General features: G+C 56.3%; 234 protein-coding genes, 7 pseudogenes and 1 other annotated feature (1 of these 242 cut by a window edge). Of the genes and pseudogenes, 53 read left to right on the forward strand and 188 right to left on the reverse strand.

Translation table 11 applies throughout. The annotated features are described in order from the left end of the window. Positions 1–171 precede the first annotated feature (171 nt). Entirely contained in the window at positions 172–495 is a 324-nt protein-coding gene (locus tag KJS47_RS08270; protein WP_213524391.1) for a 2Fe-2S iron-sulfur cluster-binding protein, read from the forward strand. 274 nt (positions 496–769) lie between these two features. After that, positions 770–1915 (forward strand): MORN repeat-containing protein, encoded by a 1146-nt coding sequence (locus KJS47_RS08275; RefSeq protein ID WP_213524393.1) that lies wholly within the window; start codon positions 770–772, stop codon positions 1913–1915. 41 nt (positions 1916–1956) lie between these two features. Here KJS47_RS08275 and KJS47_RS08280 read toward each other — a convergent pair whose 3' ends face one another. From KJS47_RS08280 to KJS47_RS08295, 4 genes are all read right to left on the reverse strand, one after another. After that, complete coding sequence (locus KJS47_RS08280; protein ID WP_213524395.1) at positions 1957–2373, reverse strand: YbjN domain-containing protein; 417 nt, start codon at positions 2371–2373, stop codon at positions 1957–1959. A 171-nt stretch (positions 2374–2544) separates the two neighbouring features. Then, positions 2545–5223 (reverse strand): phosphoenolpyruvate synthase, encoded by a 2679-nt coding sequence (locus KJS47_RS08285; RefSeq protein ID WP_213524397.1) that lies wholly within the window; start codon positions 5221–5223, stop codon positions 2545–2547. Between the two features lie 16 nt (positions 5224–5239). Then, positions 5240–5815: a TetR/AcrR family transcriptional regulator gene (locus tag KJS47_RS08290; RefSeq protein WP_213524399.1), complete on the reverse strand. Its 576-nt coding sequence runs from the start codon at positions 5813–5815 to the stop codon at positions 5240–5242. Between the two features lie 271 nt (positions 5816–6086). Continuing rightward, positions 6087–6716 (reverse strand): 3-keto-disaccharide hydrolase, encoded by a 630-nt coding sequence (locus KJS47_RS08295; protein WP_213524401.1) that lies wholly within the window; start codon positions 6714–6716, stop codon positions 6087–6089. A 291-nt stretch (positions 6717–7007) separates the two neighbouring features. Here KJS47_RS08295 and KJS47_RS08300 point away from each other — a divergent pair, with 291 nt between their 5' ends. Then, positions 7008–7355 (forward strand): VOC family protein, encoded by a 348-nt coding sequence (locus KJS47_RS08300; RefSeq protein ID WP_213524403.1) that lies wholly within the window; start codon positions 7008–7010, stop codon positions 7353–7355. A 186-nt stretch (positions 7356–7541) separates the two neighbouring features. After that, positions 7542–8357: an AraC family transcriptional regulator gene (locus KJS47_RS08305; RefSeq protein WP_213524405.1), complete on the forward strand. Its 816-nt coding sequence runs from the start codon at positions 7542–7544 to the stop codon at positions 8355–8357. A gap of 76 nt (positions 8358–8433) precedes the next feature. Here the strand turns inward: KJS47_RS08305 and KJS47_RS08310 are convergent, their stop codons facing one another. From KJS47_RS08310 to KJS47_RS08360, 11 genes are all read right to left on the reverse strand, one after another. Further along, positions 8434–9336 (reverse strand): carbohydrate ABC transporter permease, encoded by a 903-nt coding sequence (locus KJS47_RS08310; protein WP_213524407.1) that lies wholly within the window; start codon positions 9334–9336, stop codon positions 8434–8436. Positions 9337–9349: 13 nt separating this feature from the next. Further along, a complete protein-coding gene (locus tag KJS47_RS08315; protein WP_213524409.1) occupies positions 9350–10297 on the reverse strand; it encodes an ABC transporter permease in 948 nt (315 codons plus the stop codon). Between the two features lie 44 nt (positions 10298–10341). Continuing rightward, positions 10342–11955 carry an extracellular solute-binding protein gene (locus tag KJS47_RS08320; protein ID WP_213524411.1) on the reverse strand — a complete coding sequence of 538 codons (1614 nt, stop codon included), beginning with the start codon at positions 11953–11955 and terminating at the stop codon, positions 10342–10344. A gap of 24 nt (positions 11956–11979) precedes the next feature. Beyond that, the gene (locus tag KJS47_RS08325; RefSeq protein ID WP_213524412.1) at positions 11980–13488 is read right to left on the reverse strand and encodes a glycoside hydrolase family 172 protein; all 1509 of its coding nucleotides are present in this window, start codon (positions 13486–13488) and stop codon (positions 11980–11982) included. Between the two features lie 72 nt (positions 13489–13560). Continuing rightward, a complete protein-coding gene (locus KJS47_RS08330; protein WP_249716171.1) occupies positions 13561–15108 on the reverse strand; it encodes an FAD-dependent oxidoreductase in 1548 nt (515 codons plus the stop codon). Positions 15109–15339: 231 nt separating this feature from the next. Continuing rightward, entirely contained in the window at positions 15340–16188 is an 849-nt protein-coding gene (locus KJS47_RS08335) for a GNAT family N-acetyltransferase (protein ID WP_213524417.1), read from the reverse strand. Positions 16189–16295: 107 nt separating this feature from the next. Continuing rightward, positions 16296–16886: a hypothetical protein gene (locus KJS47_RS08340; protein WP_213524419.1), complete on the reverse strand. Its 591-nt coding sequence runs from the start codon at positions 16884–16886 to the stop codon at positions 16296–16298. Positions 16887–17134: 248 nt separating this feature from the next. Further along, positions 17135–17977 carry a hypothetical protein gene (locus tag KJS47_RS08345; RefSeq protein WP_213524420.1) on the reverse strand — a complete coding sequence of 281 codons (843 nt, stop codon included), beginning with the start codon at positions 17975–17977 and terminating at the stop codon, positions 17135–17137. Positions 17978–18033: 56 nt separating this feature from the next. After that, positions 18034–18294, reverse strand: a complete 261-nt coding sequence (locus KJS47_RS08350) for a hypothetical protein (RefSeq protein ID WP_213524422.1) — start codon at positions 18292–18294, stop codon at positions 18034–18036. 30 nt (positions 18295–18324) lie between these two features. Next, entirely contained in the window at positions 18325–19788 is a 1464-nt protein-coding gene (locus KJS47_RS08355) for an arylsulfatase (protein ID WP_213524424.1), read from the reverse strand. 182 nt (positions 19789–19970) lie between these two features. Continuing rightward, on the reverse strand, positions 19971–20849 hold the full coding sequence (locus KJS47_RS08360) for a phosphotransferase family protein (protein ID WP_213524426.1): 879 nt from the start codon (positions 20847–20849) through the stop codon (positions 19971–19973). Positions 20850–20940: 91 nt separating this feature from the next. On the opposite strand from KJS47_RS08360, the pseudogene KJS47_RS08365 reads away from it, so the two are divergent. Then, a pseudogene (locus KJS47_RS08365) lies at positions 20941–21333 on the forward strand (hypothetical protein); the annotation flags it as partial. Positions 21334–21452: 119 nt separating this feature from the next. Here the strand turns inward: KJS47_RS08365 and KJS47_RS08370 are convergent. Continuing rightward, positions 21453–21803 carry a glyoxalase gene (locus KJS47_RS08370; protein ID WP_249716175.1) on the reverse strand — a complete coding sequence of 117 codons (351 nt, stop codon included), beginning with the start codon at positions 21801–21803 and terminating at the stop codon, positions 21453–21455. 102 nt (positions 21804–21905) lie between these two features. On the opposite strand from KJS47_RS08370, the gene yhbH reads away from it, so the two are divergent. The 3 genes and pseudogenes from yhbH (at position 21906) to KJS47_RS08385 (ending at position 25408) form a co-directional block, all read left to right on the forward strand. Next, on the forward strand, positions 21906–23063 hold the full coding sequence (gene yhbH, locus KJS47_RS08375; protein WP_213524428.1) for a sporulation protein YhbH: 1158 nt from the start codon (positions 21906–21908) through the stop codon (positions 23061–23063). After that, positions 23060–23974: pseudogene (locus KJS47_RS08380) on the forward strand (SpoVR family protein); the annotation flags it as partial. The gene yhbH and the pseudogene KJS47_RS08380, both read left to right, overlap by 4 nt. 333 nt (positions 23975–24307) lie before the next feature. After that, positions 24308–25408, forward strand: coding sequence for a DNA cytosine methyltransferase (locus KJS47_RS08385; protein WP_213524430.1), 1101 nt, complete (start codon positions 24308–24310; stop codon positions 25406–25408). A 41-nt stretch (positions 25409–25449) separates the two neighbouring features. Here the strand turns inward: KJS47_RS08385 and KJS47_RS08390 are convergent, their stop codons facing one another. Together KJS47_RS08390 and KJS47_RS08395 are read right to left on the reverse strand one after the other, a co-directional pair. Then, a complete protein-coding gene (locus KJS47_RS08390; protein ID WP_213524432.1) occupies positions 25450–26316 on the reverse strand; it encodes a hypothetical protein in 867 nt (288 codons plus the stop codon). Between the two features lie 67 nt (positions 26317–26383). Beyond that, positions 26384–26590, reverse strand: a complete 207-nt coding sequence (locus KJS47_RS08395) for a hypothetical protein (RefSeq protein WP_213524434.1) — start codon at positions 26588–26590, stop codon at positions 26384–26386. Positions 26591–26906: 316 nt separating this feature from the next. Between KJS47_RS08395 and KJS47_RS08400 the strand changes: the two genes are divergently transcribed. Genes KJS47_RS08400 through KJS47_RS08410 form a run of 3 tightly spaced genes read left to right on the forward strand, consistent with a single transcriptional unit; the run spans position 26907 to position 28859 of the window. Continuing rightward, positions 26907–27332 (forward strand): very short patch repair endonuclease, encoded by a 426-nt coding sequence (locus KJS47_RS08400; protein ID WP_213524436.1) that lies wholly within the window; start codon positions 26907–26909, stop codon positions 27330–27332. Between the two features lie 50 nt (positions 27333–27382). Further along, positions 27383–28225, forward strand: coding sequence for a zinc ribbon domain-containing protein (locus tag KJS47_RS08405; protein WP_213524438.1), 843 nt, complete (start codon positions 27383–27385; stop codon positions 28223–28225). Next, a complete protein-coding gene (locus tag KJS47_RS08410; RefSeq protein ID WP_213524440.1) occupies positions 28218–28859 on the forward strand; it encodes a protein NO VEIN domain-containing protein in 642 nt (213 codons plus the stop codon). The genes KJS47_RS08405 and KJS47_RS08410 overlap by 8 nt, the downstream gene beginning before the upstream one ends. 249 nt (positions 28860–29108) lie before the next feature. Here KJS47_RS08410 and KJS47_RS08415 read toward each other — a convergent pair whose 3' ends face one another. The 6 genes from KJS47_RS08415 to KJS47_RS08440 all read right to left on the reverse strand — a co-directional run bounded on the left by KJS47_RS08415 (position 29109) and on the right by KJS47_RS08440 (position 36982). Continuing rightward, positions 29109–30119, reverse strand: coding sequence for a Kiwa anti-phage protein KwaB-like domain-containing protein (locus KJS47_RS08415; protein ID WP_213524442.1), 1011 nt, complete (start codon positions 30117–30119; stop codon positions 29109–29111). Between the two features lie 5 nt (positions 30120–30124). Next, positions 30125–30706: a hypothetical protein gene (locus tag KJS47_RS08420; RefSeq protein WP_213524444.1), complete on the reverse strand. Its 582-nt coding sequence runs from the start codon at positions 30704–30706 to the stop codon at positions 30125–30127. A gap of 413 nt (positions 30707–31119) precedes the next feature. Next, positions 31120–32772: a recombinase family protein gene (locus tag KJS47_RS08425; RefSeq protein ID WP_283772060.1), complete on the reverse strand. Its 1653-nt coding sequence runs from the start codon at positions 32770–32772 to the stop codon at positions 31120–31122. Positions 32773–33027: 255 nt separating this feature from the next. Next, positions 33028–33522 (reverse strand): hypothetical protein, encoded by a 495-nt coding sequence (locus tag KJS47_RS08430; RefSeq protein WP_213524448.1) that lies wholly within the window; start codon positions 33520–33522, stop codon positions 33028–33030. A 505-nt stretch (positions 33523–34027) separates the two neighbouring features. Then, complete coding sequence (locus KJS47_RS08435; RefSeq protein WP_213524450.1) at positions 34028–35260, reverse strand: phospholipase D family protein; 1233 nt, start codon at positions 35258–35260, stop codon at positions 34028–34030. Positions 35261–35521: 261 nt separating this feature from the next. Next, a complete protein-coding gene (locus KJS47_RS08440) occupies positions 35522–36982 on the reverse strand; it encodes a recombinase family protein (protein ID WP_213524452.1) in 1461 nt (486 codons plus the stop codon). A 415-nt stretch (positions 36983–37397) separates the two neighbouring features. On the opposite strand from KJS47_RS08440, the pseudogene KJS47_RS08445 reads away from it, so the two are divergent. After that, positions 37398–38033, forward strand: a pseudogene (locus KJS47_RS08445) (SpoVR family protein); the annotation flags it as partial. Between the two features lie 127 nt (positions 38034–38160). Here the strand turns inward: KJS47_RS08445 and KJS47_RS08450 are convergent. The 18 genes from KJS47_RS08450 to KJS47_RS08530 all read right to left on the reverse strand — a co-directional run bounded on the left by KJS47_RS08450 (position 38161) and on the right by KJS47_RS08530 (position 61265). Next, positions 38161–38919, reverse strand: coding sequence for a YfjL-like protein (locus KJS47_RS08450; protein WP_213524454.1), 759 nt, complete (start codon positions 38917–38919; stop codon positions 38161–38163). Then, a complete protein-coding gene (locus tag KJS47_RS08455) occupies positions 38916–39497 on the reverse strand; it encodes an anti-sigma factor (protein WP_213524456.1) in 582 nt (193 codons plus the stop codon). The genes KJS47_RS08450 and KJS47_RS08455 overlap by 4 nt, the downstream gene beginning before the upstream one ends. Further along, positions 39487–39981, reverse strand: a complete 495-nt coding sequence (locus tag KJS47_RS08460) for an RNA polymerase sigma factor (protein WP_213524457.1) — start codon at positions 39979–39981, stop codon at positions 39487–39489. The genes KJS47_RS08455 and KJS47_RS08460 overlap by 11 nt, the downstream gene beginning before the upstream one ends. Positions 39982–40241: 260 nt before the next feature. Continuing rightward, entirely contained in the window at positions 40242–40967 is a 726-nt protein-coding gene (locus tag KJS47_RS08465; RefSeq protein WP_213524459.1) for a YebC/PmpR family DNA-binding transcriptional regulator, read from the reverse strand. 116 nt (positions 40968–41083) lie between these two features. After that, a complete protein-coding gene (locus tag KJS47_RS08470; RefSeq protein ID WP_213524461.1) occupies positions 41084–42379 on the reverse strand; it encodes an ABC transporter permease in 1296 nt (431 codons plus the stop codon). Continuing rightward, positions 42379–43071, reverse strand: a complete 693-nt coding sequence (locus tag KJS47_RS08475; RefSeq protein ID WP_213524462.1) for an ABC transporter ATP-binding protein — start codon at positions 43069–43071, stop codon at positions 42379–42381. Before KJS47_RS08475 ends, KJS47_RS08470 begins: the two co-directional genes overlap by 1 nt. Before the next feature lie 330 nt (positions 43072–43401). After that, the gene (locus tag KJS47_RS08480) at positions 43402–46533 is read right to left on the reverse strand and encodes a heparinase II/III domain-containing protein (RefSeq protein ID WP_213524463.1); all 3132 of its coding nucleotides are present in this window, start codon (positions 46531–46533) and stop codon (positions 43402–43404) included. Between the two features lie 13 nt (positions 46534–46546). After that, entirely contained in the window at positions 46547–47443 is an 897-nt protein-coding gene (locus tag KJS47_RS08485) for a carbohydrate ABC transporter permease (RefSeq protein ID WP_213524464.1), read from the reverse strand. A gap of 12 nt (positions 47444–47455) precedes the next feature. Continuing rightward, the gene (locus KJS47_RS08490; protein WP_249716179.1) at positions 47456–48409 is read right to left on the reverse strand and encodes an ABC transporter permease; all 954 of its coding nucleotides are present in this window, start codon (positions 48407–48409) and stop codon (positions 47456–47458) included. 71 nt (positions 48410–48480) lie between these two features. Continuing rightward, positions 48481–50073, reverse strand: coding sequence for a type 2 periplasmic-binding domain-containing protein (locus KJS47_RS08495; protein WP_213524465.1), 1593 nt, complete (start codon positions 50071–50073; stop codon positions 48481–48483). Between the two features lie 134 nt (positions 50074–50207). Then, the gene (locus KJS47_RS24240; protein WP_283772061.1) at positions 50208–50333 is read right to left on the reverse strand and encodes a hypothetical protein; all 126 of its coding nucleotides are present in this window, start codon (positions 50331–50333) and stop codon (positions 50208–50210) included. Further along, positions 50330–51439: a glycoside hydrolase family 172 protein gene (locus KJS47_RS08500; RefSeq protein WP_213524466.1), complete on the reverse strand. Its 1110-nt coding sequence runs from the start codon at positions 51437–51439 to the stop codon at positions 50330–50332. Before KJS47_RS08500 ends, KJS47_RS24240 begins: the two co-directional genes overlap by 4 nt. A gap of 127 nt (positions 51440–51566) precedes the next feature. After that, on the reverse strand, positions 51567–53321 hold the full coding sequence (locus KJS47_RS08505; protein ID WP_213525030.1) for an L-fucose isomerase: 1755 nt from the start codon (positions 53319–53321) through the stop codon (positions 51567–51569). A 204-nt stretch (positions 53322–53525) separates the two neighbouring features. Next, positions 53526–54521, reverse strand: coding sequence for a LacI family DNA-binding transcriptional regulator (locus KJS47_RS08510; protein ID WP_213524467.1), 996 nt, complete (start codon positions 54519–54521; stop codon positions 53526–53528). A gap of 217 nt (positions 54522–54738) precedes the next feature. After that, on the reverse strand, positions 54739–57315 hold the full coding sequence (locus KJS47_RS08515) for a DUF4855 domain-containing protein (RefSeq protein ID WP_213524468.1): 2577 nt from the start codon (positions 57313–57315) through the stop codon (positions 54739–54741). A gap of 633 nt (positions 57316–57948) precedes the next feature. Beyond that, positions 57949–58824 (reverse strand): cation diffusion facilitator family transporter, encoded by an 876-nt coding sequence (locus KJS47_RS08520; RefSeq protein WP_213524469.1) that lies wholly within the window; start codon positions 58822–58824, stop codon positions 57949–57951. Between the two features lie 188 nt (positions 58825–59012). Beyond that, positions 59013–59732: a DUF2306 domain-containing protein gene (locus tag KJS47_RS08525; RefSeq protein WP_213524470.1), complete on the reverse strand. Its 720-nt coding sequence runs from the start codon at positions 59730–59732 to the stop codon at positions 59013–59015. A 204-nt stretch (positions 59733–59936) separates the two neighbouring features. Then, positions 59937–61265, reverse strand: a complete 1329-nt coding sequence (locus tag KJS47_RS08530; RefSeq protein ID WP_213524471.1) for a hemolysin family protein — start codon at positions 61263–61265, stop codon at positions 59937–59939. Positions 61266–61551: 286 nt separating this feature from the next. On the opposite strand from KJS47_RS08530, the gene KJS47_RS08535 reads away from it, so the two are divergent. Beyond that, complete coding sequence (locus tag KJS47_RS08535) at positions 61552–61749, forward strand: hypothetical protein (RefSeq protein ID WP_213524472.1); 198 nt, start codon at positions 61552–61554, stop codon at positions 61747–61749. 116 nt (positions 61750–61865) lie between these two features. Here KJS47_RS08535 and KJS47_RS08540 read toward each other — a convergent pair whose 3' ends face one another. After that, positions 61866–62045 (reverse strand): H-type small acid-soluble spore protein, encoded by a 180-nt coding sequence (locus KJS47_RS08540; protein WP_213524473.1) that lies wholly within the window; start codon positions 62043–62045, stop codon positions 61866–61868. A gap of 327 nt (positions 62046–62372) precedes the next feature. On the opposite strand from KJS47_RS08540, the gene KJS47_RS08545 reads away from it, so the two are divergent. Together KJS47_RS08545 and KJS47_RS08550 are read left to right on the forward strand one after the other, a co-directional pair. Continuing rightward, a complete protein-coding gene (locus tag KJS47_RS08545; RefSeq protein WP_249716181.1) occupies positions 62373–63713 on the forward strand; it encodes a hemolysin family protein in 1341 nt (446 codons plus the stop codon). A 92-nt stretch (positions 63714–63805) separates the two neighbouring features. Next, positions 63806–64840: a serine hydrolase domain-containing protein gene (locus KJS47_RS08550; protein ID WP_213524474.1), complete on the forward strand. Its 1035-nt coding sequence runs from the start codon at positions 63806–63808 to the stop codon at positions 64838–64840. A gap of 449 nt (positions 64841–65289) precedes the next feature. Here KJS47_RS08550 and KJS47_RS08555 read toward each other — a convergent pair whose 3' ends face one another. After that, complete coding sequence (locus tag KJS47_RS08555; RefSeq protein ID WP_213524475.1) at positions 65290–67032, reverse strand: methyl-accepting chemotaxis protein; 1743 nt, start codon at positions 67030–67032, stop codon at positions 65290–65292. Positions 67033–67197: 165 nt separating this feature from the next. On the opposite strand from KJS47_RS08555, the gene KJS47_RS08560 reads away from it, so the two are divergent. Then, a complete protein-coding gene (locus tag KJS47_RS08560; RefSeq protein ID WP_213524476.1) occupies positions 67198–67536 on the forward strand; it encodes a DUF2568 domain-containing protein in 339 nt (112 codons plus the stop codon). Here the strand turns inward: KJS47_RS08560 and KJS47_RS08565 are convergent. Next, positions 67517–68113, reverse strand: coding sequence for a nucleotidyltransferase family protein (locus KJS47_RS08565; protein ID WP_249716184.1), 597 nt, complete (start codon positions 68111–68113; stop codon positions 67517–67519). The two genes, KJS47_RS08560 and KJS47_RS08565, sit on opposite strands and share 20 nt — an antisense overlap. Before the next feature lie 294 nt (positions 68114–68407). Here KJS47_RS08565 and KJS47_RS08570 point away from each other — a divergent pair, with 294 nt between their 5' ends. Then, positions 68408–72448 (forward strand): FIMAH domain-containing protein, encoded by a 4041-nt coding sequence (locus tag KJS47_RS08570; protein ID WP_213524477.1) that lies wholly within the window; start codon positions 68408–68410, stop codon positions 72446–72448. Positions 72449–72630: 182 nt separating this feature from the next. Here the strand turns inward: KJS47_RS08570 and KJS47_RS08575 are convergent, their stop codons facing one another. Next, positions 72631–73038, reverse strand: a complete 408-nt coding sequence (locus KJS47_RS08575) for a response regulator (RefSeq protein WP_213524478.1) — start codon at positions 73036–73038, stop codon at positions 72631–72633. Between the two features lie 142 nt (positions 73039–73180). Beyond that, a complete protein-coding gene (locus KJS47_RS08580; protein WP_213524479.1) occupies positions 73181–73867 on the reverse strand; it encodes a Na-translocating system protein MpsC family protein in 687 nt (228 codons plus the stop codon). A 219-nt stretch (positions 73868–74086) separates the two neighbouring features. Here KJS47_RS08580 and KJS47_RS08585 point away from each other — a divergent pair, with 219 nt between their 5' ends. Beyond that, on the forward strand, positions 74087–74320 hold the full coding sequence (locus KJS47_RS08585; RefSeq protein ID WP_213524480.1) for a YkuS family protein: 234 nt from the start codon (positions 74087–74089) through the stop codon (positions 74318–74320). A gap of 166 nt (positions 74321–74486) precedes the next feature. Here the strand turns inward: KJS47_RS08585 and KJS47_RS08590 are convergent, their stop codons facing one another. From KJS47_RS08590 to KJS47_RS08630, 9 genes are all read right to left on the reverse strand, one after another. Next, on the reverse strand, positions 74487–75215 hold the full coding sequence (locus KJS47_RS08590; protein ID WP_213524481.1) for a DUF6081 family protein: 729 nt from the start codon (positions 75213–75215) through the stop codon (positions 74487–74489). Between the two features lie 18 nt (positions 75216–75233). Continuing rightward, positions 75234–76160 (reverse strand): prenyltransferase, encoded by a 927-nt coding sequence (locus KJS47_RS08595; protein ID WP_213524482.1) that lies wholly within the window; start codon positions 76158–76160, stop codon positions 75234–75236. 515 nt (positions 76161–76675) lie between these two features. Then, positions 76676–77212, reverse strand: a complete 537-nt coding sequence (locus tag KJS47_RS08600) for a C40 family peptidase (protein WP_213524483.1) — start codon at positions 77210–77212, stop codon at positions 76676–76678. Between the two features lie 255 nt (positions 77213–77467). Continuing rightward, positions 77468–78193: an ATP-binding cassette domain-containing protein gene (locus KJS47_RS08605; protein WP_213524484.1), complete on the reverse strand. Its 726-nt coding sequence runs from the start codon at positions 78191–78193 to the stop codon at positions 77468–77470. Further along, the gene (locus KJS47_RS08610) at positions 78190–79197 is read right to left on the reverse strand and encodes a hypothetical protein (RefSeq protein WP_213524485.1); all 1008 of its coding nucleotides are present in this window, start codon (positions 79195–79197) and stop codon (positions 78190–78192) included. Before KJS47_RS08610 ends, KJS47_RS08605 begins: the two co-directional genes overlap by 4 nt. Continuing rightward, on the reverse strand, positions 79194–79826 hold the full coding sequence (locus tag KJS47_RS08615) for an RNA polymerase sigma factor (RefSeq protein ID WP_213524486.1): 633 nt from the start codon (positions 79824–79826) through the stop codon (positions 79194–79196). The genes KJS47_RS08610 and KJS47_RS08615 overlap by 4 nt, the downstream gene beginning before the upstream one ends. Positions 79827–79873: 47 nt before the next feature. After that, positions 79874–80563 carry a hypothetical protein gene (locus tag KJS47_RS08620; protein WP_213524487.1) on the reverse strand — a complete coding sequence of 230 codons (690 nt, stop codon included), beginning with the start codon at positions 80561–80563 and terminating at the stop codon, positions 79874–79876. Further along, complete coding sequence (locus KJS47_RS08625; protein ID WP_213524488.1) at positions 80560–82644, reverse strand: M1 aminopeptidase family protein; 2085 nt, start codon at positions 82642–82644, stop codon at positions 80560–80562. The genes KJS47_RS08620 and KJS47_RS08625 overlap by 4 nt, the downstream gene beginning before the upstream one ends. Further along, positions 82641–83522: an ABC transporter ATP-binding protein gene (locus KJS47_RS08630; protein ID WP_213524489.1), complete on the reverse strand. Its 882-nt coding sequence runs from the start codon at positions 83520–83522 to the stop codon at positions 82641–82643. Before KJS47_RS08630 ends, KJS47_RS08625 begins: the two co-directional genes overlap by 4 nt. A gap of 296 nt (positions 83523–83818) precedes the next feature. Between KJS47_RS08630 and KJS47_RS08635 the strand changes: the two genes are divergently transcribed. After that, a complete protein-coding gene (locus KJS47_RS08635; protein ID WP_213524490.1) occupies positions 83819–84613 on the forward strand; it encodes a glycosyltransferase family 2 protein in 795 nt (264 codons plus the stop codon). A gap of 113 nt (positions 84614–84726) precedes the next feature. Here KJS47_RS08635 and KJS47_RS08640 read toward each other — a convergent pair whose 3' ends face one another. The 3 genes from KJS47_RS08640 to KJS47_RS08650 all read right to left on the reverse strand — a co-directional run bounded on the left by KJS47_RS08640 (position 84727) and on the right by KJS47_RS08650 (position 87845). Next, entirely contained in the window at positions 84727–85845 is a 1119-nt protein-coding gene (locus tag KJS47_RS08640) for an MraY family glycosyltransferase (protein WP_213524491.1), read from the reverse strand. A 123-nt stretch (positions 85846–85968) separates the two neighbouring features. After that, entirely contained in the window at positions 85969–87471 is a 1503-nt protein-coding gene (locus KJS47_RS08645) for a DUF4153 domain-containing protein (RefSeq protein ID WP_213524492.1), read from the reverse strand. Next, positions 87468–87845, reverse strand: a complete 378-nt coding sequence (locus KJS47_RS08650; protein ID WP_213524493.1) for an aminoglycoside adenylyltransferase domain-containing protein — start codon at positions 87843–87845, stop codon at positions 87468–87470. Before KJS47_RS08650 ends, KJS47_RS08645 begins: the two co-directional genes overlap by 4 nt. 156 nt (positions 87846–88001) lie before the next feature. On the opposite strand from KJS47_RS08650, the gene KJS47_RS08655 reads away from it, so the two are divergent. Beyond that, entirely contained in the window at positions 88002–89813 is a 1812-nt protein-coding gene (locus KJS47_RS08655) for an ABC transporter substrate-binding protein (protein ID WP_213524494.1), read from the forward strand. Positions 89814–89919: 106 nt separating this feature from the next. Here KJS47_RS08655 and KJS47_RS08660 read toward each other — a convergent pair whose 3' ends face one another. The 4 genes from KJS47_RS08660 to KJS47_RS08675 form a co-directional block, all read right to left on the reverse strand. Beyond that, complete coding sequence (locus KJS47_RS08660) at positions 89920–91299, reverse strand: LCP family protein (RefSeq protein WP_213524495.1); 1380 nt, start codon at positions 91297–91299, stop codon at positions 89920–89922. A 328-nt stretch (positions 91300–91627) separates the two neighbouring features. Next, positions 91628–92167, reverse strand: coding sequence for a GtrA family protein (locus KJS47_RS08665; RefSeq protein WP_213524496.1), 540 nt, complete (start codon positions 92165–92167; stop codon positions 91628–91630). Next, positions 92157–93092: a glycosyltransferase family 2 protein gene (locus KJS47_RS08670; RefSeq protein ID WP_374707021.1), complete on the reverse strand. Its 936-nt coding sequence runs from the start codon at positions 93090–93092 to the stop codon at positions 92157–92159. The genes KJS47_RS08665 and KJS47_RS08670 overlap by 11 nt, the downstream gene beginning before the upstream one ends. 79 nt (positions 93093–93171) lie before the next feature. Further along, positions 93172–97035, reverse strand: coding sequence for a glycosyltransferase family 39 protein (locus KJS47_RS08675; protein ID WP_249716187.1), 3864 nt, complete (start codon positions 97033–97035; stop codon positions 93172–93174). Positions 97036–97317: 282 nt separating this feature from the next. Here KJS47_RS08675 and KJS47_RS08680 point away from each other — a divergent pair, with 282 nt between their 5' ends. From KJS47_RS08680 to KJS47_RS08690, 3 genes are all read left to right on the forward strand, one after another. Then, on the forward strand, positions 97318–98028 hold the full coding sequence (locus tag KJS47_RS08680) for a queuosine precursor transporter (RefSeq protein ID WP_213525034.1): 711 nt from the start codon (positions 97318–97320) through the stop codon (positions 98026–98028). 220 nt (positions 98029–98248) lie between these two features. After that, the gene (locus KJS47_RS08685; RefSeq protein ID WP_213524498.1) at positions 98249–98443 is read left to right on the forward strand and encodes a hypothetical protein; all 195 of its coding nucleotides are present in this window, start codon (positions 98249–98251) and stop codon (positions 98441–98443) included. Positions 98444–98692: 249 nt separating this feature from the next. Continuing rightward, positions 98693–99457, forward strand: a complete 765-nt coding sequence (locus KJS47_RS08690) for an SDR family oxidoreductase (RefSeq protein WP_213524499.1) — start codon at positions 98693–98695, stop codon at positions 99455–99457. 30 nt (positions 99458–99487) lie between these two features. Here KJS47_RS08690 and KJS47_RS08695 read toward each other — a convergent pair whose 3' ends face one another. After that, positions 99488–101407 carry a DUF2334 domain-containing protein gene (locus KJS47_RS08695; protein ID WP_213524500.1) on the reverse strand — a complete coding sequence of 640 codons (1920 nt, stop codon included), beginning with the start codon at positions 101405–101407 and terminating at the stop codon, positions 99488–99490. 243 nt (positions 101408–101650) lie between these two features. Between KJS47_RS08695 and KJS47_RS08700 the strand changes: the two genes are divergently transcribed. Together KJS47_RS08700 and KJS47_RS08705 are read left to right on the forward strand one after the other, a co-directional pair. Then, positions 101651–102571 (forward strand): M15 family metallopeptidase, encoded by a 921-nt coding sequence (locus tag KJS47_RS08700; RefSeq protein WP_213524501.1) that lies wholly within the window; start codon positions 101651–101653, stop codon positions 102569–102571. A gap of 413 nt (positions 102572–102984) precedes the next feature. Further along, a complete protein-coding gene (locus KJS47_RS08705) occupies positions 102985–104367 on the forward strand; it encodes a glycine--tRNA ligase (RefSeq protein WP_213524502.1) in 1383 nt (460 codons plus the stop codon). A gap of 124 nt (positions 104368–104491) precedes the next feature. Here the strand turns inward: KJS47_RS08705 and KJS47_RS08710 are convergent, their stop codons facing one another. The 6 genes from KJS47_RS08710 to KJS47_RS08735 form a co-directional block, all read right to left on the reverse strand. Next, a complete protein-coding gene (locus tag KJS47_RS08710; protein WP_213524503.1) occupies positions 104492–105313 on the reverse strand; it encodes a lipase family protein in 822 nt (273 codons plus the stop codon). 103 nt (positions 105314–105416) lie between these two features. Further along, positions 105417–106124, reverse strand: a complete 708-nt coding sequence (locus tag KJS47_RS08715; RefSeq protein WP_213524504.1) for a PIG-L deacetylase family protein — start codon at positions 106122–106124, stop codon at positions 105417–105419. A gap of 37 nt (positions 106125–106161) precedes the next feature. Further along, the gene (locus KJS47_RS08720; RefSeq protein WP_213524505.1) at positions 106162–107037 is read right to left on the reverse strand and encodes a carbohydrate ABC transporter permease; all 876 of its coding nucleotides are present in this window, start codon (positions 107035–107037) and stop codon (positions 106162–106164) included. Next, positions 107037–107942: a carbohydrate ABC transporter permease gene (locus KJS47_RS08725; protein WP_213524506.1), complete on the reverse strand. Its 906-nt coding sequence runs from the start codon at positions 107940–107942 to the stop codon at positions 107037–107039. Before KJS47_RS08725 ends, KJS47_RS08720 begins: the two co-directional genes overlap by 1 nt. 21 nt (positions 107943–107963) lie before the next feature. Beyond that, a complete protein-coding gene (locus tag KJS47_RS08730) occupies positions 107964–109271 on the reverse strand; it encodes an ABC transporter substrate-binding protein (protein ID WP_213524507.1) in 1308 nt (435 codons plus the stop codon). Between the two features lie 70 nt (positions 109272–109341). Further along, a complete protein-coding gene (locus tag KJS47_RS08735) occupies positions 109342–110355 on the reverse strand; it encodes a GNAT family N-acetyltransferase (RefSeq protein WP_213524508.1) in 1014 nt (337 codons plus the stop codon). Positions 110356–110581: 226 nt separating this feature from the next. On the opposite strand from KJS47_RS08735, the gene KJS47_RS08740 reads away from it, so the two are divergent. Further along, positions 110582–110986, forward strand: coding sequence for a hypothetical protein (locus tag KJS47_RS08740; RefSeq protein ID WP_213524509.1), 405 nt, complete (start codon positions 110582–110584; stop codon positions 110984–110986). A gap of 370 nt (positions 110987–111356) precedes the next feature. Here KJS47_RS08740 and KJS47_RS08745 read toward each other — a convergent pair whose 3' ends face one another. The 12 genes from KJS47_RS08745 to KJS47_RS08800 all read right to left on the reverse strand — a co-directional run bounded on the left by KJS47_RS08745 (position 111357) and on the right by KJS47_RS08800 (position 126504). Then, entirely contained in the window at positions 111357–111455 is a 99-nt protein-coding gene (locus KJS47_RS08745) for a YjcZ family sporulation protein (protein WP_213524510.1), read from the reverse strand. Between the two features lie 93 nt (positions 111456–111548). Further along, positions 111549–111962 carry a DUF1259 domain-containing protein gene (locus KJS47_RS08750; RefSeq protein ID WP_213524511.1) on the reverse strand — a complete coding sequence of 138 codons (414 nt, stop codon included), beginning with the start codon at positions 111960–111962 and terminating at the stop codon, positions 111549–111551. A gap of 263 nt (positions 111963–112225) precedes the next feature. After that, complete coding sequence (locus tag KJS47_RS08755) at positions 112226–113866, reverse strand: GMC family oxidoreductase (protein ID WP_213524512.1); 1641 nt, start codon at positions 113864–113866, stop codon at positions 112226–112228. A 435-nt stretch (positions 113867–114301) separates the two neighbouring features. Next, complete coding sequence (locus KJS47_RS08760) at positions 114302–115984, reverse strand: ribulokinase (protein WP_213524513.1); 1683 nt, start codon at positions 115982–115984, stop codon at positions 114302–114304. A gap of 177 nt (positions 115985–116161) precedes the next feature. Beyond that, a complete protein-coding gene (locus KJS47_RS08765; protein WP_213524514.1) occupies positions 116162–116998 on the reverse strand; it encodes a hypothetical protein in 837 nt (278 codons plus the stop codon). Between the two features lie 328 nt (positions 116999–117326). Further along, the gene (locus KJS47_RS08770; RefSeq protein ID WP_213524515.1) at positions 117327–118631 is read right to left on the reverse strand and encodes an FAD-dependent oxidoreductase; all 1305 of its coding nucleotides are present in this window, start codon (positions 118629–118631) and stop codon (positions 117327–117329) included. 396 nt (positions 118632–119027) lie between these two features. Beyond that, positions 119028–120590 (reverse strand): extracellular solute-binding protein, encoded by a 1563-nt coding sequence (locus KJS47_RS08775; protein ID WP_213524516.1) that lies wholly within the window; start codon positions 120588–120590, stop codon positions 119028–119030. A 153-nt stretch (positions 120591–120743) separates the two neighbouring features. Continuing rightward, positions 120744–121604, reverse strand: coding sequence for a carbohydrate ABC transporter permease (locus tag KJS47_RS08780; RefSeq protein WP_213524517.1), 861 nt, complete (start codon positions 121602–121604; stop codon positions 120744–120746). After that, on the reverse strand, positions 121598–122461 hold the full coding sequence (locus KJS47_RS08785; RefSeq protein ID WP_249716277.1) for an ABC transporter permease: 864 nt from the start codon (positions 122459–122461) through the stop codon (positions 121598–121600). Before KJS47_RS08785 ends, KJS47_RS08780 begins: the two co-directional genes overlap by 7 nt. 295 nt (positions 122462–122756) lie before the next feature. Next, complete coding sequence (locus KJS47_RS08790; RefSeq protein WP_213524519.1) at positions 122757–124364, reverse strand: response regulator transcription factor; 1608 nt, start codon at positions 124362–124364, stop codon at positions 122757–122759. Continuing rightward, positions 124342–126129, reverse strand: a complete 1788-nt coding sequence (locus KJS47_RS08795) for a cache domain-containing sensor histidine kinase (RefSeq protein WP_213524520.1) — start codon at positions 126127–126129, stop codon at positions 124342–124344. Before KJS47_RS08795 ends, KJS47_RS08790 begins: the two co-directional genes overlap by 23 nt. A gap of 81 nt (positions 126130–126210) precedes the next feature. Then, positions 126211–126504, reverse strand: coding sequence for a DUF1294 domain-containing protein (locus KJS47_RS08800; protein WP_213524521.1), 294 nt, complete (start codon positions 126502–126504; stop codon positions 126211–126213). Positions 126505–126675: 171 nt separating this feature from the next. On the opposite strand from KJS47_RS08800, the gene KJS47_RS08805 reads away from it, so the two are divergent. Continuing rightward, positions 126676–126948, forward strand: a complete 273-nt coding sequence (locus KJS47_RS08805; protein ID WP_213524522.1) for a hypothetical protein — start codon at positions 126676–126678, stop codon at positions 126946–126948. Positions 126949–127131: 183 nt separating this feature from the next. Here KJS47_RS08805 and metG read toward each other — a convergent pair whose 3' ends face one another. From metG to KJS47_RS08840, 8 genes are all read right to left on the reverse strand, one after another. Then, positions 127132–128781, reverse strand: coding sequence for a methionine--tRNA ligase (gene metG / locus KJS47_RS08810; RefSeq protein ID WP_213524523.1), 1650 nt, complete (start codon positions 128779–128781; stop codon positions 127132–127134). A 43-nt stretch (positions 128782–128824) separates the two neighbouring features. Continuing rightward, positions 128825–129086: a binding site (T-box leader), on the reverse strand. A gap of 58 nt (positions 129087–129144) precedes the next feature. Continuing rightward, positions 129145–129399, reverse strand: coding sequence for a hypothetical protein (locus KJS47_RS08815; protein WP_213524524.1), 255 nt, complete (start codon positions 129397–129399; stop codon positions 129145–129147). A 104-nt stretch (positions 129400–129503) separates the two neighbouring features. After that, positions 129504–130979, reverse strand: coding sequence for a radical SAM protein (locus KJS47_RS08820; RefSeq protein WP_213524525.1), 1476 nt, complete (start codon positions 130977–130979; stop codon positions 129504–129506). Then, the gene (locus KJS47_RS24030) at positions 130972–131364 is read right to left on the reverse strand and encodes a prolipoprotein diacylglyceryl transferase family protein (protein WP_249716279.1); all 393 of its coding nucleotides are present in this window, start codon (positions 131362–131364) and stop codon (positions 130972–130974) included. The genes KJS47_RS08820 and KJS47_RS24030 overlap by 8 nt, the downstream gene beginning before the upstream one ends. Then, positions 131252–131752: a hypothetical protein gene (locus KJS47_RS24035; RefSeq protein ID WP_249716189.1), complete on the reverse strand. Its 501-nt coding sequence runs from the start codon at positions 131750–131752 to the stop codon at positions 131252–131254. Before KJS47_RS24035 ends, KJS47_RS24030 begins: the two co-directional genes overlap by 113 nt. A 162-nt stretch (positions 131753–131914) precedes the next feature. Continuing rightward, on the reverse strand, positions 131915–132628 hold the full coding sequence (locus KJS47_RS08830; RefSeq protein ID WP_213524526.1) for a 2OG-Fe(II) oxygenase: 714 nt from the start codon (positions 132626–132628) through the stop codon (positions 131915–131917). Then, positions 132621–133175: a methylated-DNA--[protein]-cysteine S-methyltransferase gene (locus tag KJS47_RS08835; RefSeq protein WP_213524527.1), complete on the reverse strand. Its 555-nt coding sequence runs from the start codon at positions 133173–133175 to the stop codon at positions 132621–132623. The genes KJS47_RS08830 and KJS47_RS08835 overlap by 8 nt, the downstream gene beginning before the upstream one ends. Then, positions 133153–133812, reverse strand: coding sequence for a bifunctional transcriptional activator/DNA repair enzyme AdaA (locus KJS47_RS08840; protein WP_213524528.1), 660 nt, complete (start codon positions 133810–133812; stop codon positions 133153–133155). Before KJS47_RS08840 ends, KJS47_RS08835 begins: the two co-directional genes overlap by 23 nt. 166 nt (positions 133813–133978) lie before the next feature. On the opposite strand from KJS47_RS08840, the gene KJS47_RS08845 reads away from it, so the two are divergent. Then, on the forward strand, positions 133979–134941 hold the full coding sequence (locus KJS47_RS08845; protein WP_213524529.1) for a DNA-3-methyladenine glycosylase family protein: 963 nt from the start codon (positions 133979–133981) through the stop codon (positions 134939–134941). Between the two features lie 133 nt (positions 134942–135074). Here KJS47_RS08845 and KJS47_RS08850 read toward each other — a convergent pair whose 3' ends face one another. From KJS47_RS08850 to KJS47_RS08945, 20 genes are all read right to left on the reverse strand, one after another. Then, on the reverse strand, positions 135075–135920 hold the full coding sequence (locus tag KJS47_RS08850; protein ID WP_213524530.1) for a M56 family metallopeptidase: 846 nt from the start codon (positions 135918–135920) through the stop codon (positions 135075–135077). A gap of 11 nt (positions 135921–135931) precedes the next feature. Further along, a complete protein-coding gene (locus KJS47_RS08855) occupies positions 135932–136366 on the reverse strand; it encodes a BlaI/MecI/CopY family transcriptional regulator (protein ID WP_213524531.1) in 435 nt (144 codons plus the stop codon). 56 nt (positions 136367–136422) lie between these two features. Next, on the reverse strand, positions 136423–136728 hold the full coding sequence (gene qoxD / locus KJS47_RS08860; protein WP_306433016.1) for a cytochrome aa3 quinol oxidase subunit IV: 306 nt from the start codon (positions 136726–136728) through the stop codon (positions 136423–136425). Then, positions 136725–137336 carry a cytochrome aa3 quinol oxidase subunit III gene (qoxC, locus tag KJS47_RS08865; RefSeq protein ID WP_213524532.1) on the reverse strand — a complete coding sequence of 204 codons (612 nt, stop codon included), beginning with the start codon at positions 137334–137336 and terminating at the stop codon, positions 136725–136727. The genes qoxD and qoxC overlap by 4 nt, the downstream gene beginning before the upstream one ends. A 3-nt stretch (positions 137337–137339) precedes the next feature. Further along, positions 137340–139298, reverse strand: coding sequence for a cytochrome aa3 quinol oxidase subunit I (qoxB, locus tag KJS47_RS08870; protein ID WP_213524533.1), 1959 nt, complete (start codon positions 139296–139298; stop codon positions 137340–137342). Between the two features lie 3 nt (positions 139299–139301). Further along, on the reverse strand, positions 139302–140219 hold the full coding sequence (gene qoxA / locus KJS47_RS08875; protein ID WP_213525036.1) for a cytochrome aa3 quinol oxidase subunit II: 918 nt from the start codon (positions 140217–140219) through the stop codon (positions 139302–139304). A 285-nt stretch (positions 140220–140504) separates the two neighbouring features. Further along, the gene (locus tag KJS47_RS08880) at positions 140505–140819 is read right to left on the reverse strand and encodes a hypothetical protein (RefSeq protein ID WP_213524534.1); all 315 of its coding nucleotides are present in this window, start codon (positions 140817–140819) and stop codon (positions 140505–140507) included. Between the two features lie 172 nt (positions 140820–140991). After that, the gene (locus KJS47_RS08885) at positions 140992–141414 is read right to left on the reverse strand and encodes a pentapeptide repeat-containing protein (RefSeq protein WP_213524535.1); all 423 of its coding nucleotides are present in this window, start codon (positions 141412–141414) and stop codon (positions 140992–140994) included. 179 nt (positions 141415–141593) lie between these two features. Continuing rightward, positions 141594–141893 carry a spore coat protein gene (locus tag KJS47_RS08890; protein WP_213524536.1) on the reverse strand — a complete coding sequence of 100 codons (300 nt, stop codon included), beginning with the start codon at positions 141891–141893 and terminating at the stop codon, positions 141594–141596. A 14-nt stretch (positions 141894–141907) separates the two neighbouring features. Further along, a complete protein-coding gene (locus tag KJS47_RS08895; RefSeq protein WP_213524537.1) occupies positions 141908–142105 on the reverse strand; it encodes a hypothetical protein in 198 nt (65 codons plus the stop codon). A gap of 27 nt (positions 142106–142132) precedes the next feature. Beyond that, the gene (locus KJS47_RS08900) at positions 142133–143269 is read right to left on the reverse strand and encodes a zinc-dependent alcohol dehydrogenase (protein WP_213524538.1); all 1137 of its coding nucleotides are present in this window, start codon (positions 143267–143269) and stop codon (positions 142133–142135) included. Next, positions 143266–143652, reverse strand: coding sequence for a spore coat protein (locus KJS47_RS08905; RefSeq protein ID WP_213524539.1), 387 nt, complete (start codon positions 143650–143652; stop codon positions 143266–143268). The genes KJS47_RS08900 and KJS47_RS08905 overlap by 4 nt, the downstream gene beginning before the upstream one ends. Further along, positions 143649–143912 (reverse strand): spore gernimation protein GerQ, encoded by a 264-nt coding sequence (locus KJS47_RS08910; RefSeq protein ID WP_213524540.1) that lies wholly within the window; start codon positions 143910–143912, stop codon positions 143649–143651. Before KJS47_RS08910 ends, KJS47_RS08905 begins: the two co-directional genes overlap by 4 nt. Positions 143913–144078: 166 nt before the next feature. Next, a complete protein-coding gene (locus tag KJS47_RS08915; protein ID WP_213524541.1) occupies positions 144079–145083 on the reverse strand; it encodes a phosphotransferase in 1005 nt (334 codons plus the stop codon). A 91-nt stretch (positions 145084–145174) separates the two neighbouring features. Continuing rightward, positions 145175–146338, reverse strand: coding sequence for a winged helix DNA-binding domain-containing protein (locus KJS47_RS08920; protein WP_213524542.1), 1164 nt, complete (start codon positions 146336–146338; stop codon positions 145175–145177). Continuing rightward, the gene (locus KJS47_RS08925; protein WP_213524543.1) at positions 146274–146687 is read right to left on the reverse strand and encodes a VOC family protein; all 414 of its coding nucleotides are present in this window, start codon (positions 146685–146687) and stop codon (positions 146274–146276) included. The genes KJS47_RS08920 and KJS47_RS08925 overlap by 65 nt, the downstream gene beginning before the upstream one ends. A gap of 59 nt (positions 146688–146746) precedes the next feature. Next, positions 146747–147487, reverse strand: a complete 741-nt coding sequence (locus KJS47_RS08930; protein ID WP_213524544.1) for a sigma-70 family RNA polymerase sigma factor — start codon at positions 147485–147487, stop codon at positions 146747–146749. 84 nt (positions 147488–147571) lie between these two features. Beyond that, positions 147572–148165 (reverse strand): hypothetical protein, encoded by a 594-nt coding sequence (locus KJS47_RS08935; RefSeq protein WP_213524545.1) that lies wholly within the window; start codon positions 148163–148165, stop codon positions 147572–147574. Beyond that, positions 148152–148892: an MBL fold metallo-hydrolase gene (locus KJS47_RS08940; protein WP_213524546.1), complete on the reverse strand. Its 741-nt coding sequence runs from the start codon at positions 148890–148892 to the stop codon at positions 148152–148154. The genes KJS47_RS08935 and KJS47_RS08940 overlap by 14 nt, the downstream gene beginning before the upstream one ends. Positions 148893–149072: 180 nt before the next feature. Further along, a complete protein-coding gene (locus tag KJS47_RS08945) occupies positions 149073–149435 on the reverse strand; it encodes a cupin domain-containing protein (protein WP_213524547.1) in 363 nt (120 codons plus the stop codon). A gap of 306 nt (positions 149436–149741) precedes the next feature. Between KJS47_RS08945 and KJS47_RS08950 the strand changes: the two genes are divergently transcribed. Both KJS47_RS08950 and KJS47_RS08955 read left to right on the forward strand, forming a co-directional pair. After that, the gene (locus KJS47_RS08950; protein WP_213524548.1) at positions 149742–152369 is read left to right on the forward strand and encodes an endonuclease/exonuclease/phosphatase family protein; all 2628 of its coding nucleotides are present in this window, start codon (positions 149742–149744) and stop codon (positions 152367–152369) included. A 562-nt stretch (positions 152370–152931) separates the two neighbouring features. Further along, entirely contained in the window at positions 152932–153261 is a 330-nt protein-coding gene (locus KJS47_RS08955) for a thioredoxin family protein (protein WP_213524549.1), read from the forward strand. 63 nt (positions 153262–153324) lie between these two features. On the opposite strand, the gene KJS47_RS08960 is transcribed toward KJS47_RS08955, so the two are convergent. The 3 genes from KJS47_RS08960 to KJS47_RS08970 are packed head-to-tail and all read right to left on the reverse strand — an operon-like array spanning position 153325 to position 156080. Beyond that, the gene (locus tag KJS47_RS08960; protein WP_213524550.1) at positions 153325–154287 is read right to left on the reverse strand and encodes a 2,3-diaminopropionate biosynthesis protein SbnB; all 963 of its coding nucleotides are present in this window, start codon (positions 154285–154287) and stop codon (positions 153325–153327) included. Further along, entirely contained in the window at positions 154288–155271 is a 984-nt protein-coding gene (gene sbnA, locus KJS47_RS08965) for a 2,3-diaminopropionate biosynthesis protein SbnA (RefSeq protein ID WP_213524551.1), read from the reverse strand. It lies immediately after the preceding gene. A gap of 32 nt (positions 155272–155303) precedes the next feature. Beyond that, complete coding sequence (locus KJS47_RS08970; protein ID WP_249716190.1) at positions 155304–156080, reverse strand: YheC/YheD family protein; 777 nt, start codon at positions 156078–156080, stop codon at positions 155304–155306. Positions 156081–156238: 158 nt separating this feature from the next. Between KJS47_RS08970 and KJS47_RS08975 the strand changes: the two genes are divergently transcribed. Continuing rightward, positions 156239–157438, forward strand: coding sequence for a phenylacetate--CoA ligase family protein (locus tag KJS47_RS08975; protein ID WP_213524553.1), 1200 nt, complete (start codon positions 156239–156241; stop codon positions 157436–157438). Between the two features lie 522 nt (positions 157439–157960). Beyond that, a complete protein-coding gene (locus KJS47_RS24245) occupies positions 157961–158092 on the forward strand; it encodes a hypothetical protein (RefSeq protein ID WP_283772062.1) in 132 nt (43 codons plus the stop codon). A gap of 204 nt (positions 158093–158296) precedes the next feature. Here the strand turns inward: KJS47_RS24245 and KJS47_RS08980 are convergent, their stop codons facing one another. Both KJS47_RS08980 and KJS47_RS08985 read right to left on the reverse strand, forming a co-directional pair. Next, on the reverse strand, positions 158297–158914 hold the full coding sequence (locus KJS47_RS08980) for a DUF2087 domain-containing protein (RefSeq protein WP_213524554.1): 618 nt from the start codon (positions 158912–158914) through the stop codon (positions 158297–158299). Between the two features lie 248 nt (positions 158915–159162). Further along, positions 159163–159333: a hypothetical protein gene (locus KJS47_RS08985; RefSeq protein WP_213524555.1), complete on the reverse strand. Its 171-nt coding sequence runs from the start codon at positions 159331–159333 to the stop codon at positions 159163–159165. Between the two features lie 355 nt (positions 159334–159688). Here KJS47_RS08985 and KJS47_RS08990 point away from each other — a divergent pair, with 355 nt between their 5' ends. The 5 genes and pseudogenes from KJS47_RS08990 (at position 159689) to KJS47_RS09010 (ending at position 162267) form a co-directional block, all read left to right on the forward strand. Next, the gene (locus tag KJS47_RS08990; RefSeq protein ID WP_213524556.1) at positions 159689–160135 is read left to right on the forward strand and encodes a TipAS antibiotic-recognition domain-containing protein; all 447 of its coding nucleotides are present in this window, start codon (positions 159689–159691) and stop codon (positions 160133–160135) included. Positions 160136–160156: 21 nt separating this feature from the next. Beyond that, positions 160157–161095: an ATP-binding protein gene (locus KJS47_RS08995; protein ID WP_213524557.1), complete on the forward strand. Its 939-nt coding sequence runs from the start codon at positions 160157–160159 to the stop codon at positions 161093–161095. A 12-nt stretch (positions 161096–161107) separates the two neighbouring features. After that, positions 161108–161185, forward strand: a pseudogene (locus tag KJS47_RS09000) (MerR family DNA-binding transcriptional regulator); the annotation flags it as partial. Between the two features lie 31 nt (positions 161186–161216). Continuing rightward, positions 161217–161378 (forward strand): TipAS antibiotic-recognition domain-containing protein, encoded by a 162-nt coding sequence (locus tag KJS47_RS09005; protein WP_213525037.1) that lies wholly within the window; start codon positions 161217–161219, stop codon positions 161376–161378. 28 nt (positions 161379–161406) lie between these two features. Beyond that, positions 161407–162267, forward strand: coding sequence for a DUF2268 domain-containing putative Zn-dependent protease (locus KJS47_RS09010; protein WP_213524558.1), 861 nt, complete (start codon positions 161407–161409; stop codon positions 162265–162267). A gap of 389 nt (positions 162268–162656) precedes the next feature. Here KJS47_RS09010 and KJS47_RS09015 read toward each other — a convergent pair whose 3' ends face one another. Next, the gene (locus tag KJS47_RS09015; RefSeq protein WP_213524559.1) at positions 162657–162842 is read right to left on the reverse strand and encodes a hypothetical protein; all 186 of its coding nucleotides are present in this window, start codon (positions 162840–162842) and stop codon (positions 162657–162659) included. Between the two features lie 195 nt (positions 162843–163037). On the opposite strand from KJS47_RS09015, the gene KJS47_RS09020 reads away from it, so the two are divergent. After that, positions 163038–164015 (forward strand): cation diffusion facilitator family transporter, encoded by a 978-nt coding sequence (locus tag KJS47_RS09020; RefSeq protein WP_213524560.1) that lies wholly within the window; start codon positions 163038–163040, stop codon positions 164013–164015. 169 nt (positions 164016–164184) lie between these two features. Further along, the gene (locus KJS47_RS09025) at positions 164185–165837 is read left to right on the forward strand and encodes an alkaline phosphatase (RefSeq protein WP_213524561.1); all 1653 of its coding nucleotides are present in this window, start codon (positions 164185–164187) and stop codon (positions 165835–165837) included. A 181-nt stretch (positions 165838–166018) separates the two neighbouring features. On the opposite strand, the gene KJS47_RS09030 is transcribed toward KJS47_RS09025, so the two are convergent. Continuing rightward, the gene (locus tag KJS47_RS09030; protein WP_213524562.1) at positions 166019–168049 is read right to left on the reverse strand and encodes a Na+/H+ antiporter; all 2031 of its coding nucleotides are present in this window, start codon (positions 168047–168049) and stop codon (positions 166019–166021) included. A 60-nt stretch (positions 168050–168109) separates the two neighbouring features. Continuing rightward, positions 168110–169318 (reverse strand): MFS transporter, encoded by a 1209-nt coding sequence (locus KJS47_RS09035; RefSeq protein WP_213524563.1) that lies wholly within the window; start codon positions 169316–169318, stop codon positions 168110–168112. Positions 169319–169668: 350 nt separating this feature from the next. On the opposite strand from KJS47_RS09035, the gene KJS47_RS09040 reads away from it, so the two are divergent. Beyond that, positions 169669–169812, forward strand: coding sequence for a hypothetical protein (locus KJS47_RS09040; protein WP_213524564.1), 144 nt, complete (start codon positions 169669–169671; stop codon positions 169810–169812). Between the two features lie 165 nt (positions 169813–169977). Here KJS47_RS09040 and KJS47_RS09045 read toward each other — a convergent pair whose 3' ends face one another. From KJS47_RS09045 to KJS47_RS09055, 3 genes and pseudogenes are all read right to left on the reverse strand, one after another. After that, the gene (locus KJS47_RS09045) at positions 169978–170832 is read right to left on the reverse strand and encodes a hypothetical protein (RefSeq protein ID WP_213524565.1); all 855 of its coding nucleotides are present in this window, start codon (positions 170830–170832) and stop codon (positions 169978–169980) included. Further along, positions 170807–171376 carry an RNA polymerase sigma factor gene (locus KJS47_RS09050; RefSeq protein WP_213524566.1) on the reverse strand — a complete coding sequence of 190 codons (570 nt, stop codon included), beginning with the start codon at positions 171374–171376 and terminating at the stop codon, positions 170807–170809. Before KJS47_RS09050 ends, KJS47_RS09045 begins: the two co-directional genes overlap by 26 nt. A 170-nt stretch (positions 171377–171546) precedes the next feature. After that, a pseudogene (locus KJS47_RS09055) lies at positions 171547–172584 on the reverse strand (protein prkA); the annotation flags it as partial. A gap of 43 nt (positions 172585–172627) precedes the next feature. Here KJS47_RS09055 and KJS47_RS09060 point away from each other — a divergent pair. Continuing rightward, positions 172628–172882: a hypothetical protein gene (locus KJS47_RS09060; protein WP_213524567.1), complete on the forward strand. Its 255-nt coding sequence runs from the start codon at positions 172628–172630 to the stop codon at positions 172880–172882. Between the two features lie 15 nt (positions 172883–172897). On the opposite strand, the gene KJS47_RS09065 is transcribed toward KJS47_RS09060, so the two are convergent. The 25 genes from KJS47_RS09065 to KJS47_RS09185 form a co-directional block, all read right to left on the reverse strand. Next, positions 172898–173110 (reverse strand): hypothetical protein, encoded by a 213-nt coding sequence (locus KJS47_RS09065; protein ID WP_213524568.1) that lies wholly within the window; start codon positions 173108–173110, stop codon positions 172898–172900. Between the two features lie 57 nt (positions 173111–173167). Beyond that, positions 173168–173644 carry an ArpU family phage packaging/lysis transcriptional regulator gene (locus KJS47_RS09070; protein ID WP_213524569.1) on the reverse strand — a complete coding sequence of 159 codons (477 nt, stop codon included), beginning with the start codon at positions 173642–173644 and terminating at the stop codon, positions 173168–173170. A gap of 58 nt (positions 173645–173702) precedes the next feature. Further along, entirely contained in the window at positions 173703–173951 is a 249-nt protein-coding gene (locus tag KJS47_RS09075) for a hypothetical protein (protein WP_213524570.1), read from the reverse strand. A gap of 24 nt (positions 173952–173975) precedes the next feature. Next, positions 173976–174146 (reverse strand): hypothetical protein, encoded by a 171-nt coding sequence (locus KJS47_RS09080; protein ID WP_213524571.1) that lies wholly within the window; start codon positions 174144–174146, stop codon positions 173976–173978. Between the two features lie 27 nt (positions 174147–174173). Beyond that, positions 174174–174581, reverse strand: a complete 408-nt coding sequence (locus KJS47_RS09085; protein ID WP_213524572.1) for a hypothetical protein — start codon at positions 174579–174581, stop codon at positions 174174–174176. 185 nt (positions 174582–174766) lie between these two features. Next, complete coding sequence (locus tag KJS47_RS09090; RefSeq protein WP_213524573.1) at positions 174767–175396, reverse strand: hypothetical protein; 630 nt, start codon at positions 175394–175396, stop codon at positions 174767–174769. A 147-nt stretch (positions 175397–175543) separates the two neighbouring features. Next, positions 175544–176113, reverse strand: a complete 570-nt coding sequence (locus KJS47_RS09095; RefSeq protein WP_213524574.1) for a hypothetical protein — start codon at positions 176111–176113, stop codon at positions 175544–175546. A 204-nt stretch (positions 176114–176317) separates the two neighbouring features. Beyond that, positions 176318–176623 carry a hypothetical protein gene (locus tag KJS47_RS09100; protein WP_213524575.1) on the reverse strand — a complete coding sequence of 102 codons (306 nt, stop codon included), beginning with the start codon at positions 176621–176623 and terminating at the stop codon, positions 176318–176320. Between the two features lie 74 nt (positions 176624–176697). Then, a complete protein-coding gene (locus tag KJS47_RS09105; protein ID WP_213524576.1) occupies positions 176698–176919 on the reverse strand; it encodes a hypothetical protein in 222 nt (73 codons plus the stop codon). Then, positions 176912–177274: a hypothetical protein gene (locus tag KJS47_RS09110; RefSeq protein ID WP_213524577.1), complete on the reverse strand. Its 363-nt coding sequence runs from the start codon at positions 177272–177274 to the stop codon at positions 176912–176914. The genes KJS47_RS09105 and KJS47_RS09110 overlap by 8 nt, the downstream gene beginning before the upstream one ends. 8 nt (positions 177275–177282) lie before the next feature. Further along, the gene (locus KJS47_RS09115; RefSeq protein WP_213524578.1) at positions 177283–177684 is read right to left on the reverse strand and encodes a hypothetical protein; all 402 of its coding nucleotides are present in this window, start codon (positions 177682–177684) and stop codon (positions 177283–177285) included. 33 nt (positions 177685–177717) lie between these two features. After that, positions 177718–178086 (reverse strand): hypothetical protein, encoded by a 369-nt coding sequence (locus KJS47_RS09120; protein ID WP_213524579.1) that lies wholly within the window; start codon positions 178084–178086, stop codon positions 177718–177720. Further along, positions 178049–179404 carry a replicative DNA helicase gene (locus tag KJS47_RS09125; protein WP_213524580.1) on the reverse strand — a complete coding sequence of 452 codons (1356 nt, stop codon included), beginning with the start codon at positions 179402–179404 and terminating at the stop codon, positions 178049–178051. Before KJS47_RS09125 ends, KJS47_RS09120 begins: the two co-directional genes overlap by 38 nt. Further along, positions 179401–179733: a replicative helicase loader/inhibitor gene (locus KJS47_RS09130; RefSeq protein WP_213524581.1), complete on the reverse strand. Its 333-nt coding sequence runs from the start codon at positions 179731–179733 to the stop codon at positions 179401–179403. The genes KJS47_RS09125 and KJS47_RS09130 overlap by 4 nt, the downstream gene beginning before the upstream one ends. Beyond that, the gene (locus KJS47_RS09135) at positions 179657–180547 is read right to left on the reverse strand and encodes a replication protein (protein ID WP_213524582.1); all 891 of its coding nucleotides are present in this window, start codon (positions 180545–180547) and stop codon (positions 179657–179659) included. Before KJS47_RS09135 ends, KJS47_RS09130 begins: the two co-directional genes overlap by 77 nt. 15 nt (positions 180548–180562) lie before the next feature. Continuing rightward, positions 180563–180958 carry a helix-turn-helix domain-containing protein gene (locus KJS47_RS09140; protein WP_249716192.1) on the reverse strand — a complete coding sequence of 132 codons (396 nt, stop codon included), beginning with the start codon at positions 180956–180958 and terminating at the stop codon, positions 180563–180565. A 3-nt stretch (positions 180959–180961) separates the two neighbouring features. After that, complete coding sequence (locus tag KJS47_RS09145; RefSeq protein ID WP_213524583.1) at positions 180962–181717, reverse strand: MBL fold metallo-hydrolase; 756 nt, start codon at positions 181715–181717, stop codon at positions 180962–180964. Next, positions 181714–182010, reverse strand: coding sequence for a hypothetical protein (locus tag KJS47_RS09150; protein WP_213524584.1), 297 nt, complete (start codon positions 182008–182010; stop codon positions 181714–181716). The genes KJS47_RS09145 and KJS47_RS09150 overlap by 4 nt, the downstream gene beginning before the upstream one ends. A gap of 9 nt (positions 182011–182019) precedes the next feature. Further along, a complete protein-coding gene (locus KJS47_RS09155; protein ID WP_213524585.1) occupies positions 182020–182916 on the reverse strand; it encodes a RecT family recombinase in 897 nt (298 codons plus the stop codon). A 4-nt stretch (positions 182917–182920) separates the two neighbouring features. After that, positions 182921–183469 carry a hypothetical protein gene (locus KJS47_RS09160; RefSeq protein ID WP_213524586.1) on the reverse strand — a complete coding sequence of 183 codons (549 nt, stop codon included), beginning with the start codon at positions 183467–183469 and terminating at the stop codon, positions 182921–182923. Between the two features lie 7 nt (positions 183470–183476). Next, the gene (locus KJS47_RS09165; RefSeq protein WP_213524587.1) at positions 183477–185000 is read right to left on the reverse strand and encodes an AAA family ATPase; all 1524 of its coding nucleotides are present in this window, start codon (positions 184998–185000) and stop codon (positions 183477–183479) included. After that, the gene (locus KJS47_RS09170) at positions 184997–185233 is read right to left on the reverse strand and encodes a hypothetical protein (RefSeq protein ID WP_213524588.1); all 237 of its coding nucleotides are present in this window, start codon (positions 185231–185233) and stop codon (positions 184997–184999) included. Before KJS47_RS09170 ends, KJS47_RS09165 begins: the two co-directional genes overlap by 4 nt. Before the next feature lie 17 nt (positions 185234–185250). After that, the gene (locus KJS47_RS09175; RefSeq protein WP_213524589.1) at positions 185251–185400 is read right to left on the reverse strand and encodes a hypothetical protein; all 150 of its coding nucleotides are present in this window, start codon (positions 185398–185400) and stop codon (positions 185251–185253) included. Further along, the gene (locus KJS47_RS09180) at positions 185400–185648 is read right to left on the reverse strand and encodes a hypothetical protein (RefSeq protein WP_213524590.1); all 249 of its coding nucleotides are present in this window, start codon (positions 185646–185648) and stop codon (positions 185400–185402) included. Before KJS47_RS09180 ends, KJS47_RS09175 begins: the two co-directional genes overlap by 1 nt. 4 nt (positions 185649–185652) lie before the next feature. Continuing rightward, positions 185653–185895, reverse strand: a complete 243-nt coding sequence (locus KJS47_RS09185) for a helix-turn-helix domain-containing protein (RefSeq protein WP_213524591.1) — start codon at positions 185893–185895, stop codon at positions 185653–185655. A gap of 193 nt (positions 185896–186088) precedes the next feature. On the opposite strand from KJS47_RS09185, the gene KJS47_RS09190 reads away from it, so the two are divergent. From KJS47_RS09190 to KJS47_RS09200, 3 genes are all read left to right on the forward strand, one after another. Then, positions 186089–186601, forward strand: coding sequence for a helix-turn-helix domain-containing protein (locus KJS47_RS09190; RefSeq protein ID WP_213524592.1), 513 nt, complete (start codon positions 186089–186091; stop codon positions 186599–186601). A 12-nt stretch (positions 186602–186613) separates the two neighbouring features. Beyond that, entirely contained in the window at positions 186614–187030 is a 417-nt protein-coding gene (locus KJS47_RS09195) for an ImmA/IrrE family metallo-endopeptidase (protein ID WP_213524593.1), read from the forward strand. Between the two features lie 358 nt (positions 187031–187388). After that, positions 187389–187595, forward strand: coding sequence for a helix-turn-helix domain-containing protein (locus KJS47_RS09200; RefSeq protein WP_213524594.1), 207 nt, complete (start codon positions 187389–187391; stop codon positions 187593–187595). A 148-nt stretch (positions 187596–187743) separates the two neighbouring features. On the opposite strand, the gene KJS47_RS09205 is transcribed toward KJS47_RS09200, so the two are convergent. The 4 genes from KJS47_RS09205 to KJS47_RS09220 all read right to left on the reverse strand — a co-directional run bounded on the left by KJS47_RS09205 (position 187744) and on the right by KJS47_RS09220 (position 191543). After that, positions 187744–189960 (reverse strand): type IV secretory system conjugative DNA transfer family protein, encoded by a 2217-nt coding sequence (locus KJS47_RS09205; protein WP_213524595.1) that lies wholly within the window; start codon positions 189958–189960, stop codon positions 187744–187746. Continuing rightward, positions 189950–190645 carry a M23 family metallopeptidase gene (locus KJS47_RS24250; protein ID WP_213524596.1) on the reverse strand — a complete coding sequence of 232 codons (696 nt, stop codon included), beginning with the start codon at positions 190643–190645 and terminating at the stop codon, positions 189950–189952. The genes KJS47_RS09205 and KJS47_RS24250 overlap by 11 nt, the downstream gene beginning before the upstream one ends. Before the next feature lie 15 nt (positions 190646–190660). Continuing rightward, positions 190661–191095 carry a hypothetical protein gene (locus KJS47_RS09215; protein WP_213524597.1) on the reverse strand — a complete coding sequence of 145 codons (435 nt, stop codon included), beginning with the start codon at positions 191093–191095 and terminating at the stop codon, positions 190661–190663. 196 nt (positions 191096–191291) lie between these two features. After that, entirely contained in the window at positions 191292–191543 is a 252-nt protein-coding gene (locus KJS47_RS09220) for a hypothetical protein (RefSeq protein ID WP_213524598.1), read from the reverse strand. A gap of 142 nt (positions 191544–191685) precedes the next feature. Between KJS47_RS09220 and KJS47_RS09225 the strand changes: the two genes are divergently transcribed. Then, positions 191686–191910, forward strand: coding sequence for a helix-turn-helix transcriptional regulator (locus KJS47_RS09225; protein ID WP_213524599.1), 225 nt, complete (start codon positions 191686–191688; stop codon positions 191908–191910). Positions 191911–192300: 390 nt separating this feature from the next. Here the strand turns inward: KJS47_RS09225 and KJS47_RS09230 are convergent, their stop codons facing one another. From KJS47_RS09230 to KJS47_RS09380, 30 genes and pseudogenes are all read right to left on the reverse strand, one after another. Further along, on the reverse strand, positions 192301–192642 hold the full coding sequence (locus KJS47_RS09230) for a YolD-like family protein (RefSeq protein WP_213524600.1): 342 nt from the start codon (positions 192640–192642) through the stop codon (positions 192301–192303). 21 nt (positions 192643–192663) lie between these two features. After that, complete coding sequence (locus KJS47_RS09235; RefSeq protein WP_213525040.1) at positions 192664–192915, reverse strand: YolD-like family protein; 252 nt, start codon at positions 192913–192915, stop codon at positions 192664–192666. 488 nt (positions 192916–193403) lie between these two features. Further along, positions 193404–193784, reverse strand: a complete 381-nt coding sequence (locus tag KJS47_RS09240; RefSeq protein ID WP_213524601.1) for a phage holin — start codon at positions 193782–193784, stop codon at positions 193404–193406. 1 nt (position 193785) lies between these two features. Continuing rightward, a complete protein-coding gene (locus KJS47_RS24050; RefSeq protein ID WP_249716196.1) occupies positions 193786–194586 on the reverse strand; it encodes an N-acetylmuramoyl-L-alanine amidase in 801 nt (266 codons plus the stop codon). 5 nt (positions 194587–194591) lie between these two features. After that, positions 194592–194963 carry a hypothetical protein gene (locus KJS47_RS09250; RefSeq protein WP_213524602.1) on the reverse strand — a complete coding sequence of 124 codons (372 nt, stop codon included), beginning with the start codon at positions 194961–194963 and terminating at the stop codon, positions 194592–194594. A gap of 190 nt (positions 194964–195153) precedes the next feature. Further along, a complete protein-coding gene (locus KJS47_RS09255) occupies positions 195154–195435 on the reverse strand; it encodes a hypothetical protein (RefSeq protein WP_213524603.1) in 282 nt (93 codons plus the stop codon). Between the two features lie 55 nt (positions 195436–195490). After that, positions 195491–196027, reverse strand: a complete 537-nt coding sequence (locus KJS47_RS24320; RefSeq protein ID WP_306433017.1) for a tyrosine-type recombinase/integrase — start codon at positions 196025–196027, stop codon at positions 195491–195493. A gap of 712 nt (positions 196028–196739) precedes the next feature. Then, on the reverse strand, positions 196740–196940 hold the full coding sequence (locus KJS47_RS09265; protein ID WP_213524604.1) for a hypothetical protein: 201 nt from the start codon (positions 196938–196940) through the stop codon (positions 196740–196742). A 3-nt stretch (positions 196941–196943) separates the two neighbouring features. After that, positions 196944–197414, reverse strand: coding sequence for a hypothetical protein (locus tag KJS47_RS09270; RefSeq protein WP_213524605.1), 471 nt, complete (start codon positions 197412–197414; stop codon positions 196944–196946). After that, positions 197414–197965: a hypothetical protein gene (locus KJS47_RS09275; RefSeq protein ID WP_213524606.1), complete on the reverse strand. Its 552-nt coding sequence runs from the start codon at positions 197963–197965 to the stop codon at positions 197414–197416. The genes KJS47_RS09270 and KJS47_RS09275 overlap by 1 nt, the downstream gene beginning before the upstream one ends. A 216-nt stretch (positions 197966–198181) precedes the next feature. Continuing rightward, positions 198182–198421 (reverse strand): hypothetical protein, encoded by a 240-nt coding sequence (locus KJS47_RS09285; protein WP_213524607.1) that lies wholly within the window; start codon positions 198419–198421, stop codon positions 198182–198184. Then, complete coding sequence (locus tag KJS47_RS09290) at positions 198414–199637, reverse strand: hypothetical protein (RefSeq protein ID WP_213524608.1); 1224 nt, start codon at positions 199635–199637, stop codon at positions 198414–198416. The genes KJS47_RS09285 and KJS47_RS09290 overlap by 8 nt, the downstream gene beginning before the upstream one ends. A gap of 13 nt (positions 199638–199650) precedes the next feature. Then, entirely contained in the window at positions 199651–201474 is a 1824-nt protein-coding gene (locus KJS47_RS09295; RefSeq protein ID WP_213524609.1) for a hypothetical protein, read from the reverse strand. 21 nt (positions 201475–201495) lie between these two features. Beyond that, positions 201496–201882, reverse strand: a complete 387-nt coding sequence (locus KJS47_RS09300; RefSeq protein ID WP_213524610.1) for a hypothetical protein — start codon at positions 201880–201882, stop codon at positions 201496–201498. A 13-nt stretch (positions 201883–201895) separates the two neighbouring features. Then, on the reverse strand, positions 201896–204841 hold the full coding sequence (locus KJS47_RS09305) for a phage tail tape measure protein (RefSeq protein WP_213524611.1): 2946 nt from the start codon (positions 204839–204841) through the stop codon (positions 201896–201898). A gap of 39 nt (positions 204842–204880) precedes the next feature. Beyond that, positions 204881–205120 (reverse strand): annotated as a pseudogene (locus KJS47_RS24390) (hypothetical protein); the annotation flags it as partial. 32 nt (positions 205121–205152) lie between these two features. Next, complete coding sequence (locus tag KJS47_RS09315; RefSeq protein WP_213524612.1) at positions 205153–205500, reverse strand: hypothetical protein; 348 nt, start codon at positions 205498–205500, stop codon at positions 205153–205155. A gap of 17 nt (positions 205501–205517) precedes the next feature. Next, on the reverse strand, positions 205518–205946 hold the full coding sequence (locus tag KJS47_RS09320; protein ID WP_249716281.1) for a phage tail tube protein: 429 nt from the start codon (positions 205944–205946) through the stop codon (positions 205518–205520). A 22-nt stretch (positions 205947–205968) separates the two neighbouring features. Further along, positions 205969–206370, reverse strand: coding sequence for a DUF3168 domain-containing protein (locus KJS47_RS09325; protein ID WP_213524614.1), 402 nt, complete (start codon positions 206368–206370; stop codon positions 205969–205971). Next, positions 206367–206744 (reverse strand): HK97-gp10 family putative phage morphogenesis protein, encoded by a 378-nt coding sequence (locus tag KJS47_RS09330; RefSeq protein WP_213524615.1) that lies wholly within the window; start codon positions 206742–206744, stop codon positions 206367–206369. Before KJS47_RS09330 ends, KJS47_RS09325 begins: the two co-directional genes overlap by 4 nt. Next, positions 206737–207066 (reverse strand): phage head closure protein, encoded by a 330-nt coding sequence (locus KJS47_RS09335; protein ID WP_213524616.1) that lies wholly within the window; start codon positions 207064–207066, stop codon positions 206737–206739. The genes KJS47_RS09330 and KJS47_RS09335 overlap by 8 nt, the downstream gene beginning before the upstream one ends. Continuing rightward, a complete protein-coding gene (locus tag KJS47_RS09340) occupies positions 207063–207362 on the reverse strand; it encodes a hypothetical protein (protein ID WP_213524617.1) in 300 nt (99 codons plus the stop codon). The genes KJS47_RS09335 and KJS47_RS09340 overlap by 4 nt, the downstream gene beginning before the upstream one ends. Positions 207363–207387: 25 nt before the next feature. Next, positions 207388–207645 carry a head-tail connector protein gene (locus KJS47_RS09345; protein WP_213524618.1) on the reverse strand — a complete coding sequence of 86 codons (258 nt, stop codon included), beginning with the start codon at positions 207643–207645 and terminating at the stop codon, positions 207388–207390. 18 nt (positions 207646–207663) lie between these two features. Beyond that, positions 207664–208863, reverse strand: a complete 1200-nt coding sequence (locus KJS47_RS09350; protein ID WP_213524619.1) for a phage major capsid protein — start codon at positions 208861–208863, stop codon at positions 207664–207666. Between the two features lie 5 nt (positions 208864–208868). After that, positions 208869–209612, reverse strand: a complete 744-nt coding sequence (locus tag KJS47_RS09355; protein WP_213524620.1) for a head maturation protease, ClpP-related — start codon at positions 209610–209612, stop codon at positions 208869–208871. After that, positions 209602–210810 (reverse strand): phage portal protein, encoded by a 1209-nt coding sequence (locus KJS47_RS09360; protein ID WP_249716202.1) that lies wholly within the window; start codon positions 210808–210810, stop codon positions 209602–209604. The genes KJS47_RS09355 and KJS47_RS09360 overlap by 11 nt, the downstream gene beginning before the upstream one ends. Positions 210811–210818: 8 nt before the next feature. Next, positions 210819–212510: a terminase large subunit gene (locus KJS47_RS09365; RefSeq protein ID WP_213524622.1), complete on the reverse strand. Its 1692-nt coding sequence runs from the start codon at positions 212508–212510 to the stop codon at positions 210819–210821. Then, the gene (locus KJS47_RS09370; protein ID WP_213524623.1) at positions 212491–212862 is read right to left on the reverse strand and encodes a P27 family phage terminase small subunit; all 372 of its coding nucleotides are present in this window, start codon (positions 212860–212862) and stop codon (positions 212491–212493) included. The genes KJS47_RS09365 and KJS47_RS09370 overlap by 20 nt, the downstream gene beginning before the upstream one ends. A 160-nt stretch (positions 212863–213022) precedes the next feature. After that, entirely contained in the window at positions 213023–213337 is a 315-nt protein-coding gene (locus KJS47_RS09375) for a hypothetical protein (protein WP_213524624.1), read from the reverse strand. A 7-nt stretch (positions 213338–213344) separates the two neighbouring features. Continuing rightward, positions 213345–213653 carry an HNH endonuclease gene (locus tag KJS47_RS09380; RefSeq protein ID WP_249716204.1) on the reverse strand — a complete coding sequence of 103 codons (309 nt, stop codon included), beginning with the start codon at positions 213651–213653 and terminating at the stop codon, positions 213345–213347. Between the two features lie 438 nt (positions 213654–214091). Between KJS47_RS09380 and KJS47_RS09385 the strand changes: the two genes are divergently transcribed. Both KJS47_RS09385 and KJS47_RS09390 read left to right on the forward strand, forming a co-directional pair. Continuing rightward, positions 214092–214247, forward strand: coding sequence for a hypothetical protein (locus tag KJS47_RS09385; RefSeq protein ID WP_213524625.1), 156 nt, complete (start codon positions 214092–214094; stop codon positions 214245–214247). Between the two features lie 322 nt (positions 214248–214569). Beyond that, the gene (locus KJS47_RS09390; RefSeq protein WP_213524626.1) at positions 214570–216219 is read left to right on the forward strand and encodes a recombinase family protein; all 1650 of its coding nucleotides are present in this window, start codon (positions 214570–214572) and stop codon (positions 216217–216219) included. A gap of 12 nt (positions 216220–216231) precedes the next feature. On the opposite strand, the pseudogene KJS47_RS09395 reads toward KJS47_RS09390, so the two are convergent. Together KJS47_RS09395 and KJS47_RS09400 are read right to left on the reverse strand one after the other, a co-directional pair. Beyond that, a pseudogene (locus KJS47_RS09395) lies at positions 216232–217095 on the reverse strand (protein prkA); the annotation flags it as partial. A gap of 135 nt (positions 217096–217230) precedes the next feature. Then, positions 217231–218172 carry a TIR domain-containing protein gene (locus KJS47_RS09400; RefSeq protein WP_213524627.1) on the reverse strand — a complete coding sequence of 314 codons (942 nt, stop codon included), beginning with the start codon at positions 218170–218172 and terminating at the stop codon, positions 217231–217233. A gap of 240 nt (positions 218173–218412) precedes the next feature. Between KJS47_RS09400 and KJS47_RS09405 the strand changes: the two genes are divergently transcribed. From KJS47_RS09405 to KJS47_RS09420, 4 genes are all read left to right on the forward strand, one after another. Continuing rightward, positions 218413–219144: a DUF2161 domain-containing phosphodiesterase gene (locus KJS47_RS09405; RefSeq protein WP_213524628.1), complete on the forward strand. Its 732-nt coding sequence runs from the start codon at positions 218413–218415 to the stop codon at positions 219142–219144. 100 nt (positions 219145–219244) lie between these two features. After that, positions 219245–220087: a polysaccharide deacetylase family protein gene (locus KJS47_RS09410; protein WP_213524629.1), complete on the forward strand. Its 843-nt coding sequence runs from the start codon at positions 219245–219247 to the stop codon at positions 220085–220087. A 97-nt stretch (positions 220088–220184) separates the two neighbouring features. After that, complete coding sequence (locus KJS47_RS09415; RefSeq protein WP_213524630.1) at positions 220185–221333, forward strand: glycosyltransferase family 4 protein; 1149 nt, start codon at positions 220185–220187, stop codon at positions 221331–221333. A gap of 69 nt (positions 221334–221402) precedes the next feature. Continuing rightward, positions 221403–222368, forward strand: a complete 966-nt coding sequence (locus tag KJS47_RS09420) for a phosphotransferase (protein ID WP_213525045.1) — start codon at positions 221403–221405, stop codon at positions 222366–222368. Between the two features lie 153 nt (positions 222369–222521). Here KJS47_RS09420 and KJS47_RS09425 read toward each other — a convergent pair whose 3' ends face one another. The 3 genes from KJS47_RS09425 to KJS47_RS09435 form a co-directional block, all read right to left on the reverse strand. Next, the gene (locus KJS47_RS09425) at positions 222522–223421 is read right to left on the reverse strand and encodes an NAD(P)/FAD-dependent oxidoreductase (protein ID WP_213524631.1); all 900 of its coding nucleotides are present in this window, start codon (positions 223419–223421) and stop codon (positions 222522–222524) included. Positions 223422–223549: 128 nt separating this feature from the next. Then, positions 223550–224308 (reverse strand): CPBP family intramembrane glutamic endopeptidase, encoded by a 759-nt coding sequence (locus tag KJS47_RS09430; protein WP_213524632.1) that lies wholly within the window; start codon positions 224306–224308, stop codon positions 223550–223552. Positions 224309–224542: 234 nt separating this feature from the next. After that, entirely contained in the window at positions 224543–225076 is a 534-nt protein-coding gene (locus KJS47_RS09435; protein ID WP_213524633.1) for a hypothetical protein, read from the reverse strand. A 259-nt stretch (positions 225077–225335) separates the two neighbouring features. Here KJS47_RS09435 and KJS47_RS09440 point away from each other — a divergent pair, with 259 nt between their 5' ends. Together KJS47_RS09440 and KJS47_RS09445 are read left to right on the forward strand one after the other, a co-directional pair. Further along, positions 225336–226499 (forward strand): DUF4062 domain-containing protein, encoded by a 1164-nt coding sequence (locus tag KJS47_RS09440; RefSeq protein ID WP_213524634.1) that lies wholly within the window; start codon positions 225336–225338, stop codon positions 226497–226499. Further along, positions 226492–226689 (forward strand): hypothetical protein, encoded by a 198-nt coding sequence (locus KJS47_RS09445; RefSeq protein WP_213524635.1) that lies wholly within the window; start codon positions 226492–226494, stop codon positions 226687–226689. Before KJS47_RS09440 ends, KJS47_RS09445 begins: the two co-directional genes overlap by 8 nt. 256 nt (positions 226690–226945) lie before the next feature. On the opposite strand, the gene dnaN is transcribed toward KJS47_RS09445, so the two are convergent. From dnaN to KJS47_RS09460, 3 genes are all read right to left on the reverse strand, one after another. Next, positions 226946–228091, reverse strand: coding sequence for a DNA polymerase III subunit beta (dnaN, locus tag KJS47_RS09450; RefSeq protein ID WP_213524636.1), 1146 nt, complete (start codon positions 228089–228091; stop codon positions 226946–226948). Between the two features lie 5 nt (positions 228092–228096). Continuing rightward, complete coding sequence (locus KJS47_RS09455) at positions 228097–228345, reverse strand: ribbon-helix-helix protein, CopG family (protein ID WP_213524637.1); 249 nt, start codon at positions 228343–228345, stop codon at positions 228097–228099. A gap of 246 nt (positions 228346–228591) precedes the next feature. Continuing rightward, positions 228592–228689, reverse strand: the 3' portion of a protein-coding gene (locus KJS47_RS09460) for a class I SAM-dependent methyltransferase (protein ID WP_213524638.1). 640 nt of this gene lie beyond the right edge of the window; 98 of the gene's 738 nt are visible here — the last part of the coding sequence; its start codon lies off the right edge, out of view; its stop codon occupies positions 228592–228594.

Genomic DNA, 228689 nt, shown 5'->3' on the forward strand with positions numbered 1-228689 from the left:
TCAAAAGCTGAGGGACGTATCCGGCTCTCATAGTGCCTGGAACAAGGGCAGCTTAAGTGCGCTTAGAGACAGAACGCCGGGCTTCTCCGCGAGAGTCGACCGTGCAATGCTTCCAACCTTGGCAAAATCGGGTAAGATAGAGGAGATAGAAGAGAAAGGAGACATGCCAACATGCCAACCATTCACGTAGAAGGAAAAGGGGCCATCTCCGTCCAGGAGGGGCAAAAGCTCGTACTTGCTCTGGAGGACAACGGGGTGGACATTCTCCACCGCTGCGGAGGCAATGCCCGGTGTACGACCTGCCGCGTCGAGGTGCTGGAGGGCGATGCCGGTCCGGTCGGCGAGGCGGAGGCCGCCATTCTCACCACCAAGGGGATCACCGAGCCGAACGTTCGTCTGTCGTGCCAAATCCGCGTACATACCGACCTTACCGTTAAGCCGGTCATGACCGCCTCGAACTCCGGCCTTGAGCCGGGCAAGCGGCCCGTCGATTGATCCATCGGCGCGCCAACCGCCAGTCGCCGCTCCTTTATGGGGGCGGCTTTTTTCGTGCGAGGTTCCGCACCGCCCTCCCTTCTTTTAAACCCCGGCCGTTTCCATCCGTCAGGATCCTGGTGCATTCGACCCGACCCGCTCTGTCCAAAGCCAGGTCCGCCGACCCACGCGCAGAAGAAAAAAATAATGCTTGGCTACCTTGTTAAAATTTGCTAACGTAGGCAACAGAAAATGATTGTCGAATGTCCTACTTCTTTGTCTCCCGAGGTGTTCTATGAAGCTCAAGCACAGCATGCCCATCCTCCTGGCGATTCTGCTCATCGCCGTTAACGGAAGCCTGGGCTACCTTCTGTACCAAAAAGTAACCGGTTCGGCGCTCGCCTCCGGCACGCCCGAAGCCGCCGCGGAGCCCTCTTCGTCTCCTGCAGCCGATGAGGCTACAGCCCCTCCCTCGCAGGCCGAAGCCGCGGCGGAGACGAAAACGGAGGCATCCGCCGCGCCCGTCCAGGCCGCGGCTGCCAAGCCCAAGCCGACCGCAACGCCCACTCCCGCTCCGCAGGAGACGACGGTCAAGCTGTACGACGGCACTTACCGATACATAGGAGCCGTCACGAACGGCGCGGCAAACGGGCAGGGAACCGCCTTTTACAAGAACGGGCAGAAGCGGTTCGAGGGCGAATTCCGGAACGGCCAGCCGTATGCGGGCCGATCGTACTTTGAGAACGGCAGCCTCCGGGCGGAGGCCAAGACGTCAGGCGGTTCGCTTCAAATAACCGGCTACAACGAGGACGGCTCCCTTTACTCCAAGACGACGGTACCCGCGAACAGCAAGGTCGGCACCTCCACCATCTACTATCCGAACGGCTCCGTCCTATACAAGGGGCAGGTGGACGGTGTTACCGAGCTGCCGAACGGACAGGGGACGGAATACCACATGAACGGAACCAAGCGCTATATCGGCTCCTTCAAAGACGGCAAGTACGACGGCAGCGGCACGTTCCTTACGGACGACCAGAGAGACAGCTACGAAGGCCAATTCACGGCAGGCGAAATGAGCGGCAACGGCCGGTTGTACGCGGACGGGGTTCTCTACTACGAAGGCGGCAACAAGAATGGGGTCTATGATGGCAAAGGGACGTTCTACATGAACGGAACGATTGCCTACACCGGCGATTTCGTGAATGGGAACATGGAGGGCCAAGGCAAGATGTACGACAACGGCAAGCTCGCCTATGAGGGCGAATTCCGGAACAACATGCCGACGGGCAACGGCATCAATCACCTCGGCGGCTCCACGATCAGCATCAGCATCACGACCCGGCCGCCCGGCCGGACCGGCGGCACCTTCAACATGCCGGACGGCATCCGCATTCCGTCTTACGGGGAAGTGCAGGAAAGCCTCGCCAAACAAAAAAGATGACGCCTAGGCGTCATCTTTTGTTGTGTTGGGGGAAGGGAATTCTACGCCCACTGCAGTTTCATAAACTTCGGATACGTATCCTCTGCCGAGCGCAGCAGCATGATCAGCTTATTGAATATCTGTTCCGGATCTAATTGATTGGGAACCACATTCATTGAATACTGGGCCGAAATCCGCCCCTCCGACTCCATGAATTTGGTGAACCGGTACTGCACATTCAACTCATTGATTAGACTGTGAACAGCCTCTTTTTTCAACGGGTTTTTGATGTTGGCTATGTTATAGATGTTCAGATCCACGAGGTCCTCTCTATCATTGAACGAGACTACAAGAAGGACCGATCCTCCGTTCTCAAAGCTTTGTGTCGTTCTAAAGTAAACTTCGCCCCCATCCTGCACTTCTTCCATATGTACGTTTATTTGCTGCAGATACGTTCTGAATAGGGATACGTTGGACATCTGAGTTCCTCCATTATGTTGATTAGATAGATGGCTGCAAAAGCAGGGGGAAAGGGGCCTACTGGGAACAACCCAAACCCTGCCCCTCATCCCTTATCTCTTGAAATAATTACTAATATAGTACAATGGAACTACAAATTCAGTCAATAAAAGGCAACCCAAGAGGAATCCTTAGGGCCCGCTCCGTTCCAGCACCAGCACATAGCCGCGTGTCCCGTCCAGCCGGATCCGGTCTCCGTCCCGGATCAACCGCGTCGCTTCGTCCAGACCGACGACGGCGGGCAGCCCGTATTCCCTCGCCACGACGGCACCGTGTGTCATAAGCCCGCCAACCTCCATGACAAGCCCGACGGCGGAAGAAAATAGAGGCGTCCAGCCGGGGTCGGTGAAAGGAGCGATCATGATTTCGCCCGGCTTCAGCTTCGCCTCCTCCGGACGCAGGACGACGCGGGCTATGCCTTCGACCACGCCGCTGGATACCGGTGTTCCGAGCAGGGCTCCTTCGGGCGCATCCCCCGGCTTGCGGCGGCCGGTCACTATCTCGCCCTCGCTTGTCATCAGGCGAGGCGGGGTGAGCGTACGAAACCTCTCCAGCTCCCGCTTCCTCGCCTCTATCAACTCCCGAAGGCCGTCCAAGCGCTCTCCCTGGCTGAGCTTTCGCAGCTCCTCCAGCGTCAAATAGAACACATCGTCCCGGGTCGGCAATATGCCCGTTGCCGCCAACTGCCGCCCCTCCTCAAGCAGACATTGCCGGATCATCCCGAAGTGCTGCATCATCAAGTATTTGGGATGCTCCCGCAATGCCATCAGCCCGCGAAAGACACGCACCAGCCGGTCCATCAGCTTCGCCTTGCACCAGCCGAACGGCTGCTGGCGCAGCCTCGCCGCAAGCTGCCGCCGAGCGGCCTCCGCCTCTTCGGCTCCACGGGCAAATTTCGCCCGGTGCTCCCCCTGCTCCACGGCCCGCAGGTGGCTGACGACGGCAGGAAGCAGCGTCGCCGAATCTTCGCGCCATCTGGGGCGCGTGACGTCGATTTCGCCCGGGCATCTCATGCCGTACTCCTCCAGGAACCGATCCCACGCCTCGCCGAAGGCGTCTCCGCCTTCCACAAGCCGTAGACGCTCCCGGAAACGCATAGGTTCCCCGTCCTGAAGGAGCTCGATGACGTCCGGATAGGGCCGTGCCAAATCCGCCAAATCCCCGATTCGCAGCCCCATCTCGCTCGTCACATTGCCGTGCAGCGATTTGTTGAGCACATGGATGACCTCACCTTCGCCCTCGCCCAGCCATCGTTCGGCCAGCGCCCGAATGAGGCGCGAGGAGAGAATGCCGGCGAGCGGATAAGGCATCAGCCCGGGGAACATCCGGCGGAGCAGCGAGCCGGCCTGCTCCTGAATCGCCGTGATCCGGGCGGCACCGGTTTGCCCGGACAGCCGCTTGTGGGCTTGCTCCAACGATGCGAGCATCCGGCTGGTTACAGCCGGACGGGCGTCTTCCACCCGAGCGAACAGCAGATTGTTCACGGCCCGCAGCAGAATCGGCCCGACGAACCGAAGTGCGTGCCGGGGAAGCCCGGGCCGGCGCGGGATGCCCCTCCGAACCGCCTCCCGCTGAAGGAAATCCTCGACTCCGATCCCCATCTGCTCGTCGATGCCCTTCATGAGCTTGGGCAGCAAGCGCCGCGCCGGCTTCATCCCGAACACGTCGGTTATGTCCACGTACATTCTGCCTCCGGCCGCAGCCGTAACGCGGCTTACCTCGCGAGCCGACGGCTTGTCGAACGGCAGCATCGTCCGCAGCAGCGACAGGCCCATCGGCTTCATGGCGTCCGTCATCATCTGCTGGTGGCCGAACGAGAGGAACAGACGAAGGCCGCCCCCCGCCGCCGCCCCTTCCGGTACCGGGTAGAGCGAAGTAATGGGGCGGCTCTGCACGATGTAGAAGCGTCCCTGCGCATAGCACCACTCGACATCCTGATCCGTTCCGTAATGCCGCTTGATCCTCTCGCCCAGCTCCGCCAGCTGCAGAATCTGCGCATCCTTCAGCGCCTGCCGCTGCTGCTCTTCCTCCGGAAGCCGCTTCGTCACGGTGCCTCCCTCCGGCAGAGCGTGGATGGCGATTTGTTTGCGGGAGACTTGTTTCTTCACGAGACGCCCTTCCTGCACCTGATACAAGTCCGCCGAGACGAGACCGGAGACGAGCGCCTCGCCGAGCCCGAAGCTGGCGTCGATCGAGACCGTGTTCCTGTGCCCCGTAACCGGATCAGCGGTGAACAAAATGCCGGATACATCGGGAATGACCATCGTTTGCACGACGACAGCCAGAAGGACGGACCGGTGGTCGAACCCGTTCTTGGCCCGGTAGGCTATGGCCCGGTCGGTGAAAAGCGATGCCCAGCACTCGCGAATCGCCTGCAGCAGCGCTTCCTCGCCCCTTACGTTCAGGTAAGTGTCCTGCTGCCCCGCGAACGACGCCGTCGGCAAATCCTCGGCCGTCGCACTGGAACGGACGGCGTAAGACTCCTGCTCGCCTGCCCGGCGCCAGCCCTCCAGGATCAGGGACCGGACGGCTTCGGGGATCGGCAGCGTTAAAAGATGGCTGCGGATGCAGCCGCCCAGCTCGGCAATCCGGTCCAGCTGGTGTGCTTTGACCACGGCCAGCTGCTCAAAGTATCCGGCCATCTCGCCGCTCTGTGCCAAGAACGCCAGGTAGGCGTCCGTGGTGACGCAAAACCCGGCAGGGACGGGAAATCCCGCTTTCGTCAGCTCGCCCAGGTTGGCTCCTTTGCCTCCAACCAGGGATAAACTGCCTTGGTCCACCTGCTCAAACGCAAGCACGTATCCGTTCATTCCGCTGCACGCTCCTTCACTTCTCGGGATTGTTGCGAAGCCCCTCCAGAAACAACGAGAACAACGTATCCGCCACATGAGGCATCGTGACCCCGTGCTGGGCGGCAAAATCCGGCCGGATCAGCCTTTGAATAGTATCCAGCAGGATGACGGAAACCAGGCGGATGTCCAGGTCTCGGATCTCTCCCGCCTCCTTCGCCTGCAGGAGAAGCTCTTCCACGAACAGAAGCTGCCGCCCGCGGAAGGCCTCCACCCGCTTCCACAAAGCGGGCGCAGCCTTCTGGATATCTTCCAGAAACACCGGATGCAGCTTCATCATCTCCTGCTTGATGCCCAGGAAGACATCCCGCAATCTGGCAAGCGGGCCGGCATCCCGCTTCCTCTGCTCGGCGATCGTGTCTGCAATGGCGCGCATGGTTAAGCCGAGGACGGCTTCGGCAATGTCTTCCTTGCCCCGGAAGGACAGATACAGCGTCTTCTTGCTGATGCCGAGCCGTGACGCCAGTTCGCTGAGCGTGACGTTCCGGTACCCCTTGGCGTTAAATAGGTCCGCCGCCTCCTGCACGATCCGCTCTTTCAGCTCTTCATTCATGACCAGGCTCCTTTCTCCCGTATTCCTGGACAGCAGCCCTAAGACGAGCCCCTGGAAACCAATGTAGTATTCTTGGTTTCCACTCTACAGAGATTCCCCGTTTCCGTCAATCCTCCGTTGGTAGCGATCAAAGAAAAAAGCCGCCCTTTTAAAAGGACGGCTTTTTGAAGAAACGTTCCCCGCCGGGAGAGCGGCCGGTTTCGTTCCAACGACGGAGTTCCGTTAGCAAGCGTTTGGATTCCTGGTTGGTCAGCCGGCAGGCCTGTCGACACTACAATGGAAGAAGTTTAATATTGCGGAACTCCGCGTAGCCTCCATGATTCTGAAGCCCGATATGGCCCAAACGAGGCATGTCGCGCCACGCATACTTGAACTTGTTGTCGGTCCCGTCCGGATTTTTCCCGGCTACCGACCACTCGTCGAGATCGGCTTGCACGACAATCGTGCCGTTCAACGTGAGTTCGACCCGACTGCCCTCGCAAGTAATCGTGATTTGGTTCCATTCGCCCGCCGGACGAACGGCGTTGGACGAAGGAGCGACCAGATCATACAAGGCGCCGGAGCTGTTCTTCACCATTTGTTCTTGCTCGTATGTATCTAAGATTTGCATCTCCAGTCCCGTATTCACCGGGTCCGCAAGATCAGACCAGCGGAAGAACACCCCGCTGTTCGCCTTCGGCGCCGTCTTGTACTCCAGGTAGAGGACGTAATCCTCAAACTGCTCCTGGGTATACAAATACCCGGTGCTCTCGCCCTTGCAAACCAAAAGATCGTCCTGGACGATCCATTCCTCCGGATGCTCGGTTGCCGCCCAGCCGTTCAAAGTTTTGCCGTCAAACAATAGACGGTAACCTTGCGTTTGTTCTTCCTCTGTCAACGTGTTCATCGTCTTCAAATTCATCGTCTTCCTCCTCGTTTTTCCAACTAGTAGAAGTTTACTACAAACCACTGAGCTTTAGAGAGTCACTAGTCAAAAAAAGAAGCCGACTGAGCGAGCCCGCCTTTCGCTTCTTCCACGGTAGAAGACAAGCCTCTCGCTCACTAGCTGTCATCGCTGTACCGACCGCAAACATCGTCTAAATTTTTTCTCCTGGCTAGCATAAAGTTAGAAATTTGGGGTTATGTACTACTGAACTAGCATTTAAATCCGCAACAAAAAAGAGAGGCTAACCTACATTAGGGAGGTAACAGAATGCTTGAGATAGGCTCCATTGTGTGGGGGGTTCGGAATGTCCCCCGTGCCATCCAGTTCTGGACGGAGGCGCTGTCCTACAAACCATTGCGGGAACCTTCAAAGGATTGGGCGATATTGATTCCCATCGAAGGCCCAGGCGTCCAGATAGCCATTACCCAGGTTTCATCGAATCCGCAAACTCACCAGCGTCATCATTTAGACCTGTACGCAACGGACCAGGAAGCAGAAGTTAGGAGATTGCTTGGTCTTGGCGCACATCGAGTGGATTGGACTTATCCGGAAGGTGCAGATTATATCGTCTTGGCTGATCCCGACGGGAATAAATTCTGCGTCGTGCAGAAGTAACAAAGGACAATCTCTTTATTAAGTCGGCACAGCTATCACCGCTTGGTAGTTGAATCCAAAAGAGGAGGAGCACTAGGAAGCAAACGTAGTGCATCAGGGCTATTCGGCCGAAAGGATAACAAGGCGCATTAACGAATAGGTATGGATAAGGACAGCCAACAAGTACTTCCGGAGGGCGGACCGTATATGGGGACCTATCCAATTTCACTGATTTACCAGGATTATTGGAGGGAAAAGCCAGAGTTTGTCAAACCGACCACAACCGATTTCCGTTGGATGATGTTTGCTATAGAAGACGGGCATTTCGCCTATACGATCGATAATATCCGGGGAGAAGCTACGAAAGGCGACCTCGTCATTTGTCCGCCGGACGCCGAATTTCAGAGGAAGGCGCTGACTCCACTTTCTTTTCATTATTTTTTGTTCCAATTTTCGGAAGCCGCCGAGCCTAATGCCGAAGCAAGAATGATAGACCTGCTTAGGCGGCTTTACTCATTCAAATTTACCGCCCGCGAGCAGGACCGTCTGTTCAATACGTACCGGCAGCTGAACCGGCTCGGCCGTATGCCGGATAAGGTCAACAGACAATGGCAGGAGCACTACGCTAACGATATATGGATGCTGTTCCGCATGGAGATTGAGCATACGGCCAGGCAAAACTTGCTGGACGAAGACCGGCTCATGAAGGAAGCGAAGGCGATCATCGACCATCATGCCTTTCGCGATGTTCGGCTGAAGGATATCGCCGCTCGCCTGCATATCCATCCGGTCCAACTGAGCAGACGATTCCAGCGTGTGTTCGGAATGGCGCCCTCTCACTATTTGGTTTCCATCCGGATGGAAAAGGCCATACGCTTACTGATCGAGACCGAGTACACGATCGACCATGTCGCACAGCTATGCGGGTATGAGAACGGCTTTTATTTCAGCCGCGTCTTTACCCATTACAGCAACATGAATCCTTCGCAATACCGCAAGCTGCACAGCATGGCATCACCATGATCCGATAGAGGACGGAAACCGGCTTTTACGAATAGAAGGACGGCCTCCGCCCCTTACCGTATAATCCAATCGACCTTTATTCCTTAATAGAACCTACCAGCACACCTTTTATAAAGAACCTTTGCAAAAATGGATAAACAAGCAACAACGGCAACGCGGCGACGATCATCACGGAATACTTGATGAGGGAGGCGATCTTGATTTGTTCCGCCAACGATTCGATCTCGCCGGGATGTGTTCCGCCTTGCGGACCGATGTCGCCAATTTGGCTGGTGATTAGAATTTGTCTTAAAACCAGCTGCAGAGGGTACATAGTCTGATCCGACAGATAGATCAGTGCGTTGAAGTATTGGCTCCACAAACTGACGGCATGAAAGAGCCCCATCGTAGCGATGATCGGAGCCGAAAGAGGAAGAACGACCTTCAAAAAAACGGTAAAGTAGGAAGCCCCGTCTATTTTCGATGCCTCGACTAATTCTTCCGGAATCGTTTGTTTAAAAAAAGCATGAGCGACAAGGATCGACCAGGCACCTACGACATTGGGAATCACCATGGCCCAAATCGTATCCAGCATCCCCAATCCTTTTACGACCAAGTATGTCGGGATCAGGCCCCCGCTGAACAGCATGGTAAACAGGATAATCCACAAGACCAGGGGTTTTGCTATCAATTCCTTTCGGGACAAGGCGTAAGCGCAAGGCAGCAAGACGACCAGGTGGAGCACCGTTCCCACAGCAGTATAAAGGGTTGTGTTGAGATAGCCCCTCCATATCGTATTGTCTGCGAATACTCGCTTGTATCCGTCAAAGGTGATCTCCACCGGCCACAGCCACATTCTCCCCATGCTTACCGCTGCCGGATCGCTAATGGATGCACTGGCCACATAAAGAAGCGGATAGGTGATAAGGGCAACCACGATAAGCAACACTGTATGATTGATGGTCTCAAACGATCGATCAGATAAAAGGAACCGATTCATACCGTTTCCTCCCTTACCATAAGCTGTTTTCGCTTGTAGCCCGGGCCACTTGATTCATGACGACAATCAAGATCACATTGACGACCGAATCGAACAGACCGATCGCCGCTGCATAGCTGTATTGCCCGTTCAGCAATCCGCTTTGATAGACAAAGGTTTGGATGACATCGGAGGTTGCCGCGTTAAGCGTATTTTGCATAAGCAGAACCTTCTCGAATCCAACCGACATGAAGTGCCCGAGATCCAGGATTAACAAGATAACGATCGTCGGCAAAATAGCGGGAAGACTAATATGCCGGATGCACTGCAGCCGGGTCGCCCCATCTACCTTGGCTACACCGTAAAGCTCCGGATTCACTCCCGCCAACGCCGCTAAATAAATGATCGATCCCCACCCCAGATGCTGCCATACACCGGACCACACATAAATATGTCGGAACCATCCCGGGCTTTGCATAAATTGGACAGGCTCTCCCCCAAGAGCCCCAATGATGTTGTTGATAAGCCCGGTATTCGGATCGAGAAAAGCCACAAGCATCCCGACGATCACTACCGTAGAAATGAAATGGGGAGCATAGGTAAGGGTTTGGGACCATTTTTTGAAAGCCCCGTTCTTCACTTCATTGATGGAAAGCGCCAGCAATATCGGCAAAGGAAACAAAAGCAGTTGATAGACATTAATAATCAACGTGTTCTTGAGCAAGCGCCAAAAATAATAGGATTTGAAAAACCGTGTGAAATGCTCGAAGCCGACCCAGGGGCTTCCCCAAATTCCTTTTGTGGCGAAAAAATCTTTAAATGCGATTTGCACCCCGTACATCGGAATATAGTGAAAGATGATGAAATAAGTCAGGGCAGGCAGCAAAAACATATACAGCTGCCAGTTCTTTACGAATCTCTTGCCGAGCTTGTTTAGGCGAGATGGCGCCCGGACAACGGATAGGGCTTTGTCCGTTTGCATGAAACGGCCTCCCTCCACTTGGGTTTGACGGGATACTGGCGTTGTTATTTTGCCGCCGCAAATCGGTCGTAGGCTTTCTTTTGAATCTTCATATACTCGTCAAGCCCCATGCCTTTGATTGTGCTGATGTACTTATCCCATTCGGAGAAAGGCGTCTTGCCCGTAATGAAGCTGTCGCGTGCCTCACTGACATATTTCTCGATATCGGCTGCCAATGCGGACATCCTTTTCTCTTCGTCGACCGTGAAGGTAAAGGCCGGCCAAATATCCTTGGCGAGATCGGGCTCCAGCAGCTTCTCGGACAATTTGGGCAATTTGGCATCCGTGCCGAAATAACCCTGTTTCACAAAGCCGGGATACCCGCCTCCCCCCCATGTCAAATAGGGCTTCCTGGCTTCCGCGAGAGACAAGCCGCCAGGGTTGTTCGTAATGATGTCCATCAGCTTCGGACCGTCTGCCGTTTGATGAAATGTAACCCCTTCAACGCCCATGAAGAACAGCTTAGCTCCTTCGTCGCTATAGAAATAATCCATCCAGCGAGCAGCGACAGCCGGATCCTTGGCTTTATCCGTTATGGAGAATCCGCCCATCCCGGCCAAAGGAGAAACCTGATAAACCCATTGATGGTCGCCGTGCGGTCCCACTAAAACCGGGGCAGGGGCGAAATTCTCGCCGGAGGGGCCAAATTCCGCTACCGGATCGGGATCGACCGCGCTGCCTATTGCATCGCCGAGGGATTTAAACTTCCCTCTGTCAACGGAAAATACATCCTGCATAATTAATTTTTCAGCGTAAAGCTTGTTGATATATTGAAGCATCTCTTTGTAGTTGTTATCTATGGGGAAAAAGCGGAGTTCGTTCGACTTCGGATCCACATCGACAAATTGGTGCTGGCCCCCCCTGTTCCCGATGTTATACGAACCTTTGAGCCAATTGACCAAGCCGGACAGTTTGTAGGGGTCGCTGTACGGAATCTCATCCGCTTTTCCGTTCCCGTTCAGATCCGTTGATTGAACCGCCTTCAAATAGTTGTAGAAGTCATCCGTTGTTTTCGGCATATCCATCCCCAGCTTGGCTAGCCAATCCTTTCGGATCCAAGGCCGTTCGTTGCTGAGGACAAGTTGAAAGTCCGGTGAGTAGATCGTTGGTGCCGAGTAAATCTTACCGTCCGGAAACGTTAACCCCTTTTTGATGGAAGGGTATTGGTCAAGCAAAGCCTTCAGGTTGGGCATATGCTTATCGATCAAATCGTTAAGAGGAAGAATGACGCCTTGGCTTCCATACTTGTTCAGATCGGAGTTTGAAAGTCTGGCGGTATAAAAGACTTCCGGGTAGCTTCCGCTTGCCAGTGCCAGATTTCGTTTTTCGGTTAGCCCCTCAAAGGGAACCAAGCCCCAATTAATATGGACGTTGGTCATTTCCTCGTATTTCTTCCAAATCAGAACGTCATTATAATCCGTCGCATTTCCGGAAAATCGGCCGGTCATGAATTGCAGGGTTACCGGCTCTTTCACGATAGGCATCCCGCTCTCGTTTACGTTGCTCGATGGCTTGTTTGTTTCTTTCCCCGGTTCTTGTTTGCTCTCGTCTCTGCTGCAGGCAGAGCTGACAATTAACATGGCCGCCAACGGAATAACTAACCCTGTTTTACGCTTCATGGACTACCCCTCCATTTTTGGGTATCAATCACGCGCTTGAATGATCATGTCTTCACGAAAACGGCCGGCTGTATCGAAGAAGGCGAGATGGGACGCCCACGATCTGAAATTGTTATTATGCATATTCGATAGTTTGAACAAGATCTTATGGGTTCCTGAGGTCAAGCTAATTGGAACTTTCTGAACTTCGAAACCGTTTCCATGAGTTTCATCCAAGACTACTCGATCGTTCACGTACAGCCTCATTCGATCGTCGAACCCGACTCGGATCGTTCCTTCGAAAGCTTCTCGTAAGGTGATGTAGCCGTAAGCGAATCCATAGCATTGCGTCTGGTAATTGATTCTCGGTACATGAGGCCGCATGCACACATGGAAATCCATGAATCCTCTAGGAGCGTTCAGCGTCTTCCAACTGACGGGCATTATCGTGTTATCCGAAACGCGGTAGTCCGTCGTCAGCGACAAGTCCTGACTTTTCTCTATTTCGTGCGTCTTGTCAAACGGATTCGGGTCTTCGTCCTTTACCGGTCCGTATACATTCCACGTATGCATATACTCCGGAAGGACGTCGCCGGAGAGTCTCCGAGCCAAGCTTTCCTGCCATAGGTCCTTCCCTCCAGGAAGCTTGTAAAATTCGCGATGGGGTTCGTCTTGGTACCAATAAGCGACGCTCGAAATACACGCCCCCATAGCTCCCAGCTGCATGGTGATGGAAGACTTGAAACGAATCGGGTCCTGGGCAAAAAACCGGTACAGCACCAAGTTCACAAAGGATTTATGGTCGGTATCGAGCGTCTGGCAGAACGGGTTTCCCATGTAAAGGTGGGAGGAGCGGGCTGTCCCCCAGGAATGGCCAAAGAAATCCTCCGCCCCGATGCCGTGCATCAGATGCGGGTGCCTCTCTCCGTCGATCAGGATCAGATCCCCGCCGCCATGATACCAGGAGTCCTGCTGATGCGATGCCGCTCGGATCCCGAACGTCGCTCCAATCAAGTAGCCTTCTCCTTGCGCATCCATGACCACGTACCGATGCCCGTAGCTATCGGTGGGAGACTCCATTCTGTACTTGGCATGAAATCGGAGCTGAGCCCATCGCTCTGGCAAGCCATCTGTACATTTCTCATAGTCGCATTGAAAATAAATATCTTGGGAAGGCACTTCAGGATCGATGTACAATTGGATAATCGCTTTTTTGGCGAATGGCATCGTAAAATAACAATTCAATCCGTTCTTCGGTAAGATGTGCAAGTAGCAGCTGTCCAGCTGGTACTCGCTCCCGGTCATCCCCATCGGCAAACCGAAAAAATCGCCTATCGGAGCTTCTACGCTCGGAAACGCTTCGTCGTCCCAATAGATGCGAAGGATGCACATGCGGCTCAACTGCTTGGCAGTCGTGGAAATTGTCACCCATAGATGCTTAACAATACCGGGGCCGTCAATCTCCGCCAGTGTATTCCACTGTCCCGAATGCACCGTTTTGTGTACAGTAACTCGCTGAGACTGGTATTCGTAATCCGGCAGCGTAAAGGTCATGGTTTCCATCTCCGTTCCTGAATAATGGGTGTGTTAACGTTTACATAAATTCGTCGCCAAGTCTTCTCAGACTCATACGGAAAGCAGCTGTCCGTCCTGAAGCAGCCTTGTTCGAAGCGTCCCGTAATCGACGTCTTGAACGGCTCTTCCGCTCCCTTCAAGGGCCATAGCAGCGGCGGTCCCCGCCGATTGACCCAGAACCATGAAGACCGGTTCCATGCGAATCGAGCCGTAAGCGATATGCGAGGAAGAAAGACAGACTGGTACGAGCAAGTTCGTGCACTCCGTTCCTTTTGGGACGATCCCCCGGTACGAGATCGGATACGGGCCGTTTAACCCGGTTTCCACATTGCCTTCGTTCACGCAGCGTCCGTCGATGACAAGGCGGCGGCAATTATGCGAGTCCATCCCGTAAGAGGCCATGCCGATCGCATCTTCCTCCACGCGATAGCGCAAGCAATGATTCTGGTTCATCACCACATCCCCGATCATGCGTCTGCCTTCCCGAACATACAAGGAATGCGGCCAGTTGGCGGTGCCGAGGAACTCGTCAGCTGGCAAGCCCCAACGGCTGACCTCCTCGCGAATCGATAGCGGTACGCTGTCGTCGTTGGCAAGGAAGTGCAGGATCCCGAGATTATGGTGCACATGCTCCTGGAAGAGACGTTCCCGTTCCGCGTAATCGCCGTCCGGCCAGCCGTGGTTCATCCCAATAAAGTCGGTGCTGACGGCTCCGAAATTGTTCAAGTCGGTTTTGCCGTTCGGCATCGGCCAATGCAGCCGCATCACATCCCAGACGCCTGCGCGAATATAGCGGGACAGCAGTTCGAACTTGGCGGGGTCGTACCCCGGAGGCTGCGGAAAATCGACCTTGTTGCTCGCCGTGTCGGTAAGACAAATGCGGAAATTGTACGCTTGGACCGAGCTGTCGCCCTGACCTTGAATACCCGGAGATGCATCCGACACCCCGTACAGCAGCCCGCTGTCCGGCTTGCCCTCCACGACAAACGGGTCGACCCACGCCCGGAAGGTGTGATGGGGAGAGCCGAACTGGATGCCGTTCCACGTCTCGTGATACACCGCGTTCGCTTCTCTGCCGACATGATAGGACACGCCTGCACGAGCCAGCAGATCCCCTTCGTACGAGGCGTCGATAAACATTCCCGCGCAGTATGCGTCGCCGTTCTCCATCGTTATCCGCACAATTCTGCCGTCGCGCTTCTCCACCTGCTTCAGGTGCTGCTCGAAGTAGACGGGAACCCCCGCTCGCTCCAGCATCTCGCTGAAGAGTTTCTCCGCCACATGCGGCTCCATGTACCAGGCGGTTCCGTCGGCTTCCTTGCTGTCGTAGTGCCGCCCGACAGCTTCGTAGAACTCGCGGGCGATGCCGCCGATCGATGACTTGTTCCCGAAGTCCGTCCGGCCGAGGCCGCTTGCTGTAATGCCCCCCAGATGGCGGCCGAATTCGGCAATAACGACGTTTAACCCCATTCGACTCGCTTGAACGGCTGCAGCGATTCCCGCAGGCGTACCACCGTACACACACAGATCGGCCTTCCTCGTCACCGGCTGTTCCGACTTGGCCTTCGGCGAATAATAGCGTAAGTCCGTTCTTGACAATGCCATCCCCCCTCACTTCGTCATCCTGCCATAACTGCTTGCAAATTAAGATTATAGAATCCCGCTATCCGTTGAACATGCACATTCTTAGTTCGTTATGTACAATCTTTCATGGCATACATGAAAAAAGACTGCCGAAACGTTCTCGACAGTCGTACAGCCCGGTTCGCGGACAAGTTCCTCGCGGCGCTTGCCCGGCCAATAAATTGGTACTTGTCCCGCTAAGCGAACCTACAGTCTTTTCCTCATATATTGCTTGCTGTACCCCTCCGTAAAGCCAAGGCTGTCGTACAGATGTCTGGCAGGATTACCGACGACGCACCAGAGGCTGACGGTTGTATGGCCGCGCCGATACAGTTCATTGCATAAATACATCACAAACTTTCTTCCGATCCCCTGCCCCTGAACGTCGGGACGAACGGAAACACTGCTGATTTCATTCCCGGAAAGGTGGCTGTAGGCGACGATTTCCCCATTACGCTCGCAGACAAAATGGTCAGCGGCATCCTCTCTCCATGCCCGGCGTTCGGTTTCACTGGGATGCGCAACGACAGAATCGGGGAAGCTCCCGACGCGGACGCGCATTTCGTGAAACGCCTGGGCATACATAGCCTGACTCTCCAGATAGTCTTCGTCCGTATACGGCCTCGCGGGAAGCTCCATCGGAGGGAAGGGATCGCCGGTCCGCTCCATATAAGCTGAAGAAAAATAGTCGTCATACCCGAGCTTGCGCGCAAACGCATGCGCTGCTGGATGCCCGGTAACAAAAGAGCTTCTGACGGTTTGGGTTCCGCCCTCCCGCAAGACGGCTTCCGCATGCTTGACGACAGCCGTACCGATTCCTTGTCTGCGAAACGGGACAACGACGAATACAGTAAGATAGCTTACGACTCCGGGCTTGCTCATCTGGGCTATCGCCACGAGCTTATCGTCGTTGTAGGCGGTCACGAACAAGTCCGGGTATTGTGCAAGCGTCCGCAGGAGATCCTCCCCGGCTTCGGCGTCTCCACTAACTAATTCTCGGACAGCGGCATACTCTTCATTCCGGAAGCGTTCGTACCGAAGATCGGTCTGGGTCATCGCTCTCTTCTTCCTCCCTTATTACGGCGATAAAGAATCCTCTGTCTCACTCCATGAAGAGAAGCCCAAGGCGGGCTCTCGTCCTTCTTCCTCCGAACTCCCCTGCTCTAACGGACTTGGGCACGAACGAATTGCTCGATTCGCTGCCAGTACTCGGCCCACAAATAATCCGCATTCTCGATAACCAGCTTCGGAATGTCCCAATCGTCCACGAGTCCACGCACAAACGCCTGGCTGCCTCTCCACAGCAAGCCGGCCTCCCGAAAATCCTCGTCCGTTTTGAAGGAGACCGGTCCCCATTCCATGCCTCGAACGCTGCAGATGAACCTCCACTGCGCTTCCGGGTCGATTTGATAATAATAAATCAGCGAAGGATGGAGCGGAGAAAGAATGTCCTGCAAGGAATGCGCGAACCCTCGCAGCTTATCTTTGTTCATCCCGCCGTGAAACGATGTGTTGATGGTGTCCTGAAACATCACGCTTTCGATAATGGTCACGTCATGACTTGCCAGCAGCTGCTCTTGCACGAATGTCCTATATTTCGCTTGAAGGAGGCTGATGAATTCGTCCGCTTCCCGCTCGTCCGCCTTGTTAAACGTACGGTCAAGAAGGAACAAGGGGTGATTCGGCTGCTGCTCCAGAATGCAGCGATTGGCGATTCCCCATTCGTTCAGCAGGTCCGAAAACCATGCGTGCACATGTTGTCTTTCCGGATCCCGGCATACCGTCGATTATGATTAGCCGCTTCGTTTTCATTTTCGCCCTCCCCCTATCCCAGTGCACAAGCTTCGGAGCCTGATTATAAGCCATGTCTTCCTAATTGGGAGTTGGAAAAAATCTATAAAACAAAACAGGCCCGCCCTACTTTGGAAGCAGTTCCTATACTTATCCATGACAAAAAGGGGTTAAAGCAGCTTAACCCCATACTCTGCCCTTTGGGCCGACCTTATAGTTTCCTCAGAACCATCCACCACATTTTGTCATACGACTTAAGCTCAACTTCTTCTAATCCTAAACCTGCTTCTTCAATCCATTCTCTCGCCATGTTTATGTAAGAACTATGAAATTCCGAAGAATAACCCATTGCCTCATAACCTGCATATGTACAGTTATCAAAGACCATGTAGCCACCTGGCTTCAGTAATTTCCTACACGTATCGATTAAACTGACAAAAGCATCATATGTAGCAATTTTTAATTTTCCGCTATTGTGATACTCCATAACTTTACTAAGTAATTGTGGTTCAATCTCCCACCAATTGTTATTAATTGTATCTATGTTTTCGATCTTTGCGATGATTGTTTGAATAATGTCATTGATCGCATGGTGGAATGCAATGACTTCCATTGACCCTTTACTAAGGTGATTCAAGATATTAGCACCATCATCTTCGATAATTTGAATACTTAAATTTAACCCTTCTGTCTTTTCACGAAATCTTTGGGAAAGTTCTTTATTTAAATTGGCAGTAACATAGTTTCCACCATTCCCCGAAGAATAGGCGTTCATTGCTTTTGGAATATAAACTGTATCTCCTGCACCTATCTCAAAGATACTTGCATTACGTGGAACGTTTACTATCTCAAAAATATGGAACCATGATGCTGTGTAATATAACTCGAGTATTTCAAAGCCCTTTTCTTCAGAAAGGTTAATCGGGACAGTGATTACCTGATTAAACCGACTTTCTATTTCGTTCGCGTTTTGAAACATCTCAGATAAAGAATCACTAACTAGACGTTCAAACCTACCCAATTCGATTTGTTTTGAGAGCTCACTCAAATTCATACCCTCATCCCCTTAACACAAATAATGGTAAGTATGATATCGCCATTGCCGGTTCTTCATTCCTTCTCCGGCAGCGTGCCGCCTTCTCCGTCTCTCTCCCGCTGCTGTCGGATCTCCTTAACCCGCTCCTCGTACCGCTCGCGGATGCGCAGAATCGCTTCCTGGTGTAGTCGCTTCCTTCTTTCCTCTGCGAGACGGTCAAGCTCCTCTTTCTGCTCCGGGCTGACCTTGTACACGTTCGTCGTTATAACCTCGGCGGTTGTATACACCGCTTCCGCTTGTGCCCGATCCCTCTTGTCCTTGTCTGAGCTCGCCATCTGCTCCCGCCTCCATCCCTCGGTTCCCGATTACGCCAGCCGTTCCCGGTGCCAACGGTCGATGCGCTCCTGGTAGTGCGGTGAGACGATCGGCGGTCGGCCGGCCTGGCAGACGAGCGACTCGCCGTCGGTCAAGCCTACGCCGCGCGGCTCGAGCTCGGCCACGAGACGCTTCCGCCACATGGCCAGCTCCTTCGCATGCTCCGCTGACGAGGCGAGGTCCCGGCATTCGCCCGGATCGGCCTCAAGATCGAACAGCTGCTCTTTGTCGGCCCGCGGCAGCCAGATGTACTTCCAGCGGCCGTCCGTCAAATAGTGCATCTCCTGCAGCTCCGAATAGCAGGTCCTATGCTCGCCGTGCACATAGTCCCGCCAAGGCGCCGCTTCGTTCTCCATGATCGGCAGGAGGCTGCGGCCGTCCACCGTCTCCGGTATCGGCAAACCGGCCGCGTCCAGAATGGTCGGCATGATGTCCTGCAGGCAGACCGGCTCCTCGACCCTGCCGCGTACCTGCCGTTCCATCGTTTTCGGGAGCCGGACGATGAGCGGAATATGGGAGGCTCCTTCATAACCGTGGGTTTTGCGCCACAGATGATGATCGCCGAGCATATCCCCGTGATCCGATAAGAACAGGATCAGCGTATTGTCCAGCAGCTTGTGTTTCTTCAGATGCATAAGCACCCGCCCGATCTGGTGATCAATATGATGGATAAGTCCGTAGTAGCCAGCCCGCGCCCGATGAATCTCCTCGTCGCTCCGTTTGCCCCGCCACGCGTCCGGACTCGCCGCATCCTCCGGCACGTCGTGCACCGAGGCCCAGTCACCGACATAGGGCTTTGGCAGCTCCTTGTCCATATAGAGATCGAAGTAGTAAGGAAGCGCGTCGTAGGGCGAATGCGGACGGGCAAACGACATCTTGAGGAAGAACGGCATCGTCGGGTCCCGCCGGTCGAGGAACTTGATCGCCTCGCTCGCCGTCCAATTGACCGGATGCAGAAACTCCGGCGCATGGAACGGCCGGCACATCCACGAATTCCAGTCCAGGCCGTGGTCGGTCATGTCGTAATCGCCGGTTTTGTGCTCATCGAACCATCGCTTGTAGTCGGAGACGAAGCCCGGGTCCTCCACGCGGCCCGACTCCTCCAATAGCGTATGGTGAAAGCCGTTCAGCGCCCGCTGCGGCTGAAAATTCATTTTGCCGATGCCCTGGGTCTGGTAGCCGCCCTTGGCCAGCTCGCCGGGCATCGTATGGGCGAAGCCGCCTCCCATCCGTCCCGTCCCCAGCACGCCCGTATGCCAGGGGTCCATCCCGGACAGCAGGGTCGTTCTAGCGGGAACGCAGGAAGGCGTTGACGTGTAGGCATGCGTGAACACCGTTCCCTGCGAAGCGATCCAGTCCAGATTCGCCGTCTCGATTACCCGGTTGCCGGTGCAGCCGAGCGTGTCCCAGCGCTGCTGGTCCGTCATAAGCAAGAGCACGTTTGGTTTCTTCATCGTTTGGATGTCTCCCCTCTCCACAAGTGAGAAGCCGGATCTTTCCGGCCGGACGCTTTCTTTGGCGCGGAGTCTTGTTGCAAGCGTTTTCCATTCTCTACCATACACCTCCTTTTGCGGGATGTCTACTCGCCAGTCTGCCCTTAAGAGGATATTCGGAAATAGGAAAAAAGCCGCTTCTGTCACAGAAGCAGCTTTTGCAGGGCCGCTATGTTCGTCTCGAGAAACGCCCGGTTCTTGTCCGCGCCCCGCCGCTGGCACCAGGCGACTCCGCCGACCGATTCGTAAAACGAGTAGAACGGCAGAATGCGCTCCAGATCCGGCAGAGGGCGGACCGACGCGTAGCCGGAGGCGAACGCCTCCCGCGTGCCGGGATGAACGGCCAGAATGTCTTGCTCCACCTTGGTGAAGTCGATCTCCGACGAGCCACCTCGGCTGCTCTCAAAGTCAAGCACGCCGGTTACCCGGTCTCCGTCCACAAGCAGGTTGCCGGGCCGAAAATCGAAATGCACCGCGCATGGCCCGTCCTGCGGCGGCAGCCCGGCGAACAGCGCCTCAAACCGGCCGCGGCACGCCTCCGCCAGCTCCGCGCCGAGCAGCGGCTCCGCTTCGGCCAGCTGGACGGCGAAGTTCGCCCGGATGTAGGCGCGCCAATCCGGCTGCGCCAGCGGGCGGAAGCCGGCCTGGCCGTCCGTGCCGTAGCCGGGCATCTCCACGGCGTGGAGCCGCGCCAGCGTGCGGCCGATGTCGTGCGCCAGCTCCGGCGAGAAGACGCCCGCGGGCTGCCGACCGGGCACCGGGGAGAGGAGAAGCGCTCCCGCTGTCTCCTCGTCACCCTCCCACAGGCCGAGTACCTCGGGCACGGGCAGCCGCCCTTTGAGCCGGCCGAGCATCGCCTGCTCGCGGTATACCTTTTCGCGGTTGAACGGGAGTTTGACATAGACGTCTCCTCCTTGACGAAGCTCGACCCGATAGACCTCCGAGCTGTGGGAGTCCGGGACGGGGTGGACAGCGGCCGCCTCCAGCCCGAACTCGCGTAAAATAGCCGGTAATTTGCTCATCTCTTCTCCTGCCTCCTTCTAGAAAGTATTGTACAATAATGGAAACAAAAGGGCCTTCAAACCTTTTATAAAAGAGAAGGGAGGATGTCTTATGAGCTTAAAACATGAGAAACCTATGAGGTTAGACCTTGCTGACAAACCTTATTTGACTAAAGGATGGGGCTATGCTGCCGCTCTAGCGCTGCTACCGTATGCGATATTAAAATCGCTTTGGGCATGGGGATCAACAATAGGACTTACGACAAAACAAGCTGTGCAAGATGTAGCAGGCTTTGGTGATTCGTTAAAGGAAGGATCCTCTTTTCTATATGCGTTATATACCATGGGAATTGACTTCACGGCTATCTTGGCGATCCTGGCCTCTTTATTTGCTTTGGCTCTCGTAACTTCCTGGGGGGAGAAGCTGCCAAAAAGGTTATTAATCCTATCAGGATGGTCGGTTGGCGTGTTGACCGTTCTAATCATCTTCTTGACAGCCCTTCAAACTCGGCGGCATATGACCTACGACGGCATAGCTCCCCACGAGTCGGGCAAATGAATAGAGTTTGGCCCCGAACCTTGCCGTTCCCGTTCAGACAAATAAACCTTGAAAAAAGACAAGGGTTAGTCACCTGTGGCAGCATCATCGTTCACTGACTTAATTCCAAACGCTATCCATCTTCCGTCGATGTCTTCTATCACAAATTCTTTATTGCTGTAATCGGTATTTGATAAGGGACGGACAATCTTAACATTAGAATTTTGTAATTCGTCCTGAAGCATTTCTTGATCTCTTGTAATAAAGTAAGCATCATACCCATACCCGTATAATTCTCTATTTGGCAGGACTCGTTTTCCGTTTGTCTTCGTTAAAATGATTTCGGTTTGATCACGATATAAACAAATGTGAGGTTCCGCCACGTCTAAATAATGTACTGCTTGAAACCCCTCGGCACCAACAAGCCCCCTATTCACGCCCCATTTCCTGCCCTGTCCTGCCGGACAGTCGGTCACATAAGAAACGGCCGGCTGAATATATTGGTAGAACTACGCAGTCTGCGCCGAGGAGGGACCGAAGTGACCGAACCGCTGTTCATCGTATCCCGCGAGGACTGGTCGCTGCACCGCAAGGGGTACCAGGACCAAAGCCGCCACCAGCAAAAGGTTAGAGACGCTCTGAGGCAAAACCTCCCCGATCTCGTCACCGAGGAGAGCATCATCATGTCGGACGGCAAGCAAATTCTGAAGGTGCCGATCCGCAGCCTCGACGAGTACCGGTTCCGGTATAACTACAACAAAGCCAAGCACGTCGGCCAGGGAGACGGCGACAGCCAGGTCGGGGACGTGCTCGGCCGCGATCCGGCGGACGGCAAGCCCGGCAAGGGAGACGGCGCCGGCGATCAGGCCGGCGAGGATTATTACGAAGCCGAGATCACGATGGAGGAGCTGCAGACGATGCTGTTCGAGGAGCTCGAGCTGCCGAACCTCCAGCAGAAGCAGAAGGACCAGCTGACCACGACGGATATCGTGTTCCACGATGTCCGCAAGAAGGGCCTGATGGCCAACATCGACAAGAAGCGGACGATCATCGAGAACCTGCGCCGCAACGCCAACGCCGGCAAGCCCGGCATCCACGGCATCTCCCCCGACGATCTTAGGTTCAAGACGTGGGAGGAGGTCCGCAAGCCTCATTCCAATGCCGTCATCCTGGCGATGATGGACACGTCGGGGTCGATGGGCAGCTTTGAGAAGTATGTCGCCCGCAGCTTTTTCTTCTGGATGACTCGGTTCCTCCGCTCCAAGTACGAGAAGGTCGACATCGTCTTCATCGCCCACCATACGGAGGCAAAGGAAGTGACCGAGGAGGAGTTTTTCACCAAGGGCGAAAGTGGTGGTACAATCTGCTCCTCGGCCTATCTGAAGTGTTTGGACATCATGGAGAAGCGGTACCCTACTGCCCATTACAATGTCTACCCGTTCCATTTCTCGGACGGCGACAATCTGACCTCGGACAACGCCAAGTGCGTCGAGCTGATCGGCAAGATACTGGAGCGCGCCAACTTCTTCGGCTACGGCGAGGTGAACCAGTACAACCGGAGCAGCACGCTCATGTCCGCCTTCCGGCAGATCCATAACGAGAAGTTTCAGCACTGCATCATCCGCGAGAAAGGCGAGGTGTACAAAGCCCTCAAGACGTTCTTCTCCAAAAAGGAAACGGGGGTGGCGCGCGCATGACGACCGCGGACTACATCAAGCAGCTCGAATATGCGATCGACGAGATTACGGAGATTGCCAAAGGCTTCGGCCTGGACTTCTACCCAATGCGCTACGAAATCTGTCCCGCCGACATCATCTATACGTTCGGCGCATACGGCATGCCGACGCGGTTCAGCCATTGGAGCTTTGGGAAGTCCTTTCACAAGATGAAGATGCAGTACGACTTCGGCCTGAGCAAAATTTACGAGCTCGTCATCAACTCGAATCCGTGCTACGCATTCCTCCTGGAGGGCAACTCGCTCATCCAGAACAAGCTGATCGTGGCGCATGTGCTGGCGCACTGCGATTTCTTCAAGAACAACGCCCGCTTCTCCCGCACGAACCGGTCGATGGTCGAGACGATGTCGGCGGCCGCCGAGCGGATCCGGCAGTATGAGATTGAATACGGAACGGAGGAGGTCGAGGCGTTCCTCGATGCCGTCCTCGCCATCCAGGAGCACGTCGACCCGAGCCTCATCCACCGGTACAAACGGGAGTCTTCCGAGCGGGACGCCCGTGAAGGGACGGACGGCTACGGGGCAGCCGGACGCGGGGAAGCCGGGGGGCGCAAGCAGACAGGCGGCTCCGGAGGCAAAGCAGCCTCCGGATCGGCCGGGCGGCGGAGCGGTCCGTCTGCGGCCGCTGCCCGGAAGCCGGCGACGCCTTACGACGACCTGTGGCAGCTGGATGGAGGTCCGGATGACGACGAGGAGGAGGCGGATCCTCACAAGTTCCCGGCGGTGCCGGACAAAGACCTGCTCTGGTTCATCCAGCAGTATGCGCCCTACTTGAAGGAATGGCAGCGCGACATCCTCTCCATGCTGCGGGAAGAGATGCTGTACTTCTGGCCGCAGATGGAGACCAAGATCATGAACGAAGGCTGGGCGTCCGTCCACAAAGGAGCTTTTATGTGGACCACTCCTTTGAAGCCTTCGCTCCTTTCCGTACATTATGTTAGCATTATTATAGTAATCAATGGGTCGCAATGTAAACGGTCATTCGATATCCAAATAGAAGAAACAGAAGAGGGTAGAAGGAAATCAAGCAGAAATGTATTGGGCAGCATTCACCCATCGCACATACAACAAGAAGCATTACCAAATCGCCTGCTAGGCGACTTGATTCGTCAATACCATACAAGCTGTTAAAAACGCGATTTTTCGACGCGTTTTTTTTATGATATTATTAAAGGTGTAACTACTTGCTTCTTGGAGGAATTAACTTTGACAAAGGACTACATATGCATAGAATCATTCTGCGGAGCCGGTGGTCTCGGAATAGGTTTACATGATGCTGGTTTTAAAATCGGTGCCGCTTTTGATTTAAATGAGCCCGCTGTATTGACGTACCAAAATAATCTTTCTGACAATTGTTTTGTCGCCGATGCTTCCAAGATAACCGGGGACTTTTTACTGAACTACACAAAATTAGGACGTGGAGAATTGGATCTTTTTGCGGGAGGACCGCCTTGCCAAGGGTTTTCCAAGCAAAAGAAAGGTGCTCATCTTGGCGATGATGAACGAAATAAGCTTGTGCTTGAATATGTTCGGCTTGTCAAGGAACTTGAGCCCAAGTTTTTTATGCTGGAGAACGTCGCTATGCTTGGTCAAAAACGAGGAAAATATTTTATCGATGCGTTGAAGGAAGAATTACAGGATTATATCTTGTATCCTCATATTTATAATTCAGCCGATTACGGACTTGCCCAAACAAGAGAACGGTTTATCATAGTCGGCAAAAATAAAAATTTATCAGCTCCGTTTACAATACCCGAGCCCACAGTAACAAAGTGGAAAACTGTTGGAGAAGTCCTCGCAGGCCTTCCGGAACCTCCAGAAAATCCAAAAGAGGAACATCCAGATTTTCCGAATCACTACCGGGCCAACGTAACGAATATCAATATCAAGCGGTTTTCATTCGTCTCACAGGGCGGCGGTTGGCGGGACATTCCGTGGGAGTTCCGCCTGGAGTGTCATAAAAAAGCGGATCCGACAAAAGGTGGTTGGACCGATGTATATGGCCGCCTAAAATGGGACGGACAGGCTCCCACCATTACTGGAGGCTTCGATAGTTTTACACGTGGTCGTTATGGCCATCCACTCCAGAATCGTCCCCTTACGCCAAGGGAAGCTGCACTTTTGCAGGGATTTCCTCCACAATATCGTTTTCATGGAACAAGACACGAAATTCGTCACCAGATCGGTAATGCAGTGCCTCCCCTTCTTGCAAAATCAATCGGCATTGAAATAAGAAAAAGTTTAATGATAGAAGATGGTGTCATTCTGCAAAAAAATCTTCAAGAAGTGGCTGCAGGAAAAGAATAAAACAAAAACCGGATTAGCTAATTTAGTAATCCGGTTTTGTTTTATTGGTATTTTTCAAATAGCCTACTTGCTTCGTAAAAGAACTCACCGAGTGGCTTTACATATATCGGCGGAAAAATGTTGTTCAACGCTATATACTTTACCGGCGTGTCTAAATAATAAATTCTATACATCTGCGAGATAAACATTTGATACAAACGCCATTGGTCAGGAAGGCATATTTCCGTCACATCGAGTAGTCTATTATTCGTCTTTGTCTCAGATAAACAAACGAGCATTCCCAAAAATCTTCCCGTACCGTATACACCGTCTAGAACACGTTGGTGTGCCCACACTTGAATGACACGCTCCCGAGTTGACGTTTTTACAGGCATGTGTATTTTAGGGCGATTAGTTCCCAGGTCAAAAATATAATCGGTTGTAAGACTAGTTTTCATATCGAGATTTAATACGTCGATTGATGTTTGTGGCTGAATTTTTAGCATAATGGCAAACCAGTGACATGAAAAATATTCAAAAAATGTTCCAGGTGTTTTTTGATCCCCATCCTTCGATAAATCGATGACAGCACAAAAGCTAATTGCCAAAGTGTAAAGAACTTTTGTAATGTTGGTGGCATCTGTGTACTCTAGTTGATCTTGAATAATATAATTTATGGTTTTTTCTATAAATTCCTCATCTTCAATATATAACTCAGTATTAATGGCTCTAGAAATCTTTCTTTCATTTCGAAAGACAAAATATTGTTTACCAGGAATTCGAGAAACTAGCGGTGTACGATCTTTCGACTCTAGAGTATAGTGACAGAGTTTATGTAACTCAAGGAACAGTTTAGTTATTCCAATGTATCCCGCATCGGTCTTTGTTAATGCACCAATCTTTTTATATATTTCTATAGCAGCATCCATAGGTATCCTCCGTTTGTGTAAGAGCTGACCTTATTTTTTCGGCAACTAACTCTGGGTTTCCTTTAAATTACTTATTTATTCTTTTTTTACTTTTTAAACGGATAATACAATTTCTACGCAAATAGAAACCATCACGGATACCGACTATCTCATCGGTAACCTTAGTCATCTTGCCTATATAGTCGATCTCACCCTCAATCATTACTTCTACGACCACATCGTTTGATACACATAATCGCAGTTGCTCTGTCGTTGATAAAATATATTTTTTCACTCGTTATTTCCCCTCCCTTTAAAAAAAGCACCACAAATCCAACATTAGGATCATGGTGCTCAGTTAGTTGTTTTGCAGTTAATCGTATTTTTGTCCTGTTATAATTTTCTTACAGGTTGAACATTCAACCGTACATTTTCTATCATAACTCAGTTTCTCTTGAGAGGTTAGAGGTGGATATGGCTCAATTTCTTTTACAATCATTATGCCACCACATGTACACTTAAACATTTTTTCACCCCTATTGTAACAATTTTTCACTTGTATAAGTCACATAACGCATTATGCTTACTATTATAACAGGTGGTGAATTAAAATGGCAGATATTCATTCAAAAGAGCATCGACGGAAAAACATGCAGGCCGTACGGTCTAAAGCAACAAAAATTGAACTTCAAGTTTCAAAGGCATTGTGGCATCATGGTGTACGGCTCCGTAAGAACGTTAAAGATTTATTCGGAAAACCTGATTTTGCATTAAAAAAATATAAAATCGTTATTTTTATTGATTCTTGTTTTTGGCATGGATGTGAAGAACATCGAAGCATCCCTAAGACTAATGAAGAGTTTTGGATGGCAAAAATAAATCGAAACAAAGAGAGAGATAATGAAGTTGATCAATACTATTTCAAAGAAGACTGGAATCTTCTACGCATTTGGGAACACGATCTAAAAAATGACTTTGATTATACAATTCAAAAAATTATTGACTTTATCGACAAAAGTAAAAACAAAGCTAAATAGGTGTGTGCATTATATTCATTTCGTTCAGAGCATAGAAGGAGATAAAACGGATGAATGATTCTCGGATTGCAAAATTGACAGAAAATAACAGGAAATGGCTTAGTTCATATATTTCAACTAAGCGGTCTGGACAAGCGAAAATCAAATCTGATCTGTTGGCTTTGCTTGAAGCTCACTATTTGGACATTACTTCAATATCGCTCACTGAAATGGAGACTTATATAAATTTGTTAAAAGTCGACAACTCTACTAACACAGTAAATCAAAAAACAGATTCATTTATTCGCTTTTTCAAGCATATTCAAGAGATGGATAACGTTTCATTTTCTTTTGATCCTGATTTGCTCAAAATATTTAAATTTGTAAAAGAAGATCTGATTAAATCACGTCAAGCGAAGCCTTTAAAAGTGAGTGAGATTACTAGGATCCGTCATCTGCTTAAAGATGATGACTTAAAACTTTTCTCATTTGAGCTGGCTTATGAATATGGTTCTACGCTTGAAGAATTAGCAGAAATTAGTCCTGAACATTATGACCAGCGACTAAACTTATTACTATTGGGTGGGAGACCTATACAAGTCACAAACTCACTTTCTTCCTTGATTGAGAGAAGCCCGCGAATACTCATAAAGAGAAGCAAAGAGTCTTTCAGCGACTATTTTCGCCAGATTGGTGAACGTGCGAAACAAGAGGGTATTTTTGACCAACGGGGTTTGACTTGGCTAGATATCAAAGCTACACGGGAGCAAAACTTTATACGATGCTCTGAATGTGGCAACAGCTACGAAAACAGTGCGAATTACTGGGTATTAGCCCAATATTCTTATGACGAATCTGAAAATAAATGGTTGATTTGCAAATCATGTGGGAGCAAGGATTCTATATATGGATAAAATTTCAATCTATTCTTTAGAATCCTCCCTGTCAACTGTTGTTATTACAAAGTCCTCATCGGTTCTGGCTGTCCAAACGGAACCATGTGATCCCCTTTATGAAATCTATACAGAAAACATCGGAAAAGCAACCCTTCAACAACCCCAAGAAGATCATGAAACACCTAATTGGGTTACGGAACGGCTGAGAATCGGTGTATTTGGCGAAAAGGTGGCTGAGAGTTACTTAAAACACCACTATTCGGACGTTAAAAACGTTACGAAAGACAGTTGGAAAGGATACGATTTAGAGGCGTCGACTGGAGATAGTCGGATGTACATTGAGGTGAAAACAACATATACGTCGAATTGTTTTTACTTATCGATCAACGAATTAATAAAAGCAAATTTATATGGTGATTCATACTATATTTTTTTCATTAAGATTTGTAATAAGTCAAAGAAAATTCATGGTTATTTAATCAAAAACCCCATCTCTACACTATCTATACCTTTCAATTATATGACCAAGTTGTTCCAAAGTCCTTCCGTTTATGTCCAACCTTGCAATTTCATTTTAGAGTTATCACCAAACCAAATACTCGTGCTTGAAGAGGGGGAGATCTGCTTAAACGATTATGCTGGCTCATTTTAATATATACTTTTATTGGCATATTTTTAAAATCTATGAAACACAATTGTATATGAGGACAGAGCAAAGAAGAATGTGAGCGGTTCAATCCTAATCGACATTACAGCAGGCCACAGAGAAAGTATTCTTCGTGGCCATGTATGTAATATCTAACATTTAAACTAAAAATAAAGTATGTCCATGCCCCTAATTTTCATGGACATATTTTAAATAAGCCTCTGAGTTTTTTGTGCAAAAGGGCGATTTTCCTTTTTATCTTGCAGCTTGTAATTTAGATTTATTTATCGCTTTATATTGTTCATCAGTTATTAAAGAGGACACGAAATTATCCATTAACACATCTAAAACCACTCGCATTTCTTGCGTAGAAGTGCACTCAATTTTGCCTTGATCATTTAGTCGCAAGTTGATTGTCCCACTGCTAATTAACTCTTTGATTCTATCAACTTTTACCTCGTCCATTGGGTATGTGGAGCCCGCACGTGCTAATTTCTTTTGGAACAGCACCCGTGCAGATACAAATTCACGTATATTCTCCATGTCAGCAATAAAATCCATTGAGGATAACTCAGCTAATGTTTGCTCCGCCGCTTCTTTAAACTTTTCGTAATAACGAAACAACTCTAACACCTTCGATTCATTTAATAACACTACATAATCGCCTAATAGGAACGCATCCCAGTTTTCATCCAAAAATATTTTCTTGCTGCCGTTGTCTTCTTCTAGCTTGTAACTACCTCTTCCTGGGATATACTTCATGATCCTTCTTCGTTTCAAGAACACTGTTTCCGAAATACTTTTAATCAAATAAAAATCTTGATTATCGATTTGAATATGGCAAATGAACACCTTTGGCTTAAAGTCATCCTGGTTTATCGTCTCGTGTGCTGACTCGCAATCAACTGTGTTGATACAATTTTTCCATTCCGCTAATTCGCTTAATTCTGTTAATTCCAGGTACCTCTTAGTGTCCTCGCTTGATTCATCGATGTCGCCCATATCTAATAATTCAAATTCTTGTAACTTGGTAACGGTACTTTTAGCTTTTGATACTAACCATTCTTGAACTGAATCATCAATTATTATTTCCAAGGGCTCCATTGCATCATATCTCGTTTTCGTTCCTTCTCTTAACTTCGAGCCAACTATGTACAACCGACAGGGGATATTGATTGAGTCTTGTGTTTGATTAATTGATTGGCACAGTTGTTCCAGGAGTCGTCTCGCTGTATTTTGCTCTTCTACAGTTTCCGTATTTGGCAATTGAATTACCCCTTTTCTGAACCGTCTAATAAAATGCTTTCGCCTTCTAATCGATAACAAATTCTTGAAGGTTGCTTGAAAAGAACTGATCGTTTATTTTTAGAAATATAGAGAACATCTCCTCTTTCAGTCTCAACGGAGTAAATATGATAGCCGAGTGCAAATAACAAAGGATTTATGTATAACATTTCCGAACGGAGGGATAGCCAAAGAATCAAGACCAACAGAAATAAAGTAACCCAAGTATCATTCCAAGTATTAAGGTTTAAAGACACTAGTGGCAAAATATATGTAGCAATATAAGTTAATACATCTTGCTCGCGTGAGATCACTTTTTTTATCTCTACAGCTTTTGCACCAATTCTTCGTGTCTGAGTTGTTATTATATCGATTGCTACTAAGAGGCAACTGACTACTGAAATAATAAGCAATATACTAGAAATAGCAAATAAGAATATTTGTGGTGACATCGAGATCGGTATACGATGTATGTTTTCAAGATTGAACAATTTTAATACGAGAACAAAAAACAAAGGGCAATATGCCGAAAAAACCAATGCAAGCTTATACCAAATTGGACTTTTCATTTGTCTCCCTCACTATGTACGCCGTTCCCCCTAAATACAAAAATTAGAAATCATCCATTATCACTAATTATAATTCAATATAGCTTTAATTTAAACCAAGAATTGCCAAAGGAAAAACAAATAATATAATGTCACTAAAGCCTCAACGGGCCCCACGAAAAAATTTTAAAATAAAAGCAGCAGCCGGAGAGAGAAGGCAAAATTGCACATCTCAGACGACGGCTGCTTTTATATAATAATTGTTTCCAGTAGTCATCTTTTACCTTGTCTATAACGGATAAAATCCTCTACTATCAATTTTATCAACTGCTTTTTACTTTTTTCATCTTTATCATTATTAATTGGCAATTTAAAATTTATCCGCATAAAAAACCTCCTCCTATATCATATTAAAATAGGAGGAGATTTATGATTTAAGCGGAACTTAATTGTTTAAAAACCAGTTTGCAACCTTTCAAGCTGCCTCGAATATCCCATTTCAAGAAAATATCCAGCTGGTCATTTGTAATGATGACCTTTTCAATCAAATTGTCAACAAACAGTTTTTTCTTGGCCGGTGAAAATTGTTCATAGAACGCGAACTGCTTTATCATTTCCAAATAGGCCTCCACATCTTCCAAACGCAGCTGACTTTGCTCCAAAGACCGCTTAAGTTCGGCAATTCGAACCTCATTTTGTTTCTGTTTTGAACCCAAGTCCAGCATACGTTGGTTATACATGTCGACCAAATCTGGATTAGTTGTGCTGCCGACATTCAAGAAAAGAGTTTGAATCTCCTTTTCCAAGCGAGCCTTATATCTCGTCAACTCATTTAACTCGGTGTTCAAACTTCCTTTCTTGGTTTCTGTCTCTTTCTTTGCCGCGTTGAATACGACTTCGCTGTCCAATGCACTGGCCAACTCCATTGTTTTCTGCAAAACCTTATGGTCGATCAGATGTGCGTTATAGTAAGGCTTAAAGCCGTGTTTCTCCGTACCGTTACAGACATAGCGAAAATGGGGATGTTTAACTTTTTCTCCGTTCTTCCTTACATATTGCGTTGTGCCATTACGGGCCCCGAGCTTTTTACCGCAACATCCGCAATACAAAATACCGGATAGCAGGAAAGGGGAGGTAGTAGCTATATTGTTTTTTTGCCCCCTTTTTTTGCCGGCACGGGAGATCATTCGGTCTTGCACCCGCTCCCAGTCCTCCAAGGTAATAATCGGATCAATCCAATCAGCTTTGGTTTCATAGCCTTCAGCTTTTTCAGGAGTATTTCGACGCCGAGAAGTGGTAAAACCCCAGCGATAGTAGCCACAATAGAGCTTATTCCTTAAGATAGAACCAACAGTAGCAGGGTAAAAGAGTTTCCCATACTTTGTTTTCTTCCCCTGCATATTAAGTGCCTTTGCTATAGCGATGGTGGAGTACCCTTCATGTAGATACATGTGGTAGATGGACTCCACGATTTCGATTTCATTTGGCACTTTTTCCATTCGCTTCGTGTGCTTGTTCCATTCGTAACCTGTTAATGAACCACCGACGTAAAGACCTCGATCAGCATATTGCCGCATATGCTGCTTCACTCGGCGACGAAGCTCAGTAACTTCGTTTTCATTTCTCCAGCCATGCAGCATGCTCACCAAAACATCGTACTCATCTACTGACCATGCTCGGTCGCTAGCGTCTGCAAAAATGACTTTTATGCCCGCATCTTGTAGCAGTATCTTTTGCAGAATGACTTGGTCGTAAAGACTCCGGACCAGACGACCTGATTGCCAGCTCATCAAGACCTCTATTCCACCATTTAAGGCTAATTGAATGACTTCCTGTAACACCGGCCTGTCTTCGATCGGCGTGTTGTACGCAGATTCTTCTTCCCGAAAGATGGCTACGACTTCGAAGCCTTCTGCCTCACACTTCGCTTTGCAGATTTCAATTTGGTTCTCCAAGCTTACCTTCTCGAATTTCTCTTCCACCGATCGACGGACCCATATACCGGTACGCGGTTTCTTATTAGTTCGTGTATCCACTTTAGGTTCCTCTCTAGTTGAAATTGAATCGGCCGAAACTACTAATAGCATAATTCGTATTGTGGACTTGAACTAGACGCAAATATTTCTGAATGATGCAATTTAAATATATATATCTCTTCATGAAACATTAAAAAACTATTGTCTGACATATATTAGTATATGTTTTGAACTTACACCTTATGCTATATCTTTTTTATTTCGCTATACATTATTACAAAAACAAAATATAAATAAGATCCTCATTTATGGATTTATCCCCCAAAAATAAGGATCTTATTAAGCTAGGTATATTATGGATTCCTTTTATTTTCTGTACCCGGAAATCATTTCAAAAAATTTCTCCATATGAAGTAAGTTACTATAATATTGGTCTAGTTTCCTTTCGTCACAATCACATATCATTAAGATGCTCACAAAAATATTGAATAACTTTTCGTATATGGCAGCATCAAAATTTTTAGGGTTAAACTTCAATGGAGGAAGATCTCTGGTCAGCGTCATATTTGCAAAGACTTGTTTTAAGGAAGTCTCATCATAAGGAAATAAGATCTGCTTCATCTCTTTGGATATTTTTTGATCAAGAATCGAATCTACAGTTTCTAAATAACACAATAAATCGACTCCGGAACGAGGTATTTTCCTATTAATAAAGTTTTTTAGATTATCTTTAACCTGTTGTGTATCTCTTCTTTGACTCGTGTATGTTTCGTAAATCTGAATATATTTATCTATATATTTATTTTTATCAATGGATTTATCAACTTCATTGTAGTATTGTACTAAAAGTTCAAAAATCATCGATTGCCACCAAACCTTTTTATTACTCTATATTGACTGTTTCACGTTGTCTTATACTTTTCGGTATTACAAATATAACGGTTCAGGGGGATTTCACTAATACCGAAAATTTTTATTGTTTGTCGGTGATACTTTTAGGTTGCCATAGCACGCAACTCAGCATGATGAATAATCCGGCGTACTTGTCGAAAAGCTCAGTAAGAGCGTGTCACCAGTCTTTATCGATCAGTGGGGTCGGCAAAGCTGGATGAATCATATTTCCGAAGAAGCGGCCAACTATAGAAGAGACGTGGGAGTCGATGGCCTCCTCCCATGGGAAACGGAATTATTATCAAAAGATGTAAATGTACCAATCAAAATACAAGACGAAACAACCCTTATTCAGGTTTGTTTCGTCTTGTTTCTCCATTGCATTACGGCATGGGATTTTTATGTTAGAGATCATTTTATTAAATAGAGGAGAAATATTATGTTGGAAAGTTAATGGAATGCAGCCAAATTAGAATTATTTTTGGTTTATTTCTTCAACACCATATCGTTGAAATAACTTTTCAAGATTAAGTATCAGATATTGTTTTGCCTTCTCCGTAATTTGAATATGCGATTTTTGGTGATGTGTCATGAAAATTTGACTTTCAGTTTTTTTATTATTTGGGTATAAATCCTGTTTTAAATCTCTTACTAAATCGATCAGGGAGATCCCATGTTTTATGGCACCCTTCAGATAACGTCCTTTGGTTATTTCAACATAATAAGGGTACCGTCCATGGGTCCGTTTGTAAAAATAGTCTGTTGAGCCTATCTCTTTACTGTCGTCGAAACCAGATGTTATGGCGTATCCAACAATAATAGGCGTCATATTACCATTATGGTCTTGGCTAATCACAGCCATAAATAAAGTTTGGCCATCTTTAATTCCTCGGGGACGTCTTCTAAAGAATGTACGGTATGGATCGTCGTAATGCTTTCTTTTGCGGTCTAAATAAATGTCTTCGTTAGGCACACGATCGCCACTATTGCCTTCAAATTTTATCCATATACCTGTATTCGAATTACTAGAAACAATATTGGTTTCTTGCCGGAGCACATCTTCAAGAAAATCATTGTTCTTCTCAGTTGTGCTGGAATCTAAATTGTTATTTTCCTTCTCATTTTCTATTTTAGCTCCCCATTTTATTTCGTTTATAAAGGTTATAGGATTTTCATTTTTCTTCTGCTTAAGGTTGGGAAGTATCTTGTTAATAATTCTCTTCTCTTCATCAATTCTTGCTTGGTCAAGCTCCCAACTTCCATCTCCAGTATTTTTCATTTGTATCAATAGACCCGTAAAATAATCGTTACATTCCTTTGCGAAAATCGGTTCGTCTTCCATAAACATTCCAAATTCAAAATTTTTATAGAATCCCTTGAATGTAAAATTCGCAGATCCTAGAATTACTGACTTATTATCAAATATGTATAGTTTTGTATGAAGATCCTGCAGAGCGTAGATATTGGTGCCAGCTTGAAACAAACGATCTAGACCTTCAATATTACTGGCCCCGTTAAGAAAATCAGCACGATAAAAACGTGTTATAATATTACAGCGAATATCTTCTGTACTTTCTAACACTTCAGCTAATGCATTCGCAGTGGTATAACCTATATAAGGAGAAATAATATTAATCTCATTTTTTGTTTTTGATAACAAGTTAAAAAAGGTGCTACCAAACTTAGCATCAATCAGATGAATCGACACTAATCATCTCCTCCTAATTGGTCCCATGGTTAAAATAACCATATTATAGTATTCATTCCGTGTAAACCCATAATAACTTAGATTCAAATATCACAACTCATGTGAAAAAAAACTGTTGTCAATTTTAATTAAAAAAACAAAAGCATCCTCTCCTTGAACAAGAGTTGCTTTTGTTTTTCGTTCGTGTCACGGTTTTCGCTTCAAGGTGGATATCCGATCACTCTAGAGTTCAATCTTTCAATAAAAGTAGGTTCATAAGGGTTATAGAGCTAATAACCCTATTTCAATATTTTTCTCTCCTTTAACAACCACTTTCTCAATTAAGGTATGTAACAGTGGTTTAGCTTCTTCTACAGGCAATACGTCTATTGCATGCTCTACATTTTTAATTCGATCTTGAATAATTTTTTCCAGGTCCCCCAAATTATATGCATGGACGGGTTCGTTTACCTGGTTTAGCAAGCCGACCGCTTCGTCGTATCTTGCTTTTTCTTGTTTCAAATCATCAAGCTCTATTAACCCATTAGAATAAGCTTCGACTTTACGGGTATATCTTCCTCTTGCAGTCTGTACTTTTTTCTCAAATTCACTTCGTTTACTCTCCATAAATTTCTGCTTCATGGCAAGTGAAATATCTGAAATGGTATTTTCGAAAAGTCGCTTTAACCCGGCTTTAAACCACGCCTCAATCTCATCCGCTCGATACTGCTTGCTTATGCATGTGCCTTTGTTTTTATTTGCGGAGCAACGATACACTCGGTATCGGTTATTTTTTGAACCTGAGTATGCAACACTCATCCCATATCCGCAATTTCCACATTTTAATAAACCTCCTAGTAGATGCGGACTAACTGTCCCCCTCGGCGGCATTTTGGGATTCAACTCTATCTTTTTCCGCACCCGTTCCCAAATTTCTTTTTCGATGATTACCGGTAAGCAGTCATCCACAATAACCCATTCTTGTTGATCTTTCAGCTCCCTGGTTTTCTTTTTAGCATCAATTTTATTCCATGCGAGCGTTCCTTTGTAAGCTTCATTGGTCAGCATCAGCTTCACTGTCCGATGCGACCAACCACGTTTGAATTTCGCCGGTATTCCATCTTGATTAAGCCCCGTCGCGATTCGTAAATAGCTGTAGCCCTTAATCAAGTATTCGTTGAATACACGAATTACGATTTTTGCTTCTTCTTCGTTGATCACAAGCTCCTTATCTTCATTTAGATCATATCCATAGGGAGGCTGGGTGAGCCACTTCCCGCCCTTAGCTGCATGTAACATATTTTCAAAAACACGCTCACTGTTACGTTCACGCTCAAATTCAGCAACTGCTCCCAGCACTTGAAGCGTGAGTCTGCCTGCAGGAGTATTTGTATCAAACGCCTCACTAATAGAAACAAACGAGACGTTATGGTCTTGAAAAAGTTCGATCAGTGTAAGCAGATCAAGTAGTTTACGACTCATACGGTCCAGTTTTGTTACAATGACCTTTGAGATTCTACCTTCCCGTACGTGCTTTAACAATTCCTTTAGCTTCGGACGATCCACACTTTTTGCCGAATAACCATCTTCGATATAGAGCGATATTTCCGAGGTCCATCCTAAGGCTTTACAATAGGCTTTTAAACGCTCTTCCTGCTCTCCAAGTGACAGACCTTCCCTCGCCTGTTCGTCCGTTGATACGCGAATGTAGAGGGCCAGAAAGGGTACGTGCCCAACACTCATTTTTCCCAACTCCCTTATTGCCATTGTATAGCTCAATCCCATTTTCATTACAACCCTAAAAAAGGGTTGTCCTTTCCACCACGCTGCATAGACATGTAGCGAGGTGATGCTTAAATAAATAATCTACAAGTTACTTTTACTGTTACTACAGACGTCGGCAAAACTGCTTTTAACGAGTTGGAAGAACTGGAAAGACCGGCACAGCAAGAGTTAATTGACTGGTTGGATATACTCATGAACACCGCAGTACAATCCCTCTTATCGCAACAAATAGGCCCTGACGAAGCAGCAAAAGTGACTGCATCCATTTCCACCAATTTTGACAGACAGTACGAGCCTTAACCGGCTCGTACTTTCATTTTTACCTGAGATAACGCCGCATAGACTGAATTAGAACTAAGCTCCTTTATGAACGGACGGCTGGGCTTCGTATTGGCACATCCGCATCCTGCGGGAGATGGACCTGACGTCCGAGGAGACGATCGAGTTCGCCAAGCTGAATGCCGGCGTCGTCCAGCCGTCGCGGCACAGCCTGAACCCGTATTACCTCGGGCTCAAAATTTTCGAGGACATTGAGAAGCGCTGGGACGATCCGACGCCCGAAGAGCGTGAAAGAGACGGCCGACTGCCCGGCCAGGGCCGCAGCAAGCTGTTCGAGGTGCGCGAGCTCGACTCGGACACCTCGTTCATCCGCAGCTATTTGACGAAGCAGTTGGTGGAGGATCTCGATCTGTACGTTTTTGAGAAAAAGGGGCCGGAGTGGAAGATTACGGACAAATCGTGGGAGAACATCCGCGACCAGCTGGTCTATTCGCGCATCAACGGGGGGTTCCCGTGCATTCTGGTGGAGAACGGGAACTATCTGCACAACGGGGAGCTGTACCTAAAGCATGAGTTCGAGGGAATCGAGCTGGATCTCAAATACGTCGAGCGGACGATGCCGTATGTCCATCGGCTGTGGGGCAAGACGATCCATCTGCAGACGGTGATCGAAGACAAACCGGTCCTGTTCAGCTACGATGGCAAGAAGCAGACGCGCCGGTTTTTGTGAGAGAGTCCCTCTAATAAAGAAAGCTCGCTCCCCTGTGGTCCGCGGACGCCGTAAGGGGAGCGAGCTTACTATTTGCGCATTTTACGCTTTGTCTACGCTCTATTTGCGATATTGTGCACTTCCGCGCTTATTGGTTGTAGGTCTCGACGTCCTTGGCGGCGAGCTTGGTATCCGGCTCAAAGGCCACCGCGTATTTGACGTAGCCGTGCTCGTCCTTGGCGTCCTTGCCGTCAAATCCATTCGCGTTCAGCATGACGCGGGAATAGCGGTAGCCTTCCTGGTTCAGCGTCCGCTGGATCTCGCCGGCGGCCTCCAGCATCGTCTGCGGCGTGGCTCCCTCTGCATTCAGGAGAACATACAGCGACATCAGCGGGTCGAGAACAAGCCCCTTCTCCCACTTAGTCTCCGGCGGAAGCTCGCCCTTCACGACTTCGAGCTGCGGATCGACCATCTTGATCTCCAGCGGCAGTGCCGGCTGAAGCAGCCCCTTCAGCTCGACGCCGGCCTCCTTCGCCAGCCGCTCTATCAGCTCCGTGTCGAGATTCGCGTACCGGATGCCGTCGCTGACGACACGGGGCATCGCTCCCCGAACCGTGAAGTCGTACTCCATTGCTTTCCCTTTCTCGCCGCTCGTCCCGATCTCCACGACTTGGTACGCATAGCCGCTATCTTTGAAATTATAAAAGCCGTCTTTGACCCGAAACTCCCGGCCCGGGTAGGTCTCGGCCAAATACCGCCCCACCTCCCGCCCGCCAAGCCATTTGCTGACCGGATTGCCGTTGAACGCGTTATGGACGAAGCCGACGGCGAGGACCAGCACCACTAGCAGCGTCCAGTAGACCAGCTTCTTCTTGCTCCGCTTGCGCTTTCCTTGGATCACACTCACTCCGTCCCTCCTCCCTTCCGAATCTTCACGATCAGCCACCCCATCGCATTGCCGGCGAGTGCAAAGCCGTAATGTAGAGCCGCCGTCAACGCGGCCCCGGCCATCGCCGGCAGGAATCCGGCGGCGATTCCGCCGTATATGGTCTCGCCCTTCCCCATGTCGCTCAGCGTGTCCCCTAGCGACCAGAGGAAGATCGGCACGAACGCCAGCAGGAAGACCAGCTTGCTGTCCTTGTAGAACAGGTAGGTGACGGCGCCGAACAGGCAGTACCAGCCGATGAAGCCGAAGCTCTCGTTCAGCAGGGACGCCCGCATCGCCAAATAGAACGAGATGGCGGTAAACAGCATCTGGTAGAGGGACAACCTGCGCTTGATCCGCTTCATCATGGTCTCGTAGTCCGGCTGCTCGGGGACAGGCTCGCTCGGCAGCGGCTGCCGGGCGGTCTGCAGCAGCTCCGCCAGCTGCTCGTCGTCCCGGGCCTGCTCCTCCACCCACCGGGCCGTCTCCTCGCTCAGCAGGCCTTCCACATACAGCGGGAGCAGATCCTCCACGATATGGCGTTGTGTCTTATTGTCCATCATACCCTCCCAGCTCTCGGTGCAGGCGGAGCTTCGCCCGGTGAAACCTCACCCGGGCCACGTTCTCGCTCTCTCCCACCAGCTCCCCGATTTCCTTGAACGACAACTCTCCGTAAATCCGCAGCTCCACGATCTCCCGGGAGACCGGATCCAGCTCCCGGATGGCGGCCAGCAGCCGCTGCTCGCCTTCCTTCGCGATCACCTGCTCCTCCGGCGTGGCGGATTCGCTCCGGTCCGGGGCCAGCCTCGCGGCCAGATCGGCCTTGTACCGCTTGGAGCGGTAATAATGGCTCAGCTTGTTCTTGGCGATGCCGAACAGCCAGGTCTGCACGGTGGATCGGCCGGAGAACGAGGCGGCTCCCTTCCACGCTTCGTAGAAGACGTCCTGCGTCAGATCCTCTGCCGCCTCCCTGCTCAGCGTCTTCACGTAGAAGAAAGCATAGATTCTCGGTTGAATGGTCGGATACAGCTCTTCCAGCTCCATGCCTTCCCTCCTGCGCGTCCTTCGCTTCACCGCAAACCGGTTTGCTGCGGTCTGTCTATTGGATTAGTACCGCGGCGATTCGTTTCGTTACAGGCGTCTCCAAAAAAAAGCCATTCCCTGCGTTCCCGCCGGAATGACTACCTTCTGCGGTTGTTCCCTAAGATAGAGGCTACCGCAGCCGGGGGAGGAAAGCTACCTGGCCTTAGACGGGAGGACCCAAACAAAAAGCCGCCCCATAGGGCGGCTTCCTCGATTGCGGCTTACTCATCGTCGCCGAAATCGACGTTGTGGTACACCTGCTGCACGTCCTCCAGATCCTCGAGTACGTCGATCAGCTTCTCGAACTGGGGCTGCACATCGGCCGGGAGCGTCAGGTAGGTCTGCGGCAGCATCGTCAGCTCCGCTACCGAGAACTCGGTGATGCCGGCGTTTCGGAACGCCTCCTGCACGGCATGGAATTCGGTCGGCTCCGCGTAGACGATTACTGCGCCGTCCTCCTCCAGCAAGTCGCGGGCGTCAACGTCCGCTTCCATCAGAATCTCCAGCACTTCCTCGGCGGACTTGTCCTCCACACCGATAACCGCGGTCGCGTCGAACATATACGCCACCGAACCGCTGACGCCGAGGCTGCCGCCGTTCTTGGTGAACGCGGCGCGCACCTCGGACGCCGTCCGGTTGACGTTGTTGGTCAGCGCGTCGACGATGACCATGGAGCCGTTCGGCCCGAAGCCCTCGTACCGCAGCTGGTCGTAGTTCTCCTCACCGCCGCCCTTGGCCTTCTCGATCGCGCGGTCGATGATCGCCTTCGGCACATTGTACGTCTTGGCGCGCTCAAGGACGACCTTCAGCGCCCGGTTCGACTCGGGATCCGGCTCTCCCTGCTTGGCCGCCACATAGATCTCGCGGCCGAATCTTGCATATATCCGACTTGTGTTGGCGTCCTTGGACGCTTTCTTCTCTTTAATATTATTCCATTTACGGCCCATATTGTTCCCGCTCTCTTTCAGCTTTGAATCTGCACATGGCGCTTCCATGCGCATCGTCTATTATATCGCTAGGCGGGCGTCCCGCGCAACTGAAAGGAAGAGAAAGGAACCCGGCACTAGATGTCCCGTCTCAGCGCCTTGAGCACGTCGATCTCCGTCGCTTTGCGCGCCGGCTTCATGCCCGACAGGATGGCCACCCCGACGCTGATGGCGACGGAGATGAGCACAAGCGAAGGCGGAATGGAGCTGAAGGTGAAGTCGAGCGGCTCGCCGCTTGAGTTCTCGTTCATGCTAGAGATTACCATCGGGATGAAAAAGTTCACGGCAAGGCTGATCACATACGCGACCGCGGTGCCGATGGCAGCGCCGATCACGCCGATATAGCTGCTCTCGAGCAGGAAAATGCTGCGGATCGCGGACGGCGCAGCGCCGATCGCTTTCATGATCCCAATCTCCTGCGTCCGTTCGGTGACGGCCATCGTCATTGTGTTGAAGATGCCAATCGCCGCTATGAGGACGGCGATGGCCCCGATGAACAAGAGGCCGATCTTGATCATGACGAAGACGGTATTCAGCTGCTGAAGCTCATCCATGACCGAGTGCGCATTGTACTTCTCCTTGATCGTCTTGGAGATCCCGAGCACATCCTGGACGTCCTTGGCGTACACCTTGACCTGCTGGTAAGAGCCGTCAAAATCCTTGTCCCAATAAAATTTGTAGATCTCCGGGTACGCTGTACCGGAGAACTGCACCGTCGTGTCCTCCAGCCACTCACGGGTCGGCTTTGCCGTAATGCCGACGATGGTTACTTCCTTCTTAAGCTCCGTCGGCTTCGCGTCCTTGCCCGGCACTTTGCCCGGAGCCTCCTCTCTCTTTTGGAACGAGACCGTCATTTTCTGGTTCAGCAGCTCGCCCTGGAACTTCCCTTCCTTCCCCTTGGCGAGATGGTCCGCAAAATGGTAGCCCACCACAACCTCGCTGTCGTTCTGAGGGAACCGTCCGGCGGACAGCTTCACGCCCGATTTTTGATCGGACGGGAAGTCGGTGAACAGGGCGTTGGAGGAGTTTTCGTAGTCCCCGACCCGATAGAGAATCGCCTCATGTACGCCGTTCTTGCGCGTCACCGCGTTCACATTGGGCAGCCCTTCAAAATACCGGACATCCGCGTCTTTGAGGGAGAGGTCCTCTTCCACCTTCTCGTCCTTGGGCATTTTGGGATAAACGGAAATCTCCGTCACCACGCCGTTCGACGTAATCTCTCTCTCGATGCTCTCCTGGAAGCCGAAGCCGACCGAGGCGAGCACGATGAGGAAGCAGCAGCCCATCGCCGTCGCGAGGATGGTCATGAACAGACGGGTGCGATTTTTCTTCATGTTCTGCCGGATGAACCGGTACTTGTCTGCGAATTTCATTACCCGAGCACCTCCTGCGCGACAAGCGAGCCGTTGTGAATGGCAACCGAGCGGTGAGCGAAGGCCGCCACCTCCCGGTCATGCGTGATGATAAGGAACGTGGTGTTATGCCTCTGGTTCAGCTCCCGGATGAACTGCAGGACGGTCTCCTCCGTCTCGCTGTCGAGACTGCCGGTCGGCTCGTCCGCCAGAATGAGCCGGGGCTTCAGTACCATGGCACGGGCGATACCCACCCTCTGCTGCTGGCCGCCGGAGAGCTCGCTCGGATAAAAATGTGCGAACTCCTCCATGCCGACCATCGCCATTGCTTCCTGGACGTAGGCCGCCCGTTTCTTGTCGTCGACGCCCTTGAGAATGAGCGGCAGCTCGATGTTGGCGAACGCCGTCATGCTCGGGATGAGCTGGAAGCTCTGAAAGATGAAGCCCATATGGTTCAGCCGGAATTTGGCCCATTGCGTCTCGTTCAGGCCCGTGACGTCCGTCCCCGCGACGACGATACGGCCGCCGGTCGGCCTTATGTAGCCGGCGATCAGGTTCAGCAGCGTCGACTTGCCCGAGCCGCTGCGTCCGAGCACCGAGACGATCTCCCCTTCCCGAACGCTCAGATCGATGTCCCGCAGGACGGGGACGATCTTCTCTTGTCCTTTCTTGCCTATCCGAAACTCGTGGTGGAGGTCTCTTACCTCGATCAATGCGAACACTCCTTGCATGAAAGAATCGTTGCGGCGGGTTCTCACCCGCCTGTTGTCTGGACATAAGAAAGACGGATCGGAGGCCGATTTTGTATCCGGCTGCGGCAAATTTGTTACATGGGATTTCCTTCCACTCCTACTCACGATAGCCCCGATATGGCCCGTTCGGGCGCTCCGCACACAAACCTTTTGCGTTTCCTTGTTCGCTAGTGTCCGCTCAATTTTCGCACAATAAAAGACGGTACCCTCAAGTAGGAACCGTCATTTCTATGGTTGTGTCTAGTATATGGCTGCCTCTAGTATATGGCTGGGTCTAGTATATGGCTGAGTCTAGGCACCTTCGCCGCCGTCCGGGCGTCCGAGCCACTGCACCTCGCACCCCGGCTCGATGTCCAGGATGGCGAACGGCTCTCCGGCTGCAAACGGGCGGCGGACTTCAACCAGCAGCGTCTTCAGGTCCTGCACGCCCCGAAGCGTCGCCTGACCGCCCCCCTCTCCCTGCACGAGCTTGCCCGCAAACGGCGTAAGCGGACCGTCCGCGGATGCGGCGAAACCGAGCGGCAGCGGATACCGGCTGGCCAGGCGGTCCCCTTCCAGCGCGTCCACAATGCCTTTGGACAGCAGGAACGAATCGGTCAGCTCAATCACCGTCCCGGCCCCGTCCGCCTGTAGGCTCGCTGCCGTGTAGAGGGCACTCGCGTGTCCGGGGCCGCGGCGTACTCGGAGCAGGCCGCCCGGCGCACCGGACAGCGTGCCCGCGACCCGCAGCGTTCCGCGCGCCGCATCCGTCTCCGTGACGGGGAGCCAGCCGCCGTCTCGGCCCCGGGCCGCATGCGCGCCGAGGACCGAGGACGCCGACGCCAGGCAGGCCGTCGCGGCGACCGTTCCGTCCGGCGCGAGCCGCAGCCAGGCCGCGCTCCCGTCCACGCGCCAGATGCCGCTGCGCCCGGTGTCGATCGCCGCCCGAAGCGGAGCGGGACTGTAGAACCACAGGTCCCGCTCGCCCCCGGCCAGCTCGACGCAGACGGCAGCAGCTCCGTCCCCCATGCCGCGCCGTTCGTCCTCCGCCGCCGCTCCCTCCACGGTGACCGGCAGCCGGGTCATGCGGACGATCGCCTGCGGGGCGTCCCCGCTCCGTGTGGAGAGGGCGGAGACGAATGTCCGGACCGGCTTGGCGCTTCGCCGGAGGAGGATCGGATGCTGCCGCTCGCCCTCGAGCGACGGGCACAGCCCGGTGAACCAGCGGTCCCCGTCGTCCAGCCCGTGCCAATCGAGCGTCAGCCCGCTCTTCGTCCGCCAGGAGGCACGGACGGCCTCTCCACCGGCGGCATATTCGCGGAGGGCGTAGATGTAGCCGTAGCCGTTGTTCGGCTCCGGCGTCCACAGCCGCTCCTCCTCGCCGTCCAGCAGCGTCGTGAACGTCTCGCCGGTCGTGAGCCGCTCGCCGAAGCTGAGGCCCGGCGCATCGAAGTACGGCTTCTGCAGCGCGTCCACGCCGGCGAGCGTCCAGTGATCCGCTTCGATCTGCCGGGCCGAGCCGCCGAGCGCCAGCTCGCTCTCCTCGTGGAAGGCGTGGAACGCATAATCGGCCTTCCCCGCTCCGTCGACATGGAAGAAGTCTATCACGTACGATCCGGCGCCCGCCGAAGCGATGCCCAGCATGCGCTGGTAGGCCGCGATTCCATATAGGGCGGGCGCTTTGGCCTCCATTGCCGACACGTCTTCTCCGTCGTACAGGAACGCCAGCTCGCCTCCGGCAAACGGCTTGACCAGCTGCTGCCGGGCAAGCTTCTCGTCGCAATCGACGACGACCGTATTATGCGCCACCGTCTTGGACGCCCAGCCGTAATGCGCGTTCGTGCCGTAGATGCCGTAGCCGATATCCGCCGACACTTCCCGCCCCTCGGCGTAATACGTGAAGGCGAGCACATCGTCGTGGCCGTGCGTGTTGTTCGGCCCGTACCGCAGCAGCACCGCTGCCCCGTCACGACCACGCAGGATGGCGATGCCCGCCTGGCCCATGACGGTAGCCCCGGCCGGCAGCACGTTCTCCTCCTTCGCAGACCGGCCATCTTCATGGGCCGGATGCGTGAAGAACAGGTCCGCTCCCTTGCCGCCCAACTCGCCCTCTAGAAGCGGATACAGCGGGCGCATCCCAGACGCCGCCCGCTCCCGCATCCCCTCGTCCGGGGTGAATTGGTAGAAGTAGAGCGCCGCCCGGTACGCCTCGGTGAGCAGCTTGCGATCCGGGTCGGTGCCGACAACCTCGTCCCGTCCCCAATCTCCGTAAGAGGGCGCATGCCCCTGGCACAGCATCGCGAGCGGGTTCTCCACGGCGAGCCGGAAGAAGCGGTCGCAGGCGAACGGATGGAACGCCTCTAGCTGCTCTTCGGTCGACGCCCGCATCGCGAGGAGTGCGATATCCAGAAAGACGGTCGCCGTGAACAGCGAGTAGCCGTACGAGCCTTCGTAATACATGCCGTCCCGGCCGATTGCGTTATAGAAGTACGCCTCGACCACGCGGATGCCCCATTCCCGGTACTCCGGCACATCCAGCGCCAGACCGACGGCGAGCATCGCCCGGACGCCGTCCGCTTCGTGGTTCTGCAGATTGGTCAGGTTGCCCCCGCGCAGGTCGTACACCGGCCCGCCCGGTTCGTCCAGCAGGTAATCCGTCAGCATGCACTCGATACAGGTGCGCATCGTTCCGCTGTCGCCGAGTCGGCGCAGCCCTTCGGAAGGAGCGTCCAGATCGGGATGCCCGGACAGCCAGTCGTAATCCATGGCGAGGCAGACTTTGACCCGATAGACGATGCTGGTCAGCAGATGCAGCCGGCCGATCTCGAAGCCGCTTCCGTAGGGCGTGAAATCCCGTGGTCCAATCGTGCCCGGCCAGATAGCCGAGAACGCGTCGAGCAGAACGAGCGCTCGCCGGGCGTACCGCTCCTCGCCGGTCAGCATGTACAGGTAGGTCAGCTGCGTCACGAGCCCCTCGTGGTTCCGGACGCCGCCAAGCAGCTCCCCCGCCATGTAAAAGTTCCACATGCCGACGGGATAGTACGCCTTACCCTCCGTCACGAAGCCTTGCCCGTCGTCCGCGAACCGCTCTCCCGGCAGTGCTTCCCCGCAGGAGGGGCAGATGACGCGCTTAACGGGCAGCTCCGCGATGCCCGACATGATGGCTCGCTGCTCCGTAGGCAGGAGAGGCAGAGGCTTGCCGCAGCCCGGGCAGCCCGAGATGCCGTAAGCGAACGCCTCGTCCTTCATGCCGAGCACGCAGCTGTACACCTGCTCCTCGGTCAGTGTCAGATGCTCGTCGCACCGCCGCTGCATCGCCGCCCAGGCGTCTGCAGCCCAGGGCAGCGAGGCGATGTTCCGCTTCGCCTGCCCGATCTGCTCCTCCGTGAAGTAGAAGCCCCGCTCTTTGCTCGTAGGGCTCGTCGAGCCCTTTGTCGTTCCCATGGGCTATCGCTCCTTATCCTTTTAACGAACCGACCATGACGCCCTTGACGAAGTACTTCTGGATGAACGGGTAGACGCACAGAATCGGCGTAGTCGCGACCATGATGGTCGCCGCCCGGATAATGTCCGGGGTAATGAGATTTTCCGGCTTGGCCGGGTCGTACGTGTCGTACTGCTGGAACTGCGGCGATGCCTCGATGATGATCTTGCGCAGCACGTTGCCGAGCACCGTCTTGTTCGGATCCTGGATGTAGAGGAGCGAATCAAACCAGGCGTTCCAATGCGCGACCGCGTACCAGAGTGAGATCGTTGCGACGATCGGCATCGATACCGGCAGCACGATCGACCACAGAATCCGGAATTCCTGCGCGCCGTCGATCTTCGCCGATTCCTCGATCTCCTCCGGAAGCGACATGAAGAAATTGCGAACGATAATCATCGTGAACGGGGCGATCAGCCCCGGCAGGATGAGCGCCAGCCGGTTGTCCAGCAGCCCGAGCTCCTTGATCAGCAGATAGTTCGGGATGAGACCGCCCGAGAAAAACATCGTGAAGATAATAACGGACGTGTAGAAGTTGCGGTTCGGCAAATACTTCTTGGACAGCGGATACGCGCACAGCACGGTGAACAGAACGTTTAACGCCGTGCCGACGACCGTCCGGAAAATCGTGTTGGCGTAGCCGGTCCAGATCATTTTGTTCGAGAAGACGATCTTGTAGGCCTCGAGCTGGATTTCGCTCGGCCACAGCTTGAGCCCGTACTGGTTCGCCGCGGCCGGCGTCGAGAACGAGACAATGATGATATTAAGGAACGGATACACCGCCGTGAAGGCGAACAGGGAGAGAAACGTAATGTTGAACGCGTCGAACGCCTTCTCTCCTGCCGATTTTTTGCCTATGGTCATGGACATGGTTCCGCCTCCTTACCAGATCCCGTAATCGCTGAATCGTTTGACGATCGTGTTGGTGGCGACGATCAGAATGAGCGCGATTACGTTGATGAACAGCCCGGAGGCCGTCGACAGCCCGTATTCCATCTGCGTGATGCCGATCCGGTACGTATAAGTGCTGAGCACATCCCCGACCTCGTAGACGGCGTCGTTGTAAAAGTTGAAGACCTGGTCGAAATCGTCGTTGATGATTCCCCCGACCGCAAAAATAAACATAATCGTGATGACGGGAAGCATGGAGGGCAGCGTAATGTAGAGCATCTGCTTGAACCGGCTCGCGCCGTCCACAATCGCCGCCTCGTAGAGGGACGTGTCGATGTTCGACAGCGCCGCCAGGTAGATGATGGAGCCCCAGCCGACCCCCTTCCACACCTCCGTCGAGACGAGCAGCGTGCGGAACCAGCTCTTGTCTCCGAAGAAGAAGATCGGGTCTCCGCCGAGCATCGTAATGAAGTAGTTGACGACGCCGCGCGTCGGGGAGAAGATCTCCATGAACACGCCGGCCAGCACGACCCACGACAGGAAGTGGGGCAGATAGCTGAGCGTCTGGACGAATTTCTTGAACAGCACGAGACGAATCTCGTTCAGCAGAATCGCCAGCACAATCGGCGCCGGGAAGCCGAAGACGAGCTTATAGAACGACAGAAGGAGCGTGTTGCGGAACGCCTTGGGAAAATCCCTCCCCGACAGCAGCTCCCGGAAGTTGTCGAGCCCGTTCCACGGCGAGCCGAAGATGCCGTCCACGATCCGGTATTTCTTGAAGGCGAGCACAATACCGTACATGGGCATGTACTTGAAGACGAGAAAGAAAAGCAGACACGGCAATAGCATCAAAAACAAGTAGCGGTATTTAACGTACGACTTGAGCCAGAGGCGGAATTTGCCCGGCTTGCGGCTGGCGGCAGGGGCCGCGGCAGCGGTGTTCAACGTTCTTCACTCCCTTGGAGAAACAAAAGGACGGCCAATGAACCGCTCTTGACCGTCCGTCTATTCCTGGTTTATTTCAAAGACTGGTACCACTCGTTCGCTTCCTTCGTCAGCTGTTCGCCGCCGTCCTTCATCCACTGCTGGACGAACTTGTCGAATTCGTCGTGCGGCTTGTCGCCGTTGATGATGGAGGCGAACGTCTCGCGCTGGAGCTTCTCGAGGTTTTTGGAATACTTGGCCTGGGACGGAAGCGTGATCTTGACCGCATTCTCGTAGCCGGCGCCGTCGTACTTGAACAGGGCGTTCGTCTTTTCCTTATCCTTGGGGTCCGCCCACTTGGCCGCGAAGTCCGGGTTGGCGAACGGCGAGAAGGTGATGTGCAGGCCGAGCTTTGCCTGCTCCTCGTTCTTGCTGAACTCCTGCTTCATCTTCGGCTGCAGGCCGCTCATCTCGTACGTCTTGTTGAGATCGCCGAACTTCACTTTCATGAACAGGTCGTAGTCGCCGTAGATGGAATCCCAGATCTGCATGATCCGTTTCTTGACCTCGGGGTCCTTGGCGTCCTTGCCGAGCGCCATGTACGTCGTGCCGGAGATGCCCGGCGCCGGATTGCCCCACTTGCCCTCCGGTCCCTTGACCGGCTTGCCATAGGCAATGACGGCCTTCGGGTTGTTCTGGGCCAGCATCTTGACGTTGTCCCCGCCGGGGAAGTCTTTGGCCGGGTCAGCGGGCGACCAATGGTAATAGGAGCCATGACTGGACATGCCGATCTTGCCGTTGACGAAGTCGTGCGAGATCGCCCAGTAGCCGCCGTTGTTCTCGCCCGTCGGCAGCACCCATTCCGGCGAGATGAGGTCGTCCTTTTTCATCTGGCGCAGGAATTCAAGCGCTTTCTTCGCTTCCGGCATGACGCCGCTCCAGATGAGCTTGCCGTCCTTGTCCTTTTGCCAATATTCGTTGTACATGCCGAACGCGCCCCATACCTGCTGCATGCCTGTCGTCGAAATGCCGTACGTATCCTTCTTTCCGTTGCCGTCCGGATCGTTGTTGCGGAACTTGACCATGGCGTCGCGGAATTCGTCCAGCGTCTCCGGCACCTTGCTAATACCGACCTTGTCGAGCCAATCCTTGCGCCAGGCGACGGCCCAGCCGTAGACGCCGTCGGTGTTCAGACTCGGGATGCCCATGTACTGGCCATCCTTCTTGACGTACTTCCAGCCATTCGGGTCGTACTTGTCGACGAGCTTCTTGTAGTTCGGCATCCAGTCGTTCAGCTCTTTCTCCGTGAACGTGACCGCGACGCCCTGGTCGATGAACTTCGCGAGATCCGCGCCGCTGTACACGGTCATGAAATCCGGGAATTCGCCGGCCGCGAGCTTTGCCCCTAGCAGTTCCTCCCGCTTGGTGACGTCGAGGTACCAGATATTGAACTTGACGTTGAACTTCTCCTCGAGCAGCTTCTTGCTCTCCGAGTTCGCGTCAACCGGTCCGTATTGATACGTCAGCCAATCCAGCGTAATCGTCTTGTCCTTGGCTTCGCCCGTACCGGCCGGCTCCTGGGATGCCGACGGCTTCCCGTCGTCCTTGGAGCAAGCGGCCAAACTGGCCGCTACCGTGACGGCCATCGCCGCCGCGGATACTTTTCTCCACTTGCTTGTTGTCATGCAAACCCCTCCCCTTTTTACGGTCCATCGTTTCCTTCTTTCCAAGCTGGGCGTCTCCCCCGTCAAGCTGCATCTGCCAGCTCAGCTGCACCTCAGCAAACCCCAATAGTGTCCAAATTTAAGATATTTTTCCATCAACGGCCGTAAAAAAAGCCCTCACCGACCAGCGGCTCCGCTAGGGAAGCGGAGGCGGAGCCGTTGTCCCAGTCAAAGAACGTGAATTCGCCCACGATGCCGTTCCGTTGCGCGTCTATCGTCACCGCGGACGCCTCGCCAGCACGTCCGGGAATGCCGGAAACACGGCCTGCGGCTTGTCCTGGTACCAGTATGCGACCGACGACAGGTCGTCCGACCGCTCGAACAACTCCCGGCCGTTATGCCCGATCTGCTGCACCGTGACGCGCAGGTCTTCCTCGAAGCAGACCGGGTCGGGTAGATGCCACCGGTACAGGCCGTGCATCGGCATCGCGTCGTCCGCGAACAGCTCGGGCCGGGTGGTGTCGGAGCGGGAGTTGAACGGATAGCCGAGATACGGCGTCGAATAGGTCGCCTCGTGCAGCTTGCCGTCTTTTTTCTCGTAGAAGCACCACGCCCCGCCAAAATAATCCTCCGCCCCCGTCCCGCAGATGGTCGGGTACTCGCTGTCGCCGTCTATGTAGAACTTCACTTCCCCTTCTCCCCACCAGTAACGCTCCAGCGCGGTCCAGGCCAGATACGTCCCTATGTAGCGTCCTCTACCCCGCACGCCGTCCAGAATGACATAGTCCCGGGCGGGCGTCGTGATCTTCTCGCGTCTCCACTGGGCGTGGAAGTACGCGGCCTCCGCCGGCAGCTCATCGACCAGCTGGTAGTTGATCTGGTAAAAGAACAGCGGGATCTCGCCCGGATGCTGGTTCTCCACCGTGATGCGGGCGGACGACCGGAACGGCATCGCCAAATAGCAGTTGAACCCTCCCGTCGGATTCACGACGATCGGCAGGGAGTTAATATTGCAGCGGGCCCCGAAGCCGTTGCAGAAAAAATCGCCGATCGGCACCTCGACCGAGGGCTGCTCCGCCCCGTCCCAGTACATGCGCAGCACGACGTCCCGCAGCACGTACTCTCCGGCGCCGGTCCGGTCCGGAATCGTGATCCACATGCTCTGGATGATGCCGGCTCCCTCGATCTCGGCGATCGTTTTGGTCTCGCCCTCCACCAGAGCGATGTACGGCCGGCCTTTGCGGCCGACGCCGAGGTGGTTCCCTTCCCTTCCGCCCGCGCCGGGAGCGCCAGTCGGATTCTCGGCCGAGATTGACCGGGTCTTCCAGTTGGTCAGCAGGGAGGCGGCGGCGAGGCCGCTCCCGAGACCGTGATGCTGGGTATGCATGACATCCACCTTTCCTCTTGTTCCTATTGCCGGGTCCCGGCCCCTAACCAGAGCCGCGGACCGGATTGTATGCGGCTTCACGGATGCAGAAAGCGGGGCCTGCCTGGGGCACCGCCTCCGTCCAGACCTAGTGGTACAGCGGCCCTAGAGCTGCACAGGCGCGGAAATCGGCTCCTTCGTCCGAGGCGGTCCCGAAGGCGCTCCAGACGCTCGGACGGAAGATCCGCTCCTCCGCTACATTGTGCATGGAGACCGGAATCCTCAGCATCGCGGCCAGCGTAATCAGCTCCGCCCCGATATGGCCAAAGCTCAGTGCGCAGTGGTTCGAGCCCCAGGCGTCCATGACCGAGTAGACGTCCCGGAACACCCCCCTGCCCGTCAGCCTCGGCACGAACCAAGTCGTCGGCCAGGTCGGATTCGTCCGCTCATCCAGCGCGTCGTGCATCGCGTCCGGCAGCTCGACCGACCAGCCTTCCGCCAGCTGGAGAACTGGTCCCAGTCCGTGTACGAGGTTGAGGCGGGCCATCGTAAGCGGCATCCCGCCCTCGGTCCGGTAGCGGGTCGAGAAGCCGCCGCCCCGGAAGAAGTCGACGGCCGGCCGCCACGAGACGGCCTCGAGGCAGGCATCGGCCTCCCGCTCGGTAATCTCCCAGAACGGCTTCATCGCGGGCCGTCCGTCCATGCGCTGCCGGCCGGTCCCGTCGAGGGACGCCGGTCCCGAGTTCGTCAGATGGAGGAACCCGCCGGCCGCAAGCCCTTCCGGATCCTGCCCGGTGACGCGCCGGACGGCGGCGGGGCTCCAGTAGGTGCGCACATCGGCGAAGATCTGCGCGCTGTCCGTCAGCAGATGCCCGAGCAGCATCGTCACCCCGTTCAGCGTATCGTTCTCGGTGGCGAGCACGAACGGCTCGCGGATGCCGTTCCAGTCGAACGAGGAGTTAAGGATCGCCTCCATGAAGTCTCCGTTCGGGAGGTAGTCGGTCCACTGCCGCTGCCCCTGGAAGCCCGCGGCGATCGCATGATGCCCGAGCGCTTCCTCCCCGAAGCCCATCTCGGCCAGCTTGGCGTTGCCGACCATGAGATCGCGGGCGATAAGGGCCATCTTGACGACCGTCTCCCAATCCCGCTCCTTCTGCTCCGGCGTACGCCTCTGATGCTCGGGGTTGAGGTCCTCCCCCTCCCGGCAGCGGGCCTTCGTCCAGGCGAGCGCGCGGTCGAATTCCTCGCGGTCGTAGATGCCCCGCCCCATCCGGCGGATGAATTCCGTCATGTCGACGTATTCGTTGCGCATGCCGAGATAGCTCCGAAAGAACGATTCGTCCGCCACGCAGCCGGCGATGCCCATCGAGACGGAACCCATCGACAGATAGGCCTTGCCCCGCATCGTCGCGACGGCGAGAGCCGCCTTGGCGAACCGGAGCAGCTTCTTCTCCACGTCCGCCGGGATGGCGGTGTCACCGATGTCCTGCACGTCGCGTCCATAGATGCGGAATACCGGCAGCCCGATCTGGCTGTGGGCGGAGACGGCGGCGGCCAGATAGACCGCGCCGGGCCGCTCCGTTCCGTTGAACCCCCAGATCGCTTTGGGTGTCCATGGGTGGGTGTCGATCGTCTCGAGCGGATAGCACCAGGACGGGGTTACCGTAATGGACACCCCGACTCCCTCCCGCTCGAACTTGGCCGCCGTCCGGGCGGCCTCCGCCACGCCGCCGATGCACGTGTCGGCCACGACACATTCGACCGGCAGCCCGCTCGCATGCCGCAGACGTCCGCTCAGCAGTCCGGCGACCGTACGGGCCATCTCCATCGTGACCTCCTCCAGCGATTCGCGGATCCCTCCTCTCCTGCCGTCTATCACCGGCCGGATGCCGATTTTGGGCATCTCGCCGGTCAGTCGGCCGCTCTTGGCTTCTTCGCCGGCCAGGCGGCTGTTGTCGGGCTTGTCACCGGTCAGGCGATGGTTCGCTGCAGGTACCCCCATTCGTCTCGTCCCCCGCTTCCCGCGGCCGGTCCTCCTGCGCGGCGGCAGGCGGGCCTTCGCCGTCTTTGGTATCCGTTATCGTTTACATATCGAGGACAAAGCATCTCACCGCACCGTCAGCTCGAAGCGCGGCGAGAAAATTCTCCTTTCGCGGTCTCTCGCGTCATCTTCCAGCCGTTTCAGCACTAGCTCGGCGACCGCCTCCCCGATCTGCTGCGGGTTCTGGTAGATGACCGACAGCCGGTTCGTGAACAGGGTGGCGGCGTCCAGCTCGCCGAAGGAGACGACCTCTATCGCGTCCAGCGGAATGCCGAGCTCGCGCAGCCCCTGATAGAACCCGTAGGTCATCTCGTTGTTCGCCGAGAAGACCGCTTGGGGCGGTTCGTCTCTAGTCATCCAATACTTGCAGGCGTCCCTCCCCGACTGCCGGGTGTAATCGCCGGCGAAGACCAGATCCTCCCGCGCCTCCATCCCGAGCCGGCGGATGGCCTTCCTCGCTCCCTCCGACCGCTCCCTGGCGGTCGAAATGCTCTCCGGCCCGTTCAGCAGGGCGATCGCCCCGCTCGTGCCGTACTTGCCGAGCAGGTAAGCGACCGCTTCCTCGGCCGCTCCGGCGTTGTCCTCCACGACCGAATCGGTCAAGACGCCGTCCACCGCCCGGTCGACGAGGACGACCGACGTCCCCGAATGGGCGATATGAGAGATCAGCTCGCCGTTCTCTCCTGTCCCCGCGAGCACGAGCGCTTCGATTCTCATGCCGAGCAAGAGCTCGATCGCCTCCAGCTCCTTGGCCGGATTCTCCCCCGAGTCCATATAGATCAGGTGGTAGCCGTTCTCCATCAGGCGCTGCTGCACGATGCGCGCCATGGTCATGAAATACGGGTTCGTCATATCCGGAAGCACGATGCCGACCGTCCTGGTCCTCTCCTGCTTGAGGCTGCGCGCCAGCGCGTTCGGCTGGTAATTCAACTCCTTCATCACCTGCTGGACGTGGCTGCGGATCTGTTCGCTCACGTAGCCGCTCGCATTCAGCACGCGGGAGACGGTGGCAGTCGAAACGCCGGCAGCCTGTGCGACATCTTTTATCGTTAAGGATGGCAAGTTGGATTCCACTTTTCCTAAATATTTGCAAACATGAGATAACGTTTACAGACTCAATCTAACATTCCAGTAAAAATTTGACAAGGAAAAGTTTGTATCCGCTGTCAAAACACAAGGGACTCCCTCGGTCCTTGTCTCCCCGCTCCAGCCCCTTAGAAAGCGAAGAATGGCGGGGCCCCAGCCGGCAGCCCCGCCATCCCTTTCCTGCTTGTCCGTCTTATTTGCCGTGCGACTGGTCCCTCGCCGCTTTGACCCGGTCCATCCAAGCGTCACGGATTGGAGAGTTCGGCAGTTTGGTCACGAGGAACTGCGCCCGCTGAATGTCCTCCTTGCTTAGCGTCGTCTCCGCCTGCTTCACCGCCTGCCCCGACTCCACAAGCTGCGCTTCGGGCGTATCAGCGGTCAGATCGCTGTAGCCCCATCCCCGGTACGTTTTGCCGGCCGCGTCCCTCATCTCGCCGCGGTCGTCCACCGTGAACAAGCGGGAAGTGATGGCGGCATCCGCCGTTCCGTCCTTTTTGGCGAACTGAAGCGTCAGCAGCTCGGGCGCTCCGTCGAGCGGATTGCGCTTCGTTATCAGATCGGAGGACAGAGCGCTCGCCGGATCCGTTATGGAGAAGGTAACGTTTACTGTTCCGGGAGACGTTTCCCTTGCTTCGAACGTTCCTTTGCCCTGCAGAGCGGCCGGCACCGCGAACGACTCGAACGCCGCCTTGGACGCGTCATAGTGGACGTCGAACCGGCCCGATACGAAGCCGTCGGCCAGCGGAAGCTTGAGAGCCACGGACGGCCGCGCTTTGTCCGCCACGTTAGGGACGAGCGTCATCGTGTACCGCTCCTGGTAACGGCCCTTTACATACTCATACGTCCGGTCGTACACCGAGCGGCGGATCGCCGACAAGCTGTCGGGCGTCTTGGCAGGATCGAGCGGAGTGAACGCGTAGGCGCCGTCCACAAGCGGCATAGCGGCCATATAATACGTGTTGGAGGCTTCCGTCATGTAGCCCTCGCGCACTCCATAGTTCAAGTATTGTGCGAGCGTCCGGTAATCGTCGTACTCGATCTCGAGCGACCCGCCGACCGTCCTCGCCAGCTCGGCCACCGCGGGGAAGATCGCTTTCTTGGAATTGCCGAACGCAAAGCCCGGCTGAATCGACGCCGTCGTGAAGCCGAGGTCGCGCCACTGATAGGCCGAGCCCGGTCCGATATACGGAATCCAGGTGAAGAAGTAGTTCTTGTCCTTGAGATACTTGGCGGTCGCCTGCACGAGCTCGGCCTCTCCGGTCGTCTCGTCGATCCGCTCGTGGTACCAGTAGAACGAGTCGAGGCGCAGCTGGTCGTAGCCCATCTCGCGGAAGCGTCTCTCCGCCTCGTCGATGTACCAGCAGACGGCGGCCTTCTTGTTCTCGAACGCCAGCCGGCTCATCTCGAGCCGCCCTTCGTAGCTGGACGGGTTGCTCACCCGCGAGGCAAAATCCTCGGGCCGCAGCGGCAGACGAGAGCCGTCTCCGGTGATGTCGCCGAAGTTGGCGCTAGTCTCAATCATCGGGATCGACAAGTTGATGCGCACCTTTCGGTCGGTACCCAGCTTCCGGTTCAGCTCGCGGGCCGCTTCGTTCACCGCTCCGAGCTGGGTGTCCGGCTTCAGGATGAAGTCCAGGAAGGTAAGCATGTCCTCCTTGGTCACGTACCGCGCGTTGCCGCTTGCGTCAAGGCCGGACGGCGTCACCATCGCGGTGACCGGAATCGCCAGCAGATCGTCGAAGAACCAGTCCTTGTCGGTGCCGTATATATCCCGGTAGCCGAGCACGGCGGCCGCCTTGTCCTTCGTCCAGTTCGTCAGCTCCCGGCTCTGTTCGGCCATCGGGCCGCTGTACCACAAGAACTGGTCGCGGATGTTCGCCGTCTCGGCCGTACCCGGCTCACCGTATTCCCCGGGCTCGAACGAATCCGGCTGGGATTCCGGAAGCACTGCTCCGTTCGCGATGCCCTCCTGGCCGAACACCTCAAACTCGTCGGTCCAGCCGAAGAAATTGACGACGAACACCGCCTTCACGTAGCGAGCCTGCACATGCAGCGGCGTACCGTCGGCCAGCTTGTCCAGCCGATAGGTTTTGCGGTGCATGTCGTTTGCTCCCGGCGTATAGGCAAAATACAGGGGAGCATCCGGAGCGGCCTTGCCGAGGTAGCGGTAATCCGTCCCGTCGTTCGAGACGTAATACCGGACGCCCACCGGCGGCGCGATGCCGACGTCATTGCGTTGACCGAAGCCCATCGCCAGCTCATTTACCGTCTGGATCCGCTCCAGGTCGACCACGACCTCGCGCTTCAGCTTACGGTAGGAGACGAACCAGTCCGCCGAATTCTGCCAGTTCGACGTATCGCCGTACCGGCCGTCGGTCAGCATGCCGGCGTTCGCCAAAGGCGTCTCCTTGCCATACAGCCCGATCCCCTGGATAGTGTCGAACACCGCGTTTGGCTGGGAAACGGTTACACTTTTGTGCAGCGCCAAATTCTGCCGGCCCTCTACCGTAGACCCTGCCGATATGGCCTCCGCCGGCGCTCCATCCGTCTGGCCTGCGCCAGCAGCAGCTCTCCCGCTTGCAACGATTCTTGCGCCAGCCGTTCCTTCCGCCGGCAGAGCCGCGCCGCTCCACGTCGAAGCTCCTCCTGCCGCCGCTTCGCTCTCCTCTTGCGCAGCCCGCGCCGCCTGCCCGGCCAGCGGCGTCCCTGCCGCCAGGAGCGTCACCGCCAGAGCGGCGATACCCGTTCTTGCCGCGATCCTCTTCCTCATTCGCACAGCCTCCTCCTGCTTTACTGGAACTTTCCTCCAACAATTCCATGATTCAGGAAAATTCATGTCCTATCTTAGAGCAGGGGATCGACCGGAAACAACGGCGAAATGGAAAAGGACCGAAAGTTAAGGCTTTTTTCCTAGCTTTAGAACATGCCGGCTAATGAAGCGCGAAACATAAAGAAGCCCGTCGAACAATGTCGACAGGCTAGTGCTTTCCGGTGACACGGCTGAACAAAGGATTTCGTCCTTGTGGCTTCGTTCTCCCATGTCGGATGCATCCCGGCTCGCTTCCTTTCTCCCCTGGTACAGGATGCGATAGACGGCCGGGTTCCCGCGCTGGCTCATCCCAAGCCCCTCGGATCGGCGGTTTCTCCGCTCGCACCGCTGGCTGACTCTCACAGCCGATCGGATGACGAACGGCACCATCGCATCCGGCCTTCCGGGCATCTGTTACACTAAGGGACCGCAGCGCAGCCGATCGGCAGCCCCATCGTTGGTCCTGCGACCAAAGACTCATGGTCTCGTTCATGACGGGCTGGAAGCCCAAGCGTCCGCTCCTGCTCTCTCCAGTCCGTGACCGCCCTCGCAGCAGCTTCATAGCGGCCCCTCAGCGTCCCGGCTCTGAAGCCCCTACTCCTGCGGCCTCTGAGGTTCGATGTGGACGTGGACATGACGGATCTGGTGCTCTTCGAGCATCCGCTGCTCCACTTCGTCGCAGATCTCATGGCTCTCCAGCACGTTAAGCTGTCCCTCCACCTCGATCGTCACGTCGACGAGAATCTGGCTGCCGTGGCTCCGGGCCTTGATGTCTTTCACCGCTTCCACGCCCGGCGTAGCGGCGACCGTCCGCTTCAGCACAAGGAGTTCGTCCTCCTCGAAGCCGTCGGTCAGCGAGTGCGTCGCCTCGCGGAAAATGTCCCACGCCGTCTTGCATATGATGACGCCGACCAGCACCGCCGTGAGCGGATCGAGCCAGAACAGGCCGAACTGCGCGCCGACGATGCCGACGAACGCGCCGAAGCTGACGAGCGCATCGGACTTGTTGTCCTGCGCGGCTGCCTGCAGCGCGTGACTGTGCAGCCTTGCCGCCAGCCGCTTGTTGTAGGCATAGACGCCGAGCATGGCGAGTCCGCAGAACAAAGCGGTCCATGCTGTCACCATGGCAGGCGCCGTCTCTAGGGGCGAGAAGAGGCTTCGCACTGCCTGCGCGACTACCTGCACGCCCACCCCGGCCATGATCAGGGAGGCGACGAGCGACGCTATCGTCTCGGCCCGCGTATGGCCGTAGCGGTGATCGTGGTCCGGCGGCCGCCGCGAAACTCGCAATCCTATGAGAATCGCGATGGAGGCCGCGATATCCGTCGTATTGTTCAAGCCGTCGGCGACAAGTGCCTCCGAGGCGAAGTGCAGCCCGATCGCCAGCTTAATCGCCGACAGGCACAAATAGGCGATGATGCTGACCCATGCTCCCTTGTCCCCGGTCTCCCTCTCCGTAAGTGAAGCCACGCTCCTTACCCCTTTCCAATGCTCTAATATTGTAAGGGACGGGGATCGAGTGGGTCTAGAGAAACAGTGTTGTCAGGGGGACCAAAAGGTAGGCCGGGGGAACTCTCTTGCCTCGTCCCAAAAAAGGTTGCCTGCTTCAAATAAAAAGACCGTCTCCGAAAGAGACGGTCCGCCGTTCCGGGCAACCGTTACGGATTGGCCGGTTTTTCCTTGGGTGCAGCCGGGCGCTTGGGCCCGAATTTCTTGGTGTAATGGATGTTGAAGCCGATCATGACCGGTACAAGGACGAACGTCGGCAGCAGCCAAAGCAGAATGTTCGACGACGAGACGTTCAGCAGCCGCGGCGCCCCAAAGACGGTAAAGGCCGTCACGGTCGATATGCAGCAGGCGATCATCCCGCCGTAGTGCTCGAAATACCAGTGCATCTTCCTCGCCGGCGGGCGCAGCCAATACTTGAGCTGGATGCCTCCGAGAAGCAGGCCGAGCAGCGGGAAGTAAGTGATGAGCGGAGAGCCGATCCGGATGCCGTACAGCCCGATCCCCACGCCCGACAGCAGGAGCAGCAGCGAGACGAACAGATCCACCCCATTCCGGTGCGCCGTCTTCCGATTGCGGAACCGCAGGACGCGGATGCCGTACCAGGCGGAAGCCCCGCTCAGAATGGAGATGAAAATGAGGAACCAGGAGAACGATACGCGGTCGGCATCCACCGAGGCGTCGAAGAAGATCCGGTACACGCCCATGTAGAACGCGGATACCGCCACCACCGCCATCGCAACTACGTAAGCCCAACCTACCGTGTTGTGAACCCGTCCTCCTTTTTTCGTGACGATCGGGATCCAGAAAAGCAGCAGCGCTGCGAATCCCGCCACGATATGCAGCATGCGAAACAAGAGAAAAGCCGTCATCGTTCGTTTTCCTACCCTTTCCGTGTCAACATTTTCCACACGCAATCATACTGCATTTTGGGCGGATTGTATATGGGGAAGCCCGGTTAGGCACACAAAAAAGCGGATCCTCTCCCAAAGGAAGAAGATCCGCCTCCCCGCCTCTCGGCCGCAGGAATAAGCTGCAGCCGAGAGGAGTCCGGTTCCCGCCGGAACAAGCGCAGGTTATTGGGCCTGCTGCATGACGGGCTTGGCATGATTCAGTTTGCGGACGGTCACCCGCGAGATCCGCAGGTTGTCCGTCTCCTCTACCACGAATTCCAGCTCGCTCTCGTAAGAGATGCGCTGGTTTTTCTTGGGCGGAATCTCGATCTGCGAATAGATCCAGCCGCCGATCGTATCGTAATTTTCGTTGTCGATATCGACGCCGAAATAATCGTTCACTTCGTCGATGAGCAGCAGACCGTCTACCGAATAGGTCGCGTCGTCCTTCTTCTCGATGGTCGGACGCGCTTCGTCGAATTCGTCGTGAATCTCGCCGACGATCTCCTCGATGATGTCCTCCATCGTCACGAGACCCGAGGTCCCTCCGTACTCGTCGATCAGGAGCGCCATCTGCGACCGCTTCTTCTGCAGCAGCTTGAGCAGGGTGCTGATCGACATCGACTCCGGGATCGACGTGATCGGCCGGATCATCGTCCGGATGTCGGGCGAGCCTTCGGCCTTGAGCAGATCTTTGATGTGCACGAAGCCGATGATGTTGTCCTTGTCGCCCTCGCAGACCGGGTAACGCGTATGCATCTCGGACAGGGCGATCTCCCGGTTCTCCTCGAACGAATCGTGCACGTTCAGGCAGACCATCTCGGTCCGGGGAATCATGACCTCCCGGGCCGTCGTCTCCGTAAATTCGAATATATTATCAACAAGCGTCAGTTCGGTATTGTCGATCAGACCGCTTTTGTTGCTTTCTTTCATGAGAATGCGGATTTCCTCTTCCGTATGCGCCGCGTTGTGCTGGTCCGTCGGCTCGATGCCGGACAGACGGAGCATCCAGTTCGACAGGCCGTTCAGCACCCAGATGAACGGGTACATGACCTTGAACAGGAACACCATAATGCCGGAGGAGAGCAGCGTCACTTCTTCGGACTTCCGGATCGCGTACGTCTTCGGGAACTGTTCCCCGAGCGTAATGTGCAGCGTGGTGACAACGGCGAACGAGATGATGAAGGAAATCGTATGAATGAAGACGTCGTTAAAGCCCAGTTGGGTGAGCAGCGGCTTCAGCATGCGGGCGACGGTCGGTTCCCCGATCCATCCGAGCACGAGCGAGGCCAGCGTCACGCCAAGCTGACAGGCGGACAAGTAGGCGTCCATGTTCGCGAGAATCTTCTTCGCGTACTTCGCGCTGGTTCTTCCTTCGAGAGCCAGAGCGTCAATGCGGCTGCCCCTTACCTTGACGAGGGCGAATTCCGCCGCAACAAAAAATGCGTTCACCAGCACGAGTGCTAATATTAAAACTAAGTTTAACCATATCGGTATTGAGTCACTACTCACCGACTTCCTATCCACCCCTGTTGGGCGAATAGGTACACCTCCCTTATGAGATAATAGGAATTCATATTGGTATCGTTTTTACTCCGAAGATGAAGACCTTCAACTTCCCAACGGAAACACCCCTTCCCTATTTACTTCATGTATTTAACTATCAGTCTTTTCATTATATGAGGTGTAGGCAGGCCGAGTCAAACGACAAAGGGTACCATTCCGGGATGAATTGGAACATTTTCCTAGTCATTCTCGTCCATGGTCACGAATGCTACCGTTTAGAAAGGAGCGTCCCGTGACCATTACCGACCGATTCGTCTACCTGCTGTCTCTCCTCTGGCTCGCCTGGACGCTGGCTGCTCTGGGTGGCTCCGGCTCCGGCCAGCTCGATTCGCAGGCGGCCTGGGCAGTGTTCCTGCTGCCAGCCGGCTTGCTGCTCTTTCCTCTCTATTTCGGATGGTCCGCTATTGTGCGGGCGTGGCGGCGCCGATGAACATGGAAAAAACCGGGGACTCCCGGTTTTTCCTCCATTTGCATGACGGGGATGCACGCGAATCAGCTCTTCATTGACTGCCGGTCGGCGAAGCGCACAACTTGCTTGGGCTTGTCCTACTCTTCGACCAGCATGTTCAGAGACACCTCAAGTTCGTTCTCCGGCTCGTAAATCGGGTAGATTCTGGCGGTCTCGTTCTCCTCGTCGACATGCTGGATATAGACCGGCACGCCCTGATAGGTGACGCCGGCCATGACCGGCGACTGTGCGATTTCCTTCGCCCGCTGATGGTTCACCGCTCTTCCTCCTTTCCCTATGGTCTTGTTGAACTCTGCGGTCCCGCTTTCTCCGTTAGCTTGTTCATTCGGATTTCTTTTATCCCGGCTGGCGGCCGGCGGCCGTTTTTTTCTCGAAATGTAAGGGAATGGCCGGTTTCCTGTTTGACGGGACAATTGGTAAATCCTTATAATCTGGGGAAAGGCATTCTCTTGGCCGGGAAACGGAGGGAATCCACGATGGGAAGTTGAACGCGTTTCGGATGCGAAAGCCGGTAGTTCCGTAAGATTCATTGACCGATAAGGGAGGTGCGCCTATTCGCCCTTCGCGGGCGGAATAGGGAAGGATTGAGCAGTGACCCATTCCCGATATGGCTGAATCTGGTCTTAATTCTCGTGATGGTTTTGTTAAACGCTTTCTTCGTCGCAGCGGAATTCGCTCTCGTCAAAGTAAGGGGGAGCCGCATCGACGCGCTCGCGCTGGAAGGCCGCCTTAGCGCCAAGTATGCCCGCAAGATTCTCGGCAATCTGGACGCTTACCTGTCCGCCTGCCAGCTCGGAATCACGCTTGCCTCGCTCGTGCTTGGCTGGCTGGGAGAGCCCACGATCGCTCGAATGCTGAAGCCTCTGCTCTCCTCGCTCGGGTTCAGCGAGTTCGCCATTCATACCGTATCGTTCCTGATCGCCTTCACCATTATTACGACGCTCCATATTACGCTTGGCGAACAGTTCCCGAAGACTTACGCCATTCGCAAATCCGAGCGGGTCACCCTGCTGTCCGCAAGCCCCATGGTGCTCCTCTATCGGCTCATGTACCCGTTCATCTGGGTGCTGAATGGCATCTCGAACTGGTTGCTTCGAATGTCTGGCGTCGAGCCGACGGCCGAGCACGAGTCCGCCCACACGGAGGAGGAAATCCGCATCCTGATGCAGGAGAGCAACCGGAGCGGACTCATCGACAATACCGAGCTGGCGCTCGTCGACAACATCTTCGAGTTCGCGGAGACGACCGCCCGCGAGGTGATGATCCCCCGCACCGAGATGGTCTGCCTGTATGCCAGTCTCAGCTTCGAGGAGAACCGCGACATTGCGCTGGCAGATATGCATACCCGCTATCCGGTATGCGAGACGGACAAGGACAGCATCATCGGCTTCGTGCATGTAAAGGACCTGCTTCGCACCGGAGAACCGATCGAGCTCAGGGCGATTCTCCGGCCCATCACGTCGATTCCCGAATCGATGCCGATCCCCCATCTGCTCAAGCTGCTGCAAAAGAAGCGGACCCAGATGGCGCTCCTCATCGACGAATATGGAGGCACGGCGGGCATCGTCACCGTCGAGGACATCCTCGAGGAGATCGTCGGCGAGATTCACGACGAATTCGACGAAGCCCGGCCGCGCATTGAGCGCAAGGACGAGGATACGTTCTCGATCGACGGCCTGCTCCTGATCGAAGAAGTGAACGATTATTTCGGCATCGACATCGGTGACGACAATTATGATACGATCGGCGGCTGGATCTACTCGCAGATCGAGATTCCTCCGAAGAAGAACCAGCGCGTCCGGTTCGAGAACCGGTTCGAATTCATCGTCGAGGAGACGGATCATCTGCGCATCTCCCGGCTGACCGTCCGGCGCCTGGAGGAAGACGAAGACACCCCCGTGCTCTGGGGAACGGGAACAGGATGAGCCCTCATCCTGTTTTCTTTTTTGGGGCAGGCCGGCCGGACCGCAGGTCCCCCTGCTGCCTCGAGATGACCACAAAGGAGAGACTGTCCACTATGACTGAGCGATTGCTCACCCCGGCTTATGCCGAGCTGATGGCGTATACCGAGGACCTGAACCGGCGCAACGGCGGCTCCGCCTGCGCCCTCTATATTCTGCAGAGCGGCGAGACCGTGGCGGAAGCTTATGCCGGCGTCCATACGCACGATGCCGGCGCCCGGCCTGCGTCCCCCGACTCTCAATACAATGTCGCCTCCGTTCGCAAGAGCTACATAGGCCTCGCCGTCGCCTGGGCGCTAGAGCAAGGCCTCCTGCCTTCGCTGGACGCGCCGGTGGACGGGCTGCTCCCTTTCCGGCAGGAGGACGCTCCGGCGGTTGAGGGCGTTACCCTCCGCCACCTGCTCACGCATACGCACGGACTAGCCGAGGAGGACGGCCGCCTGACGCGCCGGTTCGCCCCCGGTAGCAGCTGGCTGTATAACAACGTCGGTATCCGGATGCTGACGACGCTCATCCCCGCCGTCACCGGCGTCCCGGTAGCGGAGCTCTTGGACCGGCTCGTCTTCTCCCCCCTTGGCTGGCGCGAAACCGGCTGGCGTACCGATGCCAGCGAGACGCTCGTGCCCGTCATTATGGACGAGACGGGCCGCGCGAAGCTGACGACGGCACCGGACGGCAGCGGGGCAGCCCAGAACCTGTTCGTCTCGGCGCGGGACCTCGCCCGTTGGGGCCAGCTCCACCTGCAAGGCGGCCGCTGGGAGGGCCGGCAGCTCGTGCCCGAGGCGGCGGTTCGGACCGCCGTCTCCCTGCAGAGCCCGCCGGAGCTCGCGGACGAGCAGCCGGCGAACGGCTGCCTCTGGCTCGTCAAGAGAGGTTTCACCCCGCTCAGCCCGTTCGGCCGGACCGTTCCGGACGGCTCGTACCTGATCGTCGGCTTCACCGGCCCGCTCGTGCTGGTCGTCCCCGAGCTGAAACTCGTCGTCGTCCGGATGACGAACAAGAGCGGCAATTACGGCGACGATACGATGGATTACATCGGCTATCTGCAGCAGTTTACCGACATGGCGGTGGCCGCGACCGCGCGCAACTAGCGCCCAAGCGATATTCGGCTCTACATCGGGCAATCCTGCAGGCCATGACGAGGAATGACGGAGTGTGCCAGCCTGTCAAGGACGCGAGCGGCTTAACCACCTAGAGAACGTGGGCGAGGGCTGTTTCCGGCAGACACCTATCTGCCGGGACAGCTCTGTTTGTGCTGTGGCTGCATCTAACGTGATAACGCTCCTTTGGGAGATCGACGGCTACTTCGTCTTCCTCTCCGTCAAGACGACGTTTCGAAAAGGCGGAGGCAAAAAGAACCGCTAGTCCCGAACGCCAGCAAGCCGGCAAGCGGTCGTGACCGCTTGCCGGCTTGCTAAAAATATGCTGCCGCTCATCCGTTATGGACTCGAAGGAGGAGTGGCCTTGTCATAGCTAAGGAAGGAACCTGTCTCCCCTCCGTCTGGAAGCAGTCCAGCTTCCGGTTAGGCGCCGCGGCGGCCTACAGCCGGAACTTCCCGATCATCCCTCGGAGCTGATCGGACATGCCGGCCAGCGCCGTCGCCGACGAGGAGATCTCCTCCATCGCCGCAAGCTGCTCCTCGGAAGCCGCCGCGACGTTCTGGGCGTGCTCCGAGGAACGGCGCGAGATGCCGGATAGCTCCGCGATGGTCGCCGACACCTCTTCGGCGCTCGCCGACATCTGCTGCGCGGAGGAGGACACCTCAAAGAACTGCGCGTTGATCGAATCGATCGACATCGCGATATGCTCGAACGACTCGACCGTCTCCCGGACGAGAACAGCCATGCCATCGACGCCCTGCGAGCCGGCCTGCATCGCCTCGACGGCTGCCGCCGTCTCGCGCTGGATCGTCTCGATCAGCTCTGCGATCTGCTGGGAGGATGAGAGCGACTGCTCTGCCAGATGCCGGATCTCGGTGGAGACAACCGCGAATCCGCGGCCGTGCTCGCCTGCACGCGATGCCTCGATCGCCGCGTTCAGCGACAGAATGTTCGTCTGGCCGGCAATGTCGGAGATGAGCGAAGTGATCTTGCCGATCTGCTCGGACAGCGTATGCAGACGCTCGACGGCGTCCGACGTCCGGCGGACCGCTCCCTGCACCGCCTCCATCTGCGCTTGGTTGCCGGCGAGGGCGTCTCGCCCGCGGCCGGCCTCCCCCGCCATCTGGGCCGAGGCATCGGACGCGCTGGCCGCCGACTCGGCGATCCGCTGGATGCCGGAGGCCATCTCCTCCATCGCCCGTGTGCTCTCGTAGGTGCCGCTCTGCTGGAGCTCGGCTCCGCTCGCGACCTCCTGGATCGACTGGGCGATCTGCTCGGTCGCCTGGGCTGTCTGCTGCGCGCTCTCCTTGAGCGAGATGGACGCCGCCGTCACCCGCTCCGACGACGTCTGCATCCCTCCGATCAGCTCGCGGATGCGAGCGATCATCGCGTTGAAGGAGAACGCCAGCACGCCGAGCTCGTCACGGCTCTTCGTCTGCACCGAGACGTTCAGATCGCCTTCCGCTACCCGCTTTGACAGCTCGGCGATCGCCTTGATCGGCTTCAGCAGCTGGCGGACCAGGAGCGCGAAGACGGCAAGGAAGATCAGGGAGAGTCCGGTTCCGATGCCGACGCTCTTCCACAACGTCCGGTTCAAATCCATTCGGATCGCTCTGTAATCGAAGTCCAGCCCAAAATAGGCGGTCACGTTGCCCTCCTTGTCGGGAATCGCACTCAGCACGGAGACCCAAGAGCCGCCGACGTCCGTATAGACGTCCGATGTCCCCTGCCCGCCTTTCTTCGCCTCCTCGTACGCTTCCCGCATCTCCGGGCTTAATTCATAAGGGGAGGTCGGCGTGATCCCGTTGCCGTACAATTCCTGGTTGCCGATCAAGATCGGCAAAGCCAGCTTCCCGTCCTTATCGATCTCTTCCGGGAAGAACAAATACGCATTCGATACGAGCTGACCGGTGACCAGATGGTCCATCTGCGCCTGCAGCTTCCGCGCGTCGGGATTAGAGATATAGGCCTGGCTGTCCCGCTTGATCGATTTCTCGGCGCCCTCCACCTGATCGGAGAGCAGCTTCACCTGGGCGGAGGCCATCTGCTCGGTAATCTCCAGCTTGTCAAAATACAGCGCCCTCTGCTGCTGGTAGGACAGCGTGAGGAGGGTTCCGGACAGGACGACCGACAACAGAATTAATAACCCCAATACTTTTGCAACTACACCAATATGCTTCATCTACGATGCTCCTTCAGTCGAATATAGTTCTTTTGTCGGATTTTCGGTGACGATTCGTTAGTCGATTAACTAGAAGAAGCAGCATAGGAAAAGTTAAAAAAAGGAGCCCCCCTCCTCATGCACACCGAAACGAGAGAGGTGGGGTCCCAAAGGGAGATCCCGTTTATGAAAGGTATTCTTGCCCTCAATCTGCTCCTCCGGTTCGGGCTGGAGCTGGCCGCTCTCGGCCTGCTCGCCTACGGAAGCTATAGGCTCGGCCTGGCCGGCCCCGCCAGATGGGCGCTCGCCATAGGCGCCCCGCTCGCGGCTGCGGCGCTCTGGGGCGCCTTCATCGCGCCGCGCGCCTCCTGGCTCGCCCCCGAGCCGCTGCGCTTCCTGCTCGAGCTCGTCGTATTCGGCGGGGCGGCCTACGCCGTTTCGGCCGCCGGTCATCCGCACCTGGGGCTCGCCTTCCTGGCGCTGGCGCTGCTCAATCGGCTGCTCATTACGATCTGGCATCAGTAGTCCCGGCCTCGTCGTTCTCTAGAATCGTCAGACGCGGCCAGCGGGCCTTCCAGTTCTTCTGCGCGATGCGCGAGCGGTAGACGGCCAGCTTGTCCGCACGGTCCCGAATCGGGGGAATGGGACGCACGATCAGCTCCCACAGCTCTTCTACACCCCAGGGAGCCAGCAGCTCCAGCCGCTCGCCCTGCAGCCGCACGGCAACGGAGGTCGGCAGCTCGGGAAACCGCGCGATGCCGTCCTGGGCCGAGTGGTAAGGCTCGTCTCCATTGCGCTCGTGCATGCGCGCCTGGTTCTTCACCGACCACGGCACATCGGGTCTCCTCTCGCTTAACCGCGCCTCCCACTTCTTTTCTTCCGCCGGATCCGTCCGCTCCGGGTCGTAATAGACGACATCCACATCGTCCAGCGGCGTCCGTTCGGCATGGCCGTGACGGACGTCCCATACGCAGGCACGGACGAAGCCCGCGCACACCCATCCGTCGGAGAGCCCAAGCTCCCGGACCTCCCGCAGCACCTCCATTCTCCAGGCATCCGCTCCTATGCAGGCCAGCACCTTTTCCTCCGTCGTCTGCTTCACGCTTATTCCTCCTCTTTCTGTTCTGATTATCTCCGGCTCGCCGTTTTACGCTAACAGGTTCTGCTTTCGATTCGGCATTTCCTCCTTAAGGCGCATCGGAAGGAGGGAAAATTAGGAAGCCAGACCCATATGACAGCGCTTGCATAATCCTCCTAATCTTGGAATAATAGGGTGGAACATGAGTTCGCCATATCCGGTCCGGATAACGGTTCCCCGCAGAAGGGAGGTTGGAGAGGGCCCCATCGGGAGTCCGGCAAGCAAAGCGTATCCTTATTCCATTTCAGGAGGTTGTTTATGAGCAGGAAAAGACCGTCCCGCTGGCTGTCCGCCGTTCTGGCGCTCGGCCTGGCCGCAAGCCCGCTTCTCCCCAATGGTTCCGGGTCCACCGCATACGCGGCCGCATCCGCTGCCAGCGTCCCGCCGATTCTGATCACGGAGCTTATGCCCGACACCGCGAATGTGAACGGAGCCGACGGCTACGAATTCATCGAGATTTATAACAATACGGACAAGCCTCTTCCTTTCGGTGACTATAAGATTCTGTACCGCTATCTGGAAAGCGAGACGCTGTGGCCCTCCGTACCGGCCGATGTCGTCGTGCCGCCGAAGGGCACGCTCGTCTTCTGGATCATCAACGCCTACAACGGCGAGAAAACGACGGCGGACTTCAACGCCCACTTTAAAACCCAGCTCGTCGAGGGCAAGGATCTCGTCAAAATCTACGCGGGCGGCATGGCCAATACGAGAATGCGCGAGCTGGTCGTTACGACCAATACCGGTCAAGAACTGATCTCAGCTTTCTATAACGAGGGCGAACAGATTTCTGCGCCAGACAAAGCGATTCTGTACCGCTATCCCGAGGACGGCAGCCGGAAGATGGCTCTTATCGATTGGGGCAAGCAAGCCGGGACTCCCGGAACCGTCGGAGCCGTCCAAGTGCCGGAGACGCCGAATGCCATAACGGACCGGACGCCGCCCGTGGTAACCGACCGGACGAATACCGCCGGCGCCGTGACGACGCAGGATCTGGCGATCGTCGCGGAAGCGACCGACGATACGTTGGTCACCAGCGTAACGCTGTATTACCGGACAGACGGTCAAGGCGACTTCCGGCAGGCGAACCTGAGGCTGGATCGCCAGGACGGCCTGTACCGGCATTCGCTCAGCCTGCTGGAGCTGCTCGGCAGCCGGTCGCTCGAGTACTACTTCGTCGCCTCCGACGGCTGGCAGCAGACGACGAGCGACACCTTCCGCGTCTCCTTCGCCGACCGCCAGGCCGGCCCGCGGCTGAACGTAAAGGACGGACAGATCGTCAGCGGCCGCACGGTGCTCAGGGGAGCCGCTGAAGGCGTGGCGCCCGAAGCGCTGAAGCTTGCGGTCGACGGAGCCGAAGTGACCGGCGGCCAGCCGGCGCTTGAAGGCACGGCGTATTTGGTCTTCGAGGGGAACGGCATTGGCCTCGGCAACAAGAACGCCGTGACGATCGGGAAGGACACGGTCGCCATGGTCGATTACGCCGTGAACAACTTCGCCACGGTCGTCGTTCCAGTCAACGCGGAGCTGCTAAAGGCAGGTGAGAATACGATCACCCTCCGAGCGGGCTCCCAGTCGGGTACATACTATGAAGACAATCCCGTCACCGGGCTGGACGACTACGATGTCCGCAACGTCCGCCTCCTGCTCTCGGACGGCACCGAGCTGCGCGATCCGGCATACGCCGATCCCGCCAAGCTGATCGACGTCGGCGACGACGGCCGGTTCCTCCCGGTGGTGGACTTCTCCTTCACCATAGGGGCGGACAAGCTGACCGCGCTCGCCTATCCGTGGACGACGACCAGCGCCGCCGACGGCCCGCATACCGTGCAGGTGCGGACTCCGGACGGACAATCGGCATCCGCAAGCGTGATCGTCGACAACAACGGACCGGTCATCACGACTACGGTGACAGAAGGCAAGGAATACAAGGGTCCGTTCGTGCTGAACGCGACCGTTACCGATGCGGGAGCCGGCTTGGCATCCACTCGCGCTACGCTGGACGGCACGGACATCCGGCTGCCGTACGAGACCTCCTCGGCGAAGCTGGCTGCGGGCGCTCACGAGTTCCAAGTGATCGCCGAAGACAAAGCGGGCAACAAAAGCGAGAAGACCGTCCGGTTCACCGTTCCGGTGGAGGCTCCCGACCAGCCTGTGCTGCTCGGTCCTGCTGACGGCGCCTCGGATGTCGGCTTGCAGCCGGAGCTGCGCGTCGCGGTATCCGACCCGACCGGGGACGACCTGACGGTTTCCTTCAACAAAGGCTACAAGTACGGAGCCGACTCCCCGCAAGTGCAGCTGTTCAAGAACGCGACCGAACATGAGCCTCCTGCCGCTTTTGCACCGGAGGGAGAGACTGCCTTGACCGGTGGGGAAGTGGCCGATCTGGCCGCCAAGGACGGGCGCTACGTCACGGTAGACTCGCTGACCGAATTCCCTTACCTGCGGTTTCAGGTGAAGGTGGACGGAACGGTTAACAAGGGGGACCTCGTCGAGATCGATTGGGAGGGCAAGTCGCTCCCCGGACGCAAGGTTACGATGTACGCCTGGAACCACGCGACCGGCAAATGGATTCCGGCGGCCTCCCATGTCGCGGACAGCGAAGAGGATTTCCGTCTCGTCGGCCGTCTGCCCGCCGGCGATTACGTCAGAGACCAGACCGTCAACGTCCTCGTGCAGGACCTGATCCCGGCACGCGGCGACTACGATTACACGATGGTGTGGATGTCGGACACGCAGTTCTATTCGGAGCTGTATCCCCATATTTACCAGTCTCAGGTGAACTGGATCCGCGACAACGCGGAGGAGATGAACATCCGGTATGTCGTCCATACAGGCGATCTGGTGAACGAGCCTACCGCTACCTATCAGTGGGAGCGCGCATCCGAGTACATGAAGGTGCTGGAGGACGCGGACATGCCTTACGGCGTACTGGCGGGCAACCATGACGTCGGCACGACGAACAGCGACTATACGACGTATTCCCGCTACTTCGGCGCCGATCGGTTCGAGCAGCAGCCGTATTACGGAGGCTCCTACAAAAACAACCGCGGCCACTACGATCTCGTCTCTTACGGCGGCAACGACTTCCTCATGCTGTACATGGGCTGGCAGCCGGAGGACGAAGATATTGCCTGGATGAACCAGGTGCTCCGGGACCATCCGGACCGGCAGGCGTTCCTCGCCTTCCACGATTACATGCAGCCGAACGGGACCCGCTCGGCGATGGGCAACAAGATCTACGAGCAGGTGGTCGTTCCGAATCCCAACGTCAAGCTGGTCATGAGCGGCCACTATACCGGCAGTTCGATGCAGACCGACGAGCTCGACGACAACGGGGACGGCAAGCCTGACCGCCGGGTTTATCAGATGCTGAACGATTACCAGGGCTTTGAAGAAGGCGGGCTCGGGTATATGAAGCTGCTGCATTTTGACATCGAAACCGGCAACGTCTATGTCAACACTTATTCGCCGTACAAAAACGACTACAACTATTACGAACCAGAGATGTATCCTGGCAAGGACGAGACAACGCTGAGCTTCGATCTGACGCCTCAGCTTAAGCGGGTGGCGACCGATGTCATCCTGGCCAAGCTGTACACGGCGGAAGCGATCGCGGGGCCCTTCCAAACCGCGAGCGGCCAGACGGCGACCGCAAGCTGGACAGGGCTTGCGCCGAACGTCTCTTACTCCTGGTACGCGCTCGTGACGGACGCCTTTGGCGGCCGCACATACAGCGACGTCTGGAGCTTCCGGACCGCGGACCACAAGCTGGAGGCACCCGCCAATCTGAGAGCGACGGACGTGACGGATACCTCGGTCACGCTCGCCTGGAATCCGGTAAGCTCGGCAGACAGCGTCGTCTATGACGTTTACCAGGACGGAGCCTCCGTCGCCACAGTCAGCGGCGCCGTGTACCAGGTGAACGGACTGTCGCCGGACACGTCCTACCGGTTCCACCTCATCGCCCGCAGCGCTTCGGGTGCGGTCTCCGAACCGAGCGCCGCTCTGACGGTTCTCACCTCCGGCACCACCATCTCGCTTGCAGCTCTCGAGCAGGCAACCGAACGGGCGATCCAAACCGGCGAGCTGCGCGGCCCTCTAGCCAAGCAGCTGACCAACAGCCTGGCGCAAGTTCGCGGCCAGCAGGACAAGGGGCACACCAAGCAGGCAGTCCAGCATCTGGAGAATTACCTGAAGCATCTAGCCAACTCTGCAATGCAGGAGCATGTCGCGCCGGCGGCCAAGGAACGGCTGAACCGGCTGGCGGAGGCGCTTCTGACCCAATTAAGGTCACTCTAAACCAATACCCTGAGATCAAGGAGCAGCACGCTCCACCTCCGGGGCATAACGAATAAGGGAAGGGCCCCCGGGATCGCCGGAGGCCCTTCCTTCGTCTATCACAGCTTAGCGAATAGAGGCTGTCCTCCCATCGGGAATGCTTTCCCCGACAAGCTCGCAGCCTCCTTGCTGCCTCATGCCTGCTAATGCGGCATGTACGAGCCGATGAGCGATGAGAACGCTTTGACATCGATCGGCTTGGTCACATAGGCATCGAAGCCCGCCCGCCGCCCGCGCAGGATGTCTTCCCGCATCGCATACGAGCTGACGGCCACCACCGGGATCTCCGCGGTCTCCTTCCCTTGCTTCAACAGCGAGAGAGCCTCGTAGCCGTCCATGCCCGGCAGCTGAATATCCATCAAGATGAGAGCGGGAAGCGTCTCCCGTGCAAGCACTAGTCCCTTCTCGGCATCGGTCACCGTCAGGAGACGGACGCCGGGCAGCTTGCGGACAATTCGCGCGACCAGTTCCCGGCTAAGCGGATTGTCTTCGATATACAACACATTCTTTTCGGTTTCCGTCTGCAACAGTTCCCGTTCGTCCCGTTCCATATCCGCTTCCTCCTCCCCCACTTGAGTCCGGACAAAACAGAAGAGCCGAAGAAGAGGCTTCGCCTCTTCTTCGGCTCATGTCTGGCTCGCGAGAACGTGCGTCCAGTTCATTACCGCCTGTATGGCTCGACTTGCATCTGTCTTATTGAAACGTCATGACCATGACGCTCTTGTCCAGTTCAAAATCCCAGTCCACAAAAATGTCCACCCGCTGTTTGCCGAAGAGCTCGCCAATGTCCGTCTCTTCTACAATGAGTCTCTTCTCCAGCTTGCGCTTCGTCACCTTTAGAATCTCCTCATAGCCGAGGCCGATCAACTCGAGCTCCAGCGCGATCAACAGTCCCTCGCGAATGACGACGAGCGTGCGGTCATTGAGCCAGACGGAATCCGTCCGGTCGGGATGCCGCTGGGCTTTCTGGGTGATACGTTCAATCTGCCTATGTACAACTTCCTGGCCTGGATATTGAGTAAGGGTCTGTTCTTCATCGGTGAAGGGTTCCCGGCATAACCCGACAATCATGCCATCTGCGAAGTCGTTGCCCCAATCGTAGTAAAGCTCCGTCAGTTCCACGCCAAGCGTAGTCTGGAGGAATCCATTCAGATCGGGCAAGAGGGATTTCATCAAAAGCTCCCGCGTATAGCGGAACGCCCGCTCTTCATCCTGGCTGAGCAGAAACTGCTCCACCGGACCAAGAAATTTCCTTAAGTGCAGGACGACAAACCGATCGCCCAGGGATACATAGACCGACTCGGGTCCTTTTCCGAATCGTTCGCGCAGCAACCGCGCTGTGTAGCTAGCAATTTGGCTTTTCTCGTTCGTAAGCGCCACCGACAGATCGACCGTCCTTATCGAAATAGGAGGCCCGGGCTTTCTTTCCCGTACCCACTTCGATACTACTATAGTTCACCTCAGGTTTCAATAACATCCCTTAGACAGCAGGCGATGGTCCACCTCCCGCCAAGCAGCCTGCCTCCACAAGTGGGCATCATTTCCTCCCGGGCGGCGCATACTAATCAGGCCAGCCAGCGACGGGAGGTGAAGAGACAGATGGCAAGAATCGCGGTAGAAAACAGCTTGGGCTCCGTCAAGCAGGCGCTGGAGCAGAACGGGCACGAGGTCGTCTCCATGGAGAACGCTTCGGGCTGCGACTGCTGTGTCGTATCGGGGATGGACCAGAACATGATGGGCATGGCGGAAGTCACCACACAGGCGTCCGTCATCAATGCCGAAGGCATGACGGCCGAGGATGTGGTCCAGGCCGTTCAGGCGCGTCTGCAATAGCCGCATCGCCTGTCCGAGGCGCGAGGATAATCGGTGGGCTGCTTTCTTGCAGAGGACGCCCCCGCCTGTGATACCCGGAACAAACAGCAAGGGAGAGGACCGGGGTCCTCTCCCTTGCTTTGTTGCAGCCGTACCGCCTGCCGTTCCCGCCCGACGGCAGGAGCCGTTATTCGCTGATCGTAATCGTAACCGGCGAGTATTCGGCGATCACGGTCTGTCCGTGAACCGACGTGCTGCCTTCCGGCCCGATGTCCTTCTCCGTCATGATGCCGAGGGCGACGGTGAACGAGTTGAACTTGACCGGGCAGCCCGTCTCGCGCCGTGCCTCTTCCCCGTTCACATAGAAGACGATTTCGTCGTGCGCGCGGTTATACGTAATCTTGTAGCGGTTGAATTCCCGCGCCTGGAAGTTCGTATCCTCCTTGAAGATGCAAAAATACCGCTGCTTGTCCGTCACCGGCACCTCGACGCCCGGGAACGGGAGCACCGCATAGACGCTCGCGTACTTGTCGTTCCCCGCGAAGAAGTCAAGTGCGGCGCCTGTGGAGAAGTCCAGCAGGTTCAGGGAGACATAACCGTCGTATAGATCGCCGGGAGCCGTGTTCTGCGTGCGCGCCCGCATGTCGAGCTCGAACGAAATTTCCCCTTGCTCCGGCACCTGGACCGGCTCCGCCGAATAGTACATATGCTTGGCGTTGTCGAGAATCTGGATCTGGTGATGCTGGCGGCTCAGCGCCGCGCGGACATACAGGATGCCGTTGCGGACGATGACGACCGCGTCGGGCTCGCGATACGCCCAGAACGAACCGTCCGGCAGCGGGAAACCGCCCGTCTTCCAGACCTCTCCTTCCGACAATATCGTATGAAAGTCCCCGAGCACGATCTGTTTTTCCATCCGAATCTCTCCCTTTCGTCAAATGTAAGCGAGCAGGCCCTGCACAAGCAGAGCGAGCACAAGCAGGAGGCCGAAGCGCATCGTCCCTTGGACCGAGGCTCCCATCAGCGGAGCGTAAGCCCGCGACGGATTGCGGTCGCCGAGGCTCCGGTAGACACGCACGACCGGGAATACGGTCAGAAGCGCCAGCAGAGAATACCAGGGAAGCGCGCCGGCCAGTACGCAGCCGATCAGAGCGGCATAGACAAGCATGAGCAGAGCGAACGAGAAACGGAGCGCCCGCTGCTCTCCCCATACCACAACCAGCGTCCGCTTGCCGGCTTCCTTGTCGGCCTGCCAGTGCAGGAAGTGGTGATTAAACAGAATGAGCGTCGTGAACAGGCCGATCGGCAGCGAAGCGGCGATGGCCTTCCAGTCCAAGAGCGATGTCTGGACATAATAGCTGCCCGCCACCGGTAGGACGCCGAAGGCGATCAGAATGGCGGCCTCGCTGTAGCCCTTGCCGCGGTAGCCGAAGCGGATCGGAGGCGCGACATAGTAATAGGCGATCAATGCGCCGAGCCCGCCGAATACGAGCACCGGCCAGCCGCTGACCACCGCCAGGACGATCCCGCACACCGCGGCTACGGCGAACAGCGTCCACGTCATGGCGGCAAAGGTGCTCTCGCTGAGCGTCCCGTTCGTCAGAAACCCGGAATTCGTCGAGATGGCCTCCTCGGATTCCCGCGCCTTCGTATCCGTCCCATTCCGGTAATCCCACAGATCGTTGATCATATTGGAGAATAGATGGGCGGCGGCCGACCCGAGCAGCGTCAGCACAAAAAGCAGCGGGTGGAACACACCGTTCCAGGCATAGGCTCCGAGCGCACCAATCGCCACCGGCAGCAGAATGACCGGAAGCACGGAAGACCGGGAGGCTTTTTTCCACAGCTCGACTTTGTCCATATGGTTTCCTCCTTTCTATTGGAGAATTCCGGCGTCCGTTTCCGCCCGTCGCCAGGACATGCCAAAAGCCCCGCCTCGGTTCTCCCAAGCGGAAGCGGGCGGCTGAGCGACAGGCCGGCAGGACAGGACCGGCATAGATGGGTTAAGAGAAAACGAACCGGCCAGAGCAAGCTGGCCGACTCGCTTGTGAAGAAATGCACTAGCTTCATTGTATGTCCGGTTCCCCCAGTTGTAAAGAAGGAATTCTCCCCCATTCTCGAAAGGAACGACTCCAATTCCAGCCATTCGGAGGGGAAAACCTATCTGTCCCTCTATAGAAGACATGAGCTCTGCATCGAAAGAAAGCCGCAAACTATCCGGGCATCCCCGTCATCGTCATCGCCATAACGACAAGCGAAAAGCGTCCTTAAACAACAAGAATCGGACAGCCCATAGGACTGTCCGATCGTAAAGTTAGCGAGGAGCACGGCAGCCATAGAGAGCTTGTCCGGCAGCCAGCAGTACGGGAATACTAGTTAACGGATCGGCCGTGCGGCAGCTACGTAATGATTTTTCCAGTAGCCGGTGTTGATGTCGCTGACGACGACTCCGTTTTTCGGATTCAGGTTGTGGATCATCTTGCCGTTGCCGATGTAGATGCCGACATGACCGATTTTGCCCGGCGTGCTGACGCTGGCGAAGATCAGGTCGCCCGGCCGGAGATTGGCCTTGGCTACTTTCGGGAATTGGTTGTACTGGGCGTTGGCGCCCCACTTCATATCGACGCCTGCGGCCTGCTTGAATACATATTTGGTAAACGAGGAGCAATCGAACACCATACGGGATGGGTCGTTCTTGCCCCACACGTAACGGACCTTGCTCTGCAGCGACTGTGCCAGGTTAATGACACGGTCGGCCTTGCTCGCGGCGGAGGTTTGCGCCGCCTTCGTTTGGACAGTCGCTGCTTGCGCGGCTGCCGGATGAGCCAGAATAGAGGAGCTTGCGACGACGGCAGCCAGCACCGCCCCTGCGGCCAGCTTCTTCAAGGAAATCACTCGAGTCATAGATGTCATAGCGTTGCGCCTCCTGTTGTTGAGTGGTTTCTTGCTGTCCCTACTATACCGGATTTGAATCTTCCAGCATTTGCTTGAAGAAGCGTCAAACGGCGCCGATCCTAGCCGGAAGGCGCTTTCTTATAATTCCGTGAAAAGATGATGAGAGCGTTTTTCTTGCGAGCGATTTTCGGTCTGTGCTAAAATACCCGCCCTGTTTCGGACAAGGACAAAGAGACCGGCGGAAACCGCCGGCCTATCCTGAGCTGCCGCTGTCTAGCCATAGCCCTCCCGTTCCAGCGCACGCAGCAGATCGCGGTCGCCCGCATAACCGACCGGATGCAGGGACCCTCCTCGCAGCAGCGCGAGCCGGTCGCCCGCGGCCCCGTCGATCCACTCCAGACGGTGTGTGCTGACGACAACCGTCCGGCTGCGGGCCAGCTTGACGGCCAGATGCCGAAGTGCCATTCCCTCAAGCACATCGAGCCCTTCGAATGGCTCGTCGAGCAGGCAGACCGGGGCGGCCAGCATCGCCTGGAGCAGGCCGACCCGCTGCCGCTGGCCGTCCGACAGGCGTCCGAGGCGGACCCTCTTGACGGCTTCGAGGCCCGAAGCCTCCAGCCACACCGGCAGGAGCCGGCGGGCCTCCCGCGGTCCGAAGCCCTTTTGCAGCGCCTGGTGCAGCAGGTACTCGTCCGTGGTCAGCTCCGGGTAGCCGGCGAACCGCTGCGGCAGATAGCCGATCCTCGAGCGGGCATCCCGGATACTCAGCTTCGTGCGGGCGGAGCGGCCGGTGGCCGATTCGGCATAGTAGCCGATCGTTCCCTCACAGGGAGGGACGACGGTGGTCAGCAGCTTGAGAAGCGTACTCTTGCCCGAGCCGTTGTCACCCAGCACATAGGTCATGCCGGGGCGGAAGGTGTAGGACAGCCCGCGCAGCACCTCCCGGTCCGGTGCATGCCAGCTCACGCCGTCCAGCTCGATCGTGATTCGCTCCTTCATACCGGCTCCCTCCTCCCGGCCGTGCCGGCGTACAAAGCAAGCAGGACTGCCGCCGCGCCCAGCAGCCAGAGTCGGCCGGTTACGAAGCCCGGCTCGTCCGCCAGCAGAAACCACCGCATCCACGCAAGACGCTCGCCAGCCGCCAGAGTGAACGCCCACAGGGCGAGGATCCCTGTGAATGCGAGCCGGATGCCCGCCCATTGAATCAGTACGAAGCCGAGGACGGCCAGGAACAGCATCGGCGCTGTCCAGCCGATCGTGAAGGCAGTCACGGACAGACCGCTCTCCCCCCGGTAGACGAAAGCGGAAACCGGCAGGGCGACCGCTAGCTGGAACCCCGTGACGATTGCCAGACGGGCGAGCGTCTGCTCGAGCACGGAGTACTGGCCCAGCTGCTCCAGCAGCTCCGTCCCCTCGTCTCTCGGACGGAAGGCGTAGCCGATGACGGCGATGACGAGCATCGTGATGCCGTAGAGCCAAATCGTCCACTGCCGCTCGGGCGGCGCCCCGCTGCCGTAAGCGGCGGCTCCCGCCGCCAGCAACGCGAGCCCGGTGAGGAGCCAGCTGCGCGTCCCGTAGCCGTGCCACTGCGAGCGGAGGAGCCGCGCCCAGCGGCGGCCGGGCGTGACGCGCGGCGCAGCGAACGGATCGGCCTCCGTCGCGCGTTCGCTTGCCCCCGGTCGACCGCTTGCCGCCGACCGCCGGTCGCTTCGCAGCGCCGCTATCGTTTCCGGCGGGGGGGCCGCCGATGCCGGCTCGGCGGACGCGGCCGTCTCCTCGCGCAGTCGCTCCCTTACCCGGGCAATGAGCCGGGCGGTGTCTTCGCGAGCCGGCTCGGGTGCGGTGAACCGCTCCAGCCGGCCGCTCCAGCTCCCCTCGAGAAGAGCCAGCTCCGCCTCCTCCGCCTCCGTAAGCGACGAGGTTTCCCCGTCCGCCGGGTCCCGCACGGTTTCGCGTTCGTCCGCTTGTTCCGCTTCCCGCCCTTGTTTCCGGTTGCCTTTCATTCGCCTCGCCTCCTTCCCGCGGATGCCCCCGCCTTCCTGTTCATCGTGTCCGTCCTATCCTTCCTGTTCTTCCCGAAGCTCTCGTCTTCGCTCATACTGTCCTCCAGAATCGTCTGCAGCTGTCGCAGACCCCGCAGCAGCCGGGTTTTGATCGTGTTCAGCGGCAGTCCCGCCGCCTCCGCGATCTCGGCGTACGACAGGTCCTGATAGAACCGAAGCACGACGACCGTACGGTAGCTTTCCGGCAGCTGCTCCAGCGCTTCCGTCATCCATTGCCGCTCCACCTGGCGGTGCGTGAGGTCCATCAAGCCCCCGGCCTCCCGCTCCTCCAAGGCGGCGCTGTCTGCCTGAGCCGTCTCCCTCTGCGTCGCCGCCTTCTTCCAATGATCCCGGCACCGATTCAGGGCGATCTTGTACAGCCAGGGCTTGAAGCGTTCGGGGACGAACCCGGCGGACGCCTGGCGGAACACCGCCAGGAACGCATCCTGCGCCAGATCCTCCGCCAACGGACGGCTGCCGGTCATCCGGTACAGATAGCCGAGCAGCGGCTGGTGATGCCGGTGAATGAGCGCATCCATCGCCGCCTCGCCTCCTGCGGCCCATTCCTTCATCAGTTCTTCGTCGGTCACGAGTCTCCCCCTTTCTTGCTGTCGTCGCCCTTCGGATAGCTGCCTCTTTAGTCCCGGTTCCTCCAGGTAAACCATGCCGCCGATGCTCCCCAGAGCATAAGCCCCCCGGCCAGATAGAGCAAGCGGTTGCGCAATACCCAAAGTTCCCACTCGACATCCGGCCGGACGCCCCAGTAAGCTGCCGCCTGGACGACATTCGGAAACGGCAGAATCGTCGGCGAATAGGGCCCTAGCGCATCGCCGCTCGCCATCGCAAGCGACCAAAACGCGAGAGCCGCCAGCAGCCCGCCGAGCGAATGGCCGGCTACGACCGTCCCCGCCGCCACAGCAGCGCCGACGAAGAAGGAAACCGGGAGACAGAACGCCAAGAACCGCCAGCCGTTCACCCCGAGGTCCGGATACAGCAGCAGTGTCAGACTGCTCATGATCAGCAGCATGAGCACGCTGCCGAGCAGTCCCCTCTCCAGCAGCAGCGACCAGCGGCGGATGGGGTAGGTTCCCAGCAGCGTAACAAACCGCGAGTCGAAGTCGAGCGAGAACACCCAGGACATCGTCAGCGCGGCCAGCAGCATGCCCTCTTGCTCATAGATCGCTCCGGCGAGCTCGGGTCCGCGTTGAAAGCTGCGCCGGAGGAGCTCGGCCGCCCCCCAGCCGACGAGCAGAACGGCCCAGCCGAACGGCGACCGCAGCCAGAGGACGAGTCTGAGCCGGCAGCGGTACCGCCAGCCCGCGCTCATCGGGCCCCTCCCTTGCCGGCAGCTTCCTGCCGCCTAAGCGCCGCCAGCGGATCGAACGCTTCGCCGGTTCCGGCTTCTTCATACGCCCTGTATAGGGAGGCCGCGAGCTGGTACGCCTTGTCTTCGCCTTCGCCCGCCGTCTCGTCGACCGCCCGGGCGAACGCCTCTTCCTCCGCCGTTAGGGGCCGAGGACCGCCGCCTTGGAGCGAGAGCATCTGCGCGTACGCGTCCGTATAAGATTCCCCCTGCCGGGTTCTCGGCGTCGGGAGCCTCTTCTCATACAGCCAGTTCAGCAGCACCCGGAGCCGCAGCTCTTCCACCTCGGGAACGGGTACCCGGTAGAACGGGTAGAGCAGCTCGCTTCCTTCCCGGTACGGATCCAGCGGCGCCCCTTCCAGGATCAGCTCCGAGTAGAGCCGGGACGGCTTGTAGGAGAGGCCGAGCCATTCGTTCAAAAAGGCGATCGCGTCCAGCTGGCTCTCGACGCTCCGGACGTCGGCCGCCAGCCGCTCCGGCTGCGAGACGACCCGGACGCCGCCCGTCTCCCGTTCCGCGAACCGGCCGGCTGCGAGGAACAGGCCGAACGAGCTGTCTCCTTCGTACACGCCCGGTTCCGTCATCGGAATCGGCAGCACCGCTTGCCCGGGCATTCCGTCCAGAAGCCGAACTTTGTAGTGCGACTCGCCGGGCTCGATGTAGGCGGATCCAGGCTGCATCTGCACGCCGTAATAGGCTCCGTTGTGGTCAAACGTCTTGGTGATCATACGTTCGCCGGGCTGCGGATACCAGGCAAGCGGCTTGGGCAGATGAACCGCCTGCCGGTCGGCGAAGCTGTAGGCGGTCAAGCCTTCGTCCCGGTACTCGTCGACCGGTCCCCGGTAGACGAGCCGGAGCCGGAGCCGCTCCCCTTGCCGCACCGGCGTGCGGGTCTTCACCCGGAGAACATCTCCTTCCCGGCTCCACTCAATGGGACGGTCGGCGGTCAGCTCGCTCACTTCGAGCCGGCGGTACAGCGTAAGCACAACGGAGGACGCTTCCTCCCGCTCCGTGAGTTCAAGCAGCAGCGAAGCGTCAGCCGCAAGCTCGTTCGTCCCTGGGAAGCGCAGCGTCAGCTCGGTCTCCCGAACCCGGAACTCGCTCTCCACGGGAATCGCCGCGTAGTCGTCCGGCTGCTGGCTGGTTCCCGTCCGGGTGAAGGAGGCGGTGTCCAGATACCGGATGAGCCGGCCGGACAGCTCGTCCAGGCTGCAGGCACCGGCGATGACAGCCGGCAGGAGCAGAGCCGCTGCCAGCAGCGGCAAGCCCCGTCGTTCCCGCGGCGTCACCCGGTCTTTCCGGTAGAGAAGCAGGGACCAGGCGCCCGCCGTCAGTCCGGCCAGCCAAACGAACAGCTGGTGAAGCGCCGTAACCGGGATTCCCCGAATCCCCCATAGGTTGCTTGCGATTTGGTAATGGAACTGTGTCAGGTCGTATGGCGCCGCCCATCGCCAGAACACGCTCATCTGGCTGGGAGAGCTGTGGAAGCTGGTCTCGACGTAGATCGGCACGAGCCACAGCAGCGGCAGGACGAGATATGCGAGCCGGCTTCGAACCAGCAGCCCGATCAGGAAGCCGAGCGATCCGGAGAACGAGACGGCCCCTCCCATTTGCAGCAGCGTATAGCACAGATAGGCGGGCAGACGGTCCGTGTCGGCCTCGTCGACAAGGAACCAGACGGCCTGGAGGAGAACGGCGGGCAGGACAAAAGCGAGCCCGTACAGCTGCACGGCCAGCCACTTGCTCCCGAGCCAGGGAGTCTTGGCGACGCTCCAGGAGAGCGCCAGCCGGTGCAGGCCGTTGTGTTTGTCGCGCTGAAGGACAAACACTCCGAGCAGCCCGCAGAACAGGGCCGCCGCCGGCATCGCGATCAGGAGGGAATCATAGTAGCTGACCATTCGCGTGAGGCCCTCCGGCGGGCGAAGCTCATAGCGGTCCGCGACGAACAGCCAGTAAGCGGCGTGCAGCAGGACCGGCAGCAGCCAGCCCTTTCCCCGCGCCAGGAGGAGCAGCTCCATGCCGAGCGCCGGCTTCAGCTGCTTCATCGCACGGTCCCCTTCAACACGGCGACGTAACCGTCCTCCAGCGTGGGTGCGGCCGTCCTCGCCCCCGCCGCGGGCCGGTCATCTGCCAGCAGGCGAAGGCGCATTCCCGTGTCCTGCCGCACGCCGGCTATGACGAGCCGCTCCGCGTACAGCGCATCGGCCTGGTCCTCGTCCACTTCCGCCTCCCATACGCGTCCCGCCGCTTCCGCCGCCAGCTCCTCCAGCGAGCCGCGGAAGCGCAGCCGGCCCTCATGCAGGACAACCACCTCGTCGCAGACGGCTTCGATGTCGCTCACGATATGGGTCGACAGCAGGACGATCCGGTCTGCCGTCCGCCGCCGTAGCAGGTTGCGGAAGCGGATGCGCTCGGACGGATCGAGACCGGCCGTAGGCTCGTCGAAGACGGCGAACGGCGGATCGCCTAGCAGAGCCTGCGCAATACCGAGCCGCTGCTTCATGCCGCCCGAATACCCGCGGATGCGATCGCCCGCGCGATCGGCGAGATTGACCTCCGCCAGTACTCGCTCGACCTCGGTTCCCCGTGCTTTTGGCTCGGCGAGTCCTTTCATCGAGGCCGCATAGTGGAGAAACTCTCGCCCTGTCAGCTGGCCGGGCAGCTCGACGCGCTGGGGCATGTAGCCAAGTGCCGAGCGGGCCTCCCGGCCATGGGACACCGTGTCCCAGCCGCAGATGCGGATGGCCCCCCGCGAAGGCCGCTGCACGGTAGCCAGCGTCGAGAGCAGAGTCGTCTTGCCGGCTCCGTTCGGGCCAAGCAGGCCGGTGATCCCCGGCCGCAGCTCCAGATCGAGCGGGTGCAGCGCTTGCTTGCGCCGGTAGGTTTTGGCGACGCCTGCGAGTTCAACTAGAGTGGGTTGCATAGATTCTGGTCCTTCCTTTCCGCATGTCTATCCCTTACACGACCGTCTCTAGCAAAAGGTTCCCGCCCTTCGCCCAAAGCTGTGTATTCCTCCAAGCCGCGTCATTCTCTTCGAATCGGAGTGATGCGGCTCCTGGCGCCGCCCGGATGGAAGCAGGCTGTCTCCTCTATCCGCCCGCTTGCCTGTCGTGCTTCCCGCGACGGGCAGCTCTCTCTATACGAATGCCGTTCCCGCGAGAGAATAGAGACATATGATGATCTTGGAAACGAATAACCTCTTAGAAGGGTGAGAACAACATGAGCCGAAAGAAGCGGCGGCGATATCGTTCCTCCCGTTCGTTGGCTCCGATCCACAGCTACCGTCACCCCAAAGTGTCGGTCATCATCCCAGTGAAGAACGAGGTGCGGACGATCGCAAGGGTGATCCGGGAAGCGGGCAAGGTGCACAAACGAACCGAGGTCATTGTGGTCGCCAACGGCTCCACGGACGGCTCGAAAGAGGTGGCGAAGCGGATGGGCGCCCGCGTCATCAGCTACCGCAAGCCGCTCGGCCACGATGTCGGCCGCTCCGTCGGAGCGCGCAAGGCGCGGGGAAACATTCTTCTGTTCACGGACGGGGACATCGTCATCCCGGCTTATAAGCTGCGGAGGCTCGTCCGGGCGGTAAGGCGGGGAACCGATGTGGCGCTCAACAAATATATGGGACGGATAGCGAACAGAAAGGTGCACAGCGTAGTCCTGGCCAAGTATGCGCTGAATACGCTCTTGTCGCGGCCCAGTCTGAGGGGCGCCTCCTTGACGACGATTCCTCACGCCATGAGCCGCAGGGCTCTCGAGCAGATCGGCACCAGTCGACTTGCGGTTCCGCCCAAAGCTCAGGCGGCGGCCATCGCCGCGGGGCTGAAGATCCGCGCGGTCACGTATATCGACGTCGGCCGGACGAATCCTCGCAAGCGCGGGCCCCGCGGCGGGCCGAACCCGGTCAAGGAGCTGATACTCGGCGACCATCTCGAAGCGATCTACGAGTACATCCGGAGGACCGGCAAACGGGGGCGCCACACCGACTTGAAGCGCCAGCGCAGCTTGCTATAGTACGCGTGCGTGACGAGGTGCTGCGCCGCAAGGCCCCGTATACGCCAAATCCCCGCGCACGCCAAAAAAAGCTCCCGCCCGGTTCTCCGGCGGGAGCTTCTTCGGCATGGTGGCTAGGCTGGCCCTCCTTTGACCGTGCGGCGCTTGTCGCGCAGTCTCCGGTAAGACGCATAGCCCCTTCGGAGGACAGTCAGGAGCGGCTTGCGCGGGAGGCTGAACGCGCCGACAAGCTCCGCCCCGAGGTACAGCAGCAGCACCACGACCACCAGAACGACGACGGCGAGCCAGAGTACGTCTTGCGACAGCCCCAGTGCGCACAACCCGAACAGGGCCGAGCTGCCGTACAGAATTCGTACGGTCGTCTTCGTATCGAAACCGAGGCCGAGGAGGCTGTGGTGAAGATGGCCCTTGTCGGCGGCGAAGATGGGGGTTTTGTTGCGCTTGCGCCGGACCATGGCGAGCAGCGTATCGGCCAGCGGCACTCCTACGATCAGCAGCGGGCTGATCAGCGAGAAGAAGGCGACCTGCTTGAACCCGAACACCGACAGCGCGGCCAGACAATAGCCGAGGAACAGCGAGCCGGTATCCCCCATGAAGATCGAGGCCGGTGCCTTATTGTAGCGCAGGAAGCCGAGAATGCTGCCGAGAAGCGCGGCGCACAGGACGACGACAGGCGGGTTGTTCATGAGAATGGCCATCGCCAGCACAGCGGCGGTAGCGATCGCGGATACTCCTCCGGCGAGACCATCCAGGCCGTCCATCAGGTTGACGGCGTTGCAGACCGCTACGATCCAGAAGACGGTGAGCGGCCCGCTCAGCCACTGCAGCTCCATCACGGCTTCCCCAAACGGCAGATTGACCAACTCAATATGCAGACCGGCGAGGACGGCGGCCGAAGCGGCCGCTGCCTGTCCGAGCAGCTTCCAGCGGGCGGGCAGATTGTACCGGTCGTCCAGCACGCCGACCACCGTCATCAGCGCCGCGCCGGCGAGCAAGCCGGCATAGAGCTTAAGCGATTCGCCCAGCAGCGGCACGGCCGCCCCGAAGCCGGCGGCAAAGGCGGCGAACATCGCCGCACCACCCGCGCTTGGCATCGGCCGCTTATGTACGGAGCGGGCATTGGGCAGCGCGACGGCACCGAAGCGCAGTGCCCAGCCTTTGACGAGCGGCGTCAGAAGCAGGCTGAGCAGAAGGGCAACGCCGAACCCTCCGATCGACAATGCAGCAAGCACGGCAGACTCCTCCCTTGATCTCTATAGGCGGCAACGGTCACCTTACTCTTACTGTATGAGGAAGGCCTGTTTTCATGCTACAACGGAGGGCTCGTCCGGGTTCGGGCTGCCGGAGCCGCCCCGCTATTCCTGGCCGGCTGGACTCTCCGCGCTCTCCGTCAACAGCCGGCGGGCGCGTAGACGGGCGGCATTGAGCGACTGCCAGGCGTCCGGCTCGTCCAGACGGCTCCGGAACCGGGCGAGCGTCTCGGCAAGTCCCGATGGAGGCAGCGACCCGCGGCCCAGCTCGATTAACGGCGGGACGGCATCGGCGGATAGCGACTCCAGATAGCCGAGATCGATCCGGCCGGTGGCGGCGTAGCGCTCGCTGTTGCTGCGCACGATCCAGGCGTCGATGCCCACGTAATTCAGCACAAGGTAAGCCGCCGCCCCCGTGAGCAGGAACAGGCGGCCGAGCGGCAGAGAAGACCGCCAGACGCGGAGGAGGGCCAGCAGCAGCCAGACGGCGAGCAGCAGCATGAATGCATGGCCGAGCAGCCGGCTGGAGGTGAAGCCGTAAGCCTCTTCATAGAGTGCTAACCGCAAGTGAGCGGAGACGAGCAGAATGCCCGTGAAGCCGACCAAGAGAGCGAGCAGCAGGCGAAGCACCCGGTCCGCCGTCCGGCCGGCGGCCGCCTTGCTCCAACGGACTGCTCCGAGAAGCAGCCCAAGGTTGAGCACCGAGACGATGACCAGCTCCGCGAAGCCCTTTCTCGCATATTCCGCGTAGGTGACATCGCCTGGCAGCCGGCCCTCCCCTGCTCCGAACAGATACGAGAACTGAATGATGGAGAAGAGAAGGTAGACCGCATTGACGAGCAGGAGCACCGTGCTCGAAGCAACCGGATCGAGACCGCGGCCTCTAACCGTGCGGGAAGCTCCGGGCTCGTCCGGCCCCCTTTCCGGCTCGTTCGCCCTCGGTTCGGGGTGCACGAGCCCGAGCATGTACCCGAAGCTCGCCAGCGCGACGACTACCATAACGGCCAGCCGAAAGCCTCCCTCGGCGACCGGCAGGCGGCCGATCCAATTCGGCAGCCCGCTGGTCCATTCGCGGAACACGGAATCCGCGGAAGCCAGCAGCAGCAGCACGAGAACGAGAAGCGGCAGAGCGATGGTGGCACCGAGCGCGATCTGTCCAAGCGGTCCGCTTTGCCCGGACTTTCGCTTCGGAAGAAGCGAGCGGACAAGCCGGAACGGAACCGGCAGCTTCAGAATCGGCTGCAGCAGCAGCCGGTCCAGCGCCTCCTGCAGAAGCTCGGAAGCACGCCAGAGCCTGCCCGACCGGTCGGCGGCCGCTACCGTATGGAGCAGCAGGAACAGCGGAAGCCCCAGACCATTCAGCGCGTGCAAGAACGCGTTGTCGAACAGAACGAACGTTAGAGCCAGGAGGAAGCTGTAGGCGAATCCGATCCAAAAGACCGGCGACCGGAGACTCCCGGGTGCAAGCGTCCACCAGCCGTACAACGCATAGCCCGCCAGCACGAAGAGCGGATAGGAGAGCCCCGGCGCGTGGAAGACGAACAGCAGCTGGAACAGAAACCCGAGGCCCAGGCAGCCGAGCAGCAGAACGGGCAGGCGGCGGCTCATAGGGCGGCCTGATCTGCGGCAATCCGCTCCGCTCCGGCGCCCGGCTCGGTTCCCGCGAGCCAGTCAAGCATATACCGGTGGAACGCCTCCCAATCCGCCAGACGCTCGCCGCGCGACGTATAGAGCGAAGGCTCCTCTGCCCCCTGACGGATGCGCAGCGCCTCCCGGACGATCGTCCTCCAGCGCCCCGGCAGCTCCGCCAGCAGCCGCCGAGCGGCCCGCTCCTCCGGCGCGCTGCGGATATAGCGGTGCACGTAGGCAAGCCGGAGCAGCTTCAGGACAGCCGTCTCCAGCGATTCGTCGCTGTCGGCGGGCAGCAGCCGGCCCAGCGCATAAGCCGCCCGCACGCTGTTCGGATTCATGGTCGGTTGCATGTGGATCTTCCTCCTTGCCTCTATTTGCTTCTAGTTTACCTTGTAAAACAGGAATAAAAAGAGTAAGTTTGAATCAGTAAATTTCCTGTTTTATTGGGGCGAGAGCCCAAGCAGGCCGCAGGGCCCCCTGAGGCGGGAGGAAAAGGAGAGAGGCTTATGAAGATGATGCGGCACTACATGCAGCTGAGGCATACCTACCCGCAGCAGCCCGACGGCGCCGAGCTTGCGGTAACGCTGGACGAGCTGGCCGAGGCGCTTGCCTGCACCCATCGAAACGTCGTGCTCGTCCTTAAGCGGATGGAGGAGCGCGGCTGGCTCGAGTGGAAGCCCCGGCGCGGGCGGGGCAATCGGTCCGGCCTCGTGTTCCGGATGCCTCTGGAGACGATGGCGGTCGAGGCGGCCAAGCTGCATGTCCAGCGCAAGGATCTGAAGAGCGCGCTGGAGCAGGTGAGCGCGCCGGGACTCCCTCCGGCCGCCCGCGAGACGTTCCAGGATTGGCTGTACGGGCAGTTCGGTTACAGCCGCGAGGGAACCGAACAGGCCGGACGGGATACGCTGCGGTTCCCCTGGAGCCAGCCGATCCGGACGCTGGATCCGCTGGCGATCCATCTGGCAGCCGAATCTCATCTCGTCAGCCAGCTGTTCGACGGCCTCGTCCGGCGGCATCCGGCCCGCCAGCAGATCGAGCCGCATCTCGCCCACGCCTGGGAGACGGACCAGAGCCGGACGGAATGGCTATTCTACCTGCGCAAGGGCGTGCTGTTCCACCACGGGCGGGAGCTGCGCGCGGAGGACGTCGTCTACTCGCTGGACCGGCTCCGGACATCCACCGACAAGCTGCTGTACAGCTGGGTCTACGCCGACATCCTGGAGACGCGGGCGGTCGACGCGACGACGGTGCTTGTCCGGCTGCGGCAGCCGAACGAGCTGTTCCTGCCGGTGCTCGCGACCAACCGAGCGTCCATCGTGCCGGAGGAGCTGTGCCGCGGCCAGGAGGAGCGGTTCGCGGAGCACCCGGTCGGCACCGGCCCATTCCGTCTCGCCGAGCATGACGAGGCGCAGTGCGTGCTGGAGGCGTTCCCTTCGTACTTCCAGGGCCGCGCCCATCTCGACCGCGTCGAAATCTGGAAGCTCCCCGACCTTCCCAGCAAGGACCTGGAGCGGTTCCAGCTCATCCACAACGTCCGCCTCCCCAAAGCCTCGGAGGCCGCCTGGACCCAGGTGAAGCAGCAGGGCACGACCTGCAAGTTCCTCACCTGGAACGTGCTGCACAACCCGCTCTTGCAGCGGCACGCCGTCCGCCGGGCGCTGGCCGCCGCGATGGACCGGGGCCGTCTGATCGAGAGGCTGGCCGGCGACGTCATCGTTCCGGCCAGCGGCTTCCTCGGCCGGAACGCGGAGGAGGCGCCTCCCCCCGTCCCCGCAGATGCGGCAGAGCAGTTGGAGCGCGCCGGCTACCGGGGCGAGACGCTGGAGCTGTGCACGATTCCGCAGTATGAGGCTGATGCGCGGCACGTCGTGGCGATATGCGCCGAGGCCGGCATCCCCGTCAACGTCACCCTGCTGCCGGTAGAGCGGTTCAAGAGCGACGAGCGGTTCCGCTGCGACCTGCTGCTGTTCACCGTGCTGCTCGACGGCGATGCCGAGCTCCGGCTGATCGATCTGTACACGAGCATCCGGCCCCATGCCCCTTCCTCCCTCGCCGCCTGGATGGACCGTGAACTCGAGGCGATCCGGCGCGAGCCCTCCGCCGAAGCGAGGCAGGAGAGGCTTCTGGCGATCGAGCGGGAGCTGAAGGAACAAGAGGGAATCGTCTTTCTGTACCAGAAGCATCTGAAGACGGTCTACCATCCGTCGGTCAAGGGGGTCTCGATCGACTCGCTCGGCTGGGTCCAATTCAAGGACATCTGGTTTAAGCCGGAGGCGACCCCTTCCTCCTCCACCTCTGACGTCCCTGTGATCCGCTAACAGTTGACGGGATTCCTGCCGCCGTCCGCCAACCCAAAAAAGCCAGTCCGGCCATAAGGCCTGACTGGCTTTTTGATGCGGAATGGCTGCGGCCGAGGGCCGAGCCTTACAGCGGCTTGGGCGGGACTTGCGTCGGGGTCGGCGTCGGCTGCGTGCCGGTTCCCGGCTTGTGCGTTGCGGCCGGATCCGGCGTCGGGCTCGCGGGCGGCCTCGGCGTCGCAGATGGCTCCCGCGTGGGCGCCTTCGACGAGTCGGGCGCCTCGGTCCGATCCGGCTTAGGCGTCGCCGTCGGGTCCGGCTTCGGGGTCACGTCCTGCTTCGGAGTCACGTCCTGCTTCGGGGTCACGTTCGGCTTCGGCGTGGCCGTCGCTTTCGTTCCCGACTCCTGGTTCAGGTCGATGCGCGGCGTCGTCTTGGGCTTCGGCGACGGATCCGCCTTGGTGCCGGACGAGTCCGTCGAGGATCCCGTCCCCGACTTTTTGCCTGGTGTCGGAGTTGGGGTCGCATAAGGTGCCGTCAGGCCAGCCTCCGCCCGCAGCGCTCTGCGCGCCGCGTCGAGCGACTCCTGGTTCGGCAGGATGAACGGGCTCACCCATTCGCCGTCAATCGGCATGTACTTGACGTTGCTCCGGTCGATGTTGTAATACGTCTTCATCATGTCGCGGATCTGGCTGCTCGGAATATCGGTTTTCATTTGGCCGCCGACCGCCTCGATGAGGTCTCCCAGCTTGGTCAAGCCGCCGACCGAGGCCAGCTTGCCGAGCATCTGGTCGAGCACCTGCTGCTGGCGCTTGTTCCGCTGGAGGTCGGACGACTCCTCCGTCCCCCGATTCGACTTGCGGTACCTTACGAAGTCGAGCGTCTCCTTGCCGTTCAGCTGCTGGACGCCTTTCTTCAGATTGATGTTCGTGCCGTCCTCGGTGTCGACATACCGCATATCCATATCGACATCGATCGTCAGACCCCCCAGCTCGTCAATCGCCTTCTGGAAGCCTTTGAAGTCGATGGTCACCATATAGTCGATCGGCAAGCCGAAAAATTCGCTGTACAGCTCCTTCGTTTTGGCGAACGCCGTCTGCTGGTCCTGCAAGTGAAAGTACGGATAGTAATAATTCGCTTTGCGGTGGGGCAATCCTTTGGGCTCCATCTCCAAGTCCCGGGGGACGGAGACGACGGTAGCCGATTTGGACTGCGGATTAAGCGTGATGCCCATGATCACGTCGCTGTTGAGGCTACCGGTCTCGGGACGGGAATCGACCCCCATGAGCAGGAAGGTCAGCGGCTTGACCTTGGCCGAGGAGGTAATCGGCACCGTATCGGGTGTTCCTATCTTATCAATCACTTCGTTCGTCGTCTGATAGATCGAGTTCAAATAGAGCGCCACTGCGCCGATGAGGAGAACGATAACGGCAAGAAGCCCCATCAGTACCTTGAACCATAACGGCTTTTTGGCTCGTCTAGGCACAAGCATGTTCAGTTCCGACATTCCATAACCCCGTTTCCCTAATTTCCTGTATCCAACCATCCGTTCCGGGTGTCGCTTCCGAACCTACTGGCTATTTATAAAAATATAACGCCACCAAGCGGCAAAAAGTTACAAACCGATAACAAATTGGTCTTCTGGACCAATGGTTAGAAAATCCATCTAACAGTTTAACGCAAGTTAGCGCCGAGCGCAAAGCCCTTCCGGACCCGGTCCCCTATCCTGCCGAACGCCGGCGGAAACGGGACGCGGCCTTGACCTCCAAGGTCCCGGCACGGCTCCCGGCAATAAAAATGCCGCAAAAAAAGCGCCCCAAAGGGACGCTTCTTCTTCAGCCGCGGAACACCCACAGCTTGGAGCCTATGAAATTGAGCCCCATCGTTATGACGGTCACCGCCAGCTTGGCTGCAAGCGCAGGAAGGCCGAGCAGCCCGGTGAACAGATAGAGGAGGAGCAGCGACAGCCCGAGCGTCGCGCCGTTCACGACGGCGAACCGGACGAGCTGGCCGGCTGCCGGTGCTCTCCGGTCGCCGAACGTCCAGTACCGGTTCCAGACATAGCTGTTCGCCATGCCGCCGGCGTAGGAGATCACCTGCGCGATGGCATACGGAACGCCGAGGCCTGCGTTCAGGATGGTGAACAGCAGCAGATCGACCGCTGTGTTCAGCACACCGACCAGGTTGAACTTGACGAACCGGCGGACCCCCTGCCAGCGGTCCTCTCCTGCTCGAGGCGCGGCGGGTGTGCCGGCCGCGTCGGCTGCGCGCCCGTGCGAAGCTTCCCGGTCCCCCGCTTTGCGTCCTGGCGCGCCTGCAGGCCGGTCTTCCCTTGGCTCGAGGCGCTTCCCGGGCGCTCCGCCGTTAGCGCTCATGACGCTCTCCCGCTTCCGTACCGCCGCGGAAGCCGCGGGCCTCTTTGACGATGTACAGCGGCCGGTTCTTGGACTCGTCATAGATCCGGCCGATATATTCCCCGATAATGCCGAGAAGGATGAGAACGATACCGTTGAAGAGCAGGTTGCTGGCCAGAAGCGACGTCCAGCCCGGCACGGTCATGTTCGTGAACAGCCGCTGGTACAGGACGACCAGCAGGAAGACGAAGCTGAACAGCGAGAGCGCGAAGCCGAGATACGTCGCCAGCTTCAGCGGCTTGTACGAGAACGACGTAATGGCGTCGAGCGCGAAGCGGATCATCTTTTTGAGCGGGTACTTGGTCTCTCCCGCGAACCGCTCCTCCCGCACATATTCCACGGACGTCTGGTTGAAGCCGACCCAGCTGACCATTCCCCGGATGAACCGGTTCTTCTCGGTCAGCCGCGACATGACGTCGCACACCTTGCGGTCGATCAGGCGAAAATCCCCGGTGTCGACCGGGATGTCGACGCTCGTCATGCTGCGCAGCGTGCGGTAAAACAAGAGTGCCGTCACTTTTTTGAACGCGGTCTCCCCTTTGCGCTTGAGCCGCTTGCCGTACACGACGTCGTACCCTTCCTTCCACTTCTTGATCATCTCCAGGATGACCTCGGGCGGGTCCTGCAGGTCCGCGTCAATGACGACGACGGCCTGTCCCTGTGCGTAGTCCATGCCTGCGCTGATCGCCACCTGATGGCCGAAGTTGCGCGAGAAATTGATCAGGCGGACGTTCGCGTCCCCGTCGCAAATCCGGTTCACAATCTCGACCGTGCGGTCGCGGCTGCCGTCGTTGACGAAGACGAGCTCGTACGGCTCGCCCTGGCGGTCCATGACCTCCTTCAGCCGGCCGTAGGTGACCTCTATCACCTCTTCCTCATTGAACATCGGCACGATGATCGAATACTTCGGATCCACACCTTTGACCTCCCAGCTTGAATGCTTCCTTCGTCCATGGGGACGGACTTTAACTATAAAAATACCACGACGGGAACCATTTTAGGAAATGCTCGGCATAGGACCGGCTGACCGGCAGCCCCGACAGCACCGGATAGAACATCGCGAAGAGGACGAGGCACAGCCCGAGATAGACGTAGACGGGCTTGCGGAGCCTGGTGTCCCGGCCGATCGCCAGCTGGAATACGTACGTCAGGCACAGGATCAGAAACGGCACCATCGCAAAGTAGTGGTAGATAAACGTCAGCCGCGGCACGAGCATCCAGGGCAGGTACTGGGAGAAGAACGCGATTCCCGCTACGAGCACGCCGCGATTCCACCGGCGGTGAAGCAGGAGCAGCGCGACCGGGACTGCCAGCGTCCCGAGCCACCAAATGGCCGGATTGCCCATCGAGATGATGCTGGCGATCTGGCCCTCGGGGAGAAGCGCCTGCCCCGTGTAATACCAGATCGGCCGTACCATGAACGGCCATTCCCACCACTGCGAGCCGAACGAATGGGTCGCCACCAGCTTGCTGTGATAGTCGAACATGTCGGTCTGGTAGCTGATCAGCTTCACAAACGACAGCTCCTCGCCCTTCGCCAGCATGATCGGGACAAAGGAAAGCGAGTAGATCACAAGCGGGATGACGACGAAGAACAGGCCGCACCACGCCACCGTGGCGGCCGTCCGCCTCGGGAAGATGCGGACGATGCGGGCGAGCTCGCCGGCCGCCGCCCCGTCGGGCTCTGCCGCAAGCGCATGGCGAGCGGCGGCGTACTCCCGGTATCTTTCGTACAGCGACAGGAAGAACAGAACGGCCAGACCCGCGCCCCCATAGATGACGATCCACTTGCTCGCCGCACCGATGCCGAACAGCAGGCCGGAAAGGAACAGTGGCACGAGCGTCCGGCGGAGCGGCACGTCGTAAAAGCTCATCCGGGTATACAGGAGCATGTAATAGAACATGATCATGATGAAGAAGACGCCGTACACGTCGATCGTCGAGATCCGCGTCTGGGCGAAATGCATGAAATCCACCGCCAGCAGGAACGTCGCCATGAACGCGAATTCCGTCCGCCCGAACATCCGCTTGGCGAACAAGTACATGAGCGGAAGCATCCCGATGCCGAACAGTGTGCCGACGATGCGCCAGCCGAACGGGGTCATGCCGAACACGTAGACGCCTGCGGCGATCATCTCCTTGCCAAGCGGCGGATGCGTGTTCTCGTACGGCTTGACGCCCTCGAGATGCTCATAAGCGGCCCGGGCGTGGTAGATTTCGTCGAAATAGGTGCCGTGAAGGAAGGTCGGCTCGTACGGAACGGCCTGCTGCTCGTCGAACATCCGGGACGCCGCTTCCTTGTCCGCTCCCGCCTCAGCCTCGAACCCTGCGATGACAAGCGGCGTCTCGCTGTCCTTGGCGAACAGGGCGAGCTCCTTCATCTCAAAGCCCGGCGAATCCGCCTGCAGCCTGACGTAGCGGGCCGTCGTCTGCACCGGCAGACTCGTCCAGGCGAAGACGCGCGTATAGGTGATGTCGATCGTCTGGGCGTTCGTCCAGCCCGATGCGCGGTCCGTCGAGAATTCGACGCGCAGCTTGCCGTCGCCGATGCCGCTGAACGCGTTCAGCCGCTCGATCGCCACCTGCGTGCCCAAGTCGACCACCACGCTCTCCCCGTGGGCGGTCGGCTTCCAGGCTGTCTGCGGCTCCTGGAACGAGCCGAGCTGGAACAGCGCGAGGGCGGTATACACGGCGGTCAGCCCGCCCAGAAGCCAGCCGTCCCGGCGGGTCATCCGGCCGCGGACCTCCTCGAGCTCGCGGGCGGCCCGGCGGGACACCAACCGCTTGGCCACCTGGCCGGCTGGAGCGCCCGGAGCCGGGAACAGCCAGTTCTCCTTCTCCCCCCGTTCCTCGTCGGGAGAAGCCGGCGGCAGAATCGCCGCCCGCCGCCCGTGGATCGTCAGATCGGCGGCGATCCGGTAGAGCCACAGGAGCAGCGCCACGTTGGCGATCGACGTTCCGAGCAGCACCGGATCCCCTTGCTCGACCATGTAGGTGCCGCGCAGCGCGCCCGCCAGCACGTAGCCGATATTGAAGAAGGCGGTCAGGCTGAAGCCGCCGTACAGGTACAAGAGCCGCCGGTCCCCCGAGCGCACATACGCGAGGAGCGCCAGCAGCAGCGCAGGGAACAGATAGCGCTCGTGCATCTTGGCGCCCAGCACGAAGACGGTGGCGATCAGCACGAGGCCGAGCAGCGCGTACGGCACCGGCTCGTCCTTGCGTCGCTTCGCGAACAAGTAGAAGCAGAACGCCGTCGCCCAGACGATGAACAGCCAGCCCCACGTCTCATAGGACAGGAACAGCAGCCGTTCGGACTGGGGCAGCCAGTTGCCGCCCGTCAGCGCGAACAGGTTAAAGGCGTTCAGCGTCGCATACGGATACGACGCCAGCGTCGCCAGGTAGAGCTTCGCCAGCCAGAGCGGCTCGTTATGGAGGGCAAAGGGCAGCGCCCCGCCGAGGAAGACGGCGGCTCCCGCCAGGATGCTTGCGCCGACCGCACGCCAGCTGCGCGAGACTGCCCAGGCGACGAGCAGGACGGGCGCAAAGATGAGCGCCTGCGGCTTGATCAGCAGCGCGAGCGCATAGACGGCGGCTGCCCCGGCCAGTCTGCCCCGGTCAAGCTGAACCACGAACAGGGCCAGGAACAGCGTGAAGATCGAGTCCACCTGTCCCCAGGCAGCCGAGTCGGCGATGACGGCCGGGCTCGTCGCGTACAGGAGCGCGATGCCCGCTGCGGCGGCCGCCGGCAGGCGCGAAGCCGTGAGCCGGTACAGCAGCGCGGCGGTGACGAGATCCGCGAGCATCGCCGGCGTCTTGAGCGCGAGGGCGAACGCGGGCGTCTCGGCGGTCCAGTGCATGGCTTTGGCCAGCAGGCCGAGCATGTACAAAACATAAATATACCCGGGCGGATAGTCCGCGAATCCGGCATTGGCATAATAACCGGAGAAGCCGTGCTCTGTGACGAGCAGCGACCAGGCGGCGAACGTATTCATGTCGCCGGGGTATCCGTGCACCGCTTTGGCGGCCAGCCAGCGTACGACGGCCGCTGCGGCCAGGACGAGCACGAGCGGAATCCAGCCGGCGCGATGGGCCTGCGGTCCAGTCAGGGCACCGCTCCCCGCCAGCCGATGAGCGTGCGGACGGATCCAGGAGCGGTCAATCAGCCCGAAGATCATGACGAAGATCGCGGCGAACAGCAGCGTCGGCAGCGGCGTCGCCGGCTTGGCCGAGACCTGCGGGGAGTCCGCGGTCGGCACGAGCGGCACGACCTTTTTGCCCGCCGGAACCGTCTCGGCCTTCTCGAGCGTCACGTCGTCGAAGTAGGCCTTGCCTTCATTCAGGCTGCCGTAGCCGCCTAGCCGCAGCGCCACCTGAATCTCCTTCTGCGCAGCGCCGGTCTTGCCGTAAAGCTCTATGTATTCCCACTTCCCGTTCGTCTCGAGCAGATCGGGCGACGTATCCAGAACGCCGAGGAAGGACAGGTTGGCGCCCTTGGCCGACCCGCCGACCCCCTCCGTGCGCACCCAGCCCGCCAGCCGGTACGTCGTCGCCGGCTCGACCGTTACGGTCTGCACCCACTTGGCGTCGTTCGGCTCCCGGCTCTCGATGAGAAGGGCACGGCCGGAACGTCCGCCGTCCGCCGCGTCGAGTCGTGTGCTCTCCCCCTCGACCCATACGTCCTTCTCCCACCCGTCGGCGCCCTGCTCGAACGACCCGTTGGTCAGCAGGTTCGCCGAGGCGGCAGCCGGTCCGGGCCTCCCGGCGAGCACAGCGAGGCACAGGAGAAGCAGCATCGTCATCAGCGTTTTTTTGCAAGTAATGGGACTCACCTACTCCTTCTGTTTCTGTGTTCCATTATGCCAAAATCGGAGGGCCGGCGGTAGTCCCCCCTTCCATCGGCTTCCAGTCTCCATTCGGAGCTTGCTTCGGCAGCGCTCCACTGTACGGAGCTCTCAAGCCTCCGTCTCCATGGACGCGGAAGACCGGACGGAGGTTGCACCGACACGTCATTTGCAACGGATGGCCGTTCTGCTATCCTGGGAAGGTCCGGCCCGACGGGGCCGCGGTTCGGAACCATCCCGCGTTATCAAAACTAAGGAGGCACCGCTATGCTGTTCAACCCGCTCTGGGGCCTGCTGTTCATGCTCGCCCACTTCGCTCTGTTCCTGCTCTGCTACCGGCTCTTCGGCCGGACGGGGCTGTACGCCTGGGTCGGCTTCGCCACGGTGCTCGCCAACATCCAGGTGACCAAGACGATCGAGATGTTCGGCATCGTCATGACGCTCGGCAATACGATGTACACCACCCTCTACATGGCAAGCGATCTGCTCAACGAAAAGTACGGCCGCCGGGAGGCGCAGCGCGCCGTCTGGTTCGGCTTTTTCAGCCTTCTTGCCTCAACGGCACTTATGCAGATGACGCTCGTCTTCACTCCGCAGGAGACCGATTTTGCGCAGGAGCCGCTCGAGAAGCTGTTCGGCCTCATGCCGTGGCTCGCAGCCGCGAGCCTTACCGCCTATTTTGTCAGCCAGTTCCTCGATGTACGCCTGTACAGCTGGCTGCGGCGGCGCTTCCCGGCCCATAACCAGTTCTGGGTCCGGATCAACGGCAGCACGGTGCTGAGCCAGCTTGTCGATTCGCTTGTGTTCTGCACGATCGCGTTCGCGCTTCCGCGTGTGTACAGCTTCGACGTCTGGCTCCAGATCTTCCTGACGACTTATCTGTTCAAATTCGTTATCTCCGTCGCTTCCACACCGGTGCTCTATGCGGCACGCCGCTTCCGCACTCAGGACGAGCCGGCCGCCGGGCAGCCGGAGTCCTGAGTACGGCAGGATTTCCTCCCGCGCAAAAGCCGAGTCAGGCGCCAGCCTGTATCTGCACAGCCTTGGCCGGACGGCTCCCGCCTATACCCGTACCCTGAAACCCGCACGCCGCCCTTTTCCCCTCTGCGGAAAGGGGCGGTTCGTGTAAGAGAGACGCCTTGGGTGAAATGTAAACGACCGTTATGGTAAAATATAGAAAATGCCAAAAGGAGGCTCTCTTATGGCCGTCCTCAAAAGCTTCACTTGCCTGACGCTCGCGTTGGCCGCCGAGCTGTGGACCGGATTTAGCCGCACCGGCAGCTTTTACGACCGGCAAACCTCTATCGCATCCTCACGTCTCGGCTACGTTCTCCTGGTTGCCGCCTCAGGCGCGGCAGCAGGAACGATCGTCGTCTGGCTTGCCCGCCACCTTTAACACGCTCGGGCGCTGCCGCTCGTGTTCGGACTCTACGGCCCCATAAGGAAACTCTATAAAGAAAGCCGCGGAAGCGGATCTCCGGGAACTCCCTGCGATTCGCCTCTGCGGCTTTCTTTGGTATGCCCGTTCCTCTCCGGCTGGTCATTCTCCAGAACTTCGGCGGATGTCCCCGAATGAGAAAGCAACATTTTAGAGCGGACATCGTGTTACAACGAAACATGAAAAAACAAAAGGAGATGAGGAAAAATGAACAGACTGACTGGAAAGACGGCACTGGTAACCGGGGCAAGCAGAGGGATCGGCCGTGCGATCGCCCTGCGGCTGGCCAGAGAAGGAGCCATGGTGGCCGTGCATTACGGCACGAACCGGGAGGCGGCGGAATCGGCCGTTCGAGAGATTGAGCAAAGCGGCGGAACCGCTTTTGGCATCGGTGCGAAGTTTGGTTCCAGGGAGAGCGTGACGGCGTTTTATGAAGCACTGGACGAAGCGCTGCTAGCCCGTACCGGCGACACGCGTTTTGACATCCTGGTGAACAACGCGGGGATCGGCCTGGCCGTTCCCATTGAAGAGACGACGGAAGAAATGCTGGACAATCTCATAGCCGTTAACATGAAAACGCCGTTCTTCCTCATTCAGCAGGCGCTGCCTCGCTTGCGGGACGGAGGACGCATCATCAACATGTCGTCCAGCACGACGAGAATCTCCCTCCCCGCCGTTACCGCCTACAATATGACCAAAGGCGCGGTCAATGCGCTGACGCTTTCCCTGGCCAACCAGCTCGGTCCTCGGGGAATTACGATTAATGCGATCCGGCCCGGGTTCGTGGCCACCGATATGAATGGCGCGATGCTGCAGGACCCTGACATGCACCAATATGGAGCGAATTATTCGATCTACGGCAGATGGGGACAGCCGGAAGATATCGCGGACATCGCCGCGTTTTTGGCCTCCTCAGACAGCCGCTGGGTAACCGGTCAATTTATAGATGCCAGCGGCGGCTCGCATCTCTAATGACAAGGAGGCTGCTGGGTCCAGGGTTCGCTACTGCCGGCTTCCCCGTTCCAAATCGGGAAGCTGGAACGACAGCGCCGTATCGAAAATCCGCGCCTCCGGATCGAAGAGAGCGATGTCCGTCTTGCCGTTGCCGTCCCAATCGCCCAGCATGAGCCGGGAGCCCATCCGGCCCCACGGGCCGAAGCGGCTGACCAGCCGGTAGTCGCCTGCCTCCGTGCGGTGATAGACGGTATAGGTCTGATCGGGCTCGTTCCATTGGAGCACATCAGCCCGGCCGTCCCCGTTGAAGTCTCCCGTCTTGATAAGCCCCACGTCGGTCGGCAGCGTCAGCGTCAGGCGAGATACCTTCCACCGGTGGCCCTCGGCGTCATAATCCAGCTGGACGACATTCGCCGAGTCCCGCTTGGTCGACCAGAAGCTCTCCTCGCCCGGCTCGCTGCCGGCCGTCCTCTGCAGGCGGAGAAAGGCGTCGGATTTCCACTTCAGGCGCGGAACGGGCTGGAGCTGATCGTTCTTCATATAGAATGTACTGAGCTGGGTCCCGTCCTTGCTGGCCGCCGCGAGCAGGAAGGCGCCGTGCGGCTGCCGGAGCGCGTAGAGCGCCCTTACCTCGCCTCCGGTATCGGCTTTCCACGACTTGTAGAACCGGAAGCCGGTCCCGGTGGAGCGGTAGCATTCCACCGCACCTGCGGACCGGGCTATCCACAGATCCGCCCGTCCGTCGCTGTTGTCGTCGAAAAGCACCATCGTATCGCCCTTTTTACGGGGAACGGTAGCCCATACCTCCGCCGGCTGAAGAGGCTCGCGCCGAGAGCCCCGGAACTCCCCCTTCTGCACGAGCACGTTCCCGCTTGCCTCCTCCCATTGGACGAGGTCTGCCTGGCGGTCACCGCTCACGTCGGCGAGAGAATAAGGCGCGCTCTGCGTCTCTTTGACCGAAAAAGCGATCGACGGCGTGAACGGAACGGCGTCATACAGGGAGTAGAAGGTATAGCCTTTCTTATGCAGCGCCGTCGTCATCTTTTGGAGCACCGAGCGGTCCTTGTTCGGATACCGGTATTCGGGCAGGCCGTCCCGCATGACCGGCATACCCTCCTCGTCCAGAACGGGCAGCAGATATTTGAATTCCAGAAACGGGTGGTAAAAGAACGATGCCAGCTTCTTGCTCGCCAGCTGATCGAGAATCAGCTTCTCGTCCCGATTATAGGGAATATAGGAGAACGGCGTCGGCACGTAAACGCCGCCTAGCGTCAGGCTGCCGGCCTCGGTATTGCGGCTGTTGACCGTCTCGATGGCCGTCTGGTTCGGATGGCCGACCTTGTTCTCGTACGTGATGCCGAAGAACGAGCGGAACATCGGCGCCTGACCGGGCGACGTATGGTAGTGGGGCGCCTCCCAGAAGGCCGGCCGGATGCCGATGGCCCGAAAGATCTTGAGCCCTTCCTCCAGCCGGTCCTTGGCGAATTCCTGCGTGGACGTGCCCGGCAAGCCGCTGACGTCGAATTCGTTGCCGATGCCCGACTCCTGATGGCCGTCCGGCCTGACCGTGCTGCCGACCTGGTGGGTATAGCCGTGCATGCCGATCGTCCCGCCCGTGTCGTTCACCTGATGCAGCAGCCGGACGAAGGACCCGATGTAGGGATCGTCGATCCGGTCCAGCGCTTGATCGTAGTCCGGCTTGCCTGGCTGTATGTTCAGCCAGTGGGGAATGACGCCCATCTGGTACCGGACCCCGCGGGACTCCAGCAGCTCGACAACCGTCCTCAGCTTGCCCAGCTGCTCGATAGAGCCGTATTCGCCCCCTGGCCCTATGTCCTCGAGCCGCATCATGACGACCTTAGGCTCCAACTGCTCGCCCTGGACCGTCATTATCCTGTGAACCGAGAGCGAGCTGATCACGATCATGCCGCCAATCAAATACCGAAGCCATTTTCCATTCCACCGCATTCCGCCAGGTTCCCCTCTTCTAGTTCGGTATTTTCGTCATTTAACCGTTTTCATAATCGATATACCCTCAGTATAGCACGGAGGCTGCATCCCCGATACGGGGTTCGCAAGAAAAACTAGTCTGTTTGACCTAAGGATTACGTTCGTTCCGCCTCTTTTAGAATGGTATAATGATACTTGCTTTGCATCTAGGCCCAAACGACAGCGAAGAAAGCCATTCTCACCAGGAGGTTTGCCAACGAAATGAACAATCCCGACGCGAACAGACCGGCCGCTTCGCGGCTGCCGTCCCTTTATCGCCGTTCCGCCGCCCTGCTGCTGGGCTCCGCCCTGCTGCTCGGAGGCTGCCAATCCAAAGAAACGGGGGCAACCGTCCCCTCCGGCAGTCCGTCGCCCTCAGCCAGCGCGAGCGCGTCTCCTAACACAAGCGCCTCGCCGGGCGTCTCGGCCAGCCCAGGGGCCTCGGCGCCCGCTTCGACGCAGCCAACTGCGCCGGCCAGCACCAAGCCGTCCGCCCCGCCTGCGGGCAGCCCGTCGTCCACGCCGGCTAACGCCGGCGCCGGCCAGACGGCCGCCACGAATGTGACAGCGGTCACCGTGCTGGTCAACAAGAAGGTGCTGCTCCCGTCGGACTACGTGCCGTCGGACCTGGTTTACCCGGACGTCCCGTTCTCCTTCAATGAGAAGATCGAGAAGCGGATGATGCGCGCGGAAGCCGCCAAGGCGCTTGAGAAGCTGTTCGCGGGCGCGAAGAAGGACGGCATCCAGCTGTACGGCGTCTCGGCCTATCGGTCTTATGCTACCCAAAAAAGCATCTACGCGAATAACGTCAAGACGCAGGGCGAGGCCAAAGCGGCCATGTACAGCGCCCAGCCGGGGACAAGCGAGCACCAGACGGGCCTGTCGATCGACGTCTCCAGCCAAAGCGCCAAGTTCGGTCTCGAGGAAGAATTCGGCGATACGGCCGAGGGCAAGTGGCTCGCGAAGCACGCTTCGGAGTACGGCTTCATCATCCGGTATCCGAAGGGCAAGGAGAGCATCACCGGCTACGCCTATGAGCCGTGGCACATCCGGTATGTGGGCACGGACATCGCCAAGGAGATCGCGCAGAAGGGGCTGACGCTTGAGGAATATCTCGGCAGCTCCAAGGCGGTCTCCCGCTAGCATGGACCGGCGGCTCTTTAGCGTCGAGCATCCCCTTCGAGAGCCCTGCGCAAGCCTCTCCAGCGGCATGTCAGCCCCCTTCCGGTTGCTATTTGAAGGAAGGTATTGTACACTGTTGCCTAATTGAACAGGAACGGTGAGGATCGGGGGAGAGTACCCGGGAATCGGACCGCCCAGCGAGCCGGGGAGAGTGGGAGCCCGGCGGGTCCGGCCCGGCGAAGGGGCCTCAGGAGCCGTCCGGCGAAGGAAGAGGGCGCGGACATGCGCGCCAACTAGGGTGGAACCGCGGGAGGAAGCTCCCGTCCCTGGAGAAGAAGCAGGCTTGCTTTTTTTTCCGGGACGGGAGCTTTTTTGCATGTTCGGAAGGCCTTGCCGTCCCGGCAAGTACAATCGTTCAGGAGGATGGAAACAAGATGGCAGTAAGCATGGACCAAATCGTTGCGCTCGCGAAGCACCGGGGCTTCGTCTTTCCCGGCTCGGACATCTATGGAGGCTTATCCAACACATGGGACTATGGCCCACTCGGCGTCGAGCTGAAGAACAACATCAAACGCGCCTGGTGGAAATCGTTCATTCAGCAGTCCCCATACAACGTCGGTCTCGACGCGGCGATCCTGATGAATCCGCGCGCCTGGGAGGCGTCCGGCCACGTCGGCAACTTCAACGATCCGATGATCGACTGCCGGCAGTGCAAGGCCCGCCACCGCGCCGACAAGCTGATCGAGGAAGCGCTCGAGCAGAAGGGCATCGAGATGGTCGTCGACGGCCTACCGTTCGACGAAATGAGCCGGCTCATCCGGGAGCACGGAGTCGTGTGCCCCGACTGCGGAAGTGCCGATTTCACGGACATCCGCCAGTTCAACATGATGTTCAAGACGTTCCAGGGCGTGACAGAATCGAGCTCGAACCAGATCTATCTGCGACCGGAAACGGCTCAGGGTATCTTCGTCAACTTCAAGCACGTCCAGCGCACGATGCGCAAGCGGCTGCCGTTCGGCATCGGGCAGATCGGCAAAAGCTTCCGCAACGAGATCACGCCGGGCAACTTCACGTTCCGCACGCGGGAATTCGAGCAGATGGAGCTGGAGTTCTTTTGCAAGCCGGGCGAGGACCTCGAGTGGTTCTCCTACTGGCGCGACTTCTGCCGCAGCTGGCTGCTCTCGCTCGGCATGAAGGAAGAGAGCATCCGGATGCGCGACCATTCGCAGGAGGAGCTGTCGCATTACAGCAACGCCACGTCGGACATCGAGTACAAATTCCCGTTCGGCTGGGGCGAGCTGTGGGGCATCGCCGACCGGACCGACTATGACCTGAAGCAGCATATGGCGTTCTCCGGCGAGGATTTCCATTATATCGACCCGGATACAAACGAGCGGTATATTCCGTACTGCATCGAGCCGTCGCTCGGCGCCGACCGGGTAACGCTGGCGTTCCTCGTCGACGCGTACGAGGAGCAGGCGCTTGAAGGAGACGACAGCCGGACCGTGCTGCATCTGCATCCGGCTCTCGCGCCGTACAAGGCGGCAGTGTTCCCGCTGTCCAAGAAGCTGTCGGAGCCGGCCCAGCGGCTGTTCGCCGACCTGACGAAGCGGTTCTCGGTCGACTATGACGAGACCGGCTCGATCGGCAAGCGGTACCGCCGCCACGACGAGATCGGAACGCCGTTCTGCATCACCTACGACTTCGAGTCGGAGCAGGACGGCCAAGTGACGGTGCGCGACCGCGATACGATGGAGCAGGTGCGGATGCCGATCGCGCAGCTCGCATCGTTCCTGGAGGAGAAGCTGGCGTTTTAGGAAGCCTGGCCGCCTAATGCGGACGGCAGGATAGACCAAAGAGGAGCAGCGGCCGGGCCGCTGCTCCTCTTGTTGTCTGCCCGAATGCGCCGCTCCGCGGCCGGCGTCGGCGCGGCTCCTCCGATCAGCTGGGGAGAGCCGCCTTGGCCGGAGCGGAGAGCGGCGCCGGATAGATCGGATGCACGACGGGGCAAAGCCCCGGATTGGCGGCCGCCAGCTGACGGGCATAGAGCGGATCCTTCGCGGCGAGGCAGGCGAAGTAGTTGCGGATCTTATGATTGTCGAGCAGCAGGCCGCGCCGGAAATCGCACTCTCGTTTCCTCGCCACATGCGTGTACGGACGCTGCTTCGTGGAGGCGGGGAACCGGGTGACGGGATCGAACCGGTTGGCTACCCGGGCCGAGCGCGGAACCGCCCGGTCGTAGGCGCCGGCGAACGCGGCATCCCCTACCTTGGGAGAGCCGAACGTATAGACGGCCGGGCTCCAGCCTTTGGCATGAAGCGTTATGTCGAGACCCGCCAACGTAGCCAGCGCTGCACCCAGGCTGAAGCCCGCCAAGATCAGCGGCTTGCGCTTCTTCCTCTGGAGCAGCCTAAGGAGCGGCTCCCGAACCGCCCGGGTGTACAGCTTGGTAAAGCCGCGATGTGTGTCCCCTCCCCGTTCCGCATACGGGAACCGGATGAGACTCTGGTCGAAATCGGTGAGCAGATCGCGCAGGTCCTGAGAACCGCGAAAGACCGCGATCAGCCGCGAGCGGGACTCCAGCACGAAGCCAAGAAACGGATAGTCTGCCCCTCCGAGCGTCTGGACGAGACGGTAGCCCCGCGGGACGACGAACGCGCCGCCCCGCGCATACGCCTGCCCCGCCTGGTAGGCGAGAGCCGACAAAAAGATGGCGTGCTTCCAGCTGCTTGCGGCCAATCGGATCGCTCCCTTTCTCCGCATATCGATGCTCTTGCTGCATTTTATGCCGGGACAGGGAAAAGGTACTGGCAGCAGGAACCCAACCGGCGCGGGCCGTTCCTAAATAGGCCGTGCGCGCCTGCCGCTAAAAGTAGGCGAGCCGCTTGTTCAATCCGCCTCTCGGCACCATGAAGCCCTGCGCCCGCTTGAAATAGACGGGCGCTCCGCGCACCACTGTCAGTGCTTTGTAGTAGTCGATATATGGGAATCCGTAGGTTTCCCCGCGCGCGAACGCGTACACGCTCAAGCTTTTGACCCACGTCTCGTAAGCGTCCTCCGGAATGTCGATGAACACCTCGGGCACGAAATCGTCCATGTCCTCCCAGTTCTCCGAATAATAGAGCTGTCCGGCGTAATGATGAGGCAGCGGACGCTCGATCGTCTTCAAGCCGGCATAGAACCGGGCGTCCTGCACGATGAGATGCGTATTGGCGTGGTCCTTATGGATGCTGTTCTTCCAGTGGGTGATAAGAATGTCCGGCTTAAGCTCGCGGATAATATCTGCTACCTCCAGTTTGATCGCCTCGGTCACCGGCAGCTCGGCGTCCTTGTAGTCCAGGAAGCGGACGTCCGCGCCGAGAATCTCGGCGGACTGGTACGCCTCCTCGATCTTCTGCTTCCGGTACTCGTCCGGGGTCAGCCGCGGATGTCCCTTCTCCCCGGGCGTCAGATGAAGCAGTGTCGCCTTGTGCCCCTCCATCGTATACTTCGCGATTGTCGCGCCGGCCGTCAGCTCCTGATCGCCGGCATGGGCGCCGATCGCGAGGATATGCTTTTTGTCCGAAGAAGCCATAGTCGTTCCTCCCTTGGTCTGGTTAATGGCGGGGCCGCTACTCCTTGAGGCCCGTATTCGTCAATCCCCGGATGTAATATTTCTGCAGGAAGATGAAGACAAGCAGAATCGGAACGGTGCTGATCACCATCGCTGCGTTGACAAGCGGCTGGGTCATGCTCGCGTCAAGGTGCGACTTTAATTGCTGGATGCCGACCGGTAGCGTCGCCAGCTCGGTGTTGACGGTATACATGAGAAGCGACCAGATGAACTCGTTCCAGCTGCCGATGAACTCGAAGATAGCGAGAGTGGCGAGAGCGGGCACCGTCATCGGAAGAATCAGCTGGAAAAAGATTCGCAGCTCGGAGGCCCCGTCGATCCGCGCCGCCTCGATATAAGCGTCGTTGATCGTCAAGATGAACTGCCGCATCAGGAAGATGCCGAAGGCGCTCACGGCGAACGGCAGGATCAGTGCCAGCCGGTACTGGGCCATCCCGCCGTCCCCTCCCTCCCCGAACAGATCGTTGCCGCCGACGAGCGGGAAGTGAACCATGATATAGAAGTTCGGGATGAGGAAGAGGAAGCCCGGAAACATCATCGTCGCCAGAATGAACCGGAATGTCAGCTGCCGCCCGCGGAACCGGAGCTTCGTAAGCGCATACCCGGCGAGCGAGCTGGTCAGCAGCACGAGTACCGTGGTCGCCACCGACTTGATGATGCTGTTGCGGAACAGGAGACCCAGCTTGAGCTTCTCGAAGGCGGTGCCGTAATTGTCCAGCAGGAATTGCTCGGGCAGGAACGCATAATGCATCCGGTTATAGTCCGCCGGCCCTTTGAACGACGACGCCAGCATGTCGAGGAACGGGAACACCATCAGAAAGCCGCCGAGCACAATGACGGTATAGGAGAACCAGGGGAAGCGTCTCGGTTTCATCAGTAGCTCTCCACCCCTCCCCGCCGGAACACCGCCAGTTGGAGCAGCGTCACCGCGAAAATAATCACGAACAGGACGAACGCCATCGCACTGGCTGTCCCCCAGTTGCCGTAGTTGAACGCCTGGTTATACATCTCGAGGCCGCCGACGTTCGTCGAATTGCCCGGCCCGCCGTTCTTCGTCATGACAAGCGATAGGGTGAACGACTGCAGGCCGCCGATGAACGAGGTAATCAAGACGAACAGAATCGACGGCTTGAGCAGCGGAAGCGTAATCTTGGAGTAGAGAGCCCACAGCCCCGCTCCCTCCAGCATGGCCGCCTCGTTGTAGTCCTCGGGAATCGCCTTGAGGCCGGCGCTCAAGATGAGCACCGAGCTGCCGATGCCGAGCCAGCCGCCCACAACGATGATGGAAGCGAGCGCCGTCGACGGATCGTCCAGAAACCGGACTGTCTGCAGCCCCAGCTTGCGCAGCACCTCGTTGATGACGCCGTTCGTCGGATTGTACAGATAGAGCCACACGTTTCCGATCGCCACGATGGTCGTGACGGTCGGAAGGAAGTAGAGCGTCCGCCAGAATCCCTCGTACTTGAGCCTCGTAATCATGTAGGACACCGCAAGAGCGATGAAGAACGACAGCAGCACCGTGCCGAAGGCAAACACGAACGTGTTCTTGATAATGGGATTCAGGAACGGCGATCCTTCCCGGAAGAGCTCGCGGTAATTGTCGAGCCCTACCCACTTGATCAGGCTCAGGTCGAAGCCGCCCCATTCCGTGAAGCTTAAGTAGAGGGAGAACAGGAGCGGGATGAGAAAAAAGAGTGCATAGAAGCCGAACACCGGCATCAAAAACAGATAGCCCGTCAGCGCCTGTCCCCGGTTCAGCTTGCTTCGCTTGTTCGCCATTGCCTCACCTCCGCAAGCCTTCTAGTCGGCAGCCAGCTTGGCCTGGATGTCCTTCTGGGCAAGCGGAAGCGCCTGCTGAGCCGTCGTCTGGCCGGACCATACGCTTTCGATCTGCTTATACAAAATGTCCTGAATCTCGGCGCCCGCCGCCGGGTTCGGCTCCGGCTTCGCATACTGGAGCGCGTCGGTGAACGTCTTGAGCACCGTGTCGCTGGCAAGCTTGTCTTTGAGCTTCTGAGCGTTCAGGTCCGTCTTGCGGCTAGACACCGAGTTGAAGGCGTCCAGCAGGAAGTTCGCTTCTGGCGTCAAGCCGTCCTTAATCGGCTTCGTGTTGAACCAGTTCAGGAATGCCCAGGCCTCTTTCTGGTTCTTGGACTTGCTGTTCACGCCCCACATCCACGTGTAGGCGAGGGACCCCTTCGTCTGGCCGTCGGGAGACGGAATGGGCGCGGTGCCGACGTTGGCGTACAGGTCTTTCATAGTTCCCGCCAGCGTTCCGGCCCACCAACCGGCCTGAATGGTCATCGCCGTCTGCTCGGCGGGGAAGCTCTTGCCGACGCTGATCGACAGATCGGAAATGCCGTCCGTATAGAACTTGGCGGTATACTCCAGCGTCTTCTTGGCCGTATCCGAGTCGAGCTGCGCCTTCTTCATGTCGTCGCTGAGCAGCGTGCCGCCCGCGGTCGCCAGCAGCGACAGGAACGGCTGGTCGACGATCGACGCGTAGCCTCGGTTGAAGCCGAAGCCCTGCACCTCGATCTTGCCGGATGCGTCCTTCTTCGTCATCTTCTTCGCCATGCTGTACATTTCGTCCCAGGTTCGCGGCGGGTTGTCGTAGCCGGCGTCCTTGAGGAGCTTCTTGTTATAAAACAGCGCGTAGGCCTGCACCTCGGTCGGGTACCCGTACACCTTGCCGCCGATCGAGGAGCCCTTGACCGCGGCTTCCGGATAGTTGCTCTTGATGTCCTCCACGACATCGGCCGGCGGATCCGCCAGCACCTTGCTTTTGCCGAGCTGGCCGCCCCACATCGAATAGACGTGCATAATGTCCGCGACCTTCCCCGCCGTCTGCTTCGCGGAGATCGTTTTGAGCAGCTCGCCGAAGTCCACCGGCTCGAGCTTGACCTGGATGTTCGGATTCTCCTTGTTCCACTGATCGATATACGGCTTCAGCTGCTCCTCCTGCGGACCGGCGTAATGCGAGAGCAGCGTAAGCGTAACGACGCCGCTGCTCTTGCCCTTACCCGCATCCGAGCTGCAGGCGGCCATGCCGACCGCAAGCGCGGACACGGTCATCAGGCTGACGGATCGAGCCACCAATCGATTCATGCTGAGTCTCTCCCTCCGGTTTGGGTTATCTGCCCGCTTCGGGCTTCCTTTCGGACGTCCGTTCGGCTTCTCATTCGGCCTTCGTTTCGGAGCTTGATTCGGAGCTCGTATCGGAAGCAGCCGGTTCCTCCACCGGCCGCGCCATCACCTGGAAGGTCCGCGTTACCCGAAACCCGGCGCGCTTGTACAGATACCCCGCCGGCGTTGTTTCCCCCGTCCACAGGAACCACGCGCCGTGCATCCCCTGCGCACGCATCGAAGCGAGCAGATCGTACAGCAGTATCTTGCCAAGCCCTCGTCCCTGCTGCTCGGGATCGACGCCGAACGGTCCGAAGCGCTCCCGGATTCCTTCGTACCCGCCATGCATGCAGAAGCCCACCAACCGGCCGTGATCCCGCGCGAGGTGAAGGCTCGTCAGCGGGAGCCCCTGCCGTACGCCCTCCCGAATGGCCCGCCCCCAATCGGCGTTCTCCATGACGTGGGTCGCAAACTGGATGACCTCGTACAGATCCCCGTCCTCCGCCGGCTCGAACGTGTACCCCTCCTCCATCCGCTGTCGTTTCAGCTGCTCCACATCTTCCGGTATCGCATAGCCGACGAGCGGGATGTTCATCGCGACGGGCGAGTACCGCTTCCGGAAGCCGTGCTTCCGAAGGAAAGCTCCCGCCTCCGGGTAGGCGTCTTCGTCGAGGCCCGGGAGGATGTAATGGGGCGCGTAGGAGGCAAAAAACACCGTCGTTCGCCCATGCTTAGCCAGGAAGGCGAACACATCCTGAAGCAAATTCGCGGCGATCCGCCGGCGCCTCGCCTCCGGCGCTACGAAAAAGAACGGAATCCAGCCGTTCTCAGGCTCCAGATCGGTCCCTAGCATGGGCAGACGCCTCCGAACGCCGTACATACAGCCGACCAGCCGTTCTCCATCGAAGGCGAGACGCAGCCCTTCCGGATCGAAGTTCGCGTCCAGCAGCACCAGGTTGCGAAAGCGGAGGTCCGTTATCGGATCCAGACGCAGACATTCGTTCCACAGCTTGACGATTCGCTTCTCGTCTCCCCGCTCGTAGTAGCGGTACCGAATGGCCGTCATTGCTCGTCCCCCTTTGTTCCTTCCGTGTATTCATTTGACACAGTATTATGGATATTTCCGCTCGCGTGGGGATATGTCTTCCGCTTCGCGCAACTGCTTTCGTTTTTGTTGGTTCCCATTATGGATGCGTCCACGGGCATCCTACTACGAACTCAAGAAGAACCTCGGTCTGGGCTCCTGCATATGGTGAGGGGAAGCAACTATAAAGGTAAGCGGAGGTCTTGCGATGAGTGTTCAACAGCAGCAGGTTCTTTATCAAGCGGATCCCCAGATGGTCGGTACTTTAAGATCCATTCGGGATCGGGTCCACCACATTTGCAGGTCGTACGTCAATCGGATGGTGCGTGTCCAGACGTTGGATGGCCGGACCTTCGAAGGGGTCATCGTCCAGTGCGACAGCGGACACCTCTACTTAAGCGTGTCCCATCCTGCTGGACATCGCGGCTTTTTTGGTCCGGGTTTTGGTCCCGGTTTTGGTCCCGGTTTCGGTCCTGGTTTTGGTCCTGGTTTTGGTCCCGGTTTCGGTCCCGGTTTCGGTCCGGGTTTTGGTCTGAGCTCGTATTTTGCCAGCCAGGCCGCGATCCTGACTCTTGTTCTCTTCGAGCTGCTGGTCATCGTTTTATTAGCATAAAAATGTAGGGAGTGATTGCAAATGGGCTTTTTCCCGCTGCCCGGTTCTCCCGCGCAGCCCCTGCCCGCTCCTCCCCCGTTCATTCCACAGGTTCCTACCGGAACATATATCATTGACTGCTTGAATTCATTCACGTATGTCTGGCTGTGGAATGGGGAGAGTTTCTGGTTTTTTCCGACCCGCGTGGCATATGAGGGAGCATCGGGCTATCGCTGGAACGGATTGTTTTGGTTTTATGACGTAATCGACCCAGCATTGATAAGAGCCGTATCCTGCCCACCGACCCCTACTCTGTATTAAGGACCGTTCTTTTCCCGGGCAATAAAAAAAAAGAGCCTACACTTGTGTAGGCTCCCTTTTGTCGATGTGATTAGATCCAGAACGTGCTGAGAACAATGACCAGCAGAATGTACAGCACCAAGATCGTAGCCGTGGAGGTTCCGAACCCAAACCCTCTGCAAGCGCTCATTGCGTCTCCTCCTTTTTGTGTGTGAATAGCTTACAATTTATCATATGCCCCTCGCCCTTTACGCGAATGGACGTATGACCAATCGGAATAACTTTATCCCAGGAAACGAATCGAATCTTTTGTTCTTCTGGCGAATACGATCGGGTTCATGATCGCCTCCCAGTGGATGTACATCAACCGGGGGCTTTCATTCAGCCAGTGATTATGCAGAGCGGTGACCGTGATCCCCCGCCGTTGAAGATTGCGGATGAGACGGTTCGCTTGATTTTGCGTACATGCCGTTTCCCCCAGGCAAAGGGCACGCCCGGAACTATCGAGGGACTCAAAGGAAAACAGCTGATAGCGGACCAGGGGAGACGTCGTTTTTCTGCCTAAAATGGTCGCATTCAGTTGTCTGGAGCGACTGACAAAGCAAACGGGTCCCGGATCAATTTCATGTTCGCCCCCAAGAATTCTTGAGAATTGGTTACACAGTCTAATAAACTGGGGACTTGGCTTAACTGCCATGAAACACCCTCCTTTATCGTTATGCAGACAATGTATGGCTAAACAAAAAAATGGATTGGGCCTAACGATCAGAATAAACTCCTATTTTTAGAAGATCCCTTCTTCCAGGTTTCAGGGTCCGTATCCGGAATAGGACGTTCGGCTAGACGAACGAGGACGCGCCCATACGTCGTCAATAGGAAAAACAAAGAGGCCGTCCCCGATGATGGGATACAGCCTCTTGTTATAGTGGATATAGATGGGCAGCGAGAGCAGCAGCGGGGCTATTCCTCTACCCGCTCCCCCTTCCGGTGAACGTTCAAGCTGGTCTTTCGTCCTTTCTTCTCCTTAAGCAGCTGCTGGGCTATGGTTGATCCGATCAAATAGGCGGCAGCGGACGTATTGCCGTCTACCGTGAATGGAACGATGGAAGCGTCGGCAACGATCAGGTCTCTCACGCCATGGACGTGGCCGCGGCTGTTCACAACACCGCCTTTGTCAATAGGAGCCATGCGGAGAGCGCCTTGCTGGTGATGATTGTGGTCAAAATTTTCTTTAATAAACGATTCGAGCTTCGCATCGTCATTGATGACGTCAATGGTAGGCGAAATGAGCCGGTAGGCGGGATCAATCCTCGATAAGTTCTTCGCTATCTTCTTGATGTACGTCCGATAAATTCGTTTGACCGCTTCCATATCTGCCGGATTGGCCAGAAACGCCTCGTCCGCCAGTACAATTTGCAAGGGATCTTTGCTCTGAATCCGAATGGAGCCCCGGCTTTTCGGCATAAGGTACAGGATGGCAATGGTCAGCGTACCTTTCCCGCCGATTCCGATCAATTGCACGCCTCGGCGATGGGGACTGGCTCCCGGAGTAGGGGAAGGCAGGAAAGCTCCGCCGGTGTAAAGGGCGTTCGGATCCGAGTGAGGGAGCGGAGAATCCTTGGGGTTCGCTTTGAAGGTGGCGAAGTTGAGAGTGTGGTTGCGCAGATTTTTTCCTACGTTGGGATTGTCATAAACGAGGGGAATTCCCGACTTTTTCAAAAGCTTGGCAGGCCCTATCCCGGAAAGCATCAGCAACTGTGCACTGTTGATTCCTGCCGATACAATGACTTTCTCACGGGCATACACCCTGGTAAATCGCCCTTTGTCGAGAAACGAAACGCCAACGGCACGCTTGCCGGAGAAAAGGACGCGAAGGGCTGTCGCCTTGTAGCTGACCTTTAATCTGCGTCCTCCTACCCCTCGGCCTTGAGCATCGATAACATCAGAAGACAAAAAGGCGGTCGACGAGCTTTCCCGCTGTCCGTCTGGCTGCTGAAATAACTGCCATCTCGTGAACGGTCCGAGTGGTGTACTCGGGTCGTTATAATCTAATATTCTCGGAAATCCAGTCGCCCTTTCGATAGCCGAAACCAGCTTTCGAGCCATCGCTGTCGGCTTCACCGGTGCCTGCCGAATATCGACACGGCCCCGGTAGCCGTGAATAGAGCGGTGAAGGGTTTTTCCGTTGTAGTTCTCCAGCCGCTTGAAACGTTGAATTGCCCGCTCGGGAGACCAGGCGGGGCCTAATAACTTTTGCCACCTTCTTAAGACGGCGGCAGTTGGCCTCACATACTGTTCTCCATTGATGGAGGACCCTCCCCCAGATAACCGCCCGGTCGTCCATTCGAAGGAGCGATCGTCCAGCTGTTCCTGCGGAACGCCCTCCCCCTGCCAAAAATACTGCGGAAAAAATTGCTCTTCAAGTTCCAGAGCAAACGTTGAATCTTTAATCGGCACATCCCGGTCCTTGTTTGGCCCGGCTTCCAAGAGAAGAACGGAGGTTCGTTTGTCGTCGGACAGTTTCTTCGCAATTACCGCGCCGGCGGGTCCCGTACCGATCACTACATAGTCAAACCAAAGCTTTCGCCTGTTTTGGATCATTCTGTAGTCTCCTTGCATGCTATAGTGAATGGTCTAATGCAAGGTATTACGCTCCCTCGTCCTGTGTGCCACGTATGTGGAAACGTACCCCCAACGGTAGAGCAGCCAAAAGCCCATTCCTCTTCCCACTCGCCCAAGGATATACAACCGTGAATGGGATGCATCCTCACGCGCACAGAAACAGCGGCAACACAGGCACTGAAGTTAGCAGCGGCATGTAGGGAAAGGAAGAGGGCGTGGATGGGAACCGTCCCTCCAGCGTAGAAGCCCAAAAGAAGGCTAACGCGGATTGGATTCCAATAAACAAAGAGATCAAGCTATGCTTGATCTCTTTGTTTATTTGCAAATTTCATCTACTTGGCGTGACAGCCGCAGCACACCGAACCGCACATTCTCCTGATGTCCTGTTCGGGGAGGGAGAGGGAGCAAGGCCTTCTAGACCGATGCCGTCTCGCGAGGCCGCTTCAACGACTTCAGCTTCTTCATCAGGCTGCCTTCATCCGCTCCGAACAGGTCGTGAAGCGAAAGATAGACACCATATAGCTCGTCGTAGACCGCCCGGTGCTCGGCGATCGGACGAATCGTCTCCTCGCGAAGGCGGGCCATCCGGGCCGCCGCCTCCGCAACGGTTGCATAGCCGCCGGCTTCGGGACCCGCGGCCGTCGCCCCGAACATGGCGGCGCCGAGGGCGGTCGTCTGCTCCGAGGCCGCAATACGGATTTCCCGGCCGGTCACATCGGCAAAAATCTGCAGCAGCAGCCGGTTCCGCTGAGGCAAACCGCCGCAGGCGAACACTTCGCTTACCTCCAGCCCCGCCGCCTCGAACGTCTCGATAACCTTGCGCGTCCCGAAGGCCGTCGCCTCGATCAGCGCCCGGTACAGGTCCTCCGGCTTGGTCTGCAGCGTAAGGCCGACGATCAGCCCGCTCAGGTCCGTATTGTCCAGCACCGACCGGTTGCCGTTCCACCAGTCCAGCGCCACCAGCCCATGCTCGCCGGGACGCTGACGGGCGGCCTCCCGCTCCAGCCACTGGTGAAGGCCGAGTCCGGCCTGCTCCGCCTCCCGGGTGGCCTGCGCCGAAGCAGCCTGCTTGACGAACCAGCCGAACAGGTCGCCTACGGCGGGCTGCCCCGCCTCGTAGCCAAAGAGCTCCGGCACGATTCCTTCCTCGACGACGCCGCTGATGCCGGCGACCGCCACCTCCCGGTCGCTCAGCAGCATGTGGCACAGCGACGTGCCCATGGCAAGCACGAGCTGGCCGGGTTGCGTCGCGCCGCTGCCCGGAACGCCGGCATGGGCATCGATCGTGCCGACGGCAACGGCCGTGCCTGCCAGCAGGCCGAGCTGCTCGGCCGCTTCGGCGGTCAGGCCGCCGGCTCTCGTGCCCGGCGCGGCCACCGGCCCCCGCAGCTTGGTCGAGGGAAGTGAGGCGAGGCGCGGATCCAGCGCCCGCAGGAAGTCCTCCGAGGGATACCCGTCTGTTTTGTGCCAGAACGCCTTGTATCCGGCGCAGCAGCTGTTCCGGACGAGGCGGCCGGTCAGCTGCAGGACGACCCAATCTGCGGCTTCAAGAACGAGATCCGCCGCCTCGTACACCTGGGGAGCTTCGTTCAGCAGCTGCCAGGTCTTGGCGAGCATCCATTCGGACGACGAGCGGCCTCCGTACCGGGCGAGGAAGGCCTCCCCTCTCTCCTCGGCGAGCCGGTTGATCCGGTCCGCCTCCTCCTGTGCGGCATGATGCTTCCATAGCTTCGCGTAAGCATGCGGCTCCTCCGCTCCGCCTTCTACGAGGCACAGAGGCGTTCCCTCGGCATTCACGGGCAGCATCGTACAGGAGGTGAAATCGATGCCGATCCCGATGACCTGCTCGGGGGTCACGCCTGCCAGCCGGATTACCTCCGGTACGGACTGCCTAAGAACATCAAGATAATCCCGGGGATGCTGCAGCGCCCAGTCGGGCTCCAGCGGCCGGCTGCTTCCCGGCAGTGTACGGTCGATGACTCCGTGCGCATACGGGGTCACGTGCGTCGCCCGCTCCTCCCCGCTGCGAACGTCGACAAGTACTGCTCTCCCGGATTCCGTCCCAAAATCGATTCCTATTGTATATCGCTGTTCCATCCGAATAGCCTCCGTCAGATGTCCCTATTCCGCCGCGAAAGCGGTTTCGCAAAACGCTTTAGAAAGCCGCTGTCTGCGAACGATGCCTGCGCAGGTTTCCAGGGACAGGAATATCTAATAGTATACGGGATTTAACAGGACGTGCAACGCCGCAGGCGAGGAGGAGCCTCTTCCTGCTTATGGTGCGCTTCTAGCTTCCTCAGGGAGCTCTATACGATTGATTTGATTGATTTGCTGCCTATTCCATTGGACTTCCATTTGAGCGTAGTTATACTCGATAGGCGATTCATGCTCCCTATTAAAGATAACGATAATATGGTTACTGACTTGATGAAAGGTCTTCTCGTCAATCTCTACTAGTCCCCATATCTGGAGTTGTCCGAATCCTAAAAACGGATCCACCAGAATACCGGTACCCAGTAAAGCTTCAGCCGCAGCCCCTTCATTTAACCGGCCGACCTTTCCCTTATATTCGAATCTATGAACTGGACTCTCCTTCCCCAAATAATTCCATGATATATCGGAAATGTCGAGCAGCTCGCTGACATCCCAATCTACTATGCGTTGTCCAATTAGATATTTGTAGCTTTCATCGTTCTTTTTCCATGCAGGCGTCTCTGCAGGTTCCCTAGTCACTTTCGAATAGACAAAATCTTTGTCATGGAATACATAGAATTCATTTTTCTCCCCGGAACTAAACTCGCTATTGATATGAAAGCCAATCGATTTATTGTACTCAATCGTATTTTTATCGAATCTTTCATCTATACGCCGCTTAGAATAGTAAAGACTTTTACCCGTTTGTACAGAAGAATAAGAAACGATTTTTTGAGAAGCAAGCGAACTTTGCTCGATTATTCTTTTGACATCTGTTTGGGTCACTTCTTTTTGCCCATCACCCAGCTTTTCAATGATCTTCGCGTTGTCTTGAAGGTTATCGACTTCCGATGATTTAGCACAACTGGCGACAATTAAAGTGATCCCCATAAGAATAGCAACCGAAACTTTCTTCATGATTCCCCTTCATTCTCTTTAAATTTAGGATGAAATAGTGATGGCTTGCTGGATTGAGGCGGGATGGATATTAGCAAAGAATAGCAGTTGGATAAGAAGGGTTGTGTTTCTACGGTTGCAGATGTATTCATGAACATAAATCTTTGAAATATATGGAATTTCTTCCAATTGGAGAACATTATATCGTACGAGCCCATTGTCCGCTCGTTTTTTTCTTGGCATCGTATAGGCATTCGAACTTCCTTTAGGCAATAAAAAGCCGCGGCGGGCAGTGCCCGAACCGCGGCTTTGTCGTTCCTCTTAATCCTCCGGCATCCGGACGAGCCGTCTAGTACGACGACGCCTCAACCTCCGGCCCGGCCGGCTCCAGGCCAAGCACGGCTCCCTGCTCGGTCAGCGCCGTCTGGACGGCCCGCACATCGACCTCGCGCGGCAGGACGCCTTCCTTGGCGCAGATCGCCGCCGCCGTGCCGGCTGCCTGCCCGATCGCCATAGCGATCGGCTGGACGCGAATCGCGGAGTGGGCTTCGTGCGTCGCCGAGATCGGACGGCCTCCAATGAGCAGGTTCTCGATCTTCTTGGGGACGAGCGTCCGGAACGGAATGTCATACCACTCGCCATCCGGCAAATACTGCAGCACCGTGCCGGCGCCGTCCGGGTTATGGATGTCGACCGGGTATGCACCGCGGGCGATGACATCCTCGAATTTGCAAGCGGCGAGCAGCTCCTCGGCCGTCAGCAGGTACTCCCCGATCACCCGGCGGGACTCCCGCACGCCGATCTGCGGAGCGGTCGTCTGCAGGTACGAATCCTCAAAGCCGGCCACCTCGGCCTTAAGGAACTTGACGAGCTGCTGCACTTGGCGGCGCCCTTCGATCTCAGCCTCGGTCAGCTCCCACGGATCCGTAGCGTCCTTGCGGATGATCCGGGTCGTATTGAAATGGATGACACCCGGCTGGTTCGCCCAGAACCAGAGTACGTTCTCCCGCGGACAGTCCAGCTCGCCGCGATGCTTGGCGGCCAGATACAGGTCGGTTATCTCCTGCCGAGTCGGCACGCGGTCGGTGTCGACGTTCGCCATCCGGAAGTTGAGCGTCATCGGCTGGCTCAGGCTGTCCACAGCCCGCCCCTTCTCGACGATGGCTCCTGCCAGGGCAGCGAGGTCGGCGTCTCCCGTCGTATCGACGTACATGGACGCCTGGAAGTCCACCAGCCCCGCTTTGTTCGCGAAGCGGACGGCTTCGATGCGCGAGCCGTCCTCATTCATAAGCGCGTCGCCCAAGAAGCTGTGATAGAGCAGCTCAACGCCGGCTTCGCGGCACAGCTGCTCTGCCGCCACCTTGAGCGCCTCAGGGTCGAAAGCGGTCCGCTGTTTCGGATGGCCGTACATGCCCATGGCGGTCATCCGGTCGATCAGTTCCTGCAGGACGCCGAAGATCAGCTGTACCTGGCCGGTGCCGGCCGAATGGTACGACATCCACGGGTTGACCATCATCGCCGTCCCGGCTCCTCCGAGAAACCCGTAACGCTCCACGAGCAGTGTACGGGCACCCACTCGGGCGGACGCGACAGCTGCCGCGATCCCGCTCGGTCCTCCACCCGCCACAATTACATCATACGTCTGCTTGCTCATCTTCTTCTCCTCCTCGGTTGACCGCACAAAAGGACCGGCAGCCGGAGAGCGCCTTTCGCCGCTCTCCGCCCCTGTGTCCTTCGGTCACGATTCGATGCTCCCGCCCGCCGCCGGCAACCCGGCGGTCCGGACGGGGCGTTCTATGGGGTGAGTCTGAGATGCTGCTGGACAGCTGTCGGTCCGACTGCGATGCCGGCTTCCCTTCAAGGAACGTTCATCGTTCCCTCCGATGCTCGAAAAATCGGGACTACGCTTCAAAGCCACTGTCAGGCATCCGAAGCCCCCCAAAAGTACCAGGCCTAAGCTTCGGAGCATAAGGCTTCTCTTAAGCAATCTTCCGGGGCCCCCAAAAAGTATCCGGACTAAGCTTCAGAGCATAGGCTTCACTTTTTGGGGTTATTTCACGAAGCCCTGATCGCGGATCTGCTTCTCCCCTGCTTCGACGAATGTCTTATACTGGAACGTCGTCTCGAACGTCTTCAGGAAATCCGGGTATTCGGACAGCGGCCGCTTGCCGGTGACGAACTTGATGAGCTCCTCCTCGGCGAACCGGTCGGCGTCGGCTTTGTTATAGCCGGTCGGCGGGAGCACCGAGCTGTCGAAGGCTTTGATCCGCGGCGCCTTGATCGCCACGTCGGTCGCGGCGGCCTGGTTCGGGAACTTGATCTCCAGATATTCCTTGTTCGGACGGCCGGTGATCTGATAGAGGTTGAAGTAGTTGCCTTCCTTGGCCATCAGATCGGTTGGGATGACTTTGCCGTCCTTCAGGTTGTAATGTTTGCCCTCGAGTCCGTACATGACGAGCCGGTTGCCCTCGGCGCTCGAGACGTAGTTGATGAGATCGAACACTTTTTGCAGCTTCGCCTTGTCTTTCTCAAGCGCCTTGGGAATGACCCAGTAGCGGGACGGCCGGTCGTAATCGTAAGCTCCGTCGTAGGCGCCGCCCGGCCCCTTGAGCGGCGGGCTGATCTGTACCCAGTTGGCGTTCGGGTTGATCGCCTTGTACTGGGCGACGAATTCGTCCTTGGCCATGTCCGTCCAGCCCCGGAAGATCATGCCGGCCTTGCCCTGGAACGCCTTCTGCACCTCGATGTTCGCCTTGTTCGTCATGATCTCCGGATCAACGACGCCCGCATCGATCATCGACTTGATGAACTTGAGCGCGTCAGGCATCGCCGGATCGTAATAACCGTTCATCACCTTGCCGTCCTTCTCATAGAAGGTGCCCGGCCCGCCGGCACCGAAGCCTCCGAATACCGAGGCGAACGCACCGATTTTGGCTCCGGTCAACCCGTACGTGTCCTTTTTGCCGTTGCCGTCGGGGTCCTGCTCGGTGAACGCTTTGGCGACCGCCATCATCTCGTCGAGCGTCGTCGGCATCTTCAGGTTCAGCTTATCCAGCCAATCTTGGCGAATCCACATCGTGGAGAACGGCACGTCACCGATCCGGGGGATGGCGTACAGCTTGTTGTTAATCGTCGCTTTCTTGATGATCTCCTTCTGCTCGCTGAGCACGAAGTCCTTGGCCGTCTTAAGGTCCTTGTCGATATAGGGAGTCAGGTCCAGCAGCAGTCCCTTGTCGGAGAATTCCTTCACGTCCGCGAGCTCGACAGAGAACAGATCCGGGAAGTTGCCGCCCGAGATCCGGACGCGGATCTGGTTTTTGTAGTCTTCTCCCGAGGCGATCGCCGTCAGCTGGAGATCGGTGTTCAGCTTCTTGTCGATCGTCTTCTTGATGTCGTCATTCTCCGGAGAAGGCAGCCCGGAGGCGGCCATCGCCATCTGAATCTTGACCGGAGCGGACGGCGCGGCGCTCGGGCTTGCACTTGCGCTTTCGCCCGGCTTGGCCGCGGCGTCTCCTCCCGAAGTTGAGCCGCTTCCCGAGCTGCAGCCGGCAAGCAGGCTTCCCGTCACCAACGCCGCCGTCAAGCTGAGCGGCACCCATTTGCTTCTGTTCATACGCTTCCCCTTCCCTTTCGTTCGGATCTGGTTCTCCCCGCCCGGCGCGCCGTTCTCTTCCCACCTTCATGGGCGGCACCCTCTCGGCACCTTATGGGCTGCGACTGGCCAAGGAGCCTTGCTATTGAAGCCGGACCGCTTGGGTACGGACGTTCAACCTTTGATGGAACCGAGCAGCATGCCTTTGGTGAAATGCTTCTGCAGGAACGGATAGACGACGAGAATCGGCAGGCTGGCGAAGATGACGGCGGCCATCTGCATAGTCACGGTCGGCACCTGCTCCTCGACGTTCTCGACCTGCTGCTGGCTCAGCATCAGAATTTCGCGGACGACGACCTGCAGCGGGTACAGAGACCGGTCGGTCATGTACATGATGGCGCTGAAGAAGGAATTCCAGTGGCCGACCGCATAGAACAGGCCGACGGTGATCATAGCGGGCACCGAGAGCGGAATGACAAGCGTGAACAGGATGCGGAACTCCCGCGCGCCGTCAATCCGGGCGGACTCGAACAGTTCCTCGGGCAGCTGCTCGAAAAAGCTCTTGATGATCAGCACGTTGAAGCTGTTAACCGCGCCCGGCAGGATGAGCGCCCACAGGCTGTCGATCAGGCCGGTCGCCTTGACGATCAGGTAGGTCGGGATGATGCCGCCGCTGAACAGAATGGTCAGCACGACCATCATCAGGAAGATGTTGCGGCCTGGCAGCTTCTTGCGGCTGAGCGGATAAGCGACCAGCGTGGTCAGGAGCAGATTGATCATGGTGCCCACCACCGTAATATAGACGGTGACGCCGAGCGCGCGGGGAATGCCCGACGACTCGAACAGCTTCTTGTAGGCATGGAAGGTGATCTCCTTAGGGATGAGCACGTACCCACCGTGGCGCAGCACCTCCGCGAACGGGGTGAGCGAGACGGAGAAGACGTACAGCAGCGGAACCACCGACACGAGGCCGACGAGAGCAAGGATGAGCATAGTGACGGTCTGGAACAGTCTGTCTTCGCCTTTTCTTACCATATCCCGCTGTCCCCCCATCGCTTAGCCATCGCGTTCGAGAGCAGGACCAGCACCAGGCCGATCAGCGACTTGAAGAGGCCGACCGCTGAGGCGAGGCTGTAGTTCCACTGCTCAAGGCCCGTCCGGAACACCCACGTATCGAGAATGTCCGCGACCGGATAGACATACACGTTGTACAGCACGTAGATCTGCTCGAAGCCCGCGTCCATCATGTGGCCGAGGCGGAGAATGAGAAGAAGGATGATGACGCTGCGGATACCCGGCAGCGTAATGTGCCAGATCATCTGCATCCGGCTCGCGCCGTCCACGCGGGCCGCTTCGTACAGCGTCGGGTCGATGCCGGCGATGGCGGCCAGGTAGATGATAGCGCCCCAGCCGAGGTTCTGCCAGATCTCCGAGCCGACGAGCATGGTTCGGAACCATTCGGTCGAGCTCAGGAACGGGATCGCCTTGCCCCCCGCATCGATGATCCACCGGTTGATGATGCCGGAATCCTGGGAGAAGAACATAAGCAGGATACCGTAGATGATGATCCAGGACAGAAAATGCGGCATATAGCTGAGCGTCTGCACGAGCGACTTGAACCAGCGGACCCGGCATTCGTTGAGCAGAATCGCCAGCAGAATCGGAGGCAGCATGCCGAACGCCAGCTTGTAGACGCTGATGAGAATCGTGTTGGTCAGCAGCTGGGAGAAGTAGGGGGATTCGTAGAACTGCTGAAAGTATTTGAACCAGGGGTCGGCCCACGGACTGCCGAGAATGCCCTCGCTCATGTCGTAGTCCTTGAAGGCGATGACCATGCCGTACATCGGCGCGTACTTGTAGATGATGTAATAAATGACGCCGGGCAGCAGCATGAGATAGAATTCCTTGTGCGACCAGATCGTTTTCCAAAACGTCTGCTTTTTCTTGATGCCCGCGCCCGGCTGCACGGCCGGTTCGGCGGACCATGAATTGGACGACATCACTCCCACATCCTTTCCTCGACTGTCCGGCTTCGGAACTACATTGGAAACGCTTTCTATTTTCCCGGCAGCTGCCGGGCGAAACGGCGTTCCAGCTGTCCGATGCCATAGCTGCTGTCTTCAAAGTACCATGGAAGACGAGAGAGCCGGAAGGAACAGGTTTGGGGAATCGATGGAACAAATTTGGTTAGTTGGTCCGCGCCCGGTATTCGCTAGGCGTTTGTCCTGTCCAGCGCTTGAAAATCTTGATGAAGTAGTTCGCGTTCGGGAAGCCGACGCGCGCCCCGATGTCGGCGACCGGCATGCCGGTCGTGTCCAGGTACCGCTTCGCCTGCTCGACCCGGAGCTTCTGGACGAAGTGGATGAGCGTGTCGCCGGTTTTCTTCTTGAACAGAGCGCTCAAATACGTCTCGTCCATCGCCACCATGGCGGCCACCGCCTTGAGGGTGATGTCCTCCTCGTAGCAGGTTCGAATATGCTCGAGCACCCGGTTGATGTCCGGGTGGTCGGTCTCGGCGACCGGCTGGCGGCGCCACTCCTCGGCGTACCGCTCCGCGCGGAGGAGGAACCGCTCGCGCAGCGCTTCGCAGCTCTCCGCGTGCGCGAGCTCCTCCTCGGGCTCCGCCGGCGCCCCGGCTGTCAGCGCGAGCTGGCGGTCGATGCGGGCGACCGCCGCCTTGACCGCGGCCATCGGATACCCGCCGGCCACCATTCTCGGCCAGTCCGCCGCCACCCGCTCGCAGAACGCGGACAGGCTGCGCCGCTCGAACGCCTCGAGCCAGGTCCGCTCCGTCTTCCACGCGAGCGGCTGCGCCGCACGGCCGGACGGCTCGGGCGCCGCTCCCGGCGCGCCTGCCGGGCTCGAGCCTGCGCCCGGCGGTTCCGCTGCCGGACCGCTTGGCCCGGGCGTTTGCCCGTCCGCGGGCCGCTCGGGCGCCGCTCCCGCAGCCGCTTCGCCGCTGGCCCTGGCCCCCGTGCGGAACGCCGCTTCGCCGCCGTACCAGAGCCGGTCAAGGCCGCGCAGCACCTGCGCCCACGCCTCCTGCCAGCGGACGGCGGGGACGATTGGCGAGACCGCGCCGGGCGGCAGCGTGCCCGCCGCCGGCGGGACGCCGCCCGGCTGGGGATTCCAGACGAAGACCGTCGTCTGGCCGGCATGGGCGAAAGCGTGCACGAGCGATCGGCAGCCGAAGCCGACAAGGCCGCTTCGAAGCAGCGTCTCCGGCGCCAGCGGCTCGCCTCCGTTCAGGAACGCACCGATCCAGACGTTCCGGCAGCGGTCGCCGAACGGCGGGACGGCTTGCGCCCAGGCGCCGCTGTCCGCCCCATGCCCCTCGCCGCACAGCTGCCGCCAGGCGCGGCCGTACAGCCGGCGGAACGGCTCCTCCGCCAGCCGGGATTCGTGCTGGACGAGCCGCCTCAGCTCGCGGTCGGCTTTGGCCAGCGTCTCCTCCAGCGCCTGTACGTTCATCGACAGCTTCAGCAGATAGGCCGATGCTCCGTATTCGAGAGCGAGGCGGGCATACTCGAATTCGCTCATCGCCGTCAGCATGACGAACAGGCAGGACTGCCCCTCCTGCCTCGCCCGGCGCAGCAGCTCGACGCCGTCCATGCCTCCCGGCATGACGATGTCCGCGATGACCAGATCGATCGGCTTCTCCCGGAGGACCGCCAGCGCCTCCTCCCCGCTGCCCGCCTCCGCCGCGATGACGAAGCCGAGCTCCTCCCAGCGAATCATCTCGCGGATTCTTCTGCGTACGAACACCTCATCCTCAACGAGCAGCACGTTCCACATGGTTCTCTCCTCCTTCCTCATATGGCGCCGCCACGAGCAGCGGAAACGTCAGCCTCACGAGCGTCCCTTCCGCAAGCGGCTGAATCTCGAGCTTGCCGTCCCGCTTGAACAGCAGCTCGAGCCGCTCCTGCACATTGGTGAGCCCTATGCCTTTGCGCTTGCGGCCCGCCTGCGGCTGGGTCCGGCCGAAGCCGACCCCGTCGTCCTCCACCTCGAGGACACACTGCTTGCCTTCCGCATAGACACGAATGCGGATCGTGCCGTCCTGCTTGGCCGCCAGTCCGTGGAAGATCGCGTTCTCCACCAGCGGCTGCAGGCTAAGCTTGGGCACGAGCGCGTAGTGCAGCCCCGGCTCCACCTCGATCTGCACCTGGAACTGGCGCTCGTACCGGTACGACTGGATGCTGACATAGGCCTCCACCAGCTCCAGCTCCTCCTTCAGATGGAGGAGGTCGGCGCTTACGTTGAGCCCCGTTTCGAGCAGCCGTCCGAGCGACTGGCAGATGTCGGCGGTTACCTCGTCTCCCCGGCTAAGCGCGTTCCATTTGACCGTGTTGAGCGTATTGAGCAAAAAATGCGGGTTCATCTGCGACAGCAGCACCTGGAACCGGACCGCCTCCTTTTGCCGCTCCTCGGACTTCAGCCGGGAGACGAGCATACGCAGATCAGCTGCCATGTTATTGAACGATTGGGCTAGCGCGAGCACCTCGCCGCTGTATGATTTGGTCGGAATACTCGCGTTGAAGCGCCGGTCGACGATCTCGGCCATTTTGTGCTGGAGCAGGCGGAGCGGCCGGGTAATGCGGGACAGGATGAGGAACGTAATGAGGACGAACAGCACGGTGGACAGGAGCAGCGTGGTGAGCGTGCGATTCTTGAGATGCTCGATGTCCCCGAAGAGGAGATGCAGAGGGAACCGGCTGATCAGTCCCCATTGGGTGGTCGGCATGTCGACGCGGTTGTACAGATAGGCGTCCTCGATCCAATAGGCGTCCTCGTCGTCCTGCAGCGTATAGGCATAAGAACCGGGAGGACGGACGGAGGCGGGGTCGAACGTCTGCTCCGCCGTCGCGGCGAGCGGACGGCCGCGCTCATCCAGAATGTAGAAGTCCTGCAGAAGTGGAAAGGTTCGTGCCATGGAAGACAGCCATGCCTGAAAATCGATGCTGATCCGCAGCAGGGCGCGCGGCGGGCCGCCCTCTTCCGCGAAGGAGGAATAGAGCGTGAGAAGGCGGGGGTTTTTGCTGTCGGACGCGTCCAGATCGTTGGGCGCATTGACCCAGCGGTAGGTGAGCGGGCCGCGGAGCAGCTCCCTCGTCTCGGGATTGATGAGGAAGGCCGCCTCGGAAAGAGGCTTGGCCGGATGATACGACGTGTAGACGTGCCCGTGGAGGTCGGCGAGCGCGTAATAGACGAACGGGGAGGGCAGAATCCGCCCGGTAATTTCGTTGAACTTGTCCTCCAGCAGCTTGGTCCGCACTTCCTCGCCGCCCCCCTCGCCGGACAGGGCGTCGGTGATGCTCGGATCCTTCTCCAGCAGGATGGCGATCCGGAAGACCGTGCTGCGCAGATCTTCGAACCGGATTTTGAGCTGCTCGAGCTGCTGCATGTTCTGCCGGCTGACCTGGCGCTTGAGTGCCAGCTCGATCTGGGAGTAATTGTAGAGCTGAAGTAGGGCATAAGGGAGGAAGATCAGGAGCAGGAACGCGAGAAACAACCGGTTTTTAAGAGACGAGAGAGCAAAAAAGCCGGTTATGCCCTTCATCGGCTCACCTCCATCTGACAGGCTGGTTGAGGCGTATGCGTCCCCACTGCCTACGCTCCGGGGAAGATTGTTGTGGAAAGATTAGAACGGCAGACCGGCGATTCCTTCCGTGTGCCGGTACCACCAATAGCCGAACGCGATCGCCTGCGCGAACAGGATCGCGGGAATGCCGAACCGGAAAGAGGCGTGCTTGGTCTTGTGACGCCATACCTCCATGCCGATCCAGGCTCCCAGCGAGCCTCCGAGCAGAGCGGTGAGGAACAGGCTCTTCTCCGGGGTGCGGCGGCGCCGTCCCTTGGCGGCAGCCTTGTCCCGCCCCATCTGGAGGAAGGCTGCCAGATTGATCAGCGCGAGGTACATGAGCAGCAGCTTCATGGTGTCGGGTGTCCTCCTTTCTGCGCGCCCGTGGTCCTCGGCGGGGAGCAGCCAAGGCTCCGCTTCTCGGTCCGTAGACCGTATGGAGGAAGCCTCCTTGCCCAGGGAACCGATAATGAGGCCTAACGGGCGTTCCTGGGTAATAGGATAACAGTAAAGGAGGGATTCGTCATGCGTGCAAAGGAAACCCCCGCCCTGTCGGCTGTAGCGGCCTGCCTGGCCGCATCGGTCTTGCTATCCGCGGGCTGGGTGCTCTGGGAAGCGCTCCATCTCAGCCTCCAGCCATCCGTCCTAGGCTGGCTGCTCCTCAGTCTCGCCCTGCTGCTGCTCACGCAGGCGGTCCGCGTGGTGCGCACCGGCGTCGCCATGACCGGGTCTGCGGCCGGCGCTATGGCGATCAGCATCGTCGTGCTCGCGATAGGCTTATTTATGCTGAATGCTTAAGGGAGGCGGGGAGCGCTCCCACAAGCGGGCTGTCCAAGAACGATTGCCGCAAGCCTGCTTGCGGCTTTCTCGCTTCCTTATTCTTCCTTCCTACTCTTTCTTCATTGGCATTCGGATTCCTGCCGCCCCCTCATCTGTCATGTGGCGCATCATCAGCAAAAGAGGGAGACCTCCTCCTGCACCTTACTCGGGAGTTACGGCTCGCTTCTCTAATAATCGAGTCTCTTCCTCGATCCGCCTGGTGTCGATGCGCTCGAACAGCAGCGCCACATCGGCAAGCTCCCGGCCCGCCGGTACGGTGATCCAGCGCCAGCCCGGCTGCCCTAGCCCCAGGAACCCCCTTATTTTCTCACAGGAGAAAGGAAGGAACGGGTTCAGCAGGCTGGCGAAGTTCGCAATCAGCTGCACACAGCCGGACAGGGTAGCGCCGCACGCTTCCCGATTTTCCTTGATCTGCACCCAGGGCTTCCGTTCGTCGAAAAATTTGTTGGCGCGGCGAATCCAGCCAAAGATCAGCTCCAGCGCTTCTTTGAGATGCCCTTTTTCCAGGAGGGCGCCCGCCTCCTCGTACAGCTTCTCAATGCTCACGCGCCACTCCTCCTCCACGTCCCCCTCTGGCACGACCCCGCCGAACGAGTTGTTGAGGAAGGCCAGCGTACGATTGACAAAATTGCCGAAGGCGCCCAGCAATTCTCCATTGTGGCTGTGAATAAACTCCCTCCAGGAAAAATCCGTATCGCGTTTTTCCGGACCGTTGGCGATCAGAAAATAGCGGATGGAATCTGGCTGGTACCTCGTTAACAGATCCGGCACCCAAACGGCCCAGTTGCGGCTCGTAGAAAACTTCTTGCCTTCGAGGGTCATATATTCGCAGGAGAGGATGCGGTCCGGCAAATGATAGCCTCCGGCCCCCATCAGGAGAGCCGGCCATACGAGCGTATGGAACGGGATGTTGTCCTTCCCGTGTACGTAATAGGCGGTTAGCTTCTCCGGACCGTCCAGCCAAAACGGCTTCCAATCGCCACCCGTCTCCGCCGCCCACTGCTTGCTGGCCGAGAGGTACCCGCTGACCGCTTCTACCCAAACGTAGATTTTCTTGTCCTCGTACCCTTCCACCGGTACATCCACGCCCCAGGTCAAGTCTCTTGTCGCCGCACGATCCTGCAGCCCTTCCTCCAAGTACCGCTTGGTCAATTGAACGGCATTGTCGCTCCACCCCCTTGCGCTGCTCGCGTATTCTTCCAGCTCGCTTTGCAGCTTGGAGAGCGCAAGGTAAAAATGCTCCGTCGGCCGCTCGACCGGCGGATGGCCGCATAATTTGCACGTCTTCTCCGTTAGGTCCGAGGGATCGAGCAAGGTCGAGCAAGCGTCGCACTGGTCCCCCCGGGCGCGGCTCCCGCAGACGGGACATGTTCCTTCCACATACCGATCCGGCAAAAAGCGCTGATCCGTCTCGCAATACGTCTGCAGCGTCGTCTTTCGGTACAAATACCCGCTGCTGACCAGGGCTGCGAACAAGTCCCGGACAACTTGATGATGGAATGGCTGGTCCGTTCGCGTGTAGAGATCGTAAGTAAATCCTAACTGCGTGAAGCAGTCGACAAACTCCCCGTGGTACCGGTCCGCAATATCCCGCGGCGTCACTCCTTCCTGGATAGCCTGGACCGCAACCGGGGTGCCGTGACAATCGCTGCCGGAAACATAAAGAACCTTCTCTCCTTTGGCCCGGAAGTACCGTGCCAACACGTCTCCAGGCAGCAAGCTCGCCAATCGCCCCAGATGCAAGGACCCGTTTGCATAAGGCCATGCCCCGCCGATCAAAATGTTCGCCATTCAAAAAACCTCCTTTTTATGAACGACAAAAAAACCCTCATCCCAAAGGGACGAGAGCTGTGCTCACGCGGTACCACCCAATTTCATCAATGCCTTGCGGCATTCACCTCTTCGGGTACGACGCAGCGCGTGTATACCCTAGCACAGTAACGGATGCGGGTTCCGGCGCAGCCTACAATCAATTAAGGGTTCGATGCGCAGCTCTGAGACCATGTTCCCAAAGGTCCTCTTTGCTCCTTCTCAGCTCCCGGAGCTCTCTGCTTAAAAGACTTCGCTTTGGTACTCTTTCTCTTCTTGGCTTTTCCTCGTATTCAAGTTACTGGAAATCATACGGAACTCCCGCGTCAAAGTCAAGATCCATTCCTACAGCTGCGCCAAGATCCCCCAACAAAGCGAATTGAGCAGAAAAATAAGCGAGGCTCCGATGATCAGCCCCTGCGCCGCTCCTCTGTGCCTGTTCCAGTAGTAGATGCAGAGAGGGATGATGTAGAGCAGCTGAACGAGTCCTATGAAGAAGATCCCCACGCTCAGATCGATAGCGCTCAGAATAAGCGCAGCAAGCACACCAAGCACAAGCGATCCGATGAAGCCGAGCACCGCCTCCGCTAGCCGGTCCATACCGGTCACCTCCTATCGATCTTGTCGCCACGGTTAGCCACGTTCTGGAAGCCCGCCGGCGTACGCCCAAGCGAAGGCGCGCCTGCCGGCACTGCCCCGCGTCGTCAGGCTCCCGCCTCATCGCCTGCCGCGCAGCCGGATTCCTCCGCGCAGCCGCGCGCTCTTTCCATGCCGGCATAGACCGGCATCTCCGCCTTGAGCGCCTCCAGAATCTTCTCCTTGTCGTCCCGGTAGAACAGATTGTACGTATCGAACGGGATGATCCGGCCGTCCGGATGCGCGATGTGTACGCAGGACTTCTTCACTGACCGCACATCAAAATCATACGCATCCATGAATTGCATGATGATGACGCGGAACACATTGTCGTACCCGATCTCCTCGGGCACGGCGACGGCCGGCAGGCAGCACAGCAGATTCTTCAGCGACAGCGCCGAGGAATCCGGCGAATGGTTCGTCGAGAACAGCTCGAAGATCCGGCCGCGCAGCGTCTCGTCCTGCTCGAAGACGATCGTGTTCCGCCCGCCGTCCAGCAGCACCTGCGGGTCGATGAGCCCGGTCAGCGGCACCGTCTCCCCGCCCAGCTTGAGCGCGTAGCCCATCGCCAGCGCGTCGGGATGGCACGGCACCGGAATGATGTCCTCCTCCCGGAAGACACCCGACTGGTCGATAATCATCCGGCGCACCTCGGACAGCGTGAGCCGGTCGGTTGCCGGGTCGAACCGCTCGAGGCGGCCCGCCGCCTGAATCGGCTGAAGTGTGACGCCCCGCACGGCGCGCTGCCGGAGCCCGTAGCGGATGATGGCGCCGACCTCCCGGTCGTTGAGCCCTTTTTTGAGCGTCACGACGAGGGTCGTCGAGATGTTGAATTCGTTCAGGTGGGCGATCGCCTGCTCCCTCACGGCGCGCAGATCGGCTCCCCGCAGCTCCTCCAGCGCTTCCTGTTCGAAGCTGTCGAACTGAAGGTACAGCTCGAAGCCCGGCAGGTAGCCCGCGAGCCGCTCGGCGAAGGCACGGTCGCGGGCGATGCGGACGCCGTTCGTATTGACCATCAGATGCCGGATCGGCTTCGTACGGGCGAGATCCAGGATCTCAAAAAATTGCGGATGAGTCGTCGGCTCCCCGCCGCTGATCTGGACGATATCCGGCTCTCCTTCGTTCGCGACGATCGCATCGAGCATTCGCTCGATCTCCTCCAGCGACCGGTGCCGGGTCCGCTTCGGGGACGATTCGGCGTAGCAGATCGGGCACTGCAGGTTGCAGTGATCAGTAATCTCCAGCAGAGTCAGGCAGCTGTGCTGCTCATGATCCGGACACAGGCCGCAGTCGTACGGGCAGCCGTACTTGATCGGCGTGTTCCACCGCTTCGGCATCTCCGACGGCTTGATGAACTCGCGGCAGCGCTTGTAGTACGGGATGTCGGTGGAGATCAACACCTTCTCGGGACCGTGCACGAGGCAGCGCTTCATCAGGTAGACATGGTCGTTCTCGAACAAAATCTTGGCCTCCGCCTTGCGGTAGCAGGTCGAGCAGATGCTGTTAGTGAGTTCATGGTACAGATAAGGACGATTGTCAGGCATGGCTTTCCTTCCCTTCCAGCGGTTTGGCGAACGCCCAGCGGCGCACGAGGAAACTGTAGTAGACGAGGCCGAGCAGACAGGCGACCTGTACGTTGTTCAGTCCGAGATAGGGATGCAGCGTCGGCTTGATGAAGTCGATGACGAGGCGGAACAGCAGGTACCCGGCCATGAACGTTTGGAACAAGGCTCCTTCCGGCGCTCCCTTGTACAGAGCGAGCTTCCCCTGCCGGGCTTTGACGACCAGCACTCCGAGCAGCAGTAGGAAAGCGATTTCATACAGCTGGGCAGGGTGCCGCGGAATACCGTCGCCGAAGTCCACCCCGGTCATCCAGCCGGTCGGCGTGCCGTAGGTATGGTCCGGCAGCCCGGTCAGGAAGCAGCCGATCCGGCCGATCGCCATGCCGTAGGAGCGGCAGCGCAAAATCGTCTCCCGTCGACCGGGTCCAGCCGATCAGCTTCTTCGTCAGCTCGACGCCGATCAGGCCGCCGAGGAGGCCGCCGACGATCGTCTTGCCTCCCATGAGCGCGAGAGGGTCGTGAAGCAGGTGCTGCCACGTCAGCGCCGGGTCCTCGAACCAGGCGAGCAGCTTGGAGCCGAGCGCCGCCCCGACGGTCGCGCCCACGAGCACGCTGATCGCATGCTGGACGGGAATGCGGTCCTTTCGGCGGGTGTACAGATAGACGCGGAAGCCGATGAAATAGGCCAGAAACTCGAACACGACGTGCGGATGCAGCGTCCATGGGCCGAGGTGCAGATAGACCGGGAACGTCATGGCTTCCCTCCTTTAGCAGCCAAACGGTGGTATGGTTTCCTCCTATTTTACCTTGATCTTCCATTCGGGGAAAGAAGAACGGCGTCCACGTGCCGAGCTCCTTCACCCGAGGAACGCCAAAAAGACCGCCGCGTCCGGCGGCGGTGCCGAACCTGGCGGTCTTCAAGTCGCATCATGAAACAGAATGCCCAAGCTGTATCGGGTGCCCGCCGTCACGGTACTGACGCCGTGCTTTACCCTAGTCCGGTAGTAGCCTCTCGTGCCTTTTACAGGGCGATGGTTCGTCGGGAAGATCAGTCCCGCTCCCTGCTCCAGTGTCAAAGCGCGGCCTCGGCTCTGCGCCCGCGGTCTTTGCTCGACAAGAAGAAATTCTCCTCCCGTGTAATCTCGCTCCCGTTCGCTAAGCACGAAGACCACCTGGAACGGAAACGCCAGCTCCCCGTACAGATCCTGATGCAGACAGTTGTAGCCTCCTGCCTCATACTTCAGGAGGAGAGGCGTGGGACGGGACTGGCCGCTCGCATGGCACTCGGCCAGAAACTCGCTTAGCACCGGCGGGTAGATGGGCTCCTGGCCGAGCCGCTCGCGCCATAGGTTGGCGGTCCCGGCTAGCTCCGAATAGAAGCTCTCCCGGAGCTCGCGGATCGTCTCCGGAAGCGGCTGCCGGTAGTACCGGTACCGCCCCTCCCCAAACCGATAGCGGGCCATGTCGATCGTCGCTCGGAAAAGCTCATCTACCTCGTATCCGTCCCTAAGCTCCCTGCACTCCTCAGCGCTCAGCAGGGGCGGCAGCGGGGCGAAGCCGTCCTCCTCCAGCGAGCGGTGCAGCGCGTGCCAATCCAGCGCGGCGATCCTGGCGGCGAGGCTCTCAGCCATGCCGCGGCCCCCTCTCCTCGTCCCCTTGCTCCTGCTCCAGCCGAAGCAGCCGCGTCTTCATCTCCATCCCGCCTCGGTACCCAGTCAGCGCGCCGTTCTTGCCGATGACCCGGTGGCAAGGAACCGAGATCAGGACCGGGTTAGCCCCGATCGCCGCCCCGACCGCACGCACCGAGGACGGCCGCTGGATCCGCTCGGCGATGTCCGAATAGGAGACCGTCTCGCCGTAGGGAACCGCCAGCAGCGCCTGCCAGACCGCCTGCTGGAACGCCGTCCCGCGCAGATCGACCGGGATCGTGAACGCGTCGCGCTTGCCTTGGCCATATTCGGCCAGCTCCTGCTCATACGGACGCAGCTTCTCCTCGTCACGAATCAGCTCGCTGCCGGGGAACCGGCTGCCGGCCCAAGCGGCCAGCTCCTCGAACGGCCGGTTCGGGGAGCCGACGTAGCAGAGTCCCTGATCGGTCGCCGCCAGATGCAGCGGCCATCCGTCATAGGTCCAGATGGACCAATAGAGCGGCGGTTTAGCTTTGGTTTGGGTGGTCATAAGAGACGTCCTCCTTCATGACCGGCGGTGCCATGCTCTGCCGGTAGTCTGCCGGGGTGTGCCCGGTCTTTCTCTTGAACAGGGTGATGAAATAGGGGGTGTTGGCCATGCCTACGGCTTCTGCGACCTCCGCGATTGAATGATCGGTGCGGAGCAGCTCCTCCTTAGCCCGGGCGATCCGAGTCCGCTGCAGATACTCGACCGGCGAGATGCCCTTGATCCGCTTGAAGGTGCGCTGCAAATGATACGGGCTGCCGTGGCACGCGTCCGCGAGCGTCTCCAGCGACAGCGTCTCCCGGTAATGCGCGTCGATATAGGCAGCGATCTGGGCGACCCACTCCTGGTTCGGCAGCCGTCGTCCGGTTGGCCGGCATCGTTTGCATGGTCGGAAGCGGGCCGCGAGCGCGTGCTCGGCGTCCGGGAAGATCCGCACGTTCTCCTTTTTTGGAGGTCTGGATTTGCAGGAGGGCCGGCAGAAAATTCCGGTCGTCTGCACCGCGTAGAAGAACCGCCCGTCATAGGCAGCGTCGCTCTGGACGATGGCCCGCCATCTCTCTTCGGACAGCTCCTCTGCGGCAGCTATCCCCCCCTGCCCTTGCTCTCCGGCGCCTTCTTCCCTCTCGTAATTATTTTCCATCTCGATCACCTCTAGCAAAAGTATACCCTGAGCCGGGCCGCCGTGTACGCATTCCGGAGTGGAAGCGCAAGATATTGAAAGGAGCGGCAGCCCCCTATATGGTACAACTAATAGAGGAAGTATTTTTTTGTCTACCGTGAGAGAAAGAAAAGGAGGGAGTTCCTGCATGGTTTATTCTAATAAGCTCCGAGAGGGACAAAATCCCCAGACATGGGTAGGAGATCCCGCCGAGGACGGCGGGCAGGAGCTCCGGCTGCCGGTCCCCGAGCTGTTCTCCTTCACCGAAGCGCTCCGCTACCTGAACCGGGAGCCGAACGAATGCATGCACGCTATCAAGGGAGACCGGATCGTCAAGGCGCTGCGCATCGGAGAAGAAGCCGCCGTGGTGGAGGTCCGGGAAGAGCCGTCGGCTCTCGCGGTCCGGTTCCTCGGCGAGGCACCGGCCGAGCGGTGGGTCCGGGCCGAAGCGGCGCGCTACGTCCGGGATTGGTTCGATCTGGATACAGACCTGCGTCCCTTTTATGAACTGGCCTCTGCTGACCCTCTCCTGTCCCAAGCCATCCGGGCCCACCGTGGTCTGCGCTGCATCGGCATACCCGATCTGTTCGAGGCGGTCAGCTGGGGCATTCTCGGCCAGCAGATTACCTTGTCGTTCGCCTATACGCTCAAACGGCGCCTCGTGGAAGCATACGGCGTGCCGGTAGAGGCGGAAGGCCAGCAGTACTGGCTCTTCCCGACTGTAGAACGAATCGCGTCCCTCTCCGTATCGGAGCTGACCGATCTGCGGATGACAGGGAAGAAAGCCGAATACTTGATCGAGGTAGCCACGCGGATATTGGACGGCCGTCTGTCCAAAGAGGGGCTGCTGGACGCCGGCGGATGCCGGGAGGCGGAAAAGCAGCTAGTCGCCATCCGCGGCATCGGGCCTTGGACGGCCAACTACGTGCTGATGCGCTGCCTGCGTATGGCGACCGCCTTCCCCATCGACGACGTCGGCCTGCACAACGCAATCAAATTCGCGGCGGGGATGGACCGCAAGCCGACGAAGGACGAGCTGAAGCGGCTGGCCGTCCCCTGGGCCGGCTGGGAGGCGTATGCTACCTTCTACTTGTGGCGGCTGCTGTACTGACCGTTCCCCTTATTCATTTGATCTGAAAAATCTGCCCTTCACGACGAACAGGCTGCCGGTATCCGGCAGCCTGTCCTCTTCTTCTCCTATTCTGCTTGTTCTCCCCGCTTCCCGAGCCGGTCCAGATAGGCTATCATTTCCCGATTAACAATAAAAACTTTAGCACTAACACGACTGCCGAAATGATTACTGTTTTTTCGGTCGTGATCACGATACGAAGATCACTGGAAGGATCAATAATTTGTTTGATGCGATAATTAACTGCTTCATTTGCAAAATGAGTCCCCGCTCCAACTGCATGGTTAGTGTTGCCTTTAACTAATGATAACAAAACCTTCCCTATCGGCACCTCTGAGTTCATGCGGTTAATCGCATACCGGTCAGCGAGAAGCTCTGCCCAGATGGAATAATAACGAGATAAGTCCTTTATGACGGGAACAAAGGCCAATCCTTTGCTTAGAAAGGTAAGCATGTTCATTTGGAAAGGGTGCCGTGATTTACAATGATAAACTTCATGATGAAGAATCGCCTCTATCTCAACTTCCGTAAACTTGGAAAGAACATATGTAGAGATAAGGATCTTCGGCTTCAAAATGCCATACGACATGGCTACAAAAGAAGAGTCCTTAATTACAATAATTTTTGTCTGTTCATGACGAAATCGGTCATTCCAAGTTAAGGTTGATTGGGGATCGAAACGTTCTTTAATATAACGTTGTAATTTGATACGAAGAATAAACTGTTCCGTAAAATAATAAATGGCAGCTATACAAAAGTAGGCTATGAATCCATTATAAAGCTGCCCCATAATAACATGAGATAAAGTAAGATCTCGGAGTATCGCGATAACCAATTGGCTTGTATTATCCGTTCCAGGAAGATCATTTAATTGATGGAATATATTATAACCCATTTGAAACAAAATCCAGCTTACAAGACAAAAAATTAGAGCAAGTATTACTTTTGGTTTAAATGGCATGTCCTCTAATCTCACTCAATTTCATCATTATTTTTCATTTCATTGAGCTTTTTTTCCAGCTTTTTAATCAATTCCGGATCTGCATAATCCAGCCGTTCTATGAAATGATTGACAACCAGCGGACCAAAATCTTCAATTAACTCTTCCGTCACGACTCTGGTTTGCTTACTGATGAACTGTTCTTTTGTTTGAGTAGGATAAAAGTAGGTTAGCCGGTTGCGGCCTCCTCCTGTTGATTCTTTGCGCAAAACCCCTTTGTCCGTTAACCGGTTCATGACTGTCATAACGGCATTAAAAGATATGGGATCCTCACGATTGATCATTTCGTGGGCTTGCTTAATCGTGAGCTTTTCTTTTTCCCATAACGTATTCATTACCTTTACTTCAAGTGAGCCGAAAAAGCGATGCAGTCCATGTTCATTCATATTAAATTTATTAATTCTCATATCCGGATCGCCTCTCGAGAAACCTTTTGTAAAGGAATTATAACACTCCTTTTTCTTTAATGCATGGAATTCAATACCCATACACTGCCTGCAACAATGACAAATGCAAGAAAAGCAGCAGACAGCATTTTGCCAACTTGCCAAATTCCATGTTCACCTTCAGATACATGCATGAACATAAACAGTTGAATAGCAGCTTGTATAAATGCAAGGGCAAATACAGCAGCAACAATTACCCTGTACGATAAATTCGCCCATATCCCTATCCAAACTGCTGCAAATGTTAGAATAATTGAGAAAAGGAAAGCAATAACCTGCGTCCATGGAAACCGACTATGTCCAGCTGCTTTATTTTCCATCATCCCACCATCCCTAATAGGTACACACCAGTAAAGACAAAGATCCATACAAAGTCTAAAAAGTGCCAGTACAGACTCGATACAAATACCTTTTTAGCTGTTTCCGGTGTTAACCCTCTTTTACGTACTTGGTCAATTATCAACACGATCCAACCGATCCCAATGGAAACGTGAACCCCGTGCGTGCCCGTCAAAAGATAGAAAGAAGACCAGTGGGCATTTGTTCCAAGAGAAGCCCCTTCGTGCACTAAGAGAACGAACTCGGAAATCTCCATATAAAGAAATGCCAGCCCAAATAATAATGTAATGACTAACCAGAAAATCATCGATTTAACACTATTGCGTCTCATTTCATTAATTGCTAATCCGGAAGTAAAACTACTGGTCAATAAAAGGAGTGTCATTATAATCGTGTTGGTTAAGTCAAACACTTCATTAGGCAGCGGACCTCCAACTGTCCCGCTTTTAAGGGCAAAATAAGCTGCGAATAATGTAGCGAATAAAGAAACTTCGGCCCCCAGGAAAATCCAAAAGCCAAATATGTTTAGTCTGCCGTTCTCAGACCTATACTCCAGGGGCGTGTTAAGACTCTTATTATTAGCATGTAACATAAATCACGCCTCCCCTTGATTTGATTGTTCCAATTCTCTAATTTCATCCACACTAACGTAATATCCCTTATCTCTATAGGAGCTGGTCGATCGAACGACCATGCAAGCAAGTATCCCTATTCCGCCAAGGACAGCCATCCACCACAATGCAAACACTAATCCGAATCCTGCAACAAAAAAGAGAACGGACATAAGAAAAGGAGTAGAAGCATTACTAGGCATATGAATCGGTTCGTACGAGATGCTCTCTTCCTTCATTTCCTTTTTCTGTTGTTTGATGTGCCAGAAAGCATCTATCTCACTAACTTCAGGAATAACGGCAAAATTATAGTGCGGCGGGACAGCTGTTGTAGTTGCCCATTCAAGCGTACGACCGTTCCACGCATCTCCAGTCGTTTCTCTTTTGGCATGGCGCCAGCTATAGTTCACGTTGTAAACCAAGATTAGGAATCCAATGCCCATACCAATAGCTCCGATAGTAGAAACCACATTCAATGCCGTCCAACCATCTTCCGGAACGTAGGTATATACGCGTCTTGGCATGCCTGCAAACCCTAGCAAGAACTGTGGCAAGAAACAGACATTGAACCCTATTGTAAAAAACCAAAGTGCTAATTTTCCGAGTCGCTCATTCATTTTATGCCCAAACATTTTCGGATACCAGTATATGAAGCCTGCAAAGCAAGCAAATACAACGCCAGCAATTAATGTATAGTGAAAGTGTGCAACGAGGAAATAATTATTATGATATTGAAAGTCCGCTGCTGCCATACCAAGCATGACACCCGTTACTCCCCCAATAATAAAGGTGGGAATAAACGCGAGTGCCCACATCATGGCAGTTGTAAATTGGATCCGCCCTTTGTATAGCGTTCCAAGCCAATTAAATATTTTAATGCCTGTCGGTATGGCAATGGCCATTGTAGTAATGGAGAAGACATTGTTTACTGCCGCGCTTCCACCCATTGTAAAGAAATGGTGAACCCAAACGAGAAAGCTAAGGAATGAAATGACAACAAGAGATAGGATCATTGATTTAAAGCCAAACAAGGTTTTTCTGGCGAATGTTGCAATGACCTCTGAGAAAATACCGAACGCAGGCAATATAACGATGTAAACCTCAGGATGTCCCCATAACCAAAAGAAGTTCGACCACAGCATCACATTTCCACCGCCGGTCAGAGTAAAGAAATGGGTTCCAAACAGTCTATCAAATGTCATTAGCGCTAAACTTACCGTTAAAATCGGGAATGCAAACACGATAATGAACGAAGTGATTAATGTTGTCCATGAGAACATCGGCATTCGTAATAATGTCATGCCTGGCGCTCGCATTTTGATAATGGTGACGATAAAGTTTATACCGGTTAATAGCGTACCAATCCCCGAAATTTGCAAACCAAGCAAATAATAATTGATTCCTGGTCCCGGGCTTCCTTCAATGGCCAAAGGGGCATAATTTGTCCAACCGGCATCCGGCGATCCACCGAATACAAACGATATATTAAAAAGAATGGCACCAAAGAAGAACGACCAAAAACTTAAATTATTTAAATACGGGTAAGCCACATCTCTTGCTCCTAATTGCAAAGGAACAACTACGTTCATTAATCCGAGCAAAAAGGGCATAGCCATAAATAAAATCATAATGGTTCCGTGTGTTGTGAAAATTTCATTATAATGCTGGGATGACAAAAATTCATTATTGGGCACCGTTAATTGCGCTCGCATTAACAATGCATCTACACCGCCGCGAAACAGCATCAATAAGGCGGCGATAATATACATAATGCCTATTTTTTTATGATCGACAGTCGTTATCCATTCGGTCCATAACCATTTCCATTTCTTATAATAAGTCAACGCAAATATAAGTCCAATCAAGGTAAGTAAGATAGAAACATTCGCTCCAACAATCAGTGGTTCATCTAAGATCAAGTTTTCTTTGATAAAATCAAACACCTTCTACTCCCCCCTTCTTACTTTAATCCCTTTTATCTCAACTCCATACTTCTCGCGAATCTTCATTGCATACGCGGAATCTGTTCCATGATCTACGAATGCTAAATGAGTGGATGAAAAGGTCTTCTCATCAACGGTTTCAGGCAGCATTAATTTTTCATAAGTTCCTTCATCTAGTTTGGGTGCATGATCTTGTGTTTCTTTCACCCAATTGTTATATTCCACTTCTTCTAAAGCTACAAATCTAAACTGTTGATGAGTCATACCAGCACCCGTAAAGTTTGAGTTCCTGCCATTATATTCTCCTGGCTCATCTGCCTGAAGGTATAGGTCATTTACCATGCCTGGCATTCCATAAATTTGACCGCCAATCTGGGGAACCCAGAAGGAAGCCATCGAATCTGCAGCGGTAACTTTGAAGAGAATGGGATGATTCTCAGGAACATTTACGTAATTGACGGTTTCTATGTTTTCCTCGGGATAACTGAATATCCACTTCCAATCCGCGGCAGTAGCGTGAATAATAATGGGCTCTTTATTCATGGTTGATTGTGGCGGTTCTTTTAAGGCGTAGAGGGCCTTAGCATTCGGAATAGATAAGGCAATAACGATTACTAGTGGAATGATCGTCCAGACAATTTCCAGCTTTGTACTGCCATGCATATCGGGTTGATAATCTTTCGCATTAAAATTATTGCGATCACGGTATTTTGAAACTATGTATGCGAACAAAATATATACAATGATTAATATGGCAAGCATAAAATAGATGGAGTACATAATCAGATCCTTTTGGATGGCACCAATGGGTCCTTTGGGATCTAATATAATTAGGTCGCTGCGAAGGGCTAATGCAGTTATTACGAATAGGGAAATGAAACTTATCGTTACAATTAGCCAAGGTTTCCTATTTTTGAACATAGTAGTTCCGTTCACCTTCCTTCTAAGTTGGTGTTAATTTGCAGCACAAATACAATGCTACAACAATTAAACTATGTATTGTAGTGTAAAACCGATTTGTCATTAGTTCTTCATCCTTTGTTCACCGGTTACTCACAATCTGAACACAGCTTGTTCACAATTAGGATTTAAACTATGCTGAGTAGTTTTTTTACTAAAGAAAAAGCGCAGAGAAGCTGATGACACGCTTCTTCGCGCTTTTCTCAATTTGAAGATTCGCTTATAAGTAGCTAGACAGCATCAGTCTCACCAGTTCCATTGTCCACTTGTGAGCCCTATTTTCTCCGCAACTAGTTTAAATACTGGTTTACGTTCCGGTTTCAGGAGTTCTTCCGTGCAGCTGGATTCCGCCTTATAATTAAGTTCCCGTGCTTTAGCTAGATTCCACTCCCCCAGATTATTGGTAGCTTGCGCTTGTTCAAAACAAGGGGGAGCGATATATGTCTTATAAGTATGTTCCAGGATGATTCTTGTGTGCGCGGGGGGAGCCGAATTTATTGGTATAAGGAATAATCCCCCACCTAGTAAAACAAGGAAACCAATTAACGCTTTTCTCGTCATTTTCTCACCTCTTAGAAGGATCCTTCCGTCCTACCAACCCTACCAATGAACAAGCATCTGTTCAATAGATCCTACGATATGTCATGTATTCGTCACAGCCAACAGCCCGCCGGGCTCCGGCGGGCTGTTGGGTCTTCCTTTTCTGTGTGCTGTTTCCGATCGGGCTATTGCTCTACCCTTTGGCGGCCGCTCCCTCATAAACCCGCAGCAGCTCCTCCACCGGGATGCCGTTGATGGTCAGGCCGACCATCTCGCAATCCGTGATGGCGACGTCCGTCAGATTGCACCCGCTGATCCGGCTGCCGGTCAGCTCGCAGTTTTCGAAGGTGAGCGGCCTCTGCTTGGCTTCCGGATCGTAGAGCGAATGACCAGGACCGGGCATGCCGATGTTGCGGATGGTCGCCCCGCCCAGCTGAGCGCCGTCGATCTCGAGATCGCTCAGATTCGCATCCGTAATTCGGGTGCCGGCCAGACAGACGTCCCGGAACGTCATGCGGCTCGCCCCGACGCATTCGAAGGTCGAGCCGTCTATGCTCGCCTGCTTCGCTTCAATCCGCTTCGTGGCCTGCTTAATCGCGACAACCTCTGTTTGCATGGCAAAGTCCCTCCAGCCTGATTAATTGGATTCCATAATTTAACAATATACAGGGACTTGTCCTCTGTAAAGAGCATTTTTTGCGCTGGCTGCGCACCGCCTCTTGCGGAACGGCAAACAGCCGCCGGTCGTTCCGGCGGCTGGAGAGAGGATGTCTGGGAACGTCTAGCCTCCGTTTGTCAGGAAGGGAGACCGACGGCTGTCTCAATATTCTGGAGATCGAGCCGGATCTGCTCGTTCACGAGGTGCGGGTGGTACCAGCCCCGGTCGATCATGTAGGCGGAGATTCGCTCATGCGTGTCGATCGCTTCCTCCAGTTGCTTCTCCAGCACCGCCTTTACCTCCGGCGTGGCGCATTCCGTAACGGCCATCGCGTAGTTGCGGACGCCGCTCTTGGCGTTCACGAGAAAATCCATCGCGATGACCTGGTCCGTCATCTGGTCCATCCCCGTCAGATGCTCAAGGATCGTATTTAACATCCTGCTTCCCCTCCTTAATGCATGGCTTTGGCCAGCAGGTCTCCGAGCTCCTGCAGCTGCCGCGTGCCGGTCTGAACATCCTGCCGGAGAATCTCTTGGAGCGCGGGGTCGGAAACCAGCGGCTGCATCAGCTTGGACTTGGTCAAGCATACCGTCTTGAAGGTGGCCATCTCGTGAACCTCCAGCGTTTCGTGCAAAGCGTAAGTAGGCATTGCCTGCGTTCCTCCTATCTTCCGGGCTTAAGGCTTCAAGACCACCTTGATGCAGTTGTCCGTCTTCGTGTCGAACATCTCGTACCCTCGCTTGGCTTCGCCCAGCGGGAGCACGTGCGTGATGATATCTCCCGGATCCACCTTGCCGGTCGCGACCAGCTCGTACATGTGCGGCATATAATGAATGACCGGCGCCTGTCCCGACCGGATATTAACGTTGCGCTGCATAATATCGCCAAGTGGAAACCCGTTGTAGCGCCCGGCGTAAACGCCGGTGATCTGGATGGTGCCCCCCTTGCGGACCGCCTGCGACGCGATAACGAACGCACTCATCGTGCCTCCCTGCAGCTTCATGCCGCTGGCAAGGAACTCGAGGTCGCTCATTTTGCCGTCCATCCCGACGGCATCAATGACGACATCGGCGCCTCCCTTGGTAATCTCCTTCAGATAGCTGCCGATGTTCGGCTGCTGCTCGAAGTTGAAGATCTCCACATGGTTCGTCCGTTTGGCGTGCTGAAGCCGGTAGTCCACGTAATCGACGGCGATGACCCGCTTCGCGCCCTTCAGCCAGCTGAATTTTTGCGCGAGCAGGCCGACCGGGCCGCAGCCCAGCACAATGACCGTATCCCCATCCTTAACCCCGGCATTGTCGACGCTCCAGAACGCCGTCGTCATGGCGTCGGAGATGAGGCACAGCTTCTCATCCGGCACCTCGCAGCTGTCGGGAAGTTTGAAGTGAGTGAAGTTCGCGTAGGGCACGCGCAAATATTCGGCTTGCCCGCCAGGATACCCGCCGGTCGTTCCCGAATAGCCGAAGTAGGCTCCCATATCCCCGTTGTCGTTGGAATTGTCACATTGGCTCTCCAAGTGATTCTTGCAATAGAAGCATTCGCCGCAGGCGATGTTGAACGGAATGACGACCCGGTCTCCCTTTTTCAACTTCGTGACACCTGGCCCCACCTCCTCGACGATGCCCATCGGCTCGTGCCCAATGACATAATTCTCCTGGAGGTTGGGAATCATCCCATGGATCAGATGCAGATCAGATCCGCAGATGGCGGTTGTGGTCATGCGGACGATCATATCGTCCGGCTTCTCGATCTTCGGATCCGGCACCTCTTTGACGGCAACGTTCTTGATCCCTTGATAGGTGACGGCCTTCATGCGTTCGTTTCCTCCTTATGCACATCCGGCGTACGGTCGAACATGCCCTTGCGCGAGGTATCGCCAGGAAACAGCTGCATGCGTCCCAGCATGACCGTGTTCTGAGCCGATTGCTGGTCCAGCTTATACTGCTCGCTCAGCTCGTACGGATGGAACCACTTCTTGCGGATCATGAGATCGGAGATTTCCTGATGCAGGGCAATCCCCTGGCGCAGCTGGCTGCGCAGGACGGCGCGCGCTTCGGGAGAGGCCGTCTCTGTCAGGGCGATCGCCATGTTGCGGACGCCCTCCTTAGCTCGAACCAAGAAATCCATCGCGAACGTCATATCGGCCATCTCCGGCATGTTCATCGCGTTAATCGGATCGAGATAGTCACCGTTCATACGCTTCCTCCTTCCCCTACGATGGGCGTCGGCCGATTCGGCGGTACCGGGGCTTGGAACGGGGCTTTTGCATAAACCGTCTGCAGCTCGGCGATAGCCTGGGCGGACTGCTCCACGTCCTTTTGCATCAGAGCCTTCAGCTCCTGATCGAACACCAGTCCCTGCATCAGCTTGGATTTGGCAAGACAAAGCGTTTTGAAATTTAGCGCTTCGTGCAGCTCCAGCGATTCGTGCGGAGCCAGCGATGGAAAAGCGGTCATACCCTTTCACCTCCTTGCTTGCATACGGTTAGCTTTTCCCAACCGTCCCCCTGTATGCAGGGCAGGAAAGTGCCCTGGGCACGCCCGCCAACAGAAAAAAAGCCGTCCTTGTCGGACAGCTCCTCTCCTCCGGTTATGTTCGGTTGTCTAAGCTTCTCCCCTCGCTCTAGAGCCCGCCCAGCAGGTCGGATAGCTCCTCTTGGTGCGCCGCGAGCCAGCGCATCTCCCGTGCGAAGCGAATCGGGGGCGAACTGGAAGGGTCCTCCCCCGGCCGGATCCACCAGACGCTCTCCATGTACCAGAGCACCCGAAACGAGCGGGTGAGGCGACCGGGCTCCAGCTCCCGTTCTTCCCGATAGCCATGGACAAAGGCGGCCGCCAGCGGAACATGCAGCACGCCCGCTTCGTCAAGCGCGTACGAGAGCACGGCCCGGGCTATATCTAGATCCGGGTAGTCGTAGTTCAGCCGGTCAAAATCGAGGATGGCCGCCACCCTCTCCCCGTCGAACAACAGGTTGTCTGCCCATAGGTCGCGGTGCGCCCACCCGGGAAGGAGGCCGGCCATATCCTCGGTGCTCATCGCCTCGGTGGCGCGAAGCTGAAGCTCCAGATCGGCCAGAAGCCGCTCGCCGCCGTCCGAGCGGTTCTGATCCTGCAGCGTGCGCCAGTAAGCGAGCCGTTCCTCGCGTCCCGGCGGAACGAACTGAGGGGCGTCCAGCCGGCCTACCGTTCCATCGTTCAGCCACCGGTGCATCCGGCCGGCCTCCCGGCCGAGCGCGTACATTTGACGTTCGTCGGCCCGGCCTGCGGGAACCAGCTCGCCGGCGCAGTGCTCCATGACAAGAAAACGTTCCCCGCCTTCCGAATGCAGCAGAATGTCCTCCCCCGCCGCCAAAAGCCGGGGACAGGCCAGTCCCAGCCCGTATAGGCGCACCTGCTGGCGGAAGGCCCTAAGCAGCGTTTCCTCCCGGTACATTCGGTACCTGCGCTTGTTGTACTGCTTGAGCAGCAGCGGCCCCGACTCCGTCGTGAGCTTCCATTTGAGATTCAGCCAGCCGCGCCGGATAGGCTCCGCTTGGGCGACCCGGCAGCCGAACGCCCGCTCGACGGACCGGATCAGGTCCGCCAGCATCGTTTCCTCCTCGGCAAGCCTCTCCGCGTGTTCCGCCATCCCATTTGTCCCCTTCCTTATCGCATCTGCCGCGAGCGGACGCAAGCTTCCCCCCTCGTGCCAGCAGCACTAGATTCCGTCCACCACTCGATTATGCCGCCGGCGCTGCGAACACAATCTCATGGACAAGTCCCGGCTCGGCAAACGCGAGGAGCAGTCGGCCTTCGGCTGCCAGCGCTTCCTCTTCCGCGTGCGATAGCGCCATGAACGATTTGACCGTCAACACGGCCCGGCCTCTCTCCTTAGCAATCGACCAAGTTCCCGCGGCAAAGCCGTCAAGGAGGAACACCGCTCGAATGATGCCGTTCTTCGTAAATACGCGCGGTTTGTCGCCTTCGGCTAGCAGCCGGCTGCGGTCCTCGTACGACAGAAGCATGTTGTCGAACTCACCCAGAAAACGCGCCGGCGCCGTCATGTCCCCGCCGGGCCTCGGAGCGTCCGGCAAGTCCAGCAGCTCGCGCCCGTGCTCGTCCCGGAATACCGCGAGCTGCGGCCTCAGCCGCTCGAAGGCATCCCGCAGCCGGGTGAGCCCCGACCAGACCTGCATATCCCGGACGGAGGCCGGCCCGAAGGCCGCCAAATAACGCCGGACAAGCTCCTCCGGATCCGTTCCGGGCAATAGCGGGCGGCCAAGCCAGGCTTCGGCTGTCGTATGCACCGCCATTCCGCTCTCTCCCCAGAGTCCGCGCGGGGGGAGCTGGACGAGCGGGACGTAGGTGCGGACAGCTGCGGCTAACGCTTCAGGGTCCGCGGAGACCGCCTCGCTGAGCCGCCGGCCCAATTCGTGAGCGGGAAGCGGCTCCGCCTCGACCATCGCACGGCCGAGCGCAGTGATGGAGGCGGCGTCCGTCCCGGCGAGCCGCTTGCCGAACGCTCCGTTCAAGCCCCGCTCCAGAACCAGCTGCAAGAGCGGCCGCAGTATCCGGCAGTCCTCGGCGGAGACCAGGTGAATGGTGGAGCGCATCAGGGCAATCCGCACGGCCTGCCGCGTGACCAGAAGTCCGGCCAGCTCTTCCTGGCGGAAGCTCTCGAGCCGGGCCCACAGCGCGTAATAAGGCGCGGCGGGTGACTGCGCCTGCAGCCCCGCCAGCCGCTCGACGGCCTTGAGCGCCGGCAGTTTGGCCCGCTCCAGCAGCAGCTGCCGGGCCAGCAGCGCCCGGTTAAGCTCACGGCGGCTGAGGACATCTCCGTTACGAATAGGCTTTGTCCTCCTCCGCGGACGGCCAGCCGCCCCACAGATTGGACAAATGGCCATCCGGGTCGCGGAGCGTAAAGCTGTAGCCGCCTCCCTGTTTGTAGACCAGTTCGCCGGTCTCGATCCCTTGGTCCCGAAGCTCCCGGTACACGTCCTGGATGCTGTCCACCTGAAGCGAGATAATCGGCTGGAGCTGCCCGGCGCTGTTCGTAAAGTCCAGGGACGGCACCTCCGGACATTGAATCAGGCCGAGCCCGATGCCTGCCACATTGAGCCAAGCCTCCTGATCCCCTGGCTGGTATTCGAATGTGAACGGGATGCCGAGCAGCTCTCCGTACCAGCGGATCGACGCCTCGATATCCTTCACCGGCAATTGAATGACGGCATAATTTTTTACCTTGACGGCCATGCTCTCTACTCCTTCTTCCTCATTAGTATGACTTGCATGATTACTAACGCGCGTAGACATCAAAAAGAAACGGGGGGCCGCCCGATATCTTCAAAAAATCCGATCAGATGCCCGTTTGGATCCCGCAGCGTGAAGGAATAGACGCCTGTCGTCCGCTGGGCCTTCTCGATCCGGACGCCCTTGGCCGCCAGAGCCAGATAGGAGCGGCAGATCATCTGGGGATCTCCCGCCCGGAAACCGGCCAAAAACTGCTCGAACAGCACCTGCGGACTGCCCGCCGAGGACGGGGACGCCGCTTCCGGATGCCGATTCTCCTGCTCCATCTGCTTGTCCTGTGCTGCAAGCGCTCTCAAGCGAAGACGCGCTCTCTTGAGCCCTTCCTTGACGGCTCCCGTCGTCGCCTGCAGCCGCTCGGCCGTCTCCGCCGCACTCAGGCCGAAGACGTCGAGCAGCAGAATGAGGACGAGCTGCCGCGGGTTCAGCCGCCCGGCCAGCTGCTCAAGCGCCTCACGGACCGCGAGAGCGTCCGGACCGGCTGCAGGGAGATGCCGGTCCTCGCAGAACTCCTCCCGGCCCGCCTCCCTTTGGCGCTTGCGGCAGTGATCGAGCCAGGTCGTCCGCGCGATCTGCCGCAGGTAGGCCTTGGCGAGCGGACGATCCGGCTCCCGGAGCAGAGCCTTGTACACCTTGGCCAGTACCTCCTGAAGCAGGTCCTCCGCGTCCCACTCGTGACTGGTGAGCACCCGGCAGTACCGCTTCAGCTCGGGCAGATACGGCTCCACGGCGGCTAACGCTTCCATCCTGTCCCTCCTTTGGTTCGTTTCTGATCGGCAGGTCATTCAGGACCGGACGGCCTAAGCATCTCGTTCCCGAATCCGGGCGCGCTAATTGGCCAGCGCCACAAATTCGGACGGATTCCCGCGGATCGTCTCCCCGATCGTCCGGAGAACGGAGGGAGCCGCCTCCAGGAAGGAAGCATACAGCTGACGAACCGCTTTTCCGAGCCCGGGGTCCGTCTCCAGGTCACTGTAGGTCGTCTCCATCGTCTCCAGAGGCTGCCCCTGGCTTCTCTCCGCCAGCAGGTCTCCCAGCCGGTCGAGGAGATCCAGCATGCCTCCCGCTTCAAAATAGACAAGGCTGCTCCGAAGAGCCTCCCAGCTGTCCCGCCGGGTCCAATAATGAGCGGTCCACCAGTAGAACTCCTCCGGCGATTGCTTCGCATGGTTATAGTGGGCGAAGAAGAGGAACAACGACCGCTGGCCCCGCGTCAGCTGCCGGTACAGCAGGTTCTTGACCTCCTGCGAGCGGCCGCGGATTAGCGGAATGAACGGCTCGAAGCACCGGCTCCCCAGCGCTTCCGTCTCCAGCCCGGCAAACTCGCGACGACTGATCACCGGCTTCAGACCCGGCATCTCCCTCTCCCAGGCAAGCTCCAGAGCGTCTGGCGCGCCGGACGGTCCGATCCTATTCTCCGTCATGCGCGCCTCCCTCCGTTCCGGCAAGCTGCCGCAGCCTGGCCTGCAGATCGGTCCGGCAGGCGCCCCCGTGGTAGCAGATCACCGTCTCCAGCTCCAGCTCCTGGAGTCTGGCTATCGACCGGCGCGCCGTCTCCATGTCGGGCGTGTTGCGGGATACCGGGCCGTGCAGCACGCCGTTCGAAGCCGTCAGCGCATCGGCGGCGATCAGCAGCTTGGCGCGCGGCACATACAGGCTGATATGCCCGGGCGTATGGCCCGGTGTCGCTACGACCCGGATGCCGCCTGCGCAGGGCAGCTCCTCCCCGTCGGCCAGCAGCCCGTCCACACGGGACCGGGGAGGATGAAGGTACAGCTGCCGCATCGGTTCCGGCAGGGCGTCCCACTCCGCCTTGTTCATGCGGGCGGGGTCCGTCTTCAGGAGCGGGAGCTCGCCTTCGATATAGGGCCGTTCGAGCTCATGCGCCAAGACGCGCAGTTGGGGCCCTGCCGCCTCACGAAGCTCGGGAAGACCGCCGATATGGTCGAGATCCTGATGTGTCACGATGACCGTCCGCAAGTGCTCGAGGGGCACGCCGGCCGCTTCCATCGCCTCCCGGAGGGCGGGCAGCCGTCCCGGCATCCCGGTATCGACGAGGACCGCCCCCTCCTCATCCCAGAGCAGCACGGGGTGCAGGCGGAACCCCTGAATGTCCAGGGTCAGCATTTCGATTCCTTCTGCCACTTTCATATCCATCTTCCTCCTTCATAAGTGGATGGCCCGCGTAAAGGGTCCGTAGGTTTATTTACCACTTAGAGGAACGATGGTCAATAAATAAATTACTTATTATAACATAAATATAAATATTTGTCAATAGGTCAAGAGAACGCTATTGCGCATATCCCTCCCCGCCAAATCGGCAAAAAAACGTCAGGAAGCCGAAGGTTCTTTTTCTTCTACGATCACCCTGTCCCCTTGGGCCTTGGGCTGCGAAATGACCAGCAGCTCGACATCGCCGTCGGACCGGTTGTGAATCTGGTGAACGGCTCCCGGGGGAACCTCCATCCCTTCCTGCGGAAAAAGGACGATCTCCTCGCCCTCCACCTCCAGCACCGCCGTGCCGGACAGGATGTAAAAAAACTGCCTGGACTTCTCGTGATAATGGCGGACCTCCGAGGTGCCCGGCGGCATTCTCTCCTGAATGACGCTGAGCTCTCCTTCCTTTACCAAATGCCATCCGTCGCACGCGTCACCCCACTGATAATGCTCGGCCGTCCGTTTGCTTTGCTTCATCGCCTCTGCCTCCTGTTCGAATACCGGATAGCTTGCCGGCTGTAGTCTGCTCCTATCATAAAGGCTCGACTAAGCGCGCCGTCAAGCGATAGTTTGTTCCCGGCGGGCAGCGGCTTCCAGGCCAGGGAACAAATCGCCGGAACCTCGCCAGGCCGGCTGCATATGCCCTTCCGTCAGACGGATAGAAGCCGTTTACGAAAGTATTAGAATTTCATGTTGAAGCGCTTACAAATATTTGGTACCTTAAGGTTGCTACGGAAGGGTTTTCCATTCACGACCATTTCTGAAGGGGGTATTGTTGAACTCATGGTTTCTCTATTCAAGAAACGACGTTTGTCCTTCTTTACCGTATGCATGATGCTTGTCCAGTCTCTGCTGCTGGCCCTCCCTGCGTTCGGAGCCTCAAATCCGCCGCAAACTGACACCATCAAAGTTATGACCTACAACATGAGCGTCTCCACCGCTCTCCCCGAGATCGCCGGGGTCCTCCGGCAGTCCGGAGCCGACGTGATCGGCCTGCAGAGAGTGGACAACCATTACAGCTCGCGCAGCGAATTCAAAGACCAGGCGAAGGAACTGGCGGATTTGCTGGGGATGTATTACGCCTACGGCGCGAACCTCGACTCCCCGTCCGATGTGCCGGGCGAGCCGAACAAGCAGTACGGCAACGCCATCCTGAGCAAATATCCGATCCTCTCCTCGCAAAACCGTCTGCTCACTAAGGGAAGGGAGCAGCGCGGCCTCCTGTCGGCCGAGATCGACTGGAACGGCAAACGATTCTGGTTCCACAATACCCATCTGGCGGGCATCAGCGCCGAAACCGTCATCCAGATTCCCGAGATTCTGCAGACTGTCTCCGGAAAGACCGGCTATTCGGCATTCGTAGGATCGCTCAACCATCTGCCGGGAGCGCCCGAGCTCGCTCCGCTCGACAATTCGTTCTACGACGTGCGGACCGGCCGCCTGGGTGGAGAGACCACCCCTTCCGCGAATCCGACCTCCCGGACCGATTATATTTATGCAGATCGTCAGCTCGAAGTGGTAAGCTCCGAGGTGATTCCGTATGCCAAGACTACATCCCGCCCCTTTGTAGCGGAGCTGAAAGTAGCCGACCCAGGCAACACGGTGCGCAGTCTCTCCTTCCCTAACGCGCCGGAGTTCGTAGAAATCGGCACCTCGTATCATCCGCTCGGACTAGTCGTCCACCATGCGGACCGTTCGACCACGCCGCTGACTGCCGGGCCTGTCTATACGAGCTCCAAGCCCGAGGTAGCGGTAGTCAATGAGGAAGGGGCCGTGCGCGGCATCTCTCCCGGCACCGCAATCATCCAGGCGGTCTACCAAGGCAAGATAGCCGAGGTCCGCGTCACCGTCGTGCAAAGAATTCCGGGCTCCAACTCCGCAGCTGCGCAAATTCTCGTGAACGGCCAGCCGCTTGCGAACTTTGACCCGGCTCAGCGCGACTACGAGGCGAGCCTGCCTGCCGACACAACGGCCGTTCCTCAAGTGACGGCGACCGCGCAGGATCCTTACGCTTCCGTAACGGTAACGCAGGCTGCCGGTCTCCCCGGTCTGGCCACCGTGAAGGTAACGGCCGAGAACGGAAAGACCAGCAGCACGTACACGGTCCGTCTCAAGCGGAATCTGCCCGGCGACGATTCGGTTCTTCCGCTGCGGGTCATGTCCTATAACATCCATCACGCCGTGAACAATGCGAATGTCCTCGATCTGCCGGCGATCGCGCAGGAGATCCGCTCTCAGAATGTGGATGTCGTCGGCCTGCAGGAAGTGGACAAGTATTATTCCAGCCGGAGCGATATGAAGGACCAGGCCAAGCTGCTGGCCGAGGAGCTCGGCATGTATTACGCCTACGGCGCAAACTTGAACCGGGATCCGGCTAATGAAGGAGACCCGCGCAGAGAGTACGGGACCGCTATCCTGAGCAAGTACCCGATCCTCTATGCCGAGAATTATTTCCTTGAAAGCTACGGCGACGAACAAAGAGGGCTGCTGGAAGCCCTTATCGATGTAAACGGCCAGCCTGTCTATTTCTACGACACGCATCTGGGCTTGACTACCGACCAGCGGCAGTCCCAGGCCCGAGAAATTCTGGCCCACTTCAGCAAGAGAACGGGGCCCAAGATCCTGGTAGGAGATTTCAACGCATCGCCAGCCAGCAGCGAGATCCAATTGCTGCTCGGGAACGGCCTGACGGATTCGTTCCGGTATATGCCGAATGTCTACACCTTCCCGTCCAGCGGGCCGACTTCGCGAATCGACTACATCTTCTATTCGCAAGAGATTAAACAATATGACAGCTATGTCGTCCAGACGGAAGCCTCCGACCATATTCCGGTGGTCGGCCAATATGCCCTCGCCAAGCAGCCGGCTCCCCCGGCCGATACGACGCCTCCCGGCGAGATTACTAATCTGGCGGCTTCTGTGAATGGATCCGCCGCATCGGTCAGCTGGACGAATCCGGCGGACAGCGATCATCTGTATTCGGAGATCTACTTGAACGGCCAGCTGCAGGGCAAAACCTACAAGCAGAAATTCCAGCTCGCCGATCTGGCGGCGGATACGGTCTACCAAGTGGTCGTGAAGACGGTTGACAAGGCCGGAAACCGGTCCCAAGGTGTCAGCCTCCTGTTCACCACCTCCACGGCCGAAGCGGTCAGCCACGAAGCGCTGGTCTCTGTGATCGGCCAGCTGGAGGCGCTTGGAGAAGTCAAGCACTCCCTCAAGCAGCAGCTGGTCAACACGCTCGAGACCGCCAAGCATCATAAGGATGGCGACCGGGCCGATCAGGCAGCCAAGCACTACGCGAAATTCCTGAACAACCTGACGACCGCTGCGGACAAAGAAATCAGTGCGGTAGCCAAGCAGCTTCTGCTGGAACTAGCCCAAACGGCGGCTCCCGGCTACACCCCGTAACCCGGTGCAGCAAAGCTGCCGGGCCCCCTGGAGCGCGGGGCAGTAGAATTAGCTCGGCCTCCTCTCTCCGAGGGACGGAGCAAAGCTAGCTTGTCCCCGTCCTCCGTGACAAAAACGAAAGAGCCGGTTATGCGCCGGCTCTTTTTCATCGTTTTCGAGGCAATTCACCAACTAATATTTCTCTTGCTTACTACATATCCCATAAGCAACCGTTCCTGATAAACAGCCTACTCCCGCCCCAATACTAATTGTAAATACGAGAAAGCCAGGTTCCAAGAAGATGCCGATGAGGACACCGGCAGCACACCCCATCATCATTCCCAGAGGGATTAAACTATCTATGAAATCCTTGGCGTTTCTTGACTTTTTCATCTCTCACTTTACCTGCTTTCTAGTTTGATTAGAACTATACGCACGCAAAGCAGCGCACCCTGCTGAATCCTTCTCTTGAAATCCGTTAAGTACTAACGAGTATTATACTATGTTTAAATAAGTCTATGCTAATGCAAAGGGGAGAGCATGTTCTCTCCGCCACGAGCGGTGAGGAAGGAGGTCAGACAACATGAAGCGCGTATTCAGCATGAACGAGGTACGGCAGGCGATCGGGGAAAACCGGCTTGTCCTGCTGCTGCTCAAAACCGGCCAGTGCGGGGTGTGCGAGGCAGTGGAAGCCAAAGCGGACGGGCTGCTGGCGTCCCATCCGGCCGCGACCGGCATCTCGGTCTATCTGGAGGACGCGCCGGATGCCGCCTCCGAATTTATGGCGTTCGCGGCGCCTACCGTCCTATTGATGGCCGACGGCAAGGAAGTGTACCGGATCACCCGCTTCGTCCGGTTCGAGGAGCTGGAGCACAAGCTGGCGCAGTATGAGGAAGCGTTGGCCGGAGAGTAGAGAGCTAACGCCGAAAAGCCCGGGATCGGCCGATCCCGGGCTTCTCGGCGTATAGAGGCGACGCTACAGGCGAGTGCCGATTCCGGCCGCTTGCGCCCGCCTGACGTAGTAGTCCGCCGTTGCGATATCGAAGGCGGCCAGCCCCATCGGGGAGAACAGGACCGGCTCTTCCGCCTGAACCTTCCCGAGGGCGTCCCGGCAGACGACATCCCGAAGCGACAGCGTGTCTTGTGCGCGCAGCCCGTACTGCTTATGCAGCTGCTCGATGTCGGTTCCGTCTCTGCACACTTCGTCCCAGTCATCCACTATGATGGCCCCGATTCCCTGAAGCGCCTCAGGCAGGTAATCCCGGAGCGAGACATGCAGCAGCAGGCGCCCCGGCTTGGGCGCTGCGTCCACATAGCGCTGTTCCGACACGGTACAGGTCAGGAAGAGGTCCGAGCGGTCGTAGACGTCCTGCCAGCCGGACGCGACGGTCACCTTGGCCCGCTCTTCTGGAGCAATCGTCTCGAGATCGATGCCGTTCAGGTCGTACAGATACACCTTCTCGATCCGCTCTCCGTACAGATCCATGCACATCCGGTAATGGTGCCGGCCGATCGGCCCCCAGCCGATAATGCCGACGGTCAGCCCCCCGCCGGGCCGGCTGCGCAGATAGTGCCGCAGGAACAGCGCGCTGACAGAGGCTGTGCGTACGACGCTCAGCAGGGCGGTGTTGACGATCGCCACCGGCTCCCCTGTCCCGGCGTCGTTCAAAACCGCGACGCTGTGGGCCCGCGGGAGGCCGCGGCGCAGATTGCCGGGGAAGCTCGCGATCCACTTGATCCCGGCAATCTCGAAGCGGCCTCCGATGTAGGCGGGCATGGCGATGATGCGGTTCACCGGGTCGCGGTAGCGCAGATACGGTTTGATCGGCTGGGCGTAATCCCCGGCGTCCATCAACCGGACCGTCTCCTCCAGCGTATCCGCCAGCGCTTCCCACTCGATGCCTATCCGGCGCAGATCCCCCTCGTTCAAGTACAGCATTCAGACTCCCTCCCCCCACTGATGCTCCACATCGCCGAAATGGCTTCGCACCCAGTCGTCCGAGTAGACGGTGTCGAGATACCGTTCTCCGCGGTCCGGCAGAATGACGACGCAGCGAGCTCCCGCCGGGAGCTCTCCCAGCATCGAACGGACGGCCGCGATGACGCCACCCGAGGAACCGCCCGCCAGAATCGCCTCCCGGCGCACCAGCTGCCGGCAGCCCGCGATACTGTCCAGGTCGGTCACCTGGACGCTTCGGTCGATAAGCTCATACCGGAACAGAGGCGGAACGACGGCTGCTCCGAGCCCGGGCAGGAGCCGCTTGCGGGGAGCCCCTCCGAACAAGACGCTTCCCGCCGCGTCGACGGCGACGACCGTCGTCTTCATGCCGTGCTCCCGGATATACTCGGCGCAGCCCCTTATCGTGCCGCCCGTACTTACGCCGCAGAACAAATAATCGACCCGGTGGTCCAGCTCGTCCGCGATTTCCTGCATCGTCGTCGAGCTGTGCGCCAGCGGATTATGGACATTCGCGTACTGGTTCGGCCAAAAGCTGTTCGGATGCTCCAGCAGCAGTTCCCGGACGCGCCGGATGCGAACGGGCAGGTACTCGCCCGTCTCCGGGTCCGGCTCCGTCACCCGGACAATCTCGGCGCCGAACGTCTTCACGATGCGGATATTCTGCTCGGTCGTCTTGGGATCGACGACGCAGAGGAAGCGCAGCCCGAGATAGGCACACAGCTTCGCCAGGCTGATCGCCATATTGCCCGAGCTGGATTCCACGATGACGGTCCCCTCCGTGATGCGGCCGGAAGCCAGCCCTTCGCGGATCATCGCGAGAGCCGGACGGTCCTTCGAGCTCCCCCCGGGGTTGAGGAATTCCAGCTTGGCATAGAGCTCGACCGGCTGCTCGCCGAACACCTTCTTCAGCCGGACGAGCGGAGTGCGCCCGATCGTGGTCAGGATGCCATCTTCGATCTGCATTGCCCCTTCCCTCTCTTCCTTCTTCGAAATCATTAGAATTTTCGGCCGTAGGCTCTGCCGTAACGGACGATCTTCCGGTACATGCTCCGATCGCCCAGCTGCCCGAACAGCTTCACGACAGGCGTCGAGTTGACCTCGAGAATCCATGGCCTGCGGTTGCGGTCAAGGGCGATATCCGCACCAATCTCCTTCATGCCCGGATAAGTCTTGGTGAGCTGCCTCGCGATGCGGACACCGAGCCGATCCAGCCTGCCCAGCAGACGATACGCGCTTTTCTTGGACATATGCTGCTTGAACAGCTGGCCCGCCTTCATAATCGAGCCGCCGCCGCTCCGGTTGGTGATGACTTTGGACCGGTGGGCGATGCGGGCAATGATGCCTGTCGTCTCCCAGCGCCCGCGCGGGCTGACCTGCACCATGACGCGCAGATCGGTTACCCGTCCCCGGTGGCGAAGCGTATGGATCCCCCGCTGAACCAGGTAAGGCTTGCGAGAGGTGTACCTTCTGAGCCCGCGGTACAGCTCGCGGAAGGATCCGTATTCCCGGCGATGATGCTCCCAGCGCCATTGATAGACCCGTTTGCCGTTCCGGATACTCCTCTCCACCCTCATAACGCCTTTGCCCGACGATCCGCTATTGGGCTTCAGATAGACCATTCCGTATTTGCGCAGCATGCTGTACAGTCTGCCGGAGGTCAGCTTCTTTGTGCGGGGGACATACCTTCTCATGCTCCTGCTCTTCAGCAGCGCCTTGGTTTTGTCCCACTTTTTTTTCACGCGCTGCGTATAGCTCTTATCTCTTCTGTCCAACGGTTCGCTCCTCCACTCCCACATAATCTGACATGTTATCGTATGTGCTCTCGGCGCGGACGACTGTGCGGGTGCCGAGGGAGAATAGCCGGAACTTGGCGGAAGCAGACCGGAATATACATAAGTATGACTGTTCATCGCATAGTGGGAGGTTGGCCATGCTTGCTCCTGATAGGCTAAGACAAAAAATAGAAGACACCGCCCGAATCTTCCCCTGGTACGCGGAGCTGCTCAGGGACCGCGAGGTGCGTACGCTGACGGATCTCCCGCTCTTGACCCCCGAACTTCTGGAGCGGCACTATTACCACAGCCCGCCCGACGATCCGGCTCTTCACGTCTACCGGACGTCGGGCACGAGCTCGCGCAAACGAAAGCAGATTGTCTATTCCGCCGAGGACGACCAGCGGTATTTGGACATCAAGGCTGAGGTGTACGCCCGCTTCCTGGAGGGCGCTAATGTCCAAAAGGCGTTCGCCGACATGGGGACGGGCCATGCCGCGGGAACGGCCGCTCAGGTGTTCCGGCAGATTGGCCTCGAGGAGGAGGGGATCTCCTTTCAGCAGCCGATCGCCGAGCATGTGGAGAGGCTGACGGCGTTTCGGCCCCAGCTGCTCTATACGATGCCGTCCATCCTCGACAGCATCGTGCAGGCGGCTCCCGATCCGCAGGCGTTCGGCATCCGAAAGATCATCCTTGTCGGCGAGATCGCCTCGCGCGAATGGATCCAAAGGGTAGCCGGCGTCTTCGGCATTCGGCCGGAGGATATCATGGATACGTACGGCTCGATTGAGCTGGGGACGATCGCTTACTTCTGTCACGAGCTCGGGAGGTATGTGTTCGTCCGGGATATGGTTGCGGAAGGGCTCCGGGCTCAGGAGGCGGACGAGAGACTGGAGGAGCTGGGGGACGAGGAGCGGATTCTCGTGCTGACCTCCCTTGCCCGCCGAATGTTCCCGGCGCTTCGTTTCGTCACCAACGACGTCGTCCGGGGATTCCGTACGGATACGGTCGGGGGCCGGCAGGTGCAGAGTTTCCATTCCATCGTCAAGCGAGTCGGGCCCGAGCTGAAGCACGGAGAAAAAATCAGCCTGTACGACATCGAAGAGGTCGTCTACCGGCATGTGGCGGAGGCCGCCATCCGGGTGCAGGTGAAGGACAACCGGCTGACCGTCTATATCCGCAGCCGGACACTGAACGCCGAAGCGGCGGCTAACATTCGGGCGGAGGTGCAGAGTCAGATTCCCGAAATCGGGGAGATGATCCGCTGCGGCATTCTGGAAGAAATCAACGTCGTGGCCGTCGGCGAGAACGAGCAGCTGCTACAGGGACCGGTCAAAAACAAGAAGCTTTATTCGTAGCCCGGCCGCCGGCTGCCTCTATTCCTGGATGGCCGGTACGCCGGCGTCTGGACGCACGCCAAAAAAAACCGCCAGAAGAACGCCGCCCAGTAGGCAGCGTTCTTCTGGCGGCTTCGTGCCGTCTTCCGGCAGCCGAACATTCGTGGGGCAGCTTTCGGGCCTCCTGTGGCCGGCGCTTGCCGAAAAGTCCCTTGCCCATATATGCCGAGTCCGCCTCCGGCAGGGATCAGCCGTCCGCGTTCGCCGCATAAACTCGTTAATCTGGTAACCGTGCTGGCTCTAGGGCATCAAGAGCCCCAGCACAAGCAGCGCGCTCATCCACGACTCAGCTCCCCTTCCTTCTCCACATTACAGTCTCCCTTATCGGATTGAGCAAAGACCGGCTCCCCCGGACAGACCCGGCCAAAAGAGGGCGTTCCCTTCCGCAGCCGGATAGTCCAAAGCGTTTCAAACCCGGCACGGCGGGTAAAAATACAATGTCCCCGGGAACCAAAAGCAAGACAACAAGGAGACTGAGCGAAGATGACCTTTACAAGCATCGATGACATCATCGACTACTATACGAACGAACATGCCAAACAGCCGGAGCCGGCACAGCAAGCGGAAGAGAACAATTCGGAGCCGTCCGGGCAGGAAGCGCCCGTCGTCCACTGATCGCGCTGGTTGGCATAAGAAAGCAGCGGCCCCTCCCTCGGGAGGAGCCGCTGCTTTGTTGTTGGGACGAGCTTGCACAGCCGCCGTCTTCGGATTTCGCCTTCACAAGAGAACCCTGGCCTCCATCGGCCCGCATGGGATTGATCACCGTCCTAGGGCGCCGAACGCCGGGCGCTTGGAGCTTCGCGCACAGGATGACGCCCATTACCGAACGTCTTGCCACCGCGTCCACAGCTCGCGCGGGTTCCTCTCATAGCGGTCGTTCTCCCGGAACATGTAGTGATGCATGATGAATTCGCGGCGGATCGTCGCGAAGTCGTCATAGTACTGCCGGATGAACGCATTGATCTCCTTCTCCGTATAAATCCGGCCTTCCTCGAGCTGCTCGGCCATCGCTTCAAGCGCAACGAGCTTCTTCTTGTACTGGGCCGGAATCAGCTTCAGCCTTCCTTCCTTGGTGAAGAAATTCCTCAGTACAGACGCTCTCAGCTTCTCGCTGCGCGTCTCCTCCGTTTCGGTCGCCATCTCTCTTCCTCCTTCCTTGGCTGCGGTCCTTGCCACCAGATCGACAATCGCCTGGGCGTTCTGGGCGAGGAAAGTCCGGTCAAGCGAGAACCAGACCGTGTTCTTCTCCCTCCGCTCCCCGATTAGCGCCGCCTCCCGCAGCTTAGCTGCATGATGCGTCACCGTGGGCTGCGACAGGTTCAGCTGGCCGGCCAGCTCCTGCCCGTTCTTTTCTCCTACCGCCAGCAAGACAAGCATGCGGATCCGGGTCGGATCCGCCAGCGCCTTGTGAAACGCCACGATCTTTTCAAGCTGCATCCACGACCCTCCTTAGCCGAACATCTAATTTAATGTTTGTCTAATTAGACAATAATACATTCTCCATTATTTGTAAATAGGTGCTTTGCCGGTCTAAAGTTCATATAACACACACCAAACCCCGCCATTCGCTGGCGGGGTTATCAGTCGACAATCGTTCCCGTTATCGTTACGATTTTCATTCTTGTTGGGGTTCAACGCGATATCTTGGAATACCAGTCCGACCTTTAACCTTTTCCCTTAAAGGTTTAACGTTTGAAGCTGTCGATGACCTTTCGAAGCGCCTGCCGGGAGAAGCCGTTCCAGAGCGTCCGGCTGTCGCTGTCCAGCGAATCGCGGCGGATTCCCTTGAACAGCAGCAGGCAGAACGCGAGCACAATCCCAAGCAGACCGACCGACAGCAGCACGACCAACACCATACCCGTTCCTCCCCCGTGACGGAATGGTATACCTTATGCCCCCCAATGCTGGCACATGCCTCCACGCAAAAAAAGTCCGCCGGGCCCTGTTTCGGGTTTTCCTGGTGTTGCCGCCGCGAAGCCGGCGGCCGCAGCTCGTTCGTGTCATTTCCCAGCCTACCCTCCACGGCGTTCCTTTGTCCAGAGCGTTCGCTTCATCATAATCAATCAAATTAACCAATTCAGGATCATAAACCTGTTGAACTCCCTCGATATGATTTGATTTTCTCACGCAAATTTAAAGACAAAAATGTTATTGACTCTCACGTTACGTGATAGTGTTTAATATTCTTGAACCAATAAGGGAGTGAAGGGTATGAAGAAAAATAGAAAAATTAATAAGTTAACTGACGAAAAACAAACGAAGTATGAAACCCAGGCAATGAGTCAATGGGGTGAAGATAGAGTTAGACAATCCACAAATCTTTGGAATAGCTATGGAGAGAAGAAAAAAGAGCAGATAATGGACGAATGTAATTCAATATTTCAGGAATTGGCAGACAATATGCAGTACGGAGCTGAGAGTCAGGTAATTAAGGAACTTTTAATAAAATGGCATCAGTTTTTACAATACTTTTACGAACCATCTTTAGAGGTATTAAGGGGTCTAGGCGAGATTTATAGCAATGATCCTGAGTTCCGAAAGGTTTTTGAAGCTATCGATCCTAATCTCCCTGACTTTCTTCAAAACTCCATAAGTTGTTATGTTGATGAGTTAGAGATGAGATGGTTAGAAAGCCAATATGAAATTCTACAAGAGTAAATTATAAAAAAGGAGATTGAAATGGATAATAATATAAAAATAAATACACCAAGTGAAAATGGGCAAAATTTCAGGTCGCAATCGGAAGAAAGGTTTGTATCACCACTTGGGATACAAAATCAGAGAGCAATAGAGAATGATATGAATAAAAGAATGGATATGTTTACTGTTGAAAAGCCGAAGTATAGATTAGAGGATTTGGTTGTTTCAGAGAAAATAAAAATGCAGCTAGATAGCTTGCTTACAAAGGTTAAATATCATGATGTATTATATGAGGATTTTGGATTAAAGGATGTTGATCCTACGGGAGGACGTACTGCAATAAACTTATATGGTCCTCCAGGAACCGGGAAGAGCTTTACTGCGGAAGCTATAGCAAATGAGATTAATAGGGGCATTATTAGGGTGAATTATGCAGAAATAGAATCCAAGTTTGTTGGAGAAACACCGAAAAATATTAAGGCAGTGTTTCAAAAGGCGAAAGATTCAAATGCTGTGCTATTCTTTGATGAAGCAGATTCTATCCTTGGAAAAAGATTATCAAATATAACTCAAAGTACAGACCATGCGGTGAATGTCAGTAGGTCAGTAATGCTATTAGAGCTTGACAATTTCTCTGGCATAACTATTTTTGCAACTAACTTCGCATCAAACTATGATTCTGCCTTTATTAGACGTATTCTTGGACACATTGAAATGCCATTACCGGATAAAAGCTGCAGAGAAGCACTTTTTGAAAAACTTATCCCTAAAAAACTTCCTATAGAACTTTCGAAAAGTGATTGGGAGTGCATAATTATTGAAACAGAAGGGCTTTCAGGTGGAGATATTCTTAATGTAATTGTTAATGCAAGTTCTATGGCTCTTGAAAGAGAAGGTTATACATGTAAAGTAAAACTAAATGATTTTATAACTGCAGTACACTCAAGTAAAAAGGCCAAAGAAGAAATAGGGATATAAGGTGGAAAGATAATGAGCCACAAAGTAAAGCAAGTATCAAAATTAGTAGGAGTAAGTGTGCGAACGCTTCACCACTATGATGAGATAGGTTCAAGAAGGAGTAGCAAAGCTAAGACAGCATATAACTGATAATTATTATAATTGTACAGTTGAAATATTCAGAGGACTTGGAGACCTATATGTTCAGGATGAGCGATTTACGAAAAGTATTGATAAAGACAAAACAGGCTACGCTGAGTTCCTAAGAGAAGCAATGCATTACTACTGTGATAATTTGAAATAAAACTTGAAATAGAAGGGAGTAATTTTTTATGGAGATTATCATTCACGACACCTACAGTCTATATAAGGAAATGGATAAATTGCCAAATGAAGAGCGAGGCGACTTTTACGAGAATAAGTTAGTAGAACCATTTCAACCGATGATAAAGATCATGAATATGCCTGCGAATCCTGAGGCAATGGGATGTTTACCTCTAATAGGGAGAGAACCTGAGGTGGAGGAAATGTTGATCAAGCTTAAAGCTGCCAATGCTTGGGAAACCGCTCGTAAAGCACTAGAAACTGCAGCAGAAAGATTTCTTGCTGCACGGGTAGCTGTACCAGAGAAGGTTGTACTTGGAATTTACCTTGGCAACCCTGAGTATTTGGCAAATAACGGCGGTATTACCGGCTTTGGTGGAATTCCAGGCTATATACAAGTTATTATAACACCAGACCAAAAGAGTTTAGCATTACTGCCATCTATTGTTGCTCATGAGTTTCATCATAATGTATTGTTTTACAATGCAAAGTGGAACTTTATGGAGGTTACTGTTGCAAAGTACCTAGCAGTAGAAGGTCTTGCAGAGAGCTTCGCGGAAAGTCTATATGGTTATGAATATCTTGGTCCCTGGGTAAAGGAACTAAAAGGAGAAGCGTTGGAAAAAGCTCGTAAAACAATTGGAGAGGCTTTAAATGTTAAAGGCTTTAACCAAGCTCGCAGATATATTTTTGGTGACATGCTGACAAGCTTCGAGGGAGCTGAAGCTTCAGGCATACCCCCATATTCTGGATATGCTGTAGGATATCATGCAGTACAATCTTTCTTGAAAAATACCGGTGTTTCTATTGAGCAGGCTACGGTTTTAGAGGGAGAAGAAATTATGGAGAGATCAAAATACTTTAAATAAAGGTGTTAATCCTCATTGTTGATATTTGATGTTTAAGAACATTGTGTCCGTAGCCCCGTTCAAATTATTGAGCTCCCTCGATATGATTTGATTTTCTGATGGGAAAAGTTATCGGCTTAGTCTACATTGGACTGGGTTTAAGAGTTGCTATTCAATCACAAAAGTAAATCAAATATTTGTTTAGGAATGGGATGGCTACGGCCATCCCTTTTTTATTTAACTAACGGGATACGTTAGTTAAATGGCAACAGCGGCAGTCAAGTCTTGATCCACCGCTGATTGATTGTAGTTCAGTCTAATATGGAGTCATCATCCGACCGGCCCTCTTCCGCGCGGCCGCCTCAGGATCTAGTGGAGGAGACGAGAAGCGGTCATGCCTAGCAGGGCGGTCAATCTCCGAACAAGCTAAAGTACAGCAGGGCGAGCAGATACATGGCGGCCAAGATAGCGGCGACCATGCCGAGAAAGCGGCTGTATGCGGCGGCGTGAGGATGCCGCTCTTCCAATGAATACGCCATAAGAATTAGCAAATTGCCGATGCAGAACAAGCCTATACCCGTAATCGCGGCCGTCATGCGCCACCGCCTCCTCTCTCCCCGGTTTGGTTGGGGTTACCAACCATTACCCGGCGGACGGCTGGGAGAAACCAGGCCGTTCGCTGTCCCCCAAAGCCCGGCGGGGGAGACGGACGGCCCGCGGCTCCGCAGGAGCTTTGCATACTTTTGGGCAGGCGGGGCATACGAAAGGCATCGAGGAGGAGGCGCGCAAGCATGTACGATTATCATCATCTGAATCACCGCAAGGAACAGACGGCCTCCCGCCGGGCATTATGGGTGACGCTCGTGTTGACGCTGTTCTTCACGATCGTTGAGTTAATCGGAGGCATCTTGAGCAACTCGCTTGCCCTGATCTCTGACTCCGCCCACATGGTCTCGGACGTCCTCGCCCTCGGCCTCAGCATGACCGCGATCTACCTGGCCAGGCGGGAACCGGACGCGCGCTATACGTTCGGCTATTTGCGTTTTGAGATTATCGCTTCGTTCCTGAACGGACTCGCGCTAGCGGTGATCGCAGTCGGCATCTTCGCAGAAGGAATCCGGCGCTTTCTGCACCCTGAGGAGATTCATTTCCAGCTGATGCTCATCATCGCGGTCATTGGTCTTGTGGTGAACATCGTGCTGACATTCGTCCTCAGCCGAAGCATGAAGGAAGAAGACAATCTCAACGTGCAGAGCGCGCTGTGGCATTTCATCGGCGACCTGCTCAGCTCCATCGGCGTCATCGTCTCGGCGGTGCTGATCTTCTATACCGGCTGGCTCGTCTTCGATCCGCTCATCAGCATCGTGATCGGGGGCATCCTCCTTGTGGGAGGCAGCCGCATCATCCGTGAATCCTACCTCATTCTGATGGAATCCGTTCCCCGGAAGTTCGACCTGAACGAGGTCCGGGCACGCATGGGCGAAATTGAAGGCGTGCAGGATGTCCACGAGCTGCATTTGTGGGCGATCTCGACGGACCATTACTCTCTGTCCGCCCATGTGTTCATCCGCCGGGACATCCAGCCGTTCTGCGTCATCCTTGCGATGAACGAGATGCTCCGAACCCGCTACGGCATCACCCACTCGACGGTCCAAATCGAGCACGCAAGCATACACCAGCACGGCGAATACGGCAGGCAGTTTCTGCTTCATCAGCAGCAATCGCAGCCGGACGGCGGCGGTTTCGGCGCACGCAGCCCGGAGGATTGAGAACGCCGGGAGCGTCAAAGCCCCGGTCCATCCAATTGATTCATCCTATCAGACGACCGTTTTTAAAAAAATTCTTTATAAAACCTTTACTTAAAAATCTACTCGAATTAACATTTCCCCTCTATTATACATTTGAGTTCAATACTTTCACTTAGAGAGGGAGTATATTATGAATCGGATTTTGAATAAGAAAGCAGTCGCAATAACGATGGCTGCTGCTGTAACTTTTTCTTTAGGTTCTGTAGGGTACAATAGTATCACAGAAGCAAAGAGCAAGAAGAATGAACCTACCAATGTTATTATGATGGTGATGGATGGAACTAGTGCAGGTGCCACATCTTTAGCGAGATGGTACAAAGGTGAGAACCTTGCCATGGATGAAATCGTTATTGGAGGAGTGCGTACGCATTCTGCCGAATCAGCGATTACCGATTCTGCACCAGCGGCAACCGCCTTAGCAACCGGGCATAAAAGTAATGATAAAATTATTGGGCTTCTTCCTAAAATAGTGAATACACCTGGTGTCGACCCCGTTAATCCTGAAGATGCTTATAAACCGGTTGCAAACGTATTAGAGGGCGCGAAGCTATTAGGAAAGTCGACAGGTATCATTTCTACTTCTGAAATTCAACATGCAACTCCAGCAGGCTTCTCTTCTCACGCAGCCCATCGCAGCAATTACCAAGATATTGCCGAGCAACAGGTTTATCAGGAAATCGATGTTGTTCTCGGCGGAGGAAAAGAATCTCTATTACCAGGCACAACAAAGAACTCCCGAGTTGACGGTGAAGATTTAACAAAAGTACTTGATTCTAAAGGATATGAATTTGTAGAAACACGTGATGAGCTTTTAAAAACAAAATCAAATAAAATTTGGGGATCCTTTGCTCCTTCCGCTCTAGCCTATGATTTTGACCGTAAAGTAACGAATAATAATGAACCATCCCTTGCTGAAATGACGAAAAAAGCCATCGATACCCTCTCCAAAAATGAAAAAGGTTTCTTCCTATTTGTAGAAGGGAGTAAAGTAGACTGGGCAGCACACGCAAATGATACAATCGGAATCATTAGTGATGTATTGGCTTTTGATGATGCGGTAAACGAAGCTTTAGAATTTGCGAAAAAAGATGGAAATACAATGGTTATCGCAGTTAGTGATCACGGAAACAGCGGGATTACGATGGGCAATGTAAACACGAACTCCAAGTACCCCGAAACACCGGTTTCTGCTTATGTTGATCCTTTAAAGAAAGCTTCGATGACAATCGAAGGTGCTTTAAAGCAATTAAAGGCCGATCGCTCTAATATGAAAGAAGTAGCGGAATTATATGGTTTGGATAACCTAACAGCAACGGAAATCGAAGCTCTAAGAGCATCGAAATCTTTACAAGCTGATATGACGAAAATGCTCGCAAATCGTGCGAATATTGGTTTTACTACCGGTGGTCATACCGGAGAAGATGTCTTCCTTTACGCTTATGGTCCATCCAGACCATATGGATTGGTAGAAAACACGGACATCGCGAAATCGATGGCTGAATTCTTAGGTTTTGATCTGAATAAAACAACGGACAAACTATTTGTCAATGCGAGAGAGTCCTATGAGAAAAAAGGGTATGAGACTCGTATCGATGTAACGGATGAGAAAAACCCAATATTTATTGCTGAAAAACAAAATATCAAGATTGAACTGCCTGTTAATAAAAACGTTGCCTATGTTACGCAAAACAAAAAGACTTACACTAAGACACTTGAAGGGATAACCGTTTATAACACAAAAGATTTCTATGTATCGGAAGCTGCATTAAACTTATCTAAATAAATTTGATAGGGTGCTTTCCCTAAATAAAATTAGGGAAATCGCGGGCGGCCTTCCATTCCCAAAAGTGGCCGAATCTCTCCTCAGGACACGGGGGCGCATCGCCCGCTCGCAATAAAAAGACCCGGCGGTTGACCGCCCGGTCTTTTTGCATGCCGTTCTCTATGCGTTCGCGGCTCAGCCGCTATTCTCCCTCTTCCACACCGAACATCGCTGTCTCCGTGTAGAGGATATGCTGGCGGAGCTCCCGCACGATCTCGCGGCTGATGTCCCCGTTCTCGAACAACGCCTGCACTTCGTCACGCTCCGTCTGGATCGCCTTGTACTGCAGCTCGCGCTTCTGCTTGCGGAACCGCTCGTCGCGCGGCTGCCGGTCCGGGCCGATCCGCAGCCGGCCGATCATCTCGTTATAGTCGGCGATGACCGTAAGCGATTCGTTGCGGTTGTCGTCCGTGATGTTCTCTCCGATCGCCGCGATGGCCGCCTGGGCGAGCTGAATGCGGATATCCCGAAGACGCACCGCCTCCTCGGCCGGGAGCCGGCGGAGCTTGCCGCTGCGTGAGAACAGCCGGGCCGCCCGGCGCAGCAAAATGATGAGCGGCAGCGTCAGCCGCAGCCGGATCCGGTTGGCGAGCGCCCGCTCCTTGTAATTGAGCGTCTCCCGGATGGCGTAGAACTGCTCGCGGGAAAGCTTGCCTTCCTCAAGCAGCAGATGCGTCTTCTTCCTCTCTGCCATGAGAGCGAGCTTGCGGATCTCCAGCTCGCGGCGGCGGGAGCGGAAACCGAAGGTTCCTTCCCGCTCCTCGTTGCGGACCTCTCGCACGAGCCGGTTGAAGTCCGACAGCACGGCGAGCGCGGCAGCGCGGTTGGCGTCGGTCATCTCGTCGCGGACCGCCTGGGCGCCTGCCGCCAAAATGTTGAGCTTGGCCTCCTGCAGCTTTCGGCCCCGATCCTGATCCGCAGACGACTTCCCTTTGGACAAGAGCGGAAGGACCACGCTCGCGAGAATGAGGGTGAACAGGATAACGCCTGCCGACAGGAAGATGATGAGGTCGCGCTCCGGGAACGGGCTGCCGTCCATCAGCGCGTACGGGATGGAGAAGGCGCCCGCCAACGTAACCGCGCCGCGGACACCCGCCAGCGAGGTTACACTCGCGGTCTGGAGCCGCGGCCGTTCCTGCGTCTCGCCCTTGCCGAGCGCCCAGGAGCCGCTCCAGAAGACATACACCCAGATGAACCGCAGCAGCAGGAGGAGTGCCGAGATCACGACCACATAACCGAGCGCGAGCAGCGTGCTGATCGCCTCATTCTCGACGATCACCTCCGCCACATCCGGCAGCTGCATGCCGAGCAGGACGAAGACGAGACCGTTCAGCAGGAACAGAATAACCGTCCAGGTGCTGTTCGAGACAATTTGCAGCTTGGCCATGGACGATTCCGCGCGGTCGTCCCGGATGGCATGGACAATGCCGCCCGCGACCACCGCCAGAATCCCGGACAGGCCGAGCTCCTCGGTAACGAGGAAGATAAGAAACGGCGTCAGAATCTGGATCAGCATATGGATGGTGACGTCCTCCATGCCGAGGCGACGGATGAAGATCCGCAGCCGGATGAGGAAGTACGATAGAATGACCCCGCAGGCAAGGCCGCCGAGCGAGATCTTGACGAAGCTGATGGCTACGTCGGCCAGCGAGAAAGCCCCGGTGACCATGGCCGCGATGGCGAACCGGAACGCCACCAGGCCGGAAGCATCGTTCATGAGCGCTTCGCCCTCCAGCAGCCGCAAGATCGACTTGGGCAGCCGAACCCGCCCCGCCAGCGCACCTACGGCGACCGGGTCCGTCGGAGACAGAATGCCCGCCAGCGCGAACGCGGCCGGCAGCGGGATGGACGGAATAAGCCAGTGGATGGCGTAGCCTCCCACGAGCACGGTTACGAACACGAGACCGAGCGCAAGCAGCAGGATAGGCGTTCGCAGGTGCCACAGCTCCTGGCGCGGCGTCCGTTTGCCGTCATTGAACAGAAGCGGGGCGATAAACAGGATGAAAAACAGCTCCGGCTCCAGCTCAAGATGAATGCCGAACGGCAGCAGCACGGCGGCTGCGCCGAGCGCGATCTGGAAGATAGGGATCGGCACGAACGGAACGAACCGGTTCAGCAGGTTCGAGATGCCGATCAGCACAATGAGCAGAAGCACGGTGAGGAAGAGCTCCATCCGGCTGCCTCCTTTCTCTTGATGGCTGGCGTAGAATGTTAGGCTGAGCGTCGGCTTGTCCTAGATTTCGCGCGGCGCCGTCTCGGCCCGGCGCGTCAGGACGGTGAGCCGAAGCGAGAGCAGCAGCGCAGCGAACAGGAAGCAGGCGATCATGGCGACGATTCCGTGCCAGCCGAAGGCCGACCAGAGAGAACCGCCTGCCGTGCCTCCGACGCTCGAGCCGGCGTAGTAGAAGAACAGATAGAGGGAAGACGCCTGGGCCTTGTCGTGGTCGGCGAGCCGGCCGACCCAGCCGCTCGCGATCGAATGCCCACCGAAGAAGCCGAAGGTGAAGACGGCGATCCCCGCCAGCTTCAGAAGCAGGTCCGTCTCCAGCGTCAGGCAGGCGCCGGCGAACAACAGCAGCAGCGCGATGGCCAGCACCCGGGGACGGCCGTGCCGGTCCGCCTGTTTGCCCATCCACGCCGAGCTGAAGGTGCCGACGATATAGACGAGGAAGATCCAGCCGACAAGGGTCTGGCTGAGCGAATATGGCGGCGCGAGCAGCTGAAAGCCGATGTAGTTGTACAGCGTCACGAAGCTGCCCATCAGCAGGAAGCCGACGCCGTACAGGCACAAGAGGCGCACATCCCGGCACAGGGAAGCGAGGGAACGCACGAGCGGCAGCAGCTTCAGCGGCCGGGGCTCGAAATGGCGCGAAGGCGGCAGCAGCAGCCAAAAGACGACGCTTGCCGCCACGCCTAGAAGCCCGATGCCGACGATGGCGGTCCGCCACCCCCACAGGTCGGTGAGCGTCCCGGTGACGATACGTCCGGCCATGCCTCCGACCGAATTGCCGCTTATGTAGAGCCCCATCGCAACACCGAGACTCCCTGCCTCAACCTCCTCCCCGAGGTAAGCCATGGCGATAGCCGGCACCCCCGACAGAATAATTCCCTGCAGGATGCGGAACGCCAGCAGGACGGGATAGGTCGGGCTGGCCGCTGTCAGCAGCGTCATGAGGGAGACGGCGAACAGCGCTACCAGCATGACCGGCTTGCGGCCCCATGCCTCCGACAGCGAGCCGGCGAGCAGCATGCTGACCGCAAGGGCGATGGTGACGACCGATAGCGACAGGCTGGCGACAGCTGGAGTCAGGCCGAACTCTTGCGCGAATACCGGGAGGAGGGGCTGGGTGCTGTACAATACGGCGAACGTGGTGAAGCCGCCGGCGAACAAAGCGATGTTCGTCCGGCGGAACAAGGCGGTGCCCTGCTTGATGTAGCTCATGATGCCTGCCTTCTTTCTATAGGGGAACCGAATCGGGGACGGCCTCGCGCCCTCCCCAAGATATACCCATATTCCAGGGTTATGCTCTCTTTATCATACTCCAACCGGTCCAAACCAACCAAATTTCCATAGCCCAGGTCATAAGCGGCATGATAATTTGACGTCATTCCCACCTTTCTCCCGTTTGTCGCCATAGACCGGGCCATCCTCGGGGCCGCCGCCCGTAAGAGCTCGGCTCCCGGGTTATGCCGGATACTCCGGGCATATTGGCATAGACGGCGAGAGCAGAGAAGCTAGGAATGAACCCCGTTCCGAAAGCCGATACTAGCCGGCAAAGAGGAGGTGGCAATGTGGACTACCGACCGGCCGAGCTGACTGGGGAGCAGATCGCCAGGCTTCAGCGGATGGAAGAAGAAATGCGGGCGGATACGCAGCAGGACATCATCCTGATCGCCTACGACCCGGACAATGACCCGTCCGCGAGCGAGAAGTAGAACGGCGGCCGTTAGAAGCGGCCGCCGAAAGGAGCGGGCCGCCATGGCCCGCTCCTTTTGGTGGTTCACCACCGCCTTATGACGCCGAACCCCGTGCACCGGGAGCTTCGCCCGGGACGGCTGCTTGCTGCGATAGAGCCTCCCTCTCCCCAAATAGGTCCTGTATCAATTCCGCTTGCCGATATATGCTTCCGCGAGCGCGATCAGTTCCTCCCGGGAGGCCGTGCCGATCAAGCGGACGTCCAGCATCTGGCCGCTCGCCGTCTTGTATTCGAGCACGAGGCGGTTCTGCTTCGCGTCCTGGATATACATGGCGAGCGCCCGGCCGCTCCAGTCCACCTGCTCCCAGCTGCCGACGAAGGTGCCGCTCCGGCTGCCGCCCTCTGCCGCATGCCTCGTCGCCGCTTCGTCCACGCTCTGGGTGACAACCGCCCAACGGCCATCCGCCAGCTCATAGAAGTCATGCAGCACCGGATTATGCCCAACCACCCGGTCCGGCTGGCCTTTCTCCTGCTGGACGACGTTCATCCAGGCGCCGGCCGTCCGGACCGGCTGATACCGATTCTCTGCCGCGGACGGGCGAAGCAGCGGGAATGGATATGTACGCTCCGCCTCCTCCAGCGTAACGGCCTTCTCCATGTTCCTGCCGGTGCGCAGCACATCTTCGATCTGATCCCGGTAACTCGGCTCCGGGCCGAACAGCTTCTCTTTCCACGCGTCGATGCGGGCGTTGCGGCCGCCGTCGTTCTCGATGGTGAAGACGCCTCCCTCCCAATGGATCGGCAGGACGGACGCACCGACGGTCAACGCGACGAGGAAGAAGAGGGCGGCCGTCATCACTCCGATTCTCCTGCTCCTTGAGAAGCGCCGGGTCTGCCGCCTTTCGGCTGCTGAGCCCGGCCGGCTCTCTCCAGGCTCACGAATCGCCTCCAGCACCGCGCGGCTGACATCGATGCGCGGCAGCCGGACCTCTCTCCATTCCGCCGCTCTCTTCTCAAACTCGGATCGAGTGGGCTTCATACTCCTTCTCCTCCTCCAGGCTTCTTCTCTTCCCCAGCTTCTTCCGCAGCCGTTCATACCGCTTGCGCAGTGCCGCCGGCTTGCGGTCCAGACAGAGGGCAATGTCCTCGAACGGCTGCTCCTGCAGCACATGCAGGATGACGAGCTGCCTGTCTTCCGGCGCGAGCGGGCGGAGCATGTCCATCACCGCACCGGCTCCCCCCTCCGCATACGCCTCCTCCGCGCTCCTCTCCTGTTCTGCCGGTCTTAGCATCGGCAGAAGCGCGCTCCAGCGCTTCCGGCGCCGCAGCAGGTCCAGGCAATAATTGCCGGCGATCCGGTACAGCCACGCCTGGAACGACCGGTCGTGGCTGTACGCGGCCAGACTCCGGTAGGCGCGGATAAAGGCCTCCTGCACAGCGTCCTCCGCGTCCTGGCGGTTGCCGAGCAGGTAATAGCAGTACGCGAACAGCTTCTGCTGCCAGGCGTGAATGAGCGGACCAAAGGCGTCCGGCTCCCCTTGCTGCGCCCGCCGGAGCCACTCCTCTTGTTCGTGCGCTTCCATAAGCCCCTCCTTTGTTGCGTTCTGCCTATATAACGCCCGGTCCTCCTCGTTTGTGACATTCTTGTTCGACAATAAACACAAAAATGCCTGCTTCGGCAGCAGAGGCTGGCCGAAGCAGGCATTTTGTCGGGGGTGTTCGGCTCTGTCGTCCAGGGGACGGGCGCCGGCACTCAGCGGTTAAGCAGGCTTCCTACATACTTGAGCAGCTCGTTCGCGCAGACCGGGCAGTAACCGTTATGGTCGATGAGGCGGCGCGTCACTTCGTTGATCCGTTTGAGCTGCGTGGCATCCGGCGTCTTGGTCGACGTCGTAATCTTGACGATGTCCTTCAGATCGGCGAAGAGCTTCTTCTCGATCGCTTCCCTCAGCCGTTCATGAGTGTGATACTCGAACTTCTTGCCCTTGCGGGAATAGGACGACATCCGGATGAGAATCTCCTCGCGGAACGCCTTCTTGGCGTTCTCCGAGATGCCGATCTGCTCCTCGATCGAGCGCATGAGCCGCTCGTCGGGATCGACCGTCTCGCCGGTGAGAGGGTCTTTGATCTTGGACCAGTTGCAGTACGCCTCGATGTTGTCGAGGTAATTTTCGAACAGCGTCTTGGCGGATTCCTCGAACGAGTAGACGAACGCCTTCTGAATCTCCTTCTTGGCCAGCTCGTCGTATTCCTTCCGAGCGACCGAGATGAAGTTGAGGTAGCGCTCCCTCTCCTCCTTGGTGATCGACGGATGCTGGTCGAGCCCTTCCTTGATTGCCCGGAGAACGTCCAGCGCGTTGATGCAGGACAGATCCTGCCGGATGAGCGCGCTCGAGATCCGGTTGATGACATAGCGCGGGTCGACGCCGGACATCCCTTCCTCGACGAACTCGCTCTGCATCTCCTTCAGATCGTTCTCCTTGTAGCCCTCCACCGCCTCGCCGTCGTACATGCGCATCTTCTTGACGAGATCCATTCCCTGCTTTTTGGACTCCTTCAGACGCGTCAGAATGGAGAAGATCGCTGCGGACCGTAGCGAATGGGGGGCGATATGCACGTGCTTCATGTCGCTTTGCTGAATGAGCTTGCCGTAGATCTTCTCTTCTTCGGTTACTTTGAGGTTATAGGGGATCGGCATGACGATCATCCGCGACTGCAGCGCCTCGTTCTTCTTGTTCGAGATGAATGAACGGTATTCCGATTCGTTCGTATGCGCGATAATCAGCTCGTCGTTCATATACTCACAACACCAAATAATCTAAGGAGGTTTATCCGTGAAAGCAAAGGAAAAGGTGTTTCGGTTCCTTGAAGAAAGATTTGACCTAACATCAACAAAATTCGCAGTGACTGATTGTCCGGCGTTTCCCGGCGGCACTAGGATTGAATCAAACAAAATTACACTCATATTTTATTACGATTTTATTAGGAATGAAATTGTAGAAGTTGTTAATGGCGTAGAGTCAGCGAGAACCCCATATTTTGTTATTGAGCGCAGTGATCCGATGGGTTACTACCCCGCCGGAATATAATGAAAAAGCAGCCGCCTATTCTTCCTGGGCGGCTGCTGCTTTTTGTTGTTTGATCTTTTCCTTTTTCAATATAAACTCTGCCATCGTCCTGTGCAATCTTGCCCAGGCGTCTGGATCTTCTTGAAATATAAGTCCGATCTTCGTCCCGTTCCTGCTCGTATAGTACACACTTACTTGGTCACGAATGTCGACCGCCTTCACTTCTTCCTCAGTCTTCGGACACTCCATGTGGCCTCCCCTCCAGCTCAGTGTTCTATAGTCTATTCCGTTTCGTCCGGCAGCATGTTACTCGGAAGTTCGGGTCTTGACCAGCTCCGTAATGTTCACGATCCGGTAGTAGTCAAAGTTAAATGCGAGGCTGTAGAAAGCCATCCAGCGGATCTTTGCATAGGTGTCCTTGCTGATCGGAGGATTAAAAACGAACGAGTACATTTTCAGATCAGTCATGAGCTCATCCTTCATGTATCTCTCCGTGATCAGCAGGCGCTCTCGCGGGTAGAGCTTGTTTACAGAGCGCTCGACCTTCTCGCAGTACTCTTTTCTCATGGCCGGGATAAAAGTGTTGTATATCGCGATCTCCGCAGTCTGGTCGCTGGTTACATTGGTGGGGCCGTGAAACCGTTCTTGATAACCAGCCGTGATCGTGGCTTCCTTCTCCTCAAACGGCATCGTCTTAAATATCCGGTACTTCTCCAGCGCCGCCTCTACAGCCCGCTGCGTCTTCTTCCGATCCAGCTCCGGGAGCTCGAATGACTGTTGCACTGGTTTCACCCCCTAATAAGAAGGGCGATCGGCTCGCCCCTGTGCTGTTTTTACGGTGTTAAGATTGCACTCGCCGGCCGAGTTTCATAGCAGCATCGACGGACTTCTTCGGGTAATACAGCTTTGTGGTGCCATCTATCCAAACACGGATCGCCTCGATTTTGCCGGTCGTTGCGAACTTGCGCAGCTCATCCGCACTGATCTGAGCATGCGTCTGCCAGTAATTCGCTGAACGGTAACCGCTCGTTTCAAGAACTTTCTTTTCAGATTTCCACTCCACTCTTCCAAAGCTGATTTCCTTTATCAAGTAAATCCATCCTTTCGAGACGATTTAGGCTTTCTTGTCTAGCAGCAAGCTTTCCGGTTTGCAGTAACTATGCCAGCCTGCAAAATATCCTGCCCATCGAACTTTCACGCGTTGCCCAGATTTTGAACATCCCAAAACCTCGCCCGGTCCCCAATGTTTGTTCTTTTTATGCAGTACTTTGTCTCCTGCTTGCATCCTCATTCCTCCCATGATCCTCAATATTCATTCAGATACATTCACTTTAAGAAGGTGCTTGATCAAGTAATATCCGTAGTGTCTTGGAAATTTCACGACGGCCGATTTTCCACTTGATGAAATCCTGCTAATTTTTGTTGGTTCCCACTCAGGATGGAGTGTGTGCTTGACCATATCTCCTACTTCAAACTTTTGCTCCATAGGTACATCCTGACCATCCTCAAAATCAGGAATCTCGCGTTTGGCGTTCTTTACGAAAGTGGGCAATAACGTTGTGATCCGGTAACCCCAGCCGGCCTTCGTCTTGTTCCGGCTGATCACTGACACTCCCAGGTAAGTGTGACGAATCCCCTCCACCTTGCGGATCTGGTTCTTTCCGTAAACGTAGACGGCACCTTCTTTGATTTCACGCTGAATCATGTCACCGTATGTCATTGGCTTTCCTCCTAATCCCAAGTCCCTGACGGGCCCGGGCTATTATTTCAACCGCGCCGGCGGCGCAATCGGCCGCTTCCCTCGCTGCACGTCCAGCACATACCGCTTTCCGGCCACCATCAGAACCGTGGGAAGGCCGTCTCTGGCCTTCTCCACAGTTGCTATAAGCTTGTCGCCCCTCTTCATCAGAACGGCAGGTCGTCGTCGCTGACAGGCATCGGAGGCAGCTCTTCCTCATCTGCCGTAGCCGGTTCTTCCCTCTTCCGGCCCCCGCGGGTTCTTCTCGGCTTACTCTCCGGTGCCGGTGAATCTTCTGACGCCGGCTCTCCCGCCTCTTCCCCGGCTGCAGTCTCCTCTTGCCCGGCGGCCGCTTCTTTCTCAGCCAGCGCCTGCTCGAGATTCACCTGATTCGGATCGGCGTGCACGGAGCCGTCCTTTTCGACCGTGTAGTTGATGCCGTCATGCTCCTCTTCCCGGAACTCTTCAATGGTCATCTGGGAAGGTTTGACGCTGAGTTCCACGTTCCGGCCGGCGAACCTGTAGAGCTGCTGGGCCTTCTCCTCGCTGTCGCCTTTCACGCCGAACTTCATAACGGTCTTCTTACTGTCGCGCTGCATGCTCACGAACTCGGCCGTCAGGTCGCCGCATACGTCGGTGCCGCCGGCCTTCATGCTCAGAATTACAATGCTGCCGGAGAGGACGAACAGGCCGTTTTCCGCTTCCCCGTCCTCAGTACCCTTGATTTCGAACTTGAGAATCTCTTTCTTGTCGTCTTTCTGCATGGACTTGAACAGTACGCTGATGGGTGTATTCATTGGGCATCTTCTCCTTTTTGGTTGGGAATCGCTCGCATTTCAGAGCAGCGCCATGGCCGCGTTCTTCGATAAAAGCGGAGGAGGTAACGAACACCTCTCCCAGCATCCTGCCGCCCTCAGAGATCCGATAGCGGAGCAGGCTGCTTCTCATGACACCTTGGTCTTCTTTGTTTTTTTCACTGTCTTGGTTACGCCTAGGATGTTTGCAACAATCTCTTGTTGATTAGGAAGAATGAGTCCGCGTTTATGCATTGCCCGGGCTATCTGCGCTAACACATAGGCGTCTGTCACGTTGTCGCTGCTGTGTCGATACCCATACAGTGACTCGACAGCGTCCAGGACTTCTTGCTTTTTGGCCTTGCCCTTAAGCCTTGTTTTGTTGCCTTTCTCCCCGGTCCATCCGGTGCACCCTATAAAACTCTTAAGGGTGTTGGGGGCAATTTCGGTATACTTCCAACCTCGCCGGAACATCGCCATCCGAATGCCCCAACCGATCCCGCCGTTTTGAACGGCCTGCTGGGAGGCAAAGCCGAACCCTTCAATGCAGACAACGTCTTCCGGCTGCAGGTGTACCATGATCTCGTCGATCATAGTGACCATTCGCCTCGGGTCCGCGCTGCCTACGCCGGTCAGTTCCTTCTCCCGCAGCACGTTTCCCGCTTCATCCAGCGCCACGAACCCAGTCTTTGTGCTTGGGTCGATTCCTACGAATCTCATATGCCGTCTCCTTTCAGTCTCTGCGTGACCATGGGATCAGCTCAGCAATTTTCAAATAGTTGATGCGGCCCTCTTGCTTTACACCTCCGCTCGACCGATAGTACTTGTCCGTCTCGCGCCGGATGTCGCCTTGGTGTTCATCGCACAATTCAACTAGAGCCCACGACTTAGTAGATGGCTGATAGCAGCCTGGGTATCTGCATTTCATGTTTCGTCTTCCTCAGCTTTCTCTTTCTTCTTTGCATGTAACTGACGCATGCGTTCGGCTGCTTCGCTATAGTCGCGCTCGCTGGGTGGAGAAGCGAAACGGACTTGCTTCGGACCAAGCTTCCACTTTCCGGCCACCATTCTCGGTTCACCGTTGGCACCGGGCTCCTCTTCCTTCCAGAACGGTTCACCCGCCACTTTCAGCAGCTTGGTCATATGAGTCGGAACGCAAGAGTAGATCGTCCAGGCCCCTGCTTCATAGTCAAAAACACAGGTTGTTTCCTTTTCCTCGCTGGAGTACACGCCCCCACCTCGTTTCTGAGAGTAATTATGATAATGATTCATTAGGCATTTCGACGCTAACTCTATCGGCCTGACTAGTTGTGAGTCCTTCCTGCTTCCGCGTTGATTTTCTGTAGGATTTCAAGGAACTTCTCTTGCATGAATGGTACGTACATACTGGTCGGAACACCGAGCACAGACATCTCGCTCATCATCGTTCGGGCTATGCTGTCGGCCTGCCGCAAGTGATGGTGGAAGTTCCAGTCCAAGCTCTCGTAAATCTCGAGCATTCGTTGCCGGCGCCATTCGTCACTCATGAGCGATCATCCAACCGCGTTCAACGGCTCGGTGCTCCATCTTGTCTAGGTGTTTTGCGCTGGCATCCATCATAGTGATTCTGGTCAGCTGTACTGCATCCTCGAAGGAGACCTTTTCCTTGAATCGAGCTAGGAGCAAGCCTGCAATCACCTGGGCAACATCGTAAAATTCTTCGAGCAGATGGTCGATGTCAACCAGTTCGGCGCATGCCTCAGCCGTGAGCTCGTCCAGTTCTTCAAGCAGCTTCTCCGCCTTCTTGCGAGCGTTGTGGAATGTGTCAAGAATCGGAATTTGGATGGGAATCATGAGAGGTTCCGGCACCAGATTCACGTTATCCGATTTAATCAGAGGCATTCTGTTCACTACACCCTTTCCAAATTCCCGTTTTTCTCCTGCCGCAACGACGTTTTGACTGGCTCTTTGTATTCCTGAGCTGCTTTGAACGCCATAACTCCGCCGTATGTGCCATCGTAGAAGTAACGAACAGATCCTTCGCGGTATTCAATGTCGTTTTCTTTCAGGAATTTCTCCACACTGCTATAACCGCGATCAGCGTCGAACCGGAATGGCTTGATTTTGCCTGGATACTCTTTCGTAATTCCTATCCGCCTTGTCTCTTGCTCGAAAAACAAGATCAACTCGATTTCTTCGTTCTCGCAACCAAGCTTGCGGCGGAGTCCTGCGCTTAATTGAATCCGGCCCATCTTATCGACGGTAAGGGCTACCTGGGCTCTCGAATCGTTGCTATATGGGATAAATGCCAATTGAATCGCTCCTTTTATTGCCCGATGAAAAAATTAATCATCATCCAGCCAATCGGCTAGCTTGCTTTGCTTTGTCGGCTGCTGCGGTAACGTAGGTGTTGGTTCCGGTTCTGGCTGCTGCGCGGGAGGCGTAACCGCTGGTTCTCTCACAGCCGGCTCGTTGAAGCTATAGCCGATCTCCGCGTATATCTTGCGAAGCCCCGGGAAATCTCGTACCAACTCGCCTCGGCGGTATCTCGTCACCAGTTCGGAAGTCCGGTCATAGATGAGCCGTTTCTTCTGCCGCTCTTCAGGAGGCATGTCCTTCAGTGGATCAGCCAGTTCGGCAGCCGTTAGGACCAGCCAGTCCAACGCTTTTTTGTACTCATCTTCGCTCTGGATTTGCTTTCCGCTTATGCTCACCACCCTCTTTCTTGGTGTGATCAATGTCCAGGAAACGGCCTGTCCGCTTGTTGAAGACCATTTCCACTATCCCGGTTCCAACGTTTCGTCCCTTCGCAAGAATCAGTTCCACGATTCCAGGCTTGGAGGTGTTGGGGTCGTAGTATTCGTCCCGGTACAGGAAGAGCACAATGTCCGCATCCGATTCGATCGATCCGGACTCCCGTAGGTCCGACATCATCGGCCGCTTGTCCTGGCGCTTCTCGCAGTCCCGGCCAACAGCAGAGATCGCAACGACCGGCACGTTGTGTTTCCGGGCAACCTGCTTGAGGCCCTTGGAAACGTAAGAGACACCTTCGTTCGGTTTGGTGAACTTTCTGCCTGGGTTGACCAGCTGCAGGAAATCCACGTAGATCACGATTCCCGGATAAACTTTGACAAGCCGCTTAACCTCGGAGTCAATCTCCTGCAGCGTGATTCCGGCAGCATCAGAGATGAAGATGGGTAGTCGCTCCAGTTCTTCGGTTGCGTAGGTCCAGCGCTCCCAATCAGAATCTGAGAATTGTCCGGTCCGAAGTTTTCCGCTGTCCACGTTGCCTATTGCACAGGCTGCCCGCTCGGAGATTTGCTTGTCTGGCATTTCGATAGAGAAGAGAGCTGCCGGCCGGCCACCGCGGGCCGTCGCAATCATGTCATTGACCACATAGGCCGTTTTTCCCATACTTGGCCGCGCAGCTATGATTTCCAGATCCCCGCGCTGATGCCCGCTCGTCAATTCATTCAGTTCCTTGCTCGCAGTCTTGGCCCCGGTGACACCTTGCTGATTTCGCCTGCGGATGATCTCCTTTTCATGACCATCCAGCACCTCCGACATCTTCCGAAAGCCCCCGGTGGTCGGCTCAGACATGGCTGCTATTTCGTCAAGGGCTTCCCTGGCTTTGTGAAGTGTCTCCTTGGCATCCACGCCGATCTGACTTCCCGCTATGGCGTGCTCTCTGAGCGTTTCAGCGGTTCTCCTTTGGACGTAGAGCTCGCGGACTATGCTTTGGTAATGAGCCATGTTCGCGGCGCTAGGAACGCTCTCACGGAGTTGCATGAGGTAGGTTAGGCCGCCGACCTTGCTAATGTCCTTGCCGGCCTGTTCAGCCATAACCAGGATGTCGACCGGCTTGCCGATGTCGTTCAGATACCGCATGTACTCCATGATCTTCTGGTGCCGGCCGTCCGAAAATTCCTCTGGCTGGTTGGGGCATTCATCGAGTCTACCGGGCTCCAGCAGGATGGAACCGAGCACTGCCTGCTCTGCTTCAATGCTTGTGAGATGCTGCAGTTCGATCACTTGTTGTCCCCGCCTTTCAACAGGAGACGGTCCGGGCAGTCGATCGCCAGCTGCTTCCACTCTTGTAGTTCTGCCTTCCTTTCCGCCGTCTCCAGACGCATTCGGTTATAGTCCGTGAAGGCTTCCGGATCTTTCTGACCGATGATGTCCGCCGGTGTCGGAACGAAGGCGTTGGTTCGAATATGTTCCCGCAGATTGCTCGAGGCTCGCTCAAACGGCAAGTCCTGCAAGAGGTTCAGCCAGATTTCCGTCTTAACGGCGTCCATTTGGAAGTTCTGGTAACAGTTGTTGATGATAAGAAAAAGCTTCTTCAGCTCCGCTCTGTTCACGGGCCATTTCCTCCTCGATCTCTCGCATGAGCTTTTCATTCTGTGACATCTGGTTGTTCTGCCGGCCGCTGCCCTGTTTTCCTGTTGCCTTCATCTTCAGCGCCAGCTCCGGAAATTTATCTCGCAGCTTCTTAGCGCTCAGTATGTTTGTCTTCCAGAATGAGTCGGTTACTACCCAATCCATCACATCTCGAGCAAGCCGCTTTTCGACCTCATCGTTCTCCACTAGCAAGCGCATCTGGTCTGCCCAGGATTGGAGATTTGCCTTTATGATTAGGTGTCCAAGCCCTTCCGCTTTAGCGACAGCTCGGACCTTGTCGTGAAAGTAAGAGGCCATTTTGTAATAAGTGCTGTCCTCGTCATACTTTTTAGTGGGACGAGTTTCTTTATTTCTTTTTTTAATTCTTTCTTTCTTTGTCCGCGGATTAGCGGTATGTTCTGTCACCTTCCTGGGTGACAGTTCTGTCACCGTTTTAGCGGACAGTCCGCTATTTAGGTGACAGTCGATCCATTCTTCATGGTTTTTGTTAAAGCGAAGCACTCGGGACCCACGTTTTCCTGTCGAGACAACGATGATGACGTGCCTCTCGACCAGATTTGTAAGCTCGCGATCTACCTGGTTTCGATGGGCTCCAATAGCCTCCGCCAAGAATCGGATCGACATCTCATGTTCTTTCCGCTGGAATCCATAGGTGTTCCGCCATATCGCCATCAGCAAACTCAGCTGCGTTCCGTTGAACTTCCGCTTCATCGTCTGATCAAGGATCTCATTCGCTATTCTCGTATAGCCGTGGTCGATCTGTGGACTTGCCATTCCACCACCTGCTCATTAATTGTTCGGAGCTCGCTGAGGAGCCATGCTGTGCACAAGCTGTGCATGATCGAGCGCCATCTTCCCGATCTCTCCCCATGACTTCCCTTCGGCAGTCAGCTTCCTGATCGCCCGGAGCAGCAGCTCGGTGCCGGTTGCTTCTGCTGTTTGTCCAGTAGATGATCCAATAATATGACCCGCCCGAAACATGAGCTCTTCGGGAGAAACTCCTAAGGGCCCGCTTATCTTTTTAAGGATATCTGGAGATGGAAAGCCCTTAAGCTTACCGTTTTCTATCTGTGAAAGGTAAGGGTGGGATACTCCGGATAATTGTGCCAGCCTCGAAAGATTCATTCCCTCTTTCTCACGCAATCCTCTGATATACCATCCGAACTCTGCGATATTAGTAGTCAAGAATCAACACACCTCCAAGTGATAATGGATTCCGACCTGCAGGCCCTTCCTCCGCAACGCTTGCCTAACGGTCATTTCAGCCAGCGCCGGGGAATTCGCTTCTCCCGAAAGGTGGGTCAGATAGATCCTCTCGCCGCGGCCCTTCACAAGCTTGAGGAGTGCTTCCGCAGCCTGCTCATTGCTTAGGTGCCCGATGTCGGAAAGGATTCGCGCCTTTACGCTGTCCGGCCGCTTGCTGAGCTCAAGTAGATCCGGCTCATGATTCGCCTCAATGATGTAGATGTCCGAGTCCGACATGGTTCCTAGCATCTCTGAATCTACCTTTCCGGTATCCAAGCAGATTGATATTTTCCCGCCGGAATGGAACATGAAGGCATATCCCAAAGGGTCGTAGGCGTCGTGATGAGTCGAGAATGGGAAGACATCGAAGCCGCCGCCGCCACATCCATAGTCGAATGAGATGGGAGAATCAATAATCTGCATCAGATTTTCGTCAACAGATTGAATGTTGTTCCATTCGGAATGGGCTGCGTAAACCGGGATGCGGTACTTGTTTGCTAGCGGTAGTCCCTTGGTATGATCAGCGTGGGCATGAGTGATGAAGATGTAGTCTAATTGGGTTGGATCAATGCCGGCCTCGATCAGGCGCTTCTCGATCTTGGTCTTGGGAATGCCGACATCGACGAGGATGCTGGTGCTACCGCTTTGGATATGGATGCAGTTGCCGGCCGAACCGGAAGCAAGAATTTTGACGTTCATCTCGTGGCCTGCTTTCCGCCATATGGGTTGTCCCTGTGTGTCGTGAAAGTAGTCGGTCTCGCCTTGTCACGAACAGCTAATGTGGTGTAGTCCTTGCTCTTCTTGGGCACGGGAAGATTGCGGTAATATTCAAGCTCTTCCGGAGAGAGCTTGTACACTTTCACCGTATTCCCCATCCCGGTTACTTGCTGAGCAGACAATTTTTCATTAGGGAAGTTGACGCCTGGCACATGAAGCGTATATCCCACTGACCCTGCACTTCGTTTTCTTGGTTTGTACGGGTTGATATCCATGAGCACCACCTACTCCGCCGGCAGCAGCAGATCATCGTCTTCGGCCGCTGCCCGTTTTTCTTCCAGGTGTAGGTCCATTACCTTGAGGAGCGCTGTGAGCTCCGCCAGTGTCGGCGTCTCGCCTTTGATCTTTCCGTATTTGGTCATGTACTCGGCCTTGGCGTTTTTGTCCGTGATACCAAGCTCCCTGAATTTCGCACTCATCTGCTTACGAGCCTTGGAGACCTTCTCGTCTTCCGTCTCAGCTGCTGGCTGCGCTGGTGTCTCCGTCACTTCATGAGTGATGTCTTTGCGTTCCCGGGGCGCTTCGTATGCCGGCGCCGCATTAGCCGGCTGCTGAATTTCGTCGTCTCCAAAATCAAGGCCGTACTGCTTCTTGAGGGCCCGCTGCTCTACGTGCTTGCCAAGCATGTCTGTTGTCCATTTGTTCCAGTTATCTTTGTTCTGTCCAGTGAACATATGATCAACTTCGGAACGATCGATATAAACGAACACTGGGCGATAACCGTCACGAAATGCGATGGAATAAGCACCAATGATTTTGCCGCGGGGAGAACCGAAATCATGCTCTGCAACTTCCATTTGGTTTGTTTCTTTATTCCGACTTACTTTAAATACATCATTCTCGCAAACCATCTGCGTATCCGGCGGCTGGAAACCTTCTTGCTCGCGGGCCTTGGCGAGATATGCTTCGGCAGCAAATTGGATGCGGGCTTGATTTCCGTACTTGATGAAGTAGATTTCGTTCTTGAAAGGGTCCAGACGGTACGAGGCTGCTTTATGGGCAAATAGCAGGAACTCGGCGTCAGTCGCCGTAGGGCAGATCGATGTGCGAATGACCTGCAGCACCTCAGGCTTGAATGCTTCGGATACTTCGGGGGTTACCATCAGTTGATTGTTAGCCATTTGGTTATTTGCCTCCATTACTGAGATTTTTGATTACATCACCGATAACTTGATCTACATTTATCTTGGAAAGTAGGCTCTCACTGAGTCTTTGCTTAACCTCTTCATTTATTGTCGAGGCTATTTTTTTATCAACCTGTCCGATAACCTCTTTCGTCATTGTTTCAACGGCCTTCTTAACACGGTTGTTAACCATGTAATTCAATCGTGTGTGATCCCCGTAGCTACTGGAGTTTCCAGAAGAATCCACTTTTTCAGTAAGCGCCTGCTCCAGTTTTTCTTTCATCAAATCCTCAACCTTCACGTTTTTGCGTTTAACATCACCCCAACGATCTGTAAGTGTGATTCCTTTATTCATAAAACCGTCAAACAGATTGACGACTAAGTCATCCAGCTTCTCCTGAACTTGTTTCATTGACTTATCTGTAAGGTCTCTCAAGCAACCGGCAGAAAGCTTCTCGACTACTCCTTGAATTACTTGAGCTTTTACTTCTTCGTCTAGTCCGCCACCTTCGTCTATCCAGTCGACTTCAACTTGAATGTTGAACTTCATTGTGATATCACTCTCCCGTTTCGATTTTTAAATCTTGGTTAGCCACTACCCGGCAGACGATCAGTTGCCCGGCCGGCTGTTTGAAGCGGGTGATGCTCTCGGCGTTGTCCACGAAGCACGGGGCAACGATGTCTGCCTGCTGGCTCAGGACATCCCGCAGCTCGAGTCCTGCGCGGATGCCTTCGGACAGAGACAGCTTGCGGTAGGGCTTGCCGTCCATCATGATCTCGAAGTCCGGCTTGATCTCGCCGTCCCCCTTGTTTTCCTTGAACAGCCGTAGGGAGAGAGTCGTAAACAGGTCTTGCACCTTGGCCGCTTGAAGCTCCGCCTCTTTCGCGTAAAACGCTTTGATCGCGTCGAGGATGAAGATGGACTCATTCCGGCTGGCGAGGGTTTCGGATTCCGCTGCTTTGGCTTGCTCGATCTGTCCGGCAAGCTGATCTCGTTGCTGCTGCTCGCGGATGGCCACCAGGATCGAATCAAGCTCATGTTCCAGTTCCCTGACCTTCGCGGTTTGCTCGGAAACGTCGATCGGTTCAAGCGTTAGAAGCTCCTCTTCGAGGGCTTTTCGCTGATTCACCATCGACTGGTGATTTTCCATGTATTTTTTTATGCGGGCCGCTTTGTCGGCCTCAACCGCAGCGATGGCCTCATCGGTAAGCTTCTGGCTGCATGTGCGGCAAGTGTCGGCGATGACTTCATCTCTGAGCTCTGGGAAATTCGCCTTGCTCCGGCTAATCGACTCACGCAAACCTGCAATTCTCGCCAAGAGCGCAGACCTCTTTTGTTCGATCTCGAAGGCTTGTAACGGTAGCTTGTCGGCCTCTTTGATCTGGTCTCTTAAGCGGCTTTCATCGAGCTTCAAATTGTCGATGTTCTGATTTGCGGCCGGCACAGCCAGCTTGTCCAATTGCTCCTGCAGAGTCTTGGTCCGGCTCTGTGCGGCGATATACACCTTGTCCTGCTTGTTCTTGTTCTCCTTGTGTTTATCTTGAAGTTCTTGGAGGGAATGTTTCTTGATGAGAGCAGCCAGCTTGTCCGCCTGCATTGCTTCCATCTGCTTAAATACTTCTTTGCTCGATGTTGCAGAAACGTATCTAAGAAGGAGTGGTCGTTGTTCATTAGTTGGATGGAGTGAAAAGAAATATGTCGGGTTAAAAAGTGATAAGAAAAGGTCTTTGTCGAAGAGGCTCTTCACCAATTCTTCGAACTCTGTAGACTTCTTTGGAATTTCATTGATGTAGTAGTGCATCTTACCTTTGACAATGGCCCGTCCGAGCAGAAGCTGCTTGCCGTCAACCTCGAGCAGCAACTCTGCGCGCGTCTCGTCGTATTCATAATTGGTGGGCGTCGGATCAGTCTTGGTGCCCAAGGCATCCGTGCCGTATAATGTGAACGGGATGGCTTCTACAATGGAGCTCTTTCCCTTAGCGTTATCGCCCGTGATCTGCGTCAGCTCGCCAAAGTCAACGGTCAGATCACGGTGCGATTTATAATTGTGCAGCTTGAGGCTTTTGAACTCGACTCTCATTCCTCGCTCTCCTTCTCCCCAGGATTCTGGAACTCTACGATCACCGGGCAATTTTCAATTCTCGCGATCGGCTGACCGGACGCGTCTCTTACACCGTACAAGAAATCGATGCTGTCCTCCCATTCACAAGAAGCGTCTATGATTTCGCCGACCACCTTGCCGTTATACCGCTCTCCTACCACGAATCGCTTCTCCGGGTTGGTGAGAACGGTGAGCGTTTTGATTGTCTGCATGCCGCACCTCTCCTTTCCTAAAGCCAGAGCGATGGAAGTCCCAGTGAACATTCCGTTTCAGCAACCAGGCCCTTTACGTAGTCGACATTCTCTGGTGCTACGTGTCCGCTTTGCAGGATGGCACGAAGCTGTTTAAGGCGATCCTTTACGCTTTGTCCCTTTTCCATCAGTGAATGTCCTCCTCTTTGTTTTTGAACATCCGGATTTCACACGAGACGCCGATCTGATTCATAGCAGCTTCAATCTCCGCCAATGCTTCATGCAGTCTTGCCTTGATGAATTCAGCTTCAAATTCCGTTTTCGCATTAATCATGATGCGACCATCGAACTGAGGAACCAGCGAAATCCCTTCCTCGATACACCTCTCACCGTGTGCAATAGCTGCGTCGATCTCCGCTTTCAGCTTTCCGCCCATCCGGTCACCCGCTCTTTCTTGTGTCTTTTGACACATCGTCTTCAAAAAAAATATAGTTGAATACTTTCTTGCCAAAGAGACTGATAAGCCCTTCCCATACGACCCCGCTGGGGTCCCGCTTGTTGTTTAGCACTCGGGATAAGCAGGAAGGAGTTACGCCTAATTTCGCGGCGAGAGACGATGTGTTCTCACCGTTTTTCTTCATGTACTCAGTCAGTTTTTGGCGATCCAGTACAACTTGTTTCACCTTGTTCACCTCGTTTCTTGTTTGTCATTTGACACAAAACAAGCATACACGATTTTGTGTCAAATGACATAATCGGTAAATCCAGCTATTTTCGCCAAATACGGTCTAATTCGGCCGAATTTGTCATTTGACACATTAATCCCTCAATATCTCTTTGCTTTTTGACAAATCCCATGTATAATGAATGTGTCAAATGGCAAATAAAGTACTGGAGCAAAAAACATTGATAACGGAAGGGATATGCGGAGAATCCATGAATGAATTCGGCGAATTTATAAAAGGTATTCGAGAGGCAAAGAACTTAACGTTAATGGAAGTAGCAGAAAAATCAGGAATAAACCATTCCCATCTATCTAGAATTGAAAACGGGGAGCGCAATCCTCCGAAACCTAAAACCATGAAAAACCTTGCTGTTGCTTTGGGTGTAAGCTTCGCTACACTTTTGGAAAAGGCTGGACTTATAGAGGAGTCAGAAAAGGATCTATTATCCTCCACAGACGATCCAGAGGAAATAAGTAAAACATTAAAAAGAGAACGTGATAGAAAAAATCGTAATTTGCGTGACGCTAGAAAATTTCTCGAGCAATCAGATATTATGTTCGATGGTGTGCCAATGAGTGAAGAAGACAGGCAACAAATTCTAAAAGTAATGGAGAGTATGTTCTGGAAGGCTAAGGAGATGAATAGAAGAAAGCCGAAGGAATAAGGGGCTGACGCCATGATCGACTCTAACATTAGAAAATTAGTAAAAAAATATAATACGAATTGTCCTTTTGTTTTAGCCGAAAAGTTGAATATCATGGTTGAGTATCGAACCCTTCCTCCAAGCTGTAGAGGATACTATTTATATGTGCGAAAGCGAAGATTCATCGCCATAAATAAGGCATTACCCTATATAATGCAACGTTTTGTTTGTGCCCATGAATTAGGACATGATCGTCTTCATAAGGGGTTTGGTCACTATTTCATTGAACAGAACACACTTTTCAACCCTGGCAAATTCGAACGTCAAGCTAATACATTTGCAGTCCGTTTGCTTACTTACGATCGACATTTTGAGGAAGATGAAAGCGTCGAGTCCTTTTGCCGCCGGAATGACATTCCGCTTGAAATGGTTGAATATATCGTAAATTAAAAAACACATGCACTTAGCGGGCATGTGTTTTTGCGTTACCTGCTGATCTCATCGACCAGTTCAAGCCTGTGATCATCAATGTATCGGTAAAGGATAATACTTGTCGGGCTGGTTACTTTAACGGTCGTTCCGAGAAGGCACTCGTATTTCTTAAGTACAGACAGAATAAAAAGCTCTGTGATATGAACCGGAATATCTTGATTAACATGGATGTGGTGCATAACTGCAGCAGCTCCTTATTATATTTACTGATTGCAGATTCTAAGTTGGTGTATAATCTTACCAAGATACATAACTAAAACTAATACAATAGGTATTCGGTGGTGACTTAATGGCTCTCCGAGTTGGAGGGAGCCGCTTGCCCGAATGGTTCTCGAGAACAAATAAGAAACAGGTCGATCTTGCAAGGCATCTAGGGGTTTCAGAATCATTCATCTCCCAGGTCATCAACGGCAAAGCTAAAATGTCGGTGGAAAAGATGAAGATGTCTGCTGATTTTCTCGGTTGCCATATGGAAGACCTGGTCGAGTGGATTTACGAATCCCCATCGGACAAGCGGAAGTGAGCTCCGGCTCCCCTCCTCTCTCGGGAACTTAATGTATAGATTAAGATTCTAGATGCTCCTCGTTGCCAAATGGGTATGTTTCTTAGTTTACATTATCTAATCAATATAGTTTGTCGCTTTTTGTCATGGAAGAAAAATCCATGTCGTTCTACGCCGGCCCAGCCATCTTACAAACAAATGGGTTCAGCCTACCTTCTCCGAAACGAAGCGCGCAGATCGCGTGGAAGCGTTTCGTGCCCAGTCCATCCTCCACGGTAAACGGCGCGATCTCCTCTTGAAGACCCTTATACGTCTGCTTGCTGCTCGGATAGATAAAGAAATGAGGCCCCGCGTCTTTGATGATCTGGGCCAGTTCCTTCGGCAGCTGCTCCCACGAATGGAAAAGCCACGTATACGCCAGCCGATACTTTCGCGATTCCACGGCCACATTACGCCAGAGCTTGGCGCTCCTCAAATATTGGTGCGGCTCGTCGAAGATAATGGCGACCGGGTGATTTGCCTGCCGGAGCCCCATAGCCGCATCAATTTTAAAGGCGATCAGGTTGATGAGCAAATCCTTTCCCTCGCGCGTGTTCAGCCGGTCCGGCACGTCGATAACGGTACAAACCCCTGGCCAATCAAGCACCTCGACCATATCAATTCCGCTGGTTGCCTGCATGCATTTCTCCAAGTAGGGATCACCGAGCAAGAGGTCAAGGCGATTGAAGATTGGGCTCGTGATCTGCCGTCTCCTCGCATCGGATTCGTTGTGATATTGCTGCATCGTCTGGCGGTTCATACCCTCTGGCATCCCCTCAATAATGCGCTCCCGGTACTCGTTATCGCTCAGAATCTTCACGATCTCTCCCAGCCTTCCCGTCTGCATCCCCATGACGGCCGCACGCAGGAAGCGCTGCGTCTGCGCGCCGGTATCATCGATCGACGTATCGAAAAAGCTGAAGAGGATCTGCGCGAGCCGGGTCCGGGCTTGCGGGCTATGCAGCACCTCACGGAAGTCCAGGCTGATGACGTCCTTCCCCAGCAGCACCCGGCGCCGCTGATCAACTGGCAGCCGCCGCTCCATCTGCTCCCAAACCTCCCCTTTGGCCGGATCAATCACGATCGCGCTGTATCCCTGCTCCACAAACTGCACGGCCCTATTGCATGCGAACCCCTTGGTCTTCCCGCTGCCCATGCCGCCGATCACTACTGTAGGGAGGCACAGCTGGTCATGGTCTTTGGTCGGCAGGTAGACCGGTATGGACTGTTTTCGAATACTGGCCTCTCCCAGCTGCATGCCGCCCTTACATAAGATAGCCGGAACCTCAACCTGCCGCGTGCTCAGCGCACTGATCTGATCGTATTTGTCCTGGAGTGCAGCAGTAGGTGTTTCGACCAGTCGGCCCAATTCCTCGTTGCTCAGTTTGTTCTTGTCCGGGTCCAGCCTTGTCGGCCAGCTGACGCGGAACGTGTTCAATTCTTGAATGATGGCCGGCTTGAGTCTCTCATGATAGTCCGATCGCTCGAGCTCGTTATCCGCTGCCAGGTCCGTAAAGCTGTTCGCCATGGTCTGTAAAATAACGCTTTTCTGATGGCGGTCCGGGGAGTGGGCTGCCAGCCGGATATATGTGTTGAAGGTAGGAGCAATCAGTTTATTAATAGTGCCGCGGTGGAGCTGGCCGTCGATCATGATGATCCGTTTCTCCAGGTCGGCCTCTCCTTTTCGCTTCTTCAGCTGCTCCTCTCCACCAATTGCCACATGCAGCCCATCAAGCAAAGACTGGAGCTGGGAGACAACAAACTCTCCCAGGCTTATAAGCAACTGCTTGCTGCTGACCCGGGCCCGCCGCGGGGTGTGCCCACGCTTAAACTCTTCGTGCTGCCGTTTCACCCAATCCTGCCAGTCAAGCCGGTTTACCGGTTCCGCACATACAGAGTATCGCGCGAGGTCATAAGGCCCCATGTCACCAACCACTGACAAAAGAGTCTGATATGGCTCGATCTCCGTCCGTCGGTCTGTCTGCAAAGCGAACATATTCGACCGCCGCAATTTCAATTCGCAAACGTCCGAATCGGCTGGAACAGCAGTTTGGAAAGGCACTTCATCCACGCTTGCCTGATGCCATGTATTCTGAAGCGCACTCTTCAGTTGCCGTTTAAGTTCCGCCGGCACGGTGCAATAAAACCGGATTTCATCCGGCCGGACCATCACATCCCACCACAGCACAGCGGGCGTCTTCCCACGCAGCACGTCGAGCGGAGTTTGGTAAAACGTACTGAGGCCCCTGAACAGTTCATGAACCCGCTTGCTGTCCGTCTCTCGGCTTGGTGTAATCTCGAATTGGACCATCTCAACCTGCCTGTTCTCGAACAGCTTAAACCGCACGTCCAGCCACCCCCAACAAGGTTGAAAATAGAAAGGCTTTAGTGCCCTTAGTCACCCATTTCCCGCTGCCGGACACACCGATCAGTAAACACACCATAGACCACAGCAGGAGGCCCTCCACGGCGAGCGCTAGGCCGGTCGTGGCAAGCCAGGACAGCGCCGTCCTCACAATGTCCAACGTGAGCTCATTAGCCGCTGACATCGCCGCCTCCTTGCTTTTGCCGAGTAGGTTCGGGATGATCGCTCCGTCCGTTGCTCGCTCCCAGAACCCAGGGCGTTGAAGGACCTGGACAATTGGTTGCGGATCGATCAGTTGACCGGCTGCCGACTTCAACCCGATGTGGAGATGCGGGCCAGTCGAGTAACCCGTCGAGCCGGATTCCGCAAGTTTCTGCCCCGCCTCAACCACTTGGCCGGCGCGGACGTTGATCTTGGACAGGTGACCGAGAATGACTTCGTTGCCGCTCTGCAGCTTGAGATAAACAGCCTTTCCGAGGGATTGATCACCCAGATCCATAACGCGGCTGACAACCCCCTTGGCGGGTGCCAGGATGTCGGTGCCGGCAGGAATGGCGAGATCTACTCCTTGGTGCGGGACTGTGTGCGCCGTGTCTACTGCTTGAAAACGTGAGGTCACAGGGTATTGTTCAACGAGATGGCCAGCTGCACCAAGAACAAACCGCATGTCGATCCCCTCCCCTCAATACCCGACTGGCGGAATCACCTTATTAACCTGATCGACGATCCAAGGCACCCAGTAGAGCAGGATGTAAGCGGCGGTCGAGACTTTCATGCGAGTGAAACCTTGCTGCGGCTTACTGATCAGCGCCTCTAACGCACCCCACGCCATGAAGAAGAAGTAAATTTCGTGGGCAAATCCGAAAAGAACATCCTTGATCGGTTTGGTTGCAACCGACAACTGCTCGGTAAAAGAGGCATCAGGGGCCACGGCCGCCATGGCGGTAATCGCTTCGTGCGCACTTACCGGAACCACATGCGATATACAAAGAGCGATCGTTGCAGCTCCGGCTGCCGCTACAGCCTTGCCGTTAAATGCCGCCGGACGAGTCCCCTTTTTCACTTCCACCTTTCCGGCCATGAATGCCTGCCAATCTAACGTCTGGATTTTAGCCATGCTGTCACCTTCTTCACTGTGTTTTTGCCAGCCATAATCACACAAAATCCACTAAACAGAAGCAGGATTGTAGAGACCATCAGTCACCTCCGGAATAAACCTCAGTCGTCACGGGGAATACTGTACAAAACGACTAGGAGGGCTCAAATATGTGGATAATCCTAGCTGCAATCTCTTTCTGTTTGGCTCAGCTTGCTTACTTCTTTGGATACTGACCTCCCGGAACATACACGGCTGGCCTACCCTGTAGGCGGGCCGTTTTTTGTTGCTGTGGCTGAGGTATAGAAAGCGGCATGGCGCGAACCTCTAAAGCCGGCTTGCTCCGCATCCCGAGCATGATTCTGAGACCATCGCGGCAGAGCTGCTTCACCTCTTCGTCGGGGATGTCAGCAGCGATCAGGTCTGCATCCAACTCTTTTCGGAGCCGGAAGCTGATCAATGTTTTCATCCGGTGCACCTCCTGTTTACCTATCTGGTGCATTATATGGGCACCTGCCTATCCATGTTTCGCAATATTTCGCGAAAGGTTCGTATTTTTTGGAGAAAGTTGTCCAGACTGAGCTAATAAAAAAAGGAAAAAGGTGTTATTCATGTTTGGCTTGGGGAAAAGGAGAACGAAGCTAGGAAAGTGGCTTGACGCAAGGGGATATAACCAGGAGGACCTTGTTAAGGCATCGAAGGTAAGCAGGAACACGATCAGTAGGGCTTGTAATGAATTGGACTACACTCCGAGCATTTCTGTTATCAAGAAAATAATAAAAGCCCTTCGGGAAGTTGATCCTTCCGTCAGGGCTGATCGATTTTGGGATTTGTAAACATTGATTTGTAAACATCGGAACCGGACAGCCTGGCGAGCGTCGCCTCCGCTGAAGCGTTCCAAGCGACGCTTATGCTACCGTGATAACCCATGTTATGCGGCGAATGCAAAATGATTCGGAAATTGCTCCATCGCCGCTTGGACTATTTATATTTCTGTTTTCCACCGAGGAATTCGTTCCCATCCATGTATAACCATAAAGGTATCAGGCTCCGCCGGTGTCCAAGCGATGTATCCTTGGTCCGTCAGCACGCCCAAGGCATCGTACAGGTCCTTTCGAGACCGGCCGGTCTTTATCATCAATTCGTCTATTGTTGGATACCGCCTTCGGATCGCCATAAAGTTGTACAGGATGCGCAACACTTTGCGTTCGATGTCTGCGAGCATGTCATTCAACTACCCCGATCATGTCGCTGAGCTTAATCCATTCATAGTCTCCATCGTAAGCAAGCTTGATCTGCCGGAGCTGCTGGTCAACTCGCTCCACGCGACCCGTTATGTAGCGGTCTTCGAACATATCGAAGACCTTAATAGTGATGTCTGTTCCGTCGATCAAAGAGGCTTGGATCGCCTCGCTGATCAAGGAGACTTGTTGCTCGTCGAGCGTGGGCCGTTCCTTTTTCTCTAGCTCCGCTCGGTGCCTTCGGATTTCGGCCACATGCTCGGGAAGCATCATCCTTGACGATTCCCACCTCATATTACTTCCTGGCGTCAGCTTGTTTTGCTTCATCCCGAATCAATCCTTTCACGGTTAATCTCTGGGATACTCCACTGACATTATGTCCAAAAATGGAATCCATTGCTTCGTGCCGTTCACCATAACTCCTACCCGGCTGGTTCTGGCGTCCAATTCCACAACCGTGCAAGGCGGCGTCTTTTCCTCGGCCCATACATCAAGTACTACTCGTTCCTTCTCCCGCATGGCCTCGACCAGACGCTCTCCCAGCTCCTCGAGGACAAACTCATCCCGCGTTGGCCGCTTTGGCTTTTTACTCATCTCTATTCACCCCTAAACAGGAACATTCGTTCTTATTATACTTCGACTTTAACGCTAATACCAATAATTTATGAAACCTTTGCAGGAAATTTAAGGTATGTATGTAAATTGATTAGAGAGATATACAAGGAGGGTATCGAGGAGAGTTGTCTAATCAAGTTCAATTCCGTAAACAACGGCAGCCAAAACGGTTTACCCTGGGGGCGGTATCCGGGGTACTTATAGCATTAGGGGCAGTTCTTACTATCACCATCATCGGCGCGATTATAGGCATACCTTTGTTGGCTGCCGGTTTAGTCGTACTGCTTATTCGGGCCCGGACAAAAACGCGTTCCGTTACTTGCCCGAGCTGCAGCGCGGAGAATAAAATTGAATCCAGCGTGAGCTTGTTCAATTGTGAGCAATGTTCTAAGACACTTCGATTTGAGAATGGTGAATGGAAGTCAAACTAAAATAATCCCCCGCCAGCCAATACGGCCAGCGGGGGATTCGCGTTACTGAGCTCTTTTCTCTTCCACCACATGTTCTTGCGGTTTAAGCACGGCGTTATATTCTATCACTGCCTTTTCTACGGCGGCCCGAATCTCCGCATCCGTCAACTTGATCCCGATCAGCTCAAGCCGACTGAGTAAGTAGCCCTCGGCGGCCTTTAGCTTCCTATCGCCGTTCACGTCTTTGTAAATCGACTCAGCGAACGCAAAAGCCTCCTTCGCCAGCCGGTGTAATGTCTCGCGCTGCTGGGCTGTCGTTCTTTGCTCCAGCCACGCTTCAACCTTCTGCTTGACCGTTAGAACTGCCGCGACCAAAACGGCTACTAGGAGGCCCAGCAGAGCATCCACAATCGTCGACACATATGGTTGGATGATGTCTGCCATATTAAATCAGTCCCTTTCGATTGAGAATAGTCAGCAACCGGTAAAAGTCATAGCTGCCACCGGCCGGCGTGTCGATCAGCCCTTTGCACTTAGCCGCATCCACGGCGGCCGCGGCCCATTCTGGGATAGCCGGCATGCTCTCCTTGTTCTTGATTGCCCTCAGCTCGGTCTGCAGGTCGTAGATGTGTTGGATATGCACGTCCAGCGTGTCGAGGATCACCTTCTGATTGTTTCTCAGTTTTTCGATTTCTGCTAGCAGTTCCATTTCGTTGTCCACCTCCGAGAGTGCTTGATACAATCGGTCCCAAGGAAATTTCGGGCCCGGGCAGTTCGGTTTTCCGACCGGGTTGATGTGGCAATGACCGATCACATGATACTTATCCAGCGGGAACCGGCGGCCCCACTTGTCGAGAATAAAGTCCCGGATATACGCATGCAGCTGGACGGATGCGGTGAACTGAGCCTCGGTGAGTGCCCCATCCGTCCCTTCATGCTCAATTGAGACGGAGTACAGATTCGGATTGACACCCATGTCCCTGACAATCTGCGCCGGCGCATTAGGGATCTGCGCGGCCGTCAAGCCGTTTGCCCAGGCCATCCGGTCGATGGGCACATATTGATGGATCGCCCCTGTCTTAGAAACGCCAAAATGAGCCGATGAGACCGTATTGCTCGGGTCCGTGAACCAGTTGTCCATGCTACCCATCGATCCGGCTGAGATATGATCGACGATCGCACAGGGAACCATGCCGCCTCGGGAGCTGCTGTTGGTATGCTGGTTGCCTTTCCAGATTACTTGCATCGAGTTTACTTCTCCCCCTTTCTGTCAATCTTCCTGAGGTAAATGAAAAGGTCAAAGTGCTTGGTATACGTCAGAACAGCCAGACTCACGAGTCCGGCTGTCGTTCCAAGCTGAGCAATAGCCCACGCATACAGCTGAATGGCTTCCAGCGCAGGATCTTTGTATTGGAGTATTGCAGCCATCCGAATCCAGATCACGGTAACCATCTTGAAAACGTATGCGACCAAAAAAAAGAGCATCGCCACCATGAATAGGTTGACGACACCCGATTTGATTCGTTCCCTGTAGTAGGGGATATGAGCTCCGATAATGTAAAGGGCGCAAGCCAGCGCAACCAGGTAAAGCGATAGAAGCACCAAGTCAATGGCGTGGATCATAGGCGATCTCCCTTTTCGTAGACAAAGTATTTGGCGAACCGATTTCGCTCAATCTCCTCCTGCAGTTCCCTGGACATATCACGGTATCGGCTTATGGTTAAGCTGACACTGCGGGAAGCTTGAATCAGTTCGTCCTGTTTGTTGCGATGGCTGGGGAGAAGGCGCTCGAGCAATTTCATTAGCACGTTCCTCATCCTCCTCGGTGTTCAGGATCGTCCTTCTTCATGTTCTTAACCACTTCCAGCAGGGGCAACATAAAGCCCTCACGCTCCTTGTCCAATATTGCTTGAAGGCGGTCCCTGTCTTCTTCCACTTTCTCGAGCATTTCCCGAGGCACAAGGTCCCCCTTGATAATCATTCTGACGATGATTAACAACACGGCGAGCAGGATCAAAAGAAGCACCAGGGCCAGCCCATATTTTTCAGCGAGCTGGGCCAGCTTGTCGATCTGGTTAAGTTGTTCGGAGTCCATCCTCTCGCTCCCTTCACCTTGCCTTAAATAAGAAAGAGAGCCCGACGTGGCTCTCTTAAAAGTGCTTTCGATATAGTTCCCGGCGTCGGTCTCCGCTGAGTTGCGCGTAAATTCTTGTCGTGTCCATCCTGGCATGCCCTAGGAACGATTGAATGACTTCCAAGGGCGTATCATTGTTGAGCAGATGCGTTGCGTAAGAGTGCCTTAACTTGTGGGGATAGACATTCACTTCAATGTCCGCTCGCCTGGAGATCCGCTTGATAACGTAACGCATCTGAGGGATGCCCATTCGGCGCGGGGCACGTTCGGTCACAAACAGAGCAACATCTGTATCCTTGCGGCTCCGCAGATACCGCTTAAGCCAGATCGCGCACTTAATGGTGAAGTACACCTCTCGCTCCTTATCTCCTTTACCGCGAACGATGATGGACCGGCCTTCCCAATCGATCGAGTTACGATTCAATCCGTGTATCTCGCCGATCCGGCAGCCGGTGGTATACAGGACCTCAACCAGAGCGTGCTCGAGCGGAGACACACACGCTTCGCGCAGGGCCTCGATGTCTTCTTCTGACATTGCCTTTGGAATCCGCATTCCCTGCTTTGGTTCCTTGAGCTTGCTGGCCGGGTTCCGTGTGATGTAACCCTCGTCCAAAGCCCATCGGATAACGATTTTAGGAAGCGAACCCGGTGCCCTAAGCTGGATGGTTTCAGTCGCTCCGCATCCTTGGCAAGGTAGCTTTTCAGATCATCGTAGGTGATCGAATCAATCGCTTGGTCCCCTTTCCATCGAATCAGCAGCCCTGCCTGGATTCGGTATGCCTTAATCGTGTGCCGAGAGTACCCTTCAATCCGCTTGTCCGACTCGTAAGATGCCCATGCCTCGGATAGTCGCATCGTTTGTTTACCTCATTTCGTGTTTATTTGAGGTAAATATACCACCATATGAACACATTGGCAACAACATTGTGTTATATTTCTTGTATTTTGAACACATTTCCGAGTATAATGTGTTCATCAGAAGAAAAGGCGGCGGTATGGATGTCGACATTAGAACGCAAGACTGTAAACGTGATGTCAGACGTAAAGGATGATTTGGTGAAGCTCAAGTCGTCGTTGGGATTGTCAAACGAGAGCGATACAATCCGGTTTCTGCTCACCCTCTATAATACGTCAGCAACGATCCCAACCGAGGCCGTTACGGCATTGCTGGAGCTTCGGAAATGAGAGAAGTCCCCTAGTTATTACAGCTGGGGGACTTTCTTTTTGGGTCATTTCCTCTTCAACATACGACCTTCGTTAGTCGTTTAAGCCGGGAGACTCTTGAGTGGTTCCGGGCAATTTTCTACCACCCAATCCCCGCCAATCAATTCAACGTTTTTTCCCGTGGCGTTGTACTTCGATATTAACGCGAACATGTCAAGAACCGGCTCTTGCTCGCTGGTCTCGAAATTCTCGTAAATTTCCTGCAAATCGTTCACTATTTCTGCTTTCCTCTGGTTAGTCATATCTCAATTCCCCCATACCCTTATGATTTTTACGGTTACCGTAGCCGTATCGGTTGCGTGGTAGTTTGTAATCCTACCTTTCAACGCTCTATCGTATGGAATCTTATACAATTTTGCCTCTTGCATGTTTGCTGGGTCAATCAAATCAACCGATGCACTAACTCGCTGTCCCAAGTGCAAAGATACGCTAGGAGTAGCGTTAGAGAAGGTTTTTGCAACGTTGTTTTTACGCGGGAAATACATAGCGCCCCCCGCATCTGTTCCCGCATACGTTGGATGGGCGCTCCCCTCTAGGCTCCACGGGAATTTATCAATAGCTACGGCGAGCCATAATTCCTTTTCATTCGTTGGATTAAGGTTAAAATCGAAACTTGTTTTTGCCGGAACACTTACGGCATTCACTAAAGTTTCAAACGTGATCATATTATTCATCGCTATGTGCATGAAACGAGAACGCTTATCCAGGCTTGACATTAGAGAGGCACCCCCAGCAGGTGAATTGATAGATTTCCAGACGTCGGCGCTGTGTCACAACGATAACCAACGTACATTCCATCTCGGAGTTGGGATTTCCAGAATAGTTCATCCATTACCATACCATTCTGCTTATCAAATAAAGTGTCCGATAATCTTAACCTTATCGTTTCAGGCATAGGGGGGATTACTGAGCAGATAGCCCCGGCATCGGTAGGATATGGCGAATACCTTTTGGTAGTACCATCCGTTAACGGAACGGCCAGTCTATTTATGACTAGCGAAACTCTAATACAGGCATATAGGGGCTGGTTCAGAGTATTAGTAAAGAATAACTCGAATGCACTATACTTAGCAGCATCAAAGAGAACGGTTCTTTCGGTAGTATCCCTAATGTCTTGAGCATTCACAAGAACAATTTCCTCAACCTTTCTCCCCGTTAGCACAACATTCTGGCTGCCGTCAGCGTTAATGCCGTTGGCCTCATTGACAACCTGTCCGTTCTCTTTGATCAGCCGGCCGGACCGGGCCGAGAGAAAATTTACGTCCATCCAATTTCACCCCCGTTAAAATTAAAAACAGCCCGCCGATTCCGGCAAACTGTTACTTCGGCGTTGCTATGATGTTCTCTTTCTCTTCTGCGGTGATGTAGTTCTTCGCGACGGCCGTCTCGAGCTGCTGCTCGCTAACCGTTCCGTTTGATCCAGCACATGAGAAAGTAGTTGAATAGTCTGCTTGCCATATTCGATCATCCTTTCGATTTGGGTTTAGAGTCCGAGCAAGAAGTTGATGGTTTCCTGCGTCGCCTTCACCTGCTCATCCACAAGAGCGAGCTGGCTCTTTAATGCCTGGACTTCGCTGCTGGTGGCGACGTTCAGGAAGGTAAGCTCTCCAGACCCGTCTTGGTTGCGGTGTTCAGCGATAAGCTGCTTATCCTGATTCTCGTCCATGATCTTGGTACGCTCGACCATATCCCCATAGGGAACGACTAGATTGATATTAACCACTGGCTGTTCCCTCCTTAGACTTATCCCTTGTTATGAATCTTGGCGAAGATGGGGAAGCATTCGTGATTTTTGACCCCCACAGAGAGACGCGACTTGAGCTATACTCTACTCGGACTACTATGTCAACGATGTCCCCCTCGGTAAGATTCCAGTTCATAGAGCAAGTTACGTTGGAGTATTCGTTGGACTTGAACCAGGTGTTTGGGTAAGTCTGCCCGTTGATCCTAACATCTCCAATACCATTTGCACCGAACATAACCCAGGAAATAGTGTAGGTGTTAGTCCCGGGAGCATCTATCCGAAACCTTCGAGCGATTACGTATGTGGTGCTGCTCCCATAAAAGGTCTCATCACTACCCTCTGCGGCATAGACGTGAGGTATGGTGGTTCCCGCTATTCCGTAAATACTTTTTCCCTGCAAAATGTTCTCTGGTTTCCAGTCCGGCTGGCCCGGAAGGTATGTGTTGTAGACACTATTCCATCCTCCAGCATAATTCCCTGCATAATATCCTCTGGGGGGCTTGGCATACAACCTCCTACCCGAGCCATCCCCTGGGTCCCAGGACATCCACAGATCGACAGGCACTTCGTTATTTCGGTTTGGCAATGTTCCTGACACTTTCTGACCCTTTGCATAGCCTGAAAAACCTTCTACCACGTATTGTGCTTCTAGGTTCGCATCGCTGGTGAAAGTTCCTTTTACAAAACCAGAGCCAGCACCAGAAGCACTATTGGCTCCAATTGTCTGTCCTGCTTTCACAACATCTGGGTTTAGACCATAGACCTCTTGGCGGAAAATTGTATTGGCATCTATGAACCCCGTCACACCTGGCTTAAAGTATAAGCTGCCACCGTATCCGTCTCCCCAGAGTCCAAAACCAGATACTTGCGTAATATTCGCTGTGTTAGCCGCGTTATCTGTGATAGTTTGTCCGCCCCGGTTTGGCATGGTTCCGACGATTTTTTTACCACCAACATACGCCGTCTTTCCAGCAATCAACTCCTGGGTCGCGGCGTTCGCGTCCTTGGAGATATTCCGGATCTTCGCCGCCAGCGTTGCGAACGAGTCGGCGGCCGCCGCAGCTTGCCCCATATCGGAGATCGCTTGAGATATCGGCGTTTTTGCGTTTTCTACGTTCTGCGTTGCTTGAGAAATTCGGTTCTCAAGATCATTCAAATTGACCGGTGAAAGCGGCGTTGTTTCGCTCCACTGCATTTTCTCACCTCACTCATTGCGACCCGGCAAGCAGCGCAGCCACCCGGTCATCAAGGTCCTGCATGTATGCCGGTGTGATCTTCTTCGTGCCGGTCGCCGGAGCAAAGCTCCGCGTGTCGATCTTCTCTACTTGAATGGCTTCCATATCTGTCTTGGTCTTGTTGTAAGGCTGCTCATCCACCTTGATGTTCCCCCGCATACCACCAAACCACGCCACCTTAGATAGCTGGCCGATCGCTTCGAATGGTGCGATGTAGGATAGGCTCGTGATGCTCCCGGTTTCCGCGCCGTTCTGCTTTGTGAGCACCTTCCGCAGTAACTCTTTTCCCTGCGAGTCATAGAGAATCACCGATTTTACACGATCGGCAAAGTCAAACATAGGGAAAAGGCTGGTCGATGGGAACAACGTGTTGGATGCGTACACCTCTTTGAAGATGTTGGGCGTCTCGGCTGCCGTCCAGGTCTTGGAGAATGAGGCCAGTGTGATGAGAACCTCTTCCTCGTTGATGTTCTCGCGGATGACGAATGCCTCCCCGCGGGTCGCCATCAGCTCGAACATGCGCGTCCAGCTGCCCTGCTCCGGGCCCTCGACCGCCGACACCTCGTAGAATAGCATGCCTGCCTCGTCGCTAATGCTCACGCTTTCGATAAGCATTTCCGCATTGTTAAGACCATGCTCAGGAAGATTAATGATTGCCAGTTGCCCGGCTTCAAGTCCGCGCCGACGCGTCCGAAACTTTACCCTGCGGCCGATGACTCCGTACTTCTTCAGCTTGGCTGAAGCGGATTGGAAGGCAGCTTCCCGGTTTGTCGTCTGCGGCTCGTCTTCTACGTCTTCATTGAGCCCGGAATTCATTTCGAGATTTTTCCTTAACGTGATCTCGTCCTGATTGCGGGAAATGACGACTATGGAGAATTCGCCTTGGTACGTTACGGATAAAATATCGGTGTCCTTAATCGGAGTAGCATTGGTATCCTGGGAGATCGTATTCTCTCCCTTTGACCAATACCACTGTTTGCCGTTGTCGAGGCCGCGGATGCCCACTGTTTGCGTCTGACCGTTCAGTCGGATGGTTGGCACCTTTGCCAGTTTAAAACCCGTGGTGAACGCCGTTCGCTTTCCGTCTCCCTTGAATTCCTCAGTCTGCGGATCGGTGATGTCCGTACCGCCTTTGATGTATTGGGAATTCCGGTATTTCGGGTTTCCATGCTCGACAGTGGGATCGTGAAAAATGTCCGCACCAGTCACGATCCAGGGGGCCGTAAACGTTGATCGCTCGACAAAGTATAGCTTCCTGTCGAAGTCGATGTACCAGATGAACCCGGCTTTCTCGGCAATTGCCTCAATAGCCCTGGTTACCGGGACATAATTAAACACGGCCTCCTCGACTAAGGGGCCGTCTTGTATAATGCCTTCGGTGACACCTTCTTCTGCAAGCTTCTCGAAGATCATATTTTTAATGATCGTCCCAGCTAGCTGCTGTTCATAGGCTTTAGCAAGGATACGTTTGTCTGCGAGATAATGCTGGTCCTTGCATTGGATATTATGCATAAGAATGTCTTGTCCAGGGATGCGCTTCTCAGTTGGCTTGTCAATGACGCCAGCATAAAGAATCCCCTTGTCTTCACCAAATATCTCTACTAGCTGCCCTTGTTCGAAATGAACTGATGTGTCCGTCTTAACAGTGAAGGAAGCGGTGGAGCGTTCTCCGATAGCGTCATCAATGGAAAGCGAGTTCACCAACACCTTTACTTCCGCTCCGTTTATGAAAAACCGGATATACTCCGGCCGCATTACCTGGTATGGACTAATAAAATACTGATCGTCGAGCGCCAACGTCACCACCTCCTTCGGCTGTTAATTGCACTCGAGAATCTTTACAGTTTGGTTGCTCTCAGCAATTGCAAACCATTTTACCGGGTACATCGGGTCTAAGCTGATGGAGAAAGGCTCGCCTGGGAGCAGCGGATACCCTGTTGTTTTTGTAACTGCAGCCGAGGGTCCGAGATATATCGCATCGTTCCCGACTACACGAATAAGCATCTTTCGCCTTGCAGGTAAAGCAGTCGAACCAGCCTTTAATTCTACTGCTGTAGTACCTACTGTTTGCGTTCCGCTAGAAAACCCCGTTTGAACGTCAGATTCTCCAGTAAATGGCCGGAATTCGTTGCCGGACTCGCTCCACTGTTGCGGGATCGGTTTATTCTTGCCATCGGTCAGAATTTCCTTGTTGTAATATGGCAAGGTGCTTCACCCCCTATATTTTCATTCCTGTTCTTATCCTAGTAATGTCTTGAAGATGTGGGCCGACAGATTTGGCGATAGTACGACCATCCAACTCGATGATGAGAGTACTGCCACCATTGCCAGAGTTTGCTCCTCCACCCACTCCAGCACTACCAAGCGGCTGAATGGTTGGCATGCTCAACATGTGTTCCATAGACCCCTGAACCTCTGGATAAGAGTCTTGAAGTCCGAGAGCGAAGCCTTCCCCGGTAAATCCTCCAATCTCCATGAATACTCTCGAAGGAGAATGAATCCCCAGCACAGACTTTGCGGAGTCGATTGCACCGCTGACCATGGATTTCGCTTTGTCCACTAGAGCCGTGCCCATCGAACCTATGCCGTCGATCAGACCTTTAATGATGTTTGCCCCCATCTCGATAGCGTCAGCTTTCATTTGGTCCCAACCATCTTTGAGACGATTGCCAATGTCAACGAGAAAGCTCCAAATCTTACCCGGCGCTTCAGCGAAGGAAGTCATGATGCTGGTCCACATTTCATGAATAGAAGTCTTGGAGTTGTCCACTCCCTGCTTGAAAGACTCCTTGATCTTATCCCAAGTGGAATTCATTTTCTCCCAAATAGCTAGTCCGCCGTTTACGAAAAAGGAAATCAGATCGCTCCAGAAAGCTTTCCCCGCGGCTTTGACTGCTTCTACGCCATCATTCCAGGCATCTCTGAGGCTATTCCATGTAGAGACAAGATTGTTCCAGATTTGTTTGCCGGCCGATACAAAGAGATTAACAAGAGCGTCCCAAGCTGCCTGTGTATTGGTTTTAATGGATGACCAAGCCTGGTCCCAGATCTCATACAATCCCTGTCCGAGCCGAAGAACAATGTCTTTCACGTTGCTGGCGAAGCCGCCCCACGCCTGTTTGATCAGATCCATATTACCGGTGACTAAACCGACAATACTGAGAAATGCAGCTGCGAAAAGGGATTTTATAAATTGCCAGCCTTCGTCCAAGACCATGACGATTGTTTGCCATACCCCTTTAATGATGGCAAAGACGTTCTTCAATCCGACTGTCACGATGGGGCCAATGGCATCCCAAACATTCGTGAACATCTCAGTGACTCGATCCCATGTCTGGGAGAAGAAATCGACAACACTACCCCAGATGCTAGAAGCCGTGCTCTTGATGGCTGACCACGTTCCCGAAAGGAAGGACTTAACCCCATCCCACGCTGCATTAACTCCATTTACAATGACTACCCAGGTAGCAGCGAAAAAGTCAACGATTCCTGCCCATGCTGAAGACGCTCCAGCTTTAACATCAGCCCAGACCGCGGAAAACATTTCAGCTAAGCTGCCCCAAATGGCAATAGCCGCACTCTTTATGCCCTCCCAAACACTATTCAGGAACGCGACGATGTTGTCCCAATTCTCATAGATCACAATGGTAAGAGCAGTTAGAATCGCTATGGCTGCCGTGACAGCAGCGACAATTCCCAGGATAGGCAAAAGCACTGCCCACTGAGCTGCGGCTAGTATTCCGAATCCCGCGACTAGGAATCCAACGGCACCAGCAAGCAATAACAGCCCTGTCGTTAGCGCGGCTCCAATGGCAATGAAACTCTTTGTTGCTGGGGAAAGGCTATTGAACACATCCATGATCTTCCCAAGCCATTGAGAAAAAGCTCGCACAGCAGGTAGCAAGGCTGTTCCCACACTGATTGCAAACGTCTCGAGCCCACCTCTCAATTGCTCAAGAGATCCATTCAGCGTGTTCATTTTCGTTTCGGCAACTTGATCGGCTGTTATCGCGTGCATGGCCTTGTTCATATTGTTCAGGCCATCCGCGCCTTCCTTGTACAGGATGTTCCCCGCTCGTATGGCGTCCGTTCCGAACATGATTTCAAGCGAGGCAGCACGCTGCGCATCAGTCATCCCGCTAAGACTCTCCTGGAGGATGCCTGCAATTTCATTCATTGGCCGGATTGATCCAGTCGCATCGTAAAACTTAGAGGACAGGACACCTGTTTGCATCGCAAGCTGCATGTAGGCGTTTTGCGCTTTGACAGACCCTTCTTTGGCACCTTCCTGCTCTGCGGCAAACTTCTTCAGTGCCTGATCTACATCCTCAAAAGAATTTGAGGCCGGTGTGATTCCGTTATCTTTGAGCAGCTGAAATGCTTTCTGCGCGTCATACGTCATCAGATTCAAGCGCTGGAATTCAGAAACCTGGGCCTTTGTACTCGGCTGAAGATTTAGCAACATCGTTTTCAAAGAGGTGCCAGCATCAGACCCTTTAAGGCCATTTTGTGCAAAAGCTGCAAGTGCAGTGGTCGTATCATCGAAAGATAGTCCTACCCCCGAAGCTACCGCCGAAACAGCAGCCAAGCCAAACTTAAGCTCATGTACAGAGGTTGCAGATGCGTTTGCAGCGCCAGCAAGGATGTCGGCAGCTTGTTGCACAGTTAAGCCATCATTTTTAAAGGCGTTGAGTGCGGTCGAAGCCAACTCTGCAGCGTCTGCCAGTTCCAGTTCTCCGGCTGTTGCAAGAGAAAGCGCACCCTTCAAACCACCGCTCATGATGTCCTCGGCGCTTACACCGGCCTTGACCAACTCCTCGATGCCTTTGGCCGCCTCGGTCGCTGAGTACTTAGTGTCAGCCCCCATCTTGATGGCAAGTTCAGAAAGTGATGCACCGTACTTATCCACGTCTGCCGGGTCCATTACCGATTTGACATCGGCAATGGACTGCTCAAAGTCGGCCGCCGATTTCACAGCTCCTCCAAGAGCAAGACCGATCGTCGCGCCCGCTGCGGTGAAAGCAGTGCCGATTTTTTGGCCGGCATCAGAAACCTGTTTCCCAACCTTTCCAAACGACTTATCGAATTCGTTGGCAGCCTTTTCGAAATCCGTCATGTCAGCACCAATCTTGACCATTAAACTGCCGATTGTCTCTGCTGCCATTAACCACACCTCCTTCCCATAACAAAAAAAGGAGCCGATTTATCGGCCCCTTCTGCTCATAAGGTCTATCAACTTTGCAAATTCCGATTGTTTGTCTTCCTGCGTCTGAAGCTTCTCTTTTCCGAGGAGCCGCTTGACGGTCACTTTCTTCCTCAGATGCACGTTCATCACGTTCGCTGCGTGCCAAGCTAGTCGTTGCATCTCCATGTCAGCGCGGAGATTGTAACCGTCTATCATGTCGAATACTTCAGCAGGAGTCAGGTCCCAAAACTGCTCAGGCGTAAGCTGGAGCGGACCGAGTGCGAATTGCTTTAATCGGTTCCAGTCGAACTCAGTCCGCTCACCTTGTTTTTTTCAGCCTGTGCCCCGTTTCTGTTAAAAGCAAGGGTTAATGCTTCTCCGCACTTGCTCATGACTTCTGCCATATCGGTTTCGTCAAGCAGATCGCCGGCCTGCTCCAGAGTAAGGTCTGGAATCTCATGCAGCAGACCGGCCCACAGGAGAGCGATCATCTCCGTGATTCCCATGTTTTTCGTGTCTAGCCTCGTAATCTTGATCCCTAGTTCTTTCTCGAGGGCTTTCAGCGAATTGGACTTGTACCGCAGATACCTCGGCTTGTCCAATGTAATCGCTACGTAACCGCGTTCCGGGTTTGGCATGTGCTATTATCCTCCTGTTATACGACCGGCGTAGAACCGGATTCAGTTTTGGTCACTCTGTTCAGCTTGCCATCTCCGCTAAGTGAAACGGAGATCGTGATGGCATCATCGACCGGAGTTCCCATCTCCCAGCTGGTTACTATTGCCCGGCCGGCCCACCCTTTTACGCCGGTAGCATTCTTCGGGAAGAACTCCACCTCAATCTTGGCACCGGTGACCAGGGCGTCATAAAGATCATCTTGGCCGGCGTCCCCGTCTACGTAAAAAGCATCATGATCGAGAGACCAGGAGCGGATACCAGGCTCTGCTTCTTTCCAACCGTTAGAATCGAACGACGTTGTCTCGATCTCGTCGGCCTCAACGGAAATACTAACCTCCGTGCCCTCTGCAATCGGCGTCCTGGTGGCTTGAGCCACCGCGTAAAGTTTTGCATACATGCCTGTCATTTTCGGCAAGGAAACACACCTCCTATAGTTCTTGAAGCTTGATCCGGTATCTTACCGGGATATGCCGGGTCCTACCGTCCTCGTCCCGCAGCGTCTCGCTGAAGTCGTATTGACAGGTCGCGGAATCGTATCCGGGAATTTCTATTTCCTTGTCGGCCAGCAGACGATTAACTTCACCGAGGATCTGAGACGCTTCCTTAAAGCCTTCATATCTGCTCCAAATGTGCAGCGTGATGGTTGCCTCTTCACCGAAACGAGAAAACGTCCGGAACGGACCGGACGTCATCTCTCCAATGGTGATATAGGGAAAGGCTTGGTTCTCAGGAACGTCGTCAAATACGCCTTTGATCCTGCTCATAAGACCCGCGTCACCGGTCAGAATTCGGTAGATAGCCTGCTGGATCGGGAATGCGGCGCTGGTCATTTCAGGGCCCCCTTAACAGCCGACTTGATGCCGTCCATGAATCGCGGACGTTCTTCCTCCCATGACGGCGTCATAAACGGCTTTGCCCGGGCATGAACAGTGCCAAATTCGATAAAGTGGGCGCGCCAGCTGCGCGGACCAATCTCGGCTGCTAGCTGGTCCTTCGAATACTTGGCTGTAATTGTCTTTTGCAGGGCACCGCTCTTAACTGCAACCCTGTCCCTGGCGTTTTTTCTTATTGCGTTGGCTGACTTGCGGACTTGGGAACGCACGGCTTTACGGGATTCTGTCTCGATTTTGTTCAGCCTAGCGACGATTTCATCAGCTCCCACGATGTTTACCGTAGTCCGCATGCTCATGCCCGGTTTACTCATCGCCGCTCAACTCCTTGCACATCAGGAGCATTTCACGATCCCTTTCTTCTACGTTGATAGGAGGGGAAACGATCTGAAAGACCCTGTTTTTGAACCGGATGCGCATGTTGCTGTCGATATCCTCACGGGGTCTGATTTCAAATCGCATCGTGAATTCAGACTGTGTTTGCTGGGCTTCTACTAACTCCCGGCCCTTCAGCGGGACGGCATTCGCCCAAACACTGGCAACCGGCTTCCATGTCCTCGTGCGTCCGCCTGCGCCGTCGTCATCCTGTTCGTATCGTTCAATGGATATGCGGTGTCGGAGCTTACCCGGGTTCATGCTTTTTCATCGCCGTTATCCAGCTTTTTCAGCACCTCGATTGCGTTTTCACGGCCGCGGACCTTTTCTCCGTTAGGAAGCTCGAAATAGCCCCCGCCAACATGGTTCAGCCGCTCTTCAAGCGCCGCTTCTTCCGCCTGCTCGGCTTCAGTCTTGGTCATTACTTCTTCTGAGATGAAGCCAGCCTTAGCGAGTTCATCTGCTCGCTCCGTATTTTCGGTTTCGTAAACAGAACCTTCGGAGAAGTATTCCTTGCTGTGCTTGTCGATGAATTCTTTCTTAACTTCGTATTTCATTCCCATCATCACCTTTCGTTTTGGGTTAAACGACCGGGGCATAGGATTTCAGCTGCCAGATCATGCTGTTAAGCGATCGATCTTCCTTCATATCGACCCCGCGGTTTTCGAACTCAATTGCAACATACCTCATAACTGCCAGTTTGTAGAGAGAGGAAACCCTCTCCGGTACCCCTGCATTGAATAGATATTCCCTTGCAGCCTCGAGAAAAAGAGCGAGAGACATATCGTCCTCGCTCCCGTCGATCCGAAGGTATTGCTTTAGTTCATCCAGCGTAGGCATTCGTCATGCCTCCAATCCTTAGACTTCCGGAGCTACAGTAGCGATCCGGAATGCCGATTTAAGCAGGATTTGTTGATCAATCCAGGCTGTGAGGACGAAGAGGTACTCGCCTTTCTTCACGTCTTTGTCGGTTTCGTAGATGATGTTTCCATCATAGTTCAACCGAGCATAGTTGAAGTCGCCAACAATGGGATCAGTGGCTGCGTCAGAGAAGATGACTTCCTTACCCAGGATGCGCTCTTTCGGTGCGTCGAAGTAGCTGCCATTGTTGCCGGCCAGCATCTCGATGATTCCGGAATAGTCGGCGTAAGTCATAACAATGCTTGCGTTCTCCCGGTATTCCTCGGGTAGAGCAGCGAGAGCGTTCTTGATGGCGTTGAGTTTATTAGTTCCACTCACTCTAGCAATGTTGTTTTGGGTCGAGAAGAAGCTCATATGCTCCTCACCCGTTTTCGGCGTTTTGGCGAAGGATACTTTCTTTTCCTTCGCAGCAAGGCCGGACCGCAGAGCGTTTTCCACGTAATTGACAAGATCCACGTCGGAGCCGTGGAGAACCGTATCGGAGATGCCTGCGAAGACTTTGAATTTGTGTCGGCCGAAGTCGACGCTGTCACCGGTAAGCTCGAGCTCCTTTGCCGTCTCTTCGTCGGTAATGAAGTCGTCATCGTCGAGACGGTACGCGATCTTGGGAAGCACCAGACCCTTGATGTTAGAGATTCGTACCACTTCCCGCAGCGGATTCTTAACCAAAGGCTCGGAAAGCAGCTCGTTAGACATCGTTGTCGGAAGGAACTTGTCACCGCCGGACGGATGCGGGCTTGGCAGCGCGCGTAGCACGTTCTGAGCGTCTTGAGATACCGGGCGGCCTTCGACGGATGCACGAATGAACTCGGCTTTGGCTGCAATGATCTTATCCTTGTCATTGCCTGCCCGTGCTACCGGATTTTCACGGTCCAGGTGTGCCTGCTGCTCTTCGGCCATCTTGTCATGCTGCTCTTTCAGGAGGTTGAAGCGTTCCTGCAGGTCGGACTTCTGATTTTTCAGATCGGCAATCTCGTTCATCGGCACCGCCGGATTGGCGAGCTTATCGACGAGTTGGTTTTCGATGGATTTCAGCTGGTCCCCTACTGTGGAGAGCTTCGCTTTCAGGTCGTACAAAGTGGAGCCGCCGGCGAACGTTTGGAGATTGAGCTTGAAACGGAATTGGTTCTTTTTCATTCGGATTAAACCCCCAATATGGAATTAATGGATTTGATGTTTTCTTTTGCAGCTGCGATAAGTTGCTGCCGTTCTTCTTCGCTGATTGTACCGGCATCGTGCTTCTGTTCAACCGCTTTTACAAGCGTGTCCGGGGTGTTTTTGAACCTCGCGAACCACTCTGGATCAGCAGAAGCCGCTATTTCCTTCGCTTCGGTCACCACGTCACACAGCCCGTATGCAAGGCACTCGTCTGCAGTCAACCAGGTCTCACTGTCCATGATTTCGGTCAATTGCTCCCGGCTCAGACTATCACCCGTTTTGCCCAAGTAAGCCTCAACGATGCTTTCCGCAATCTTGTCCAGGTCGTCGGCAGCTTTCCGCAGATCATTGGCGTTCCCAGCCGCGTACGTCCACGGGTTATGAATCATCATCATGGCGTTTTTAGGCATGTAAACGGCATCTCCGGCCATTGCAATGACGCTGGCGATAGATGCAGCCACCCCGTCAACATGGACGTTTACGCGGGCTTTATGGCGCTTCAAAATCGTATGGATCGCCTGACCCTGAAACACGGAACCACCTGGCGAGTTGAGGTAAACGTTCAGCGTCTTGATATCACCGAGAGCCTTCAGGTCATCATTAAAGCTCTGGGCTGTCGTGTCACTGTCATCCCACTGATAAGAGACGATATCCCCGTAAATGTACAGTTCACCGGTGTCATTGGCAGCGTTTTTGACCTCCCAGAACTTTTTGCGCTTATTCTTCAATCTTTTTCACCCCCTTCCTGAGCTCAGTCGGCGTGTCGATTGGATACAGGTCACCGCTAAGATACAACTTGTCTCCGCCTTCCTCTGGCGGCAGCTCTTCCCATGCTCGGACGTCGTTTGGTTTGAAAACACCCGATCGAATCATCTTGAAATAGAACTCTCCGCGAGTCTGAATATCGCCACGCAAAAGAGCGTTGACGTTGAACTTGAAGCCAAGTCCGCGCCCACGCTCTTCTGGAGTAAGGAGTTTTCGGTTAAATTCTTGCTCATATTGCCGGACAATAGGGATGAGCGTGCTCTGAACGAACTCCAGAGACATCTGCTCCATGCTGGAGTAGTTGGCTCCCTGCGTCTCGCCTAGCATGTGAACCGGCATGTTGTAGACCGTCGCCACCCTGGATCGGGTAATCCTCTCAACCTCGAAAACTTTGGTATCCAGAAACTTGCGATCAATGGGCGCGATCTCCATGCCGGCCTCTTGAATGAGGACGCCACCGTTTTCTTCGTAAAATTGCTTGAAGTTATTAAGGATTTCAGCCCTCTTGTCCGCACTAAGGTGTGTAGCCATCTTCAGGATGAAAGACGCCGTGATTGAAGCATCCATTTGCGAAATACTGAAATGGCGCACTTTGCCGTCGAAGTCTACGGTGTTGCCAAGAACGTCAATGGGATTGATGCCCTTGTAGCCGGTCCCGTGTATATGCTTGACGTGGATCATGTCCATGTTGTGGACGTAGTACCGGCCCTTGTCCCCTTGAATTTCGTACCAGAGCTCTTTGGTATCCCGCTCAATGACCGGTTCAACCCTTGCAGGATCGAGAATCACGAGAGCTTCCACCTGGTAGCGCATGTCATATCGCTTCATGGCATAGCCGTTTCCGGTGCTGTCCCGCAGGACTTCAAGTGTCCGGATAAAATCGAAGCTCGTCATGTTCGAGTTCGGTGCATTGGCGATTAGGTCGGCAGTCTGGTTGTTCATAGGGCTGAAATCCCTGTAAAGCTTCAGCGGAAGACTTGCCATGGCGTTTGAAAGCCGGGAAATCGCCGCAAAAATCGTCTCGTTGTTCGCCAAAGCTTCCCCGGATCGGCCAATAAAGATGTTTCGCGGCGAGAACCACTTAGTAAAATCGGAGGTTGATCCGGTGGCCTTATTCCGGAAAACGTCCCAGGCGAGCCGTGCCCGCTGTCTCAATGTCACAATTGTCATCACCTCCTTGTCAGGCTCTTGAAGGATACGAATTCAATGTTTCCGGCCGGCTGCGGCGTCGCCATACGCTTCATGACCTCCGTGTGGGCATTCAAAAAGGCAGCAAAGCCGTCAATTTTCCGATACCGGTTCTGTTTTGTCGGCAGCCAGTTACCATTGCGATCCTCGACCAGCTTCACGTTGTTAAGGTACCAACGGAAAAGCTTGTTCTGATTGAAGACCACCCGTCCGTCCAGCAGCATCTCCTTGATGTCTTTGAGGGCCGGGCTGAGCGTGAGAGCGCCTTGCCGGGTCACTTCCACCCGGAATCCCTGCGCTTTCATATCCTCCACCAGGCGGAAAGCATTTGCTGGGTCATACGTGATCAAATCAATGGCGTAGTGCTTCGACTGCTCGACAAACCACTCAAGCACGTACTTGTAATCGACGTAGGAGCCCGGGCATATCGTGAGCAGCCCTTCTTCCCGCCACTCGTAGAACGGCAGCTTCTCATTGTCCAGTTCCACCTTCCTCATTGGCACAAAAGAGTGCGATAACGCAAAAACCCGCCCATCGTCGAGCGGGATTTCCAGGCATGCAGATGTGAAGTCCTCAGTCTGCGAGAGGTCGAAACCGCCTACCGCAGTCCGGCCATACAATTCGGCCGGGTTGATTATCCCGCTGTTTGCACGGATGATCTCGAAGTCGATAAACGATTGCTCGTCCGACTGAACAAACCGGTTGAGCCGCTTCGTTATGAAATCATTTCGCTCTGCCGGGATATGCTTGCGTGTATCCCATTCCTCGACAAGCGTCTCGAGCTTCAGCGTGACACCAAGGTTCGGGTTAGCCTTGATCCAGTTATCAGGATTCTCAAGATCGTCCTCCGGATCAAGCTCCGCCATAAAGTAGAATGTACGCTCGTCGGTAATGATCCCTTCCAGCACATCAGCCGATTTCTCGTAATAATCCATGAGAGGACCGTTCAACTGGTATCCGGCAGTTGTGATATAGACCAACAGCGGCTGCAAACGTGCGCCGGTACTGTTCTTGATGACGTTGATCAGCTTGTAGTTCTTGTACTCGTGGATCTCATCAAAAACGCCAAAACTACAGTTTTTGCCGTCCAGCTTTTTGCTGTCTGTGGCAAGCGGCATGATCTTGGACAGCGTTTTGCCGAAACGGATTTCATGCAGCGTCTCCTGGAAATGCCGGTTCAGCACGGTCGAGGCCTTAACCATGGCTTTGCATTCGTCAAATAGCTCCCTGGCTTGTTCCTTGGAGTTCGCAAGCTGGAACACCCTGGCACCCTTCTCCCCGTCCTTCGAGGCTGCATAAAGGGAAAGGCCGGAGATCAAGGTCGTCTTTCCGTTCTTCCTGCCGACATAGATCAAACCTTCTTTGAATCGACGGACACCGGTTTCCTTATGAACCCAGCCGTACAAAGACCCGATGATGAAGTGCTGCCATGGTTGCAGCTCCAGCCGGTCGTAATCTCCCTGAGACGGTTTGCAGAATCGTTGAATGTAGTCGATCGGTCGGAAGGCTTTCTCCTCGTTAAACACAAATGGGAACCCCTCGGTCCCCTGTCTTCTGAGGTCGTTCAAGTGCCGTTCGCACGCTTGACGCACCTTCCTGGAGGTGACGAGCTTGCCGGCGACCACGTCCTCGGCATATTTCGTTGTTAGCAGGTCAGAAACGTTCAAAATCATCGCCCCCACCTTCGGGTGGCGGATCTACGACTCCTGACACCTTCCTATCCGAGGCGGGGGTCAGTTTCAACTCAGCCTGAAGCTTACGCTGCTGCTCGACGATCTTGATAACCTTGTCGACCGACTTGTTATCCCGGAACATCTCCTGCGATCCGTTTTTAAACAGTTCGACGGCCCCGCGCTTTTTGATGTCTGCGATAGCCCGCTGCTTCAGCTGCTCGAGTAACACGATGTTATCGACCAGCATGATAGATCGAGCGCTGAGGTTATCGTCAATGCGGAGCTCCTCCACCAGAATGTCGAATAGTTCCTTGGCTGCTTTTACCGTTATTGCTGATTTTGGTTTGAACATTTAACCCCCCCTCACATAGAAAAATGGTTATGCGCCGAAAACGAAGCGCCCCCGCCGGTCCCCAGGGGAAATAATTCTCTTTTTCCGGGGCAGGGGGGGTACCTCAAGTTCGTTCCATCGTCCTCGCATTCCGTTGTCATCCAGACAAGTCAGAACCGAATCATCCAGATCCGGCGCACATTTTTTCCTTCAGTTCGTCTATCATACTGCTGATTCGTTTTTGCCGGACCAGAATGTCCGCATGAATCTTCTCACGCTTGGCAATATCCTTAATGGATCGGAACCTTTGCCATGAGTCTTTGACCTTGCGTTGTTCTCCGCGCACTGCGGTGTCTGTGTAATAGCTCGGGTATTCATGACCACAATGCGGGCAACTAAAATAGTGCAGATCAATTGTGAAGTCGAGGCGTCTGGATTCCATGGAGATTGAGAAGTCCTGTTTGCATTGGTCGCAAGATACTATCGTGCTGCTCATTAGACGTTCACCACCTTTCGCGATTCGGTTTGGCCCTTACGATTACCGCCTTACGTTCAGTCTCAGGTTCCTTCTTGCCCCCACCCTTCTCTGGATGCTCTTTGTTGTGGCATGCTGCACAGATGCTTTCTTGGTTCTCTGGATCAAGCGCAAGATCGGGTGCTTCTTCAATGGTCTTGATGTGATGGACAATCGTTGCCGGAGTCATCTTCTTTATTCGCAGACATGGCTGACAAAGATAGTTGTCTCTTTCTAAAACAAAAGCCCGGCATTTAAGCCAGGCTGAGCTTTTGTAGAACGGCTTAGCTTTCTTCACGAATAACCCCTGTTGGTGCGATAGGTCCATTACATTTCGGACAACAAGTCCCATCCATTTGTTTAGACGTCACGGTTTGCCAATCACAATACAAGCAATTGTAAATCAGTTTCGGCCTCACACTTTTTATCATGATTGATTACCTCCTGTACGGGTCAAAACAAAAAGCCCAAGCTTTTATGCTAAGGCTTTGGTTTGTTTCTACCATCGAGATATTATCGAGATGCAAGTAAGTTTCTTTATATCTTTCTTTTTTCTTTCTTTGTCCACTAATTAGGTGACAGATCTGTCACCTTCCTAGGTGACAGTACATACCGCTAATTAGGTGACAGTCGTTTTTCTGACCTACCGCTAATTAGGTGACAGTCGTCGACCGATATGTACTATGAGGTGATTCATATTTTCAAGTCAGGTTTTACACTAACGACTGATTCACACTTGCAAGCAGCTGCCTTCAACAAAACAGATATTTGTGTTTGGCAGCATGGTAAGCTCATCGAGTACGGCGGCCATATCGAGAAGATCAGCGACGTCGCCGTTACGATCAATGGAGAGAAATACTTGAAGGCCACTTGCGAATTCAAGGTCCGCTAGTGGCCTTTTCTCTTTGCACCTCGCTTTGACGTAGTTTGCACACAACATCTTCGCTCGGGGCAGCAGGAAAACAAAAAGAGAAGAACTGGCCTGCTCATACTACCCTGGCGGTTTAATGACCGGCAGCTGGTACGCGATTTGTGTCAGGCGTTCCTCTCTTGTTACATTTTCCATGATATAAATATAACAGATCGAAAACCTAATAACTGATAACTATTTTCGATTAATATCCCATTTTTTTTCGAATGTTTTCGACTTTTGGTTTGGTTATACTTGTTATCACGCATACCAAAAACTTTAACCAAAAGGAGTTTGCATTCACATGTCAGTTATCAAGGCAGACTACCTCTTAAGCCTAGGGATCGAGAACATCGTCAATTACCTACGCAAATCCAGGCAGGATGAAGAGAGGGAGCGACGGACAGGCGAAGACGTTCTGACCGAACAAAAGCAGATCATGGATCGCATTCTCGAACCGCTCGGCATTCCATTTGATCAAAAACCAGAAGTCGGGTCGGGTGACAAGATTTCGACTCGTCCTGTATTCCAATCCGTTGTCGAGGACCTGCGGAACAAGAAGTACCAGTGCATCGCCGTTAAGGAGATCTCTCGTATGGGCCGCGGCTCTTACACCGACATGGGGACCATATACGACCTCATATGCGATAATCGCATTTTCATCCTCACGCCGTACAAGCTCTATGATCCCAGGAACAGCACCGATCTTCGGCAGATCCGCTTCGAGCTCTTCATGAGCCGGGAAGAATTCGAGACTACCCGCGAGCGTCTATTCAGTGGTCGCGTGAACAATGCCATCTCAGGCCGCTGGGTGGCCGGTCCTGCCCCGTTCGGCTTCAACTACAACAAAGATACCAAGAAGCTTGAAATCAACGAGGAAGAGGCCTCTGTGGTCCGCACGATCTTCGACTATTATGTGAATGGGGTGCCGGAGAAGAACGGGAAGCGTAGAGACGTGAGCTTCAGAGCGCTGGCTACATACATCGCTAAGCGGACGCCGATCCGCACGCCAAGAGGGATGCGCGAATGGCACCCTACACAAATCCGGCAGCTAATCACCAATGAACGGTATATGGGAACTTTGAAATTCCTCACAACGCAACGGGTGAACGGTAAGGTTGTGCAACGGCCCGAGGAAGAGCATATCGTTGTCCCGGACGCTATTCCCGCAATCATCGATCTGGAGACATGGGAAAAGGCGCAGGCCAAAGTTCAAGACTCCACCCACAAACCGCGAACGAAGATGGATTTTTCTCCTTGCGAGCTGGCTGGTCTGTGTGTCTGCATGAAGTGCGGCCGCCGCATGATCCGGCAGTACAGCGTCCAGAACTATCAGACGAAAAGCGGAGAAGTGAATACGTACCACAAAGAATTTTTATGGTGCACAACGTCAGGTTGCACGTTCGTGAAATACAGGGCCGTGGAAGATGATTTGATCGAGATTTTGGAGCTGCTCCACTCAATGGACGATGACCTCCTGAGAGCAAACCTTACTGCATTGATCGCCGAGGATAACAAAAATGTACATCCAGAGGAGGACATGTCTAGCTACATTGAGCAAAGAAAGAAAGAATTGAAAAACAGGCAGCGGTTTATTTATGAAAAGTATGAGGGCGGCATTTACTCGGATGAGATGTTTCTCGAGAGAAAAGCGGAGATAGATGCGGAGCTCAAGAAGATTATTGAGATGGAAGAACAGCATAACAACAAACAATCCCGTTCATCAGTTGCAGACATTGACCTGAAGATTGTCCGCAGAAACTTAACTTCTTTTCTTGCAGCATACAAGGATGAAGACAGCGACAAGTCTGATCGAAATAAAATTCTCCGGTCCGTGTTTACTGATGTTACGGTGGAGATCGTCGAGAAAGGTCGTGGAAGAACTCCCACCAAGTTTGCTTTGTACCCGCGACTAGATCCGGCATTGATTAGCCAGAGTTTTTTGGTACAATGAGGATATAACCTATTCGTCGGCCGAGATGAGCGCGAACCGGCCGGCCTTGAAATTCCCCTCCTGCGTCAGCGACAGCAGGTTCCACAGAAACTTCTCGTCGCACTTCAGCATCTCCTGGAACTCCATGATTCCCCGGTTTGCTTTGTTCAGCTCCCCGTCGAACCGGTAGGCCCGCGGATCCGACTCCGAGCCGTACTCGGTAATCGTGCTGAAGTCGATGCTTCCCGTCAAATCCGCAATGTCCTGCGACTTGGGATCGGACGGGCTGAACGTGCCTATCCCGATCCGGTTTTCTTCCGATATGACAACCCGTTCGACGGGAACGTCCTCAATCCGGTTATCGAACTCCACCTTGAGCCGCATCTGGCAGTGCGGGCACAGCGTCCCCTCGATTTTGACGCCAAGCTCCTGTTCGATCTCGGGCCTCAGCTCCTGCGGAATGAGATGAAGCGCCTCTTCGTGCATCGGGCAGCCCTTGATCGCATAGACCGCACCGCCCTCTTCCTTGGAGAATTGCTCGAGCCCTTTCTTGAGCATGGTTACGATCGTTGACTTGCCTCCGCTGACAGGTCCCATGAGCAGTAGAATGCGCTTTCGGACGTCGAGGCGGCGGGCGGCGGAATGAAAATATTCCTCCACCAGCTTCTCGATGGCCCGATCAAGGCCGAAAATCTCCTGCTCAAAAAATTTATATTTGCGATGCCCATTCTCCTCTTCCACGCCTTGGGACGCAATCATATCGTATACGCGCGCATGTGCCGTCTTGGCCAACCCGGGATTCTGCCTCAGCTTGTCGATATACTCCGCAAAGGTGCCGGTCCACGAAAGCCGCTCCATCTCCGTCCGGTGCTCCGATATCCTTTTGAAAATATCCATGGTAGCCTCCTCTCCCCTGCTTATAGCGCTAAGCCAACGTACTAATACGTATGCAGCCCGGGAGGGGAAGTTGCCCGATTCTTGAGAAAAAGAAAAGGACCGGGAGACGTCCCGATCCTTGCAAAACCGCAGGGCCTAACGCGCTTTGGCAGCCTTCCGCTCAAGCGAAGCGAGCTTGACCACCAGCTTGTCGGCGAGCTCGTCCGCGGTCTCCCAGACCAGCGGCTCCGTCTGCATGATGCCGAACGTCTGCTCCCAGACGGCATCCTGCCGGACGGTGTAGATGACCTCGATGCCGAGCCCCTCGGCATAACCGGCTTCAAAGTAAAGATGGGGCTTCGGGACGGTAACGTCCGCGATCAGAAGATCGGCCTCCCCGATCTCGCGGCGCATGTCGCGCGCGGCCCCCGGCTCCCCGGCCGGCTGATCGGGCGCAAGAGGCTCGTAGCCCTTGTCCCGGAGACGGGGGAAGACCGACTCCTTCATCGGCCCCAGCAGCTCCGAATCCTCCGTCATCGAGATATAGCAGAGCTTGCCGGGCCGCTGCTCCTGCTCGTACAGCCGCTCGGCCGCCTCCCAGCCCTGCTCGGTCAAACTGAGCGTGGCGCCGACGCGGTTAATGAGCTTCTCGGTTTTGAGCTGCTCCAGAATATAGATGAATTCCTGCAGGTTCGGGGAGTAGGTCAGATTGAACGAGGCGTGCATCGGATCGAGCTGCACCTCGTCCCCCGGTCCCTGCGCGTTCCGGTGGAGGAAGGAGAGCAGCTTGTCCATTTTGGCTTCTACTGTACGCGGAATGAGGGGGGATTCGAGAATGACGGCCGTGTTGCCCGCGAGCAGCTCGACCTCCTCCCCGCGGTCTGTCTGCTCCCTTATGTAAGCGGAGATGAGGTAGAAGGAATCCCGTTTATCTCCCAGATCCATTCGATTGAACTGATCGTATACGCTGGCCCCGATGCGATATTCTCCGTCGCCGGTGCAATAGCAGCTTCGGAACAGGTAGACGGAGCCGCCGTTCAGCGGCTTCACGTTGACAGGCTTTTCGCAGAACAGGCATCGTTTTTGTGGAATGGCCACAGGTGAACCAACTCCTTTCCTAATCAATGTCAACATTCGGCGGATGTCCCCGATTTGTGGGGGTGGCACCGGAAGAGGCGGCCCGCGCGCAAGCGGCGGATGCCTCCTCGGACCGGAAGATGTCCGGTCCCCGTATGCTATAATCTAGGGTAGCAAAGCCGCCCGGCGAAAGAAAGCCGCCGCATCTGCCTCTTGCTGGAAGCAGTGCGGGGAGAGGGAATCTAGGAGGGAATATTGAGCATGCCGATAGCGAGCGAAACGGAGCTGTACGCCCCGATCAAGCGGTTTCTGGAGGGACAGGGCTACACGGTGCGCGGCGAGGTAAACCACTGCGATGTCGTCGCCGTGCGAGGGGACGAGCCGCCCGTCATCGTAGAGCTGAAGAAGACGTTCACCGTCCCGCTGCTCGTACAGGGCATCGAGCGTCTAGGCAAAACCGACTCGGTCTATGTCGCCATCGAGCGCAAGGAGCACGGCCGGGCCCCGCATCAGCTTGCGTGGAGCGACCTGGCCAAGCTGTGCCGGCGGCTCGGACTCGGGCTCCTAACCGTGCGGTTCTACAAGAGGAAGCCGCCGGTCGTCGACGTCGTCTGCCATCCGGAACCGTACGTCCCGCGCAAGAACAGCCGCCAGACGGCGGTGCTGCTCAAGGAATTCGGCGGCCGCAGCGGCGATTACAACGTCGGCGGCAGCACGAAGCGCAAGGTCGTGACCGCCTACCGCGAAAAGGCGCTCCACTGCGCTTGGCTGCTCCGGCAGCACGGCCCGATGACGCCCCGCGCGCTCCGTGAGGCGACCGCCAACCCGAACGCGGCTTCGGTGCTGCAGAAGAACTACTACCGCTGGTTCGTCCGCGTGGAGCGGGGGCTGTATGCGCTCAGTCCGGCGGGCGAACGGGCTATGGAAGAATACGCGCATGTGATTAAGGAGAGGGCCGCCGGCGGGAGGGAAACCGGCTCGGCGGGCTCCTGAGCGAGATCCCGCGCATCGGCCGGGCGCATCGGGCGCAGACTACCGGGTAACGCGGGGGATTCCTTCCAGCCTCCGCCTATCGAACGGGAGGCGATTTTACATGACGAGACGCAGAATACGGCTGGCCGCCGCTGCAATCCGGGCCGCAGTACTAGGGCTGGCCTTAGTGTGGGTCTCTCTGCTCGCGCCCGTCTCAACCTTCGCCGCTTCTCCGGCAGCGGAAGGGAGAGCCGTCAAGTCCCCCATAGTGATCCCCGTTCTTCTCTACCACAGCATCGCCGACATTCCCGGCAATCCGGTCGCCATGCGGCCCGAGCTGTTCGAGGCGGAGATGGCCTATCTCGCCCGCGAAGGCTATACGCCGCTCACGCTGGAGAGCTTTCTCCGCATTCTATATGGAAATGAGCCGTCTCCTCCCAAGCCTGTGCTGCTGACGTTCGACGACGGCTATGCGAATAACGATACAGTGGCTCGTCCCGTTTTGGAGCGGTACGGCTTCCCGGCGACCTTATTCTTTTGCCCCGGCTTCGAGGGCCAGGAGGGCTACCTCACCTGGAAGCAGGTCCGCCGCCTGCAGCGCGCCGGCTGGTCGATCGAGCCGCATACGATGAATCACGTCCGCCTGCCGGATCTGGATCTCGTGCTGCAGCGGCGCGAAATCGTGGAGTCGAAGCGGGCGATCGAGAAGCGGCTCGGCCGCCGGGTACTTGCCTTCAGCTATCCGTACGGCGAATACGACGAGCGGACGCTGGAGGCGCTTCGGCAGACGGGGATCCGCTACGCCTTCGCGCTCAAGGACGACTTCGCTTCGTCCGACCAGCCGCCGCTTGAGCTGCGCCGGCTGGTGGCAAGCGGCGACCAGACGCTGGAGGAATGGGCACACATGCTGAAGACAGGCCGGCCGCTGGAGTCTCGTCCGACCAGCCGGACGCCGCATACGTAGTCCCATTTTGCGTCCGAAGGGCCGTTGACCGTGCCTGGCCACACCAAGGGTGCATACACTGCTCCATATACTTCCTAAGGAAGAAGGGAGCAGGACTGTGGCAACCCGGACAACGCCTCATCTAGCGGTTATGACCTCGGAATACCACCCGGAGATCATCGGTGGCCTGGGAACGGTGGCGACCGCTCTCACGCATGCCCTCTCGTCCCGGTACGCCAGGGCGACGGTATGGAGCGCCTCCTCCTCTCCGAATGCGACGAAGCAGCAGGACCGGGGGATTTCGGTCCTGCGCCTGCCACGGTCTCCGCAGTACTATCAATCCAAAGCCTTTTCCTATAAACGGATCGCGGAGCTGTCCGCGAAGTATAAGCTCCCTCGTCCGCATCTCATCCATATTCACAGCCTGGAATTCGCCGACGCGGCTCTCGCGTTCAAGCGGGCGCACGGCACCCCGGTCGTCTACACCTGCCATTCGCTCATCGATGCGGAGGGACGGACGTCAAAGCAGCGGATCTCCCGGCGGCTCCAGGAGCAGCTGTTTCGCCTGGCGGACCGGATCGTCGTGCCGAGCCGCTGGCTCCAGCGGGAAGTGGAGCGGCGGTATCCGAAGACCAAGGGACGCACGGTTGTCATTCCGCACGGCGTTTCTCCCGTCTCCGGTTCCTCCCGCGTCCCGCTCCACAAGCTGCTGTATGTCGGGCGGCTCCTGGTCTCCAAGGGCATCGACCCGCTCATCGAAGCGGTCGCCGATGTCCGGCGGACGCATCCGGACATCCACCTTACCCTGGTCGGCGACGGCCCCGTCCGATACCGGGACCGGCTGCGCAGGCTGGCGGCCAGTCGCGGGATCGCTTCGCGCGTCCAGATGCGGGGCTTTCTTCCCCACGACCGGGTCAAGCGTCTCTACCGATCCTACGGCGCGGTCATCGTCCCTAGCCGCCAGGAGTCGTTCTGCATGGTCGCTCTTGAGGCGATGGCAAGCGGCGTGCCGCTCATCTCCACAAGAGCAGGGGGACTCCGGGAGTTCGTCTACTCCTCCCATGCGATGATCATCCGCTCAACGGACAGACGGGCGATAGCGGCGGCGATCCGGACCGTGCTCGCGAATCCGGAGCTGACCAAGCGACGTGCAAGCGCCGCCCGCAAGCACGCCAGGAGATACAGCTGGCCGGCAACCGCGAGACGGTACGCTGCCCTGTTCGAGAGGCTGCTCGCTTCCCGCGGGTCCAGAAGACGGAAGGGGTGAGGACACGATGACGGTTCCGTACGGCAGGCTTCTCTTCTTCTCAGACGGTTCGGCGTCAAGGGAAAACGGATTTCCGCGGTACAAAGCGGGGTTTACCGCGTCGTCCTCCCGGGCGGGCAGACGTTCTGTCTCAAGCGGATGCCCGGCCGCGATAACCGGCTGCGTTGGATCGACCGGACGCTCCGCCGGATCCGCCGCCACGGCTTCCCGTACGTCGCCTGGCGGAATCCCGGCAAGCCGGAGGGCCGGCAGCTGGCCGTCCGGCTGAAGCCCGGCAAGCCGGCGTACATCCTGACGCCGTGGCTGCAGGGCCGGTGGCCGTCCCCTCTCTCAATCCGGGATATGAAAGCGTGCGGCAAGACGCTTGCCCGCTTTCATCTCGCGGCCAGAGGGGGCGTCCCGGCTGGCGGCGCGGACAACGGGCTCGGCTCCTGGCCCGGCGATTTGCGCGACAGGCATCGGCTGCTCGCGGCCATGGCGGCCAAAGCCCGGCGCCGGGCGTTCGGCCGCCCGATGGACCGGCTGCTGGCGCAGGCGTCCCCGGAGCTGCTCCGCTATTCCCGCGAAGCGCAGCTGCTTCTGCAGCGCTCCGGGTACCGTCGTTTGTGCGCCGAGGCGCGCCGAGCAAGGCCGCTCTGCCACGGCGACGGAGGGCCGACGAATTTCATTCGGCACGGCCGGCAGCTCTGGCTGATCGACTTCGAGACCCTCCGAATCGATCTGCGCGCCTACGACCTGTACCGGATGATTTACAATTCGTGCAAGGACCACGGCTGGCGGTTTTCGACCGCCCGGGCTTTCCTGGACGGTTACCAGTCCGTCAGCCGCCTGTCCTCCGCCGAGCTGGCGCTTCTGAAGGCGCTGCTGCGCTTCCCGCAGACCTCGTACCTGCTCCTGCGGCAGTTCCAGCACAATGCCCCCGCCCATAAGGCCGAAGCCGAAAAAGCCTTCCCGGCTGCCCTCGCCTCCGAGAGGAAGATAGCCCCGTTCCTCCGCCAGCTGGATCGGTATGCGGGCCTCTCCCGAGGGCAATAAGCGGCGGGACTTTTTCGGCAGACGGGAGCGGCATTTGCCCGCTCCCGAGCCGATGCCCGGCACGGCCATCGGTTAAGGGCACACCGGCGGAGGAAACGACAAAGAGGATGGGCGATTCACCCATCCTCTCTTAGCGGCCGGACAAGCCCCGCCTTACTCCTGAACAAGCTCCTTGTGGATCCAGATGGCAGCGGTCGTCCCGTCGCCCATGGCGATCGTCACCTGCTCCGCATGAACCCCCACATCGCCTGCCGCCCAGACGCCCGGCACATTGGTCTTACGGCTCCGCGGGTCGCAGACGATATGTTTGTTCTCGAGCCGCTCGACGCCGAGCTGCTTGGCGAGATCCGACCGCACCTCGTTGCCGCCGAAGGACAGGAAGCCGCGCTCGGCCTTCACCACCTCACCGGACTTCAGCCGGACGCCGGTCAGCAGGCCGTCGCCTTCCGTCAGCACCTCGGCGATGGGCTCGTCCAACCGGCGAATCCCATGGCGTTCAAGCTTAGCAGCGGTCTCTTCCATGAGCGCCTCCCGCTCGTGGTTGATATAGACGAGCGACCGGGCGTCATCGGCGAGCAGCAGCGCCATCCGCGCTCCCGGCTCTCCCGAGCCGAGCACGAGCGTATGCCGGTCCCGGATCTCGTAGCCGTCGCAATCGGGACAGATATAGAGCGTCATGCCGAGGCACGGCACGAGTCCCGGCAGCTCGGGGAATCGGTCCATCACCCCCGTCGCCAGCAGCAGCTTGCGCCCGCTGTAGGTTGCTCCGCTTCGGCCCTCTAGCCGGAAGTCCTCTCCGCTGCGTTCAGCCTGGACGATCAGATCGTCCTGGAAGCGAATGCCGTACCGCTCGGCCTGCTGTCTGCCGAGCCTGCGAAGCTCTTCGCCGGAGACGCCGTCCGGCCAGCCCAGAATATTGTGATAGTTCCGGCATAGCACCGACCGTCCATGGCTGGCGTCGATGACAAGCACGTTATGGCTGTATCGGCCCAGCTGGATAGCCGCCTGCAGCCCTGCGATCCCCCCGCCGACAATTATGCAATCGTAGGTCATCTAAACCGGTCTCCCTTCTGCTAATAGCGGGCCCTTCCCAGGCCATTAGCATGCCCCGAAAAGGGCCATTCCGGTCTGTTTACCCTAAATTGGCGGAGCGCGAAACGCCGGCCGCCGGATTCCAAACGCTATCCCTGCAGGAAGGCCCCCAGCACGTGGAGCACGAAGTCGGCCGCCATATGCGCGACGATTGCCGCTTCCAGACCGCGGCGCCAATACAGATAGCCGAAGACCAGCCCGCCAATGAGATTCAGCACGAGCGTCCGGACGACCAAAAACGCGTCCAGACTGCCGAACATCTGGTAGACGGTCCCAAGATGGCCGGCACCGAACAGCAGTCCGGCCAGTAGGATCGCCATCCAGTAAACCATAGAGGTCTGATTCCCGATCAGACGCCCAAGCACCAGAACGAAGAGCGACATGAGGAACAGACGGGCCATTACTTCTTCCACGATTCCCCCGTACGGGATTGCGAGAAGCCCCTGCCACCAGGCAGTCTGCAGCGTGCCCTGCACCGGCACCGGGAGATACCGGGCGAAGCCGAGTCCATCCGCCGCCAGCGTGAGGGCGCCCGCTGCCGCTCCGGCTGCCGCTGCCAGCAGCAATCCGCGGGCCGGGTTCCCCTCGGCATGCCCCCTGCTTCTTCCCTCCAGCCACTGCCGAAGCAGCGGAACTTCCAGCCCTGTTTTACCGGCCGCCCAAAGCCCTGCAGCGGCGCAGAGCGCCACCAGGACTACCGTCTGGGCCGTCATTGCCAGGCCTGCCGCCACCGGAGACAGTCCCTCTCCAAGGGATGCGACCAGCGCGGTCAAATAAGGAAGGATCAGCAGCTGCGCCGCTCCTCCGAGCAGGGCGAACAGCCCTACCAGCTTGACGTTCGTCTTCATGTCGTTCTCTCCTATCCAACTGTAACATTATCATTATTGATAATGATAATAATGGAAAACGGACCGGCTGACAAGAGGAAAAAACAAAAGACGACGCTTTTGCTTCTTCCTCCCCGGCTTCTTTTCCCGCCCCGTTATCGGATCGGGCAGGACGCCGCTTCCCAAAGGCCAAAGGGAAAGGACAACCATACAGGCTGATAAATAGGTGTTCATGGCTTTTCCAGCTCAGCTCTGCTAGCCGATCGCGCGCTCCGCCTGCTGCATCAGTCCCATGAGCAAAGCCAGCACGACGATGGAATACAGGAAGAGCGGAATGACCAGCAGAATGCCGAGCGGCGGGATCAACGTCGCCACGAACACGCCAATCGCCATGACCAGATACAGATTCCAGCGGAATCTCGCAGTCCGGGCCAGTTCCTCCTGTCCGGCCTCTTCCGCAAGAGCGGCGACTCCCCCGCACAGGCAATACACAAAAAACAAAACAAGTGCCGTGTTGATCAACCCAAGCAGGATGACCAGCAGCACGCCGCCCGACATCGCGAATCCCGCACCGACCTCCAGCTGATAGGGAATCAGCTTGAACACGGACAGCACGAGCAGCACGACCGCCAGCGGTTTCGCTTTGGCGAACAGCGGATGCCGTTCGGCCAGCCGGGACAGCCCGGACAGAAACAGAATGTAGCCGATCAGGTCCGGCAGAATATCGAACCCGTTGATCTTAAAGTCGAACAGAAACAGAAAGCCCCAAAACAAGCTGCGAAACGCCATCTTTCCCCTCCTCTCTCTCTCATACATGTGACGCCGCTGCGCGGTTTATGCCTCTTTTGCCTCCTCTCCTTTATTAATGGAAGGTTATGGATAACCTTACCAGCGGCTGACTGCATGCGGCCAGGGACTATGGACCCATTCTGCGACTTCCTTCCCAAACACGATTCGGCCGCCTTGTTCCGACATTGCCGTGCGTATGTTCGTGGTATAATGGAGGGACCTGGAAACTTAATCGGACAAGAAGGAGGCGCCATCCGTTTTGGCCATCAAAACCAAAATGTTCCTCAGTTCGGTCGCCCAAGACGACTTTTCCCGGATGCGCCGCCACGTCTTCGCCGAGCTGGAGGCGCTCGGCCACGAGCCGGTCATGTTCGAGGCGAACATGGGGCCGTGGACGCACGACCGCGACCCGATCCGGCAATGCCTCGACGCGGTCCGCTCAAGCGATATTTTTCTGCTTTTCCTCAAGGACAAGGCCGGAACGTATCGCCAGGACGCCAAGCGGACGATCACCCACCTGGAATTTCTCCAGGCGTTCACCAGCCAAAAGACCATCCTCGCGTTCGTCGACGAAAGCGTTCTCAGCCATTACTTTAAGCGCGCCAAACGGCTCATCGCGGAATTCACCGCCACCTACCTGGCGGATTACCGGGGACTGCCCGGTCCCGAGCAGCTTATGGAGGAGCTTAGCAGGGACAAAGAGCTGCCCGGGCACGTCGATCCGTATGTCTGGTTCTTCCTCGACGACTTGGTCCAGCGCGGCATCTACTGCGAGCCGCTCAGCTCCGGCGTCAGCCCGGACTGGAAGAGCTACTTCAGCGACCTGCTCCGCCGGGGCACCCTGCTGCTGCCGCTCGCCCGCGACATGGACCAGAACGCCCGCCTCGCCCGCCAGTACGCGGACCTGACCGAGCTGGCCTCCTCGCTCGTAAATACGCTCCATATCGGAGGCTTCCGGCAGATCGACCGGTTTCTCTCTGTCGTACGGGCAAACATCAAGTCGGGATTCATCAGCAAGCGCTACGGGGAATATATTGAAGAAGACGTCGGCGAGCTGCTCGAATGCACCGCCGTCACTCTCTACCGCCAGCAGGACGGGAACATGCTGCTGCAGGGCAAGACCGGCGCCGCGGACGGCGAGCCGTTCTATCCGGTGGAGGATCAGCAGTCGTTTGTTTCGCGCTCGTACCAGTCGCGGGGCAGCGGGGACTATCTGATCTTCTATAAGGAGGACAAGAAGATTTTTTATTTCTGCATCCCGGTCAAGGAGTATGTCATGACGCTTCACTTTCCGGCCGGGGGCACTTGGACGGCGCAAACGTTCATGCTCTTCTATGAAGACATCATTCATGGTATAATTGACAAAAATCCACTGTTATTGGAATTGATCGAGCTTATTCTAGGAGGGGTCGCCGATGCATGACGGCAACGTATACGTCATCAAGGACGGAAGAGTCGAGATAGCGAAGAACGGCAGGCAGCCCAAGGACGCCATGCTGTTCGGTTCGTCCAGGAAGACACCGGCGCAAGCCCTTCGGGAACAGGCGGAGCGGATCCGGCAAAGCTGCTCGTTCGTCCAATCGCGTCTCGTCCTCGCGACCAAGCGGGATTAGGCGGTACCGGCGCGGCCGGTGCGGACCGAGTCAGCCGCAGACGAGAAACGAGGGACAGCAGCAAAAGGATCGCACTGCCCGCCCGGCCACCAGGCCGGACGGCGGTGCGATCCTTTTTTGTGCTGCGCGGGCTGCCGCATGCGCCGGCCAGCGGACGCTCGCCTCGCATCCGGCCGGCAGGCGCAAGCCCATACGGCAGAAAGAGCGGCACGCCCGTCCGCAGGTCGGGGACGTGTCCGCATGCTAATGCAGCTCGTCAAGCGGATTCGCGCGTCCGGACCGGCGTCAGCAAATAGAGCGAGCCGGGATCGTCCGCCGGCCGGATGACGAGCGGGCTTCGGCTGCCGGTTATCTGCACCGTGACTCGCTGCCCGTCGGCCGCCCGCAGCGTATCCGCCAAGTACCGGCCGTTCACGCTGACAGAGATCGGTTCTCCCGACAGGGAGTCGGGCCGGATCTCCTCCCGCAGCTCGCCGATGTCCGCCGAGCATGCCGTCAGCTCAATCACGCCCGGTTCCGTGCTGCGGAGATGAAGGAGCGCCTCCTTGCCGGCCAGCAGAGCGACGCGTTCGACCGTCTGCAGCAGCGCGGGAGCGGCCATCGTCCATTCCGCGGCGAGAGAGCCGGGAAGGAGCTTATCCACGGGCGGGTAGGCGCCTGTCAGCACGACGGAGTACAGAGAGGTGCAGCCGGTTTGGAAGGCGGCCTCCCGTGGACCGAGCCGGATGTCTGTCCAGCCGCCGTCCGTCAGCAGCCGTGCCCAGCCGGTGAGCATTCGGCCCGGCAGGACGGCGGAGACTTCCTGCTCCGGATCGGCTGAAGGGTGCAGCCTCTCCGTCTCGCACGAGGCGGTGGCGAGCCGGACGCCGTCCGTAGCGGTCATCGTCAAGCGATGGCCGACCAGTCGGCAGAGCACGCCGGTGAGCACCGGGCGGCTGTCCGAGTTGGAGACGGCGAACGCCACTTGGCGGATCATGCGGCGAAGCACGCTGTTCGGCAGCCGGAGAGCGGACGCTTCGGGCCCCGGGACTGGAGCCTGGGGGAAAAGGTCCGGATCGATGCCGCTCAGCCGGCCGCACATTCCCGGCGAGGCGACGGTCAAGTGGAACGAGTTCGTACGTTCCAGGGTAACCGGGCCATCGTCCAGCCTGCGCACGAGTTCGTACAAGTAGGACGCCGGCACGACCGCCGCGCCGGTCCGTTCCACCTCAACCCGCCCCTTCTCGGCGGGCAGCTCATAGCGGGCCGAGGCTATGCCGCCGACCATGGTCAGCGTAACGCCGTCCGGACTTGCCTCGAGGCGCAGCCCGCCATGGGTCGGGACGGAGCTGGCGGCGGGCGCCGCGCGGACGACAGCCTGCAGCCCTTCGGCCAGCGACGTCCGGGATAGATGAATACGCAACAGCGTCACGCCTCTCTTTGGTGATGGAAGTAAGCTTCCATAATCTCGCGAATCGCTTCCGACCGGGAGCATTGCAGAACCGCGCAGGCAGCCTCCAGCTCGTCCCAAACTTTGGCGGGGAGCGTCAGAGACAGCTTGCGGGTGACGCCGATTGCTTTGCGTCCCGCTCCCTTGCGAGCCCCGCCCTGCCGGAAGGCAAAGCTTACCTGACCGTCATCGCTTGGCACGCCCAGCTTGAATTGGTTTTCTTTCATGGGACACTGTCTCCTCATCTTGAAATAAGTTACTTAATTCAAATCATCTCTCTTTCCAATTTACCACATTCCTCCATCCGGCGGCAACCGCTGTCCGCCCCGCCGCCTCTCTCCCTATCGCGCAGCCGTTCCCCCTCTCCTGTCGATGGCATCCGATAGAGCAGCCTTCCGCTTGCCAGGGGACAGCTGGCCGGGAACAAACAAAAAAGACAGCCTCTATCCGGCTGTCTTTTGACGTGTCTCTTTTCAACCGATTGGTTTGGTCGCGATGATCGCGAGATCCTCCGGAATGGAGTAAGGGGAGGCATCGCTTTTCAAGCCGGACTCGACCATTTGGTCGATGC

The organism is Paenibacillus sp. J31TS4, assembly GCF_018403265.1.
In the GTDB taxonomy this organism is placed as follows: Bacteria; Bacillota; Bacilli; order Paenibacillales; family NBRC-103111; genus J31TS4.

Coding starts and splice junctions, on each gene's coding strand:
- KJS47_RS09255 (WP_213524603.1), bottom strand. CDS start 195,435: ATGGACTCCGAACAACTTAACCAGATCGACAAGCTGGCCCAGCTCGCT.
- KJS47_RS08955 (WP_213524549.1), top strand. CDS start 152,932: ATGAAGCGCGTATTCAGCATGAACGAGGTACGGCAGGCGATCGGGGAA.
- KJS47_RS09375 (WP_213524624.1), bottom strand. CDS start 213,337: ATGAGCAGCACGATAGTATCTTGCGACCAATGCAAACAGGACTTCTCA.
- KJS47_RS08625 (WP_213524488.1), bottom strand. CDS start 82,644: ATGAAGCAGCTGAAGCCGGCGCTCGGCATGGAGCTGCTCCTCCTGGCG.
- KJS47_RS08845 (WP_213524529.1), top strand. CDS start 133,979: ATGGTTTATTCTAATAAGCTCCGAGAGGGACAAAATCCCCAGACATGG.
- KJS47_RS09135 (WP_213524582.1), bottom strand. CDS start 180,547: ATGGCAAGTCCACAGATCGACCACGGCTATACGAGAATAGCGAATGAG.
- KJS47_RS08710 (WP_213524503.1), bottom strand. CDS start 105,313: ATGCGGAGAAAGGGAGCGATCCGATTGGCCGCAAGCAGCTGGAAGCAC.
- KJS47_RS09230 (WP_213524600.1), bottom strand. CDS start 192,642: ATGAAGCAAAACAAGCTGACGCCAGGAAGTAATATGAGGTGGGAATCG.
- KJS47_RS08485 (WP_213524464.1), bottom strand. CDS start 47,443: ATGTCCATGACCATAGGCAAAAAATCGGCAGGAGAGAAGGCGTTCGAC.
- KJS47_RS08555 (WP_213524475.1), bottom strand. CDS start 67,032: ATGAAGCATATTGGTGTAGTTGCAAAAGTATTGGGGTTATTAATTCTG.
- KJS47_RS08500 (WP_213524466.1), bottom strand. CDS start 51,439: ATGCATACCCAGCATCACGGTCTCGGGAGCGGCCTCGCCGCCGCCTCC.
- KJS47_RS09030 (WP_213524562.1), bottom strand. CDS start 168,049: ATGGAGCTCTTCCTCACCGTGCTTCTGCTCATTGTGCTGATCGGCATC.
- KJS47_RS08505 (WP_213525030.1), bottom strand. CDS start 53,321: ATGCCCAAAATCGGCATCCGGCCGGTGATAGACGGCAGGAGAGGAGGG.
- KJS47_RS09085 (WP_213524572.1), bottom strand. CDS start 174,581: ATGACATACGGTGACATGATTCAGCGTGAAATCAAAGAAGGTGCCGTC.
- KJS47_RS08740 (WP_213524509.1), top strand. CDS start 110,582: ATGAGTGTTCAACAGCAGCAGGTTCTTTATCAAGCGGATCCCCAGATG.
- KJS47_RS08350 (WP_213524422.1), bottom strand. CDS start 18,294: ATGGCGAGCTCAGACAAGGACAAGAGGGATCGGGCACAAGCGGAAGCG.
- KJS47_RS08930 (WP_213524544.1), bottom strand. CDS start 147,487: ATGGAAGCGTTAGCCGCCGTGGAGCCGTATCTGCCCGAGCTGAAGCGG.
- KJS47_RS09340 (WP_213524617.1), bottom strand. CDS start 207,362: ATGAAATACGAAGTTAAGAAAGAATTCATCGACAAGCACAGCAAGGAA.
- KJS47_RS08425 (WP_283772060.1), bottom strand. CDS start 32,772: ATGCTATTAGTAGTTTCGGCCGATTCAATTTCAACTAGAGAGGAACCT.
- KJS47_RS08600 (WP_213524483.1), bottom strand. CDS start 77,212: ATGACATCTATGACTCGAGTGATTTCCTTGAAGAAGCTGGCCGCAGGG.
- KJS47_RS08655 (WP_213524494.1), top strand. CDS start 88,002: ATGAAGATGATGCGGCACTACATGCAGCTGAGGCATACCTACCCGCAG.
- KJS47_RS08595 (WP_213524482.1), bottom strand. CDS start 76,160: ATGGACAAAGTCGAGCTGTGGAAAAAAGCCTCCCGGTCTTCCGTGCTT.
- KJS47_RS09290 (WP_213524608.1), bottom strand. CDS start 199,637: ATGCAGTGGAGCGAAACAACGCCGCTTTCACCGGTCAATTTGAATGAT.
- KJS47_RS08465 (WP_213524459.1), bottom strand. CDS start 40,967: ATGGGCCGTAAATGGAATAATATTAAAGAGAAGAAAGCGTCCAAGGAC.
- KJS47_RS09405 (WP_213524628.1), top strand. CDS start 218,413: ATGCCGATAGCGAGCGAAACGGAGCTGTACGCCCCGATCAAGCGGTTT.
- KJS47_RS24320 (WP_306433017.1), bottom strand. CDS start 196,027: ATGCGGATTCCAAAGGCAATGTCAGAAGAAGACATCGAGGCCCTGCGC.
- qoxC (WP_213524532.1), bottom strand. CDS start 137,336: ATGTTACATGCTAATAATAAGAGTCTTAACACGCCCCTGGAGTATAGG.
- KJS47_RS09010 (WP_213524558.1), top strand. CDS start 161,407: ATGGAGATTATCATTCACGACACCTACAGTCTATATAAGGAAATGGAT.
- KJS47_RS09090 (WP_213524573.1), bottom strand. CDS start 175,396: ATGAATACACCCATCAGCGTACTGTTCAAGTCCATGCAGAAAGACGAC.
- KJS47_RS08460 (WP_213524457.1), bottom strand. CDS start 39,981: ATGGAGCTGGAAGAGCTGTATCCGACCATTCAACCGAGAATCTATGCT.
- KJS47_RS09225 (WP_213524599.1), top strand. CDS start 191,686: ATGTTTGGCTTGGGGAAAAGGAGAACGAAGCTAGGAAAGTGGCTTGAC.
- KJS47_RS08515 (WP_213524468.1), bottom strand. CDS start 57,315: ATGAGGAAGAGGATCGCGGCAAGAACGGGTATCGCCGCTCTGGCGGTG.
- KJS47_RS08345 (WP_213524420.1), bottom strand. CDS start 17,977: ATGAATTTGAGTGAGCTCTCAAAACAAATCGAATTGGGTAGGTTTGAA.
- KJS47_RS09095 (WP_213524574.1), bottom strand. CDS start 176,113: ATGAGATTCGTAGGAATCGACCCAAGCACAAAGACTGGGTTCGTGGCG.
- KJS47_RS09390 (WP_213524626.1), top strand. CDS start 214,570: ATGTCAGTTATCAAGGCAGACTACCTCTTAAGCCTAGGGATCGAGAAC.
- KJS47_RS08840 (WP_213524528.1), bottom strand. CDS start 133,812: ATGGAAAATAATTACGAGAGGGAAGAAGGCGCCGGAGAGCAAGGGCAG.
- KJS47_RS08945 (WP_213524547.1), bottom strand. CDS start 149,435: ATGAAGCAAAGCAAACGGACGGCCGAGCATTATCAGTGGGGTGACGCG.
- KJS47_RS08805 (WP_213524522.1), top strand. CDS start 126,676: ATGCGTGCAAAGGAAACCCCCGCCCTGTCGGCTGTAGCGGCCTGCCTG.
- KJS47_RS09265 (WP_213524604.1), bottom strand. CDS start 196,940: ATGACTAACCAGAGGAAAGCAGAAATAGTGAACGATTTGCAGGAAATT.
- KJS47_RS08275 (WP_213524393.1), top strand. CDS start 770: ATGAAGCTCAAGCACAGCATGCCCATCCTCCTGGCGATTCTGCTCATC.
- KJS47_RS08300 (WP_213524403.1), top strand. CDS start 7,008: ATGCTTGAGATAGGCTCCATTGTGTGGGGGGTTCGGAATGTCCCCCGT.
- KJS47_RS09015 (WP_213524559.1), bottom strand. CDS start 162,842: ATGACGGCCGCGATTACGGGTATAGGCTTGTTCTGCATCGGCAATTTG.
- KJS47_RS08685 (WP_213524498.1), top strand. CDS start 98,249: ATGGCCGTCCTCAAAAGCTTCACTTGCCTGACGCTCGCGTTGGCCGCC.
- KJS47_RS24035 (WP_249716189.1), bottom strand. CDS start 131,752: ATGACGTTCCCGGTCTATCTGCACCTCGGCCCATGGACGCTGCATCCG.
- KJS47_RS08440 (WP_213524452.1), bottom strand. CDS start 36,982: ATGAGTGTTGGGCACGTACCCTTTCTGGCCCTCTACATTCGCGTATCA.
- sbnA (WP_213524551.1), bottom strand. CDS start 155,271: ATGCAGATCGAAGATGGCATCCTGACCACGATCGGGCGCACTCCGCTC.
- KJS47_RS08820 (WP_213524525.1), bottom strand. CDS start 130,979: ATGCCTGACAATCGTCCTTATCTGTACCATGAACTCACTAACAGCATC.
- KJS47_RS09165 (WP_213524587.1), bottom strand. CDS start 185,000: ATGAGAGTCGAGTTCAAAAGCCTCAAGCTGCACAATTATAAATCGCAC.
- KJS47_RS09345 (WP_213524618.1), bottom strand. CDS start 207,645: ATGCCTACGCTGGATGAACTAAAGCAATACCTTCGGATCGACGGGAGC.
- KJS47_RS09370 (WP_213524623.1), bottom strand. CDS start 212,862: ATGTTCAAACCAAAATCAGCAATAACGGTAAAAGCAGCCAAGGAACTA.
- KJS47_RS09335 (WP_213524616.1), bottom strand. CDS start 207,066: ATGAACCCGGGTAAGCTCCGACACCGCATATCCATTGAACGATACGAA.
- KJS47_RS08920 (WP_213524542.1), bottom strand. CDS start 146,338: ATGGCCATTTGTCCAATCTGTGGGGCGGCTGGCCGTCCGCGGAGGAGG.
- KJS47_RS24050 (WP_249716196.1), bottom strand. CDS start 194,586: ATGCAAGTAATCTGGAAAGGCAACCAGCATACCAACAGCAGCTCCCGA.
- KJS47_RS08405 (WP_213524438.1), top strand. CDS start 27,383: ATGAATGATTCTCGGATTGCAAAATTGACAGAAAATAACAGGAAATGG.
- KJS47_RS08760 (WP_213524513.1), bottom strand. CDS start 115,984: ATGGAACAGCGATATACAATAGGAATCGATTTTGGGACGGAATCCGGG.
- KJS47_RS09445 (WP_213524635.1), top strand. CDS start 226,492: ATGCATGACGGCAACGTATACGTCATCAAGGACGGAAGAGTCGAGATA.
- KJS47_RS09190 (WP_213524592.1), top strand. CDS start 186,089: ATGGCAAATAAAGTACTGGAGCAAAAAACATTGATAACGGAAGGGATA.
- KJS47_RS08850 (WP_213524530.1), bottom strand. CDS start 135,920: ATGCCATTTAAACCAAAAGTAATACTTGCTCTAATTTTTTGTCTTGTA.
- KJS47_RS08525 (WP_213524470.1), bottom strand. CDS start 59,732: ATGACGGCTTTTCTCTTGTTTCGCATGCTGCATATCGTGGCGGGATTC.
- KJS47_RS09325 (WP_213524614.1), bottom strand. CDS start 206,370: ATGACCAGCGCCGCATTCCCGATCCAGCAGGCTATCTACCGAATTCTG.
- qoxD (WP_306433016.1), bottom strand. CDS start 136,728: ATGATGGAAAATAAAGCAGCTGGACATAGTCGGTTTCCATGGACGCAG.
- KJS47_RS08890 (WP_213524536.1), bottom strand. CDS start 141,893: ATGTTAAATACGATCCTTGAGCATCTGACGGGGATGGACCAGATGACG.
- KJS47_RS08665 (WP_213524496.1), bottom strand. CDS start 92,167: ATGAGCGCTAACGGCGGAGCGCCCGGGAAGCGCCTCGAGCCAAGGGAA.
- KJS47_RS08735 (WP_213524508.1), bottom strand. CDS start 110,355: ATGACGGCCATTCGGTACCGCTACTACGAGCGGGGAGACGAGAAGCGA.
- KJS47_RS09425 (WP_213524631.1), bottom strand. CDS start 223,421: ATGACCTACGATTGCATAATTGTCGGCGGGGGGATCGCAGGGCTGCAG.
- KJS47_RS08855 (WP_213524531.1), bottom strand. CDS start 136,366: ATGAGAATTAATAAATTTAATATGAATGAACATGGACTGCATCGCTTT.
- KJS47_RS08835 (WP_213524527.1), bottom strand. CDS start 133,175: ATGACCACCCAAACCAAAGCTAAACCGCCGCTCTATTGGTCCATCTGG.
- KJS47_RS08800 (WP_213524521.1), bottom strand. CDS start 126,504: ATGAAGCTGCTGCTCATGTACCTCGCGCTGATCAATCTGGCAGCCTTC.
- KJS47_RS08815 (WP_213524524.1), bottom strand. CDS start 129,399: ATGGACCGGCTAGCGGAGGCGGTGCTCGGCTTCATCGGATCGCTTGTG.
- KJS47_RS09080 (WP_213524571.1), bottom strand. CDS start 174,146: ATGCAAGCAGGAGACAAAGTACTGCATAAAAAGAACAAACATTGGGGA.
- KJS47_RS08670 (WP_374707021.1), bottom strand. CDS start 93,092: ATGTTCAATGAGGAAGAGGTGATAGAGGTCACCTACGGCCGGCTGAAG.
- KJS47_RS08785 (WP_249716277.1), bottom strand. CDS start 122,461: ATGCTGCTGCCCGGCGTCATTTATTACATCATCTACAAGTACGCGCCG.
- KJS47_RS08895 (WP_213524537.1), bottom strand. CDS start 142,105: ATGCCTACTTACGCTTTGCACGAAACGCTGGAGGTTCACGAGATGGCC.
- KJS47_RS08780 (WP_213524517.1), bottom strand. CDS start 121,604: ATGGTAAGAAAAGGCGAAGACAGACTGTTCCAGACCGTCACTATGCTC.
- KJS47_RS08420 (WP_213524444.1), bottom strand. CDS start 30,706: ATGAAAAGTCCAATTTGGTATAAGCTTGCATTGGTTTTTTCGGCATAT.
- KJS47_RS08990 (WP_213524556.1), top strand. CDS start 159,689: ATGAAGAAAAATAGAAAAATTAATAAGTTAACTGACGAAAAACAAACG.
- KJS47_RS09065 (WP_213524568.1), bottom strand. CDS start 173,110: ATGGAGTGTCCGAAGACTGAGGAAGAAGTGAAGGCGGTCGACATTCGT.
- KJS47_RS08290 (WP_213524399.1), bottom strand. CDS start 5,815: ATGAATGAAGAGCTGAAAGAGCGGATCGTGCAGGAGGCGGCGGACCTA.
- KJS47_RS09365 (WP_213524622.1), bottom strand. CDS start 212,510: ATGATTTTGAACGTTTCTGACCTGCTAACAACGAAATATGCCGAGGAC.
- KJS47_RS08430 (WP_213524448.1), bottom strand. CDS start 33,522: ATGATTTTTGAACTTTTAGTACAATACTACAATGAAGTTGATAAATCC.
- KJS47_RS09160 (WP_213524586.1), bottom strand. CDS start 183,469: ATGAAGTTCAACATTCAAGTTGAAGTCGACTGGATAGACGAAGGTGGC.
- KJS47_RS08905 (WP_213524539.1), bottom strand. CDS start 143,652: ATGAACGGTGACTATCTCGATCCGATTAACGCGATGAACATGCCGGAG.
- KJS47_RS09180 (WP_213524590.1), bottom strand. CDS start 185,648: ATGGGCGGAAAGCTGAAAGCGGAGATCGACGCAGCTATTGCACACGGT.
- KJS47_RS08295 (WP_213524401.1), bottom strand. CDS start 6,716: ATGAATTTGAAGACGATGAACACGTTGACAGAGGAAGAACAAACGCAA.
- KJS47_RS08995 (WP_213524557.1), top strand. CDS start 160,157: ATGGATAATAATATAAAAATAAATACACCAAGTGAAAATGGGCAAAAT.
- KJS47_RS08325 (WP_213524412.1), bottom strand. CDS start 13,488: ATGACCTTTACGCTGCCGGATTACGAATACCAGTCTCAGCGAGTTACT.
- KJS47_RS08280 (WP_213524395.1), bottom strand. CDS start 2,373: ATGTCCAACGTATCCCTATTCAGAACGTATCTGCAGCAAATAAACGTA.
- KJS47_RS08660 (WP_213524495.1), bottom strand. CDS start 91,299: ATGTCGGAACTGAACATGCTTGTGCCTAGACGAGCCAAAAAGCCGTTA.
- KJS47_RS09220 (WP_213524598.1), bottom strand. CDS start 191,543: ATGAAAACATTGATCAGCTTCCGGCTCCGAAAAGAGTTGGATGCAGAC.
- KJS47_RS09305 (WP_213524611.1), bottom strand. CDS start 204,841: ATGGCAGCAGAGACAATCGGCAGTTTAATGGTCAAGATTGGTGCTGAC.
- KJS47_RS08940 (WP_213524546.1), bottom strand. CDS start 148,892: ATGAAAGTGGCAGAAGGAATCGAAATGCTGACCCTGGACATTCAGGGG.
- KJS47_RS09270 (WP_213524605.1), bottom strand. CDS start 197,414: ATGTCAAGCCTGGATAAGCGTTCTCGTTTCATGCACATAGCGATGAAT.
- KJS47_RS08755 (WP_213524512.1), bottom strand. CDS start 113,866: ATGATCCAAAACAGGCGAAAGCTTTGGTTTGACTATGTAGTGATCGGT.
- KJS47_RS09275 (WP_213524606.1), bottom strand. CDS start 197,965: ATGGACGTAAATTTTCTCTCGGCCCGGTCCGGCCGGCTGATCAAAGAG.
- KJS47_RS08650 (WP_213524493.1), bottom strand. CDS start 87,845: ATGCAACCGACCATGAATCCGAACAGCGTGCGGGCGGCTTATGCGCTG.
- KJS47_RS08270 (WP_213524391.1), top strand. CDS start 172: ATGCCAACCATTCACGTAGAAGGAAAAGGGGCCATCTCCGTCCAGGAG.
- KJS47_RS08745 (WP_213524510.1), bottom strand. CDS start 111,455: ATGAGCGCTTGCAGAGGGTTTGGGTTCGGAACCTCCACGGCTACGATC.
- KJS47_RS08495 (WP_213524465.1), bottom strand. CDS start 50,073: ATGACAACAAGCAAGTGGAGAAAAGTATCCGCGGCGGCGATGGCCGTC.
- KJS47_RS08570 (WP_213524477.1), top strand. CDS start 68,408: ATGAGCAGGAAAAGACCGTCCCGCTGGCTGTCCGCCGTTCTGGCGCTC.
- qoxA (WP_213525036.1), bottom strand. CDS start 140,219: ATGTTCAAAAATAGGAAACCTTGGCTAATTGTAACGATAAGTTTCATT.
- metG (WP_213524523.1), bottom strand. CDS start 128,781: ATGGCGAACATTTTGATCGGCGGGGCATGGCCTTATGCAAACGGGTCC.
- KJS47_RS09020 (WP_213524560.1), top strand. CDS start 163,038: ATGTACGATTATCATCATCTGAATCACCGCAAGGAACAGACGGCCTCC.
- KJS47_RS08910 (WP_213524540.1), bottom strand. CDS start 143,912: ATGACCGCTTTTCCATCGCTGGCTCCGCACGAATCGCTGGAGCTGCAC.
- KJS47_RS08975 (WP_213524553.1), top strand. CDS start 156,239: ATGCTTGCTCCTGATAGGCTAAGACAAAAAATAGAAGACACCGCCCGA.
- KJS47_RS08630 (WP_213524489.1), bottom strand. CDS start 83,522: ATGCAACCCACTCTAGTTGAACTCGCAGGCGTCGCCAAAACCTACCGG.
- KJS47_RS09195 (WP_213524593.1), top strand. CDS start 186,614: ATGATCGACTCTAACATTAGAAAATTAGTAAAAAAATATAATACGAAT.
- KJS47_RS09430 (WP_213524632.1), bottom strand. CDS start 224,308: ATGAAGACGAACGTCAAGCTGGTAGGGCTGTTCGCCCTGCTCGGAGGA.
- KJS47_RS08400 (WP_213524436.1), top strand. CDS start 26,907: ATGGCAGATATTCATTCAAAAGAGCATCGACGGAAAAACATGCAGGCC.
- KJS47_RS08900 (WP_213524538.1), bottom strand. CDS start 143,269: ATGAAGGCCGTCACCTATCAAGGGATCAAGAACGTTGCCGTCAAAGAG.
- KJS47_RS08880 (WP_213524534.1), bottom strand. CDS start 140,819: ATGACGAGAAAAGCGTTAATTGGTTTCCTTGTTTTACTAGGTGGGGGA.
- KJS47_RS08980 (WP_213524554.1), bottom strand. CDS start 158,914: ATGCAGCTTGAAAAGATCGTGGCGTTTCACAAGGCGCTGGCGGATCCG.
- KJS47_RS09320 (WP_249716281.1), bottom strand. CDS start 205,946: ATGACAGGCATGTATGCAAAACTTTACGCGGTGGCTCAAGCCACCAGG.
- KJS47_RS09145 (WP_213524583.1), bottom strand. CDS start 181,717: ATGAACGTCAAAATTCTTGCTTCCGGTTCGGCCGGCAACTGCATCCAT.
- KJS47_RS08470 (WP_213524461.1), bottom strand. CDS start 42,379: ATGAAATTCGCAGACAAGTACCGGTTCATCCGGCAGAACATGAAGAAA.
- KJS47_RS08360 (WP_213524426.1), bottom strand. CDS start 20,849: ATGAGCAAATTACCGGCTATTTTACGCGAGTTCGGGCTGGAGGCGGCC.
- KJS47_RS09215 (WP_213524597.1), bottom strand. CDS start 191,095: ATGGCTAAAATCCAGACGTTAGATTGGCAGGCATTCATGGCCGGAAAG.
- KJS47_RS09410 (WP_213524629.1), top strand. CDS start 219,245: ATGACGAGACGCAGAATACGGCTGGCCGCCGCTGCAATCCGGGCCGCA.
- KJS47_RS08320 (WP_213524411.1), bottom strand. CDS start 11,955: ATGAAGCGTAAAACAGGGTTAGTTATTCCGTTGGCGGCCATGTTAATT.
- KJS47_RS09150 (WP_213524584.1), bottom strand. CDS start 182,010: ATGGATATCAACCCGTACAAACCAAGAAAACGAAGTGCAGGGTCAGTG.
- KJS47_RS08915 (WP_213524541.1), bottom strand. CDS start 145,083: ATGGCGGAACACGCGGAGAGGCTTGCCGAGGAGGAAACGATGCTGGCG.
- KJS47_RS08285 (WP_213524397.1), bottom strand. CDS start 5,223: ATGAACGGATACGTGCTTGCGTTTGAGCAGGTGGACCAAGGCAGTTTA.
- KJS47_RS09170 (WP_213524588.1), bottom strand. CDS start 185,233: ATGCAGACAATCAAAACGCTCACCGTTCTCACCAACCCGGAGAAGCGA.
- KJS47_RS09035 (WP_213524563.1), bottom strand. CDS start 169,318: ATGAGCTACATCAAGCAGGGCACCGCCTTGTTCCGCCGGACGAACATC.
- KJS47_RS08585 (WP_213524480.1), top strand. CDS start 74,087: ATGGCAAGAATCGCGGTAGAAAACAGCTTGGGCTCCGTCAAGCAGGCG.
- KJS47_RS08335 (WP_213524417.1), bottom strand. CDS start 16,188: ATGACCCAGACCGATCTTCGGTACGAACGCTTCCGGAATGAAGAGTAT.
- KJS47_RS09330 (WP_213524615.1), bottom strand. CDS start 206,744: ATGAGTAAACCGGGCATGAGCATGCGGACTACGGTAAACATCGTGGGA.
- KJS47_RS08480 (WP_213524463.1), bottom strand. CDS start 46,533: ATGGGAACGACAAAGGGCTCGACGAGCCCTACGAGCAAAGAGCGGGGC.
- KJS47_RS08690 (WP_213524499.1), top strand. CDS start 98,693: ATGAACAGACTGACTGGAAAGACGGCACTGGTAACCGGGGCAAGCAGA.
- KJS47_RS08620 (WP_213524487.1), bottom strand. CDS start 80,563: ATGAGCGCGGGCTGGCGGTACCGCTGCCGGCTCAGACTCGTCCTCTGG.
- KJS47_RS08775 (WP_213524516.1), bottom strand. CDS start 120,590: ATGAACAGAAGCAAATGGGTGCCGCTCAGCTTGACGGCGGCGTTGGTG.
- KJS47_RS08770 (WP_213524515.1), bottom strand. CDS start 118,631: ATGAGCAAGCAGACGTATGATGTAATTGTGGCGGGTGGAGGACCGAGC.
- KJS47_RS09110 (WP_213524577.1), bottom strand. CDS start 177,274: ATGCCTCTGATTAAATCGGATAACGTGAATCTGGTGCCGGAACCTCTC.
- KJS47_RS08925 (WP_213524543.1), bottom strand. CDS start 146,687: ATGGCCGTCAAGGTAAAAAATTATGCCGTCATTCAATTGCCGGTGAAG.
- KJS47_RS09455 (WP_213524637.1), bottom strand. CDS start 228,345: ATGAAAGAAAACCAATTCAAGCTGGGCGTGCCAAGCGATGACGGTCAG.
- KJS47_RS08830 (WP_213524526.1), bottom strand. CDS start 132,628: ATGGCTGAGAGCCTCGCCGCCAGGATCGCCGCGCTGGATTGGCACGCG.
- KJS47_RS08410 (WP_213524440.1), top strand. CDS start 28,218: ATGGATAAAATTTCAATCTATTCTTTAGAATCCTCCCTGTCAACTGTT.
- KJS47_RS08790 (WP_213524519.1), bottom strand. CDS start 124,364: ATGTGGAACGTGCTGCTCGTTGAGGATGAGGTGTTCGTACGCAGAAGA.
- KJS47_RS08605 (WP_213524484.1), bottom strand. CDS start 78,193: ATGAAGGAGCGAATCACGATCGAGCTGGACGGCGTGAGCTGGCATGCA.
- KJS47_RS08720 (WP_213524505.1), bottom strand. CDS start 107,037: ATGAAACCGAGACGCTTCCCCTGGTTCTCCTATACCGTCATTGTGCTC.
- KJS47_RS24245 (WP_283772062.1), top strand. CDS start 157,961: ATGACCTTTACAAGCATCGATGACATCATCGACTACTATACGAACGAA.
- KJS47_RS08700 (WP_213524501.1), top strand. CDS start 101,651: ATGAACAATCCCGACGCGAACAGACCGGCCGCTTCGCGGCTGCCGTCC.
- KJS47_RS08575 (WP_213524478.1), bottom strand. CDS start 73,038: ATGGAACGGGACGAACGGGAACTGTTGCAGACGGAAACCGAAAAGAAT.
- KJS47_RS09105 (WP_213524576.1), bottom strand. CDS start 176,919: ATGAGTGACGAATGGCGCCGGCAACGAATGCTCGAGATTTACGAGAGC.
- KJS47_RS09350 (WP_213524619.1), bottom strand. CDS start 208,863: ATGAAAAAGAACCAATTCCGTTTCAAGCTCAATCTCCAAACGTTCGCC.
- KJS47_RS08950 (WP_213524548.1), top strand. CDS start 149,742: ATGGTTTCTCTATTCAAGAAACGACGTTTGTCCTTCTTTACCGTATGC.
- KJS47_RS08705 (WP_213524502.1), top strand. CDS start 102,985: ATGGCAGTAAGCATGGACCAAATCGTTGCGCTCGCGAAGCACCGGGGC.
- KJS47_RS08550 (WP_213524474.1), top strand. CDS start 63,806: ATGACTGAGCGATTGCTCACCCCGGCTTATGCCGAGCTGATGGCGTAT.
- KJS47_RS09315 (WP_213524612.1), bottom strand. CDS start 205,500: ATGCCAAACCCGGAACGCGGTTACGTAGCGATTACATTGGACAAGCCG.
- KJS47_RS09045 (WP_213524565.1), bottom strand. CDS start 170,832: ATGAAGCCCACTCGATCCGAGTTTGAGAAGAGAGCGGCGGAATGGAGA.
- KJS47_RS08590 (WP_213524481.1), bottom strand. CDS start 75,215: ATGGAAAAACAGATCGTGCTCGGGGACTTTCATACGATATTGTCGGAA.
- KJS47_RS08635 (WP_213524490.1), top strand. CDS start 83,819: ATGAGCCGAAAGAAGCGGCGGCGATATCGTTCCTCCCGTTCGTTGGCT.
- KJS47_RS08560 (WP_213524476.1), top strand. CDS start 67,198: ATGAAAGGTATTCTTGCCCTCAATCTGCTCCTCCGGTTCGGGCTGGAG.
- KJS47_RS08730 (WP_213524507.1), bottom strand. CDS start 109,271: ATGAATCGATTGGTGGCTCGATCCGTCAGCCTGATGACCGTGTCCGCG.
- KJS47_RS08455 (WP_213524456.1), bottom strand. CDS start 39,497: ATGGACAATAAGACACAACGCCATATCGTGGAGGATCTGCTCCCGCTG.
- KJS47_RS09155 (WP_213524585.1), bottom strand. CDS start 182,916: ATGGCTAACAATCAACTGATGGTAACCCCCGAAGTATCCGAAGCATTC.
- KJS47_RS08355 (WP_213524424.1), bottom strand. CDS start 19,788: ATGAAGAAACCAAACGTGCTCTTGCTTATGACGGACCAGCAGCGCTGG.
- KJS47_RS09435 (WP_213524633.1), bottom strand. CDS start 225,076: ATGGCGTTTCGCAGCTTGTTTTGGGGCTTTCTGTTTCTGTTCGACTTT.
- KJS47_RS08795 (WP_213524520.1), bottom strand. CDS start 126,129: ATGAAGGGCATAACCGGCTTTTTTGCTCTCTCGTCTCTTAAAAACCGG.
- KJS47_RS24250 (WP_213524596.1), bottom strand. CDS start 190,645: ATGCGGTTTGTTCTTGGTGCAGCTGGCCATCTCGTTGAACAATACCCT.
- KJS47_RS09175 (WP_213524589.1), bottom strand. CDS start 185,400: ATGGAAAAGGGACAAAGCGTAAAGGATCGCCTTAAACAGCTTCGTGCC.
- KJS47_RS08765 (WP_213524514.1), bottom strand. CDS start 116,998: ATGAAGAAAGTTTCGGTTGCTATTCTTATGGGGATCACTTTAATTGTC.
- KJS47_RS09050 (WP_213524566.1), bottom strand. CDS start 171,376: ATGGAAGCGCACGAACAAGAGGAGTGGCTCCGGCGGGCGCAGCAAGGG.
- KJS47_RS08315 (WP_213524409.1), bottom strand. CDS start 10,297: ATGCAAACGGACAAAGCCCTATCCGTTGTCCGGGCGCCATCTCGCCTA.
- KJS47_RS08390 (WP_213524432.1), bottom strand. CDS start 26,316: ATGGATGCTGCTATAGAAATATATAAAAAGATTGGTGCATTAACAAAG.
- KJS47_RS08885 (WP_213524535.1), bottom strand. CDS start 141,414: ATGCAAACAGAGGTTGTCGCGATTAAGCAGGCCACGAAGCGGATTGAA.
- KJS47_RS09250 (WP_213524602.1), bottom strand. CDS start 194,963: ATGATCCACGCCATTGACTTGGTGCTTCTATCGCTTTACCTGGTTGCG.
- KJS47_RS08750 (WP_213524511.1), bottom strand. CDS start 111,962: ATGGCAGTTAAGCCAAGTCCCCAGTTTATTAGACTGTGTAACCAATTC.
- KJS47_RS08960 (WP_213524550.1), bottom strand. CDS start 154,287: ATGCTGTACTTGAACGAGGGGGATCTGCGCCGGATAGGCATCGAGTGG.
- KJS47_RS08645 (WP_213524492.1), bottom strand. CDS start 87,471: ATGAGCCGCCGCCTGCCCGTTCTGCTGCTCGGCTGCCTGGGCCTCGGG.
- KJS47_RS08985 (WP_213524555.1), bottom strand. CDS start 159,333: ATGGTGTTGGTCGTGCTGCTGTCGGTCGGTCTGCTTGGGATTGTGCTC.
- KJS47_RS08305 (WP_213524405.1), top strand. CDS start 7,542: ATGGGGACCTATCCAATTTCACTGATTTACCAGGATTATTGGAGGGAA.
- KJS47_RS08310 (WP_213524407.1), bottom strand. CDS start 9,336: ATGAATCGGTTCCTTTTATCTGATCGATCGTTTGAGACCATCAATCAT.
- KJS47_RS08725 (WP_213524506.1), bottom strand. CDS start 107,942: ATGGCGAACAAGCGAAGCAAGCTGAACCGGGGACAGGCGCTGACGGGC.
- KJS47_RS08695 (WP_213524500.1), bottom strand. CDS start 101,407: ATGCGGTGGAATGGAAAATGGCTTCGGTATTTGATTGGCGGCATGATC.
- KJS47_RS09025 (WP_213524561.1), top strand. CDS start 164,185: ATGAATCGGATTTTGAATAAGAAAGCAGTCGCAATAACGATGGCTGCT.
- KJS47_RS08715 (WP_213524504.1), bottom strand. CDS start 106,124: ATGGCTTCTTCGGACAAAAAGCATATCCTCGCGATCGGCGCCCATGCC.
- KJS47_RS08610 (WP_213524485.1), bottom strand. CDS start 79,197: ATGAAAGGCAACCGGAAACAAGGGCGGGAAGCGGAACAAGCGGACGAA.
- KJS47_RS09240 (WP_213524601.1), bottom strand. CDS start 193,784: ATGGCAGACATCATCCAACCATATGTGTCGACGATTGTGGATGCTCTG.
- KJS47_RS08935 (WP_213524545.1), bottom strand. CDS start 148,165: ATGACGGAGAATAGGATCGGACCGTCCGGCGCGCCAGACGCTCTGGAG.